Genomic DNA, 230,686 nt, shown 5'->3' with positions numbered 1-230,686 from the left:
GCGGCCAGGGCCATCTCGGCGGCGACCTGATCCTGGCCGCGGTTCTCGGCCTGGCCATCGCCTACTACCTGTGGTGGACCTATTTCGCCGACGGCGACCGCCGCTCCGAGCACGTCCTGGCCGCGGTCGACGATCCCGCCCGGCGCGGCCGCCTGGCCCTGAACGCCTGGGGGTACGCGCACATCCCGATGCTCCTCGGCATCGTGATCACCGCGGTCGGGATCAAGAAGACACTCGGCCACACGTTCGAGGCACTGCACTGGCCGGAGGCCCTGATGCTGGGCGGCGGCGTCGCCGTCTACCTGCTCGGTCACGCCGTCTTCCTGCGCCTGCTGGCCCAGCCCGGCCCGGGCTACCGCGTGATCGTGGCCACATGTTGCCTGGCCACCGTCCCGCTGGGGCACCTCCTGGCCGTCGCCCAGCTGGCCGCCGTCGCGGTGATCCTGGCGGCCGGCGCCATCGCCGAGGACATCCCCCGCGTCCGCCGCGCCGGATTGCAGGCCGCCATCGGCGACTTCGGCCGCACCGGCTGATCCCCACGCCCGATCCGCTCGCGGTACCCGGAGTCGCGCCGTGGCCCCGGACGTTTCCGCTGAGGCGCGGGGTCCCATCACCGCATGACCCCATGTGCGGGATCAGCCCGGTGCGTCCGGCCGGGAGAACCGCTCCCGGCACGGCGGATCGGGTTTCAAGCGATGCAGGCGCAGACGATGAGGGCGGCGCCGAAGTGGGAGGCGGCGCTGACCAGGGCGCCGCCGTGGAAGTCGTCGGTGCAGATGACTTCGCCGAGTCTGCCGGGGGTCATCCAGTCGAGGACCAGGAAGGCCAAGCCCATGATCGCGATGCCGATCAGGCCGAACAGGACCGTGGAGGCGAGGCCCTGGCCGAAGGAGTCGTAGGTGGTGAAGATCGCGGTGAAGACGATCGCGGCGATGCCGAGCTGGTTGGCGGCCAGGAGCAGGGAGGCGTTCGGGTTGCGCCGGGTCCAGATCAGGTCACGCAGCTTGCCCGGCGTGAGCAGGTCGATCAGCACGTAACCGACGGCCATCAGGCCGATCCCGATCAGGCCGAAGACGATGCTCCGCCCCGCGCCTTCCAGCAGGTCCTGCAGCACAGCCACTTCCCCCTTGTCGCATGACGTCAGAGCAGACCGTACCCCGTGTGACGAGACTTCGGGAGGCGGCGGCAGTCCGGACCGGCCGTCACCCCGGCGGAAGCGGCGACCCGGGGGAGATCAGCCGCCCGGCCGGGCGATCAACCCCGGCGAGGGCGGCGACCAGGGAAGACCGCCGCCCCGGGGTCGGGACGGTCAGAGGGCGCCGAGGTAGCGCTGCCGCTCGTAGGGCGTCACCTCACGCCGGAACTGCTCCCACTCGGCGCGCTTGTTGCGCAGGAAGAAGTCGAAGACGTGCTCGCCGAGCACCTCGGCGACCAGCTCCGACCCGGCCATCACGTCGATCGCCTCGGACAGGTTCTCCGGCAGCGCCTCGTAGCCGGCCGCCCTGCGCTCGGCCGGGGACAGCGACCACACGTCGTCCTCGGCGCCGGCGGGCAGCTCGTAACCCTCTTCGATGCCCTTGAGACCGGCCCCGAGCATGACCGCGAAGGCCAGGTACGGGTTGGTCGCCGAGTCGAGCGAGCGGACCTCGACCCGGGCCGAGTTGGGTTTGCCGAAGGCCGGCACCCGGACCAGGGCGGACCGGTTGAGGTGGCCCCAGCTGACGAACGCCGGCGACTCGGTGATCCGGTCGGGCAGCTGCATCGGGAACAGCCGCTTGTACGAGTTGACCCACTGGTTGGTGACCGCGGTGTACTCCCGGGCGTGCACCAGCAGGCCGGCGATGAACGCGCGCGCCGTCTTGGACAGCTTCTGCGGGTCCTCGCTGTCGTAGAACGCGTTGCGCTCGCCCTCGAACAGCGACAGGTGGGTGTGCATCCCCGAGCCGGGCTGGTCGGTGTACGGCTTCGGCATGAAGGTGGCTTTCACCCCCTGGGAGAGCGCCACCTCCTTGACCACGTGCCGGAACGTCATGATGTTGTCCGCGGTGGTCAGCGCATCCGCGTACCGCAGGTCGATCTCCTGCTGGCCGGGGGCGACCTCGTGGTGGCTGAACTCGACGGAGATGCCGATCCGTTCCAGGGCGAGCACCGCTTGGCGGCGGAAGTCGCGGGCCACCGCGTGGGTGGTGTGGTCGAAGTAGCCGCCGGTGTCGACCGGGATCGGCACCGAGCCGTCGTTGTCCTGGTCCTGGATGAGGAAGAACTCGACCTCGGGGTGGGTGTAGAAGGTGAAGCCCTTCTCGGCCGCCCGGGCCAGGGCGCGGCGCAGCACGTGGCGCGGGTCGGCCCAGGCGGGGTTGCCGTCGGGCAGCAGGATGTCGCAGAACATCCGGGCGCTCTCGCCGCTGCCGCCGCCCTCGAACGGGAAGACCTGGAAGGTGGTCGGGTCGGGCATGGCGACCATGTCGGACTCGAACACCCGGGCGAAGCCCTCGATGGCGGAGCCGTCGATGCCGATGCCCTCTTCGAAGGCGGACTCCAGCTCGGCCGGGGCCACCGACACGCTTTTCAGCGTGCCGAGGACATCGGTGAACCAGAGACGGACAAAACGGATGTCGCGCTCCTCGAGCGTGCGAAGCACGAACTCCTGCTGTCGGTCCACGTCCACCCCTCGCCCCGCTGTCAACCCGTCGAGCCGAGACTACGCTGACCTTGCCCTGTGACGTCGGCCCGGGTCGAACTCCGGGACGCCTCCGCTGGGGAAGAATGAGGCGCATGCCCACGCTGCGCATCGCCCTCGCTCAGGTGAATTCGACGGTCGGCGACCTGGCCGGTAACGCGGCCGCGGTCCGCCGCTGGTCACGGGCCGCCGCGGAGGCCGGCGCGCACCTGGTGGCCTTCCCGGAGATGATGTTGACCGGCTATCCGATCGAGGATCTGGTGTTCCGCAACTCGTTCGTCGAGGCGTCCCGACGGGCGCTGGGCGAGCTGGCCGCGGAGCTGGCCGCCGACGGGCTGGGCGAGCTGGCGGTGGTGGTGGGTTATGTGGACGCCGACGGGCCGGCCCGGATCAGCTCGGACGCCACGCCGGGGACCGGGCGCCGCGACGCGTCCGCGCTGCTGCACCGCGGCGAGGTGGTCGCGACCTACTTCAAGCACCATCTGCCGAACTACGGCGTCTTCGACGAGGACCGGTATTTCGAGCCCGGTGACACGCTGACCGTGGTGCGCCTCAACCGGATCGACATCGCGCTCACCGTCTGCGAGGACATCTGGCAGGCCGGCGGCCCGTTCACCGCGGCGCGCCGGGCCGGTGTGGGGCTGGTCGTCACCATCAACGCCTCGCCGTACGAGTTGAACAAGGACGACGTCCGCCTCCCGCTGGTGCAGCGGCGGGCGGCCGAGGCGGGCGCCACCGTCGCGTACGTCAATCTGGTCGGCGGTCAGGACGAGCTGGTCTTCGACGGTGACTCGATGATCGTCGGACCGGACGGCGAGCTGCTGGCGCGGGCCGGGCAGTTCAGCGAGGAACTGCTCGTCCACGACCTCGATCTGCCGGAGGCGGACGCCGAGCCGAATCCGGAGGGTTCCACCGACGCGGCGAAGCCCCGGGTGGAAACCGAGGTGAGCGACACCATGGCGGTAAGTCGGACGACGATCACCGGCGAGCCGGCCATGCTCCGCGACCGCCGGACGGCCCCCGCCAAGGATCGCCTCGAGGACTCCGCCGAGATCTGGTCCGCTCTCGTCCTCGGTCTCCGGGATTACGTCGACAAGAACGGCTTCCGCTCGGTGATCCTCGGTCTCTCCGGCGGCATCGACTCCGCCGTGGTCGCCGCGATCGCCGTCGACGCCCTCGGCCCGGACCGGGTCACCGGCGTCTCGCTGCCCAGCGGCTACTCCTCCGAGCACTCCAAGGACGACGCCGCCGACCTGGCCGGCCGCACCGGCCTGAAATACCGCGTCGAGCCGATCCAGCCGATGGTCGACGCCTTCCTGGCGAACATGTCGCTGTCCGGTGTCGCCGTGGAGAATCTGCAGGCCCGGGTCCGCGGCGTGATCCTGATGGCACTCTCCAACTCCGACGGCCACCTCGTGCTCACCACCGGCAACAAGAGTGAGCTCGCGGTCGGCTACTCCACGCTCTACGGCGATTCGGTGGGCGGCTTCAACCCCCTCAAGGACGTACCGAAGACCATGGTGTGGCAATTGGCCCGCTGGCGGAACACGCAGGCGGACGCACCGATCCCGGAGAATTCGATCAGCAAGCCGCCGAGCGCCGAGCTGCGCCCGGATCAGAAGGATTCGGATTCACTGCCCGACTACGAGGTGCTTGATCCGATCATCAAGGGGTATGTCGACCACGACCTCGGGCGCGCCGAGCTGATCGCGGCCGGGAACGACCCGGCCCTGGTCGACCGGGTGCTGCGGATGGTCGACCTGGCCGAGTACAAACGCCGCCAGGCCGCCCCGGGCACCAAGATCTCCGGGAAGGCGTTCGGGCGGGACCGCCGGCTGCCGATCACCAACAGGTTCCGGGAGGGACAGGTACTTTAATCCGTTTCCCGGGTGGTGAGCGGGGCGGTGGGATGGTGTGAAAACCTCCACTGACCCCTGACCGAGGTCCTTTCCCCGGTGCGACGATGCTCGCAACACCCGGGGACCGCATCAGGCGGCCTCGAGGGAGGAGAGTGACGACATGTCGGAGATCCCGACCCTGTACGGCGGTCCCGCAACCCGCCGGGTCCGCACCCGTGACCTGCTCAACGCCAAGGTCCGCGGCGACCGGTGGCCGATGCTCACGTCGTACGACATGTACACCGCTTCGATCTTCGATCAGTCCGGTGTGCCGGTGCTGCTCGTCGGCGATTCCGCGGCGAACAACGTGTTCGGATACGAGACCACCGTCCCGATCACCGTCGACGAACTGTTGCCGCTGGTCCGCGCCGTGGTGCGGGCCACCAGGACCGCGCTGATCGTCGGTGACCTGCCGTTCGGCAGCTACGAGGAGTCACCCACACAGGCGCTGCGCACCGCCGTCCGGTTCATGAAGGAGGGCGGCTGCCACGCGGTGAAGCTGGAGGGCGGCCGCCGGATGGCCCCGCAGATCGAGGCGATCACCGGTGCCGGCATCCCGGTGATGGCGCACATCGGCTTCACCCCGCAGCGCGAGCACGCGATCGGCGGCTACCGCGTGCAGGGCCGGGAGAACGAGGGCGCCGAGGTGATCTCGGACGCGCGGGCGGTCGCCGACGCGGGCGCCTTCGCGGTCGTCCTGGAGATGGTTCCGGGCGAGGTCGCCAAGCAGGTCACCAAGGAGTTGTCGATTCCCACGGTCGGGATCGGCGCGGGCCCGGACACCGACGCCCAGGTGCTGGTCTGGCAGGACATGGCCGGGCTGCGGACCGGCAAGGCGCCGCGGTTCGTCAAACGCTACGCCGACCTGGCGGGCGCGCTGACCGAGGCCACGCGGCAGTTCGCCGACGAGGTCCGCTCCGGCGAGTTCCCCGCTCCGGAGCACACCTTCTGAACCCGTTGTCGAGTACGCCGTGAGCACCGCCGCCGCGCGCGACGCTCCCCAGGAGCTCGCGCGCGGCGCCCGGCCCGCTCCCGGCGGTCCCCGCCGTTGCGGTCTCCGGCCGGTCCGGCTTCTCCGGCGGCGGCCGTACGAATGTCTCCGGTCACGCCTTCTCGAAGCGGACCGTGCGGGTCGACGGGTCGGCCTCGGTGAGCCGCGCCTGGATGCGTGAGCCCAGCGGCAGGTCGCCGAGGCAGCGGGCGCGCACGGCCGGCTCGTCGAGCGCCACCATGCCGCCGGCCGGCCGTTTCCCGGAGGCGTCCTCCCGGTCCAGGACCGCCACGTCGAACGTCTCCCCGACCCGGCCCTGCAGCAGCACCGCCTCGGCCAGGTCGATCGCACCCCGGTCGGCGGCGCCGGCGACCCGGTCGGTCGCGGACATCTGCTTCGGCAGCCGGGGCAGCGCCTCCCGCACCCACCCGGGCACCGGGCGGCCCCCGTGCAGGGCCAGGCACGCCTCCGTCACGTACCGGTCGGCAAGCCTCCGCAGCGGTGCCGTGACGTGCGCGTACGCCGCGCCCACCCCGCCGTGCCCGACGTCGGACGGCGGCGGCCCGGCGTCCCCGCCGAAGGCGGTGTACCCGGCACCGCGCAGCAGCTCCGCCGCCTGGTCGAGAAACGCCGCGCCCCGCGGGCTGCCCGGATCCACCGACGCCACCACCGCGCCGACGCTCGCCCCGTCCGGCCAGGGCACCCCGAGGGACGCGGCGGCGACCCGCAGACCGGCCACCGCCTCCGGTTTCGGCGCCGGCATGGTCCGCAGCAGCCCGATCCCGCCGTCCAGCATGATCCGCGCCGCGGCCATCCCGGTGAGCAGCGAGATCTGCGCGTTGTGCTCCTCCACCGGCAGCGGCGCGCGCAGCACCAGCCGCCAGCCGTCGCCGTCGCGCTCCACCTCCTGAGCCGGCAGCGGCAGATTGACCGCTCCCCGGTCGGCGGCCCGGCGGGCCAACCGCGCGCCGATCTCGGCGAGCAGCGTCACCTGCTCGGACGGGCTGCCGCCGTCAAGCTCCCGCTGCACGCCCGGATAGTCCAGCTTGGCCCGGCTGCGCACCCGCGCCCGTTCCAGAGCCACCCCGGTCGTCGCCCCGTCCGCGTCCAGGTCGATCGTCCACACCACGGCGGCCCGGTCCACGTCCGGGAAGAGGCTGACCGCGCCCTCGCTGAGCACCGGCGGGTGCAGCGGGATCCGCCCGTCCGGCAGATAGACGGTCTGCCCGCGCACCCAGCTCTCCGCCTCGATCGCCCCACCGGGCCGGGCGTACGAGGCGACGTCCGCGATCGCGTACCGCACCCGGTAGCCGCCCGACTCCCGGCGCTCCAGGAACATCGCCTGGTCGAGATCCTGCGACCCGGCCGGGTCGATCGTCACGAACGGGACATCGGTCCGGTCGGCGAGCTCCGGCATCTCCCCGGCCACCCGCTCCGCCTCGGCGATCACCTCAGCCGGGAACTCCCCCGGCAGCTTCAGCTCCCGCCGGAGAACCGAGAAGTCGATCTGCGGCGCCCACACCCTTTTGATCGGCACGCGCCATTCCTACCAGCCGCACCCTCGGCCGGCCCACTCACCACACCTTCGGCTCGTCCCCGACGACGCAAAGAAGTGAGCCGCGACCCGGACCCGGGGCGCGGCTCACTGACCTCTCAACGTTCACCGGCCACCGGCCACCACTACCGCTTGCGGCCAGCGGCTACCGCCAGCGGCTACCGCCAGCGGTTATGGCTACCGCCAGCGGTTATGGCTACCGGCTGCGGCGCACCGCACCCGCCGGCTTGCGCACCGCGCTGGCCCGCGACGCCGAAGCCGCCTTCGCGGCGTTCCGGCCACCGCCGGTCGCACCGCCGCCCGCACTTCCGTTCGTGCCGGACGTCCGAGTCGCCTTGGTGCCCTTGGCCGCATTCCCGGTAGCCCGCCCAGCCCCGGCAGCCACCGACTTGTTGGCCGCCTTCTTGGCCGGCGCATTCTTGGCCGGCGCATTCTTGGCCGATGCGCCCTTGGCCGATGCGGTCTTGACCGGTCCGTTCTTGGCCGAGTCGTTCCTGGCGGATGCGCTCTTGACCGATGCGCTCTTGGCCGGCGCCCGCCTGGCCGAGCTCACCGCGGTCTCCGTCCGTGCCGAAGCCGCCGGCACCGTCCGCTTGGAGCCGGCCGCTGTCTTGGCCGCCGCCCGACCGGAAGCCGCCTTCGTTCCCGCCCGGCCCGTCGTGCTCGTGGCCGCCGTCGTCCGGCTCCGACCGCTCCGGGCCGCCGGCTCGTCGTCGGCAACCGCCTGAGCCGCCTTGGCCGCCGCTGCCTTGCTGGTCCGTGCCGCCTTGGCCGCCGCGGCCCGGTTGCTCGCGGCCACCTTGACCGCCTTCGCCGCCGCCGACTTGGCCGCCATCACCGAAGCGACCGCCTGGTTGGCAGACTCCATCGCCTCTTCAGCCTTGACCGCCGCGAAATCCGCCGCCGCAGCCTCCACCGCCGCCGCCTCCGCGACGACAGCCTCCGCCGCGGCCCCGGCCCGAGCCCCGCTCACCTTCCGCCCAGCCACCTTGCCCGCCGCCCGACCACCAGCCGCCCGGGCACCAGCCGACTTGACCGCCGTGGCCCTGCCCCCGGTCGCTCTGGTCGCGGTCCCCTTCGTCGCCGCAGCCTTAGCCCCAGTCCCCTTAGCCACTGTCGCCTTGGTCGCTGTCGCCTTGGTCGCTGTCGCCTTGGTCGCTGTCGCCTTGGCCGCCGTCGCCTTGGTCGTCGTCGCCTTGGTCGCCGTCGCCTTGGTCGCTGTCGCTTTAGCGGCGGTCGCCTTGGCGGCTGTCGCCTTGGTCCCCGCCGCCTTGGCCGGAGTTGCCCTGGTCCCCGCCGCCTTAGTTGCAGCCGCCTTAGCGGCGGTCGCCTTCGCCGCAGTCGCCTTGGTGGCGGTTGCCTTGGTCCCCGTCTTCGTTGTGGTCGCCTTCGCCGCAGTCTTCGTCGCGCCCGCAGCCCTGGCCCCGGTCGCCACCCCTACTCCAGCCCGGCTCCCCGCCGCCCCCTTAGTAGCCGCCCCGCTCCGACCGGCACCGGCAGCCTTCGCCACGGCACCACCCCGCGTGCTCTTCACCGCAGCGGCACCAGCTGCCTTGGCCCCGCCGGCCTTCGCCGGAGTCGCCTTCGTCCCCGCCGCCTTCGCCGCAGTGGCCTTCGTCCCCGCCGCCTTCGCCGCGGTCGCCTTCGTTCCTGTCGCCTTGGCCGCAGTCGCCTTCGTTGCTGTCGCCTTCGTTGCTGTCGCCTTGGCCGCAGTCGCCTTGGTCCCCGCCGCCTTCGCCGCGGTCGCCTTCGTTCCCGCCGCCTTCGCCGCGGTCGCCTTCGCTCCCGCCGCCTTCGCCGCAGTCGCCTTCGTTCCCGCCGCCTTCGCCGCAGTCGCCTTCGCTCCCGCCGCCTTCGCCGCAGTCGCCTTGGTCCCCGCCGCCTTCGCCGCAGTCGCCTTCGTTCCTGTCGCCTTGGCCGCAGTCGCCTTCGTTGCTGTCGCCTTCGTTGCTGTCGCCTTGGCCGCAGTCGCCTTGGTCCCCGCCGCCTTCGCCGCAGTCGCCTTCGTTCCCGCCGCCTTCGCCGCAGTCGCCTTCGTAGCGGCGGCTCCCGCCTTGGCAGCAGTAGCCTTGGCCGGCGCCTTCGCGACGCCTCCTGCCCGGGCTCCGCCGCGTCCCGCAGCCGAACCGGCCGGCTTGGTGACGCCGGCCCGGCCGGCCACCTTCCGGCCGCCCGTCTTGCTCGGTACCCCGGTCGAGGCGGCTTCCTCAGCCGCCACCGCTGCCCGCGCCGCAGCCGCCGCAGCCGCCTTCGAAGCAGTCGTTCTAGAAGCGGTCGCCTTCCCAGCCGTCGCCTTCCCAGCCGTCGCCTTGCCAGCGGTCGCCTTGCCAGCGGTCGCCTTGCCAGCGGTCGCCTTGCCAGCGGTCGCCTTGCCAGCGGTTGCTTTGGAGGGCGCCGTCGCCTTCACCGCCTTGACGGGCGCGGCGTTCCGGGTCGGAGCCGCTTTCGCCCCCACCGTCTTGACCGGCGCCGCCGCCCGCCCGGAAGCCTTCGATCCGACCGTCTTGACCGGCGTCCCCGCCGCACTCCTGGTGCTCGAACCCCGCCCACGACCACCGGTTTTCACCGGTGCCGCCGCGACCTCCTGCTCCTCGATCGCGTTCAGGGCCGCCTCATCGGCCAGTTCGGCGGCACGGGCCGCGGCCTCCGCCGCTTCGGCCGCTTTCGCCGCCGCCCCGCGTGCGGCCTTGGCCGTCCCGCTCCCGGCACTGCGGCCCGCTGTCCTGCGCGGTGCACGCCCGCCCTGCTTCTCGGCTTCCGCCTCTTCGACGTCCGCCGCCGGCCGGGAATCCCAGTCGTCGTCCGGGACGTCGTCAGCCACCACCCGCTGCGCTCGCGAACCCGTCGGCCGCGCCCCAGCATCAGCGCCCGCGCCGCCGGCACTCCGCGCGCCGCCGGCACTGCCCGCCCCGCCCGAACCAGCTGCCCCGTCCGAGCCCGCCGCACTGCCCAAGCTCGCCGCACTGCCCAAGCCCGCCGCACTGCCAAAGCCCGCCGCACTGCCCGAGCTCGCCGCACTGCCCAAGCCCGCCGCACTGCCCAAGCCCGCCGCACTGCCCGAGCCCGCCGCACTGCCCGAGCCCGCCGCACTGCCTGAACTGGCGCTGCCCACTCCGCCGGAGCGGACCGCGCCGCTGGAGCCTGCCGTTCCGGCTGACCCGCTCATCGCAGCCCGGGCCGCCGCCCGCCGGGCCGCCGCTTCCCGCCGGGTCATCCGCGACGGCGCCACTTCCGCGCTCGCCGTAGCCTCATCCGCCGCCCCCGGCTCCACCGAGGTCCGGCTCACGTCCCCGGAGTGTTCCGCCGCGAACGGTCCAGCCGCCACGGAGCCCCCGCCGTACGCCACACCGGGGTCATCCGGCACCGCGATCAGCCTGCCGCCGGCCCGCTTCCCCGCCGGTCCGCCGGGCACGGTCCCGCCGCCGACCGCCACCTGAGTGGCCGGCGGTTCGGGCTGGTCCGGCCCGACCCGGCCCACCGCGAGGGTCCCCGCCTGCGCCGCCCGGGTGGCCGCCATCTCGGCCTGCGCCGCCCGAACCGCAGCCACCTCCGATCCGGCACCACCACCGCCCGGTTCGCCAGCCCGCTCGGCCTCCTGCGGCCCGGCAGTGGCACCCCGTTTCCGCACCGGCGTACTCCGGATCACCCCGCCGTCCTCGACCGCTCCTTCGTCCTCAGGCGAGAGGAACAGCTGCCCCCGCGCCCGGGCACTCTTGGCGAACGCTTCCATCTGCGCCGACACCAGATCCGTGGTTCCGGTCCCGCCGGTCCCGCCGGCGACCTTGTCCGGCTCCGCGAGCGCTTCCAGGTCGGGCCGGTCCGCACCCCACTGGTCGGAGTCGCGGGCGGGCTCGGTGTCGTCCCGCGACGGCGCGAACCATCCCCCCAGGAACGGCCGATCCGTCAACTCACTGGGCGAAATCTCCGTTTCATCCCCAGCCCGTCGCCACTCTTTACTCTCGGCGTCCTCGGTCGAGACGGTCACCTGCGTCTTGTTCGGCACATTGCTGCTCGCCGCCGCAACTCGCCGCCCACCCGACGCGCGCCGGGCCGTAGCCACCCCAGCGTCTTTACCCGCCTTACCGACACCCACCTTGGCCGCACCGCTCTTGACCGCACCGCCCTTGGCCGCGCCGGTCCCCGCCGCACCAACCTTGGCCGCGCCGGTCTTGGCCGCGCTCGCCTTGGCAGCGCCAACCTTGACCGTGTTGGCCTTGGCAGCACCGACCTTCACCGGGCCGGCTTCAGCCGCACCCGCCTTGGCCGGGCCGACCTTGACTCCACCCGTCGAGGCAGCACCGGACCGGGCGGCCGGCACTTTCACCGCCGCCGACTTCGCAGCTTTCGAAGGCGTCACCGCCTTCCGGCCCGCGGCCGCCTTCGCCACCGCGCTGTCCGCAACCCGCCCGGTGACCGGTTTGGCCACTCCGGACCGCCCCGCACTCCGAGCCGCCGCGACCGCCTTGACCGTCGTCTTGCCACCTGCGACCGGGTTGACCGCAACCTTGCTGCCCGCGACCCCCTTGACCGCCGGCTTGCTCGCCACGACCGCCTTGGCCGCCGAGACCGGCTTGGTCACCGGCTTGTCGCCCCGTTTGGTGGCCGCCCGAGCCGATCCACCCGCCGCCCGAGCCGAGCCACCCGCCACCCGAGCCGCGGGCACCGCAGCCGTCCCCCGCTTCGCCGGCGCAGCGCCCTTCACCGAGGATTTCGGCGTAGTCGCCGCCCGCGCCGCCGGCACCTTCTTGCCGGCCGTCGCATCCCGCCCGGACACCTTCGCCCCCGCCGCCTTGCTCACCGGAGCCGCCTTGGCAGCCCCCGTCCGGCCTACCGCCGCACTTTTCGCCCCACTCCGAGCCGTCGGAACCACCGCAACCCCACGAGCGCTCTTGCCCGCCGTCGCCTTCGCAGCCGGCTTAGCCGCGACCGTCTTGGCGCCGGCACTCTTCGCAGCCGCAGCCCCGGCCGGAGTGCCCTTCCCCGCAGCGCCCTTGACCGCAGCGCTCCGAACAGAAGTAGTCGCCTTGGCCGCAGCCCCGGCCTTCCCCGCCACCGTCTTCACGGGCGCAGCCTTGGTCACGGCAACCTTCGTGGAAGCAGCCTTGGCGGGCGCAACCTTCACCGCAGCGACCTTCGTTGACGCCACCTTGGCCGGCGAGGCCTTCACCACAGCGGCCTTCGTCGAAGCCGTTTTCGCAGACGCGGTCTTCGCAGACGCGGTCTTGGCGGCCACGGTCTTCACCGCACCCGCCTTCACCACGCCCGCTTTCACCCCGACCGGTTTCGCCACAGCAGCCTTCGCCGCCCGCGAACTCCCGGGCTTGGCCTCGGCCCCCTTACCGGACACCCGAGCCGTCACACTCGCCGAGCTCTTGGTCTTGGCCGCCACCGCGACTCCACTCCCCACCTTCGCCGCGGCACGTCCCACCGCGCCGGCCTTCGCCGTACCCGCCCCGGTCACCGCACGAGCCGATCGCCCGGTTCCGGTGGACGGCCGGGCACTCGCGGCCGCGGCGCGGGTTCCACCCGGGCGCGGGGTGCCGGCGCCGGTCCGACCGGTCGCGGCTTCCGGTTGGCCCGCGGCGGTGGTGCGTTTGGCCGTACCGGGAATCGTCTTTGTCGCCGCGCCGGAGGTGGCGGGTCTGGTCGGTGCCTTTTTGGCAGCGGGCATCGGGGTGTTCCTCCTTGCGAATGACTGCGGGCACGTCTGCGCCGGGGAAGGGGTCGGACTTGGGGCGAGGTGACGGTCTAGCTGTTCTCCCCGGTCCAGCGGGCGTCTTCGGCGTCCCACTCGGCATTGCGCTTCTCGACCGTTTCGAGGGCCCGCGTCGCTTCGTCAGCCGTGGCGAACGGACCGAGCCGGAATTGGGCGGGACACACGTCGTCGCCGGTCTCGACCCGGTGGTGTCGGAGGCACCAGAAGTAGCCCGCCCCGCCGAGCCCACTGTCGTTCATTCCATCACTCTGCAACTAAAAACGACCATGCGCTACCGATTCGGGCAAAATGCCCCAAGATTTCCATTGTGGAGCCGAGTGGATTGACCGTCATACCTCATCGGAACGAGCCACCCGGTCAATTCGCCCGGCTTCCCCCGCGCATTCACACCACAGAGACCTCCACCCGCCCGCATCGAGCCCGGCAGACCCCTCGATGCCGCAGAAGAGACGACACAGAGCCGCCCCGGCCGCGCGAACGCGACCGGGGCGGCAGAGGAGGCGAGCGGGTCAGCCCAGCTCGGCGGCGACCAATTCGGCGATCTGCACGGCGTTCAGCGCCGCGCCCTTGCGCAGGTTGTCGTTGGAGACGAAGAAGGCGAGGCCGTTCTCCGCGGTCGGGTCGACCCGGAAACGCCCCACGTACGACGGGTCGCGCCCGGCGGCCTGCAACGGGGTCGGCACCGTGGACAGCTCGACGCCGGGGGCGGTGGCGAGCAGCTCCTGCGCCCGGGCCGGGGACAGCGGGCGGGCGAACCGCGCGTTCACCTGGATGGAGTGGCCGGTGAAGACCGGCACCCGCACGCACGTACCGGAGACCAGCAGCTCGGGCAGGCCGAGGATCTTCCGGCTCTCGTTGCGGAGCTTCTGCTCCTCGTCGGTCTCGAAGCTGCCGTCGTCGACGAACGACCCGGCCTGCGGGATCACGTTGAACGCGATCGGCCGGGGGAACACCCTGGTCTCGGGGAATTCGACGGCGCTGCCGTCGTGGGTGAGTTCGGTGGCCCGGTCGGCGACCTTCTTCACCTGCTCGTCGAGCTCGGCCACACCGGCCAGCCCGGAGCCGCCGACGGCCTGGTAGGTGGTGGCGACGAAGGAGACCAGCCCGGCCTCGTCGTGCAGCGGCCGGATCACCGGCATGACGGCCATCGTGGTGCAGTTCGGGTTGGCGATGATGCCCTTGGGCCGGATCCGCGCCGCGTCGGGGTTGACCTCGGCGACGACGAGCGGAACGTCCGGGTCCATCCGCCAGGCGGAGGAGTTGTCGACGACGACGGCGCCGGCGTCGACGACGCGCGGCCCGTACTCCTTGGACCCGCCCTTGCCGGCGGAGAAGAGCACGATGTCCAGGCCGCGGTAGTCGGCGGTGGCCGCGTCCTCGACGGTCACCTCACCGCCGCCCCACGGCAGGGTGCGGCCCGCGGAACGGGCGGAGGCGAAGAGCCGGAGCTCGGAGACAGGGAAGGCGCGTTCGGCCAGGATGCGGCGCATGACGCCACCGACCTGTCCCGTCGCGCCGATGATGCCGATCCTCATGAGCACCAAAATACGGCCTGAACTGCGTACCAAGAAATCGTGTTGTTCATAGTGTGGGAACGTTGTCCCACAATAGAGGACAGCGGGGCTAGCTTCATGGGCATGGCGACGTACACCCACGGGCACCACGAGTCGGTCTTGCGTTCACACCGCTGGCGCACCGCAGAGAATTCGGCGGCATACCTGCTGCCGCATCTTTCCTCCGGATTCACCCTGCTGGACGTCGGTTGCGGCCCCGGCACCATCACCGCCGACCTGGCCACCCGGGTGACCCGGGTCACCGCGCTGGAGCGCACCGAGGACGCGCTGAACGCGGCCCGCGCCGAGATCACCCGGCGCGGCCTGCCGAATGTCGACTTCGCGCTGGGCGACGTGCACGCCCTCGACTTTCCCGACGACTCGTTCGACGTCGTGCACGCCCACCAGGTGCTGCAGCACGTCACCGACCCGGTCGCCGCGCTGCGCGAGATGCGCCGGGTGACCCGACCCGGCGGCCTGGTCGCCGCCCGGGACAGCGACTACGCCGGTTTCACCTGGTTCCCGCTGCTGCCCGAGCTGGACGAGTGGCTCGCCCTCTACCAGCGGGTCGCCCGCGGCAACGGCGGCGAGCCGGACGCCGGCCGGCGGATGCTGTCCTGGGCCCGCGCGGCCGGGTTCACCGACCTCACCGCCACCGCGTCGGTGTGGGGTTTCGCCGACGACGCCGACCGGCAGTGGTGGGGCACCATGTGGGCGGACCGGATCCTGAAGTCGGAGATGGCCACCACGGCCCTGGCCACCGGCGCGGCCACCGCGGACGACCTCCAGCGCCTGTCGGACGCCTGGCGCCGCTGGGCCGCGTCACCGGACGGCTTCTTCACCATCCCGCACGGCGAGATCCTCTGCCGCGCCTGAACCGTCCGCGAGACGGCGGCCCGCTAGACCATGTTGGGACGGAAGGCCCAGTGCCAGGACTCGCGCGAGACATTCTCGACGAAGCCGTAGCGGCCGCCGTTCTTGCGCATCCAGGACAACGCCTCGGGGTTGAGGTCGAGGTCGGTCGCCATGCCCCAGCCGTGCTCGCTGGTGCCGGGCTTGGCGGCGAGCCCGCCCTGTGAGTACAGGCCCTTGCGCCGGGCCAGGTCGACCTGCTCGGTGTAGGGGCGATAGGAGTCGGTGATCCCGATGGTGACGCCGTCCCGCTTGGCGTCGGCGATCAGCTGGGTGAGCTTCTCGGCGGCCGGCGCCCACAGCTTGTGCCGGGTGTCGCCGACCTGCTCCAACGCCTCCGGCGGGATCCTGCCGTTGCCGTAGGCGGCCAGATCCTCCGGAATACCCTTGGCATTGAGTTTGTACGTCCGGCCCGCCCCCGCCGCGCCCTGGGCGACCATCGCGCCCTGCAGGTGACCGGCGAAGGTGCTGGCGCTACTGCTTCCGGACGCCGTCGTCCGGTTCGTGGTGATCGTGGCCGCCTGCTGCGTCTGCAGGGCCAGGATCCGGCTCTGGATGTCCGCGATGCGCGAGTTCACTCCCTCGATTCCCACGCTCTACAGGTTCGGCGTCACCGGGGAAATCTGAGTTGCTCCGGGAAAATGACTCAACCGCCGAGCCCTCCAGCCGGACCGTGAGGTCCAGATCGACCTCGGACGTGCTGTCCCTCCGGTTCGGCAGCACGTTGGTCACCAGCACCAGCAGGCAGCCGATGATCGCGTACGCGGCGAGCACCCACAGGTGTGCCGCGATGGGCGCCTGGGGGAAGTAGAGGTTCTCCCGGACCGCCTGCACGCCGGCCCCGGTCGGCAGGTTCTCCCCCAGCCGCCGGCCGAACGACGGCAGGAACTCCGGCAGGATGCTGGCACCGGAGATCACCGTCCCGATCGTGAAGTAGAACGCGCCGACCGCCGCGCCGGCCGGGCCGATCAGCGCCACCGCCCCGGCCGTCGAACCGGTCACGGCCAGCGAGATCAGCGAGAAGATGCCGAGCATCTCGGCCCGGTTCGCGTCGACGCCGACCCCGAACCAGCTCATCGACCAGAGGACCGCGGCGGCCGAACCGACCGCGTACACGATCAGCGTGGACAGGTGGGCGACGCCGCGCCGCCAGCTGCGCCGGGTGCGCGGGATGAGCCGGCCGAGCCCCATCGAGGCGATCGTGCCGCCCAGCGACAGGGCCTGGGTGAGGAAGCCGAGCGAGACGCCGTTCACGTCGTCCTTCGGCAGCGGCACCACGTCGGTCACCGGCGGCGGGGTGATCAGCGTGCGGACGGTGGCGATCCCGACCCGGTCGGTGGTCTTGGCGAGCGCGGCGACCTGCTCGGCGGTCCGCTGTTGCAGCACCGCGGTGTAGGTGCCGCGCAGCAGGGTGGCGGCGGCCGGGCCGGCGGCGCCCGCGACATAGAGGTGCGGGGTGTCGCCGGTCAGATCCGCTCCGCCGTACACCTCCCGCCGCTTGATCGCGGCGGTCAGCGCGGCCGCCGACGGGAAGTCGCCGACCCGGAACCGGCCGCCGGCCTCCAGCATCCCGATCACCTGGGCGCGCTGCTCGGCACCGGCCACCAGACCGACCGGCAGGTGGTGCGGCGCCGCGCGGTGGCCCATGCTCAGGTAGTACGCGGTGAGCCCGAGCTGGATGACGACGCCGATCGCACACACGATCAGGGCGAACCGGCGGAACTGGTGGACTGACTGGATCTCGTCGGCCATCGAACCAGCGTGGCACCCGGGCGGCGGGGAATCAGGTCAAATCGGAAGGATCGGTGTTGGCGCCGCAGAGCAGGGTGGTGACCCGCTCGCCGGGGGCGGGGCGGTACGCGCCGGAGGTGAGCGCCGCGTAGGCGGCGGCGGTGCCGTGCTCGACGACGATCCGGTAGTCGTCCCAGAGTGCGCGGCGGGCGCGCACGATGGCGTCGTCGTCGACCAGGATCGCGTCGATTTTCGCGGTGGTGGCCAGGTCGAAGGCGATGTCGCCGACCCGGCGGGCGCCGAGGGCGTCGGCCGCGACGCCGGATACCGGGACGTCGACGGGATGCCCCTTCTCCAGCGCGGCGTGGAGTGCGCACGAGGTCGCCGGCTCCACCGCCACGATCCGCATGTTGCCGACGTTTCCGGCGATCAGGCCGGCGATCAGGCCGCCACCCCCGACCGCCACGAGCACCGTGTCCGAGACTTCGGATATTTCGTGGGCTATCGTGCCGTTTCCGGCGATGAGCGCCGGGTCGTCGTAGGCGTGGCAGAACAGTGCGCCGGTCCGCTCCCGCGCCGCCGCGTACGCCTCGGCGTACTCGTTGCCCACCTGCACCACCTTGGCGCCCAGTTTGCCGAGCTTGGCGACCTTCACCGCGGGGGCGGTCACCGGCACGAACACCTCGGCCGGCACCCCGAGCTCGCGGGCCGCGTACGCCGCCGCCAGGCCGGCGTTGCCACCGGACGCCGCCACGATCCCGGCCGGCGGAACGTCGCTGCCGAGAATCTTGTTCAGCATCCCGCGGGTCTTGAACGATCCGGCGTGCTGCAGGTACTCCAGCTTGAACCAGCGGTCCGGCCCGGCCTGGAGCAGCGGGGTGCGCCGGATCCGGCCGTCGATCCGCCGGTCGGCGGCCTCCACATCCGCGAGCGTGATCATGTGATCAATCTAGGCCTGCCCCTAGACGACGCTCCAGCTCACCTGACTGGACGGGACGGGTAGGCGCTCGCCGATCAGCCGGGTCAGATCCAGTAATCGGTGGGAGAAGCCCCACTCGTTGTCGAACCAGCCGCGGACGCTCACCCCGCCGCCGGCCGTGGTCTGCGTGCCGGACGGGTCGAACAGGCAGGACGCCGGATTGTTCTTCACGTCGATCGACACGGTCGGGTCCGGGTCGTACGCCAGGATGCCGCGCAGTGGACCGGCCGCCGCCTCCGCCATGGCCCGGTTCACCTCCTCGACGCTCACCGGCCGGTCGGTCTCCCCGGCGAGTTCGGCGAGCGAGCCGATCGGGGTGGGCACGCAGTAGTAGCTGTAGCGCATCTCGCCGATCTCCGGCAGCGCCACCCGGACCAGGTCGCCGACCACGTGGTTGTGCGGAATGATGCTCTCCCCGGTGGCCCGGCCCAGCCGCGGATCGTCCCGCGAGGCGCCGATCAGCGAGTCCTGCACCCGACCCCAGCCCTGGGTGGCCAGCATCACCGAGGTCTTCACCGCGTGCAGGCCGAACCGGTCGAGCAGCACCTTGGCCATCACGGTCAGCGCGTTCACCCCGCACGAGGCCGGCGAGACCACGTCGTGCACGCCCGGGTTGTAGCTCAGGTGGTTCGCCCCGAAGATCAGGAACGCGTCCGGGTCGTCGGCCGAGGCGCTGATCACCACCTTGCGGGCGCCCCCGTGGGTGATGTGGGTGCGCGCGCTGCCGCCGGCCCGGAACCGCCCGGTCGCCTCGATCACCACGTCCACCCCCTGGTCGGCCCAGGGAATCCGGTCCGGACGTTCCTGGTGGTACGTCCGGATCGCGTGATCGTTGACGACCAGGTGGTCGCCGCGGGCGGTGACCGTGCCCGGGAACGAGCCGCGCAGGCTGTCGCGCCGCAACCCGTACGCCAGCTTCTCGGTGGGCGCGATGTCGTTCACCGCGGCGATCGAGATCCCCGGATTCGGCGAGGCCGCCACGATACGAGTCAAACTGCGACCGATCCGTCCGAGCCCGTTGATCCCGATCGCGACAGTCATCGAGCGCTCCCCGACTCCGTTGCTGTTGTGTGTTCCCCGCCCATCGAGGACACCCCCGTTTCGCACCAGGGTCCACCCGGCGTTACGACTTCGACACTATGAGTTGTGCAAGTTGCACGTCAACGGATGACAATGTCACACCAGCCGAGTGACGCCCATCGAAGCCCCATGCTCAATGTGGAATGCGTTGCGGCATGCTGGGCACGTGCCCGTACTCCTGTCCTACGCCCCCGCGGACGCACACTGGGCACAATGGATCACCGGATCGCTGCAGGCCGCCGGCCATGCCGTGACCATGCATCCGGCCGGGGTCGACTTCGCGCATCGGATGACCGTCGCGCTATCCGGATCAGATCGGGTGCTCATCCTGGTCTCCGCGGAGCATCCCGCGTCCGAATCGGACTGGGCGCGGGTCGCCACCACAGCGGGATGGACGGTGCTCGCCCTGGACGCGGTTCCCCTGCCCGCGGCACTCGATGCCGCGAACTGCAAAAGCTTGCATGACCTGGATGAAGAAGAGGCGCTGGAGATCCTTCTGGGGGCGGTGGGCGGACCACGGGACTCTTTTTCGCGTACGCCGCAATCTCGCCCTGTTTGATCGTCGGAGAGAAGGGGTAGTGACCGCTTCCCGTCCGTTTCTTTCCGTCTCGGCCTTTTCCGTCTCGGTCAGCGGAACGCCCGATACAGCAGAATCAAGCCGATCGTCGTGCCGAACGTGACGATCAGGTATTTGAGCACCGTCGCCGGAAGCCGTCGGGCCAGCCGCGCCCCGGCATACCCGCCGACCACCGTCGCCGGCGCCAGCGTCGCCACCGCCGCCCAGTGCACGTCCGCGAAGAACGCGAACACCAGCACGGTGACCAGCCCCACCGTCGCCGACAGCACGTTCTTCAACGCGTTGATCCGCTTCAACGGCTCGTCCAGCACCAGCGCGAGCGCCGCCACGTACATGACCCCGAGCGCCGCCCCGAAGTACCCGCCGTACACCGCCCCCACGAACACGACGGCCTGCAAGATCACCGCCGCCCGCCGTGCCGGCATGCCGCGCGGATGCCCGACCAGCCCGCGCAGCCGCTCCTGGAAAGCCAGCGTCGCCGCCGCCCCCAGCACCAGGAACGGGACGATCACCTCGAACACCCGCCCGGGCGTCGACAGCAGCAGCGCACACCCGCCCACCGACCCGAGTACCGCGGCCGGCAGCACCGACCGCACCCGCCGCTCCTGGCCGGCCAGGTCCGCCCGGCTCCCGGCCACGCTCGACACGTACCCCGGAAAGACCGACACCGAATTGGTGACGTTCGCGTCCACGGACGGCAACCCGGCCGCGATCAGGCTCGGAAAGGTGATCAGCGACCCGCCCCCGGCGATCGCGTTCACCCCACCGGCCGCGACCCCGGCCACCACCAGCAGCAAGATGTGCGAAAGATCCATGATGCGGCCGACCCTACGCCCTGCCCCCACCGGCCGGGCCGTAGGATTGGGGCGCGACGGACGAGTCGGCTGGGCGGCCGCGTCGGTGCCTCCGGGCATCGCCGAGGAACGTCCGGACTCCGCAGAGCAGGGTGGTTGTTAACGGCAACCCGGGGCGACCCGCGGGACAGTGCCACAGAGAACAGACCGCCGCCGGGGCCTCGGCCCTGGGCGGTAAGGGTGAAACGGTGAGGTAAGAGCTCACCAGCGCCCCGGGTGACCGGGGCGGCTTGGTAAACCCCACCCGGAGCAAGGCCAAGCAAGGCCGCGCCCGCAAGGACGCGACCGGCGCAGGGTTCGAGGGCTGCTCGCCTGATCCTGCGGGTAGGCCGCAAGAGCCTGCCGGCAACGGCAGGCCGAGATGGATGGCCGCCACCGGGACCTCGGTCCCGGCCACAGAATCCGGCGTACAGGCCGACTCGTCCGCCGCCCCCCGAGGTCACCACTCTGCGGGCGGCGCCCGCCCGGCCTCATATATACGGTCAACGTCGGCCGCCGTCTCAAGCTCCCGACTCCCCACCTGCAGAGGGGTCATCCCTGTCGCCCGGGCTCCGCATACCGGCGAGGACGGTTTTGCTCACGTCGAGCCCGGGCCCGACGATCGAGACGCGGGACTGAGGTGCGCCGCACTCGAAAAGGTCGGGTGGTCACGGCATGCCTCTGCATCAGGATCGACCGGGAGATGACGTGAGCGACGACCCGTCGGGACGCTCTGCGGTCGCGGTAGACCACCTGACGAGTAAGCCTGTCCGGACGTTCAAGATCAAGCGTCCCATGGCCGGGTTCGTCCCGGTGATGATCGCGGTGGTGGCGGCCGGTCCCCTGCACGCCCATGCGGGAGCAAGGCCCGAGGCCAACGCTCCTGCGATCGCACCGATCCCGGGCGACCCCGGGTGGCAGGGCGTCGTCGTGGCCGACGTGCACTGTGGTGACGCTGATCCGTGCCGGCGAGTCCCCACCGATCCAGCGCTCGCCGACAAGTCCGCGTTCTGGGGTCCGGACAATGACACCCGGCAGTTGATCAGCCAGGTGGAGGCTGCCCTCGCGAAGGATCTCGACAAGCGCACGGCCTGCGGCCTCGACGACAAGGCCTGTGCCGCCAAGCCGCCGTCACCGGCAGGAGTCCGGCAGGCGCTCACCGCCGCCGGCATCTCGCATTTCGAGGTGCGGACGGGGGGACTGGAAGCAGGCGTCCCCGAGGGCACCGTCCTCGTGGGTATCCCGCACGGACCTGGCTGCGTGATCGTCACGGTGACCGGCTACACGCACGACATCTACAAGAACTTCGCCCAGCCTGACGGGACCTGTCTGCACGCGTGAAGGCGACGTCGGCAACACCGCGACCATGACGGCCCTCGCCACCTGTCCCGGGCACGCGGACCCGCGATTCGCCTCTATCCTTACGCCATGGACGACATGGTCGGCTGGGTCGCGGTTGTCTCGTTCCGCGCCGGCAGGAATCCGAGCCCCTGGCAGGTTTGACTGCGCGGCTGGGGCATCGACTGGGAGCCGTTCGAGCAGGTCCGCGGCAGCCTCGCCCGCACCGAGTATCCGGACGGGACGATCGGCTGCCAGCAGACCTACCATGTCCGGCAGGCCGAGCTGGATCGTCTCGGGATCAGCGTCGGGCCCGGACCTGCTGCGTCACCTCGGGATACGACCCCTGCTGGTAGGGCTGCGCCGCGAAGAAGCCCGCCAGCTCCGCCTGTTCCAGGACGTCCTTCGCGGCGCGTTCGCGAGCCCGTTCGGCGGCCTTGGCCGCCCGTGACCGGGCGACGTCCTCGGCGGCCTTCGCCGCCTGATTCGCCCGACGGGTGACGGCCGCTTTGGCGGCCCGCCGCCGGGCGACTTCGGGGTCGAGGCGGCGGGCCGGGCGCACGTCCGCGGTCGCTTCCACCTCGCGGGCCTCGATGGCCGCGAAGTCGGGGCGGATTTTGGCGGCGACCCATTCGACGCCGGCGACCAGGCCGACCACCAGGGAGAAGATGATGCGCAGGCCGAGTGGGCCGGGTGCCGCGAAGTTGACCGCGGCGGAGATGGTGACGACCAGAACGAGGACCTTGAGGGCGGCGCGTTTGGCGTCGGCGGCCATCCCGGCGGTCTGGCTGATCGTCAGCATGGACAGCATGGCGAGGTCGAAGACGGCCGGCACGATCCAGGCGAACAGTCCGGCGTCGAGGCTGACCAGGTAGTGGCCCTGGTGCAGGTAGCTGGCGGCGAGCGCGCCGGCGAGGATCCCGTTGTTGGCGCGTTTGATGGTCCGGATCGCGCGCAGCATGCCCGGCACCGCGCCTTTGGCGTATTCGGTGGCGAACTGCTGCGTCAGCGTCATCTGCGCCGGCAACGCGACCCCCTGCAGACACGAGGAACCCTCGGAGAACAGGCCCGACGCTACCGGAGAGTCGGTCGAACAGGGGCAAGGTTCGCAACGGACCGCAAGGTCCGCAATCAGTCGACGAGCGCGCCGCGCCCCGACCGGGACGCGGCGCACGAAACTGATCGGAACCGGTCAGGTGGAGGAGACCGTCTCGACCGGGGTCGGCTCCTGCCCGACCCGCGGATCGCCCTCGTCGGCGAAGTAGTCGCCGGGTGCCGTGCCGTCCACCCCTTCCGGGGTCTTCGCGGCCCGCAGCGCGAATGTCACCAGGACCGCCACCGCCAGGTTGACCAGCACCGCCACGAACCCGACGTAGATCGTCTTCTTGGTGTCGAGGCCGAACTCGGAGAGCGCGAACGCCGACCCGCCGAAGTGCTTGCGGCCGGTCGCCGCGTTCGGGATCTGCCACAGCATCCAGAAGGCGAGCAGCATGCCGGCGGCCCAGCCGGCGATCAGCGCGCCGCGGTGCAGCCACCGGGTGTAGAGGCCGAGGATCACCGACGGCGCCGTCTGCAGAATGATCACGCCGCCGATCAGCTGCAGGTCGATGGAGAACTGCGGGTCGAGGAAGACGATGAACGCCACCGCCCCGATCTTGACGACCAGCGAGGTGATCTTGGCAACGTTCGCCTCCTGCGCCGGGGTCGCGTCCCGCTTCAGGTACTCCTTGTAGATGTTGCGGGTGAACAGGTTCGCCGCGGCGATCGACATGATCGCGGCCGGGACCAGCGCGCCGATCCCGATCGCGGCGAACGCCACCCCGGCGAACCAGGACGGGAATTTGGTGTCGAACAGCAGCGGCACCACGGTGTTGCTGTCCAGGCTGCCGGCCTTCGCCCCGGGCAGCGGCTTCACCCCGGCGGCGATCGCCATGTAGCCGAGCAGCGCGATCAGGCCGAGCAGGAAGCTGTACGCCGGCAACGCCGACATGTTCCGCTTGATCACGTCACGGTTCCTGCTGGCCAGCACGCCGGTGATGCTGTGCGGGTAGAGGAACAGCGCGAGCGCCGAACCCAGCGCCAGCGTGAAGTACTGCACCTGGTTGTTGGCGTTCAGCAGGATCCCGTCGCCGGGCGCCGGCGTCGCCTGGAACTTCCTGTCCGCGGCATCGAAGATCGCACCCCAGCCACCGAGTTTGTACGGCAGGTAGAGCACCGCCACGATGATCACGAGGTAGATGAGGGTGTCCTTGACGAACGCGATCAGCGCCGGCGCGCGCAGCCCGGACTGGTAGGTGTACGCCGCCAGGATCGCGAACGCGATGATGATCGGCAGATGCCGGGCCACCGCACTGTCCCCGGTCACGCCCATCGTCTTGAGCACCGACTCGATGCCGACCAGCTGCAGGGCGATGTACGGCATGGTCGCGACGATCCCGGTGATCGCGATCAGCAGCGCCAGCGTCGGCGAGTCGTAGCGCCGCCGGACGAAGTCGGCCGGCGTCACGAACCCGTGCCGGTGCGCCACCGACCAGAGCCGCACCAGGACCAGGAAGAACAGGGGATAGATGACGACGGTGTACGGCACGGCGAAGAACCCGGCCGCGCCGGCCCCGAAGATCAGCGCGGGCACCGCCACGAACGTGTACGCGGTGTAGAGGTCGCCACCCACCAGGAACCAGGTGATCCACCCGCCGAAGCTGCGCCCGCCCAGCCCCCACTCGTCGAGATGAGCCATGTCCTGCGGCGCCCGCCATCGGGCCGCCACAAAACCGATCCCGCTCACCAGCAGGAACAGCACCGTGAAGATGACGATCTCGGTGACGTGCCCGCTCATGGCCGGCTCCGCTTCCGGGTCATCCGGTAGACCAGCGTGGTCGTCGCCACGCCCAGCAGGATGAAGGCGAACTGCAGCCAGTAGAACAGCGGGAACCCGGCGAACCGGGGCGAGTCGTGATTGAACAACGGGGTCAGCAGCGGCACCACGATCGGCACCAGAAGCAACCAGTTCCAGACACTGCTATCGGTACGTGGTGAAGATTTCAGCTCCGCCATGATCCGCCCCCTCCAGTAGCGAGACAGTGCGTACAGTCCCCGTCACGCTAACGAGACACCCGGATCACTGGCGATCGGAGTGCGCCGAACGGGCGAAGGGCTGCGCCGAACGGCGCCGGGGCGGGTGGAGCCCGGCCCCTGGTGGGACCGGGCTCCGGTGGTGCCGGTGGATCTCCCGGGTCAGAACAGGCCCAGGGAGATCGTCTTGGTGAGGGTGGCGTTGTCGTCGTCGCCGTCGAGGGACCACATCATCGCGCCGGCCAGGCCGCGGCTGCGGATGTACAGCGTCTTCTGCAGCAGGACGGCCGGGTCGTCGTACGTCCAATAGGTGGTGCCGTCGAACAGCCAGGCGTCGCCGGAGCGCAGGTCGCGGTGCACGGTGTAACCCTTGGCCGGCAGGGTCTTGACGACCTTGTAGTCCTCGGTGCCGGCGCCGAAGGTGCCGGCCGCCGGGCCGGTGGCCGGCTGGAACCGCCCGGTGCCGCCGCCGGTGACGCCGGTCCAGCCCTGGCTGTAGTAGGGCAGGCCGAGCGCGATCCGGTTCTTCGGGGCGCCACCGGCGACCCAGGCGTGGAGCGCGTTGTCGACCGAGAAGTCCGGATTGTCCGGCGCGCCGGCCGGAACCCGCAGCGCCGACTGCTGGTTCGTCCTCGATTCCCAGGTGCCGTGGAAGTCGTAGCCCTGCAGGGTGCCGAAGTCCAGATACCTGAAGATCTTGTCGGCCTCGAAGCCGGCACCGATCTTCGCCGGGGCGGCCGGCAGGAACGCGGTCAGATCGTAGTGCTTGTGGTTGGTCCGGCCGAGCCGGTCGAGCTGGGCGCGGAATTCGGCGGCGAGCAGCGTGAAGTTCCGCTTGTCCTCGGGCCGGACCACGTTGCCGGTGTTGCCGTCCGAGCCGGGCCACTCCCAGTCCAGGTCGACGCCGTCGAAGATGCCGGCGGCGGCACCCGCGGCGTGGTCGGGCAGGTTGCCCTTGAGCCACAGATCCACGCAGGACGAGACGAGCTTCCTCCGGGAAGCGTCGGTCAGGGCGGCGTCGGAGAAGTACGCCGATCCGCTCCAGCCGCCGAGCGAGATCAGCACGCGCAGCCGGGGGTTGGCCTTCTTCAATTCGGCGAGCTGGTTGAGATTGCCGGCGATCGGCTGGCCGGCCACGTCCCCGACACCGTCCACACTGGTGGCGTCGGAGAACGGCGTCTGCCAGTCGGCCCACGGGTCGGCGGAGGCGCAGACGCCGTCCGCGGTGACCGGGCCGAACGCGTAGTTGAGGTGGGTGAGCCGGGCCGCGGCGCCCGACTTCTGCACCTTGGCCAGCTGAAAGTCGCGGCCGTAGATGCCCCACTGGGTGAAGTAGCCGACTTTGACGAAGCCCTTGCTCGCCTGCGCCTCGGCGGGCGTCTGCGCCGCGCCCAGCACGACCGTGGCGGCAGCCGCCGCGGCGACGAAGCGGCGGATGAAACCGTTCATGAGCCCTCCAGGGCGAAACGGTGAAGAAAGTTTCCTGATCGAGGAAACTAAACGTCTCGCCCTGGCAGGGTCAATATCTGTTATCGAAGATGGGCAGTCTCGTTGACCGACCGGACCGCGATGTTGCCGTCCGGCCAGATGTCCATGGTCGACACTCCGGCAGCATCCAGGAACAAGCGGTGCAGGAAGGCATCCCCGGCGGCGAGCGCGTCGCGCAGGATCAACTTGATCGGCGTCACGTGCGAAACGACCACGACCACCTGACCCTCGTACGCCTGCTGGATCTTCGCGAGCGCGCCACGGACCCGCTTCGCCACCGCCTGGAACGACTCGCCCCCGGGCGGTGCCACGCTGGTCGACGACAGCCAGGCGGTCATCTCGTCCGGCCAGCCCTCCTGCACCTCGGCGAAGGTCTTGCCCTCCCACAGCCCGAAGTCGCACTCGATCAGGTCGTCCAGCACGGTCACCGGCACCCCGCCCACCTCGGCGGCGATCAGCTCGGCGGTCCGCCCGCACCGGGCCAGCGGCGAGGTCAGCACCACCGCGACGTCCCGGGACAGCCCGGCGACCCGGCCGGCCGCGGCCATCGCCTGCGCCTCACCCTCGTCGGTCAGCGGCACGTCGCCCCGGCCCGAGTACCGGCCCTGCGCGGTCATCGCGGTGGCGCCGTGCCGGACCAGGATCAGCCGGGTGGCGTTGTCCAGCTCCGGCGGGGCCCAGCTGCGCGGCTGGGGCGCGGCGGCGGGCACATCCGGGACAGCCTTACCGGCGGCCTCGTCCATCGCCCGGTTCGCCAGCGCGTCCGCCTCCCGGTTGCGCTCCCGCGGAATCCAGTCGAAGCTCACCGTCTGGAACCTGGCGACCAGCTGGGCCGCCTCCGCGGCCAGCGGGCGCAGCCCCGGGTTCTTGATCTGCCAGCGGCCGGACATCTGCTCGATGACCAGCTTGGAATCCATCCGGATGTCGACCCGGGCGGCGTTCAGCTCGGCGGCGGCGCGCAGGCCGGCGATCAGTCCGGAATACTCGGCGACGTTGTTCGTGGCGGTGCCCAGGGCGGCGTACCGCTCAAGAAGAACCTCGCCGGTGGCCGCATCCTTGACCACCGCGCCGTAGCCCGCCGGGCCGGGGTTGCCCCGCGAGCCGCCGTCGGCCTCGACGACGACCCGCAGGCCGGCGCTCACAGACCCGACTCCGCGGTGCGCACCATGATCCGGCGGCACTCCTCGCAGCGCACCACCTCGTCGGCCGGGGCGGACTTCACCCGGTTGAGGTCGGCACCGTACAGCTCGATCCGGCACGCCCCGCAGCGCCCGGCGTACACCAGCGCGGCACCCATCCCGGTCTCGGTGCGGATCTTGTCGTACAGGGTGACCAGGTCGGCCGGAAGATCACCGGCGAGCGGCCCCCGGGACGCGGCCTTGAACTCCTGCTCCTTGGCGATGTCGGCGTACGCCTCGTCGCGCCGGCGTTCCGCGTCGGAGCGCCGCTGCCCGGCAGCGGCGATCCGGCCCTGCACGTCGGCGAGCGCCGCGGTGGCCGCCTCGCGCTGCTCCATGAGCTCCAGCTCGGCGTCCTCCAGCTCGGACTGCCGCCGGTTCAGCGTGGCCAGCTCGTGCTGCAGGCCCTCGACCTGCTTCAGCGAGCCGCCCGCGTCCAGCTGCTGCTGATCCTTCGCCTTGCGCTGGCGCACCTGGTCGATGTCCTTCTCGAACCGGGCGATGTCCCGGTCCAGGTCGTCGACCGCGACCTGGGCGCGGACCCGCTCGTCCTCCAGCGCGGAGATCTCCCGGGCCACCGCCTCGATCTCGGCGATCTCGGGCAGGTTCTTCCGGCGGTGCGCGAGCTGGGCCAGGGCGGTGTCGACGGCCTGCAGGTCGAGCAGGCGACGCTGGGCTTCCGGGGCGGCCTTCACGAGTGAATCTCCTTGTGCGCAGAGGCGGAATGAACGGTCCAGGGGTCGGTGTCCAGGTCGGACACCACCACTTCGACGGGAAACTGCGCGCGCAGCCAGGCCGCCACGTCGTCCAGCCACGGTCGCTCGGTCGCCCAGTGGGCGGTGTCGAGCAGGGCCGGGCCGTCGTTCGCGAGATGCTCGCCGGCCGGATGGTGCCGCAGGTCCGCGCAAAGATACGCGTCGACGCCGGCACGTGCCGCGTCGGCCAGGAAGGAGTCGCCCGCGCCACCGCAGACGGCCATCGTCCGGATCACCCGCTCGGGGTCGCCGGCGGCGCGCACCCCGGCCGCGGTGGCCGGCAGCCGCTCCGCCGCCAGCGCGGTCAGCCGGGCCAGGGTGAGCGGCTCGGCCAGCTCACCGATCCGGCCCGCGCCGCGGCCGCCGCCGGCCGCCGCGCCCTCGGCGGGCACCAGCGGGCGCAGCCCGGTCAGGCCGAGCCGGGCGGCCAGCGCGTCGGACACGCCGGGGTTGGCCACGTCGGCGTTGGTGTGCGCGGTGTAGAGGGCCACCTCGGCACGGATCAGCCGGTGTGCGATCCGCCCCTTGAAGGTGTCCGGGGCGAGCGACGACACCGGCTTGAGCAGCAGCGGATGGTGGGCGACGATCAGATCGGCGCCGACGGCGAGGGCCTGGTCGACGGTTTCCGGCACGCAGTCGACGACGCACAGGATGCGGGTGACGGCGTGCTCGTACTCGCCGAGCACCGGGCCGACCCGGTCCCAGGACTCCGCCCAGCTCCGCGGGTAACGCCCGTCGAGGGCGTCGACCACCTGGCGAACGGTCGGTACAGCGGCAGGGTCCACGACCGGAAACTCTATACGTCTAGGAAACCGCCCCAGGCTCGACTCGGCTGGCCGCGGTGATCGGACCGCTGACCGCCTGCAGGGCACGCCGCCACGGGAACTGGCCGCGGAACCGGTCGGTCTGCCCCGGACCGCCGAGCCGGCACACGTCCTCCCCGTAGAGGACGTGCACCCCCCAGTCGCGCAGCTTGGCGAGGCTCTCGTGCAGCGCGGGGTGCAGGGCCATGACCTTGTTGGTGTACGGCACGACGGCGGTCGGCACGCCGTACCCGTAGCCCTCCACCAGGAGACCGAGCACCAGCGTGTCGGTGATCCCGGCGGCCCACTTGTTGACCGTGTTGACGGTGGCCGGGGCGACGATCATCGCGTCGGCCGGCGGCAGCACGTCCGGGTCGCCGGGACTCTTGTAGAAGGTGCGTACCGGATGTCCGGTCTGCGCCTGCAGGGCCGGAACGTCGACGAACTTCCGGCCGTCCGGGGTGGTGATCACGCAGACCTCCCAGCCGTCCCGCTGCGCGAGCCCGACCAGGATTCCCACGTCCCGGGCCATCGGTGAGCCGCAGACGAGGACGTACAGCACACCGGGTGAGGGGTTACCCGTCATCACGCGCGGACCCACCTCATACGCCGACTCCCATCTGTTCGGCCAGCTCCGCGATCGGAGCCGGCGGCGTGCCCCGGGTACGCCGGAGCACGTCGGAAAGGATTTCGTGGGCGAGCGGGCGGCAGCGGATCTCCGAGGGGGCGAGACGGTCGCCCTCCAGCAGCATCTCGCCGGCCTTGTCCACGTCGCCGATCTGTGTGTAGCCCCGGGCGATGTCCAGGTAGTGGTGCGCCCGCCGCTCCGGCAGCAGCGCGTTGAACCCGGCCATGTCCAGTGCCTTCTCGTGGGTCTCGACCGCCTGCCGGCCGTCGCCGAGCTCCACCGCGGTGGCGCACCGGTGCAACAGCACGTTGGTCGGGCCGAACGACGTCCAGTAGTGGTTGAAGTCGCCACCCAGCTGCCGGGACGCCTGATCGGCGCCGTCCAGCAGGTCGCGCACGGTGGCGCTGTCCCCGATCCGGGAGGCCGCCATCGCCCCGTTGAGCAGCAGCATCCCGTACACCGAGAGCTGGTCGCCGTCGGCGCGTTCCAGCCCGCAGGCGAGCCGGTTGGCGATGTTGACGTTGACCTCCAGCGATGGGCGGACCCGGCCGAGTGCCAGCAGCGCGCTGCCCACGCGGTAACTGGCCAGGCCGGCCAGCAGCTGGTCGCCGGCCCGCTGGGAGACCGCGATCGACCGGTCCGCGGCCAGCCAGGAGAGCTCGTGCTCGCCCACTTTCCGCAGCGCCGACGAGGCGATCTGGTAGACCTGCCCGAGCAGGTGCGCCGCCTTGGGCGCCTGGTCGCTGTTGGCGTGCGCGGTGTCCGCCGCCTGCGCGTCGCGCAACAGCTTGGGCAGTGCGCGCGCCAGGGCGCCGTACTTCGCGTGCTGATAGGTCAGCCAGGCGTGGCTGACCGCTTTGTGCATCTCCGCGAGGGGCGGAGATTGCGGCACGGCCTGGAAGAACGCGCTCATCTGGTCATAGCGCTCCAGAGCGGCACGAATCTCCTCGACCTCGACCTGATCGATACAGGCCTGGGTCTCCGGCTTGCGCTCCACCTCCTTGCCCAGCAGCAGCTGGACATCGACCTGGAGCACGTCCGCGATGTCATACACCACGGAGAACTTGTCGAGTCGGCGGACCCCGCGCTCCACCTTGTCGACCCAACTCTTGCTCTTGCCCAACCGGTCTGCGAAGACCTGCTGAGACATCTTCCGCCTGCCCCGCCAGTAGGCGACGCGGCGGCCGATCGGCAGCTCGTCCACGGTGCCTCCCCCACTCACCCGGCGGACTCTCCGCCGGTGAGCCATCCGGTGACCTGCAGTCTGAACCGCTCACGTGCGCACAGATCGCACAGCGTGTGTGATCGCCTGCTCACCGATGCTCGTAGTTTTTCTTGCAAGTTGCAAAGGGTGGATCTGACCGGCCCAACGAGACTCACCTCGATGGGATACGGCCCGAACACTCGAATCCGGGGGAGTTGGGCTATGCAGTGGAGCAGCCGTCAGCCGTTCGTCCCACCGTCTTTTCTCGATCGCCTGGACCGGGTCCGGCTGCGCCGGGCCGCCCAGACCTTCGCCGGCCACGGCTGGGCGGTCGCACCCGGCGCCGTCCTCACCGGACCGCGGTTCGACTGCGGGCGGCCCGGCTGCCCGATCACCGGATGCCATCCGGCCGTCGACTCGCTCGCCGAGGCGGCCACCACCGACCCCGGCCGGGTCGCCGCATGGTGGCGGCGCCGGCCGCACAACGTGTTGCTCACCACCGGGGAGAGATTCGACGTGCTGGAGGTCCCGGCGCTGCTGGGGCGGCCGGTCGCGGACCGGGCCGCCGGGCCGGTCGCGGTCACCGCGGGCGGACGCTGGATGTTCCTGGTCCGGCCCGGTTGCCCGCTGCGGGCGGAACTCGACCTGCGCCAGGACGTCGTCCGCCACGGGCACGGCTCGTGGATCCCCGCCCCGCCCAGCCGGATGGTGGAGGGGCCGGTGCGCTGGGTGATCCCGCCCAGCCAGGTGGATTGGGCGCCGGGCGATCCGGGACGGATCCAGGAGATGCTCGCCGCGAGCGCGGCACGAACCGGGTGGGCTCATCGCGTACCGCGGCAATTGTCGACCTTGCGCCGCGCGGCCTAGAGCGTCGCGAGCCCGGCCGTGCGGCGACGTCCGGCCGTCGGCCGGATGCCGGGCATTTGCGCGCGAACACATGTCGTCCGACAAGGTATCCCGGCCCGCGACCCGGTGGGAGTCATCCGACCGGGTGACGCGGATGAATGAAAAATCAGACCCCGAGTTCCCGGTACGCGGTGATCACCGCTGCCGTGCGATCCGCGAGCTCCGGGCCACTCTCGGCGACCGGGACGCCACCGACCCGGGCAAGCGTCCGCTCGGCGTGCCGGGCGGTGGCCGCCACCTGCTGCTCCCGGATGAAGCTCTCGCCGGTGCGGGCCGCGGCGTCGATCGCCCGGATGATCCGGTTCGCCGCCGCGCCGGTCTCCCGCCACAGCTCGTCCGCGCGCTCCCGCTGCAGGTCGGCAGCGATCCGGGCCGGGCTGTCGGCCGGGATGTCGGCGTCCTCGGTGGCGGCCAGACCGGCCCGGACCCGACGCAGCTCCTGCCGTCGGGCCAGCAGGGTGGCCAGCTCGTCCAGCGCCCGGGTCAGCGACCGGTCGGCCAGCCGGGTGTCGATCATCGCGCCCAGGGCGGGCCAGGTGCGGCGAACCCGGTGCGCGACGGCGACGGCACGGGTGAAAGCCGCCCGCTCGGGCTCGGTCCAGAGCACCCGCCCCTCGCCCTCGCCCGGCCGGCGGAAGGCGACCGGCTGCGCGGCGCGGGCCTGCCGGCGCCAGAGCCAGACCACCAGAGCGGTACCCCCGGCCGCCGGCAACCACCAGGTCAGGCCGGCCGCGGCGAGCACCGCGGCGACGAAGAGCAGGGGCAGGGCGAGGCGGGCGGTGTTCGTCACGCGAACCTCGCGGCTGCGCCCGGAAGGCGGGCACGGCACGGCTTCGACCATCGATCCGGTACGCCGTGAGCGGGCCCGTCCGGTCCGGGTGCGCACCGGGCGCCCCGCGACCACGACCTTCTCCGCGTCGGCGCCGATGTAGAGCTCCGTGTTCACCGCGCCTCCCCCGTCGTGCCGGCATCCGGGCGGGCCCGAACCGCCGAGGGGAAACCGGCCGGACCCGCCCGCCGCGGTCATCCCGCGGACACCACTACGGATCGGAGACGGCACCGAAGACTTGAGCCGCCACCCGGTTGCGCGGGCGTTGCGTTAGCGTTCCCGGGTGGACTCGGTCGACCTGGTGTTACGCAAATACGACGGACGGCCGCACCGCCGGGTCACCGGCCGCCTCCTCGGCGAGGACGAGCACGGCACCTGGATCGGCACCCCGCGCGGCACCCGGGTGAGCTACAGCTACGGCCTACGCCGGCTCTCCTGGACCCGCTCCGACTCGGTCCGGCTGATCCCCCGCGACACCTGGTGGATGGCGATGTTCTCGGCCGCACCCAGCCGCTCCGAGATCTACTGCGACGTGATCACCCCGGCCCGGCGCACCCGCCCGCACGAATTCACCGTGATCGACCTGGACATCGACGTGATCCGGCTGCGCCCGGACGGCCGGGTGGTGATCGACGACGAGGACGAGTTCGCCGCCCACCGGATCCGCTTCGGCTACCCGGCGCAGGTCGTGGCCGAGGCCACGGCGGCGGCGGCGACCCTGCAGGCGGCGCTCAGCGGCGGGGCCGAGCCGTTCGCGACGCACTACCGGGAGTGGCTCACCCGGGCCGCGGCCCTGCCCCGGCCACTCCGCTGACCGCTCGCCCCCGACATTTTCTGCTTCACCCTGCCCGCCGGCCACGGACCCGCCGCCCGTTGCCCACCGGCCACGGACCCGCCGCCCGTTACCCACCGGCCACGGACCCGCCGCCCGTTGCCCGCCGGCCGCCGGGCACGGTTTCCCGCCCACCCCTGTCCGGCGGCCGCCGTCCCAGCCCCTCAGCCGCCCGGCGCACTCCCGAAAAATTGTCAGAGGGTCGCCCTAGGTTCAGTCCATGACCGACACAGCACTCCGGGACTCCCCGATCACCCTCGACCGCCGCCTCCTGCTCGGCGCCACGGATTACGAGGTGACCGTCTTCCCCACCGACGACCAGCGCCTGGAGCTCTGCATAGTGAGCAGCGACGGCGACGGCCGGGTCCTGAGCGAGCTCAGCGGCAGCCTCACCCCGGCCGACCTGCCCACCCTCACCGAGGTCCTCACCTCCACCCTGTCCGGCCTCCGCGCGATGACCACCCCACCACCGGCCACCCCACCACCCACCCCACCCGAGCCTCCCGCCCAGCGCAGCCGGCCCGCCAACCACGGCGCCCGCTGGACCACCGCCGACGACGACCGCCTCCGCGCCCGCTACCGCGAGGGCCCCACCCAGTCCGCCCTCGCCAGAGAGTTCGGCCGCACCCCGGGCGGCATCCGCTCCCGCCTCGAACACCTGGGCGAGCTCCCACCCGGCGCCCCCTGGCGCCCACCCCGACCCACCGCACCCACCGATCCACTCGCCACCACCGGGATCAGCAAGCCCACGCCGCCACAGGCCCAGCCACCCCCGGCCCCCCACTCCGGCGAGCCCGACCCTCGCCTCCCCACCAGGCCTCCCACAGCCGGGTGACCACCACCGGCGGCGGGCCGCTCCCCCAGCGGCCCGCCACCACTCACCCGGTCCACCCTGCCCGCACTCCACCCCACTCGCCCCGGCCACTCGCGGCGAGCCACCCGCCCGCACTCCACCGCACTCGCCCTGGCCACTCGCGGCAAGCCACCCGCCCGCACTCGCTCCGGCCACTCGCGGCGAGCCACCCGGAGCCTGCACCGTCTGCCGTCGCACAACACCTGCGTCCACCGGACAGGAGGCGCGCATCCCGGCCACTCCAGCGCAGTCCAACGGACGACACCCGCGACCCGCTGCGGCGAAAGTCCAGCGGCCGTCAGCTTGAACCTCGCGATGACCACTCACAACCAACCGGCTCGCAGGCCTCCATCGGCCTCAGCCAACAACGCCCATTGCGAACAGTCCGCTCCGGCCAACGACCCACACAACCAACGGCCTACGCACGCCACTGCGCCACCAGAGGGCCGCCGCGGTGAACGGTCGTCGTATTCGGAGCCGGCGCGCCGCACGAGGCGAGGGCGATGAAACCCAGCCCGCAGCGCGCCAGTGGAAGCCGGCGCGGAACGTGCGGCACAAGGCGCAGGGCGCGGAACGCGGCGCAGGGCGCACGCGCGCCGCCAAGCGCACGCGCGGCGCGGGAGACGCGGCGCAGGGCGCGGGGCGCGGATGTAGGAGGCAGGCAGGAAGCTTGCGCGGCCCGAGGCGCAGGCGCGGCCCAAGGCGCAGGCGCGGCCCAAGGCGCAGGCGCGGCCCAAGGCGCAGGCACGGCCGACGCGCAGGCACGGCCGACGCGCAGGCACGGCCCGACGCGCAGGGGAACGCGCGGCGCAGGGCGACGAAAGAAAGCGCACAGCGCGGCAATGGGAGGCGGCGCACAGCGCGAGGCGTGGACGACGGAAGACAACGCGAGGCGAGGGCTTCGAAAACCGACGCGCAGCGCGGGACGAGAACACTGAAAGCCAGCGCGCAGCGCGAGGCGACAGCACTGAAAGCCAGCGCGCAGCGCGAGGCGAGCGCCCCAGAGGCGACCGGGAGCGAACGGAATGCGGGGTTTCCGGGGGCTCGGCCCCCGGAGTCAGCATGACGACCGCCTTGGTCCGCGCACTCCGCGGACAGGGGGTGGCCAAGGTCGTGGGCGCGGTAGGTTTCGAACCTACGACCCCCCGCTTGTAAGGCGGGTGCTCTCCCACTGAGCTACGCGCCCGGTGTTCACCGGAGTGGCCATCCTACCCTGCGCGGGGATCAGGTACCGAGGGTGGCGAGGGCGGTTCGCCAGGCGTGCTGGTCGCGGGTTTCGCCGGGGGTGGTCATTTCGGCGAAGCGGATGGTTCCGGTGGGGTCGATCAGGAAGGTGCCTCGGTTGGCGACGCCGGTCTCCTCGTTGAGGACGCCGTATCGGCGGGCGACTTCGCCGTGGGGCCAGAAGTCGGCGAGCAGGGGGAAGTCGAAGCCTTCCCGGTCGGCCCAGACTTTGTGGCTGTAGACGGAGTCGACGCTGACGGTGAGGACCTGGACCCGCTCATTGACGTAGTCGTCGAGGTGGGCCTGAATTTCGGTCAGTTCGCCGTGGCAGCGACGGGTGAAGGCCAAGGGGTAGAAGACCAGCAGGACTGCTTTGCGGCCGCGGAAGGCGGAGAGGCGTACCTCTTGGTTGTTCTGGTCTTTGAGCAGGAAATCCGGCGCCGGCGCGCCCACCTCGATCGGCACGGCCCCAGCCTAGCCGTCGGTCCCGGCGCCGCGCCGATGGCGGCATGGCGCGGCGGCGGCATCGCGGTCGCCGGGAGCCGGCGCCGTAAGGCAGGTGCGTTGCGGTCGCCGCGAGCCGGCAGCCTTGCGGTCGCCGCGAGCCGGCAGCCTTACGGTCGCCGCGAGTCGCGACGTAAAACAGCAGCATTGAGGTCGCCGGGAGCCGGCGACGTAAAACAGCAGCATTGAGGTCACCGGGAGCCGGCGACGTGCGGTGGGCATGCCGATCGGCCGGCGCCCGGAGGGCGCCGACCAGGCCAGGCGGGGTGGGCGGTGAGCTACTTCTTCTTGGCGCCCCGCGGGGAGACCAGCCGGGCGCCGGTCCAGTCCTTGCCGGCGTTCAGCGTCGAGGTCTGCTGCAGGCCGGCGGTGGGGGCCGACTCGCTGATCTCGCTGGGCTCGACGTGGCCGTCGCGGCCGGCTTTCGGGGTCAGCAGCCACACCACGCCGTTGTCGGCGAGGGGGCCGAGTGCGTCGGTGAGCAGCTCGAACAGGTCACCGTCGCCGTCGCGATACCACAACAGCACCGCGTCGACGACCTCGTCGGTGTCCTCGTCGACCAAATCACCGACGCGTTCGGTCAGGGCGTCACGGAGCTCCTCGTCGACGTCGTCGTCGTAGCCCATCTCCATGACCACCATGTTCGGCTCGAAGCCGAACCGGTCCGCCAGGCTGCGTACGCCGTCGGCCTGACCCGCGGTCGCGCTCACTGTCCAAATCCTCCTAGCCGTGGAAACTCATCAAATAGCACCGGAACCTGGGGGTAGTCCACACACTCCGGCGCTCCGGCGCAAGTGGCGCACCGAGTGTGTGGCAATTTACCGCGCCAGCAGGGCGTGGGCACCCTGTGTGATGGCATCCTCTCCCACCAGCACGTGCTGGGCGGCTGGTCCGAGTGGAACCGGGGCGTCAGCCGCGGCCACCCGGCGGGCGGATCCGACGAAGGAGCCGTCGACCAGGGCGGCGAGCACTCCTTCGCCGACGCCGCCGGAGCGGCGGGTCTCGTCGACGATCAGCACCCGGCCGGTGGCCAGCGACTCGCGCACCAGGTCAGCGACGGGTAGCGGGCTCAGCCAGCGTAGATCGACGACTCGGGTGCCGTACCCGTCGGCGGCCAGCCGGGCCGCCACTCGCAGGGACATCCGCACCCCGCCACCGTACGTGACGATGGTCAGGTCCTGCGCCGTGCCCAGGGTGTAGATGCGGGCGCGGCCGATCGGGGCGTGCTCGGCGGCCCACTGGGCCGGCCCCGGATAGGGCGACAGCCACTCGTTGTCGCCTTGCTGATAGAGGTCCCTCGTCTGATACAGCGCGGCGGGTTCGAGGAAGACGCAGACGCTGCCGTCCAGGTCGGCGGCGGCCAGGCAGGTGCGCAGCATCGGGGCGGCGTCCTGGGCCCGGGCCGGGACGGCGACGACCAGGCCGGGCACGTCGCGGAGCACGGCCAGGGAGTTGTCGTTGTCCAGCGGGCCGCCCAGGCCGTACGGGTCGGCGAGGGCCGGGACGCGCAGCACCAGCGGGTTGCGGTAGGCGCCGGAGGACAGGAACGACATGGTGGCCGCCTCGACCCGCACCTGGTCCTCGCCGCTGTGCAGGCTGCCCAGGCCGGGCAGTTCGGGCACCGGGAGCAGGCCGGCCAGGCCGGCGCCGAGGGCGAGACCGACCACGCTGGTGGTGTCCGGCGGGGTGTCGAAGACCCGGTCGCCGCCGCGGTCGCGGAGTCCGGCGGTGACTCCGTGCCGGCCGCCGCGGGTGGTGCCGGGGCCGAACACGAGCAGGCCGGGCCGGGCGGCGAGGGCGTCGGTGAGGGTCGCGTTGATCGCCTGGGCGAGGGTCATCGGGCCGGCCTGTTCGGGCAGCCGGCCGCCGAAGACGCGGGACCGGTTCGCGCCGGCCGGGCCGAGGGCGCGTTCGGCGGCGTCGGCGATGGCGTGCGCGACCCGCAGTGGGCGGCGTGGAGCGAGCGAGGCGACGATCTCGCCGACGGTGGCGAGTTTCGGTTCGCCGAGCACCTCCTCGGCGGCTTTGCGGACCTGCCAGCCGATCTCGTCGTACCGGGTGATCACCTCGTCGACGGTGAGCAGACCGGTTTCGACGAGCAGCCGGGCGGTCCCGGCGAGCGGGTCGCGGTCCAGGTCGGGGCCGGGGTCCGGGTCCCCCGGGCGGCCCAGCAGTCGGACCGTGCCCAGGTGCAGCACGGCGGGGCGGCGTTCGCGGCGCACGTAGGCGGCCGCCTCGGCGGCGGCGTCGTGGGTGGCGGCCAGGTCGCCGCCGTCGGCGTACGAGTAGCGCACCCCGGGCCGCCCGCGCAGCACCGCGGCGGCCCAGCCGTCCGGGTCGGCGCCGCCGGGCGTGTCGTCCTCGCAGACGAGCAGCAGCGGGATGGGCCGGCCGGCCCGGTCGTGCCAGCCGGCGGCGTGCAGGGCCGCGGTCGCGCCGGGCCGGTCGACCCCGTCGTCGCCGAAGGTGGCGGCCACGATCGCGTCGGCCGGCCAGCGCGGGTCCGGCGAGCGGCTCAACCCGTACGCCAGTCCGACCGCGCGCGGCAGGTGACCCGCCGGCGTCGAGACCACCGGGACCAGGTGCAGCCCGGCGTTGCCGAAGACCTTGTCGCGGCCGCCGCTGATCGGGTCGCGCACCGAGGCGACGACGCCGCGCAGGATGTCGCGGGCGGCGTCCTCCAGCCGGTGGGTCCGGTCGCCGGGGGCCGACGCGGCGGCCCGCATGCAGTAGAACGCCGCGGCCCGGTCGTGCGGCAGGGCCGGATCGTCGCCGCGCAGCGCGGCGGCGACCGCCGCGTTCCCCTCGTGGCCGGACGACGCGACGGTGTGGAAGCCCTCGTTGAAGCTGCGCAGCCAGCGCGCGGCCAGGTCGAGGTGACGGCTGGTGAGCTGGGCGTCGAAGATTTCCAGGGCGCGGGCGCCGGTCAGCGTGGAGCCGTCGCGGACCGGGTCGCCGGGGGCGTGGGGGTGCTCCGGGGGCCGCAGGGCCGAGACCGCATCGCGGAACCGCTCGTCGAGGCTTTGCGGGGTGGTCACGAAATCAGCATCGCGGACCGGGGCGAGCGCTGCCACCCGCCGGAACCCGATCATCTGAGTCGATCTTCCTGCGCGACGGCCCGCCCCGGTGGTGCAATCCTCGGATGATCATGTGCCGGCTGGTCCTGTGGGCGGCCTGGCTGACCGTGACGGCGGCCCTGTTCCTGGCGCTGGACCTGTACACATAGGCTTCCCGGATGCGTAGCGAAGTGATCACCGTCCGGACCGGGAACGCCCCGGTGGTCGTCGACATCACCGCCCGGGCCGAGGATTTCGTCCGGCCGCAGGGGGACGGGCTGCTGCACGTCTTCGTGCCGCACGCGACGGCCGGCCTGGCGATCATCGAGACCGGCGCGGGTTCCGACGACGACCTGCTGACCGCGATCGACGAGCTGCTGCCGGCCGAGGACAGGTGGCGGCACCGGCACGGCTCCCGCGGGCACGGCCGTGACCATGTGCTGCCGGCCTGGATCCCGCCGTACGCCACGCTGCCGGTGGTCGGCGGGCGGATCATGCTCGGCACCTGGCAGTCGATCTGCCTGGTGGATCCGAACGGCGACAACCCGGAGCGTCAGGTGCGCTTTTCCTTCCTGGCCGGGTGACCCCGGAAAGTTACTGGTCAGTACATGTGTCGCGCATCGCTGCGCCGACCGTTAGGCGTGACGATGCCCACCGTTAAGAGGCAGGATGGAGACCTCCGGGCGATACGCCACCTTGATCGCACCGGTTCCGACACTCAACCAAGAGGATTGCCTGTGGCCACGGAGCGCAAGCGCCCGGTGATCAGCGATGGCCTGCCGAGCCAGCTTCCGGACATCGACCCTTCGGAAACGAACGAATGGATCGAGTCCCTCGACGGAGTCATCGACGAGCGGGGCGCCAAACGAGCCCGGTACGTGATGTTGCGCCTGCTGGAGCGCGCTCGTGAACGACAGGTGGGCGTTCCGCCACTGACGTCCACCGACTACATCAACACCATCACGCCGGAGCAGGAGCCGTGGTTCCCCGGTGACGAGTTCGTCGAGCGGCGGATCCGGGCGTACGTCCGGTGGAACGCCGCCATGCTGGTGCACCGCGCGCAGCGTCCCGAGATCGGCGTCGGAGGCCACATCTCGTCGTACGCGTCCAGTGCCAGCCTGTACGAGGTCGGCATGAACCACTTCTTCCGCGGCAAGGACCACCCGGGCGGCGGCGACCAGATCTTCTTCCAGGGCCACGCCTCCCCCGGCATGTACGCCCGGGCGTATCTGGAGGGCCGGCTCACCACCGATCAGCTCGACGGCTTCCGCCAGGAGCTGAGCCACCCGGGCGGCGGCCTCCCGTCGTACCCGCACCCGCGGCTGATGCCGAACTTCTGGGAGTTCCCGACCGTCAGCATGGGCCTCGGCCCGATGAACGCGATCTACCAGGCGCGGTACAACCGCTACCTGCACAACCGCGGCATCAAGGACACCAGCCAGCAGCACGTCTGGGCATTCCTCGGCGACGGCGAGATGGACGAGGTCGAGTCGCTCGGCGCGATCGGCCTGGCGGCCCGCGAGGAGCTGGACAACCTCACCTTCGTGGTCAACTGCAACCTGCAGCGGCTCGACGGCCCGGTGCGTGGCAACGGCAAGGTCATCCAGGAGCTGGAGTCCTTCTTCCGCGGCGCCGGCTGGAACGTGATCAAGGTGGTCTGGGGCCGTGAGTGGGACGCGCTGCTGGCCGCGGACACCGACGGCGCGCTGGTCAACCTGATGAACGTGACGCCGGACGGCGACTACCAGACGTACAAGGGCGAGTCCGGGGCGTACGTGCGCGAGCACTTCTTCGGCCGCGACCCGCGCACCCGCAAGCTGGTCGAGCACATGACCGACGACGAGGTGTGGAACCTCAAGCGCGGCGGCCACGACTACCGCAAGCTGTACGCGGCGTACAAGGCGGCCACCGAGCACACCGGCCAGCCGACGGTGATCCTCGCCAAGACCATCAAGGGCTGGACGCTGGGCTCGCACTTCGAGGCCCGCAACGCCACCCACCAGATGAAGAAGCTGACGCTGGAGGACCTGAAGGGCTTCCGCGACCGGCTCTACCTCGACATCAGCGACAAGCAGCTCGAGGAGAACCCGTACCTCCCGCCGTATTACCACCCCGGCGAGAAGTCCGACGAGTACCAGTACATGCAGCAGCGCCGCCGTGACCTGGGCGGGTACGTCCCGTCCCGGCGCACCAGGGCCAAGTCGCTGGCGATCCCGGACTCGAAGGCGTTCAGCGACATCAAGCGGGGCAGCGGCAAGCAGAAGGTGGCCACCACGATGGCCTTCGTCCGCCTGCTCAAGGACCTGATGAAGGACAAGGAGTTCGGCGCCCGGTGGGTGCCGATCATCCCGGACGAGGCGCGGACCTTCGGGATGGACTCGCTCTTCCCGACCAAGAAGATCTACTCCCCGCACGGTCAGACGTACACCTCGGTGGACCGGGAGCTGTTCCTGTCCTACAAGGAGGCGACGAACGGCCAGATCCTGCACGAGGGGATCAACGAGGCCGGATCGACCGCGAGCTTCATCGCGGCCGGCACGTCGTACGCCACGCACGACGAGCCGATGATCCCGCTGTACATCTTCTACTCGATGTTCGGTTTCCAGCGCACCGCCGACGAGCTGTGGGCGGCGGCCGACCAGATGGCCCGCGGCTTCCTGCTCGGCGCCACCGCCGGCCGGACCACGCTCAACGGTGAGGGTCTGCAGCACGAGGACGGGCACTCGCTGCTGATCGCGGCCACCAACCCGGCCGTCGTGGCGTACGACCCGGCGTTCGCGTTCGAGATCGCGCACATCGTCGAGAACGGCCTGCACCGGATGTACGGGGAGAAGCAGGAGAACATCTTCTACTACCTCACCATCTACAACGAGCCGGCGATCCAGCCGGCCGAGCCGGCGAACGTCGACGCCGAGGGCATCCTCAAGGGCATCTACCGGTACGCCGAGGGCCCGTCGACGAATGGTCCGAAGGCGCAGCTGCTCGCCTCCGGCACCGGCATGCGCTGGGCGCTCAAGGCGCAGGAGCTGCTCGCCCAGGACTGGGGCGTGAGCGCCGACGTGTGGTCGGTCACCTCGTGGGGCGAGCTGCGCCGGGACGCCATCGCGGCCGAGGAGCACAACCTGATGCACCCGAGCGACCAGCCCCGCAAGCCCTACATCCAGCAGAAGCTGGAGGGCACCGAGGGCCCGTCGGTCGCGGTCAGCGACTGGATGCGGGCGGTGCCCGACCTGATCGCCCGCTGGGTGCCCAACGGCTACACCTCGCTGGGCACCGACGGGTTCGGGATGAGCGACACCCGGCATGCGCTGCGCCGCCACTTCCACGTGGACGGCGAGTCGGTGGCCGTCGCCACGCTGCGCGAGCTCGCGCTGCGCGGCAAGGTGCCGGCGCACGTGCCCGGTGAGGCCGCCAAGAAGTACGCGATCGACGACGTGAACGCGGCGCCGGTCGGCGAGACCGGCGGCGACAGCTGATCGATGGGGGCCCGTCGCCGGGGCGGCGGGCCCCTACCGGTGCGTAAAGTGCGCCGCGTCGCATACCGGTGGCCGGCCTCGGTAGTCTGGGGCGGTGACTGTTCGCGTACGTTTCGCACCCTCACCCACCGGCATGTTCCACGTCGGCGGCGCCCGTTCGGCGCTGCAGAACTGGATCTACGCCCAGCAGCACGGTGGTGTCTTCGTGCTCCGGATCGAGGACACCGACGCGGCCCGCAACAAGCCGGAGTGGACCGAGGGCATCATCTCGGCGCTCGACTGGATCGGCATCGAGCGCGGCACGTATGAAGGGCCCTACTACCAGTCCTCGTATGCCGCTGACCACACCGCCGCGGCGACCCGGCTGTACGGCGAGGGCAAGGCGTACTACTGCGACTGCAAGCGCGAGGACGTGATCGCCCGCACGGGCAACACGCACACCGGCTACGACGGCTTCTGCCGCGACCGCGCACTGGGCCCCGGCGAGGGCCGTGCGCTGCGCTTCCGCACCCCGGACGAGGGTGAGACGGTGGTCGTCGACCTGGTCCGCGGCAAGCCCACCTTCGAGAACAAGCTGATCGAGGACTTCGTCATCGCCCGGTCCGACGGCTCGGCGGTGTTCCTGCTGGCGAACGTCGTCGACGACATGAGCATGGGGATCACCCACGTGTTCCGGGCCGAGGAGCATCTGCCGAACACGCCGAAGCAGCAGCTGCTGTGGGAGGCGCTCGGGCGCACCCCGCCGGTGTGGGGTCACGTTCCGGTGATCGTCAACGAGAAGCGGCAGAAGCTCTCCAAGCGCCGTGACAAGGTCGCCCTGGAGTCGTACCGCGACGAGGGTTACCTGGCCGCCGCGATGCGCAACTACCTGATGCTGCTCGGCTGGTCGCCCACCGGGGACCGGGAGATCGTCCCGTGGTCGGTGGTCGAGGAGGAGTACCGGATCGAGGACGTCAACCACGCCCCGGCGTTCTTCGACGTCAAGAAGCTCCGCGCGTTCAACGGGGAGTACATCCGGGCCCTCACCCCGAGCGAGTTCACCCAGTGCTGCGCGCCGTGGCTGACCGGCACCGAGACGATCCCGGCCCCGCCGTGGTCGCCGGAGAAGTTCGACGCCGAGGTGTTCACCACGATCGCCCCGCTGGCGCAGACCCGGATCGCGGTGCTCTCCGAGATCGTGGAGAACGTCGACTTCCTCTTCCTCGACGAGCCGGTGGCCGACGAGGCGTCCTGGGCGAAGGCGATGAAGGACGGCGCGGCCGACATCCTGGACGGCGCCGCCGAGGCCTTCACGGCTCTGCCCGAGTGGACCGCGGAGTCCCTCAAGGCGGCCCTGGAGCGGGTGGGTGAGGCCCGCGGGCTGAAGCTCGGCAAGACCCAGGCGCCGGTCCGGGTGGCGGTCACCGGGCGCACCGTCGGCCTGCCGCTGTTCGAGTCGATCGAGTTGCTCGGCCGGGAGCGCACGCTGGCCCGGATCACCGCCGCGCGGGCGCGTCTTTCCGCCTGATCGCCCTCTTTTACCGCATTCGACGGCCGAGCGCCATAGCTGGTCGTCGAATGCGGTGATGCGGTCCGCTACATGGGTGGCCACCGGCCCCGCGATTTGCGGGCAGTGGGTAATATCTGGCCGCTGATCAACGGCTTTACCGTCCTCGGCGGTCGTCCCCCCACATGGCTCCAATTCACCCTGCCACGAGATGCGGCGGGGCCGGTGCTCGGGAAGGCTGAGAGGTGGATGCACGAGCAGCGGTCCACGTAACCATGTCATCCACGGGCGGGGGAGGTCGGATGGTGGTTCGACAAGCGATGAAACGGGTGGCCGCGGGCGCCGGTGGGCTGGCGATCGCGGCCGCGGTGACGCTGGGCGTGACGCCTGGTGTGGCGTTCGCCACACCGCGGGCACAGGCCGGCACCGCCACGACGGTGGTCACCGGGTCCAGCAGCAAGCCGGCGCCGCAGCCGGACTCGCTGCTGATCACCGGCGATCAGGTGCCGTCGGAGGGCATCAAGGTCCTGCAGTCGGAGGACCCGAAGCTGTTCCGCATGATGCTCAGTGAGGTGAGCTGGCTCTCCTCGGCCACGCCCACCGCCACCGAGCCGCAGAAGGGCAAGCTCGGCCCGAAGTACACGGTCAAGGTCTTCATCAAGGAGGACGCCTCCGAGCTGTACGATCTGTACCCGCTGGCCACCGGCGGCCCGCGGGCGCACCGTCCGACCGGCGCGCCGAACGGCAAGAAGGCGGACGGCTGGTTCTACGGCCGACAGTCGATGTCCGAGTCGCTGCGCCTGAGCGGGGTCCCGCTCAAGGCGAAGCCGGACGTGGTCAACGGCGGCATCGGCGGCGGCATCGGGGAGAACCTGAACTCCTCCGAGCTCGACCCGGTCTCCGGCGCCGGCCACCTGTTCGGCCAGATGCGCCGGCTGCTCCTGCTCAACGGGGCGGTGCTGCTGGTGATCCTCACCGGCCTGGCGGGGATGGCCTTCGTGATCCGCCGCCGCATCTGAAACACCGGCGACGCCCGCACCAGCGATGCCCTGGCCGCGATTCTTCGCGAGCCAGGGCATTTCGCTGTACGCGATGATCAGCGCCGGTCGCCGGCATGGTGATCAGCGACACGTTCGATGAGCGCCACCAGGTCCTCCAGGTCCGCGTCGAACTCCCCCGCCCCGGGGTCCGGGGTGACCGTGGGCAGCCCGCCGGTGACCTCCCCGGTGGTGTAGCCGAGCAGGAACGCGCAGATCATCCGGGCCAGGCGGGGCACCTCGGCGGCCGGAACGCCCGCGTCGTGCAGCAGCCCGCGCAGGGCCGCGGTGAGCCACGAGGCCGAGGCGCCGGCCGCGGAACGGTTCAGCAGCAGCGGGAAGGCGCTCGGGTGGGCGTGCGCGAGCGAGCGGACGGCCCGGCCCAGCGCGCGCAGCCGGGCCTGCCAGCCGATTTCCGCGAGGTCGTCGCCGAGCGTCGTGCCCAGCTCCAGGTGCAGCAGGTCGACCAGGCCGTCGAGCAGGGCGTCCTTGCCACCCACGTAGGGGTAGAGCGCCATCGAGGTGAGGCCCACCCGCTCGGCCACCGCCCGCATCGACATGGCGGCCAGGCCCCGCTCGTCCACCAGGGCGAGAGCCTGGTCCAGGATCAGCCGTCGCTTGTCGTCCACGCGTTCACCGTGACCACCCGGACCCCGTCACTGCGCGAAACGCGCCGGGCCACGGCTCGCACTCACCCCAAAGGGGTGCATGCTCGCGGCGTACCGCCGAGTCGCGCGAAGCGCCGGAAATCCTCTCAGCACCAGCGACCCGGGGGGCGGCCCCGGCCCGCGGCTCGGCGGCGGGGGCGGACGGCGCCGTGAAGGTGGGCGCCCGCCCAGCCGCGCAACTCGGTCCGGCAACCGACCCGGCCCGGCTCCGATGCGACGATCGGCTCCTCCTCGGCCCCCGGTGGCAGGTCCTCAAGGGCGGGATCGATCTCGGCACGCGTGGTGTCGTCCCGTTCCATCATCTCCCCTCCTCGATCCTCGGTATCGGTTGACGGTCGCTTGTTCGGCACCGTCTCTTCATCGGCACGCCCGGGCGCGGGTTGAAGCCTCCGGTCCGCCAGCACACGATGCCAGGTCACCGACCGGAATCGCGGGAGGGGCGCACCGCTACACCGGGCAAATGTCATAAAAATACTGAAAACCGGCAAGGTTCGCGCTCACCGGAAGCGGCGTGACACTCTGGGCCCGTGGCCGAGAGCCGAATTGCCGAACCCGCGCCGGAAGCCCCGGCAAACCCACTCCAGCCTGCGACGTTACGCCGGATCGAGCGGCACGCCGGAGCGCTGGCCAGCTCCGCGGTGGCCCGGATGGAGGAAACGCTGCCGTGGTTCCGGGCGCTCCCGGCCGATCAGCGGTCCTGGGTGATGCTCGTCGCCCAGGCCGGCGTGCGGTCACTGGTCGAGTGGCTGCGGTCCGGGGCCACCGTGGCGGCCAGCACCCAGGAGATCTCCGACGAGGTGTTCGCGGCCGCCCCGCGCGCGCTGGCCCGGGCGATCACGCTGACCCAGACCGTGCAGCTGATCAAGGTGACCATCGACGTGGCCGAGGCCGAGGTGCCCGGCTTCGCCGCGAAGGGCGAGGGCGACCTGCTGCTGCAGGCGATCCTGCGGTTCTCCCGGGAGATCGCGTTTTCCGCGGCCCGGGTCTACGCGCGGGCCGCCGAGTCGCGCGGCGCCTGGGACGCCCGGCTGCAGGCGATGCTGGTCGACGCGCTGCTGCGGGGCGACTCGTCGGACGTGCTGGCCAGTCGGGCGGCCGCGCTCGGCTGGGTCGACTCGCCGCCGGTCGCGGTCGTGGTCGGCCGCTCCCCCGGCGGCGACATCACCGCGGTGCTGCACGCGCTGTACCGGGCCGCCCGGCGCAGCCGGCTGGAGGTGATCGGCGGCCTGCACGGCGACCGGCTGGTGGCGGTGGTCGGCGGGGCGACCGACCCGGTGCTGACCGCCGCCTCGCTGCGGTCCGGCTTCGGCGACGGCCCGATCGTGGCCGGCCCCGGGGTGCCGACGCTGGAACAGGCCACCGAGTCCGCCCGGGCCGCGCTCGCCGGATTCCGTGCCGCGCCGGCCTGGCCGGGCGCACCCAGCCCGGTCGCGGCCGACGCCCTGCTGCCCGAGCGGGCCCTCGCCGGCGACCTGGACGCGCGGCGCAAGCTGCGCAACGACGTGTACGGCCCGCTCTCGCGGGCGGGCAGCGGCCTGCTGGAGACGCTGGACGCGTTCTTCGCCGCGGGCGGGGTGCTGGAGAGCGCGGCCCGGGAGCTCTACGTACACCCGAACACGGTCCGCTACCGCCTGCGCCGGGTCGCCGAGGTCACCACGCTCTCCCCGCTGGACGGGCGGGACGCGTTCGCGCTGCGGATGGCGCTGAGCATCGGGCGGCTGGATCCTGCGACATGAGTCACAGGGGTCAAGTACTAACGACCAGCTCGTCAAATCGCCCTTAAACAGCTCAATTCAACCCCTATTTTGTAGAGAACCTACAAGGCTTGTCGTAGGGTTTCGTCGCGCCCGGCAACCGCGGAACGCTCCCCGATCCGGAAGAGTCGAACACGTGCTCGCCGTACTCTCCCCCGGCCAGGGCTCCCAGAAGCCCGGCTTCCTGGCCCCCTGGCTCGACCTCCCCGGCGCCCGGGACAGCCTGACCACCTGGTCGGCGCTGGCCGGCGTCGACCTCGTCCACCTCGGCACCGAAGCCGGCGCGGAGGAAATCAAGGACACTGCCCGGACCCAGCCACTGCTGGTCGCGGCCGCCCTGCTCGCCACCGCCCAGTTGCCGCTGGAGCAGGTCGCGGTGGTGGCCGGTCACAGCGTCGGCGAGCTCGGCGCGGCCGCCGCGGCCGGCGTCCTGACCCCGGCCGACGCCGTCACGCTGGCCGGCGTCCGCGGCCGGGAGATGGCCGCGGCCTGCGCGCTCGAACCGACCGGGATGTCCGCGGTGCTCGGCGGCGACCCGGACGAGGTGCTGGCCACCATCGAGAAACACGGGCTGCACGCGGCCAACCGCAACGGCGCCGGCCAGGTGGTCGCGGCCGGGGCGCAGGAGGCGCTGGCCGAGTTCGCGGCCGCGCCGCCGGCCAAGGCCCGGGTGATCGCGCTGGCCGTGGCCGGGGCGTTCCACACGCCGTACATGGCGCCCGCGGAAACCGCGCTGGCCGAGGTCGCGAGCGGCACAGCCGTCACCGACCCGGCCCGTACGCTGTTGTCGAACCTGGACGGCACGGCGGTGGCGAGCGGGCGGGAGATGCTCGACCGCCTGGTCCGCCAGATCACCGCCGGCGTCCGCTGGGATCTGTGCATGCGCACGCTCAGGGATCTCGGCGTCACCGCGGTGCTCGAGCTGCCCCCGGCCGGCACCCTCGCCGGTCTGGTCAAGCGGGAGCTGAAGGGCGACGGCGCACCGGAGATCGTCACCCTGAACACGCCGGACGACCTGCCCGCCGCGCGCGATCTGATCGCCCGGCACGCCACGCCCCAGCACTGACGCGCGCAGTCGCGACCGAAGGAGGAACAGGATGACCGCGGGTTCCCGCATCGTCGCGATGGGCCACTACCAGCCCTCGCGGGTGGTCACCAACGACGACCTGACCAAGACCCTGGACACCAACGACGAGTGGATCCGGGACCGGGTCGGGATCGCCGAACGCCGCATCGCCGACACCGAGACGGTCGCCGACATGGCCGGCTTCGCCGCCGAGAAGGCGCTGGCCGCCTCCGGTCTGAGCGCCGCCGACATCGACCTGGTCGTGGTCGCGACCTGCTCGTCGATCGACCGCTGCCCGAACGTCGCCACCCGGGTGGCGAACCGGCTCGGCATCGCGGCCCCCGCGGCGTACGACCTGAACACCGCGTGCTCCGGCTTCTCGTACGCGCTGGGCTCGGCCGACCACGCCATCCGCGCCGGCGCCGCCCGCAACGCGATCGTGATCGGCGCGGAGAAGCTCTCCGATGTCACCGACTGGTCGGACCGCAAGACCGCGGTGCTGTTCGGGGACGCGGCCGGCGCGGCCGTGGTGACCGGGGTGCCGGACGGCGAGGAGCCGGGCGTCGGCCCGGTGCTCTGGGGCTCGGCACCGGACAAGGGCGACGTACTGCGGATCGAGGGCTGGCGGCCGTACATCGAGCAGGAGGGCCAGATCGTCTTCCGCTGGGCGACCACCGCGCTCGCCCCGTTCGCGATCGAGGCCTGCCGGCGCGCCGGGGTCGACCCGTCCGAGCTGGCCGCGTTCGTGCCGCACCAGGCGAACACCCGGATCATCGACGGCATCGTGAAGCGGCTCGGCCTCAGCGACACCGCGATCGTCGCGAAGGACCTGGTCGAGTCCGGCAACACCTCGGCGGCGAGCGTGCCGCTGGCCCTGTCCAAGCTGATCGAGCGCCGGGAGATCCCGTCCGGGGCGCCGGTGCTGCTGTTCGGCTTCGGCGGTGGCCTCACCTACGCCGGGCAGGTTGTTCGCTGCCCGTAAGATTTGCCCATAAACCACCAGTTAACCCGTTTGAGAGGAAAAAACCCACCATGGCTACTCGTGAAGAGATCACCTCCGGCCTCGCCGAGATCCTCGAGGAGGTCGCCGGGGTGAACCCGGACGACGTCGCCGAGGGCAAGTCGTTCACCGATGATCTGGACGTCGACTCGCTGTCGATGGTCGAGGTCGTGGTCGCGGCCGAGGAGAAGTTCGGCGTGAAGATCCCGGACAACGAGGTGCAGAACCTGAAGACCGTCGGCGACGCCGTCAGCTACATCGAGGCGAACGCCTGACATGAGCACCGTAGACGTCGTCGTCACCGGGCTCGGCGCGACGACCCCGTTGGGCGGGGACGTCGCGTCCACCTGGGACGCCATGCTCGCCGGCCGCTCCGGGGTGGGTCCGCTCACCCAGGAGTGGGCCGGTCAGCTCCCGGTCCGCATCGGCGCCCAGCTGGCCGTCGACCCGTCCGAGGTGATCGAACGGGTCCGGATGCGCCGCCTGGACCGCAGTGAGGCCATCGCGATCATCGCGGCCAAGCAGGCCTGGGCCGACTCCGGCCTGGACGGCTCCGGGCTCGACCCGGAACGTCTCGCGGTCAGCTTCGGCAGCGGCATCGGTGGCGCGGTCAGCCTGCTCGACCAGGACGACATCCTGGAGCAGTCCGGCCCGCGGCGGGTCAGCCCGCACACCGTGCCGATGCTCATGCCCAACGGCCCCGCGGCCTACGTCGGCCTGGAGCTCGGCGCCCGCGCCGGCGTCCGGGCGATGGCCAGCGCCTGCGCCACCGGCGCCGAGGCGGTCGCCCTGGGCCTCGACCTGATCCGGGCCGGCCGCGCCGACGTGGTGGTGGCCGGCAGCACCGAGGCGGTGGTGCACCCGCTGCCGATCGCCGGGTTCGCCTCGATGCGCGCCATGTCGACGCGCAACGACGACCCGCAGCGGGCCTCCCGCCCGTGGGACAAGGGCCGGGACGGCTTCGTCCTGGGCGAGGGCGCCGGCGCGCTGATCCTGGAGCGGGCCGACCACGCGGTGGCCCGGGGCGCGCGGATCTACGCCCGGCTGGCCGGTGCCGGGATCACCTCGGACGGCTACGACATCGTCCAGCCCGACCCGGAGTGTGCCGGCGGCATCCGGGCGATGTCCATGGCGGTCCGCGACGCCGGTCTGACCGGCGCCGACATCGTGCACGTCAACGCCCACGCGACCTCGACCCCGGTCGGCGACATGGGCGAGATCAAGGGCATCAAGGCGGCCCTCGGCACGCACCCGGTGATCACCTCGACGAAGTCGATGACCGGGCACCTGCTGGGTGCGGCCGGCGCACTGGAGTCGATCGCCACCATCCTGGCGATCCGCGACAGCGTGGTCCCCCCGACGATCAACCTGGACGACCCGGACGACCGGCTGGACCTCGACGTGGCCGCGCACAAGGCCCGCCCGCTCGACATCCCGGCCGCGATGAACAACTCGTTCGGTTTCGGCGGGCACAACGTGGCGCTGATCTTCACGCGTCCCTGACGTGTCGGGCCGGGCTCGCGAGCCCGGCCCTCCCATCTTGAGGAGGAGCCCGTGGACCGCGATCCGGAATCGCGGCTGCGCGCCCTCTTCGACCACCACACCCTGCGTCCGCTGGCCGTGCCGGACGACTCCGGCGTGCTGCCGGCGCGCGGCACGGTCGACGGCACTCCCGCGATCGCCTTCGCCACCGACCCCGGCCGGATGGGCGGCGCGATCGGCGTCCACGGAAGCCGGCGCATCGTCGAGGCGATCGACCTCGCGGTCCGCGAACGGGTTCCGGTGATCGGCGTCTGGCACTCCGGCGGGGCGCGGCTCGACGAGGGCATGGTGGCGCTGGACGCGGCCGGTCAGGTCGTCGCCGCCACGGTCCGCGCCGCCGGCCGGATCCCGCGGATCTCGCTGCTGCTGGGCCCGGCACTGGGCAGCACCGCCTACGTGCCGGCACTCACCGACGTCGTGATCGCCGGCCCGGAGGCCGACGGCTCGCCGGCCGGCAACCGGCTGACCGGCGGATCGGCTGTCGCCGGTGCGGCGGCCTTCGGCCGGGTCGCGCACGTGATCAGCGACGATGACGAGGCCGCGGTGGGCGCCGCTCGCCGGACCGTCCGGATGCTGGGTCACCCGGGCCGGCTGTCGCCGGCCGACGTCAAACCCGGCAGCACGCTGGGGCGGTCCCTCGACTCACTGCTGCCGGCCGGGATTCGCGGGTACGACGTACGCCCGCTGATCCGTGCCCTGCTCGACGAGCCCGGCCTGGAACTGCAGGAGACGTGGGCGCCCAACGTGGTCACCGCTCTGGGCCGGTTCGCCGGACGCACGATCGGCGTGGTGGCGACCAACCCCGGGCATCTCGATGGCCGGCTGGACGAGGCCGCCGCCGACAAGACCGCCCGCTTCGTCCGGATGTGCGACGCCCGGGCGCTGCCCCTGCTCGTGGTCGTCGACACCCCGGGGCATCTGCCCGGCCCGGAACTGGTGATCAGCGGAGCGCGGCTACTGCACGCCTTCGCCGGAGCCGTGGTACCCCGGGTGACGCTGCTCACCCGGCGCGCGTACGGCGGCGCCTATCTCGCCCTGAACTCCCGCGCTCTGGGCGCCACCGCGGTATTCGCCTGGCCTGACACCGAGCTGGCGGTGCACGACCCGGTCGAGGCCGTGCCGATCCGGCATCACCGGCGGCTGGCCGCGACGGCGCCCGAGGAGCGCGGCGCGCTGCAGGAGCGGCTGGCACGCGAGCAGGCCGAGACCGCCGCCGCGACGGTGGACGCGGTGATCACGCCGGCGGAGACGCGGCGGCGGATCGCCGAGGCATTCGCCGCGGCACCGCTCTGACCCCTCACCTCCGGCGACGCCGGCATCCGATGCGGCTATCTCCCGCAGGCGCTGCGGGGCAGGCCGGCGACCGCGATCGGCGATCTACCCGGTGCCGTCGTCTTCCCGGCGATCACCGCGGCCAGCGCCACCATCGACAGCCGGCTCGACGAGTACGTCGCCAGCAGCGTCGGTGACTTGGCGTAGGCGAGCAGCCCCGGCAGGTCGGTGATCACCGTCAGCGCGGCGTCCGGGGACAGGTCGACCGGCTGGTCGCCGTACCCCACCAGCCGGATCTCGGCCCCGCCGGCCGCCTGCACGACCACCCCGGCGTCCTGCAGGGCGTGCACCAGGTTCACCCGGGCGGTCTCCCGCGAGGCCGGCGCGGTGACCGTGACCGGCCCGGTTACCAGCGGCCCGGAGCACCGGCCGCGCAGCACGGTGACCGCGGCGGCGTCCAGCGCGGCGACCGCCTGCTGGTGCGCCGGCGTGCCGATCGCGGCGAGGGCGGGTGGGGCGGTGGCCGCGGTGCGGAACTTGAGGGTGAGGATCCGGGTGACCGCCTCGGTCAGCCGCTGCCGCGGGAGCGTCCCGCTCCTCAGGCCGGCCAGGATGCCGTCCCGGGCGGCGCCGATGTCCGGCGGCATGAGCAGCATGTCGTTGCCGGCGTTGAGGGCCCGCACCGCCGCCTCGCCGGGCGCCCACTTGCGGGCCGGCGCCATGTTCATCGCGTCGGTGATCGCCACCCCGGTGAACTGGAGCCGGCCGCGTAGCACATCGGTCATGATCTTGTGGGAGAAGGTGGCCGGCACCCCCTTGTCGACCGCCTGCAGGTCGAGGTGGCCGGACATCACCACACCGGCGCCGGCCTGCACCCCGGCCTGGAACGGCGGCAGGTCCTGGGCCTGCCAGGCGGCCAGGCTCTGCCGGATCACCGGCAGCTCCTCGTGGCTGTCCCCGCTGGTGTGCCCGTGCCCCGGGAAGTGTTTGAGGGCGGCCGCGACGCCGGCCCCCTGCAGGCCCCGGACGGCGGCGGCGACCTGGGCGGCGTTCGCCGCCGGGTCGGTGCCGAAGGAGCGGGAGCCGATCACCGCGCTGCCGGCCGGTCCGAGGGTGTCGGCGACCGGGGCGAAGTCCACCGTGACGCCCATCGCGGCCAGCTCCTCGCCGGCCGCGTGCCAGGCCGCCTCGGTCAGCGCGGGCTGCCCGGCGGCGCCCGCCGCGAGCGCCGACGGGAGCACCGTGACGCCATCGGTGATCCGGGTGACCACCCCGTACTCCTGGTCGGTGCCGATCATCAGCGGGGCCGCGGCGGGCAGCTGCCGGGCGGCCACCTGCAGGCCGTCGGTGAGCGCCCGGACCTGCTGCGGGTTCTCCACGTTCGAGGTGGGGTTGGTTCGGCCGGTCGGGTCCTGCTGGGTGAACGAGACCAGGATCAGGCCGCCGAGCCGGTATTTGGCGATCATCTCGGCCGGGGTGTCGACGCCGGCCAGTTTCCGGTTGCCGGCCACCGCGCCGGCGTCGACCCGGTTCGCCGATCCGCCGTACGCGTACGGCATCAGCACCTGCCCGGCCAGGTCCTCGTCGCTGAGCCGGGCCACCGTGGCGGCCGCCCGGACCGCCGGATCGCCGGGTGGCGCGGACGCCGATTCGGAGAGCGGGACGCTCAGCACCGACCCGACCGGATCGGTGGTGGGCGGGGCGGCCGGCGGTGGCTTGGCGTCGTCTCCGCAGGCCCCGATGAGCAGGAGCAGCGGAGCGACAAAAGCGACACAAGACAACTTTCTCACGACCGCCATCGAATCAGGTCGGACGGCAGCCCGCCACGCGATCCCCCTACCCGACCCGGGTGAGAAGGGTTACCGGGGCGCCGTCGCCGGCGTACCGGAACGGCTCCAGCTCGGCGTCCCAGGCGCTGCCGAGCGCCTTCTCCAGGGCATGCGCCAGCGCCTCCGGAGCCCGGGCGGACGCCATGATGGCACGCAGCCGGTCCTCGCCGACCTGAATGTCCCCCGAGGCGCCCATCGTCCCGTGGAACAGCCCGCGGCCGGGGACGTGCATGAAGCGCTCCCCGTCCAGCCCCGGACTCGGTTCCTCGGTCACCTCAAAACGGATCATCGGCCACTGCCGGAGGGCAGCAGCCAGCTCGGCGCCAGTTCCGGCGCGTCCCGTCCAGCTGCACTCGGCTCGGCGCATGCTGGGGTCGACCGGCTGCACGGTCCAGTGGAGATTGACCGGCGCGGTCAGGACGCGCGCTATGGCCCATTCGACGTGCTGGCACACGGCGAGCGGGGTTGAGTGGACGTATACGACGCCACACGTTGGCACGGTGACCTCCCGGAGACCGAGGTGCGTCTTCCCCTACGACCTCGACCGCGGTTGATCGTGTCCCATGATGCCGGTTGGTACGGATGGTGCGCCAGAGAATCCGCAACATCGACTGTGGGACCGGTCGTGGTGGCATACCCGGTCCAACGCCTGTACCTGCTCCGACGGCACGGTTCACCGCTCGTCGTGTAGAGTTGCCACGGCCTTTTTTCTCTGCTCGAGCTTTTCCTCAAGGAGTACCGCCGTGGCGAGCAACACCTCAAAGACCGCCCGCGCATCAGTCCGCGCCGGCCAGGGCACCGGTGGCGCCCTCAGCGTGCTCGGTGAGTACAAATACCTCATCCCGCTCGCCAACGGCCGCTTCGCGTACGTTCGCAACCTGACCAACGGCAAGACCTCGCACCTCAAGACCGACTCCGACGCCTTCGTCGAGGAGATCCGCGTGCTGAGCGCGGCCGGCCACGGCGCCAAGATCCGCGCCGAGCTGAACGCCCTGCACACCTCCAGCCCGGCCGACGGCTGGGACGCGACCGAGAAGCGGCTGGCCGACGCCGGCGTCTTCGAGGGCTGACCCACCGCGTACGAGAAAGGCACCTCCCCGGATCTGCCGGGGAGGTGCCTTTTCGCATCTGATGAAGATCACACCTACAGGATGATGACCGTGCCGGTCGCCAGGTCGTAGACGCCGCCGACCACGTCCACCCGGCCCTCGGCGATCGCCGGGGCCAGGCTGTCGGCCGTCCGCAGCCGCTCCACCGTGCGCCGCACGTGGGCCCGCAGCACGAGGCCGGCGGCGTCCGGGGCGGCCAGATCGATGCCCTCGGTCGCCGCGGCGATCTCGCTGACCAGATAGCCGACGTCGCCGGCCGGCCGATCCCCGGAGCGCTCCGCGTCCAGGGTGGCCTGCACCGCGCCGCAGTTGGTGTGGCCGAGCACCAGCACCAGCGAGGCACCGAGCGCGCCGACGCTGAACTCCACCGAACCGGCCACCGAGCGGTCCAGCACGTGCGCGCCGGACCGGGCCACCAGGATGGAGCCGAACGCCTGGTCGAAGACCGCCTCCAGGGGCACCCGCGAGTCGATGCAGCCGAGCACGATCGAGTGCGGCTGCTGTCCGCCGGCGAGCGCGACGGCCTGTGCCACGTCGTGGCCGGCGAGCGGCGTGCCGGAGACGAAACGCTTGTTGCCGGCCAGGAGCTCGTCCAGAGCGGCGGCGGGAGTGACCGGGGCGGGAAGAGTCGCTGTCATGCGGTCGATTCTCGTACTCCGACGGGCCGGGGGCAGCGATTGCGAGGCAGGTCACGTCACTAACGGGTCTTCCGGCCCTGGCGGGAAAGACGGTGGTCGTTTCGCCGGAGCGTGAGTGATGATTACTACCCGTGGGTACGACGGGGCCGTGAGACACGCGGAGGTGCCCATGTCCGAGCGGATCGAGGTTCGGCTCGCCGACGGTGTGCGGCTGCACGCCGAGGTCTCCGGGCCGGAGCGGGCCCCGGTGACCGTGGTGCTGCTGCACGGCTGGTGCCTGGACCGGCGCACCTGGCGGCACCAGGTGGACGCGCTGAGCGGCCTGGGCCGGCGGGCGCCGCGGGTGATCGCCTACGACACCCGGGGACACGGCCGCTCCTCGGCCACCCATCGCCGGTCCGCCACCCTGGACCAGCTCGGTGACGATCTGGCCGAGGTGCTGCGCCGGCTGGCGCCCCGCGGGCCGGTGGTGCTGGCCGGGCACTCGATGGGCGGCATGACCATCATGGAGTTCGCCCACCGGCACCCGGCGGAGTTCGCCGGCCGGGTGGCCGGGCTGCTCCTGGTCTCCACCACCGCCGAGGGGCACACCCACACCCGGTACGGGCTGCCCGGGAGCGTGGCCGGGGTGCTGCGCGTCGGCGAGACCCTCGGCGCCGGCGTGCTGGCCCGTTCCGGCGCCTGGCGCCCGCACCGGGCCGTGCTGCCCGCCCTCGCCCCGGCGCTGCGCTGGCTGCTCTTCGGTGACCGGTGCGCCGACGAGGACCTGGGCCTGACCCTGCGCGGGGTGGGCCGGGCGTCGCTGTGCTCGATCGGCGGGTTCCGCGCCTCGGTCGGCGCCCAGCAGCGGCTGGACACGCTCCACGCGTTCGCCGGCGTGCCGGCCGCGGTGCTGGTCGGTGACCGGGACCGGCTGACCCCGCCGGCCTGTGCCGAGTCGATCGCGGCGGCGCTGCCGGCGGCCGAGTTCACCGTCTGCCCGGGCGCCGGGCACATGCTGCCCCTGGAACGCCCCGAGGAGGTGTCGGCGGCGCTGCTGAAAGTGGTCCGCCGGGCCGGCCGGGCGACCCGCCGGACCGCCGCCGGTCACCTCGGCCGCGCCGCTTAGCCGGAACATCCGCACCCCGTCCGTCGTTTGTGAGAGGTTCAAACGATGCGGTGACACCAGGCCGCTTCGACGCGCGTTGCCGGGCAGGAGTACGTTCGATTGCCCCCTTCGCGCGAGCGCTGGTGGTGCGCATGAAAGGGAGAACGACCGACTTGAGCGACGCCACCGTCCTGCAACTTCAGATCGCGGTCGAGCAGCAGCACGTGGACCGGGTCTACGCCCGGCTCGCCGAGCTGCGCCGGGACGCGTCCCGGGCCGAAAAGGAGGGCTATCAGCTCGCCGGGGTCGGCACCTTCGGCGCCCTGGTCGAGCGGGACGCGATGGTGTTCCATGCGGCCCGCCGCCGGCACGCGCTGGACACCGAGTACGAGGGGCTGGTCTTCGGCCGTCTCGACCAGAAGGACGGCGCCACCCACTACGTGGGCCGGATGGGCATCCGCGACGAGGACTCGAAGCCGCTGGTCGTCGACTGGCGGGCGCCGGCCGCGGCGGCCTTCTACCGGGCCACCCCGGCCGAGCCGCTGGGCGTGATCCGGCGCCGGATGATCCAGTCCAGCCGGGAGCGGGTCACCGGCATCGAGGACGACCTGCTCGATCCGGAGTCGGCACCGCCCGGGATGACCGTGGTCGGGGACGGCGCGCTGCTGGCCAGCCTGGCCAAGGCGACCGGGCGCGGGATGCGCGACATCGTCGCGACCATCCAGCGCGAGCAGGACGAGGCGATCCGCTCCCCCGCCTCCGGCGTGACCATCGTGACCGGCGGCCCGGGCACGGGCAAGACCGCGGTCGCCCTGCACCGCGCGGCGTACCTGCTGTACTCCGACCGCAGCCGGTTCGCCGGCGGCGGCATCCTGGTGATCGGCCCGTCCGGCGTCTTCGTCGAGTACATCGCGACCGTGCTGCCCTCGCTCGGCGAGGACACCGCCACGCTGCGCTCCCTCGGCTCACTGGTGCCCGGCTGGGACGCGACCCGGGTCGACTCCGGCCCGGTGGCCGCGATCAAGGGCTCGCTGCGGATGCGCCGGGTGCTCGAACGCGCCTCGCACGACGCGGTCCCGGGCGGCCCGGCCGAGCTCCGGCTGCTCTACCGCGGCACGCTGCTGCGGCTGGGCGCGGCCGAGCTGGATCAGATCCGGCGCCGGGTGCTGCAGCGCGGCGCGCGGCGCAACGAGGTCCGCGGTCAGGGTTTCGACCGGGTCTTCGACGCGCTCTGGGCGCAGGCACGTGAGCAGCGGGTGACCGGCCTGCCGGAGAAACGCGAGTTCGAGGCGGAACTGGCCGACCGGACCGACTTCCGGGAGTTCCTCAAGGCGTGGTGGCCGCGATTCACCCCGATGCGGGTGCTGCGGTGGCTGGCCGATCCCGCGCGGCTCCGGTCGTACGCCAACAATCTGCTCTCCCGCGAGGAGATCGCGGTGTTGCAGGGTTCCTTCGACGGCCTGGCCGAGTTCGGTCCGACCATCGCCGACGTCGCGCTGCTCGACGAGCTGGACGAATTGCTGGGCCGCCCCCGGCAGCCGCAGAAGAAGACGAAGAATCCGTTCCACGTGCGCGACGGCATCCAGGAGGTGTCCACCTTCGCCGACCGGCAGGCCGCCGCGCGCGCCCAGCAGGTGCAGCGCGAGGAGGACTACCGCGACTACGCGCACGTGGTGGTCGACGAGTCGCAGGACGTCTCGCCGATGCAGTGGCGGATGATCGGCCGCCGCGGGCAGTACGCGTCCTGGACGATCGTCGGCGACCCGGCGCAGACCGCCTGGGCCGGCGACCCGGACGAACTGGACCGGTCCCGGGAGAAGGCGCTCGGCTCGCGCAAGCGCAACAGCTACGCACTGACCACCAACTACCGCAACTCGTCGGAGATCTTCGCGGTCGCCGCCGGGGTGATCCGGGCGATCCTGCCCGACCTGCCGCTGCCTTCGGCGGTCCGGTCCACCGGCGTCGACCCGGTCGACGTGGTCACCGCGCCGGCCGGTCTGCCCGGCGCGGTCCGCGAGCTGGCCGAGAAACAGCTGGCCGACGTCGACGGCACGATCGGCGTGATCGCCCCGGTGCCGCGCCGCGACGAGGTCGCCGGCTGGGTCACCGGCCTGCCGGAACGCGTGCAGGTGGTGACCGCGTTGGAGGCCAAGGGCATGGAGTACGACGCGGTCGTGCTGGTCGAGCCGGGCCAGATCGCGATCGACCGGGCCGGCGTGCGCACCCTGTACGTCGCCCTGTCCCGTGCCACCCAGCGGCTCACCACGGTCGGCACGGATCCCGCCTGGCACCCCTGACCGGCTGACCGAACCGGTACATCACGGCGGCGGCCGGCCCTCGGTTCGGCCGGGCTCGCCATCGAGCACGCCACCCTGCCGGGGGAACCGGCCGGCGCCGGCCGGCACTGCGCGCCCACCGCCTGGTGACCGGGTATGGCGATCATCACATCGATGGCGGATGATCGCGACATGACGGTGCTCCATCAGCCGCGGGTGGCCTGGGACGGTGCTCTGGCCATGGTCCGCGCTTCCCGGGGGCGGGACTTCCTCGACTACAGCTGGCGGGTCCGCGACCTGCTCGGCCAGCCGGTCTACACCGAGCTGGTGGCCACCCGCGACCGCCTGGTCGCGGCCGATTTCCGGACCGGCGGCGACCGGTCGACCGGGGACCTGGAGGCGGGCAGGTGGCGGGTGCGTCTCGAGGAGCTGCTGCACGACCGGCCCGAGTTGGCCCGCGCGGTCGTGGAACTCACCGCACGCGCCCGGGAAGCCTGAAACGCCACTTCTGTTCTTTTTGCGATCCGCCACGCCGGATGCGCAAAAAGATGAGAATGCGAATCATGAGTGACGGCCGGGTCATGGTCTTCGCGCCGGCCCCACAGCTGACGGTGACCATCGAGCAACACCACGACGAGCCGGAATTGCATGTGCACCCGGGTGGCCAGGGCATCTGGCAGACCCGGATGATCACGTCGCTGGGTGCCCAGGTGACGCTCTGCACCGCGGCCGGCGGCGAGGTCGGCCGGGTGCTGGCCCCGCTGATGGCGGAGCTGCCCGGGGTGACCATGCGACTGGTCGGCCGCGAGCACGGCACCGGGTGGTATGTGCACGACCGCCGCAGCGGCAGCCGCCAGGAGATCGCCGAGCGTCCCGGCGTGCCGCTCTCCCGCCACGAGCTGGACGAGCTCTACAACCTCACCCTGGCCGAGGGCCTGCGGGCCGGCATCGCGATCCTCAGCGGCCCCGCGCACCCTTCGGTGATCAAGCCCGAGGTGTACGGGCGGCTCGCCGCCGACCTGCGGTCCAACGGCTGCCGGGTGATCGCCGACCTGTGCGGCCGGTACCTGGAGGAGGTGCTCGCCGCCGGCCTCAACGTCGTCAAGATCAGCCATGAGGAGCTGATCAAGGACGGGCTGGCCGCCGACGGCTCCACCCGCGAGCTGATGAACGCGCTCATGAAGATCAACACCGACGGGGCCGAGGCGGTGCTGGTCTCCCGCGCCGACGAGGGTGCCCTGGCCCTGATCGACGACGAGATCTACGCGGTCACCCTGCCCCGGCTGACCGCGGCCGAGCACCGCGGCGCCGGCGACTCGATGACCGCCGGGGTGGCCGCCACCCTGGCCTCCGGCGGCACGCTGACCGACGCGGTCCGCACCGGCGCCGCCGCCGGCGCCCTCAACGTCACCCGGCACGGCCTCGGCACCGGGCACGTCGACGCCGTCCGGGTCCTCACCGAACGAGTCCGGCTGACCCCGATCAAGAAGGCATCATGACGCTTCGCCAACCGCGCATCCTGATCACCAACGACGACGGCATCGAGGCGCCCGGCATCCGCTGGCTGGCCCGGGCCGTCGCGCACGCCGGATACGAGGCCGTGGTCGCCGCCCCGCTCAGCGAGTCGAGCGGCAGCAGCGCGTCGATGACCGCGGTGGTCCAGGACGGCAAGATCGTCTCGGAGCCGCGCGAGCTGGTCGGGGGCAAGAACATCCCGGCGTACGGGGTGGCCGCCTCACCGGCCTACATCGTCCTGCTCGCGCTGCGGGAAGCCTTCGGCCCGGCACCCGAACTGGTGCTCTCCGGCATCAACCGGGGTGCCAACGCGGGCGCCGCGGTGGTCCACTCCGGCACCGTCGGAGCCACCCTGACCGCGTCCCACGCCGGGCTGCGCGGGCTGGCCGTCTCCCTCGACGTGCTCACCCCGGCACAGGCCACCGCGGCCAGCGGCGGCGCCGCGATCGACGCCATCCACAAGGCCGACGAGGAGCAGCACCACTGGGCGAGCGGGGCCGAGCTCGCCGTCCGGATGCTGCCCGCCCTGCTGCACACCCCGCCCGGCACGGTGTTCAATCTCAACGTGCCCGACCTGCACGTGGACGGGATCCGCGGGCTGAAACAGGCGGCGCTGGCCCGGTTCGGCCAGGTGCAGATGAGCATCGCCGAAGCCGGGGACGGCTTCGTGCGCACGGCGGTCCAGGCCGCCGAGGAGGAGCTGGACGCGGGCACCGACCTGGCCGCGCTGGCCGACAACTTCGCGGTGGTGACACCGCTGCGGGCGCCGCACGAGGACACCACGATCCGGATCAACGTCGACGGGATCCGCATCCAGACCCCGGCGATCTGACCGGCGGTGCGCTTCATTGGCCGGCCCTGCCCTGCATCAGCCTGGTGGCGCACTGCAATCAGCCCGGTGGTCCCTGCATCAGCCCGGTGGTGCGCTTCATCGGCCCGGTGGTGCGCCTCATCGACCCGGCCGTGCCCTGCGTCAGCCCGGTAGTGCGCTTCATCGGCCGAGAAAAAGCCCGCGACCGGCGGAAGCCGATCGCGGGCCAGAAGTATCGGGGTGATCAACCCCACAGCGTCCCAGGAAGCAGAACGTCAGGCGCCGGAGAGCGCCGCATCGTCCTCGTGCGGGGCCGGGTTGCCGAACAGACCCAGCAGCCCGGTCACCCACAGCTGCCGGTGCGCGAACCGGCTCGGATGGGTGACGACGACCTTGACCCCGCCGACCCCGGCGAGCTGGAAGGCCGCCACGAGCGCGCTGATGCCCACGGAGTCGATGAAGGTCACGTGCTGCATGTTGAGCTCGATGCGGGCCGGTGAGCCGTCGGCCAGCTGGGCCGCGACAGCCTCACGGATCTCGTACGCGTTCTCGACGTCGATCTCGCCGCGCGGCGACACCTCGACGGCGCCGTCAGCCAGCGTCGACGTCGTTATCGACAGCGTCACGCCTCTTCCCTCCACCCGCCCGGATCGTTCCGGGCGTTTTTCCTCTGTATCGCGGGTCGTCACAGCCCACCCTGGAGCAGGGCGGGATGGACTACCCCCGGAAGGTTCGGTGAAACTGACCGAAAGGTTAGGCCCCGAACCTGTTAGACACCTGAGTGGCCCGTGTGAGCGAGGTCAACAGTACTGCGGCCGGTCAAATCGTTTTCGAAACGTGATGAGGTCGGGCCCGACGTTTGCCGTTTCCCGCAGCGGGGCAGGAGACGCTCCGGGGACAGGAGACGGCGGGTTGGGCGAGCGCAGGAGGTAACCGAGGATGTTCGCGACGAGGAAGAACCGGGCGGAACGGACCGCGGGTCAGGCCTGGGAGTACCTGTCGGCCGCCGTGGCGAGCGCCGGCGAGACCGCCAAGGACCAGGCCGGTGAGGCTCGCAAGGCCGCCCGCCAGGGACGGAAGGCGGCGGCCGGCAAGGCTGCCAAGGTGAACAAGCAGGGGCACCGGGTCGCCGACGAGGCGAGGTCGCGGGCCACCGCCGCGGCCAACGCGCTGGCCGGCCGCAAGCCGGGTCGCCCGTGGGGCCTGCTCGCCGCGATCGGCCTGCTGGGCCTGGCGGCCGGCTGGGCCGCAGCCACCACCACCCGGGCCGCGCTGGAGCGTGAGGCGGAGAACGAGCAGCTGGAGCTGGCCGAGACGGCGGTCGTGGTGACGCCCACCGCCGACAAGTAGGCGGGCACGGCCGGGCGGGAAAACAGGGTAGGGCGGCCGGGTCCGGCCGCCCTACCCTGTTCCGATGGCCGAACCGCAGTTCTTCCCGGACGCCGCCGCCCTGCGCGGCTGGTTCGAGGAGCACCACGAGGCCGCGCCGGAGGTCTTCGTCGGCTACTGGCAGAAGGGCGCCGGCGAGTCCGGTGTCAGCCACCGAGTCCGGTGTCAGCCACCCCGAGACGATCGAGCAGGCCCTCACCGGCGCCTACTCATACGAGCGGACCGCCCCGGTGGTGTTCGACGTCACCCGGACCCGTTGATCCAGGCCACACCCGCCGCCGGGGAGTGGTTCCGGGCACAGTCGGCGGCGTATGGCCGCTCCGCCACGCGCCGGGTGCTCGGCGCCCGGCGCGCCGACACCCGGGAGCGCCGCCTCGCCCAGCTCATCGAGGATGCCGCGGCCGGGCGACGGGTGCCTCCGCTGGCCTCCCGTTGATCCGCCCGGCTCTGTACTCTTGAGCGGCGTTGCCCACGATCAAAGCTGACTCACAGCTTGCCCAGCGGCCCGGCCGCCCGATCTAGAGAAGGTCCACCTGGTGCTCAGTGCGGGACACATCCTGGACAACCGCTACCGGTTGGACGAGCGGATCGCCACCGGTGGCATGGGTGACGTGTGGCGTGGCACCGACAAGGTGCTGGGCCGGGTCGTCGCGGTGAAGGTGCTGCGCACCGCGATGCTGGACGACCCGGAGTTCGCCGCCCGGTTCTACGGCGAGGCCCGGATGATGGCCGCGTTCCGGCACCCGGGCGTGGTCGAGGTCTACGACTACGCCGAGGCCGGTGACTCCGGCGGTTCGGAGACCGTGGCCTATCTGGTGATGGCGTTCGTCGAGGGCGAGCCGCTGTCCGTCCGGGTGAAGCAGGGCCCGATCCCGGTGGCCGAGACGCTGTCGATCGTGGCGCAGGCGGCCGACGCGCTGCACGCCGCCCACGAGGTCGGCATCGTGCACCGCGACATCAAACCGGGCAACCTGATCGTGAAACCGACCGGCGCGGTCATCCTGATCGACTTCGGCGTCGCCCGGTCGAACGCGATGACCAGCATGACCGGGCTGAACGCGATCGTCGGCACAGCCCTCTACATGGCCCCCGAGCAGGTGGCGAAAGGCAACCTCACGCCCGGCACGGATGTCTACGCGCTGGGCGCCGTGGCGTACCACTGCATCGCCGGCCGCCCCCCGTTCGACGGTGACAACGCGCTCCAGGTGGCCCTGCGCCACCTGGAGGACGAGCCCGACCCGCTGCCCGACCACGTGCCGTTCGAGGTCCGGGAGCTGATCGCCCGGGCGATGGCCAAGCAGCCGGCCGACCGGTTCGCCACGGCCGCCGAGTTCGCCGAGGCGGCCTACGCCGCGGTCGGCACCCCGCAGGACTGGAAACGGCTGACCGGCACTGCGATGATCGCGCCGCGCAGCCCGATCCCGGTGAGCCCGCCGCCGGCGGCGCCCACCTACGCGATGACCCGCCCGCGCATGTCGCCGGCGCCGCCGCCGATGCCGGCCCCCGAGCCGGTCGCCTCCGGCTGGCACACCCAGCGGGGCCTGATGGTCGCCGTGATCGCGCTGTTCGTGCTGGCCGGCGGGCTGGGCGTGGCGTTCGCACTGAGCGGCAACGGGGAGAAGGCGGACGCGAACACCGGCGGTAAGAAGGATCAGAAGCCGGGCATCAGCCAGACCGTCGAGCAGCCGTTCGACCAGGTGACCAACGGCCCGTCGGCGGCCGAGCCGACCCACAAGCCGTCGGCCCGGCACACCAAGGCACCGGTGTCGAGCACGTCGGTCTCCGCCCCGGCCTCGTCGGCGCCGGCCAGCGCCGGCCCGACCAGCGCCCCGCCGTCGTCGAAACCGCCGGTCTCCTCCCCGCCGCCGGATGATCCGACCACGACGACGCCCACCGCCACGACCACCACCACCGGTCCGGCGGCCGGCTCGCAGTAGGGCGCGGTTGACTCTCACACCGTGTCAGACGGGATGGTGAAGCGGTCATGTTGAGTATCGGAGACTTCGCCGGCCTGGGCCGGGTGTCGGTGCGGATGCTGCGCCACTACGACGCCATCGGTCTGCTGCCACCCGCCCGCGTCGACCCGCACAGCGGCTACCGCTTCTACACCGCGGAGCAGCTGTTGCGGCTCAACCGGATCCTCGCCCTCAAGGACCTCGGCTTCAGCCTGCAGCAGGTCCAGTCGATGATCGAGGAGAAGGTCGACGTCGGTGAGCTGCGCGGGATGCTGCGGCTGCGGCGCGCCGAGCTGGCCGCCCAACTGGAGCGGGACAACGCCCGCCTGGCCCTGGTCGACGCGCGTCTCCGGATGGTCGAGTCGGAGGGTCACATGGACACCACGGACGTCATCCTGAAGCAGGTCCCGGCGTTGCGTGTGGCGGCGTTGTCCGCCACCGCGCTGGGTTACGACCACCCCTCGTCGATCAGCGAGAACCTGTCCCCGCTCTACCCTCGCCTGCTGCAGCTGATGGAGCAGGCGGGGGTCGCGATGACCGGCTCACCGATCGCGTACTACCGGCCCGCGCCGACCGGTCCCGAGGACGAGACGATCACGGTGCACGCGGCGTTCCCGATCGGCGACGCCGAGGTCGGCGCGGCCGGTTTCGACGTGGTGACGCTGCCGCCGGTCCGGGTGGCCGCCGCGGTGCACCGGGGCCCGATGGCGGAAGCGTTCCGCACCGGTGGACGGATCGCCGCGTGGATCGAGGACAACGGGTTCCGCCCGGTCCCGCCGGGTTACGCGCGGGAGGTCTATCTGCACTGCCCGCCGGAGCTCGCCGAGTGGCTCACCGAGATGCAGGTGCCGTTGGACGGCACCGGAAATGCAACCGAGGGCAACTAATCCTCAACTGAATCCGGCCCCGGCCGATGAAGGCGGGTGGCCCGGAGATTGCACCCGGGCCGCTACCCGGGAGGCCGCAGGATGACCATCCAGACGTCGCATCACGATCACCTCGTTTCGCCGCCGTGGGCGAATGAGAATGCCGTGGAGGCGGCGGAGACCGTCGAGTTCGTCGTGCCACCGTTCGGGGGCACCGTTCCGCCGTACGGGTCCCCGGAGAACAAGCACGGCGCGCTACTGGTCCGGTTCCCGCACGCGGTGCTGGGTGAGGCCCGGCCGGAGGCGCCGTCCTGGCGCCCGGTGGTGGCCTGGACGTTCCTCCTGAGCGTGCTGGGCGTGGTGTCGGCCATGCGGCGCGCGGGTCGGGCCAGGGCGTACGGGCGGCCGCGTGCCCCGTACTGGATCGCCTTCCTGCTCACCGCGGCGGCCGGAGCGGCGTTCTGGTCGGTGCTGGTCGCCGACGTGGCGGTGCCGGCCTACCGGCACCACGTGGAGGACCGGGCGACCGCCGCGGTGCAGGCCAAGGTGCTCGGCGACGGCCGGGTGGAGGCGGCGGTCGGCACCACGGTCAAGTCCGGCGGTTGTGTGCCGGACGGCGACCGTGGCGCCGACAGCCTGCGGGTCTACGTCTGCTCGTTCCAGTTGACCGACGGGCGGTCCGCCTCGATGCGGATCACCGCGGACATCCGCGGCAACTGGACGTTCAGAAAGTGACCGGCACGCCCTCGCGGACCAGCTGCCAGTTCTTCACGAAGAAGTCGGCCGGGTCGATCTTGCCCTTGGCCTGCGCCCAGTCGATCAGCAGCTGGCGGATCTCCTTCTGCTCGTTGTAGACCTGGGTCTTCACGATGCCCGGGAAGTTGCCGCCGCCCGACCGGCGGTAGTTGTTCACCGCGACCACGAACTGGGCGTCGGCCGCGACGTCGACGCCGGCGATCTGCAGTCGGGTGATCCGGCTGCCGATCGGCTTGCTGATGTCGATGTCGTAGTCGACCCCGGAGAGGATGTCGTAGTTGTAGTCCGGGATCGTGCTGTCGCTGATGGTCGCCGGGTCGACCGGCGCACCGACGGCGAGCGTCTTGAAGAACTTGGCGGAGTACTCCAGGTACGCCTTCACCTCGGCGCCGGTCAGTACGACCGCTTCCAGGGTGTTGTCGTAGATGTAGAGCCCCGCGAGGTCCTTGATCTTGACATCGCCCTTCGGGAACACCGCGGTCCGGCTGAACGGCGCGGCGATCGAGAGCACCGGCAGATTGGCGTACGACGTGCCGGCCAGCGCCTTGGTCACCTCGTCGGTCTGCACCTTGTTGATGTAGTCCAGGATCGCGGTGTCCTCGTACCGCGAGGTGGCGGCGGACAGCTCCGCGGTCGACGCGGCGACGATCTGGTTGACGTACGCGACCGTCTTGGCGTGCTGGCTCTTCACCACGGCCAGCACCTTCGGGTCGGCCTCGACCGTGTTGGTGTTCAGCGTGGCCGACGCCTTGCTGGTGATCTTCCAGCAGCCGTGCTCGCGGACCAGCTCGAAGTCCATCCTGGTGAGCCGCTGGCCCCACTTGGACGGCTCCGAGGTGAGCACCTGCGCGCCGGTCGCCGTGTTGGTGACGAACCGCTGCGCGATCTCCAGGTGCGCATGCCCGAACAGGATCGCGTCGATCCCCGGCACCTGCTGGGCGATCAGCTGCACCGGGTTCTCGTTCGGCAGCTCCGGGCCGTAGCTGGAGGTACCGCTGTCGCCGCCGTGCGCCACCACGATCACGATGTCGGCGCCGCGGTGCCGGATGATCGGCACCCACTTCGCGGCGGTCTCCACCATGCCGAGGAACTTCAGCTTGCCCTCGACGTTGCCCTTGTCCCAGATCGCCACGCCCGGGTTGGTCAGACCCAGGATGCCGACCCGCAGCGTGGGCGCGTGCTTGCCGAGCGAGACCTTCTTGATGATGTACGGGGTGAACGCCGGCCGACCGGTCTTGGCGCTCACCGCGTTGGCGGCCAGGGCCGGGAAGCCCAGCTGACGGATCCACAGGTTCAGCAGCGGCAGGCCGTAGTTGAACTCGTGGTTGCCCAGCGTGACGGCGTCGTAGTGCAGCACGTTCATCGACTTGGCCATCGGGTGCCGCTCACCGGTCTCGGTGATCGGCTCCTGCTTGGCGTAGTACGTGGCCAGCGGCGTGCCCTGGATGGTGTCGCCGGCGTCGAGCACCAGGGTGGCGCCGGCCGCCTCGGCGCGCAGCTTGTTGATCAGCGCGGCGGCCTTGGCGATGCCGACGTCGTTGTGCGCGGCGTCGTCGTACTCCGCGTCCTTGTAGTAGTCCCAGTTGTAGACGTTGCCGTGCAGGTCGGAGGTGCCGAGCACGGTGAGGTGGAACGTCTCCGGGGCCTTCGGCGGCTTCGGGTCGTGCCCCTTGCCGTGGGCCTGGGCCGGACCGGTGAGCGCCAGCGGCGCCGCGGCGGCGGCCGCGGAGACGGCCAGCACACCACGACGCGATACGCCGTTGGGAAGCGTCATTGCGAACCTTTCGCGGATGTCTCGATACGCGTCGCCTCGTGGGCGGCGCAACCACAGCACCCTAACGGCCGATCAGCACATCGGTCGATCAACGGCAGGTTGCACGACTGTCAAGATTGATCAAATCTCTTCCGGCGTCTCGATGCCCAGCAGGAACAATCCGGTGCGCAGCGTCCGCGCGGTCAGGTCGGCCAGACCGAGCCGGCCGGCCCGCAGCCCGTCGGGCGCCCGCAGGACCGGGCAGCGCTCGTAGAAGACCGAGAATGCCGCGGCCAGATCGTGCAGATAGACCGCGAGCCGATGAGGTTCGGCCTGCTCGGCGGCGGCGGTGACGGCGGGGGCGAAGCCGAGCAACGCCATCGCGAGGGCCCGCTCGGCCGGCTCGGTCACCGCCACCGGCCCCGGCGTGCCGGTCGTCTTCCGGAAGATCGAACACACCCGGGCGTACGCCATCTGCAAGTACGGACCGGTGTTCCCGGTGATCGCGAGCATCCGGTCGAAGTCGAGGACGTAGTCGCCGCGCCGGTCCCCGGACAGGTCGGCGTATTTGATCGCGCCGATCCCGACGGCCGGCGTGGACGCCCGGCTCTCCGCCTCGTCGAGCAGGGCGGCGAGCTTCACCGTGTCACCGACCCGGGTCTTGAGCATCTTGCCGTCCGGTCCCAGGATCGAGCCGAACCCGATGTGCTCGGCGGTCACCCCGGCCGGCAGCCAGCCGGCCGCCGTCGCCACCGCGAAGACCATCTCGAAGTGGGTCCGCTGCGGCGCGCCCACCACGTAGAGCATCCGCCGCGCGCCCAGCTTCCCGGCCCGGTACCGGATCGCGGCCAGGTCGGTGGCGGCGTAGCCGTACCCTCCGTCGGCCTTGCGCACGATCAGCGGCAGCGGGTCGCCGTCGCGCCCGGTGAAGCCCGCCGGGAACGCGCAGAGCGCGCCGTCGCTCTCCGCCAGCAGGCCCTTGACCTCCAGCTCGGCCACGACGTCGTCGAGATCGCCCTGATACCGGCTCTCGCCGGCGAAGTCGTCCGGACCGAGCGTGATCCCCAGCCGGGCATAGACGTCCAGGAAGTACCGCTCGGACTGCGCCACCAGGGTCCGCCACAGGTCCCGGGAGAGCGGATCGCCGGTCTGCAGCGCCACCACCCGCCGCCGGGCCCGCGTCCGGAAGTCGTCATCGGTGTCGAACTTAACCCGGGCCGACTGATAGAAAGCGGTCAGGTCACCGATCGAATGATCGGCCGCACCGCCCCGGTCGACCAGGTGCTCGACCAGCATCCCGAACGGGGTGCCCCAGTCGCCGAGGTGATTGACCCGCACCACGTCGTGCCCCAGCCACTGCAGCATCCGGGCCAGGGCGTCACCGATGATGGTCGACCGCAGGTGGCCGACGTGCATCTCCTTGGCCACGTTCGGCCCGGAGTAGTCGACCACCACCCGTACCGGCGCCGCGGCCGGCGGAACCCCCAGCCGGGCATCCGCGCCAACGGTCTGCAACGCGTCGGTCAGCAGGCTGTCAGAAACGGTCAGGTTGAGGAAGCCGGGCCCGGAGACCGCGATCCGCGCGACCCCGTCCAGATCGGCCCGGGCGGCGACGTCGGCGGCGATGTCCCGCGGCGCCCGGCCCAGTTCCCGGGCCAGCGCCAGCGGCGCCCCGGACTGGAAGTCGGCGTGCGGCGACGCCCGCACCGCCGGATCGACCGGGTGGCCGGCGACCGCCGCCAGCGCGGGCGCGAGCCGATCATGCAGGAGAGATTCGAGATTCAAGGTCAACACCCGATTTCTTCGTACGGACGAAGCGGGTCGACCGGCGAGCCTCTGCGCAACCGGCGGGATCGACCCGCCGGAGGTAGGCACAAGTCAGCGGCGGCCGTGGAGACGGCGGCGTCGCGAGCTGACGGTGCTGAACATGCCGCGACTATAACCCGCCGCGGCCGCCTTGGCCGACCGGGTAGTGTTCCGGCGATGAGCGGGACGACCGGCTGGGACCAGGACGCCGCCGGCGTGCTGCGGCTGCCCTCCGGCCGGCTGGTCCGCGGCCGTGGCCTGCGCCGGGCGATGCCCACCGGCCATCCCCCGCAGTTCGGCGTCTACCTGCTCGGCTCCCCGCCTCCCGAGTTCGGCTGGACCACCCGCTGGATCCGCTGGCCCGACTTCTGGCTGCCCAGCGACCGGTCCGAGGCCCGCGCCACGCTGCGGGAGGCGCTGGACCGGGCTGCCGGCGAACGCGTCGAGGTCGCCTGCTTCGGCGGCGTCGGCCGCACCGGCACCGCGCTGGCCTGCCTCGCCGTCCTCGACGGCGTGCCGGCCACCGAGGCCGTCGCCTACGTCCGCGCCCACTACCACCACCAGGCCGTCGAGACCCCCTGGCAGCGCCGCTTCGTCGCCCGCTTCGCCACGGTCGCACCCCGGCCCTAGCGCGCCGCGGCCGGGTCGGTCCGGCGACGGGCCGTCCGGCTGTGGCGCCGGCCGGGTCAGTCCGGCGACGAGCCGTCCGGCTGTGGCGCCGGCCGGGTCAGTCCGGCGACGAGCCGTCCGGCTGTGGCGGGGCCGGGTCGGGGGTGCCGGTCGCGGCCGCCTCCCGGTCCCGGTTCGCTCGCAGGAACTCCAGATTGTCGCGGTAGGAGAAGAAGGCGAGGACCGCCGAGACGGCGCCGAGCAGGGCGGCGATGACGCTGGCGAACTGATCGGCGCGGTTCGGGCCGAGGCCGGCCATCACGACGACGGCGATCGCCAGCAGGACCAGCAGGCCGAGGCCGACGGTCTGCAGCCGGCGGTCGGCGGTGGGCGGGGACACCGGCTCGGCGGGCGGTTTGTCACGGTGGGTGTACCAGGAGACGCCGGCGTCGATCAGGACGATCAGGACGATGGCCGCGGTCACGAAGACCGGTACCAGCCAGGCCTGCAGGCCACCGGTGGTCATCGCAGGGCCTCCTGCATGCTCTGGACGAAGTTCTCGCCGAGCTGGATCCGGTTGTAGAGGTAGTTGTAGACGTGCTGGCGGACGATGCCGGAGAAGGCCGCGTAACCGGCGCTCATCGGGCGCGGGTGGGCCCGTTCCACCGCTGAGCGGACCTTCCCCAGGTGCGGGACCGTGGCGGCCAGTTCCGGGTCGTTGTACGCCTCCACCGAGGTGGGCGCGAAACCGTAGGTGGCCAGCAACTTCTGCGCGGGCATGCCGGTCAGGAACTGGATCACCGCTTCGGCCTCGGCCCGGTGGCGGGTGTCCTCGGCGACCGCGAGGGCCTGGCCACCCAGGATGCCGATCGGCAGCGCGCCGAGGCGGATCGCCGCGGTGCCGGGCTTCTCCCGTTCGGCGCGGTCGATCGCCGGGAAGTAGACCGGCCAGTTCCGCATGTACCGCAGGCCCTGCCGCTGGAACGCCTCGTTGGTCTGCGTCTCGCCGGCCGTGACCACGACCCGCCGGCTGTAGATCGCGGCGGCGAGCGGGGCGAGCGCCTTCTGCCACTGGCCCAGGTTGAACGAGACCGTGCCCCGGTCGTCGAGGATCGTCGGATCCTGGGCGAGGGCCTGCTCCAGCACGTTGACCACGAACGCCTCGTCGGTGAACGTGCCCTCGGTGCTGAGCTGGCCGGTGAACAGCCGGGTGCCGGCGATCACCGCGTCCAGACCGGGTTCCAGGTCCCGGGCGCCCTTCGCGGCGATCCGGCGGTAGAGCATGCCCACGTCGGTGTTGAACGGGACCGCCCAGAGCCGGGTCGAGCCCTCGATCTCGCAGGTACGGCGCACCGGCGGCAGCAGGGTGATGCCGTCCGGCGCGTCGATCGGCGTGATCCGGCCGCTACCGGAGAACCGCGGGATGTGGATGATGTCGAGGTTGTAGATGTCCGCCTTGGTGCTGACGAACTTCTCGTACTGGTCCTGTGTGGAGTTGCCGACCGGGACCACCTCGACGGTCACGTCCGGATGGAACGTGTTCCACAGCTTGATCAGCAGGGTGCGCCCGCCGGTGTCGTCGGTGCCGGTGACCAGGGTGAGGGTCACCGGGACGCGGCGGGTGAACAGGTAGCCGGCGGCGGTGGAGAGCATCCCGGCGGTGAGCACCCCGGCGATGAACGACCGCCGCGAGTACAGGTCCGTCATGTGATTCAAATTACTCGATGTACGCCATCGCGGCGTACCCGGTGTGCGAGGCATGTGTAAGTTAGGTGACCGCCTATATACTCCTCGTGAGCGACCTGCCGTCGACCGCCCTGGCGCTGGGAGCACCGCTTGTCGGACTATTACTTTTTCCTCAGCTACGCGCGCGGCGACGACTGGGAATCAGTCAAGCAGTTCTTCAACGATCTGTCCGCCGAGGTCCGCTCCTACGCGGGGCTGCCGACCAGCCGGAACGTCGGTTTTCTCGACGTGGAGATGCAGGTCGGCGAGGCGTGGGCGCGGACCCTGGTCACCGCGCTCGGCAACTGCCGCTCGTTCGTCGCCCTGATCACGCCGCGCTACCTGCAGAGCGAGCCGTGCGGCCGGGAGTGGACGGTCTTCACCGAGCGGCTGACCCTGCTCGAACTCGACGTCCCGGTGCTCGACCCGCCGCCGCTGATCCCGCTGCTCTGGCTGCCGCCACCAAAACTGCCGCCGGCCATCGCGGCGCGGCAGTACCTCAACCACCGGCTGCCCGAGGCGTACGCGGCGCTCGGGTTGCGCCAGATCATCCGGCTGCAGCGGTACCGGGACGACTACATCGAGATGGTCGCCCGCCTGGCCCAGCAGATCGTGGCGGCCTACGACGTGGACCCGGCGCTGCCGAAGAATCCGGCCACGGTGCCGTTCGAGGAGATCCCCAGCGCCTTCCACACCGCCGGGATGACGCCGCCGGCCACCGGCGGGCCGGCCCACCAGGTGGAGTTCGTGATCGCCGCGCCGTCCCGGGCCGACCTGAGCGACCACCACCATCCGGACCTGCCGGGCGTGGCCCGGGACCCGCGCTTCTACGGCGAGGCGCCGGAGAGCTGGGCGCCGTACCGGCCGGCCCTGGAGTCGTCGCTCGCCGACCGGGCCCGCAGCGTGGCGTTGAACCACCGGTTCCAGGCCCTGGTCACCGATCTGGACAAGCTGCGCCGGCTCGGCCGGGACGACGACGCGGTCCGGCTCGTGGTGCTGCTGGTCGACCTGTGGGTGACCGGCCTGGCCCGGCATCGCGAGGCCCTGGCCCGGTTCGCCGCCGGCGGCCGGGACACCACCGCGGCGGCCGTGCTGGTGCCGGCCGGTCAGGACGACGAGCAGACCCTGACCCACCTGCATCAGCTGAAGGCGACGCTGAGCCGGGTGTTCGGCCGGCGGATGAACACCCGGATGGACCCGCCCGAGTTCCGCAGCGAGATCCCCAGCCCGGCGGTGTTCGACGCCGAGCTCGGCGGCATCCTGGAGCGCTCCCGCAACCGGATGTTCCGCACCGACCCGGTCCACCGCCGCCCGCCCGGCCCGTCCGGGCAGCGGCCGATTCTGCGCGGTCCGTGACCTCCAGAAAGGAGTCCGGCCATGACCAGCTCGTCCCACGGCCGGGAGCCCGGTCAAATCGTGACGTTCTACTCCTTCAAGGGGGGCACCGGCCGGACCATGGCGGTGGCCAACGTGGCGTGGATCCTGGCCGCCAACGGGTTGCGGGTGCTCGCCGTCGACTGGGATCTGGAGTCGCCCGGGCTGCACCACTACTTCCGTCCCTTCCTGGCCGACAAGAAGCTGCGGCACTCCCGCGGCGTGATCGACATGATCCGTGACTTCGCGGCCGCGGCGGTCGATCCCACCGCCGATCCCGCCGAGCCGGAGTGGTACCGCCGCTACGCCGACGTGGAGCGCGAGGCGGTCTCGCTGACCTGGCGTTTCCCGGGTGCCGGCCGGATCGACATGCTGCCGGCCGGGCAGCAGAACCCGGCCTACTCCGGCACGGTGAGCACCTTCGACTGGGCGGCGTTCTACGACCGGCTGGGCGGTGAGGCCTTCCTGCACGCGCTGCGCGAGAACATGGCGCAGATGTACGACTACGTGCTGATCGACAGCCGGACCGGGCTGAGCGACTCGGCCGGCATGTGCACGGTCAACCTGCCGGACACGGTGGTCAACTGCTTCACCCTCAACGAGCAGAGCATCGACGGCGCGGCCGCGGTCGCCGAGTCGATCGTCCGGCTCAGCACCCGTCGCCCGGTGCGGATCCTGCCGGTCCCGATGCGGGTCGAGGACGCCGAGCTGTTCAAGCTGGAGACCGGCCGGGACCACGCCCGCCAGCGCTTCGAGCCGTACCTGCGGCTCGACCCGGACGCGGCCACCTCCTACTGGGGCGACGTCGAAATCCCCTACAAACCCTTCTTCGCGTACGAGGAGATCCTGGCCACCTTCGGCGAACGTGCCCGGCAGGAACACTCCCTGCTCTCCTCGTTCGAACGGCTCACCTCGATCATCACCGCCGGTGCGGTGACCGAACTGCCCCCGATGGAGGAACGGGAACGCCGGCGCTGGCTGGCCGGCTTCGAACGACAGAAGCCCTCGATCAACCCGAACACCGTGATCAGCTACGTCTCGGTCGACCGCACCTGGGCCGACTGGATCGCCGGCGAGCTGGAGCAGATCGGCCAGTCGGTCACGCTGCAGGAGGTGGAGCTGACCGACCCGGCCGCCGGACCGGGCCACGACCCGCGCCCGGCCGCCCGGCTGCTGGTCCTGCTCTCCCACGACTACCTGCTCACCCCGCAGTCCGCGGCGCTCTGGCAGCAGGCCGCCGACCGGGACCTGGCCGCTGGCGACCTGGTCCGGATCCGGATCGACAACAGCCGGCTGCCGGTCTCGTTCGCCAGGCCCCAGGTCCGCGAGGTGGACCTGTTCGGCCTGACCGAGGAGCAGGCCCGGCCGGCCCTGCTCGGCGCGTTCGACCAGCCGCACCTGGAGCCGGGCGCCGCCGGTGTCCGGGCCGGAGCGCAGTCCGGATCCCGGTTCCCGGCGGACACTCCGCCGGTCTGGAACCCGCCGCAGCGCAACCCAACCTTCACCGGACGCACCCGGCTGCTGGAGGAACTGCGGGACCGCCTGCCGATCAGTGTCACCGCGACCGCGCCGCAGGCCCTCTACGGTCTGGGCGGCGCCGGGAAGACGCAGATCGCGCTGGAGTTCGTGCACCGGTTCGCGGCCAACTACGACATCGTCTGGTGGATTCCGGCCGAACAGCCCGCCCTGGTCCGCGCCTCGCTGGCGGAGCTCGCCGAGGCGCTGGACCTGCCCACCGCGTCCTCCACGGCCGAGGCGGTCGACGCCGTCCTGGACGCGCTGCGCCGCGGCGAGCCGTACCGGCGCTGGCTGCTCGTGCTCGACAACGCCGACCAGCCGGAGGAGATCCGGCGCTACCTGCCCGCCGGGCCCGGGCACATCCTGATCACCACCCGCAACGTGGCCTGGGGCCGGTACGTCAGCGCCACCGAGGTGCCGGTCTTCAGCCGGGTGGAGAGCGTCGGCCTGATCCGCCGCCTGGTGCCGGCGATGTCCGAGGCGGACGCCGAGATGATCGCCGCCAAACTGGGCGACCTGCCGCTGGTCATCGAGCAGGCGGCCGCCTGGCTGGCGGCGACCGGAATGCCGGCCGGCGCCTACTCCGCACTGCTCGACACCGAGCTCCCCCGGATGCTGCGGGAGAACCCGCCACCGGGGTACGAGCACACCCCGGCCGGCACCTGGCGCCTGTCGCTGGAACGCATCCGGGCCGACCTGCCCGCCGCGGCCCGCCTGCTGGAGGTCTGCGCGTTCTTCGCCCCCGAGCCGATCCCGATGCGCCTGCTGTACAGCGGGCGGTTCATCGAGCTCCTGCAGCCGCTCGACCCGACCCTGCAGGACCCGCTGCTGATCGGCCGCCTGGTCCAGGAGATCGGGCGGTACGCGCTGGCCCGCTTCGACGCCGGCCGGAACACCATCGCGATGCACCGCCTGGTGCAGACCTTCATCCGCTCCGAGATGTCTCCGGAGGACCGCGAGCAGACCGGCCGGGACGTACACCGGATCCTGGCGGCGACCAACCCGAAGGAGCCGGACGACCCGGAGACCTGGCCCGACTACCGCCTCATCCGCCCGCACATGGAGGCGACCGGGGTGCTCAGCTCACCGGTGGCCCCGGTCCGGCAACTGGTCATCGACATGGTCCGGTACCTGTGGCGGATCGGCGACCTGCAGGAAAGCCAGGAACTGGGCGAACGTGCGCTGGCCGCCTGGCGTGCGGCCGGCGGCGAGGACGATCTGACGACGCTCTGGCTGCGCCTGCACCTGGCCAATCCGATCCGCTCCCAGGCCCGGCTCGCCGAGGCCCTGGCGATCGATGAGGACGTCCACCGGTCGCTGCTGAGCACGGTGGGACCGGAGCATCCGTACCTCGTGATGAGTCTCAGCGGACGGGCCGCCGACCTCAAGGGCCTCGGCCGCTACCCGGAATCGCTCGCCCTCGACCGGGAGGCGCTCGCGCTGGCCACCCGGACTCTGGGCGAGAACGCGGCGCGCACCATCTTCGCGATGAACAACCTGGGCCTGTCGCTGCGGTTCAACGGCGACTTCCGGGAGTCGGCGAAGATGGCGGAGCGGTCGTACGTGCTGGCCCGCCAGCTCGGCGAGAGCCGCCCGTACACCCTGGCGATGGCCGCCAATCTCGGCCGCAGCTATCGGGACCTGGGACAGTTCGCCGAGGCCCAGCGGGTGCTGACCCGGGTGCTGATCAAGTCGACCGAGGTGCACGGCGCGGGCCACGCGCAGACCCTGGCGATCGTCCGGATCCTCGCCGTGACCCTGCGCAAGCTCGGCGACCTGGATCAGGCCGAGGCACTCACCCGGGACGTCCGGCCGAAACTGGAGCGGCGGCTGGGACGCAGCCACCCGGAGACCCTGGCCTGCCTCAACGACCTGGCCAACCTGCAGTCCGCGCTCGGCGACGACCGGACCGCACTGCTGACCGCGGAGACCGCGCTGCGACACTACGAGTCGCGGCTCGGCGTCGACCATCCGTCGACACTGGCCTGCCGGAACAACGTGGCGATCTTCCAGCGCCGGCTCGGCGACCACGCCGGCGCGCGGGAGATCAGCGAACGGGTGATCGCCCGGTTCCGCGCCCTGCTCGGCCCGGATCATCCGTACACGCTGGCCTGCCTGGTCAACCGGGGCAACGAACTGTTCGACGGCGGCGACCTGGACGGCGCCCGGGACAACGATCAGGACGTCTGCGACCGCCTGACCGAGGCGCTCGGCGAGGAGCACCCGGACACCATCGCCGCGCGCAGCAACCTGGCCATCACGCTGGCGGCGCGCGGCGACCAGGAGACGGCCCGCGAGCTCACCCGTCGGGTGCTCGCTCAGTCCGTGCGGGTGCTGGGTGCCGAGCACCCGAACACCACGGCGATCCGCGAGGGCCGGCGACTGAACTGCGACATCGACCCACCGCAGATGTGACTAGCCGACCTCGGCGGGCAATGCGCGGCGCAGGTCGGCGAAAACCCGATCCCGGATGTGGTCGATCAGCCGGCGCTGGTCCGCGCAGTAGACGGTCGGGTTGGCGAAGTCGGCGGGCGCCCGGAACCGGTGCGCATAGTGCCCGCCGCCGCAGACCGCGACCGCCGGGCAGCGCCGGCACGTCTCGGCCAGGCTCGCCAGCCCGCTCTGCCGGGCCCGCACGCCGGGATGCGCGAGCGCCTCGTCGAGCGTGTGGTCGAAGACGTTCAGCCCGGTCGCGGCCGCCCGGTCGGCGGTGGTCTTCAGCGCGTCGGACTGCTCGATCGCACCGTCGGTCTCGATCGTCACGTAGTCCACCGGGTCCAGCCCGGTCGCCTCGTAGCCGCTCGCGCCGCCCAGCAGCAACGTGATGATCGAGCTGAACAGCCGGATGTCGGTCTCCGGCGCTGCGGAGTACCACCGGTCGAAGACGGCCACGAGCCAGTCGCCGTACGGCGTGGCCGGGTCACCGGGCACCCGGAACGGCGGCGGGCTCGTCCAGTTGCCGTGCGGCAGCAGCAGATCCATGGTCGGCGGGCCGAGCGCCAGCAGCGCCTCGTACACCTCGACCGGGTCGTTGCGGACGTCGATCGTGCACAGCAGGCCACGGTAGAGATGCCGGTACCGCTCGCCGCGGAGCCGGTCCAGGCCGGCCACGACGTCGTCGTGACTGCCCGCACCATGCGCGTACCGCCGATGCCGGTCGTGAGCCGCCCGGCCGCCGTCGACGCTCACCCCGACCCGGACGTCGTGTCGCAGCAGCGCCTCCAGCATCGGCTCGTCGAGCAGGATCCCGTTGGTCTGCACGGTGAACCGGGCCGCGGCGGTGCTGCCCAGCGCCTCCCGGATCGCCCCGGTGACCGTCCCGATCGCCGCGGCGCCGGCCAGCAGCGGCTCACCGCCGTGCAGGACCACCGCCAGCGAGTCGATCCCCCAGGCGCGCGCATGCTCGGCCACCCGGGCCGCCGCGGCGGCGATCACCTCGGGGGACATCACCCGGGGACGGGTGCGCCAGGACTGATCGGCGTGCTCATACACATAACAGTAGTCGCACGCTAAATTGCACCGGCTGTGTAGTTTCAGAAGAACTTGCCGGAATGGCCGGACCGGCCCCGCGGCCACCATTTCAACTGACGAAGTTGGTGAAGTACGTCGTTGTCGGTTCCGGGTCGTCGGCCCGATCCAGGAGGGCCAGCAGAACCCGACTGTCGACCTTCGACCGATCGACCAGTTTGCGCGTGCTGTTCGTGATGACGTACGGGTCGTCGTCAGGCTGCACAGCCGGCTTCATTGCCACCCCTCTGAATAATGCGGGGGAAGCGTAGCATCCAGGCCGCCGCCGAACGCACGAAACGACCAGCCTGTGGACAAGTTCGCCTAACCGGGAACGATAATTGCACTCCCAGGTTTGAGGTAAGTGACCAGTGCTACCGGAAGTAGCCGGGTCGTGTCATTTCCGAGACCGGACGATATCAGGTGCTCAGCGGCTCCAGGTCGAAGAAGGCCCGCCCGCCGGAGCGCAGCGCCACCATCAGCGGGTGTTTCTCGTCGAACAGCTCCCCGGCGATCCGGAGCACCTCCTCGCGCTGTGCCTCACCGCCGGTCCGGTCACCGGCGGCCAGCCGGCTCGCCACCAGGTTGACGCCGGCGGTCAGGATCGCCGGATGACTCCGGCTGTGCAGTCGCTCGCGCAACCGGGCCAGGCTGACCGTGTCCGCTTCCCGAGCGGCCTGCACCTCACCGGCCTGGAACAGGGCGCTCGCCAGGTTCATCCGGCCGATCCAGACGTACGGATGGGACTCGGGCAGGGTGGCCTCCAACGCGGTGAACGTCTGCTCCAGCCGGGTGCGGGCGTCCGCCACCTCGCCGTCCAGGCATTCCAGGACCCCGAAGGTGTTGGCGACGGTCAGCGTGGCCGGGTGGCTCTCCCCCCGGATCCGGGAGTAGCCGGCCAGCACCTCGGCCGCCTCGGCCCGCGCCTCGGCGTGCTCGGACTGGGCCGCCCTGATGTTCGCCACCTCCAGCCGGCAGGCGAGCGTGTGCGGATGCTCGGCGCCGACCGTCGCGCCGAACCCCGCCACGGCCCGCTCGGCCAGCTCCCGGGCCTCGGCCAGGTGACCGAGGCGGCGCAGCGTGACGGCGAGCTCCTTGCGGGTCAGCAGGGTGTACTCGTCGGCCTCGTCGAGCGCGTTCTGACACCCGGCCAGGGTTTCCCGCAGCACGTTCTCGGACCGGCCCAGGTCACCGTCGGCCCGCAGGCACCGGCCCAGGTTGCGGCGGATCAGCAGGGTCCACCGGGCGGACGGGCCGAGCACGTCCTCGGAGGCCACCACGGCCTGCTCGCTGATCTCCCGGGACCGGGCGAAGTCGCCGGCGAGCATCAGGAAGAACGCGTAGTTGTTGCGCGCGATGACGGTCCGGCGGTGGCTGTCGCCGACCGTGGTCTGCCAGTGCAGCAGCACCTGCTCGGCGAGGTCGACCGCCTGCTGGTACTGCCCGAGCCCGACGTACGCCGCGGCCACGCCACTGAGCGCGATCAGCGCATGCGGGTACGTGTGGCCGCGCTGGGCGATCATCCGGTCCGCGGTGTCCTGCTGGATGTCCAACGCCGCGCGGTACTCGCCGTGCGCCTCCAGGATGTTGCCGAGTTCGCTGCGCATCCGCAGCAGGGAGAGGTGGTCGGCGCCGAGCCGGTCCTGCCAGATCCCGATGGCCCGCTCGGCGAGCCGGCGGCCACCGGCCAGGTCACCGCGGTACCGCAGATACCGCACCATGTCGACGGCGAGCTGGTGCACCTCGGCGTCGTCGGAGTCGAGCGCGCCGGAAGGCTCCAGGTGGGTCAGGATGCCCTGGTACGTCGGCCAGCTGGCCTGGTCGTCAGGTTCGCCGCGCTGAGCCTTCGCCAGGATCACGTGTATCTGCTCCCGCCTGCGCCTCTGCTCTTCAACGGCGAGGTCGCTGATAATCACACTCTGCACCAGGCGGTGCATGCGAAGCGCGTGAACCGCCGAATCCACCCGGGCCAACCCGAACCGGCTCACTTCCCGCACCAACGAGTTGCGCATCAGTTGGTCACGGAAGATCGGGTCGTATCTCGCCAGCGCGTCGGCCATGCCCGGGCTGTCCAGCAGCGTGGTGGGGATCGGCTCGGGCGCCATCACGGCCAGCAGCTCCACCAGGAACGCGGCGGCCGGGTTCGCCTGCTGCAGACGCCCCTGGGACAGCCGCCAGGTCTCGGCGGCCGGGTGCCGGTAACCGGGCGGCGGCGGCTCGTTGAGGATGCGCGGCAGCTGCTCGTCGAGCAGCGCGAGGTACCGTTCGGCGGACATGCCGGTGGTGGCCAGCCAGGTGGCTGCCTGTTCCACGGCGAGCGGCAGGTCACCCAGCTTGGCGGCGATCTCGTCGGCCTGCGCGTCGGAGAGACCGGCCACCCGCCGGGTCAGCAGGGCCCGGCTCTCCGAGCGGTCGAAGACGTTGATGTCCAGCGTCCAGGCGGTGCGCGACCACTCCTGCCCGGGCGTGGTGACCACCACGTCGCCCGACCCGGTCGGCAGGAACCGCCGGATCTGCTCCGGGTCCTCGGTGTTGTCGAAGATGACGATCCAGTTCGCCGACGGGTTGCCCACCCGCAGCGCCTCCAGCACGGCGGCCACCTCCTCGTCGGCCCGGCCGGAGCCGGCGATCGGCAGGCCGAGCTCCCGGGCCAGGTCGGCCAGGGCGGTGACGACCAGCGCCGGCTGGTCGGCGGAGATCCACCACACGATGTCGTAGTCGGCGTTGAACCGGTGCACGTACTCGACGGCGATCTGCGTCTTGCCGACGCCGCCGATGCCCTGCAGCACCACCGGGCCGGTCTGCGCGTTGCTGGCGTTGAGCTGCTCGCGCAACGCCTCCAGGGTGGCGTCCCGGCCGGTGAAGCCCGGGTTGCGGGCCGGCGCGCGCCAGACCCGGGCCGGCTCGAACGGGAACCGGGGGGTGGGCCCGCCGGCGAGGCCGCCGATGTGCCCGGACCCGGTGTCCCGCAGGTCGAGCCGGGCCAGCAGCGAGTCCCGCGCCGCGCGTTCCGGCACGTTGAACATGTCGACCGGCTCCCGGTCGGCGAACGGCTCGGGCGGGCGGAAGCCGTCCACCCGGACCGGGACGAGGAACCGGCCGTGCCCCGGGATGTCGCGCCGGACGGTCAGCCGCCACCAGGTCTCCAGCTGGGGCACCCGGACCGACTCCTGGGAGAGCAGGACGATCGCGCAGTCCGAGCGGGCCAACACCTCGGTCGCGTCCACCGCGGCGTTGACGTCCTGCAGCACGCTGCGCTGGCCGGCCAGGCGCAGCTGATAGGCGATCCACTCGGCCCAGATCCGGTCCCGCGGGGTGTAGCAGATCAGCGCCGGCCCCGGGTTGATCGTGCCGCGCTGCTCGAACTCCGCCAGCCAGCCGAGCCGGATCGCCTCGGAGATCTCGTCCAGCTTGCAGCGCTCGCCGACGAGCTCGCCGGCCAGCCGTTCGTACGCGGCGAGCAGGTCGTTCTCCTGATACGGCCGGTCGCCGAAGGTGGCGAGGGTCTCCTCGTACGCGTAGAAGGGTTTGTAAGGTTGTTCCACCTGACCCCAGTACTTGCCGGGGTCGGCGTGCCCGAGCGCCGCCACGAACTCGCGGAACTGTTGCTGGGCCAGCGCCCGGCGGCGGTTCAGCTTGGCCGCCTCGCCGTCCTCGACCCGGCTCGGGACCGGAAAGATCCGGATGTCGTCGGGGCGCAGCCGGCGGATCGTGTTCGCCACCGCGACGGCGCCCTCGATGCTCTGGTTGTTGTAGGCGAAGCAGTTGACCACCGTGTCGGGCAGGGTCACGGTGCAGATGCCGGCGTTGTCGCTCAACCCGGTGCGGCTGTCGATCAGCACCACGTCGTAGTTGGCGCGCATGTCGTCGGCCAGGTCGAAGAGGAACCGCTCGCCGTTGAGCCGGGTGTAGAACGTCTCCCAGTCGAAGTTGCTGACCACGTGCGAGTACTCGGGGGTCTGCCGGCCGGACGGGACGAAGTCGATCGAGCCGCCGCGCGGGAATTCGTACCGCTCCAGGGAGGTCGCGTACTCCTGGATCCGGGCCAGCCGGCGGATCTCCCCGGGCCCGAGCTCCTCCCCGTTCGCCTGCGCCTCGCCGGCCCGCTCCTCGAACCGGACGACCGCGTCGATCACCCCGGGTGACTGGCGCAGATCGCGGTCGGGCAGGAAGGGCGAGTAGTACCGGTGCAGGCCGGGCGACTCCAGATCCCAGTCCACGGTGAGCACGCGGCGTCCGGTGCTGGCCAGGATCCAGGCGACGTTGGCCAGCGACATGGTCCGGCCGACGCCGCCCTTGAACGAGTAGAACGTGATGATCTGTCCGTGCCGGCCCGAGAACTCCATGATCACCGCCAGTTCGTGTGCACGTTGCGCCGGACCGCACGGTTTCCCGCGGGAACGTACGTCCGCCATTGTCCCGCGCCGGTCAAGCGCGTCGTCCCCGGATCCACTGTGGCCGGCGTGGTCACGGCCCCTCCAGTACCGGCCGGCGCGGCCCGGGGCGTGACCCGCCCGGCCGCTCGCGCCGGTACGCCCGGCGCTGCGCCGCGGCGATCGCCGTCGCCAGGTCGGCGTCGAACTCGTCGGGTGAGTCGACGCCGACCCGGAACAGCGAGTCGTGCCAGGACGCCCGGCCGGGGAAGCTGCGCAGCACCTCGCCGCGGAGCTCGCCGCGCCGGGCCGAGGTCTCCCCGTCGCCCGGGCTGGCCGGGACGAGCACCGCCACCGCCTCGTCGTCCCGCTCGCCGATCTCCCGCAGCGCCCGGTGCAGATCCTCCACCCGGGTGGCCCAGGCGTCGACGAGAAGCACCAGGATGTCGCGCTGCAGCCCCTTGCGCAGCCGCTCGGGCACCGACTCGATCGGTACCACCTCGGACTGCAGGCGGCGATCGGAGACCACCCCGCAGGCCCGGGCCGCCAGCGACTGCGGGGTCATCGGCTGATAGGGCGACCAGTCCTCCCGGCGCCGGCCGTAGAAGCGCAGGTCGTCGCGGACCGCCCGCATCTGCTCGCGGGTGCCGGCCGCGACCACCACGTACACCTTGGTCGACGGCGGGCCGGCGCCCGGCCGGTGGCGGCGCTCGTCGAACGGGTTCACCGCGGCGTCCAGGTCGACGCCGGCCGGGCCGTCGGGCAACCGGTGCGCGTGCGCCGTCTCGACCACCCGGTGCGCGAGCGAGGCCACGAACGCGGCGTACCCGGCGCGGTGCGAGCGCAGGCGCATCATCACCCGCAGGTCGTCGCCGTGCGGCGTCCGATGGGGCTGGACGTCGAGCCCCGGCTCGTGGAAGACGTCGCCGGAAACGCCGTCGGCCGACCACAGCACCGGGATCAGCGCGCCGGAGGCGGCCGCCGAGTCGTCCTTGCGGATCCGGTCGACGAAGGTGCCCCAGTACCGCCCGCAGCGGTCGCTGGCCAGGTAGCGCGACGAGCACAGGGCGATGAAGGTCTGGCAGGTGCCGAGCGCGGACCGGGCGTCGGCCGGCCATCTGCCGTTGCCGCTGTCGTCCAGATATCCGATGACCTGCTGAGGCTCCGCGCCGATCCGGCGGGCGATCTCGGCGGACAGATCGCGGTAGAGCCGGCGGACGAAGATGTCGTCCTCGTCAGACGCGTAGCTCAGAAAGAAATACAGCATCCGGCCTCCCGACGGCCACCGACGGGCCCAGCGGTCGCGCGGGTCACCTCTGGGCCGGCAGGCGGCCGCCCCGTGCGGGCTTTGAGTCATTACTACCGCACCGAGCACCCGAGGGATACCCCCGGGACGGACGTCAACTCCGGACACCCGGGCCTCCGGCGGCCGGCGGGAGATCGGTGGCCAGCCGATCGGCCGCGTGCCGGATCAGCGTGGCGAGATCGGCGCAGTACACCGACGGGTTGTCGAACCCGGTCAGCGAGCTGTATCGATGGGCGTACAGCCCGCCGCCGCACACCTCCACCAGCGGGCACCGCCGGCAGGTGGCGCTCAGCCCGTCCACACCGGACTGTCGGGCCCGCGCCCCCGGATGCTCCAGGTAATCGTCGAAGGAGTGCCAGCGCACGTGCAGGCCGGTGGCCGGCGCGCCCGGCGCGGCCGTCTTCAGCGCGTCGCCCTGCTCCAGGGTGCCGTCGGTCTCGACGGTGACCAGGTCGACCCGGCCGAGACCGAGCCCCTCGATCCCGCCCGGCCCGCCGAGCAGCAGCGAGACCAGCGACTCGAACAGCCGGACCCGGGTCTGCGGGGCCGGCGACTCGTACCACCGGTCGAAGATCGGAATCAGCCAGTCGGCGTACGGGGTGCGGCCCGGATCCGGGCCGCGCTCCGGCGGCGGGCGGTCCCAGTTCCCGTGCGGAAGCAGGAAGTCCAGCTCCGGCGGGTCGAACGCGAGCAGGTGGTGGTAGACGTCGAGCGGATCGTTCGTCACGTCCACCGTGCACAGGATGCCGCCGAACAGGGGGCGGTGCCGCGCCTCGTTGAGCCGGCGCAGGGCCCTGGCCACCCCGGCGTGACTGCCCCGGCCGTTCGGGAAGCGGCGGTGCCGGTCGTTGGCCGTCGCCGGGCCGTCCAGGCTCACCCCGACCCGGATCCGGTGGGTGGCGAACAGCTCCAGATACGCGTCGTCGAGCAGCAGCCCGTTGGTCTGCACCCCGAACGCGACCTTGGTGTGGCTGGTGATCGCGCCGCGCACCGCCCGGACGATGTAGTCGATCACGTCGGGCCCGGCCAGCAGCGGCTCACCGCCGTGCAGGATGACGGCGAGATAGGGCAGGTCGTGCTTGCCGGCGTGCTCGGCGATCCGGGCCACCGCCAGGTCGATGTCGGCCCGCGACATCACCCGCGGGCGGTCCCGCCAGCTCTGGTCCACATGCTGATAGACGTAGCAGTAGTCACACGCCAGGTTGCACCGGCTGTGAATCTTGAGCAGGACCTGGCGCACCGGCGCTGGTGCGAAGCCCGCGGGTCGGCTCACCCCTACCGGGGCGCCTCATCGGAGCAGTGGCCCCCGATGAAGTTCCCGAAGACGCCCGCGTGCCGCGACTCGTCCAGCGAGTGCCGCAACGCCGGGCGCCGCCGCAGCAGCAGGGCCAGTCGCGCCTGATCCGGCGCGGCCGAACGTAGCAGGGCGATCGAAGTCTCACTCTCACGTGCCATGCCACAAACCTCGCATCGACGACGGGGCGTGATCTTGCGGGGCGAGAGCCACCGTAACGCTATCGTAGAGCGTCGATTCGACTACGTACAGTGTCGCCGACTACGTACAGAGTCGCCCGGCTCCGGCGGTCCGGCCGGCGGCACGCGGTGCGCGGCCAGCCAGTCCCGGGCGAAGGCCACCGCGGCCGGCAGCGGGAACAGCCGGGCCACCGCGGCACCGGCCGGACCGGTGGTCACCGCGCCGGTCCGCTCGAAGTCGGCACCCAGGGCCGCGAAGTCGCCGGCGTCGAGCAGCACGCCGCGATACGGCACCCAGGCGCGGCCGGCCGGGGTGCTCATCACGCAGGCGTTGTCCCGTGGGGTGCGCCAGGGCAGGCGGTACTCCGCCAGGTGGAACGCCGTGCAGCGGTCGAAGCCGACACCGAGCAGCACCACCCGGGCACCGGCCGCCTCCAGCGCGGCCAGCGGCGACTCCTCCCCCAGTTCGCTGACCAGGTCGTGCCGGCGCATCAGGGCCGCGGCCCGGGCGCCGACCGCCGCGAACGAGGTCTGCGGGTGCGGGCTGCGCACGGCGCCCGGCCAGCAGCGCAGGGTCTCGGCCACGATGCCGAGCGCCCGGCACGGCGTGCGCTGCGCGTCGTACGCAGGCATGGTTTCCCTGATCCGCGGCCACCAGGCCGCCGGGATCTCCGGACCGGCCCAGCGCGCCGGGTCGCGGTTCTCGCTGGCGAACGCCGGCGTCACGAGCGTGCCGGCGGGACCCAGCACGTCGAGGAAGGCCTGCACGACGGTGACCGCGCCGCCGCAGACCCAGCCCACCGACCTCAGCGAGGAGTGCAGGAGCACGCTCTCGCCCGCGCGCAGCCCCAGCCCGCGCAGGTCCTCGGCCAGCGAGCCACGATCCGCGAAGTCCATCACTCCTTCTACCACCACCGGGTGGCGCCGATCACTGGTGACGCCACCCCGGCCGGCGCGCGTCGCGGCAGGAGAAGGCTGTAGGCATGTGTGCTGCCTGCGGCCAGACCGCGCATGTGCCCGACACACCCCGCCGGTTCGCCGCGCTGCGCAACCCGGACTGCCGGCCGTACCTGTTCGGCGCCGCGCTGGCGATGATGGCGGACAACATCGAGCACGTCATCACCTACTGGGTGCTGTGGGAGAAGTTCCACTCGTCGGCGCTGGCCGGCTTCCAGGTGATCAGCCACTGGGTGCCGTTCCTGTTCCTGTCGGTCTGGTTCGGCTCGCTCGCCGACCGGTACGACTGCCGCCGGGTGATCCAGGTCGCGCAGACGTTGTTCATGCTGGTCTCGGCGGCCTGGGGGGTGCTCTTCCTGACCGGCACGCTGCAGGTCTGGCACGCCTGCGTGCTGCTGGTGCTGCACGGGGTGGCCGGCGCCCTGTGGGGTCCGGGCGAACAGCTGATGCTGCACGACTTCGTCGGCGACGACGAACTGCCCAGCGCGGTGCGGCTGAACGCCACCTTCCGCAGCCTCGGGGTGCTGTTCGGGCCGGCGGTCGGCTCGGCGCTGCTGCTGGGGCTCGGCCCGACCTGGGGGATCTTCGCCAACATCGCGTTCTACCTGCCGCTCACCCTGTTCCTGTTCCGCACCCGGTTCACCGGGCACAGCCGGGACGGCGGGGTGCCGGCCGGCCGGAAACGGGTCGGGATCATGGACTCGGTGCGGGTGCTGCGTCACGTGCGGGCCGACCGCACCCTGGTCAGCATGATCATCCTGGGCGGGCTGGGTTCGTTCTTCGTCGGCGCGTCCCTGCAGTCCGCGATGCCGCTGTTCGCGCAGGACCTGGGCAGCGGCAGCGCCGGCACGGCGTACGGCGTCCTGCTCTTCGCCAACGGCGCCGGCGGCGTGCTGGGCGGCCTCGTGCTGGAGACGACCGGATGGATCCGGCCCACCGTGTTCGCCGCGGTTCTCAGCACCGGCCTGTACGGGCTGTTCACCTTCTGCTTCGCGATCACCCCGAACTACCCGCTGGCGGTCGTCCTGCTCGTGGCCGGCGGGGTGGCGAACCTGGCGTCGATGTCGGTCGGGCAGACCGTCGTGCAGCTGATGGCGCCGCCCGCCGACCGCGGCCGGGTGATCGGCGTGTACGGCATGTCCGCCAACGGCCTGCGGTTCGGCAGCGGCATCACGGTCGGGCTGTTCGGCGCGGTGGTCGGCATCCACTGGTCGCTGGGGCTCAGTGCGGCGACCCTGTGCGTGGGCACGCTGATCGCGGCTAGTTACGCGCGGCGAACGTGACGTCGGCCAGTTCGTTCTGCCCCTTCAGGTTCGGGTGGAAATAGTCGAACCTGTTCACCAGGTCCAGGCTGAACCGCAGACCGTGCACCCGGCCGCCGTCCCATCGGCAGCGGCTGCCGTACCCGGCGCACGAGCGGTGCAGCACCTCGTCGTACGCGTCGATCCGATCCCGCACCGCCCGGCGCCGCCGCTCGTCGGCGGACGCCGTCGAGGTCGGATCGGCCAGCATCGACGGGCAGACGCCCCCGGTCCGCCAGACCCGGACCGCGTCGTCGTCGTTGCGGCCGACCTGCCACAGCCGGTACAGATCCGGGATGCTGACCATCAGCAGATCCGCCCTCGGCAGACCCTTCTTCAGCTCGGCCAGCCCCCGGTCCACCTCGTTGCGGAACGTGGCGACCGGTGTCATGTCCGCCACCGACCCGGCGCAGGCGTCGTTCGCCCCGATCAGGATCGTGACGTACTGCGCCTTCGCGTCGACCGCCCGCCGCGCCTGCGTGACCAGCGCATCCGCCTCGGCGCCCGGCTCGGCGAAATTGTGCTCGTTGCCCTTGATCCCCGGATTCTTCGCCAGGATCCGCCGGTAGTGGCTGTCCACACCGTCGTTGTCCCCGGTCGACCAGGAATTGTGCGAACAGGCCAGGTAGGTGACACAGCTGCCGACCCCGGCGGTGATCGAGTCACCGAGCGCGGCCATCGACGCCGGGCCGCCGCCGGGCCGGGGCTTCCTGGTGGCGGTGGGCTTCGGCGCGGGATCGGAGCCGGCACCCCCCTCACAGGCAAGCGCCAAAACCCCGAGCACTGCCAGAACAACCAGATGCCAGCGGCGCTGCACGTGTCCCCCGTTCACCGACGGCTACAACTCCGGCACGATATGCCACCGAAGCTTTGTCCGTCATGTTCCCAACCTCACAGACAAACTCTGTCGCCACACTGCCTAGATCAAAGATGTCGCACCTCGGTTGCATGATGGTGCCGACCAACTAGGCAATTGCCTAGACTCGCCTCGCATTCAGCACGGGGGATCAGTGGATCTCGATGAGATGACCACCGAGCTTGGCCGGCTCAAACCGCGACGACCGTCAGCGCATCTTGCGATTACTCTCATTTGGGCCGCCCAGCGCGCCGACCGGGATGAGCCTAGGCAGAGTCGGTGGTCTGACGCTCGGTCGACTCTCCAAGACGCCGTCGCCAAGGTGAGCGGCCACGCCGCGGCTGATCAGGCCGCGTCCCCAGTCGTTGCCTTGCGGGGCTCGCCACTGTGGTCCATGGATGTCGATGCCGGCGCTCCGCCCCTGGCCAACCGCGATGCTGCCGGCTGGCTCGACCGAGCTGATCCGCTAGTCGGGCTATCTCCGGCGGCTTACTCAACGCTGCGTGGTGGCGGCTTTGAGGAGTTCGCGCTCGCCGCGGTGGGCAAGCTTGACACCGGCACGGCCCATTCCGTGCTCAGCTATTTCAACGTCGAACGACTGCCGTTCCAGGGATTCGGCGACGTCCCCGGCATTGATGTGGGCGCCACCTTCAAGGACCGCGCCGACCTCTTCGCCCATCGGGTGCACCGGGAGCTCCAAGCCGGTATCGCCGGTTCCGCCAGCAGAGGCGCGGAGTCCATCGTCCTCTCCGGTGGATACACCGACCGCGACTTCGGCGACGTCATCATTTACACCGGTCATGGCGGCCGGGACCCGAGAACCAAAAGGCAGATTGCCGACCAAGATCCGAAGGCCCGAGGGAATGCCGCGCTGATCGTCAGTCACCTCACCAACGCTCCCGTGCGGGTCATTCGTGGTGCTCACCGCGGCAGCCCACACGCGCCGGCCGTCGGTCTCCGGTATGACGGCCTCTTCCTGGTCGAAAGCTTTTGGCAAGAGCCGGACGACAACGGATTCCGCCTCTGCCGATACCGGCTGGTTGGCTTTCGCCCCTCCGCCGTCGTCGCGACGGCTGAAACCCACACCACACCGTCGACGCCCCTGCCGTCCGGATCGACGAATCCCGGTCGCAGGGCGACGACATCGGAACGGATCATCCGCAATGTAGCGCTCGCCAACGCCACCAAAGCACTGCACAACCACACCTGCCAGGTGTGCGATACCCGCCTGCTGATTCAGGGCCGGGGGTATGCGGAGGGTGCGCACATCCGACCGCTGGGCGAACCCCATAACGGCAACGACACGCCCGACAACATGCTGTGCCTTTGCCCTAACTGCCACGTCCTATTCGACAACGGAGCCATCACCATCGACGCCGACCTGACCATCCGGTCGGACCAGCCACACCGCGGGATATTACGCCGCGCTGAGGGACACGACATCAACCCCGCGTTCTTGGCCTACCACCGGGAGATCTACCCCGGCAACTAGACCAGTCCCCACCCACCGGGGACGGCAAGCCCGCCGGATTCTCCACGACATCGCATACCACCGATCCGCTGCGGATGCCTTCGTACATGCGAGATGGTGGAAATCTGGAGACGGGCTGATCGTGTGGAAGGACGGCACGATCGCACGGCGGACAACCCTGCCGGCTACCGACGCCGAGATCGTCGACATGACCCGGGACGGCACCGGCGTCGCCACCGGCTATCTGCAGAACCATCAGGCTTCCTTCGGGTACGCCGACGGCCGCTTCACCCGGTTGCGCGGCAGCGGCGTGGGAGCGATCGCGATCAACGAGGCCGGGGTGATCGTCGGAGGGAGGGGCGGGTCTCCCGGGGGAGTGCCGGTTCGCTGGGCGTCGGCGTCCGCGGCGCCGGTCCGGCTGCCACTGCCGGCCGGGGCGACCGAGGGCTCGGCGAGCAACATCGCCGAGGACGGCACCATCCTCGGCTCGGTCGGCAGGGCCGGGAAGTCGGCCACCGCGTATCTCTGGTTTCCCGGCGGCACCGGCCGCTACCTGCCACTGTCCACCGTCGACGGCGGCCGCAGGGCGACCTCCTTCGCGCCCTCAGCGATCAGCAACGGCTGGGTGACCGGCAACGCGGTCGTCGAGACCGAGCAGTCGACGGCCTCCACCCCGATGCGGTACCGGATCACCACCGGTGAGTTCCAAAGGCTGCCGGCCGATCTCTGGAGCGCCGAGAAGATCGCCGCGGACGGCTGGGTGGCCGCCGAGGGACTGGACCTGTCGGTAACGGGGGATGCCGGCCGGCGCTCATCGGCGCCGGCCGGCGTCGGCGGTGATCGCCCGGATCTCGGCCAGGCCGGTGGCGCCGGCGGTGGCCGCCGTGACGGTAAGCCGCACGCTGCGCACCCTCTTCGCCGGGAACCGCACGGTCAGCGGGGCGCCGCCGGCCGGTAGCGGGCCGAAACGGATCCGGCTGCCGTCGTCGAAGCGCAGCACGCCGCCGGCGATCCGGCCGGCCGGGTCGCGGCGGCCGAACAGCACGATCCGGTCCAGCCACTGCGGCTGCGGCCAGGCCAGGCCGAGCCACGCGCCGGCCCGCTGACCGGCGGTGACCCATTCACCGATGAGTTCGGGTCCGAGCCGGCCGTCGACCACCCGGACCGGGGTGCGCCCGGTGCCGGTGTCCCCGGACGAGCCGGTGACCCGGGCTTCGGCCGCCACGTTGCGGCCCGCCCCGTACGGCAGCTCGACCGGGACGTTGCGCCGCAGGTAGCCGCCGTAGTTGCCGCGCATGCACCAGTCCTCGGTCTGGCAGACCACCGGGTCGTGCGGCGCGTAGGTGAGGAAGTAGCCGAGCTTGACCGCGGCCCGCGCGGCGTCCAGCGTCACGGGGCGCTGGGAGACCGGATATCCGAGGTGCCCGACGGTCCGGTGCGGTGTCCGGTAGGCCCGCTGCGCCGCCCAGGTCAGGTAGGCGGTCGTGTGATGGTCGTCGTGGTCGCCGTCGCCGTACGCGTCACGGAAGTCCAGGGTCCGGATCACCGCCGGCTGGTACGTGTCGAGGAGCGCGAGCAGCGCGCCGACCAGCGCCGGTCGGTCGTATGCCTGGCCGGTGTCCAGAGTGCGCACTCGGGTCGCCGGGTCGAGCCACAGCAGTTGCAGGGTCTGCGCCGGCCAGCCGCCGAGCCGGTCGGGCAGGCGCAGGAACAGCAGGGTGATCGCGGTGCCGGCCAGGGTCGCCCGGTGCACGGCGTGCCCGTCGACGGTCAGCGTGTCCTCGGTCCACTGCCCGGGGCGGCCGGCCATCCGGGCGTACGCCGCCATCTCCCCCTCCTCGCGCCCCCGCCAGTAGGCCGGGCCGCGGGCCGCGTCACCCGAGGTGACGTAGACGGTGGTGACGCAGCGCCCGGCCGCGATGTCGTCGCTGATCTCCGGGTTGAGGAAGAGCAGGTCGTCGTCCTCGTGCGCGACGACGCTCAACGCGTTGCGGCACGGGCCGGGCGCGGCCACCGCGACCGGCGCCGCCGGTGTCCCGGCGAGGGTCAGCAGCACGGTAGAGAGAATCCGGATCCAACGCACGCTGGACGTTCTATCAGGACATTCCCGACACACCAGGCTTCCGCGCCCGTGTCTGCAAGATGAACCATTCCATGAAGGAAGTTACGTTTCGTCTGCAAGCAATTGCAGAAAGCCGTCAGACTCCTAGCCTGAGCCGTGACCGCTCCGGCCTCGGCGGCCACCACCCCGCAGCAGCTCGGCGGCCTCGACATCGGCGCCTACTGCCGTTCGATCGGCTACACCGCGCCGGCGGGTAGCGGGCGGGGTGTTTCGCTTTAGAGGCGAGGGGGACGGCCGAAGGTGCGGGTGCTCGGACAGACCGCACGCGAGGGGGCTTAAATGACCGATCTTTCGGAGTACACCGGCCGGATGGCCGCGATCGACCGGTCGCAGGCGGTGATCGAGTTCGGGGTGGACGGCAACGTCCTGACCGCGAACGCGAACTTCCTGGCCGCCACCGGCTACACACTCGCCGAGATCACCGGACGGCATCACCGGATCTTCTGCGATCCGCAGTACGCCGGGTCGGACGCGTACGCGGCCTTCTGGCAGCGGCTCGCTGCGGGCGAGTTCGAGGCCGGCGAGTACCGGAGGTTCGGCCGGGACGGGCGGGAGTTGTGGCTGCAGGCCACCTACAACCCGATTCTGGACGAGCAGGGCCGGGCGTACAAGGTGGTCAAGTTCGCCATCGACGTCACCGCGGCCAAGCTGCGCAACACCGAGTTCGCCGCGAAGGTGGACGCGCTGAACCGGTCGAACGCGGTGATCGAGTTCGACCTGGACGGGACGGTGCTGCAGGCGAACGAGAACTTCCTGCGGACCATGGGGTACACGCTGCGGGAGATCGTCGGGAGTCACCACAGCCGGTTCTGCACCGAGGACTACCGGCGTTCCGACGAGTACCGGGACTTCTGGCTGCGGCTGGGCAAGGGCGAGTTCATCAGCGGGCGCTTCGAGCGGGTCGGCAACTACGGGCGCCAGGTCTGGATCCGGGCGACGTACAACCCGATCATGGACGTGGACGGCAAGCCGATCCGGGTGGTCAAGTACGCGTCCGACATCACCGCCCAGGTGGAGCGGGAACAGCGGATCGACGCGCTGATCGCCGGGACGGCCGAGGTGACCACGTCGGTGCAGAGTCTGTCCGAGTCGATCGCGGAGATCGCCGGCACCTCGCAGACCGCGGCCGAGCTGGCGGCGCGGACACAGACCGCGGCGACCGGTGGCGCGCAGGCGCTGCAGGCGTCGATGGAGGCGATCGGCCTGATCGAGAAGTCGTCGAAGGCGATCGCCGACGAGGTGCGGGTGATGAGCGAGATCGCCAACCAGACGAACCTGCTGGCGTTCAACGCCTCGATCGAGGCGGCCCGGGCCGGCGAACACGGCATCGGCTTCGCGGTGGTCGCCGACGAGGTGCGCAAGCTGGCCGAGCGGTCCTTCGAGGCGGCCCAGCACGTCGGGCGGCTGGTCGAGGAGGCGGCGGAACGGGTGCACGAGGGTTCCCGGGTGTCGGCCGAGGCGGGCGCGGCGTTCCAGCACATCGTGGACAGCGTGGAGCGGACCCACGAGGCGATCGGCAGCATCTCCGGCTCGACCCGGGTGCAGCAGGCCGCCGCGCAGGAGGTCGACCGTCTCGTCTCCCGGCTGGTCGCCGAACATGCCCGCTGACCGGATCACCTACGGCGCCGCCCGGCTCGGCCCGCTCACCCTGGCGTTGCCGCTGACCGCCCTGCACGAGGCGGTCGCCTGCCCGCCGGCGCTGGATCCGGCGCCGTTCCCGGGCGGCGGCGTGGCCGGTTCGCTGAACCTGCGCGGCCTGGTGCTGCCGGTACTCGATCTGCGCCCGCACCTCGGGGTCGGCGATGCCGCCCCGGACGAGCAGGTGGTCCTGGTCGTCGCCGACGGCGAGCACCGGTTCGGGCTGCTGGCCGACGGTGTGCTGGGCATGCTGCGCCCCGAGCCGGGTGCGGTGCGGCCGGTGACGACCGGCGCCGGGCCGTCCCTGGTGTCGCACCTGTTCACCGAACCCGCCGGGGCGGGGCCGGTCGCGGTGCTGGACACCGCGGCGGTGCGCCGACTTCCGGGGCTGCCCGCGGTGCAGGTGCGGGACACGCAGACCGCGGCCACCGCCGGTGGGGCGACACGGACCGTCGTCGTGGTCCGCTGCGGCGAGCTGACCCTGGGTGTGGACACCTCCCTGGTGCACACGATCACGCCGGGTACGGCGGCCGGCAGATTCCTGTCGTACGACGGCCGTAAGCTGCCCGTGCTCGACCCGCTCCCGCTGTTCGGCACGGACCGCCCCGGCCCGGCCACCGTGACCGCGCACCTGGTGCTGCGGGTCGCCGGCGGCCACGTCGCCCTGCCGGTCACCGCGCTCGTCGGGCTGCACCGGCTGGCCGAGGCCGACGTGCTCGCCGTGCCCGCCGTCGTCCTCCCCCGCCCCGGCCTGATCGCCGGCCTGGTCGAGACTCCGGCGGCCGGCCGGTTCCTGGTGCTCGATCCGGCCGCCGTCGACGCCGATCCGGATCTGGGCGCACTGGCGGCGGCCAGCCGGCTGGGCGCCCGCCCGGAGTCCCGGGCGGTGGCCGCGCGGGCCGGCGGGTCATTCCTGACCTACGCCGCCGGCGGCGACTTCGCCACCCCGCTCGACCAGATCACCGAGATCATCCCGATGCCCGCCGGAGTCGGCGGCGACGGCCCGGTGCTCGGCATGATCCAGCACCGGCGGGCCGCCATCCCGCTGGTCTGCCTGGCCGGTCTGCTGGGCCGGCGGCCGGAGCCGGTCAACCCGTGCGTGCTCGTCGCCCAGGTCGACGGTGTCCCGGTCGGCTTCCGGATCGACCGGCTCGGCTCGATCGACACGGCGGAGTGGGCGGGCCGGGCCGGCGGTGCGGGCCGGGTGATCCGGGCGGTGGCCGCCGCCCGGATGATCAGCGAGCTGGATCTCCACGAGACCGGCCGCCGGGTCTTGTGTGGACGGCCCTGAGCGACCAGGGTGGTGATGCATACGCATCGACTCTGACGAGTCCCCGGGGGACCTGATGGCGTACCGTCAATTGCCCGCCCTGACCGCGACCGTGACCCTGACTCTGACCTTGACCAGCGCCTTCGTGCCGTCGGCGGCGCAGGCCGCGCCCCGCGGCCCGAACGCCGTGGTGACCTGGAACCTCAACGCGCAGAACGAGATCTACGAGGTGGCGAAGCAGTCGCCGGCCACCGCGGCGCGCAGCTTCGCGATGGTGCAGGGCGCCGTCTACGACGCCGTGAACGCGGTGTCCGGCGTGCCCTTCGAGCCGTACCTGACCGCGCCGCGCGCGCACCGCGGCTATGCGGTCGACGCCGCCGTGGCCGCGGCCGCCTCCGGGGTGCTCACCTCGCTCTTCCCGGATCAGGCCGACACTGTTCAGGCGCAGTACGACGCGGCACTGGCCGCGATCCCGGACGGCTGGGCCGAGAACGGCGGCGTCCGGGTCGGCCGGCAGGCCGCCGACGCGATGATCAAGGCGCGGGCCGGGGACGGCGCCTTCGACACCTCGGACAGTTACCACGTCGGCACCGCGCCCGGCCAGTGGCGGCCGACCCCGCCGACCAACGTCCAGGACGGCGCCTGGTTCGCCGACCTGAAGCCGTTCGTGCTGCCGGACGCCGCGATGTTCCGCACCGCCGGTCCGCCCGCGCTGACCGGGGCCACCTATGCCAAGGACCTGAACGAGGTCAAGGCGATCGGCGGGGTGACCAGCACGGTCCGCACCGCCGACCAGACGCGGTCGGCGATCTGGTGGCACGACCGCCGGCTCACCGAGTGGGACATGAAACGCCAGCTCGCGATCACCCGGCACCTGAGCCCGTTGCAGACCGCGCGGATGTTCGCGATGGTCGACATCACCAACGTGGACGCGCTGATCGCCTGCTACAACGAGAAGAAGTACTGGAACTTCTGGCGCCCGATCACCGCGGTCCGCGAGGCGGACAACGACGGCAACCCGGACACCACCGGCGATCCGAGTTGGACGCCGCTGCTGGTCACCCCGCCGTTCCCGGACTACACCTCCGGGCACACCTGCTCGTTCTCCGCGATCACCCTGACCTGGCAGCGCTTCTTCGGCCGCGACGACCTGCCGATCAGCGCGTACAGCGCGGACTCCGGCACCACCCGCGCCTTCCCGAGCTTCTCGTCGGCGCTGGCCGAGGTGATCGAGGCGCGGATCTGGGGCGGCGTGCACTTCCGCAGCGCCGACGAACAGGGGGTGCGGATCGGCACGAGCACCGCGCGCTACGTGCTGGCCCGCGAGTTCCGACCGCGCCGCTGAACCGGCGCGCGCGGGTGCGGGTGGACGCGGTGACCCGCGCCGTGATCGGGTCGATCCGGCACGGGCACCGCACTGACCCGCCGCGGCGGCGTCGGCAGCGTCACGCCGGCACCAGACAGGTGAGCAGGTCGTTCGCGATGTCCGCCGCCGCCCCCCGCAACGCCTTCCGGCTCCCGGCGTCGTTCCGCTTCGCGAGCAGCTGGATGCGGACGGTGGCATTGCCGGACCGTACGGCGATTCGCGTCTCGTCGAAGCCGACGTCCTCCGACATGAACGCCTGCTCACCTACCCCGTTGAGCGGCTGCTTCAGCGTGCTGTCGCCGATCGCCCAAACCCTGTCGGCCGCTGCCTGCTGAGTGGTCGTGGTCAGGTTCATGATCGCCGACGGGGCAGTACCGTCGGCTGGTCCCCACTGGCAGCTGATGGTGTCGCCGAGGGCGCTGAGGTGATCGGCGTCGACCACCTTTCCCACTCCGGCGATTCCGGCCGCGACGGCCGCCGGCCTGGTCACTGAGGGACAGGCGAGACCATCGGTTTTCCAGTGATGAGTGGCCGGAGGCACCGATCGTCGCGAATCCACCGACGGGAACAGCGACGGCGGTAGGGTCACACCGGGTGACGACAGCGGACTGTTGATGTCCGGGACGTCGACCCTGGAACACCCCGCGAGGATCGACACGGTCAACATCGCGATCACGCCGAGCAGGGGTCGCATTTTCACAGGTCCACCGCCTTCGGCCAGTTGCCTCCCGGAAACGCGCTGTTGTCGCTGTGCTCGGCCGCGACCTCGGTGACCAGACGGATCACCTCGGTGAATCGATTGGCCAGGCTGGTGAGAAAGTCGATGATGGCGGCGGCGTACTTCCCCATCATCTCGTCCAGATTGTTGACGGCCTCCTGAGCACTGAGCGGGTCCTCCGCTCCGATGGCAGTGCCGATGTCCAAGGTCACCGTGACCAACTCCTCCACGATGGTTGTGGCCTGATCCACCAGTTCGGTGACGAAGTGTGTGTTCGCTTCCGCCACGTCGGCAAGCCACACGCTGAGGCTTTTCACCTGCGCGGACGCAAGCCCGACAGCCTCTCCCTGCTCGGTCTCCCGAGTCCGGTAGGTGTCGTGCGCCGGGCCGTGCCACACGTCGATGCTGCCGGACTGCTCGACGTCCGGCTGGATCGCGCTGAGTCGTGTATTGATCGTGGTGGACCAGTCGATGCCGGACCGGAACAGCGAAAGAATCGGTGGTGTGCCGCTGAGCGCTGCATCCATCCTGCCGAGGATGTCATCGAGTTTCACCCGAGCCGACTCGATTCCGGCCTCGATCGCCTCGAGCGTGTCGGCGATGTCGTCGGTGAACCATTCCGCGATCCTGTTCCACCAGTGATCGTCCTGGAGTTTCGCGCGAATCGCCGCGAGAAACTCCTCGGCCGTGCGAGTGAACTCGTCCCAGGCGGTGCGAATGCCACTGACCTGTTTCTCCAGCAGGTCGACCGCGTCCTGGAAGGTGCCGAGGAGCGCCGGGGCGAACGATCCATCCGGTTCAGTCATGTCAGGCCTCCTTCCGTCAGTGCGGCCAGTCGCCGGCGGCGATGCCGTCGAAGCTCTGCGCCGAGTCGGCATCCGCATCCTCGTACCAGTCGGCGTTTCGTTTCAGAGCCGCGCCCATCGCATCGAACTGCTCGACCGCCGCCGCGAACAGCCGGTTCAGGCGGTCGAACTGCTGCTGGTAGGCGTCCTGCAGATCGCTGGTGGCAGCGGAGCCGACCGGACCGTCGATGACGACGGAGAAGGCCGACTGGTCAAGGTGCTGGCGAGCAGCGGTCGAGGAGACCGAAGCCATCCGATCCGCGAGTCCGTGCCACTTCCGGCCCGATTCCCGGAGACCTTCGGTGGCGACTCGAACGTTCTGGGTGGAATACCAGTTGTAGTCGTTTCCCATTACCTCTCCCCAGGTGTGATGCCGAGTCGCGAGGTGAGCAGCGCGTCCTGGGCGTCGGCGGCGAGCACGGCGCCATCGGCGCGACGCAAACCGTGGACAGCGACCCGGGCGCCTTGGATGACGGCACCTCGCATCACCACGGTGAACAGGCGGCGCGGTCCGGTGACCTCCCGGGACGTGCGTCCGCTGAGCAGTTCCGACAACCGGGCGGCCCGGTCGAGGCCGATCGACGCCTGTTCGAGGCGTCGCCGGAGTTCGGCCAGATCCTGGTGGTCCGCGTGCCCGCTCGGATAGGAGCATCGCCGGCCAGGATCCACCGGCGGGGACTTCGCTCGCCCGGCGCGTCCGTGGTGGCGCAGGACCAGCCGAGCGAAGCCGGCCTTCTCGCACGCGAAGCGGTACGCCTCCAGAACCGCGTCCGCGATGCGGTCGGGACCGACGGAATGCCACCAGCCGTCGACGATCGCCACCCGAAGATCGCCGCGGAGCCCGACCCGGCAGTGGACCGTGCCGGTCGGGTCGGTGCCCTCGATCGCGGCCAGGCCCGGGACGGGCCGGCCGTGCGGGGTGCGGGCCAGCGCGTCCTCCAGGTTCTGAACGAACCTGCGGGCGTCACGCAGCCGGTAGTCGTCGGACTGGCTCATGGTTGCCGCCACCTCACGGGCGAGGGATTCGGGCGTCGCACAACGCGCATCGATGTGCGCATCAGGGAGTACGCCGCCGTCGGCGACCAGGTTCAGGCCGTGTCCCCGGAGAACCTGGACAAGAAAGTTTAGAAATCGAAGACCTTGACTACATGCCACGATCGTTGTTCAACTGTGTTTGCTCACGATTGAACACGAGCGTTCCTGGACCGTTCTCAAGGAGCATCGCGCGTGAAGAAACAGATCCTCACCCTGGCGGCCGCGGCCGTCGCCCTTCTGACAGTGACCGCGACGACGGCGACACCCGCCGCGGTGGCCGCCGGCGAACCCACCTGGCATGCCGGCATCCCGCCGCTGGCCACTCCGTGGACCGGCCAGGTCGGCCCGGACAACGCCCTGCCCGACTACCCCCGCCCGCAGCTGACCCGGGCCCGGTGGCAGAGCCTGAACGGCGTCTGGCAGTTCGCCGGCGCGACCGTGGGGCAGGCCGTGCCGACCGGGCAGAATCTCGGCGAGCGCGTGCTGGTGCCCTACCCGATCGAGTCGGCGCTCTCCGGGATCCAGCGGCACGAGGACCGGATGTGGTATCGACGGACGTTCACCGTCCCGGACGGCTGGGACGTGGGCGGCGGGAATCGGCTGAAGCTGAATTTCGGCGCGGTCGACTACGACGCCAAGGTCTTCGTCAACGGCAGGCAGGTCGCCACGCACCGGGGCGGCTACGACAAGTTCGACGTGGACGTCACCGACGCGCTGACCGGGTCCGGTGAGCAGGAGCTGATCGTCTGGGCCGAGGATCTCACCGACGCCACCGGGCAGCCGATCGGCAAGCAGCGCCGCACCGGCGATCACGGCATCTTCTACCAGGGCAGTTCCGGCATCTGGCAGACGGTGTGGATGGAGCCGGTGCCCACCGACAGCATCACCGGGCTGCGCTTCACGCCCGACCCCGAGGCCGGCGTGCTGCGTCTCACCGTGGACGTCGCGGGACGCCAGAATCTACAGGTCAAGGCCGTGGCGCGAGGCAGCGGCGCGGTGGCCGGAAAGATCCAGGGCGGTTCCGGTACGGAGTTGGCCCTCCCGGTCACCGCGGCGCACCTGTGGTCGCCCGACGACCCGTACCTCTATGACCTGGATGTCTCCCTGATCGACGGCAGGACGACCGTGGACCGGGTCGGCTCCTACGTCGGGATGCGGGCGGTCGGCACCGCGAAGGGTGCGGACGGGCGGCTGCGGATCACGCTGAACAACCGGATCCTGTTCACCATGGCCAACCTCGACCAGGGTTTCTGGCCGGACGGCCTGTACACCGCCCCGACCGACGCGGCGCTGAAGTGGGATCTCAAGAAGGACAAGGAGATGGGCTTCAACGCGGTCCGCAAGCACATCAAAGTGGAGCCGGATCGCTGGTACTACTGGGCGGACAAGCTGGGCCTGATGGTGTGGCAGGACATGCCGGCCGCGAACACCGGGCCGATCCCGCCGGAGTGGCGCGGGCAGTTCGAGGCCGAGCTGCACGAGATGGTCCGCGAGCATCAGAGCTGGACGTCGATCGTCGCCTGGATCCCGTTCAACGAGGGCTGGGGCGAGTGGGACCGGGCGGCCACCGGCCGGATCGCCGACGACGTCAAGGCCCAGGACCCGTCCCGGCTGGTGAACGCGCACAGCGGGGTGAACTGCTGCAACTCGCACGGCGACTCCGGCCGCGGCGACGTGATCGACTACCACCAGTACCTGGGTCCGGCCTCGCCGCGGCCGACCGCGGACCGGGTGGCGATCGACGGCGAGCACGGCGGTTTCGGGCTGAAGGTGTCCAACCACATGTGGTTCGGCGACGGCAACGCCTACCAGATGACCCCGGACAAGGCCACGCTGACCGCCCGCTACGTGCAGAACCAGCAGGACGTGCTGACCTCGGCGCAGCGGTGCGGGATCAGCGCGGCGATCTACACCCAGCTCTCCGATGTGGAGGGGGAGCTCAACGGCTTCTTCACCTACGACCGCCGGGTCACCAAGATGGATCTCGCCCAGGTCAAGGCGATCAACCAGAAGATCATCGCGGGAGCGGACGGCACCACGGCCGGCATCCCGCAGCCGGATCCGGGCACCCCGGGGCTGTCCGGGATCGCGTTCTGGCCGCTCGACGGGTCGTACGGCGATCTGACGCCGGTCAACGCTCCGGCCTTCGCCGACGGCCACACCGGCCAGGGCGTCGCGTTCAACGGCGGCAAACAGTACCTGGACGCCGGCCGCCCGGTGCTGAACACCGCCTCGGACTACTCGGTCGCCGCCTGGGTCAGGCTCGACAAGGCGGACGGCGCGTTCCAGACCGTGATCAGCCAGGACGGCCCCGCCAACAGCGACTTCTTCCTGCAGTACTCCGGCGCCGACCAACGCTTCGCGATGAGTTTCGCCGGGGTGCGCGCGCTGGCTCCCATCAGACCCGAGGCCGGCCGCTGGTACCACCTGACCGGCGTGCGGGACACGGTCAAAGGCCAATTGCGGTTGTACGTCGACGGCGAGCTCGCCGGGACGGCCGACGCGTGCCTGCCGCAGGGGGCCCCGACCGGCAACACCGTGATCGGCCGCGGCAAGTTCGGCGGCAACCCGGTCGACTACCTGGACGGCACGGCCGACCAGGTGCACCTGTACGACCGGGCGCTGTCCGCCGACGAGATCAGGCAGTTGTACGCCTCCGGCCGGTAACGCCGGGACCGGTGACCGCTCGCCGGGTTCGCGCCCGGCGGGCGGTCACACCGCGCCGGCCGCCGGCGTCCCGGTGCCGCTCCCGTTCTCCTCGGGCAGCCGGGACAGCAGGGCCCGGGTGTTGTTCCGGGTCTCGACCAGGATCAGCCCGGCCGTGGTGGCGGCGTCTCCGCGGCCGAACGTGTCGTCCCAGGCCGACACCGCCTGGTCCAGCTGCGGTTTGAGCTTCAGGTAGACCGCGTTGGCGATCTTCTCGATGTCATCGGGCGTCACGACGTCCTCCAGCGGCCATGGTGCGGTCGAGTTGTTGCCGGCGTGGTCGTGCCGCGCGCTGAAGTGCGCGTGGCCGGTGTGCGGATCGGCGCTGCCGGCGTAGGCCCGCCAGGTCCAGCCCCGGGCCCGCGAGGCGATCCGCCGGTTCCAGATGATGTATTCCAGCCGGGAGTCGCCGCGCAGCGTCTCGACCAGGTCACCGAACGGCTGTGGCCACGGTCCGGTCGAGTCGATGTCGAGCGCGAGGACCCGGCCGGCGCGGTCCGGGTTGTGGTCGGAGACCCGCGAGCTGTGCGCGGCGTCGCCGATCCAGCCGTCGCTGTCCTTGTCGCGTCTCGGCGACAGCCGGTTGAACTCAGACCGCAACGTCACCAGACAGGGGACGAGATACGGGGTCGTCATCGGTGGGGTGCCCTTCCGCTGGCTCCGCCGCGATTCTGCCCGGACCGGCAGCCGGAAAACCATCGCGCTCCCCGTACGGATGACCTCCATGGCGTCGCCCGACCGCACCGGACGGCCTCCTGGCATGCCCACTGAGCTGCGCGAACGACGCGCGGCGGGGCACTGCCCGGTGCGGATGTGCCAACTCGTACCACCAATCGGGTGTTGATGTGAAGATCGTGAATGCGTTGTTTCACGGTTCCGGACCTTTAAGGTTAATTTATGGTTACCCCGAAAACCGGCTCTGAACTGCGAAAACGCCGGGTCCGTCGCGCTGCGTGCAGGTTGACGACACATCGACGGGAGCGTTTATTGTTAGCCACCTTTTCAATCCCGGCCCGACCCCCATCCCGGCAAGGGAGATCCCCGCCATGCCCCTGAAACGCACCCCTCTGCTCGCCGTCGGCACCGCCGCGCTCGTCGCCGGCACCCTCGGCGTACTCGGCATCACCGATGCTTCGGCGGCCAGCGCCGGCACGCTGGCGAGCGCACTGAACGGCAAATGTCTGGACGTGACCGACGGCTCCACCGCCAACGGCACCCTGCCCCAGCTCTGGGACTGCGTCGCCGGCAGCGCCAACCAGCTCTGGACCCTCGCCGACAACGGCTCGGTGCAGGGCAGGGGCAAGTGCCTCGACGTCGCGAACAACGCCACCACCGACGGCGCCGCGGTCCACCTGTGGGACTGCTTCGACTCGGTGACCAGCCAGAAGTGGACACTGAACGCGGCCGGCGACCTGGTCAACAAGGCGTCCGGCAAGTGCCTGGACGTCAGGGACAGGAACACCGCGAACGGCGCCAAGCTGCAGCTCTGGACGTGCACCGGCACGTCGAACCAGAAATGGACCTTCGGTGGCGGCAGCGTTCCCACCACCCCGCCGGCGACCGGCGGGCCGGGAGCGAAAGCCGTCGCGCCGTACTACTACACCGGCTGGGGCAACCCGCCGAGCCTGAGCGCGGTCACCGCGGCCACCGGCGTCAGGTGGTTCACCATGGCGTTCATGCTGAACAGCGGCACCTGCGACCCGAAGTGGGACGGCTCCCGCCCGCTCACCGGCGGCCAGGACCAGACCGCGATCACCACGATCCGCGCCGACGGGGGCGATGTGATCGTGTCGTTCGGCGGCGCCAGCGGACCGTGGCTGGAGCACTACTGCGGCAGCGCGTCGGCGCTGGCCGCGGCCTACCAGAAGGTGATCGACGCGTACGGCCTGAAAGCGATCGACATCGACATCGAGGGCACCCCGTACGACAGCGCCACCGACCAGCAGAAGACGGTCGACGCCCTGAAGACGATCAAGGCCAACAACCCGGGCATCACCACCTACATCACGCTGGGCAGCGGCACCGGCGGCCCGGACGACTCGCTGATCAAGCGCGCCGCCGCGGCCGGCCTGGTCGTCGACGGCTGGGGCATCATGACCTTCGACTGGGGCAACACCGGCGGCAACCAGGGCCAGCTGACCATCCAGGCGGCCGACGGGCTGAAGAACAAGCTGAAGAGTGCGTACGGGTGGTCGGACGCCGAGGCGTACCACCATGTCGGCATCTCGTCGATGAACGGCATCACCGACGAGCACGCCACGGTGACCCTGGCCGACATGCAGACGATCACGGCGTACGCCCAGCAGCACACCATCGCCCGCCTGACGTTCTGGTCCCTGAACCGGGACCGCCAGTGCCCCGGCGCCTACCCCAACGACGACACGTGCAGCGGCGTCGCGCAGTCCGCCTACCAGTTCACCAAGATCATCGGCGCCTACCGCGGCTAGAGGCTGGACCAGCAGTAGAGGGACTCGCCGTGCGCCCGGGCCCGCGCGGCGAGCTCCCCCAGCTCGATGATCACTTCGGCCAGGTACTCCGTGTCGACGTCACCGAAGAACTCCTCGATGCCGGCCCACCGCTCGGCCAGTTCCGGCGCCCGGCCGGCCTCGATGCCGGCCAGCGCGTCCCGCGCCGGATCACCGATGCCCGTCACCCAGGGCCCTTGATACTCGAGGTCGCGGTCGGCGCTCATCGGCCAGATGAGACGTTCGCTGACCAGGTCGGCGCTCCACTCCCGGTCCGCCGCCATCGCGATCATCTGCGCCAGGATCACGCCGGGGTCGATGGTCTTCAGCATCACCCCGTCGAAGAACTCCGGGACCGGCGAGTAACCCTCGTTCTCGTCGAGCTTCCGCCGCACCTCCTCCACCTCGGGCGCCCGGAAATAGTCGAACAGAACACCCATCGTTTCTCCCCCTCGGCGGCCGGCGGCCGGCATCGGGCCGCCGGGACAGATTGAAGCCGCCATCGGATCCGCCTGACAACCCTGTGCAGCATCGTCACCTTCTCTCGATGCAGGACGCCTCCCGTACGGAGGCATGCGGCATGATGGCTCGGGTCGATCGGAGAGACGTCATGAGTTACGAGCACCTGCCACCCGCTGAGGGGAATCTGGAGACCTTCGGCCTGGCCACTCGCCGGGTGATCCGGTTCAGCGTGGGTTACCTGCTGGTCTCGGCCCTGACGACGGTGCTGGTCCTGGCCGGGGTGGCGGCCCTGCGCAGCGGCGCCGCCGACCCGCTCTCCGTGGGCACCCAGGCGACCTTCGCGATCACCAACCTGATCCTCGGCTCGGCGACGCTGATCTGCCTCATCGGCCTGCTGATCTCCACGATCGTCTGGGCGGTGAGCGCCGACCGGGTGGCACCCGGCGGTCCCGGCGCCCCCGGTTACGGCGGCCTGACCCTCGCCGTCCTGCTGATCGCGCTGAGCGAACTGCTGACCGCGCCGGCCCTGCTGCTGGGTGCTCTCCAGCTGGCCGCCTGGGCCGCGCTGCTCGCCGGCGTGCTGATCACCCGCACCCGGCTCCGCCGCCACACCGGCGACGTCAGCCTGGGCGGCCGTCGCAAACCGGTCGTGACCAGCGACGACTGGGACGCCTCCCGGTGGGACCCGGAGGTCGCGCACGACATCGAGCGGCGCGGCCGCCCCACCGGCTGATCACTCCTGGCGTCGCCGGGCAGACTCACGAATCGGCGCCAGCTCCGAATCCGGCAGACCCGCGCGGCGAGCGTCGTCGATGACCGCGTCCAGCTGACGGTCGATCTCGACGAGCGTCGCGGCACGGTCCTCGCGGGCGGCGACGACGTCTCGCAGCATGCGCAGCACCCGGATCAGGGTCAAGGCCACCTGGGGATGACCACCGGCGAAGAGGCGGATCTGGCCGTACGCGTGCCGAACGTACTCGGCATGGTCCAGGTCCCACGGCGTCAGCAGGCTCCGGCCCCGGTCGTCCCGGTGCGCCTGGGCCGGCAGGTCAGCCTGCAGGAGCGGACGCATGACGGACGACACCCGCAGGATCGACTCGACCGCGGTGGTCGGGTCGTTGACCGCCGGCGACAACGCGCGCAATCCGATGTCGTTGAGCTGGCGCAGCGCGAAGTCGATGTCCTGCTGCATGGTCCGGGTGGCGCCGATGACGACCGCTTCGGCGATGAGCTGGGCGATCCGGTGCGCTTGCGCCTTCGCCGGGCGTGGCCAGATCCGCACCAGCGGCTCGTCGCGGATCAGGTACGCGCCGACCCGGGTCTCCAGGCGGACCGTGCTGCCCGGCGGCACCGCGGCCAGGATCGCCGGGTGGCTGATCTGCTGCACCCAGCCGTCAGCCGGGGACCTGACCGCCAGGGCGTCGCCGGGTTCACCGGCCCGCGGGGCGGCGATCGGCGCACCGACCTGGATGCCCATCCGGGACCCGTACGGCAGATCATCGATCAGTTCGATGGCCTCGTGCTGGATTCGTTCCATGATCCGGCCCACGTACTGCTGCCGGGTGATCCGGTTGAGGAAGACGACGATGGCCAGCACCGAGGCCAGGGAGAGCCCGACCGCCAGGGTCATGGTCAGTCGCGGCGCCTGGTCCTGGCTGTCGATGTGCCCCAGCGCGAGCACACAGAAGGCGAACGTCGCCAGCAGCAGACCGATCAGCACCTGACCGATCCGATCCCGCCAGAAGGTGCGCAGCACCCGCGGCGAGAACTGACCACTGGCCAGCTGCAGCGACACCACGAGCAGGGAGAACACCACTCCGGCGGTGGTGATGGTGGCGCCCGCGATGGTGGACAGCAGAGTGACCGCCGCGTCCGAGCTCATGGCGAACAGCCCCAGCCCCGCCGGCTCCCGGCTCCGGTCGATCTCCCGCGCCGCGGTCTCGGCGAGGATGCCGGCGGCCAGCAGCAGCATCGGCAGGAAGAGCAGACTCTCCCGCAGCCGGTCGCCGATCGCGCGCTGCCTGAGCCGCCGCACCGACGGAGCGATACTCGCGTGCGTGTCGTCCTCCACGCCCCGGACCCTATCCGCCGGGCCGCCGGGCGGCAGGACTCATCCCGGCAGCTTATCGACAGCCATGCGCTCGGATGACGACCGGCACGCCACCGCTCTGTCTAGCGGTAGTCGCACGCCGGGTTCGGACCCGACGTCACCTCGATGATGTCCTCGAGCCGGTCCCGGGCGAGGGTCAGCTCGGCGATCTGCGCGTTGATCCGGTCCCGCTCCGCCACCAGGCGCGCCCGCGACTCGGGCGTGCTCACCTTGGCGTCGACACACGGCAGCAACTCCGCGATCGTCCTGCTGGACAGGCCCGCACCGTACAACTGCTGAATCAGGCGTACGCGGTTGACCGCCGCGTCCGCATAGAGGCGCTGCCCGCTGCCGCTGCGCGTCGAGGCCAGCAGTCCCTGCTCCTCGTAATACCTCAGGGCCCGCACACTCACGCGCGTCCGTTCTGCCAGGTCGCCGATCCGCACCGTGATCCACCTCGCAACCCTTGCCTCTGACGTCAACGTGAGGTTTTAGCGTAGCGGTATGCAGATCAACGGCACAAAAGCCCTGGTGACCGGCGCCAACCGCGGACTCGGCAAGGCGTTCGCCGAGGCCCTCCTCGCCCGCGGCGCGACCACCGTCTACGCCACCGCGCGCCGCCCGGACAGCATCGACATCCCCGGCGTCGTCCCACTCCAACTGGACGTCACCGACCCGGCGTCCATCGCCGCCGCGGCGGCCGGAGTCGGCGACCTCGACATTCTGATCAACAACGCCGGCATCTCCACCGACGCGCCGCTGCTCGGCCCTTCCACGGACAACATCCGCCGTGAGTTCGACACCAACTTCTGGGGCACCCTCAACGTCACCCGAGCCTTCGCCCCCCGGTTGGCCGGCGGCGCGATCCTCACCGTCATCTCGGCGCTGAGCTGGTACGCGTTCGCCCCGTCCAGCAACGGCTACGCGGCCTCGAAGGCGGCGGAGTGGTCGCTCACCAACGGCATCCGGCTGGAGCTGGCCGGCCAGAAGACCCAGGTGACCGCGCTGGCCCTGGCGATCGCCGACACCGACATGATGGCCGGGTACGACATCCCGAAGCTCCCGCCGCACGAGGTGATCGCCAAGGCGCTGGACGGCCTGGAGGCGGGCGCGCTCGAGGTCATCGCCGACACTCCGACCGCCAACGTCAAGGCGTCCCTGTCCCGCGATCCCGCCCTGTTCTACGCCGACATCCCCGGCGCCCTCTTCGGCTGACAGAACGGCGCGCGCCGCGGTGGAGGGCGGGGCGGCCGGGCACACCATCGCGTGGTCGTTGCAGGTCGCCGGCCCGGCGACAGGTACCGGCGTGGCCGGTCAGAACACCGGAAGGCCGTTGGTGTCGTCCACGAGACGGGCGCCCAGCGGCTTGTGGAGCCGCACCGGCACCAGGTAATACGTCGCGCCGGAGTAGGCGAACTCTCCTCGGCAGTCCGACTGGCATGCGTCCAGGACGGCGACGGCGACCCGATCGGGGGCCACCTCACTGATCTGAACACCGATGCGGTGCCGGACGTCCTGGTCGGCCGGGCGGGTGCCGCGTCGCCCGCGGTGGTTTGATCGACGCACACCCATGCCAGTACGCCGATCATGACGATGTTGGCGAGCCGGTTCAGGTCGTACACGACGTCGTTCGGCTCGCTCCCCTCCGAGTTGCGACAGCGCCAGGCGTAGATCACCTGCCACTGGAATCGAGGCGAGATCACCCCCACAGCAGCACCGCGGCGAGCGGGATCGCCATCAGGAGAAGCCCGTCCATGGCCGACGACGGTATCGACAACCGCCAAACCGAACGGCCCCGAGCCGGGCGGCCGAGCTTCATCACGGTGGCCAAGGACGGTATCGTCAGCGCCATCGGATTCACGACGATCATCATCGGCCAACCCGCCGCACCGTTCATCGCCGTCGGAGCAGCGCTCGCCGCCTGTACATCGAAGTCGCCGGCGCGGAAATCCTCGAAGGGGTCTGTTCGTCGATGAACGCCAGCCTGCGGCAAAAGGTCGACGACACCGCCTTCTACGGCGGCCGGTGGCCGCGGGCGGTCACACGGTGACCGGCGCCCCGCTCAGTCGCGGGCAATCGGTTGCCATGGCGATAACGCTGGGAATCCACGCGCTGGCCGACGTCGCTCTGGTGTGGCTGGGATCGCTGGTGTGGAACGCGTACCGGCAGGGCACCCTCGCCGCCACCGAAGCGGCATCCGTCTCCATCCTCGCGGTCAGCGCCGGCGTCGGAGCCGTCATCACCGTCGTCTTGCAGATCGGGCTGCTGCGGGGAACCAACGGCCGCCACCTCGTGCAGGCCGCCATGGCCCTCAACCTGGCAAGGCTGCTGGGCCTGCTGCTCGCTCTCATGATCACCGCGGCACGGCTCGGCATCACCGCCCTTGCCGGAATGATGGAGACGTTCGCCGCCGTGATCGCGGTGGCAGAGGCCCTCGGCGCGCTCTACGTGACGACCGTAGTGAGCCGCCGTACCAGTGATGGGTGAACGGATTGCCGTCGCGGCAGGCCTGCTCTGCCTGGTGATGATCGCCCTCGTCACCGTGGTGACGGTGGCCCAGCGGCGCGGCGCCCGCCGAGAGCCATGACTCGGTCGGCGTCTGCCCAGTAAGCAGCTCGCCCGCTTGATGCCCGCCGAGCAAGCCGATGGCGGGTAGACACGCGCTCATTCCTCCTGCTGGGACGCCGGCTGGAAGGGCATGCCGACCCGACACATAGGTCGATCTGAACCGTCTCTGACCGCCCTCTGGCCTGCGTCGATCACGGGAAAGGGTAGATCGATCAGTGCGCTTAGGGTTGCGCCTGGTCCGGGCCCTGCGGGGGATACGGGCCCTGCGGCGGGTACGGGCCCTGCGGGGGATACGGGCCCTGCGGTGGGTACGGAGCCTGCGGTGGGTACGGAGCCTGCGGCGTGCGGCTCCGAGACGCGCGACGTACCAACGCAATGACTGACCACACCAGGGCGCCTACCACGATAAGACAGCAGAATAGGCGGAACCCTACGAAGCCAAGCGTGTAAGCCAGGCCGTGCTTCTCCACCACTTGCCGTCCCCTCCCGTGGATCATGCGATGCGGCGTCGACCCTACACCCGCCAGACCATGCGCGAACGCCCCCTTCGACGGGCACCAACACGGCGCGTACCAGTGCTTTCGACGCGGATGCCGCGCGGCCCTCATTCCGCCTGATGCCACGATGGACGCCGAAGTAAAGGCCGCCTCGGCGTTACGGTGTTGGACCGAGCACAGTCCTCCGGGATGGACGAGGCAGGTCGGTGACGACGGCCGGCCCACGGTGCGCTTCGGCGCCGGGGTAGCCGTGGGCTTGCAGCACGCCGAGGGCGCGTCGAAATCAGCGGCGCCCGGAACACCTCGCGATCGGTGAAGGAGGGCACGTCGGGATGGTGTGGGCGTTGCGGGTGGCCACGTCCCCCCATGTCGTCGAACGCGGCGAGGCGTCTGCGGCGTAGTACTCGCCGATCGCGACAGCTCGCCGCGCAGTTCCGACCTCGACTGACTCGCCCCAACCGACTCCGACTCGTCCGCGAGTACGGGGTTTCACGCTCGACGGCGCTCCGGGCATCGCCCACCGAGCAAGAGAGGGACCTCAACCGCGCACCTGGCTCGACGTTGGCAATGCACAGAGCTCGCCGCTCGCGTACCGCCGCAATCGCCACCGCACCCAAGGCGGACCGCAACCGATCCGCCCACCGCGCCCACCGTAACGTGGGGTCTGGGAGTCGCCCCAGGCAGACAAACCTGGGCCGGACGTTGCACCATGCGAACCACCCCATCGCCATCCCCGGTGGCTCACTACCGGGACGTCTGACCAGCTCACGGAGCAGGTAGTCGCACTCAGGCCGCCGTCGGCGGCACCGGGCGAGCGTCAAAAGCGGCACACCGCCACCACCAGAGTGGTACCATATTCGGTACAACCTTGGGAGGCGTCGTGACTTCAGCGATCAGTGCCAGCGAGGCTCGCAAGTCCCTCTTTCCGCTCATCGAACGAGTCAACCTGGACCACACTCCGATCGAAATCGTCTCCAAGCGCGGCAACGCCGTCCTGGTGAGCAAGGAGGACTGGGACTCGATCATGGAAACCAACTACCTGCTTCGATCCCCCGCCAACGCCAAGCGCCTCACTGAGAGCGTCGAGCAATGGCGAGCGGGACGAGCCACGGAGCGCGAGTTCGGCCCCGAGGAGTGAAACTCAGCTGGACCGACCACGCCTGGGACGACTACCTGTACCGGCAGACTCAGGACCGCAGAACCCTCAAACGCATCAACGCCCTGATCGCCGACATCAAACGTGATCCCGACGGTCAGGGCATCGGCAAACCGGAGATCCTCCGAAACAACCTCGCGGGACTCCGGTCCCGGCGCATCGACGACGAACACCGCATGGTGTACGCCGTCGAGACCAACGAGATCACCATCATCTCCTGCCGATACCATCACGAATAGCCGCCGACCCCACCATTTCTGATCAGCGGCGTCTGGCGAATTCTGCCAAGCGCTCGCTGAGCGGGCTCACCCGCGGGCGCGGCAGCCGATGGAAATAGAGCGGCTTGAACTCGCGCATCAACGCCTCACCGTCCCGGACCCAGTCGAAGCGTGGTCGTTTCAGCAGCCGACGGAACACGACACTCGCCTTCTCCGGATGCCGAGCAGCCAGCCGACGCAGGACCATCGGCTCCACGCTGTCGTCCTCGAGATAGGACAGCGTCCGCTCGCGCCACCGGCGACGTCGCAGCACGTCGGGGTTCACGAACGCTTCCTCCACGAGGCCGAACTCGGCGTAGAAGCCGAGTCCGTCCGTCTCGTCGTAAATCAGCGCAACCGTCTCCGCACCGGTCAGATCCGGCGGCAACGACATCGACACCATAGAGGGGCTGACCTTCGGGTCCGGCCCGAGAACCGAGTCACGGCAGTACGTGTAGTAGCCGTCGAGCCCGAGCACCATCTCCCGTTCGACCTCCGGCAGGTCCGGCCGGGCCTCGACGAACTGCTCCACCACCGTCTGGCCGTCCGCCAGCCGGTGCTCCAGGGTGAAACCGTCCCAGAGCAGCATCCACCGCTGTTCATCGGCGCTTTCCAAGCCGTTGCCGTACTCGGCCAGAAAACTCGACATAGCCCGGTCGTAGCGGGGCTGTTGAGAGAACGCCACCAGCTCGCCCTTGAGGTCACCAGCCCGTCGTAGCAGCGCGGCATCAACCATCGACATGCCACCAACCTATGAACTGCCAGAGTCAGATCATCACGGGGCGCCTCGTTCGGGTGATCAGTCGATCAGATATCGAGCGAGGCGCTCGGCGTTGAGGCCCCGCATCGCGTCCTCGACGGCTTCCGAGTCGGTGAAGTCGACACCACGCGCCGTCAACTCCGCGGCGATCTGCTTGGCCGGCCCCCACGCCGCCGTGTCGTCGAACGCCTCCTCGAACGAGGGAAGGAACGTGTCGACCGCCTCCACCACGGGACCGATCCACTCCAGGTCGACCGCACGGCGTTCCAGGGCGTACCGGACCCAGCGCCGCAACACGTCCGGCAGCGCCGCACGCTGCTCGGCGTCCAGCGCCGCCTTGCGCGGCAGCCAATCGGCCAGAAACAAGCCGACCTGTCCCGGGCTCCAGCACAATGGGCCGCTGGTCATGTAGCCGTCGCCGTAGTCCAGGAACAGGTCCGCCAGCGACCTGGCGACCGTGTCATCGGCCGGCGCGAACCCGTCCAGCAGTCGTTGCCGTTCCTCATCGCTCATCGGCTGCCAGTCACGGAAATCCGGCAGATACGACCGGCATCGCGACCAGGCCAGCGCCCGCAAGTCGAGGAACTCCTCGTCATCGTGACGGGGCCAGGTCATGTCCGTGGTCCGCAACGCATCGGCCAGCTCCGCCAGCGCAACCTCCACCGGGCACTCGACGGCCGGCATCGGCACCTCACCGGGCTCACGCAGCCGGTCCCAGGCCTCCGCAGCCCCGGGCTGCAGCACCGCGAGCTTGTCGACCAGCACACCGCCGGGTAGGGAGATCTGTGCCATCACCGTGTGCGGCGTCTGCCCGGCGAACTCGACGAACAGCACGTGCTCGCTGTCCCAGACATCCACCGCCCGCCACGCCCGAACCGGCTCGAAGCCGGGGATCGCGAACCAGTCCGGCACCGGCTGGCTCTCCGACAAGATCTCCAGGGTGTCGTCCAGCATCGGCCACTCGCCCGGGGCGGCGACACGACGCAGCGCCGCCACCGCGGCCAGCCCGTACAGCGACGGCCGGGTCGACGCCCGCCCCACCACCTCCAGGTACAACACCTTCTCCGGGTCACGCTCACCGAGCCCCGCCGCCGACCACGCCGCACCGAGCCACCCACTGGCCCACCGCTCGACCTTAAGCACACTGTCCTCAGACACGATCGACATAGCGTCACGCATCAACCGGTCCGACAACCGCAACTCACTAACCGGGCGCTGCGGACGCCTCGGCTTACCCCGTCCCGCAGGACGACCACGACTCTTGGGCATGTACCCGTCTACCACATCCGGCCCGGGGCAACATCCGAGCGACCCGCGGTTCGCGCAATGCCACAGGAATCCAGCACTTCCGGGCTACCTGTCGGCAGCCCGGAAGAAGCTCTCGACTGCGCCTGCGGCCTCTACCTCAACGACCCGACCGCCTGGCTCACACCCCCGACGAACTAACGCGGTCCAGCACTAGAAGTCAGCACCCAAGAAAGTCTCGTCTCAGCGTGCCAACAAGCGCAGTTGCCCCCAATCACTCTCCATCCGCACGTCTACGAAGAACGCGCAGCGCCAAGCGCAGGTCCCGCCGTCGCGACGCGCCGACATCCGCCACAACCTCACCGCGAGCCGAGCGGAGGAGAGCCCGGTACAGCCGCCGAATCGTGCCCGGTTCTGGGTCGCGGCAGCTTCGCATCCGGGACAGCGCCGATCCACAGCATGTCACGTGCGCGGGTCATGCCGACGAAGAGCTGTCGCTTCACCAGCGCCAGGCGGTCGGTCTCGGTGAGGCTGCTCGTCTGCGCTTTCCTTACCTCGCGGTCGTGATGCGGCAGGAAGACGTGCTTGAACTCGAGTCCCTTGGACCGGAGAAAGGTTCCCACCTTCAACTCGCCGGTGGCCTGCCCGTCGTAGTCCTCGAGGTTGCTGTTCGGGATGCCGGCGCGGGTCAGCAGGCGCTGGTAGTGGATGACGTCCTTCTTCCGGGCGCAGAGCACTGCCGCGTCCCCAAGCCGCGTATCGTCGGATGAATCTCCGGCCAGCTCCCTCACGGCGGCGAGGAAGGCTTGGTCGTGCTCGTCAGCAGTGGCCGCGTCGACGCGGATCACTCGACCGTCGTGGTAGGTGGTCTCCACGGCAGGGCCGGTGGTGACAACTGTCCCGTCTATGTCGTCGAAGGGCTGCCCATCAAGGGTCTGTAGCGCCGCCGTAAGAATGTCCGCGGCATTTCGGTAGTTGACCTTCAGGACTTCGGCACGTCCGCCACGGATGTCGATGCCGGCGTCGCTGAGACGAAAGCCGCCAGGGTAGACGGCTTGCTGGCCATCACCGATGAGCAGCAGGCCGTTCGGCGCATCACCGACGAGCTGATGCAGCAGGCTCACTCCGACGAGAGTCAAATCCTGTACCTCGTCAGCGATGACGGCGGCGTACCGCGGCCGAGCGGCTGGGTCACGCAAGACGGCGATGGCCTCGGTGAGCACATCGGTGAAGTCGTGCACTCCCCGCTCGGCACGCAGACGTTCGTACTCCAGGTAGAGCTGCCAGGCGGCCTCGCGGTGAACGCGTCGCAGCGCAGTCCGGCGCCCGGGCCGGGTAGCCGTAAGGTACTGCCCCAGCTCAGTGAAGCCTCGCCCCTTGATGACGTAGGTGATCTCGTCCTGCCAGTACATCGGGTTAGGTTCGAGCTCCGCCAGAACGCTGCTCCTCCCGACATGCAGCCATGCGCGGGAGAAGCAATTGCCGGTCGCCGCCAGATCCACTCGTAGGTGCACTCCACGCTGGTCAAGCAGCGACCTCGCCCAACCGTGCAGGCTGCAAAACTCGACCCTGTCGACGACCGCCGGGGAAAGGCGCGCCAGGAGCTGCGCCTGGACCCGGGGAAGGTTCTTCACGAATGTGACATAGAGGATTTTGCCTACCGTACGCTGGGCAAGCCAGACGGCCCGGTGTAGACCTACGACGGTCTTGCCCGTACCAGCCGCGCCGCTGATCCGAGCCGGACCGTTCCACCGGCGTCTGACGATGGCGAGCTGGTCGGGATGCAGATACGTCATCCAACTTTCGATCGGGCGGGCCAGCACGGACTGTTGCTCCGCGCGAGCGATCGCATCCACGTCGAAGAGCGACGGTGCCTTTTGCGGGGGGTCACTGCGGTCGACCTGAACCGGCCGCTCAACGATGTCGGGTATGTCGTACGCGGGAAACTTGCCAGCGAGGTGAACGGCCACTCGGCCGACCTGCGGTGTGGTGAGGCGGCGCGGCAGGGCCGCCAACCACGGCGCGATCTCCTTGACGCCGCGGAGGAAAACCGTACCGACACGCTGTTCGACGGATTGGTTCGCGAACACCATGACAGAAGCCACCACGGCCGGCGCCATGTCGAGGACTGCTAGCTCGTCGTGCACCCTGCTCGTGATCGCACGGAGTTTGATGATCTCTTGGTGACGATCGTCCGAGCCGGCGTGGAGCCGGCCGTCGAGGGCCGTCGGCGGGCTTCTCCAGTTCTTGACGTCAATGACGAAGACGCCGCCAGGCCCCACCAGAATCATGTCGACATTGGCTACTGCACTGCCGGGCCAACGTCGGTCCACCAGTAGAGTCCAGCCAGCTCCAGTCAACACGATCAGGGCGGCCGCTACTTGCTGCTCCCCTATGGCCGCCGCCGCGTATCGAGCTGCGACCGCCTGGGCTCGCCGGTACCGACGCATGAGCTCTGCCGCATGCTCACGCTCACGTAAGGCACGACCGATCGCAGATCCTCCAGCGGGCACAGGCGACCTCCATAGAAGACTTTAAGTGGCGATCATAGAACGGTGTGTAACGTTGGTCTTCAGGTAAAGGCGGCCACGCCGGACAGACGTGTCGATACGGAAGGCTGCTCCAGCCTCGAGCGCGGACAGGATGTCGTCGTCCAGTCGGTCGCCGACGTACGCGATGTCCTCCGCAAAGGTGAACGACCGATCCGCTGACCGACCCGGCGACGCCGTCGGCCTTGCACCGCAATCCTGCCATCGATAAGTTACGATGTGAATCGGGGTAGAGCGGATGGCGGACGGGCATGTAAGGCGGCAGGAAGCAGTCGACGTGTTCCCTGCCGGTGTGTGCGACGGCGATCGCGGTCCGGGCGGATGGGGAGCTGTCCTTCGATACGGAAGTCACAACCGTGAGGTCTACGGCGCCGAACTCGCACTGACGTCCAGCGACCGGATGCTGTTGACGGCGGTGGCGGAGGCCCTCGACCGACTGACGCGACCCGTCGCGGTGCGGGTTCATGCCGATCAAACCATTGCCGGCCGGCATCGCGACCTCAGGTCGCGGCTGACTGCAGCCGCTCAGCTACATCAGGTCCAGTGGGTCGGGGAGGCCGCCTTTTCTGGCGCTGGAGCAGAACGGGCGGGCGCCTTGGCGGGAACCGGCCTGCTCGAGGCCACGCAACGGCTCAACTCCCGCTGCGTCCATGACCTTGTCACCCGCCAATGCTGGCAGTGCCGGCCGTCGGCCAGCACGCGCCCGCAACGCGTCGCGGTCACCTCCGGTGGCGCCGTCTTCCACCTCAGCGGGGGCTGCGCCGCCCTCAACGACGGCTGGCGACGTATCGAGCGACGCGGTGGCGTCCGATCCGACCTGACGTGGGTACCGACTGTCGACGCCATCGCCGCCGGACGCGGCACATGCGAAGTCTGCTGCGCCGGTCACGACATCTGATGACACCGACAGCGCGACGGCCGGAAAGGGGATTTAGCCGCCTCCGGCGCTCCACCAGCAGCCGACGACAGCGAACCGCCGGGGTTGCGGTTCGCATGCAAGATCAACGTAGGCCGGGCGTTGCACCATACGATCCACGCGGCCTCCGTCACCGGCGACCCGCTGCCTGGACGGTTCGCCAGCTCACGCGGCAGTAGAAGTCCAGCGTAAGCAGGACGCCCGGCTGGAGATGAGGACTCCAGGACACCGGCGGATCCCCGACGGCGACGGGGTCGACTATGGCATCGGCGACTGGATCCTCGCATTCGTGGTCAATGAGAGCGAAATTGTCGTAACGCCCTCCGCGACAGGCTCATCGCCGGAGGGACGCTCAGCACCGGGTCGTTCCCCTATCGCAAGCTACCGGTGACAGGAGCGACCAGCCGTTCGGCGAGGGCAGGCGCTCACCTGGGGCAAAGCGCGGTGTCCGGCTGGGGCTGATCGATCCGCGTCTGCGTGACGAGTCCGCACACAGATCGAAGTGAAGGCCGCCAAGACCAGAGGCACACGAGACGGTTGGCCGGCGACCCCAGGTCGCTCCGACGGGTGGGTGGCTGAGTCACGACTGGTCGAACCAGGGGACTCATAATCCCTTGGCCGACGGAGTGGGCCAGGTGGGCTCCCAGAACCCGGGCAGGATTTGGGGCCGGCGGTTACCGCTGCTCGTAGAGTTCAAGCCGGAACTGTGACACCCGTAGCAGGCGCCCTTCGGGGGCGGACCGTGATCGATCCGCCCACCGCAACCCACGTAACGTGGGGTCTGGGGGTCGCCCCCAGGCGAACAAACGTGGGGCGGGCGGGACTCGAACCCGCGACCGAGGGATTATGAGTCCCCTGCTCTAACCCACTGAGCTACCGCCCCGTACCGGCGGCGATCGTAACCCGCGGCCCGCTCCCGCAGCTAGCGATCTATCGCTCCACCAGCGTCTGTGGCAACAAAACGATTTGGTATCGGGGGTCGGAGACCATGTCCGGCGGCTGAAGGTCAGCGATGGCGGGCAGATTGTCTTCCCCGACGCCCGGGGATTCCGGGCCGTCCTGAGTGGTGAATTCGGCGAAGTTCTCCGGGTTGAAGTCGCTCATGACGTCTCCTCGTGGCTAGACCCCGACCTGCACGCCGAGTGACGCCAGGACTTGGCCGGCGGTGCGCCAGCCGCCGGCCATCGCACCTTGGATGGATGGGCTGTCACGGTGGTCGCCGGCGACGAACAGGCCGTCACCGAGGGCTACCGACTTGCGGAGGGTGTTCTGGGGCACCCGGGCGGCGGGGAGTGCGTTCGGGATGCTGATCACGTTGAGGAGGTCCCAGTCGTCGGTGGAGGTGCCGTACATGCGGGCCAGTTCGACGCGGATGACAGCCTCGGAGGCGCTGGAGGGGGCGGAGACGCCGACGACGGAGGCGGCGATCAGGCTGTGGCCGCCGGGGGCGTATTCCGGGGCGGCGTTGCTGATCACGACGGTGTTGGCGACGATCTCCCGGCGCTCGCCGTCGAGGAGCAGGATCGGTTCGTCGATGGGTGCCAGGGACGCGCCGAAGTAGAAGGTGGTCAGCCCGTGCATGTCGGGCCGGGGCAGCTGCGGGAGCAGGTCGGCGGCGCTGAGCGGGTCGGTGGCGACGATCACGGCGCGGCAGCGGATTTCGCCGCCTTCGGTGACGACCAGACCGGGGCCGATGCTGAGGGTGCGGGCGCCGATCAGCAGTTGCGGGAAGGGCAGGGGACCGGCGACGGCGGCGGGCAGCGCGGCCATGCCGGCGGCCGGCACCCCGATCCGGCCGCGGGTGAAGGAGCGCAGCACCATCGCGGTGACGTGGCTGGACGTGTCGAGGGACCGGTCGGCGAAGACGCCGGAGAAGAACGGCCGCAGCACCTCTTCGATGATGCGGTGGGAGAGGCCGGCTTTGCGGAGCATCTCCTGGGTGGTGGTCTCCGGCGCTTCGAGCAGCTTGGCGGCGGGCGTGGTGGCGCATCGGGTGGCGAGGGCGGCGAATTTGAGCCGGTCGGTGAGAGAGCCGACGCCGGACAGCAGGGTCTGCGGGGTGGCCAGCGGTTCGCGGAGCGGGTTTTCGAGGCGGTGCAGGGTGCCACCACGCCGGACCAGGACGCCGGCGGTGAAGTACCGCATTTCCAGGGCGTCGATGTCGACGAGGGCGGAGAGCCGGGGGTACGCGGTGTTGAGGACCTGAAATCCGCGGTCCATCCGCCAGCCGTCGACGTTTTCGGTGGCGACCCGCCCGCCGAGCCGGTCGGATCCTTCGATGAGCAGCCATTCGACGCCGGCGCGGTCGAGTCGGCGGGCGGCGGACAGCCCGGCGAGCCCGCCGCCGACGATGACGACGTCCACCTCGACCGGCTGCGACATAACCACCTCACTGAGAGCGAACTACGCGAGCCCCAGCGTAACCGTGCACTTCGGGCCAAGGAGGCGAAAGTGCAAGGCAGCCGAAACCCCAAGATCAACAACATTGCCCGGGTACGCGCGGGGCCGGCACGCCGCGCACCGCGTCGCGCCACCCCCGTCCAGGGTGCGCCCTCCCCGCCCGCACCGCACGCCGGGGGCGGACGTCACGTACGCCGTCATGGCGTGCAGTGCCGGCCGCGACCGCAACCCGCCGCGGACATGCAAAAGGCCTCCTGAACCGCGGATTCCGCGGCCGGAGGCCTCCTGAACTGAAAGCTCCCCCGATTGGACTCGAACCAATAACCTGCCGGTTAACAGCCGGCTGCTCTGCCAATTGAGCTACAGGGGATCGTGCTCGCCGCCGGGTTTCCCTGGCGACGGAGAAGAGATTACACGACCCCGGGGGCTTCGCGCGAAGGGGATACCCCCGGAGCGTTTCGCGGGCCGCGACCAGGTGTGACTCAGGGCAACACGAGTGAAAGCGAGATGACGGGAGTACCGGCGCGGCAGGATGGGTATGCACGCCGGCAGACGCGTGCGCGTCACGAACGGAAGGAGCCGCCATCATGCGCGGAAAGCTGATGTTCCTCACCGGTCTCGCGGCGGGCTTCGTCCTGGGCAGCCGGGCCGGCCGCGAGAAGTACGAGGAGATCCGGGCGAACGCCCAGAAGGTCTGGGAGCACCCGACGGTCCAGGAGGCCGCCGGTGTGGCGCAGGCCCAGGCGAACAAGCTCTACACCGAGGGCAAGGACAAGCTGCAGTCGTCCAAGCTCGGTGAGAAGCTCGGCGCCACCAGCCAGAGCAGCACGTCCGGCACCACGAGCACGGACGAGCTGCTCGCCCCGTCGGACTCGCTCTCCGGCACCAAGGGGTCGGGCAGCACGTACTGACGCTGCTCCGGATCGCCGTGGAGGCCGCCCTCACCGGGGCGGCCTTCGCCGTTTCCCGGGCTCATCGCCCGGAATCAGGACGTGGGGCAGGGCTCGTGCTCCGGCACCAGACCGAGGGCGGTCAGTTCCCCCATGGTGTACGTCAGATCCGCGGCCGCCGCGCCGGATCCCTCCACCTCGACATACTCCGTGCGTGCGGTGTCCGCCGCGAGCAGGTGGCGCAGGATCGGCTGCCACGCGGCCCGCGGATCGGTGATCCGGACGGTGATCACCGACAGGCCGGCGTCGGTGAGCCGATCGACGCCGGCCGCCGGGTCGGGCCACTCCCGGGCCGCCCGGGCCAGGTCCAGGCAGATGCCGAGCCGGTCCTTGTCGACCCGGGCCAGCCCGGCCACCGTCTCCTCCGGGGTGTCGAGCACCCAGCCGGGGCCCGGCTCGAAACCGACCCGCACCGCCCGCCCGACCCGCCAGGCCAGGTCGGCGAGACGGCCGGAGAGCCGCCGCAGGTGCCGGCTCACCGCCATCTCGCGGGCCTCGTCCCAGCCGTCCCGGTGGGCCAGGCCGCAGGTGCCGACCGCGCCGCGCACCTCGTCGGCGGGCAGCAGGTCGACCAGGATCCGGGCCAGGTCCAGGGTGTGCTGCAGCCGGGCGGTCTCGCTCCAGTCGGGCAGCGGGGGCAGGCCGCCGACCTCGGCCTCGGGCCCGCCGTTCACCGTGACGACGTCGAGCCCGCGGGCATCGAGGTCGGCACGCAGCCGGGTGCGGGCGCGCCCGTCGTCGACGAGGGCGGCGGCAAGCGGGTAGGGCAGGCGCAGCGCGATCCCGAGCCGGTGGTGCGCGGGATCAGCATCGCCGCCGATGACGGCATCCGTCCGGGACAGATCGGCATTCTCGGTCAGGCCGGCAGCCCGACCGGTCCAGCCGACGGCAGCCCGGTCGGCATTGTCGGTCACACCGGCAACGGCGAGTCGAGGATCGGCGGTCCGGCCGGATCGCAGGCGGGCGGCGACCGCATCGATCATGGCGAAGGCGTCGGCCGCCGTTCGCGCGCCGGTCAGGTCGACCCCGGCGATGAGGTGCACGGTCCGGCCGGAAGGATGTCGAAGCCGCATCAGTTTCCTCCCCGAACGAGCTGACCCGTGCAGGTGCACGTGCATCGGCTCGTGCTGACGATTCCAGTATGGACCATCCGCGGCACCGCCTTCGATCCACCGGTTCCGAGCCATCCGCACTCCATGGCCGCCTCCATCCTGGAACGTCCTGCCCTCCGATACGAGCCTGCGGCGCGATCCGGATCATCGGCGTACCGGCCGTGCGACTCCGTGACCGGCTCATTCATGATCAAAACCCGCCACAGAGATAGCTGTACGCCTATCCCTTACCCCCGGATGACCAGCGAGTAGTAAGTCGGAGGACCCTCCCGGAGAGCGTTTTCGGACGCGCTCTCTACATCATCATCTGCATAAATGGACATGCACCGCTCGACTGCGCGTGCGTATGCCCGGTGCCCCCGGCACCTCGGCGATGCCGCACTCAGAGTGGGCGCGCTCCCACTGTCCGGCTCTGCCGGCTGACTCTCCGGCCGCCTCTCGCGCCCCGCTCCCCTGATCCTGCTGGCGCCACCGCCGCCCGCTGACACAGCCTGCGCTGTCCGCCGGTCAACCGGCGGCGAAGGGTTAGCGGAGCTTCCTTCCGGGGAACAACCCGAGCAGGTCGTACTCGTACGTCACAGCGGGGAGGGGTGACGGCGGCGACCGGTCGCCCGGCCTGAGAGGGAACCCCATGAGACTCCAGAATCGCCCGCACGGGCGCCACGATCCCGAAGACGACAAGCAGTCCGGCAGCGTGGCCGCCGTGCCCGCCGCCTCCGGCAGCCACGGACGGCCGGACCCCGGAGACGGGGAAGGCTCAGCCGTCCAGCGGACCGACGGTTCGGGCGCCGACCACGCGACCGCGGCCGGATCTGCGGACGCGTCGGACGCCGGCCGGACCGGGGCCGAGCACGCGGCCGCTTCGGATGCCGGCCGCGGCGACGACGCCGGCCAGGCACGGCGGCGTGGGGCCGAGGACTTCGACCTGGCGGCGGCGAGCACGACCGACGTGGGTCGTACGCCCGACCCGAAAGACCTGTCGGCGCCGGGTCCGGATGCCGGCCCGGACCGTCCGTCGCAGCTGCACGCCCGGGGGATCTTCGCCGCGGTGCGGCGGACCTTCAAGCAGTTCTCCGAGGACAACGTGTCCGACTGGGCGGCCGCGCTGACCTACTACGGCGTCCTGTCCATCTTCCCGGGCGCGCTGGTGATCGTCTCGCTGCTGGGGTTGCTCGGCGACGCCGGCCAGCGGACCGTCACCGACGCGGTCACCCAGATCACCCCGAACTCGCAGCTGCGCGACCTGGTCAACACGGTGCTCGACCAGGTGCAGGGCACCGGCAACGCCGGGCTGGCCGCGATCCTCGGTCTGGTCGCCGCGTTCTGGTCGGCGTCCGGCTACATCGCCGCGTTCATGCGGGCGTCGAACGCGATCTACGACGTGCCGGAGGGCCGGCCGATCTGGAAGACCCTGCCGATCCGGGTCGGTGTCACCGCGATCGTCGGCACCATGCTGATCGCCTCCGCCGCCATCGTCGTGTTCACCGGCGACCTGGCCCGCATCGTCGGCGAGAAGCTGCACCTCGGCGGGGTCGCCGTGACCACCTGGAACATCGCCAAATGGCCGGTGCTGGTGATCCTGGTCAGCCTGATGTTCGCCATCCTCTACTGGGCTTCGCCGAACGCCAAGACCGGCGGTTTCCGCTGGATCAGCCCGGGCGGCATCTTCGCCGTCCTGCTGTGGGTGGCCGCGTCCGCCGGCTTCGCGATCTACCTGGCGAACTTCGCCAACTACAACAAGACGTACGGCACCCTGGGCGGCGTCGTCGCCTTCCTGGTCTGGCTCTGGATCTCCAACATGGCGATCATGCTCGGCGCCGAACTGGACGCCGAACTCGAACGCGGCCGCGCCATCGCCGCCGGCCACCCCGCCGACGAGGAGCCGTTCCTGGAGTTGCGCGACACCCGCGCCCTGAAGAAGGGCTCCGAACACGGCCTGAGCCAGGGCTGACCCCCGCCCCACCGCCAGCCCGACCACCCGGCGCCCGCCCTCGCTCCCCCGGCGACGGCGGGCGCCGGCACATCAGCCCACCCCGGGCCCGCCCCAGGCGACGCCCGAATCCGGCTCCCCACCACCAGGCGAACCCAGCCACACACGCAGGCGACCCCGCCAGCCATGCCGGCAACACCGCACGGGCACGCAGGCGACACAGCGAGGCACCCGCGCCCGCCAGGCCGACCCCACCGCACGGGCACGCGACAACGGCCAACGGATCCCCCGGGCCCGCACCCTGCTCAGCCAGCACCTCCCCTCAGCCAGAGCCGCAGACGGGCAACACCGCAGACGGGGACGCCGCCGAGGCTGTGGGCCCGTGGCGCGGACCCACAGACCGGCGACGCGAGACCCGCAAATCGACGACGCCGGGGCGGTGGACTGGCGGCGCGAGACCCGCGAACCGGCGACACCAAGCCCCGCGGACCGGCCGCACCCGGGCCGCGAAGCCGCAACGCCGGCAGCCGCGAACCGGCGACACGGGAGCAGCGGACCGGCGACGCCGGACCGCTACTTGCAGAGGAGGGTGGACATGCGGCGCCCGGAGATGCTGAGGCCGATGGTGAGGAGGGTGAGCAGGTAGAGGATGTCGACGAGTGCGAGCCACCCGGCCGAGCCGAGCGTGATCCCGCGGATCAGGTCGACGGCGCGGGACAGCGGGGAGATTTCGACGAGCCAGCGGAGGACCGGCGGGTAGGAGCCGGCGGGGACGAAGGTGCCGGAGAACAGGAACAGGGCGAACTGGCCGGCGGCGATCAGGTCGAAGTCCTGCCAGCTGCGGATCAGGGTGGCGACGGACATGCCGAGGGCGCCGAACGCGAAGCCGACCAGGATCGCGGCGGGGAAGGCGGCCAGGGCGCGCAGCGGGGTGGTCAGGTCCATCGCGACCATGATGATCAGGAAGGCCAGGGAGTACAGGGTGCCGCGGGCCATCGCCCAGATCAGCTCGCCGATGGCGATCTCGAAGGGCCGGATCGGGGTGGCGAGAATCCCGTCGTACAGCCGCATGTATTTCATCTTGCCGAAGAAGTTGAAGGTGGTCTCGGACAGCGCACCGCTCATCGCCGAGGAGGCCAGCATGGCCGGGGCGACGAACGCCGGATAGCTGACCAGCCGGCCGTCGGGCAGGGCGATGTCGCCGATCAGCGCGCCGACCCCGACGCCGATGGAGAACAGGTAGAGCAGCGGCTCCAGCAGGCCGCCGGCCATCACCACCCAGTACGCCGATTTCAGCGCGTTGACGTTGCGCTCGGTGACCCGCACCGACCGGCCGGCGCTGCCCTCGAACGACACGAGCCGCGGCAGCAGCATCGTCAGCATCGGACCGTCACTCCCCTCGCTGTGCTCATCGACCGGTCACCGGACCCACGGCCGGGACAAGACGCCGGACGGACCATTCACATCACCAACCGGCTGCGGAAACGCCAGCGGGCCAGAAACCAGCCGGCCACGCACCAGGTCAGCAGGTACAGGGCGTGCCACAGACCGGCCCAGCCGGGGTTGAGCCCGAGGGTGGCGGCGCGGGTCAGGTCGACGCCGTGCCACAGGGGCAGTGCGTAGGCCACCCAGCGCAGCAGCGGCGGCAGCGACCCGATCGGGAAGAACACCCCGGAGAACAGCGACATCGGCAGCACGGCGAAGCGGAACAGGATGGCCAGGTAGCTGTCACTGCGGATGCTGGCCGTGTACGCCATCACGGGGGCCGCGATCGCGAAGCCGATCAGTGCGGACAGCGGCAGCACGGCCAGCGCGGCGACCGTGTGCAGCGTGCCGAAGGCGGCCGCGATGAGCAGGAACGCGGTGACGCTGAGGAGCACCCGGAAGATCATGAAGGCGAGGTGGCCGCCGACGATGTCGCCGACCCGCAGCGGTGAGGCGGCCTGGGCGAAATACACCTTCATCCAGGTCAGGGCGCTCAGCACCGGCCAGCTGGCCTCGCCCAGGGCGGTCTGCACGGCGGTGGAGGCGATCAGTCCGGGCACGATCCAGTCGATGTAGGCGAAGCCGTCGACGCCGGCTTTCACGTAGCCGCCGACGCCCAGGCCGAAGCCGAGCATCGTGAGCAGCGGCAGCACCAGCGTGGACAGGGCGCTGGAGCGCCAGGTCCGCCGATAGTTGACCAGGTGGTATTCGAGCACGTAACCCGCGGCGGTCATCGCTCAGTCCACCAGGGTGCGGCCGGTGAGCTGGAGGAACACGTCCTCCAGGCTGGAGCGGCGGACCAGGGCCGAGGCCGGGCTCAGCGAGCGGCGGCCCACCTCGGCCAGTGCCTCGTCACCGTCGGCGACGTAGAGCAGCACCCGGTCGGGCAGCACCTCGATCCGGTCGGCGATCCCGGCCAGTTTGCCGGCGTAGGCCCCCTGGTCGTCGGTGGCGAACCGGAGCTCGACCACCTCGCGGGTGGAGTGCTGCTCGATCAGCGCGCGGGGTGAGCCCTCGGCGACGATCCGGCCGCCGTCCATCACCACCAGGCGGTCGCAGAGCTGCTCGGCCTCGTCCATGTAGTGGGTGGTGAGGACCAGCGTGACGCCCTGCTGCTTGAGCCGGAACAGCCGCTCCCAGACCAGGTGCCGGGCCTGCGGGTCGAGGCCGGTGGTGGGCTCGTCGAGCAGGACCAGATCGGGCTCGTTGACCAGGGCACGGGCGATGGTGAGCCGGCGTTTCATGCCGCCGGAGAGCGGCTCCACCTTGCTGCCGGCCCGCTCGGTGAGCTGGACGAAGTCGAGCAGCTCGTCGGCGCGGCGGCGGGCGGTGGCGCGCGGGATGCCGAAGAAGCGGGCGTAGGTGGTCAGATTCTCCCGGACGGTGAGCTCGACGTCGAGGTTGTCGAGCTGGGGGCAGACGCCGAGCCGGGCGCGGATGGCCGGGCCGTCGCGCCGCGGGTCCATGCCGAGGATCTCCAGGATGCCGTCGGTGGGTGGCGAGACGCAGCCGATCATCCGCATGGTGGAGCTCTTGCCGGCGCCGTTCGGCCCGAGGAAGCCGAACGCCTCACCGCGCTGCACGTCGACGTCGATGCCGTCGACCGCGGTGAAGTCACCGAATCTCTTGATCAATCCGCGGGCGTGGATGAGAGCAGTCACGCCCCCGACCCTACGGAGGGGGTGCGACAGAATTCTGCGCCGCGCCCACCAGCTCGGCGGTCTCGGCGATCACCGATTCCCGGTCGACGGGTGTCCCGGAGTCGTAGCGCACCGCCCAGCTCAGCCCGTCCCGCCCGCTGACCCGGCGGCCGACCACCCGGACCGCGCCGTGCGACAGCTCGTGGTGGGTGGTGTAGGCGACCGACCGGGTGACCCGGGAGCGCACCTGGTCGGGCAGCTCGCCCGGCGCCAACAGCAGGACGGTGATCACCGGACCGTCCACCAGCACGGTGTACCCGTCGCGTTCCTCGGCCACCTCGGCCGGGGTGATCCGCAGCTCGCGGCCGGACCAGGCGGCCTTGTGGATCTCGTGCCAGCCCAGCCGGTCGGCACCACCCGGCAGCCAGAGGCCCCGGTTGGTGGCCACGACCACGCCCTGCTCGCCGGCGGACCAGGCGAGCACCCGCTCCTCGGCCTCGAGCGGGGGCCGGGACTCGGCCGGCAGCGCGGGCCGGCGTCGGAACAACTTCACAGGTCACCTGCCGCTTGTTCGCTCAGAGCGCGTTTCTGCTGTTCCAGGGAGAAGAGTTCGCCGGCCTGGGCCAGATATTGATCCTTGTGGGTGACCGGGTTGAGCCGCTGCAGCCGGGATTTCAGGTCGCGGATCACCTGGATCACCCGGGGCAGTTGCAGCTTGGCCAGCAGCACCTGGACGTAGTGCGGGTCGGGCGCCCCGTCGAGCAGCAGCGGCTCGACGGCCAGCTGGCCGGCGGCGGCCTGGCTGCCGATGTCGGCGCAGGCGTCGCGGACCTTCTCGATCCAGACCACGCCGCTGACCGCGGAGCTGGTGCCGCCGGCCGCGGCGATCGCCTCGCGGACCGCCCGCAGGACCGGGTCGTTGTAGTTCTCCGGGCCGACCGCGTCGAACATCGGGCCGGCCAGCACCGGCTCCTGCAGGGCGAGCTTGAGCGCGTCGCGTTCGACGAGGCGTTGCGGTGCGTGGGTGGCCTGCTGCGGGACCGGTTGAACCTGTTCACCGCGGAGCGCGTGGTTGACCGCCCGCTGCACCGGCTCCAGGTCCATGCCGAGATCGCCGGCCAGTTTCCGCGCGTACTCCGGCCTTTTCTCCCGGTCCTTGATCTTGGCGACCAGCGGGGCGGCGCGGCGCATCGCCTCCACCCGGCCCTCGACCGTGTCCAGGTCGAAGCGGCCGATGGTGTGCCGCAGCGCGAAGTCGACCAGCGGCTCCCGGCCGGCGATCATGTCGCGGACCGCCAGGTCACCGCGGGCCAGCCGCAGCTCGCACGGGTCCATGTTGTCCGGGCTGACCGCGATGAAGGTGCGCCCGACGAAACGCTGGTCCTCCTCGAAGGCGCGCAGCGCCGCCTTCTGCCCGGCCGCGTCCCCGTCGAAGGTGTAGATGATCTCGCCGGTGAAGCTGTCGCTGTCCATCAGCAGGCGGCGCAGCACCCCGATGTGGTCGACGCCGAACGCGGTGCCGCAGGTGGCCACCGCGGTCGGCTCGCCGGCCTCGTGGCAGGCCATCACGTCGGTGTAGCCCTCGACGATCACCGCCCGGCCGCGCTTGGCGATCTCCCGTTTGGCGTGGTCGATCCCGTACAGCACGTGGGATTTCTTGTAGATCGGGGTCTCGGGGGTGTTCAGGTATTTCGGGCCGTCGTCGTCGTCGAAGAGTTTCCGCGCGCCGAAGCCGATCGTGTCACCGGTCAGGTCGCGGATCGGCCAGAGCAGCCGGCGGCGGAACCGGTCGATCAGCGAGCCGGACCGGGCCGTCTTGGCCAGGCCCGCCGTGATCAGCTCGTCGGTGGTGAAGCCGCGCATCAGCAGGTGTTTGCTGAGCGCGTCCCACGAGTCGGGGGCGAAGCCGCAGCCGTATCGCTCCGCGGTGTCCCGGCCGAAGCCGCGCTCGGCGAGGAACTCGCGGGCCTTGCGGGCGCCGGCCGAGCCGAGCTGGTCGCGGTAGAAGTCGACGGCCGAGGCGTGCGCGGCGATCAGCCGCTGCCGCTGCCCGGTCTGCGGACGGGGGCCGGCCGGCGCGGCGCCGTCGGTGTCGTAGCGCAGCTGGATGCCGGCCTTGCCGGCCAGCCGCTCCACCGACTCGATGAACGACAGGTGCTCGGCGTCCATCAGGAACTTGATCGCGTCGCCGCCCTGCCCGCACCCGAAGCAGAAATACACCCCCCGGGCCGGGGAGACGTTGAACGACGGCGACTTCTCGTCGTGGAACGGGCACAGGCCCTTGAGATTGCCGCCGCCCGCCGAGCGCAGCGTCACGGTCTCGCCGATCACGTCGGCGATCGAGGTGCGGTCGCGGACCAGCGCGATGTCCTCGTCCTTCACCCTGCCGGCCACGGCATACATCCTGCCTCGCGCCGTACCGGGATTGCCAGCAGGGTCGCCTCAGCGCGTGCCGGTCAGGTCGCGGTGCCAGGCCACGGCCGCGTGATCGGTGAGCGACGCCACCTGGTCGACGATCACCCGCAGCGCCTCGGCGTCCGAGCCGGCGGCCGCGTGCAGCGGGCGGAACAGCGGGTCGAGGCGGTCCGGGGCCCGGCCGAGCGCCTCCACCAGCTCGACCACGATGGTGCGCTGCTGCTCGTACCACCGCTCGGCTGAGCGCATCCGCATCACGTACCGGAAGGCCATGCCCTTGAGCAGCGCGCACTGGTTGCGCACAGTGCGCGGGACGACCAGGTCGGCGTCGTAGCGGCGCATCGGGTCGGTGCCGTACTGGCTGTGCGTGGCGCCGACCGCGGAGGAGACGAACCGGCCGGTGAGCACGCTGGTCATCCGTTTCAGGGTGACCTGCGCGGCGTACGAGGAGTCGTAGCCCTCGACCGCGGCCACCGCCGGATCGGCCAGCAGGTGCTCCAGCGACTCGCCGAGCTGGTCGGCCGTCTCGTCGGAGTAGGTGGCGGCCACGTCCGCGCAGAGTTCGGCGCGCTCGGCCGGGTCGCGCAGCAGCGGGCCGAGGTCGAGGTAGCCGCCGTGCACCCCGTCCTCGACGTCGTGCACCGAGTAGGCCACGTCGTCGGCCCAGTCCATCACCTGGGCCTCCAGGCAGCGGCGGTCGTCGTCGCGGCCGTCGCGCAGCCAGGTGAAGACCGGCTCGTCGTCGGCGTACACGCCGAACTTGCGGGTGCCGGGGCGGCGGAACCACGGGTATTTCGAGCAGGCGTCCAGGGTGGCCCGGGTCAGGTTGAGGCCGGCGCCGGGCACCTTGGCCTCCAGCCGGGTGAGCACCCGCAGGGTCTGCGCGTTGCCCTCGAAGCCGCCGCACGCGCTCGCGGCCACGTCCAGCGCGGCCTCGCCGTTGTGGCCGAACGGCGGGTGACCGATGTCGTGGGCCAGGCCGGCGACGTCCACCACGTCGGGATCGCAGCCCAGCCGCGCGCCCATCTCCCGGGAGATCTGCGCGACCTCCAGGGAGTGGGTCAACCGCGTACGCAGGAAGTCGTCGACCCCGGCGGTGTGCACCTGCGTCTTGGCCGCCAGCCGGCGGAAGCCGGCCGAGTGCAGCACCCGGGCCCGGTCCCGTTGATACGGGGTGCGCCCGTAGCCGCTGTCCTTGGCGGGCTCAGCGGCCCAGCGCTGGGCGTCGGCAGCGGTCATGATCCCCAGCCTAAGCCGGATGTCCAGGATGCCGATGGGGATGCCGTGGAGTCCGTTTCCCGGCGCCGCGGCGTCACGATCGTCGCCCGTCTCGTGATCATGGGTGCCGCCGGACTGCTCTCGGTCGGCCTGGTGACCGCGTTCGCGGTGCGCAACGCCTCCGACCAGACGGCGGCGAACGAGGAGATCGCCACGGTCAGTGAGGCGATGAGCGATCAGTGGAACGCCGACATGCAGCACGACGCGCTGCGGGCCGACGTGATGTCGGCGATGTACGCGACGACCGCGAGCATGCGGGAGACGTTCGCGGTCGACGAGGTGGCCGACCACGGCGCCACCATGCTGCAGATGTACGACGATGCCACGAAAGCCGCCCCGGCCGCCCTCAAGGCCGACTATGTGGCGATCCGGCCGTCCGTGGTGGCGTACACCGAGGCCGCGAAGCGCATGGTGGCGACCGCCGAGACCGACCACCCCGCCGCGGCCGCCGGCCTGTCCGACTTCCTCAAGGTCTACTCCGACCTCGAGGAGAAGCTCGGCGATCTCGACACCCGGATGTACGCCGAGGTCAAGGCCGCCGCGGCCCGCGGCGCCGAGTCGTCGAGGTCGAGCAACCGGTTCATCGTGATCGCCGCGCTGCTGGCCGCCCTGATCACCGCGACGGCGTGCGTGCTGACCGTGCGGGCGGTCCGCCGGCCGCTGCGCGGGATGCTGGACGCGCTGCGTGCGCTGGCCCGCCGGGACCTGACCGTGCGGGCCCCGGTGGTCAACCGGGACGAGCTGGGTGCGATGGCGGTGGCGCTGAACGAGGCGGCCGGCGCCCTGCAGGAGACCGTGTCGGCGACCGCCGGCCGGGTGGGGGTGCTGACCCAGGCCAGCACCGAGCTGCAGAAGCTGGCCGGCACCCTGGACCGGTCGGCGGAGGAGACCTCGGCGCAGGCGCGCAGCGCGGACGGCTCGGCCGGCAACGTCTCCGGCTCGGTGTCGGCGATGATGGCCGCCACCGAGCAGCTGTCCGCCTCGATCCGGGAGATCGCCAAGCAGGCGCTGTCCGCGGCGGCCACCACGAACGAGGCGACCACCAGCGCCAACCGGACCGCGCACGCGGTGGCCCGGCTCAGCGAGGCGAGCCGGGAGGTGGGCGCGATCGTGCAGATGATCACGAACATCGCCGAGCAGACCAACCTGCTGGCGCTGAACGCCAGCATCGAGGCGGCCCGGGCCGGGCACGCCGGCAAGGGCTTCGCGGTGGTCGCCACCGAGGTCAAGGACCTGGCCCAGGAGACCGCGCAGGCGACCGCGGACATCACCGCGAAGATCCTGGCGATCCAGGAGATGACCACCGGGACCGCCGAGGCGATCGAGGCGATCGCCTCGGTGATCACCCGGATCGACGACGGGCAGCGGACCATCGCGGCCGCCGTCGAGCAGCAGTCGTCGACCACCGATCAGCTGGCCCGCAACGTCGGGGCGGTGTCCGCGGCGGCGTCCGAGATCAGCGGCACGGTGTCGCACATCAGCACGTCCAGCGCGCACACCGCGGAGGGGGCGAACACCACCCGCCACTCCGCGGAGCTGGTCAGCGGCGCGGCCGGGGAGATCCGCGCCCTGATCGACGAATTCCGCTACTGAACGGCCCCACGGGGGGCGCTCAGCACGCAGAACTCGTTGCCCTCCGGATCGGCCAGGCAGACCCACGGCACGTCGCCCTGACCGATGTCGACCGGCCGGGCGCCCATGTTGACCAGACGTTCCACCTCGGACTCCTGGTCGTCCGGGCGCAGGTCGAGATGCAGCCGGTTCTTGCCCCTGCGGGGCTGGTCGCAGCGGAGGAAGAAGAGCGCCGGCAACTCGTCGGCACCGCGCCGGATCTCCAGGTAAGCGCCGTCCGCGTGCTCGTCGACGATCACATAGCCGAGCGCCTCGGCCCACCAGCGCCCCAGCCGGCCCGGATCCGCCGCGTCCACCACGACCTGCTCCCAGTGACTGGGCATGTGACCTCCTGACAATCGACGCGTGGCGATCAGGTTACGCGACGCCGCCCGGCCGGCGACCCGAACCGGCGCCGGGGCGGCCGCCGGATGCGCAGGTCACGGGCACGACCGCGAGTCACTGGACCATGACGCACAAAACGTGCGACCTGTCGGCTCACTGTCACCGGAGGATGGCCCACGGTGGCGGGCACGGCGATTGATCGACCCCCATCGCAAGACCCAACTGAACAGCAGCGCTGAGGGCTGAGGAGAGAAGTGCCCGGCGTCGATCACTGTCTGCAGGAGGCCATGACGATTCCTGGCGCGGTCGGGGCCAGCATCGTCGACTACACCACGGGCTTTCCGGTCGCCACGACCGGAGCCGCACCCAACGCGGATCACGAGGCAGCGGCCGCCGGCACCGCGGAGGTCGTCCAGGCCGCGAACAGCCGATCGCTGTTCGTCTCGGCAATCCCGCACGACCTGCTCGAAGACCTGATCATCACGACCGCCGGGGGCTACCACCTCCTGCGGATCGTCCAGACCGATTTCGACAGTCGGCTGGTGCTCTACGTCTGGCTGGACCGGGTGCGCGGCAACCTCGCCGTCGCGCGCCGCCAGATGCAACGCCTGACCGACGAACTCGTCTCCGACTGACCGGCAGCCGGCTGATGACCATCACGACCGACGACATGACCAACGCACACACCAGTGAGGAGTGACGGTGTCCGCCACGAAGACCGCCGCACCGGCTGATCTGCTGTCGCAGGTCGCCGGCGAGCGGCAGACCGGCGCGCTGGTGATGGGTGGCCATCCCGGCGGCGCGGTCTACGTCTTCGAGGGCCGGGTCATCTACGCCGAGTCGCCGGCCGCGCCCGGGGTCGGCGAGCTGCTCACCTCGTCCGGCCGGCTGGCCGGGCGGACCTGGCAGAACGCGCTCGACCTGGGAACCTCCACCGCCCGGGTGGGCCGGCTGCTGGTCGAGCAGGGCCACCTCACCCAGGGCGAGCTGGAGCTGTGCGTGCTCGGGGCGACCTACGACGCGGCGTACTTCGCCCTGGCCGCACCGTCCGGCCCGGTCGAGTTTCTGCCCGCGGCCACCCACTGGCTGGGCCCGGTGGTGCACATCGACGCGGCCGCGGTGCTGCGCGAGGTGGGCCGGCGGGTGAAGCTGCTCGACGACATCCATCCGAGTGCGCGGATCGACACCGCGCCGGTCAGCCCGGTGACCCGGCCACCCCGGGAGCGGGTGACGATCACCGCGGCCCAGTGGGAGCTGCTGATCCACGCGGACGGCCAGCGCACCCCCGCGGACCTGGCCCTGCTCCTCGGCCGCGCCGGGTACGCGACCATCCAGGAGCTGCGGCGGCTCGCGGCTCTGGGACTCATCGAGGTTCCCCTGGAGGTACGTGCGGAGAGCCCCGAGTTCGTCCGCCTCCCCCAGCATCGGGCCGAGGTGGCGCCGGTGGCCCGCCCCGCGCCGCCACCGGCGCCGCCCCCACCGGTGGTGCCGGTGATCAGCAGCCAGCCGCCGCCGGCACCACCGCCCGGGGAGGGCAACACCGGAGCGAACCGGCTGCCCCGGCTGGCCCGCCGCAAACCCGGGGCGAAGCTGCCGAAGGAACTCGCCGTCGAGAATCCGCCGGTGCACCAGGGCACCGACGAAGTCCTGCTCAAACGCATACGCACAGCACTGAGGGCACTGCGGTGACGCGCGCACCCCCGATTCGAGAAGGAGCGTCCGAGGATGACGGTGGACCCGGCGGTACTCGACGAGCTCGGCCGCCTGCGCAGCAGGGTGCCCGAGCTGTCCGGCAGCGTGCTCGCCACCGCCGACGGGCTGGTCGTCGCGCATGATTCGCACGGGATCGAACCGGACACCCTGGCCGCCCTGGCCGCGGCACACCTGGCGCTGGCGCGCCGGTTCGCCCACGCGGTCAACCACGGCGAGCTGCGGGAGTCGGTCGTCGAGTGCGACGGCGGCTATATCACCTCGTACACCGCGGGCCCCAACGCGCTGCTCACCGTGGTCACCTCCGGCGACGCGAACCTCGCCATGGTGCACCTGGAGGCGCGACGGTGCGTACGCCGGATCGTCAAGCTCCTGGCTCTGGACTCGGCGCAGCAGAAACATCTGCGTCCGGAGATTCCGCAGCAGACCGGACCGTCGTCGATCCCGCTGGCCCGGCGGACCCCGATGGCCACCCTGTCGAACGCGTCGCGCCGCCGCACGGCGGCCGGCTGACCGGCAGAGCATCACCGCGGCGACCGCCGCGCCCTTACCGGCACCGCCGTTCCCGGGCGGGCCATCCCACCACACAACGGAGGACCGAATCCCATGGCTGACATGGACACCGCACTGAAGGAAGTTATGGAGATCGACGGCTGCATCGGCGTCGCTCTCGTCGACCACACCAGCGGCATGGCCCTGGGCACCCTCGGCGGCGGCAAGGACCTCGACCTGACGGTCGCCGCGGCCGGCAACACCGACGTGGTGCGCGCCAAGCTGCGGGCGATGGAGATGCTCAACCTGACCGAGAAGATCGAGGACATCCTGATCACCCTGGACACGCAGTACCACATGATCCGGCCGCTCACGAGCCGACAGGGCAAGGGCCTGTTCCTGTACGTGGCGCTGCGCCGGGACCGGTCGAACCTGGCCATGGCCCGGCATCAGCTGCGACGCATCGAGAACGACCTCGACGTCTGACCCGTGATCGCCACCCCTGGCGGGGAGGGTCCGCACCACCCTCCCCGCCGCACTAACTAGCATCTGCAGACATGCCGGCCAGGGAGATCGTCGAACGCGTCCGGGCCGGAGAACTCGATCATGAGACGGCCCTCGATATGCTGACCGGGGCGCCCGCGGCGGAGACCGACGCGGCACTCGCGGAAGCGCTGGGCGCCGAGTTCGACCGGCTGTTCCGCACCGGTTGGCAGCCGATCGAGCTGCACCGGACGATCGCGCGGCGCGGTGATCCGATCCAGGGCCGCCTGGTGGCCGAGGCGGCGGCCGCCTTCCTGGTCGGCAAGGCACCGGTCGACGAGGCCTGGCGGGCCCAGGTCGTACAGCTCCAGCGGGGTGCGGGCCGGAAGAAGGACGACCGGATCGCGGTGCTCGACGCCTCGCTCGGGCTGCTCGACGAGCTGCGCCGGCTGCCGGGCATCGAGATCCTCATCCCGCCGCCCGGCACCCCGGCCACCACCGTGCATCAGCACGCCGACCGGCGGCTGCTCGACCGGGTCCGGGCCCTGCTGGCCAAGGCGGAGGCGACCGACTTCCCGGCCGAGGCCGAGTCGTACAGCGCGAAGGCCCAGGAGCTGATCACCCGGTACCGGATCGAGGAGGTCACCGCCCCCGCGGTCGACGTGGTGCCGTTCGCCCGCCGGATCGGCGTCGACCACCCGTACGAGAACGAGAAGGCCAGCCTGCTCGACGCGGTCTCGCGGACCAACGGCTGCCGCACGGTCTGGTCGCCGGAGCTCGGATTCAGCACGATCTTCGGCTTCGACACCGACATCGACGGGGTCGAGCTGCTCTACACCTCGCTGCTGGTGCAGGCGAACCGGGCGATGACCCGGGACGAACCGGCCAAGGGCAAGGCCCGGGTCAAGGCGTTCCGTCGCTCGTTCCTGGTCGCCTACGCCATCCGGATCGGCGAACGGCTGCGCGAGGTCACCGAGCAGCAGTTCGCCGGGCACGGCGACCTGCTGCCCGTGCTGCGCAACCGGGACGTGCAGGTCCGCGCCGCGATGGAGAAGGTCTTCCCCCGGACGGTCCGGACCCGCGGCAGCCGGGTCGACAGCCTGGAGGGCTGGGAGTCCGGCCGGGCCGCCGCCGACGAGGCGAAGCTGCGCTGAGGCCGGTCCGGCACCTTGACGGCGGCCGGTCAGCCGCCGGACTCGTCCGTCTCCGCGCCCTCCGGCACGGTGTCGTCGTCCCGGGACTCCAGCCAGCCGTACGGCAGGGACACCTTGCCCGGGGCGTTGACCCGGCCGCGGGGCTGCCCCAGTGACTCCACCGGGAACGGGATCGCCGGGTCGAGCCTGCCCAGCAGGTCGTCCAGCTCGGTGAGCGAAGAGATCATCGCGAGGCTGCGGCGCAGGTCACCGCCGACCGGGAAACCCTTGAGATACCACGCGACATGCTTGCGGAAGTCGGCGCAACCGTGCCGCTCATCCTCCAGAGCCTCGACCAGCAGCTGCGCGTGCCGGGACATGATCTTCGCGACCTCGCCGAGCGTGGGCAGCACCGGCTGATAGTTCGCACCCCGGGTGAACGCGGCCTCCAGGTCGGCGAACAGCCACGGGCGGCCCAGACAGCCCCGGCCCACCACCACGCCGTCGACGCCGGTGTGCGCGACCATCCGCAGCGCGTCCGAACCCTCCCAGATGTCACCGTTGCCCAGCACCGGCACGTCCAGGGCCTGCTTGAGCGTGGCGATCGCATCCCAGTCGGCCTGGCCGGAATAGCGCTGCTCGGCGGTGCGGGCGTGCAGGGCGACCGCGGCCACCCCGGCGTCCTGCGCGGTCAGGCCGGCCTCGACATACGTCAGGTGGTCCTCGTCGATGCCCTTGCGCATCTTGATGGTCAGCGGGATCCCGAACTCGCTCGCCGCCTCGACCGCCTGCCGCACGATCCGCCCGAACAGCTTGCGCCGCCACGGCAGGGCCGAACCGCCGCCCCGCCGGGTCACCTTCGGCACCGGGCAGCCGAAATTCAGATCCACGTGATCGGCGAGATTGCGCTCACCGACCATCCGGACCGCCGCGGCGGTCACATCCGGGTCCACGCCGTAGAGCTGCAGGCTGCGAAAACCCTCATCCTCGGCGAACGCGATCATCTTCAGCGTCTTGGGGATCCGCTCCACCAGCGCCCGCGTCGTGATCATCTCGCAGACGTAGACGCCGCCACCCTGCTCGCGGCACAGCCGCCGGAACGCCACGTTGGTGATCCCCGCCATCGGAGCGAGCACGACAGGCGGATTGACGGCGTGATTGCCGAGCATGAGCGGTGCGGTCACGCGCTCTAGAGTGACACGCCCACCCCGCCCCCTCCGAATCGATTCCCCACGATGGCCGCAGCCGGAGGATCCGACCGGTCCGGCACCCGCGCTCGATCCATCACACGGCCGGGCGTCCGCACCCGGCCGTCGGGGACCGCCCGCCGGCGAGCCTCTTGAGCGTCCAGAAACCGCACGCGGCTGCAGGAGGCGGCCCGGGTCGGACAGCACGCGCTACGCAGGACAACCTCGACGTGACCGATCGTCGTTCCGTCTGGCAGAGTCGCGGGGGTGACCGATGGCATGGGGCCGCGACGGCTGGTGGTCGTCTTCGAGTCGCCGGTGGCGGAGGCGCTGCAGCGGTTCGCGGTCGATCTGGGGTTTCATTCGGTGCTGGTGGAGCCGGATCCGACCCGGCTGGGCGGCACACCCCGGCCGCACGGCGACCGGGTGGTGGGTGACCTGGCGGCGGCCGAGCCGGACGAGCACACCGACGTGGTGCTGAGCGATCACCACCGGCCGGAGATCGGGCCGCTGCTCCAGGAGATCCTGGCCGGGCCGAGCCGGTGGATCGGGATCGTCGGCAACCCGCGGCACGAGGGCCCGCACACCGCGGCCCTGCGGGATCTGGGGGTGCCGGAGGCGGAGATCGCCCGGGTGCACCGGCCGATCGGGCTGAACATCGGCAGCCGCACCGGGCCGGAGATCGCGCTCGCGATCCTGGCCGGCCTGATCGCCGACCGCAACGGCCGCCCCGGTGGCTTCAGCTTCTGACTCGCGAAGGACCGGGGCGGCGGCGCGTCACGGCACCTTGATGGTGAAGGTGATCGGATTCTTCCCCTCGGTCAGGCCCCACAGGCGGGGACTCGTGCCCGGCTGGTACGAGAGGTTCTCCACACCGCCGACCTCGGCCTGCTGGTGCGGCGCCTGACCCGGGACGGCCTTGTGGATGCAGCCGCTGTTCGACGCACCTGACGCACAGTTCCCGGCGATGTACCAGTTGACGCCGTCGCTGGCGATGCCCTGCATCCGCCAGACCGGTGAGGTGTACGCCGCCTCGGCGTGCACCTTGCCGTCGGCGCTCACCACCAGCCCGGATGTCGGGCTCAACGGCCACCGGAACGCCCGGCCGCCGGCCGCGTTCGCGTCCAGGTACTCCGCCGAGACGATCGAGTCGGGGTTGCCGCCGCGCCGGTCGAGACTGATCGCGTTGAGGCACGGCCGGACGCCGGTGGCCGAGGTGCAGCCGACGTAGGTGCCGGTCGGCGTGGACTCCGGGTAGTACTCGCCGATCTCCGGGAGCGCGTACCGGTGCCAGCGTGCGCTGGGCGCCTTGGACCCGTCGGCGCCGAACCCGGTCTCCTCCTCCGAGCGGTCCATCGCCCACAGGTGCTTCAGGCTGAACACGTGCATCCGGCCGCCATTGGCCACGAGGAGGGTGTTGCCGTACCAGACGACACCGTCCGCGTGCGCGCTCAGGACCCGGAAGTTGTCCACCCCGTTGCTGCTGTAGGGCACCACGAGCAGCACGTCGCGGAACTTGAGTGCGGCGGTGTTCGTGTAGTCGACGAAGGTGAGCCGGGCGAACCCGTTGTTCGGGCCGTGCCAGCTGGCCAGCGCGATTTTCCGGCCCTCCCACAGCCCGTCGGGCTGGGCGTCCCAGGAACCGGAGATGCCCTGCGGGGTCCAGGTGAGGCCCCAGCCGTCGTCCCGGGGGTCCCAGCAGAAGCCGGTGGCGCCGAGGCCGGCGGGGATCCCGGCGGTGGGGTGGCACAGCCCCCAAGTGGGCTTGAAGTCCTGCGGGCCGTCGAGCGCCGATCCCAGCTGGGGCGTCGCGGTCACCTTGCCGCTCGCCTCGATCCGGCTGACCAGGCTCCCATAGCGCTGGAAGCTGTCCGACGGGTCAAGCATGAACGGCGCCGGGTCGATGGGCGCGAAGGCCGCCGCCGCCTCGGCGCGGCCGGGCCCGGCACCCATCGTCACCGCGCCGACCAGCATCGCGGCCACCACCGCCAGCAGCCGTCGCCTTCGTGAAACCTTCGGCATGAGTCACCTTCCGTTCAGCGGAAGTGACCATGGTAGATGCTTACCGACGCACCGGCGGGACGCCACCCATGGGCGGCGGCGATGAACGCGGCCGGACCGCCCCGAGCGCGGTGCGGGGCACGGCCGGCGCCATGCCCCGCATCCACCGGCGTCGAACCGATCAGCAACCCGGCAGGCGCTTGATCAGGTAGTCCTCGATCTGGCTGAGCGAGACCCGCTCCTGCTTCATGGTGTCCCGGTCGCGCACGGTGACCGCGTCGTCGGTCAGCGTGTCGAAGTCGACGGTGACGCAGAACGGGGTGCCGATCTCGTCCTGGCGACGGTACCGCCGGCCGATGGCCTGCGAGTCGTCGAACTCGACGATCCAGCGCTTGCGCAGGTCGGCGGCGAGGCCCTTGGCCTTGGGCGACAGCTCCGGGTTGCGGGACAGCGGCAGCACCGCGACCTTGACCGGGGCCAGGCGCGGGTCGAAGCGCATGACGGTGCGCTTGTCGACGCCGCCCTTGGTGTTCGGGGCCTCGTCCTCGTCGTATGCCTCGAGCAGGAAGGCCAGCACCGCACGGGTGAGGCCGGCGGCCGGCTCGATCACGTACGGCGTCCAGCGTTCCTGCTTCTCCTGGTCGAAGTAGGACAGGTCGACGCCGGAGTGCTTGGAGTGCGTGGTCAGGTCGAAGTCGGTGCGGTTGGCGATGCCCTCGAGCTCGGCGAACTCGGTGCCGCCGAACTGGAAGCGATACTCGATGTCGACGGTCCGCTTCGAGTAGTGCGAGAGCTTCTCCCTGGGGTGCTCGTAGAAGCGCAGGTTGCTCTCCGACAGGCCCAGCCCGCGGTACCAGTTCCAGCGCTCCTGCAGCCAGTACTCGTGCCACTGCTCGTCGTCGCCGGGGGCGACGAAGAACTCCATCTCCATCTGCTCGAACTCGCGGGTCCGGAAGATGAAGTTGCCCGGCGTGATCTCGTTGCGGAAGCTCTTGCCGACCTGCGCGATGCCGAACGGCGGCTTCTTGCGGGCCGCGGTCGCCACGTTGGCGTAGTTGACGAAGATGCCCTGGGCGGTCTCCGGGCGCAGGTAGTGCAGGCCCTCGGTGCTCTCGGTCGGGCCGAGGTAGGTCTTCATCAGGCCGTTGAACATCTTCGGCTCGGTGAAGGTGCCCTTGTTGCCGCAGTTGGGGCAGTTCAGCTCGGACAGCGAGGCGGGCAGCGAGCCGTGCTTGGCCTCGTACGCCTCCTCGAGGTGGTCGGCCCGGAACCGCTTGTGGCAGGACTGGCACTCGGTCAGCGGGTCGACGAAAGCGTCGAGGTGACCGGAGGCCGCCCACACGTCCTTGCTCAGGATGACGGCCGAGTCCAGGCCGACGATGTCGTCGCGCTGCTGGACCATGGTCCGCCACCACTGCCGGCGGACGTTCTCCTTCAGCTCGACGCCGAGCGGACCGTAGTCCCAGGCGGAGCGGGTCCCTCCGTAGATCTCGCTGGAGGGGAAGACGAAGCCCCGGCGCTTGGCAAGGCTGACAACGGAATCGATGCGGTCGGCAGGCATGAGTCTCCTACGCCGGCTGGGTGTCGGCGGGGGTATCGGGATGACAGGGGACCCGAGCCACGCTACTCCCCGACGGAGCACACCTCGAACGCGCCCGTGCTGCTGTTCTGCCCGAGCTGAGCCTCGACGTGGTCGGTGCCGCCGTCGGCATAGGTGAGGTCGACCGGCACCTCACCGGTGACCAGATCAAGATCACCGATGGAGTACGAGTCGATCCGCTCGTCCTGCGTGACGCGGGCGCGATACTCGGTGATCGACTCCCGCGCCCGGGCCTCGGGGCAGAGCTGCGCATACGCCTTGGTGTAGTCGCCGGCCTTGACCGCGTCCAGGTATTTACCGACCACGACGTGCGCCTGCTCGGTGAACGCGCTGGTCATCGCGAGGCCGAGGCCGACCACCGCGGCCAGCCCGCCAGCGCAGACCAGCGCCACGATGCCACCGCCGATGCCGAAGCCGAGCCCGATCCGACGCCCGCGGCCCTCGACCGGCGGCGCCGGGAACGGCGGGTGCACGCCCGGGCCGGGCGGCGGGGGCGGCGCGACGAAGGTGGGCGTCTCGGGAAGCGCCGGATACGGCTGACCGTAGGTCATGCGGCCAGCCTAGTGCTCAGCGCCACGACTCGGCCGCCCGGTCACTGGCGGTCTCGGTCACCGGCTCCCCCGGCCCGGCGGCGGCCAGCGTCTCGAACGCGGACGGCTCGTCGAGCGAGCGCGCGAGCAGCGGGGTGGCGTGCACCTTCACATCGAAGTTGCCCAGCGCGCGGCGGTAGGCTCCGACCGACTCCCACTCGGTCACCAGGGTCCAGGCGGCGGTGTCCTCCAGGGCGCGGGCGAGCCGGCCGGACAGGTATCCGGGGCATCCGGCGAGGGCCGCGAGCGCGGCGTGCGCCTGCTCCCGGAAGTCGTCCTGCGTGTCCGGCGGGACCAGGAATCGGTTGAGCACCAGCATGTGACGAGGGTACGCACGCCGCGAGGGAGCCGCTGTGACGACGCCGGACCATTTTCTTCGCCGGCTGGCGAGGGTGAATCCCACCTCGGCGTTCTTCGCCGCGCTGGCCCTGCTGCTGGCCGGCCTGTTCCTGCCGGGCGTGGTGGGCGCGCTGCTGCTGGCGGTGCTGGCGGCCGGGCTGGCCACGCTGACCTTCACCACCTGGCCGGTCCAGCCGCCGATCACCCGGCTCGTCCGGGTGGTGCTGCTCACCCTGCTGATCGTCGCGGTGCTCGGCAAGGCCCTCTGACCCATGCGCTTTTGACAATCATTGTCATTATCGACCACAGTTGGTGCCATGATGCGCCGCCTGCTCACCCCGCTGCTCCTGCTGGCCGTGCTGGCCGGCTGCGGCGCGCGGGCCGCGGCGGACGGCCGGATGCCGATCGTGGCCGCCTTCTACCCGCTGCAGTTCGTCAGCGAGCGGATCGGCGGCGACCTGGTCCGGGTGGTCAACCTGACCAAGCCGGGCGCCGAGCCGCACGACGTCGAGCTGAGCCCGCGCCAGGTGGCCCAGATCGTGGACGCGAAGGTGGCGGTGCACGTGGCCGGCTTCCAGCCCGCGGTCGACGAGGCGATAGAACAGAACGCGGCGATTGCGGGGTACGACGTGTCCGCCGCCGCCGCGCCCGAACATCACGACCCGCACGTCTGGCTCGACCCGGTCCGGCTCGCCGCGATCGCCGACCGGCTCGCCGTCCGGTTCGGGCAGGCCGACCCGCCGCACGCGGCCACCTACACGGCGAACGCCGCCGCCCTGCACCGGCAGCTCGACGACCTGGACGCCGAGTTCCGCACCCGGCTGGCCTCCTGTCCGCGGCGGGAGCTGGTGACCAGCCACACCGCGTTCCACTACCTGGCCGAGCGGTATCACCTGACCCAGATCGGGATCACCGGGGTGGACCCGGAGGCCGAGCCGTCGCCACGCCGGCTGGCCGAGGTCGCCGCCGACGCCCGGGCGCACGGCACCACCACGATCTTCTTCGAGACCCTGGTCAGCCCGAAGGTCGCCGACACCATCGCGCGTGAGGTCGGTGCGAAGACCGCGGTGCTCGACCCGCTGGAAGGCCTGATCGACCCGTCCGCGGACTACTTCTCGGTGATGCGGGCCAACCTGGCCTCGCTCACCACGGCATTGGGGTGCCCGTCATGACCGGCGGCACCGGGCGGCACCGCCGCAACCTGACCATCGGCGCCGCAGGCGAGGGCCACGAGGGCATGACAAGGAGGGCCCAGTGAGTGTGATCGCGGTTCGGCACGTGGCGGCCGGTTATGACGGGCGGGAGATCCTGCGGGACGTGGACCTGAGCGTCGCGGCCGGCGACGTGGTCGCGGTGCTCGGCGCCAACGGCTCCGGCAAGTCCACCCTGATCCGGACGATCCTCGGCCTGGTCCCGGTGCGCCGCGGGGAGATCGACCTGTTCGGCACCGCGCAGCGCCGGTTCCGCGACTGGGCGCGGATCGGCTACGTGCCGCAGCGCCTCGGCGCCGGCAGCGGCGTGCCGGCCACCGTCGGCGAGGTGGTCGCCTCCGGCCGGCTGGCCCGGCGCGGGCTGTTCCGGCTGCCCGGGGCCGCCGACCGGGAGGCGGTGCGGCAGGCGCTGACCGCGGTCGGCCTGCTGGACCGGATCGGCGACCCGGTCAGCACCCTCTCCGGTGGGCAGCAGCAGCGCACCCTGATCGCCCGGGCCCTGGCCGGCCGGCCCGACCTGCTGGTCCTCGACGAGCCGACGGCCGGGGTGGACGCGGCCAGCCAGGAGGCGTTCGCCGGGGCGCTCACCGAGTTCGCCGCGAACGGCGGCACCATCCTGCTGGTCCTGCACGAGTTGGGCCCGCTGCGGCCGCTGATCGGCCGGGCCGTGGTGGTGCACGAGGGCCGGATCGCGCACGAGGGGGTGCCGCCGGAGCCGGCCGGGCATCACGCCGAGCCGGGCCACGACCATGTGCACCCGCATGCCGACGAGGCGAAGGCCGGCATCTGCGAATGGGCGCCGACGGACGGGATGAAGGCGTACTGAATGGACCTCTTGACCTATCCCTTCATGCTGCGCGCGCTGGCCGGTGCGCTGATCATCGGTCTGGCCGCGCCGGCGCTCGGCGTCTACCTGGTGCAGCGACGGCTGTCACTGATCGGTGACGGGATCGGGCACGTGGCGCTGACCGGGGTCGGCGTCGGCCTGCTCACCCACCGGTCGCCGGTGCTGACCGCGGTGCTGGTCTCGGTGATCGGCGCGGTCGCCGTGGAGCTGGTCCGCGAACGCGGCCGCACCTCCGGTGACCTGGCGCTGGCCCTGCTGTTCTACGGCGGGATCGCGGGCGGCGTGGTGCTGGTCGGGCTCTCCGACGACGCCAGCAACGCCAGCCTGATGCAGTACCTGTTCGGGTCGCTGATCACCACCTCGCCGCAGGACATCGTGGTGATCGCCGGCCTGGGTGCGGCGGTGCTGATCGCCATGCTGGTGTTCCGGCCGGCGCTGTTCGCGCTCTGCAACGACGAGGAGTATGCCCGGGTCAGTGGACTGCCGGTGCGTACGCTCAACCTGCTCCTCGCGGTGACGACCGCGGTGACCGTCACGATCGCCATGCGCACCGTCGGTCTGCTCCTGGTCTCCGCCCTGATGGTGGTGCCGGTGGCGGCCGCGCAGCAGCTGACCCGCGGGTTCCGGTCCACGATGGCGGTGGCCATGCTGATCGGGGTCGGCGCGGCCGGCGCCGGGGTGGTGCTGTCCGGCCAGATCGACACCGCGCCGGGCGCCACCACGGTGCTGCTGGCCCTGGCCGCGTTCCTGGTGACCGCCGCGGCCGGCGCGCTGTGGCACCGCCGGCGACGCCCGGCGCCTGCCCACGCCGAACCGCCGGACGTGGTGCTGCATGGCTGAGCAGGGCGCCGGCCACGGGTCGTACGAGGCGGCCGGCGCGCTGCTGCGGGCGCTGTCCGCCCCGATCCGGATCGCCATCGTGGTGCGCCTGGGCGGTGGCGCATGCTGCGTGCACGATCTGGTCGCCGAGCTCGGCGCCGCACAGCCGCTGATCTCGCAACACTTGCGGGTGTTGCGCGGCGCCGGCGTGGTGCGGGGTGTCCGGCGCGGCCGGGAGATCGCATACTCCCTGGTGGACGACCACGTCGCGCACATCGTCGCCGACGCCGTGAGCCACGCAAGGGAGAATCGATGGTGAGCCCGGACAGTGCTCAGCGCAACACCAAGCAGCGCAGCGCGGTGAGCGCCGTGCTCGCCGAGACCGAGGGATTCCACAGTGCGCAGGACCTGCACGCGATGCTGCGCGACCGGGGTGAACGGGTCGGGCTGACCACGGTGTACCGGACGCTGCAGGGCCTGGCCGACGCCGGCGAGGTGGACGTGATGCGCCCGCCCGGCGGCGAGCACCTGTACCGCCGCTGCAGCCAGGGGCATCACCACCACCTGGTGTGCCGATCCTGCGGGCGGACCGTCGAGGTGCTCGGCCCGGCGGTCGAGTCGTGGGCCGAGAAGATGGCCGGCGAGCACGGGTTCGTCGACGTGTCACACACCATGGAGATCTTCGGGACCTGCCCGGAGTGCGCGCACCGGGGCTGAGTGCGACCCTCCACAGGTGAAGCTCTACGCCGACCGCATGCCCATCGCCGTCCGCCAGCTCGTCACCGACATCCTCGTGGTGATCTGGGTCTACCTCTGGATCCGGGCCGCTCTCTGGGTTCACGACCTGGTGCAGCAACTGGCCGTCCCCGGCCAGAAGCTGGAGAGCGCCGGCGGCGGCATCGCCGACAACCTGGCCGACGCGGGCGGCAAGGTGGGCCGGGTGCCGATCGTCGGCGATCAGCTGACCAAACCGTTCGCCGGGGCCGCGAACGCCGCCCGGTCGATCGCCGAGGCCGGCCAGCAGCAGCAGGACCTGGTCGGCAAGCTGGCGCTGATCCTGCCGCTGATGGCGGTCGCGGTGCCGCTGGCCGTGATCCTGTTCCTCTGGCTGCCGAGGCGGCTGCGCTGGGTCCGGCGGGCCACCACGGCGAGCGCGGTCCGCGACCTGCCGGCCGGGCGGGACCTGCTGGCGCTGCGAGCGCTCGCCTCCCGGCCGCTGAGCGAGCTGGCCCGGCTCGGCCCGGACATCGCGCAGAGCTGGCGGGCCGGGGACGCGGCGGCCGTCGACGCGCTCGCCGACCTGGAACTCAGGCGCCTCGGTCTGCGTCGAGCAGGCCGCTCGTAGCCGAGTCGGCCGGGGCGTCGTCGAGGACGAAGCCGTCCTTGTCGTCGTCGGTGGCCCAGCGCTTGTGGGTGACCGGCAGGATCGCCCAGAAGGTGAGGAACCAGCCGGCGCTGAGCACCGTCAGCACCACCGCCCAGCGGGCGTGCAGCACGTAGTCGGTGACCAGCAGCACGCTGCTGACCATCGAGACCAGCATGCAGGCCAGGCCGGCGCTGGCCATCCGGTGCGCATACCGGACCAGCTCCGGTTTGCGGCCCTGGCGGAACAGCGCCCGGTGGAACGCGACCGGCGAGATGATCAGCGCGGTGGCGAACGCCGCACTGATCAACGCCACCACGTAGGTGTCCCGCTGGAACTCGGTCGCCTTCGGGAAGCCGCTGGAGAACGGCAGGGTCAGCAGGAACGCGAACAGGATCTGCACGCCGGTCTGCGCCACCCGCAGCTCCTGCAGCAGGTCGGCGAAATTCCGGTCCCACCGCTGCTTCTGCGTTTCCTTCGACGGAGTGGCGGCCATGGTGAGCGAGGATTCCCGGTCGCGCCCATGGTCAAACGCCGATGCGTGCCAGGATCGCGTCGCCGAGTTCGCGGGGCGCCTGTTCGGGCACCCAGTGGCTGACCCCGCGCATCGCGACCAACTGGTAGTCGGCCGGCACCCAGTCGGCGGTGCGCAGCGCGGCGGTCAGGCCGACCACCCCGTCCCGGTCGCTCCAGACGTACGTGGTCGGAACGGTGATCTCGCCGAGGTCGGCGACGTCCGAGGAGCGGAAGGCGCGGTACCAGTGGAGCGCGGTGGTCAGCCGGCCCGGCTCGCGCATCGCCTTGACGTACAGGTCGGCACGCGGCCCGATCGCGCCCAGCATCCGGCGCATCACCAGGGCGCCGCCGCCGAGCAGCAGCTTCTCCGCCACGGCGCTGCGGAAGACCTGGAAGTAGGCGAGCCGGGCCTGCTGGGACGGCCGGACCCGCAGGGCCAGCAGCAGCGCCCGGGGGTGCGGCACGGAGATCGCGGTCAGGGTGCGCACCCGGTCCGGGTGCCGGCCGGCGACCAGCCAGCCGACCTGGGCGCCCCAATCGTGGCCGACCAGGTGCACCGACTCCAGGCCGAGCGCGTCCAGGACGCCGAGGACGTCGGCGACCGGCTCGCCGATCCGGTAGGCGGGGACGCCGGACGGGCGGGCGCCGGGCGAGTAGCCGCGCTGGTCCATCGCGTACGTCCGCAGGCCGGCCTCGTGCAGGCGGGGCAGCAGAGGGTCGAACTCCCGGTGATCCTGCGGAAAGCCGTGCAGCAGCAGAACCGGCCGACCGTCCTCGGGACCGCCCACGGCCACCTCGAACGTCAGCCCCCGGGCCTTGACCTCCATGTGATCACTCCCTCGCTGTGCTACATCGCCGACCTGGTGTTAGCGTCATCGAAGCACATGCACCGAAGCTTTTCCGCGACGGCGGAGACCAGTGCGTCCACTTCAGCGACGCGCGGGTCGAGGCAGCCGCGAAAGAGCTTCGTCCGACAGGGGAGCGCACAGCGCTGAGAGTGCGGATCATCCGCAGACCCTCGTACCTGATCTGGGTAATGCCAGCGCAGGAAGTTCGGTCTTTCTTCAGCCGCGTCAGGCCGCCAGGCTCGGCGTGCGTCTCCTCCCGGTAACCGCTGGGAGGCGTATCAATGACATCCACCCATCGCTGGCGCACGATAGACATCGTGATCGCCTCGGTGATCGCCGTCGCGTTCGGCGTCATCTTCTGGGCCTGGGACGCGCTCTGGGCCGCCACCGAGAACGCGTTCACGTTCTTCCCGCCGGCCCAGGCCGTCCTCTACGGCATGTGGTTCCTGCCGGCCGTGCTGAGCGCGCTGATCATCCGCAAGCCGGGCGCCGCGTTCTTCACCGAGACGGTCGCCTCGATCATCTCGGCGCTGCTCGGCAATAAGTGGGGCGCCACCGTGATCATCCAGGGTGCGGCCCAGGGCCTCGGCGCCGAGCTGGCCTTCGCCCTGTTCCGCTACCGGGTCTTCACCCTGCCCGCCGGGCTGCTCTCCGGCGCCCTGGCCGGCCTGGTCGCCGCGGTCTTCGACTGGTACGTCTGGACCTACGACTACGACCTGTGGAGCTACCGGATCCCGTACGCGCTGATCACCGTCGTCAGCGCCACCGTGATCGCCGGCGCCGGCGCCTGGCTGCTGGTCCGCGCGCTCGCGCCGACCGGCGTCCTGGACCGGTTCGCGGCCGGCCGCCAGCGGGCATTGATCTAATCGCGGTGAGCGAGGTTCAGCTCCGCGGGTTCGGCTGGCGGCACGCGGGCCGCCGGGCCTGGGCGGTGCGCGGCCTCGACCTGCACATCCGGCACGGCGAGCGGGTGCTGCTGCTGGGCCCTTCGGGGGCCGGCAAGAGCACCCTGCTCGCCGCGCTGGCCGGCCTGCTGCCCGAGGATTCCGGGGAGGCCGCGGGCGGCATCGAGATCGACGGGCTGGAACCGCCCAAGGCCCGCGACCGGGTCGGCATCCTCTTCCAGGACCCGCAGACCCAGCTGGTGATGGCCCGCTCCGGCGACGACGTGGCGTTCGGCCTGGAGAACCGCGGTGTGCCGGCCGGCGAGATCTGGCCGCGGGTCACCGAAACCCTGGACCGGGTCGGATTCCGGTATCCGCTGGACCGCTCCACCGCCGCGCTCTCCGGCGGCGAGGCGCAACGGCTGGCCCTCGCCGGGGTCCTCGCGCTGCGCCCCGGCCTGCTGCTGCTCGACGAACCGACCGCCAACCTGGACCCGGCCGGAGCCGCGCTGATCCGCGACGCGATCGCCCAGGCGGTCGGCCCGGACACCACGCTGATCATCGTCGAGCACCGGGTCGCCGACGCGTTGCCGCTGGTGGACCGGGTCGTGGTGATCGAGGCGGGCGGTGGGGTGCGGGCCGACGGCACGCCTGAGGCGATCTTCGCCGCCTACGGCGACGAGCTGGCCGAGCAGGGCGTCTGGGTGCCGGGGCACGCCGTCGAGTCGCGGATCGCCCCGGTCACCGTTCCCTCCGATCTGGTACGTGCGGAACAGACCGGCGTGCCGGGACGCCTGCCCGCCGTGAGGCTGACCGCGGGCGCCGGCGAAGTGCTCGCGGTGACCGGGCCGAACGGCGCCGGCAAATCCACCCTCGCGCTGCTCCTCGGCGGGCTGCTCGCCCCGGGAACCGGGCGGGTCAGCGCGTTCGGTGACCGGAAACCGCCGCACCGGTGGCGGGCCAGAACCCTCACCCAGCGGATCGGCTCGGTCTTCCAGAACCCGGAGCACCAGTTCGTCACCACCCGGGTCGCCGACGAACTGTCACTCGGACCCCGGCGGCTGGGCCGCGGCGCCGCCGAGATCCGGGCCACCGTCGACGAGTTGCTGCACCGGCTGCGGTTGGAGCGGCTGGCCGAGGCGAACCCGTACACCCTCTCCGGCGGGGAGGCTCGGCGGCTGAGCGTGGCGACCGCACTGGCCACCGCACCCCGGCTGCTGGTGCTCGACGAGCCGACCTTCGGGCAGGACCGGCGGACGTGGACCGAGTTGGTGACGTTGCTGGGCGAGCTGCGCGACGAGGGGCACGGCGTGGTGGCGGTCACGCACGACGAGGAATTCGTCCGTACCATCGCCGATCGGACCGTCACCATCGGCGGACCGCGACCGTGAACCTCCTCCTCGAGCCGATCGCCGACCCGGGCGCGCCGCTGGCGCGCCGCAACCCGGTGGCCAAGCTCGGCGCCGCGCTGCTGTTCGCCCTGCCGATGATCGCGACGCTGGACCCGGTGACCCCGGCCGTCGCGCTCGGCGTCGAACTGATCGCACTGCCGTTCTTCGGGGTGCGGGCGCGGGTGCTCGCCCGGCGGATCTGGCCGCTGCTGCTGACCGCGTTCAGCACCCTGGTCGCGATGGTGCTGTTCGCCGCCGACCGCGGTGGTGAGCTGCTGTTCTCGGTGGGGCGGGTGGACGTGACCACCGGCGTGTTGGCGAGCGCGACCGGTCTGATCCTGCGGATCTTCGCGGTGGCCCTGCCCGGGATCGCGGTGTTCACCACCACCGACCCGACCGACCTGGCCGACGCGCTGGTGCAGAACGCGAAAGCGCCGGCCCGGTTCGCGATCGGGGCGCTCGCCGCGTTCCGGCTGCTGCCGCTGCTCGGGCAGGAGTGGCGGATGCTGACCCTGGCCCGACGGGCGCGCGGAGTGGAAACCGGGAAGAACCCGGTGGCGTTCGCGTCGACGGCGTTCGCGTTGCTGGTGGGAGCGCTGCGACGCGGCGTGCGGCTGGCGGTGGCGATGGACGCGCGCGGATTCGACTCCGGGGTGCCGCGGACGTACGCCCGGACCCAGCGCTTCACCGCGGCCGACGCGGTGCTGCTGGTGACGGCCGTGGTGCTGTCCGCCCTGATCCTGGCAGTGAGCGTGGTCTCCGGAGTGTTCCGGCCGATCATCGGTTGACCGCGCGTTCGTCACCCGGTCACCGGCTCGCCGGTGGACGTTGTCCGCACCTGGCGAAGGTTCCTGACATGAACCATTCGCCGGCCCATCGGCATGCGCCGGGCGGTCGTCCCGCGCGGAACAGCGACTCCCGCAATTGACTTGCCGGCCCCGCCACGACGCGATGATCATGGATGGGTGAGTCAGTATTTCGAGGTCGGCGACCTGGTCCTGTGGAATCCGTCGAACGGGGTGGCGAGGCTCTACGCGCGCACCGGTGAGGCGGTGGCACCGCTGGTGGAACTGCCGACCGGCATCGGTCCGATGATCGCGGACGAGTATGAGATCGACCTCGACGTCTTCGTGGCCTTCGTGGACGCGTTGACCGGCTACTACCTCGGGGCCCAGCATCCGATTCTCCGCTCGCTGATGGAGGGCTTCCTCGCCACGTCGATCGTCATGGTCCAGCGGGCCGGGCGGGAGCTGCCGGCGCTCCGCGAGCAGCAGCGGCCGCACTGGTGGAACGTCTCGGTGACCACACGCGGGGTCGCCCCGACCGCCGACCGCGACGAGCTGCTCGACCTGGTCGCCGAGCACGCGATGAGCATGGCCCGGTAGCCGCGGCCCCCGCCGCACCGGGCGACGGGCCGGCTCGGTGGGCGGGATGGTGGGACTGTCGTGCAGGTCACCGAGGGGGTGTTTTCTAGGGTGGTGCCATGACTCGTGCCCGACTGCCGCAGCTGTTGGCCGACGCCCGTAGCGGGGTGTTGCTGTTCAGCATCACGCCGCCGAAGCGCAGCACCCCCGAGGAGCGGATCAAGGAGATCGCCGAGGTCACCCTGGAGCGGCTCGGCCGGCTCGACCTGGACGGGCTGATCCTCTACGACATCGACGACGAGTCCGACCGGAACCCGGTCGAGCGGCCGTTCCCGTTCCTGGCGTCGCACGACCCCGCGCAGTATTACGAGACGCACCTGGGCGCCTGGAAGCAGCCGGTGATCATCTACCGCTGCGTGGGGAAGTACGCCGAGGAGGAGCTGCGCGACTGGATGCGCGGGGTCGATCCGGAGCAGGTGCTCGGTGTCTTCGTCGGCGCGTCGTCGGGCGGCAAGGCGGTCCGCACCGGGTTGCGCCGGGCGCAGGAGTTGCGGGCCGAGGTCCGGCCGGAGCTGCCGCTGGGTGCGGTGGTGATCGGGGAACGGCCGGAGGAGCACCGGCGGATGCTGACCAAGCAGGATCGGGGAGCGAGCTTCTTCATCTCCCAGGTCGTCTATCACGTCAACGAGACCAAGAACCTGATCTCCGACTACTTCTACGAGTGCCGGGCCCGGGACATACCGCCACGGACCATGATTTTCACGCTGTCGCTGTGCGGGTCGCTGAAGACGCTGGAGTTCCTGCGCTGGCTCGGCGTCGACGTTCCCCGCTGGCTGGAGAACTCGCTGCGGCACACCGCCGACCCGCTCGCCGAGTCGTACAAGCACTGCCTCGACATCGCCCGTGACCTGCGGGACTTCTGCGAGCACCTGGGCGTCCCGTACGGCTTCAACATCGAGAGCGTCTCCATCCGCAGGGAGGAGATCGAAGCCACCACCCGCCTGGCCGCCGACATCGCCACCCTCCTCGGCCGCTGACCCCACCCGGCCGCACGAGGATCGGCTGGCAGGATGGAGGCATGCTGGTCGCCTTCTCTGTCACGCCGATCGGGGTCGGGGACTCCGTCGGGGATGCCGTCGCCGAGGCGGTGCGGGTGGTTCGGGCCTCGGGGCTGCCGAACCGGACCGATGCCATGTTCACCACGATCGAGGGTGAGTGGGACGAGGTGATGGCGGTGGTCAAGCAGGCGGTGGAGGCGGTGGCCGCGGTCGCCCCGCGGGTGAGTCTGTCGTTGAAGGCGGATGTGCGGCCCGGGGTGACCGGGGCGCTGACCGCCAAGGTGGACCACATCGAACGGGTGCTGGGCGAGTCATGAGGCGTCTGGTGATGTGGGACGTCGACTACACGCTGCTGCGCGGCGGCGGGGTGGCGGCCCGGGCGTGGAAGGCCGCGTTCACCGAGGTGACCGGGGTGGCCTGGCGGGATACGCCGATCTTCGGTGGGCGCACCGACCTGGACATCTGCGGCGGGGTCTTCGAGGCGCACGGGGTGACCGACTGCACCCCGGAACGCTTCTTCGCGCGGTACGTGGAGATCGTCGACACGGTCCGGCACGAGTTCGCCGAACAGGGTGCGCTGATGCCGGGAGTGCGGGAGATCCTCGCCCACCTCGCGGAACGGCCCGATGTGGTGCAGACCCTGGTGACCGGCAACGTGCCCGAGGTGGCGGCGGCGAAGGTGGCGGCGTTCGGCCTGTCCGGTTCGTTCGACGCCGAGGTGGGCGGTTACGGCACGGACGACAGTGTGCGGGCCACCCTGGTCCGCCGCAGCCTGGAACGCGCGCGGGCGAAATACGGCGAGCCGTTCCGGCCGGTCGTGATCGGCGACACCGTGAACGACGTGACGGCGGCGCTGGCCAACGACGCGGTCGCGATCGCGGTCGCCACCGGCGCCACCCCGGCGGCCGACCTCGCCGCCGCCGGCGCCCACGTGGTCCTGCCCGACCTGACCGACCTGGAAACCGCCGTCAAGGCAATGACCGACTGACCGCCGCGGGGCGGCGAGAGGTCACGGGCGGAGTTCGGGCGGGAAACCTGTCCACTGCAACGACGCCGGCAGATGGCTCACGTCGTTGAACATGATCACTCGCGGCTTCTGGCCCGGGAAATAGCGGATCAGGGTCAGCCCGGCGTTGCACGAGTTCAGGCCCCGCCAGCGGTCTTCCGGTGCCTCCAGCGCGTCCCGCACGAACCAGGCCACCTGGAACGCGTGGGTGATCACCAACTCGTGCGTCTCCACCGGCGCGGCCCCGGTGAAGCGGGCGATCATGCCGGCCGAGTTCGCCGGGGTCGGAAACTGGTCGTCGAGTTCGTCGGCGGGGTGCAGCGGCACCTCGGGCGGCAGATGCGCCGCGACGATCGTGGCGGTCTGCACCGCCCGGGCCAGCGGACTGTGGTGGACGGCCGTCAGCGGCACGTCGGCGAGGCGTTTCCCGAGCAGGGCGGCCTGCTGCTCGCCGTCGCCGGTCAGTCCGGTCTCGTCCTCGTTGGCGAAGGCGTGCCGGGCGATCCACAGGTGCCTCATGACGGGCTGACCGGGTTGGGCAGGGCGCCGCCGAAGCGCCGGTCGCGCTGGGCGTAGAGCTCGCACGCATACCAGAGGTGGCGGCGGTCGAAGTCGGGCCAGAGCGTGTCCAGGTAGACCATCTCGGCGTACGCCGACTGCCAGAGCAGGAAGTTCGACGTGCGCTGCTCGCCGGAGGGGCGCAGGAACAGGTCGACCTCGGGGACCTCGGGGTGGTACAGGTATTTCGCGATGGTCTTCTCGGTGACCTTGTCGGCTCTGAGTTTGCCGGCCGCGACGTCCCGGGCGATCGCCGCGGCGGCGTCGGCGATCTCCGCCTGGCCGCCGTAGTTGACGCAGAACTGCAGGGTGAGCGTCTTGTTGTGCCGGCTCATCTCCTCGGCGGTCTGCAGCTCGGCGATCACGCTTTTCCACAGCCGGCCGGACCGGCCGGACCAGACCACCCGGACGCCGAGGTCGACCAGCTGGTCGCGGCGGCGGCGGATGACGTCACGGTTGAAGCCCATCAGGAAGCGCACCTCCTCGGGCGAGCGCTTCCAGTTCTCGGTGGAGAACGCGTAGGCCGAGAGGTAGGGGATGCCCAGCTCGATGGCGCCCTCGATGGCGTCGAAGAGGGAGTGCTCGCCCTGCTCGTGGCCCTTGGTGCGGGACAGGCCGCGCTCCTTGGCCCAGCGGCCGTTGCCGTCCATCACGATCGCCACGTGCCGGGGGATCGCCGCGGACGGCAGCTGGGGCGGCCGGGCGCCGGAGATGTGCGGGGTGGGCGGACGCGGGCTCACGGTTTCAACTCCCGTCGGTCGACAAGCGGCAACGAGCGTAACGAGCGCTCCATGTGCCATTGCAGGTGGGCGGCGACCAGGCCGCTGCACTCCCGGCGCACCGACGGCGCGGACGCGTCGGCGACCGGCCAGTCGCCGCTGGTGAGCGCGGCCATCAGGCCGATCGTGTCGGGGCTGGGGTGGGCGGCACCGGGTGGCCGGCAGTCGGGGCAGACCGCGCCGCCGGCCGGGACCGCGAACGCGGCGTGCCGGCCCGGGTCGCCGCAGACGGCGCACTCGGTGAGCGCGGGCGCCCAGCCGGCGAAGGCCATGGCGCGCAGCAGGTAGGCGTCCAACACCAGGCTGCCGGCGTGCTCGCCGGCCGCGAGCGCCTTGAGCGCGCCCAGGGTGAGCTGGAACAGGCGCAGCGCCGGCTCCCGCTCGACCGGGGTGAGCCGCTCGGCGGTCTCGCAGATGGCGCTGGCGGCGGTGTAGCGCGGATAGTCGGCGAGGAAGCTCTTGCCGAACAGCGACAGCGCCTCGACCTGGCTGACCGAGTGCAGCGCGCTGCCCACCCCCTCGGGCGACCCGGCGAGCTGCAGGTCGATGTGCCCGAACGGCTCGAGCCGGGCGCCGAAGCGGGAGGTGGTGCGGCGCACGCCGCGGGCGACCGCGCGCAGCCGGCCGTGCCGGCGGGTGAGCAGGGTGACGATTCGGTCGCTCTCGCCGAGTTTCTGCACACGCAGGACCACCGCGTCGTCGCGGTAGAGGTGGCGTCGATATCCAGCGGGCACTCCGCCATTCTGCCCGCTGGGTGCGACAAACCCTGACCCGGATCTCAGGGTCGTCTCCGGGACGGGACTGATGGCGTCTCGGGTGTCCCCGGAAATAGCGTCGGCACATGACCCGCAGAGTTGCCCTTCTCCTCGCCGCCGCCTCGGTCGCCGCCCTGGCCGGCTGCGACGGCGTGGTGGGCGCCAAGATGACCTTCGACGACACCGAGAAGACGAAGGTCACCGACATCGTGCTGAGCGGTGGCAGCGGCGATGTGACGGTGACCACCGGGGCGGTCGGCGAGACGCACATCAAGCGCATCGTGCGCGGCGGCAACGGCTCCGGCCCGTCGTATCAGCTCTCCGGGACCACCCTGACCCTGCCCACCGACTGTGGCTTCAACTGCTCGGTGTCGTACGAGGTGGACGCGCCGGCCGGGGTGGCGGTGCACGGCAGCATGCGGTCCGGCAGCACGTCGCTGACCGGGGTCGGGGCCGTCGACCTCAAGCTCACCTCGGGGGACGTGGTGATCGATCACGCCACCGCGCCGGTCAAGGTCAAGGCCACCTCGGGCAGCGTGACGGTGACCGGCGCGCCCGCGGTGACCCTGGAGGCCACCTCGGGTGACCTGGCGGCCCGGGAGATCGCCGGGCCGATCGACGCCCGGGTCACCTCCGGCGACGTGGATCTGGAGTTGTCCCGGCCGGCCTCGGTGACCGCCGTGGTGACCAGCGGCGACCTGATGCTGCGTGTGCCGGTGGGCAGTTACCAGCTCAAGGAGCACGCCACCACCGGCGACGAGCACATCGAGGGGATCACCGACGATCCCCGGTCGCCGAACGTGCTGGATCTACGCGCGCGCAGCGGCGATCTCACCGTCGGCACCCTCTAGGGCCGGGGCCGGCGACACCGGGACCGGCACCGGCCGGCCGGGCAGCAGCGCCGGCCGGCGTCCGGCGGCCACGTCCTCCACCCAGCCGACCAGGGCCAGGGCCACGGCGATGAGCAGCGTCACGACGATCAGCCGCCAGCCGATCCCGTACGCCCCGCGGACCGGCAGCCCGTGCCGTTCGCCGAACTCGGTGACCCCGAGCAGGATCGGGATGTGCCAGAGGTAGATGCTCAGCGCCCGCGCGTTGAGCACGGTCAGCACCCGGTGCTCGCCGACCCTCGGCGAGCAGCCCATCGCGACCAGCACGAAGGCCGCCGACCAGAGCGCGTTGCCGATCGGGATGTCGTTCAGGTCGAGGCCGCGCGGCCCGGAGTGGGTGAGCACCCACGCCATCCCGGGCACGGCGAGCGCGGCCGCCAGCGCGATCAGCCGCTTGCGCGGGATCCGGGCCAGGTGCCCGTCGTGATGGGCGAAACCGAGCAGCCACGCCCCGCCGTACAGGGCCAGGTCGTGCACCACGTTGACGACCCGGGCGCCGGTGAGCTCCAGGACCAGCAGACCGGCGTACGGCAGCAGGACCGCGATCAGCGGGATCCGCCGGAAGACCGGCAGGGCCAGCGGCGAGAGCAGCACGAACCAGAGGAAGTCCCGCAGATACCAGGCGTGGCTGAGCGAGGCCATCCACCAGCCGGTGGCCTCCGGGTCGACCAGCGGAAAACCCCAGAGCAGCAGATGTACGTCGAACGGGGTACCGCTGATCAGCATGGCCGGCACCGCGATCAGCAGGGTCAGCACCCAGAGGGAGGGCAGCAGCCGGCGCAGCCGCCGCTCCACCGCCCACACCCCGAAGCGGTCCAGGGAGGCCGCCATCAGCGACCCGGCCAGCGCGAACATCACCGACATCGCCGGGAAGACGATGGTCAGCGCGGCCCAGCCGGTGAGGTGATAGACGACCACCCGGACGGTGGCGATCGCGCGGAGCAGGTCCAGGTACCGGTTGCGCATGGCCAACGGTGTTACCCGCTTTGGGACCTTAAGTGCAAATTCCGGTGAAGAATCCCATAATCAGGACATATGCACCTTTAGATGTCAGAAGCCCAACTTCCGGAGCTGCTTCGGATCGCGCTGCCACTCCTTGGCGACCCGCACGTGCAGATCGAGGTACACCTTCCTGCCCAGAAGCTGCTCGATCTCGCCGCGCGCCCGCGTCCCGACCGTCTTGAGCCGCTCGCCGCGCGTCCCGATCACGATCGACTTCTGGCTGTCCCGTTCCACGTACAGATCCGCATAGATCTTCGTGGTCCTGCCCTCCACCTGCATCTCCTCGACCAGCACGGCGATCGAGTGGGGCAGCTCGTCGCGAACCCCCTCCAGCGCCGCCTCGCGGATCAGCTCGGCGATCAGGACCTGCTCCGGCTCGTCGGTCAGCACGTCGTCCGGGTACAACTGCGGGGACTCCGGCAGGTAACGCACCATCACGTCGGTCAGCGTCTCCACCTGGTGCCCGGACACCGCGCTGACCGGCACGATCTCCGCGAAGTCGTACAGCTCGGCGACCGCGAGCAGCCGCTGTGCCAGGGTCTGCGGATCGACCAGGTCCACCTTGGTGACCACCGCGATCACCTTGGCCTTGAGCTCGCCGACCTCCGCCGAGATGAACCGGTCACCGCGCCCGACCGGCTCGTCCGCCGGGAAACACACCCCGATCACGTCGACCTCGCTCCACGTCTCGCGGACCAGGTCGTTGAGCCGCTCGCCGAGCAGCGTGCGGGGCCGGTGCAGACCCGGCGTGTCGACCAGCACCAGCTGGGCGTCCGGGCGGTGCAGGATGCCCCGGATCACGTGCCGGGTGGTCTGCGGCTTGCTCGAGGTGATCGCGATCTTCTGCCCCACGATCGCATTGGTCAGCGTCGACTTGCCCGCATTCGGCCGCCCGACGAAACAGGCGAAACCCGCCCGATACACGCCGTCGTCCCTGCGGTCCGACGCCGCCGCCTTATGCCGATGCACCCGTTGCGGCGCGCTCGGGGCACGATCGTCCGATGGCGGTGTACGCCGTTCCGCGCGCCCGCCCGCACCCCGCACCCGCCCCGGGGCGCCCGTCGAGCCGGCGCGCTCCCCCCGCGTACCGCCGAAACCGCCGCCGCGCCCGCCCCGGGACGCCGCGCCCGAACCGCCCGCCTTGCGCCCCGGCTCCCTGCCCTGTCCCTGGCCTCTGCCCTGGACCTGGCCCTGGCCGTCGGCCGCCTTGCGAGCCGCCCGGCGCTCCTGGCGCCGCAGCTCGTTGCGCTCCCCCGCGGTCAGCCGCCGCTCGTTCTCGTCGGCCATCAGGAGACCGTGCCGAGCAGCGTCCCGGACGGGCCGGCCACGTGCACCGGCGCGTCGGCGGCCAGGTCACGCACCGCGGCGTGCCCGGCGCCGTCCAGCGTCGACGCCTCGGTCACCACCGCCGCCGCCTCGATCTTCGTGGCGCCGGACGCCGCGGCCTGGGCCACCGCCAGCTGCAACGCGGTCAGCGACAGGCTGGGCAGCGCCACCGAGGCGGCCGCGTAGGTGCGTCCGTCCTGGTCACGCACCGCGGCGCCCTCGGCCGCACCGGCCCGGGCGCGCGAACTGCGGGCCAGGGTGACCAGCTTGGCGTCCTCGGCGCTCAGCGCGGAACCGTCCGCCCCGGGCACAGGGACGGCGGCAAAGCTCTGCTCAGGCATCAGCGGGAAGTCTTTCCTCGTTCTCGGTTACGTTCTCGTCGTTGTCATCGGTCGGCGTGACCGGCGGGACCCGGCGCACCAGCACCGAGTCGATCCGGTTCCGCCGGCCGGCGGTGCCCTCGGCGATCAGGTGCAGGCCGCCGACGTCGGCCTGGGCGCCCGGGATCGGCACCCGGCCCAGCGTCTGCGCGAGCAGGCCGCCGACCGTCTCCACCTCGTCGGTGGGCAGCTCCACGCCGAACACGTCGCCCAGATCCTCGATCGGCAGCCGGGCCGCGACCCGGACCGCGCCGTCGTCCAGATGCTCGATCGGCGGGCGCTCCACGTCGTACTCGTCGGTGATCTCGCCGACGATCTCCTCCAGGATGTCCTCGATCGTCACCAGACCGGCCGTGCCACCGTACTCGTCGACCACGATGACCAGGTGGTTGCGGGCCGCCTGCATCTCCGACAGCAGGTCGTCGACCGGCTTCGACTCGGGCACGAAGGTCGCCGCGCGCATCGCGTCGGCCACCGCCTGCGCGGCCGCCGCCGGATCGCCGTTCTGCGTGCGGCGGATCACATCCTTGAGATAGAGCACGCCCAGCACGTCGTCGACGCTCTCGCCGATCACCGGGATCCGGGAGAACCCGGACCGCAGGAACAGGTAGAGCGCCTGCTGCAACGTCTTCGGCGCCTCGATCCACACCATCTCGGTGCGCGGCACCATCACCTCACGGGCGATCGTGTCGCCCAGCGCGAACACCGAATGGATCATCTCGCGCTCGCCGTGTTCCACCACGCCGCGCTGCTCGGCCAGGTCGACCAGCTCGCGCAGCTCCACCTGGCTGCCGAACGGGCCCTCCGGGAAACCGCGGCCCGGGGTGACCGCATTGCCGATCAGGATCAGCAGCGAGGCGAGCGGATTCAGCACCCGGCCCAGCCAGCGGACCAGCGGCGCGGCGGCCCGGCCCACGGCGTACGCGTGCTGGCGGCCCACCGTGCGCGGCGCGACACCCACCACCACGAAGCTGACCAGGGTCATCGCCCCGGCCGTGACCAGCGCCGCGGACCAGCCGATCCCCCAGTTGTCCACCGCCACCAGCGCCACCAGGGTGGTGGCCGACAGCTCGCAGAGCAGCCGGATCAGCAGCAGCAGGTTGACGTAGCGGACCACGTCGGAGGCGACCGCGGTCAGCGCGCCGGCCCCGCGCTGACCCTCCCGGGCCAGCTCGGACGACCGGGCCGCGGAGACCGTGGCCAGCGCCGCGTCGGTCATCGAGGCGAGACCGGCCAGCAGGACCAGCCCGACCGCGATGATGATCAGTTGCAGTTCGGGCAGGGTCGAGGCGGAATTCACGTCAGCCGGCTTTACGACCGGCGCGCCAGCTCTGCAGGAGCTTGTTCTGCAGGGCGAACATCTCCCGCTCCTCCTCCGGCTCGGCGTGGTCGTACCCGAGCAGGTGCAGCGCGCCGTGCACGGTGAGCAGATGCAGCTCGTCGGCGGCGGTGTGCCCGGCGGCGACCGCCTGCTTGGCGGCCACCTCCGGGGCCAGCACGATGTCGCCGAGCAGGGCCGGCTCACCGGCGCCCGACTCGCCCGGACCGTGGTCGACGCTGCCCTCGTCCATCGGGAAGGCCAGCACGTCGGTCGGCCCGTCGCTGCCCATCCAGCGATGGTTCAGCTCGGCCATGTAGTCGATGTCGACGAGCAGGATGGACAGCTCGGCGAGCGGGTTGACCCCCATCTCGTCGAGGGCATGCCGGGCAACCGCGAGGATCGCGTCGGTGTCGACCTCGACTCCCGACTCGTTGGCGATCTCGATGGACATAGTGGTGCGATTACCCCTTGCGAATCAGCGCCGCCGCGGGGCGCGGCCGTTGGCGGCCCGCCCGGGAACGGCATGAACGGAATTGGCTGCCTGCTGCTGCTCCTGCTCGGCGTCGAACCGCGCATAGGCGTCCACGATCTCCGCGACCAGCCGGTGCCGCACCACATCCGAGCTGGACAGCTCGGCGAAGTGCACGTCCTCGACGTTCCGCAGGATCTCCCGGACGACCTTGAGGCCGCTGGTCGTGCCACCCGGCAGGTCGACCTGGGTGACATCACCGGTCACCACGATCTTGGCCCCGAACCCGAGCCGCGTCAGGAACATCTTCATCTGCTCGGGCGTCGTGTTCTGCGCCTCGTCCAGGATGATGAACGCGTCGTTGAGGGTGCGGCCCCGCATGTAGGCCAGCGGGGCGACCTCGATGGTGCCGGCGGCCATCAGCCGCGGGATCGACTCCGGGTCCAGCATGTCGTGCAGGGCGTCGTAGAGCGGGCGCAGATAGGGGTCGATCTTCTCGGTGAGCGTGCCGGGCAGGAAGCCCAGCCGCTCGCCGGCCTCGACCGCCGGCCGGGTCAGGATGATCCGGCTGATCTGCTTGGCCTGCAGCGCCTGCACGGCCTTGGCCATCGCCAGATACGTCTTACCGGTACCGGCGGGGCCGATGCCGAAGACGATCGTGTTCTCGTCGATGGCGTCGACGTAGTGTTTCTGTCCCAGCGTCTTGGGCCGGATGGTGCGGCCCCGCCGGGACAGGATGTTCAGCGTGAGCACCTCGGCGGGTCGCTCGGAGGTGGTGTCCTCGAGGATCCGCAGGGTGCGGCGGACGGCGTCGACGCTGAGCGTCTCACCCTTCTCGATGAGCTCGATGAGCTCGGAGAAGAGTCGCTCGGCGGTGGCGTTGTCCGCCGGCTCGCCGGTGATGGTGATCTCGTTTCCGCGGACGTGCACATCGCTGCTGAGCGTGCGCTCGATCAGGCGGAGGATCTCGTCCTTGGCGCCGAGCAGGTTCACCATGATCTTCGGGTCGGACACCGAGATCTTGGTCTGCGCCCGCACCGGGCTGGACGAGCCCGTGCTGGAAGGGTTCGGCGTACCGGTCATAGGGCGGCCCGGGGGCCTCCGCCACCTGCTCTCATTCTCGGCGTCACCCCTGTGCGGAGCGGCGTGCTCAAGGATCGTGCCATCCTATCCGCTCGCACGCCGCCCCGCCGATGCCATTATCGCGCCACCGCCGCCGAGGCGACGCGGATCACCCGTCCGACGCCGGCCGCGCGCAGCCCTCGCGGACGTGGATCACCCGTCGGATGCCAGGCCGCCGTCGAAGGTCTGCTGGTCGCGGGTGAACCGGTAGGTGGCCCAGTGCATCCGGACCACCGCGCCGGAGTCGTCCCGGGTCAACCGGAGCAGCTCGCCGGCCTCCCGCCCGGAGACCGTGCGCAACACGTCCGGCCGATCCGGCAGCGGCTGGAAGATCGCCGGCGGCCGGTCCGCGGGCGCCTCGGCGAGCCGGGCCTGCAGCCGCCCGTCGTGCCACCCGAAGACGAAGTCGGAGCCCTCGCTCCACCAGCGGCCCAGGATCGAGCGGTACGCGGCGGGCGCCGGCGCGGCCATCCGCCAGGGCCGGATCTCCGCCGGATCGGTCTCGACCGCGAGCCGCAGCAGCTCGTGGGCCAGATCGATGGTCTGCCCGGCGGTGCCCGAGGAGCCGAGCACCGCGCAGCCGAGGCCACCCGGGTTGCCCTCGCCGCCGCGCCGGCCGTAGACGCCGGCCAGGAAGCCGGGCATCGCCCCGTCGTGACCGACATGTGTCACCCGCCGGCCCTCTGGGGCGAGGATCAGGCCGAGCCCGAAGCCCTGCGCCCAGAGCGCCTCGTCGGTGGTGGTGACCGGCCAGCGCATCTCCTCGACGGTGGCCGCCGCGAGCACCCGGTCGTCGTGCGGGTCGGCCAGGAAGGCGGCCCACCGCGCCATGTCGGTGGCGGTGCTCCAGAGCTGGGCGGCCGGGGCGACCCCGCCCAGGTCGATGGCCGGCTCCGGGCGGGCCGCGTCGGAGTACGCGTCGACCAGGTAGCCGACGACCGCCTCGGCCGGCCGGTCGACGGTGGTGCGGGTCAGGCCGAGCGGGGCCAGGACGCGCTCGGCGAGGATCTCCGCCCAGGTGCCGCCGCGCAGCTTGGCGACGAGCTGGCCGAGCACGGCGAGGCCGAGGTTGGAGTAGTGGTAGCGGCGGGCGTTGGGCAGCACCCGCTCGACCCGGTCCAGTTCGGCGAGCATCCGGGCGGCGTCCGGGCTGATCAGGGTGTCCCACACGTCGCCGTGCGGCTCACGCTGGTATCCGGCGGTGTGCGAGAGCAGCCGGCGGATGGTGGCGTCGCCGTGCGCCGGGACGTCGAGGTAGCGGCTGACCGGCTGGTCCAGGTCGAGCAGGCCGTCGTCGCGGGCCTGCATGACCAGCACCGCGGTGAACGTCTTGGTGACCGAGCCGATCCGGAACCGGCTGTCCGGGCCGAGCGGCCGGCCCGGTGTCCCGGACTCGCCGACGGTGCACACCCAGGGGTCGCGGTCGGCACGGACCAGGGCGACGCTGAGCGCCGGGATCCGTCCGTCGGCCTGCGCCCGGCGGACCGCCCGCTCGTACCGCGGGTGGTGGCCGGTCACCGGGCGGCCAGCATGCGGCCCAGCGGCGCGCCCCCGACGACGTGCGCGTGCACGTGGAAGACCTCCTGGCCGCCGTGCGCGCCGGTGTTGAAGATCACTCGGTAGCCGTCGGTGGTCAGGCCCTCGGCGGCGGCGACCGCGGCGGCCGTGGCCAGCACGTCGGCGGCCGCGGCCGGGTCCCGGACCGCCAGGTCCGCGACGTCGGTGTAGTGGCCGACCGGGATCACCAGCACGTGGGTCGGCGCCTGCGGGTTGATGTCCCGGAAGGCGACCGTGGTCTCGGTGCGGTGCACGACGGTCGCGGGGATCTCGCCGGCGACGATGCGGCAGAACAGGCAGGAGTTGTCCACCCGTCGGATCTTATGCGGCCACCAGGTCGGCTTGAATGGGTCCCGGAATACCCCACCCCTGCCCGGGAGCGCTCTCACATGACCGACGTTGATCACCTGCTCGACCGGCTGACCCTGGACGAGAAGGTGTCCCTGCTGACCGGACAGGACTTCTGGTCACTGCCCGCGATGCCGCGCATCGGCCTGCGCTCGGTGGTGATGTCCGACGGTCCGGTCGGCGTCCGGGGCACCGGCTGGGCGCCGGAGAACCCGTCGATCGCCCTGCCCAGCCCCACCGCGCTGGCCGCCTCCTGGGATCCGGAGCTGGCCGTCGAGGCCGGCCGGCTGCTCGGTCAGGAGGCCCGCGCCAAGGGGGTGCACGTGGTGCTCGGCCCGACCGTCAACCTGCACCGTACCCCGCTGGGCGGCCGGCACTTCGAGTGCTACTCGGAGGATCCGCTGCTCACCGGCGAGATCGCGGCCGGATTCGTGCGCGGGGTGCAGGAGCACGGCGTCGGCACCACGGTGAAGCATCTGGTCGGCAACGACTTCGAGACCGAGCGGATGACCGTCGACGTGCGGATCCCGGAACGGGCGCTGCGCGAGCTGTACCTGGCCCCGTTCGAGCGGGTGGTCGAGGCCGGCGGGTGGGGCGTGATGAGCGCGTACAACGGGGTCAACGGCGCGTCGATGGCGCAGAACGGCCGGCTGCAGGACGAGGTCCTCAAACGCGAGTGGGGTTTCGACGGGGTGGTCGTCTCCGACTGGCGGGCCGCCCGGGACACGGTCGGCGCCGCGCTCGGCGGCCTCGACATCGCCATGCCGGCGATGGACAACCCCTGGGGGCCGCGGCTCGCGGCGGCGGTCCGGTCCGGGCAGGTGCCGGTCGAGGTCGTCGATGACAAGGTACGTCGTCTCCTCCGGCTCGCCGCGCGCGTCGGCGCCCTGGGTGCGCCACCGGTGGTGACGGCCGCGGCGGTGGACGGCGGCGAGGTGGCCCACCGGGTGGCCGCCCGCTCCTTCGTGCTGACCCGCAACCGGGGCGTGCTGCCGCTGCCCCCGGAGCGGACCGGCGGGATCGCGGTGATCGGCGCGCTCGCCCAGGACGCCCGGGTGCTCGGCGGCGGCAGCGCCCAGGTCGCCCCGCCGCACGTGATCTCGCCGCTGGACGGGATCCGCCGGGTGTTCGGCGACGTCGCCTACGCGGTCGGCGCCGACCCGCGCCCGTTCCTGCCGGCCGCGCAGGGCCCCGGCTGGTCGGCGTTCACCATCGACCTGGGGGCGTACCGCTTCGAGGTGCCCACCGCCGCGGTCCGCTGGCTCGGCGACCCACCCGGCGGGCTCGCCGTGCCGGACGTCACGACGCTCGAACTGACCACCACGTACACCCCGGAAATCGGCGGTGAGCACGTCTTCGCGGTCTCCGGCTTCGGCACGTTCCAGCTGACCGTCGGCGGTCAGGAGCTCTACCGGGGATCGCTGCACCCGCCCGGCACCGGCCGCGCCGACCTGCTCCTGCACCCGCGCGAACAGCGCTTTCCGGTGCGCCTAGCCGCCGGCGAACCGGTCCGGCTGACCCTGCGGCAAAGCTTCGCACCAGGGACGGCGCACTCGGCCGGCACCACCCTCGGGCACCGCCCGCCCGGCCCGGACGCGGACGGCCTGATCGCCGAAGCGGTCGATCTGGCCCGCCACTGCGACGTGGCGGTCGTCGTGGTCGGCACCACCGAGCAGGTCGAATCGGAAGGCTTCGACCGCACCTCGCTGGCCCTGCCCGGCCGGCAGGACGAACTGGTCGCCCGGGTCGCGGCGGCCAACCCGTCCACGGTCGTGGTGGTCAACGCCGGCGCGCCGGTGCTGCTGCCCTGGGCCGACGAGGTGGCCGCGGTGCTGCTCACCTGGTTCCCCGGGCAGGAGGCGGGCGCCGCGCTCGCGGCGGTGCTGAGCGGCGCCGAGGAACCCGGCGGGCGACTGCCGACCACCTGGCCGCGGCACGAGACGGACTGCCCGGTGCTGACGGTGCAGCCCCGGGACGGGGTGGTGACGTACGACGAAGGGATCTTCATCGGCTATCGCGGGTGGCGGGCCGCACCGTTGTACGCCTTCGGATCCGGGTCCGGATACACGACCTGGGAGTACTCCGGGCTGACGGCGACCGCGACCGAGGTGGCGGTGACAGTGACCAACAGCGGGCAGCGGGCCGGGCGGGAGGTCGTGCAGATCTACCTGTCCGCGCGGGACGACGGGGCGGTCGAACGGCCGGAGCGGTGGCTGGCCGGGTTCGCGTCGGTCACGGCCGACGCCGGGGAGCGGGTCACGGTGCGGATTCCGCTGCCGGAGCGGGCCTTCCAGGTCTGGACGGACGGGTGGCGGACGCTGCCCGGGCGTTACACGGTCATCGCGGCGCACGCTCTGGACGATCCCCGGCTGACCGCCGAGATCGAGAAACCGCAGGCTTGACCGCCTCCGTCCCGACCGGCCCGCCGCCTTCGGCCGCCGCGGCGGGGTGGTCGCGGAGGTTCGCGGAGGCCAGGACCAGGAGCAGCTGGAACACGGCGGCCAGGGCCATCGCGAGCCAGACGCCGGGCAGACCGAGCCGGGCCGGGAGCCACAGGGCGAGCAGCGTCTGAAGGGCGGTGCCGGCGACGGTGACGGCGAACAGGCGGGCGCCGCGGCCGGCCGCCATCAGGAAGCCGGCCAGGCCGATCACCGCGGCGATCGGCACCAGGTAGCCGCCGACGCAGCGCAGGAACAGCACCCCGGCGGCGGCCACCGCCCGGTCCGCGGTGAACAGCCGCATGATCAGCGGAGCGAACCCGGCGAACAGCGCACTCGCCCCGATGCCGGCGACCAGGGCCAGCGTGAGCACCTGCCGCCCGATGGCGGCGCGTTGCCCGGGCCGGGCGCTCAGGGTGCGCGGCGTGTGGATCGTCGCCGCGTTCCGGATCGCGTAGAAACCCATGGTCGCGAAATACAGGACCTTCAGGCCGATGCCGTACGCCGCGACGGCCGCGACGCCGTGCCGGCCCACCACCGCGAGCAGCACCAGCGCCCCGGCCATCCGCACCAGGAAATCCCCGGCGATCGGCGCCCCGGTCCGCGCCACCGCCCGGACCGGCAGGGCGGCATCCGGGCGCAGCCGGCCGCCGGGACGTCCCCGGTGGAGCCGGACCAGGCCCCCGGTCAGGGCCACCGCCCGCCCGGCCGCGGTGGCCAGCGCGGCGCCGGTGACCCCCAGGCCCGCGCCGTAGATCAGCAGCGGATCCAGCACCAGGATCAGCGCGTTCGCGGTCAGCGCGAGGCGCATCGGGGTGCGGGTGTCACCGCGCCCCGCGAAGATCGCGTCGACCACCTGCTGGGCGTAGAAGATCGCCACCCCGGGGAACAGGACGGCCAGGTAGGCCCCGGCCAGCCGGGCCGCGCCCGGATCGGCGAGGAAGGCGCCGGCGAGCGTGCCGCGCAGAGCCGTCCCGGCCAGCACCACGACCGGTGTGATCACCAGGTAGAGCCGCCACCCGGCGCGGATCACCGCGAGCGCCCCGGCCTCGCCGCCGGCAGTCGCGCCGCCGGCAGTCGCGCCGCCGGGGCGGTCGCGGCCGGTGTGCGTGTCACCGGCGCCCAGGGCGGCGGCGAGGCGGACCGTGACTCCGCCGCTGATCAGCAGGACGATCCCGAGCAGCGCGTTCTCCACGCCGGTGGCGACGGCGACCGCTGCGACCGGGGACGGGCCGAGCCGGGCCACCCAGGCGACGTCCACGATCCCGGTGAGGACGCCGGAGAGCAGGGCCACATAGTTCGGCACGGCCAGACGCAACAGCGGGGTGCGGTGGTTCATCGGTACCTCGTTTCGTTCTACCTCGAATCGAGGTACCACGGAACGATATAGGCTGGCCCGGCACCGAACAACCGGGAAGGGCAGTGATGCTGGCGCTCGCGATCCTCGGCTTCCTGCACGACGAGCCCCTGCACGGCTACGAGCTCAAGGACCGGATCAGGTCCCTCACCGGTCACGTCCGCGCGGTCAGCGACGGCGCGCTCTACCCGGCGATCAACCGCTTGACCGCCGCCGGCCTGCTGGAACGCCGTACCGAGCCGGGCACGTCAGCAGCCCCGCGCCAGATGTTGTCGCTGACCGGGGCCGGCCGCGCCGAGCTGCTGTCCCGGCTGCGGTCCCCGTCCGAGGTCGAGATCACCGACCGGAACCGCTACTTCACGATCCTCGCGTTCCTGCGCCATCTGCCGGATCCGGCCGATCAGGCCGAGGTCCTGCGTCGCCGCCTGGCGTTCCTGGCGGCCCCCGCCACGTTCTTCTCCCAGGGCGGCACCCGCCTGCGCGCCGCCGATGTCAGCGACCCGTTCCGCCGGGGGATGTTCGAGATAGCCCGAGCCACCTCGCAAGCCGAACGCGCCTGGCTCGAACGCACCCTCGCCACCCTGACGCCCTGACTCCACACCACCGCGCCGCCCCCACCACCGCGCCGCCCCACGCAGCGGCAGCGGCAGCGGCAGCGGCAGTGGCAGCGGCAGCGGCAGCGGCAGCGGCAGCGGCAGCGGCAGCGGCAGCGGCAGCGGCAGCGGCAGCGGCAGCGGCAGCGGCAGCGGCAGCGGCAGCGGCAGCGGCAGGCGAACTACCAGCGGCCCAGCCGGGTGGCGAGGACGGCGAGGGCGGCGACGCCCGCGGTCGAGGTGCGCAGGACGGTGCTGCCGAGGCGGACCGGAAGTGCCCCGGCGTCCCGGAATGCGGTCACCTCGGCGTCGCTGATCCCACCTTCCGGGCCGACCACCAGCACGATGTCCCCCGCATCGGGCAGGCCGACGGTGCTGAGCCGCTCGGTGGCTTCCTCGTGCAGCACGAACGCCGCGGACGCCTCCCCGATGCGGGCGCCGATCTGCTTCGTCGAGCAGTCCGGGTCCCCACCCACCAGCGGCAGCCAGGAGCGCCGGGCCTGCTTGGCCGCTTCCCGGGCGGTCGACGCCCACTTGTCCCGGGCCCTGTGCCCCCGATCGCCGCGCCACTGCGCGACCGACCGGGACGCCGCCCACGGCAGGATCTCGTCGACGCCGACCTCGGTCATCGCCTGCACGGCCAGTTCGCCGCGATCCCCCTTGGCGATGCCCTGCGCCACGGTCAGCCGCGGCGCCGCGGCCGGCTCCTGCCCCCGCTCCCCCACGGCGACGTCGACACTGCCCTTGCCCACGGCGACCACCTCGGCGAACGCCGTCCCACCCCGCCCGTCGGCGAGAATCAGCGTCTCCCCGGCCCGGAGCCGCTGCACGGTCGCGGCATGATGCCCCTCCGCCCCGTCCAGCGTGAAGAACGACCCGGACGGCAGGTTCTCGACCAGAAACAGCGGCGCAGACACCCCCCGAACGCTACCGCCCGCCCCGCCCCGCACCACCCGCCGGGCAGTCGACTCGGCTTTGCGATCCGACCGCGGCCGACAGCGGATGTGGAAGGGTGCGGCGATTGCTCGGGACGCGCAGCGGCCACATCGCCCGACTCGCTCGGCCCCGATGAGCAGCGATCAGTTGTCGGCCGGAGCGTACGACATCAAGACCTTGGTCTTGGCGAGCGGGAACGCCCAGAAAGCAGAAAGCGCGAGCGGTGATCAACCGACCACCACCCGCGCCCCTGGACGATCCGACCCTAATGGCCGTTGAAGGCATCCCTCATCCGGCTGAAGAAGCCCCCCTGCTTGCTCAGCTCGGCGATGTCCTCGCCGCGCGTCTTGGCGAAGTCGCGCAGCATCCGCTCCTGGTCGGCGGTCAGCTTGGTCGGCGTCTTGACGTCCAGATGGACGAAGAGGTCGCCCCGCCCCTGGCCGCGCAGATGTGGCACGCCCTTGCCGCGGATCCGCAGCGTGCTGGCCGGCTGGGTGCCCGCTTTGACCTCGATGTTCTCTTCGCCGTCGAGGGTCTTGATGGTCATCCGGGTGCCGAGCGCCGCGGCGGTCATCGGGAGGGTGACGCGGCAGTGCAGGTCGTCGCCCTTGCGGGAGTAGACGTCGTGCGGCCGCTCGTGGATCTCGACGTAGAGGTCGCCGGCCGTGCCACCGCCGGGGCCGACCTCGCCCTGCTGGGCCAGGCGGATCCGCATGCCGTCCTCGACACCGGCCGGGATCTTGACGGTGAGCGAGCGGCGGGTGCGGATGCGGCCGTCGCCCGCGCAGGTCGGGCACGGGGTCGGGATGACCGTGCCGTGACCGGAGCAGTTCTGGCAGGGGCGGGACGAGACGACCTGGCCGAGGAAGGTGCGCTGGACCGACTGGACCTCACCGCGGCCGCCGCACACCTCGCAGGTGGCCAGGTGGGTGCCGGGGGCGGTGCCGGCGCCGGAGCACTGGGTGCAGAGCACCGCGGTGTCGACGGTGATCGGGGCCTCGACGCCGAAGGCGGTCTCGACCAGGTCGAGTTCGAGGCGGAGGATCGCGTCGGCGCCGGGACGGGTCCGCGGGCGCGGGCCGCGGCTGCCGCCGCCGGCCGCGGTGCCGAAGAACGCGTCCATGATGTCCTGGAAGCCGACGAACGGGCCGGCGCCGCCGGGTCCGCCGCCGGGCATGCCGCCGCCGGGTGCGAGCGGGTCACCGCCGAGATCGACGATCTGCCGCTTCTGGTCGTCGGACAGGACCTCGTAGGCCGCGTTGATGTCCTTGAACTTCTCGTGTGCCTCCGGATCGGGGTTGACGTCCGGATGGTATTGCCGAGCCAGTTTGCGGTAGGCGCGCTTGATCTCGTCGTCGGTGGCTTCCCGGCTCACGCCGAGAATTCCGTAGTAGTCCTTGGCCACGGGGTTTGGAGTCCTCAATGTCTGCGCGGATCCGTCAATTCTGTGCCAACAGGTCGCCAACGTAGCGTGCCACTGCACGAACAGTAGCGATGGTGCCGGGGTAGTCCATCCGGGTCGGCCCCAGCACGCCGAGCCCACCAACGATCGTGGCACCCGGTCCGTAACCGGTGCTGACCACGGACGCCGACCGGAGGTTGTCGATCTCGTTCTCGTCGCCGATCCGGACCCGGGTGGTGCTGGGCTCCAGATCCCCGATCAGCTTGAGCAGGATGACCTCCTCCTCCAGCGCTTCGAGAACGGGGCGCAGCGTGCCCTGAAAGTCCAGCACACCGCCGCGGGTCAGGTTGGCCGTCCCGGCGAGTGCGAGGCGCTCCTCACTCCGGTCGACCAGAGTCTCCAGCAGCACGGTGGCCAGGCAGGCCATGTCACCGCGGCGCTCCGGAGCGCACTCCTCGACGAGTTTCTGCACCAGGGGCGGGGTGTCGGCGAGGCGCTGACCGGCGAGTTTCTCGTTGACCCGGCGGCGCAGGTCCCACACGTCGCCTTCCGGAACCGGGGCGGGCATCTCGACGAGGCGCTGCTCGACCCGGCCGGTGTCGGTGATCATGACGAGCATCAGCCGGGTGGTGGAGATCGGCACCAGCTCCAGGTGCCGCACCGAGGAGCGGGACAGGCTCGGATACTGCACGACCGCGACCTGGCGGGTCAGCGTGGCGAGCAGCCGGACGGTGCGGTGCACCACATCGTCGAGGTCGACGGCACCGACCATGAAGCGCTCGATCGCGCGGCGCTCGGCCGGGCTGAGCGGCTTGATCCGGGTGAGGCGGTCGACGAACAGCCGGTAGCCGGCGTCGGTGGGGACCCGGCCGGCACTGGTGTGCGGCTGCCGGATGTAGCCCTCCTCCTCCAGCACGGCCATGTCGTTGCGCACCGTGGCCGACGAGACGCCCAGCTGATGCCGCTCGACCAGCGCTTTGCTGCCGACCGGCTCGCGAGTCTTGACGTAGTCCTCGACGATTGCCCGCAACACCTCGAGCTTGCGGTCATCCAGACTCATATGACCCCTCCCCCTCTGGCACTCCCGCGGACAGAGTGCCAGTCTACGTCGCCGCTGGCTGCAGCGCGATGATCGAAAGGACGGACCGCTTCCGGTATTTACGGCGGCGGACCTACCGTGACAGTCATGGCGGAACCGAAACAGTACGGCCGACAGCCGCGACCCGGCTACAGCCTGGAGCGGAACTGGGTGATGACGGCACACGTCGGCGGTGCCGCGGGTGCCCTCCTGGGCGGCGTGGCGGGCTGGGTGGCGCCGCTGCTCGCCCTGCTCAACCAGGGTGGCCGGAGTCCGACGGTGCGGGCCGCGGCGGTCCAGGCGCTGAACTTCCAGATCCTCTGGACGATCGTCGCGCTGGTCGGCTGGGCGACCCGGTGGCTCGCGGTGGGCACCGTCATCGTGCCGGTCGCGGCGGCCGTGGCGGTCATCTTCGGCCTGATCGCCGGCACCCGGGCCCTGGGTGGCGAGCCGTACGACTACCCGGCCACCGCGCGGTTCATCAGGGAATGACGTCCCGGATCACCGCATCGGCCAGCAGCCGCCCGTTCAGGGTGAGCACCAACCGGCCCGCGGCGTAGGCCTCCGGATCGAGCAGGCCGTCGTCCAGCGCCTGTTTCGCGGCCTTCGCGTCGACCTTCGCCAGCGTGATGCCCTCCCGCAGGCGGACGCGCAGCATCACATCCTCGACGTGCCGATCCTCGGCGGTCAGCACCTCGCGGCCGTGCCCCGGGGAAAGACCCTCCTGCAAACGCCCGGCGTACGCCGACGGGTGCTTGACGTTCCACCAGCGGACCCCGCCGACGTGGCTGTGCGCCCCCGGCCCCAGCCCCCACCAGTCGGCCCCGGTCCAGTACAGCTCGTTGTGCCGGCAGTTGCCGCCCGGGCGCGCCCAGTTGGACACCTCGTACCACCCGAAGCCGGCGGCGGTGAGCGCCTGCTCGGCGGCCAGGTAGCGGTCGGCGGCCACGTCGTCCGAGGGGTAGGGCAGCTCGCCGCGGCGCATCCGCCCGGCCATCCGGGTGCCGTCCTCGACGATCAGGGCGTACGCGCTGACGTGGTCCACCCCGGCGTCGATCACGGTGCGCAGCGAGCGGTCGAAGTCCTCCGGCGTCTCCCCCGGGGTCCCGTAGATCAGGTCCAGGTTGACGTGCTCGAACCCGGCGCGGCGGGCCTCCTCGGCGGCGGCCGGGGCGCGGCCCGCGGTGTGCCGGCGGTCGAGGACCCGCAGCACGTGCTCGGCCGACGACTGCATGCCCAGCGAGATCCGGGTGAAGCCGGCCGCCCGCAGCGCCCGCAGCCCGGCCGGGTCCACCGACTCGGGGTTCGCCTCGGTGGTCACCTCGGCACCGGCCGCCAGCCCCCACGTCCGGTCGACGCCTTCCAGGATCCGGCCCAGGTCCGCCGGACTGAGCAGGGTCGGGGTCCCGCCGCCGACGAACACCGTGTCGACCCGGGCCGGCCGGATCACCCGGGCGGCCAGCTCCAGCTCGCGCAGCACGGTGCCGGCGTACTCGTCGCGGCTGGCTCCGCCGCCCAGCTCGCTGGCGGTGTACGTGTTGAAGTCGCAGTATCCGCACCGGCTGGCACAGAACGGCACGTGGACGTAGACGGCGAAACCCCGTCCGCCCACGTCGCGCGTGGCGTCGTCGGGGAGCGACCCGTCGTCGGGTACGGGTTCGCCATCGGGGAGTGCGCCGGCCATGCGGCAAGTCTGCCTTAGGGTGCCGGGATGGAATTGGTCCGTACCGTCACCGACGCCGGGGTGACCACCCTCACCCTGGACAGTCCCGCCAACCGCAACGCGCTGTCCCGCGCCCTGATCACCCAGCTGCTGGCCGCGCTCGGCGCCGCGGCCGCCGCGCCGGGCACCCGGGTGGTGGTGCTCTCGCACACCGGCCCGGTCTTCTGCTCCGGCGCCGACCTCAAGGAGACCGCCGCCACCCGGCCCGGTGAACGTCTGCCGGTCGAGCTGATGGCCGACCTGCTGGCCGCGCTCTGGGAGTTCCCCAAGCCGGTGGTCGCCCGGATCGCCGGACCGGCCCGGGCCGGCGGGCTGGGCCTGATCGGCGCGGCCGACATCGCGGTCTGCGCGGAATCGGCCACGTTCGCCTTCACCGAGGTGCGACTCGGGGTGATCCCGGCGGTGATCAGCGCCACCGTGCTGCCCCGGCTGTCGGCCCGGGCGGCGGCTGAGCTCTATCTCACCGGTGACGTCTTCGACGGGCGCCGGGCCGCCGAGATCGGCCTGGTCAGCGCGGCGGTTCCGGCCGAGGCGCTGGACGACGCGGTGGCCGGCTACTGCGCCTCGCTGATCCGCGGCGGGCCGCTCGCCCTGGCCGGCACCAAACAGCTGCTGCGCCGGGCGCGGTCGGAGTCCATCCGGGCCGAACTGGCTGATCTCAGTGACCGTTCGGCCGGATACTTCACCTCTCCGGAGGGCCGCGAGGGGGTCGCCGCACGTCAGGAACGACGGGAGCCGAACTGGGTCCCGACACAGCAGGAATGATCTTCGAGCGCGCGTTGACTAGGCTGGGCGTCCGACAGCGAGGAGGTGTGGGTGAAAGCGGTCATCGGAGTGGTCGGCGCACTCGTCCTCATCGCCGTGGTCAGCGTGGTCATCGTCCTGCACCAGGCGCCCGGGGTGATCAAACTGCCGCGACTCGGGCCGGAGTGCACGGTCAGCGCCGACGGTGAGGTCACTCTCGACTCGGTGCAGATGGCCAACGCGGCCACCATCGCCGCGGTCGGCGTCCGCAAGCAGATGCCCGAGCAGGCGGTGGTGGTCGCCCTCGCCACCGCCCTGCAGGAGTCCAAGCTGGAAAATCTCGACGAGGGCGACCGCGACTCGGTCGGCCTGTTCCAGCAGCGGCCCAGCCAGGGCTGGGGCACCATCGAGCAGATCAAGGATCCCCGGTACGCGGCCGGCAGGTTCTACACCGCCCTGAAGAAGGTGAAGGGCTACGAGCAGATGCGGGTCACCGACGCGGCGCAGAAGGTGCAGCGCTCGGCCTACCCGAACGCGTACGAGAAGTGGGCCGACGAGTCCCGGGTGCTGACCCGCGCGCTGCTCGGCCGGGCCACCGGCGCGGTGGCCTGCACGGTGCCCGGCACCCCGGTGCTGCGCGGCGCGGCCGCGGCGGCCGCCCTGATGGCCGGCCTCAAACTCGACTGGGGCCGGACGCTGGACGCCGCCAGCGAGGAGGCAGCCGGCCTGACCCTGTCGGTCAGCAACCCGAAATCCGGCTGGCGATACGCGCACTGGCTGGTCTCGCACGCCTCCGCGACCGGACTCGAACGGGTACGTTTCGGTGACCTGGAGTGGCACGCCCCGGACGGAAAGTGGCAGCAAGTAACCACGGCCGCGGCCCGTGACGACGGCCGGGTCGTCGCCGAAGTCTTCAACTGACACCACGCTCCGCAACTTTCGGTGACCGCTCGTGTGCGTGGAGGCTCCGACCTGGATTGCGCTGCGTATACATCGACATGGACAGTCCGCAACCACCCCTGGTACTAAGTAGGGCGTGTTCTGGGGAGCGCTCGAATGGATCCTGCTCGGAGCGGGTGGCGTCGGCGCGATCATCCACGGGGTGCGCCGTCATCGACCGGCGCGGAAGGCCCCCTGGTGGCTGCTCGCCGGCTCGGTCGCCGTGCTCGCGGCGGGTGATGTCTGTTACTCGTATCGACAGATGGGCACGGCCGACATCTTCTACCTGGTGATGTTCGGCCTGACCGCCCTCTGCCTGCTGCAGTTCACCCGCGGCGGCGCGCTGCTCGGCGACCGGGCCCGGCTGATCGACCTGCTCGCGCTGGCCTGCTCGACCCTGCTGGTGGCCTGGGTCTTCATGATCGGCGTGGACGGCCGGCTGGACACCGTCTCGGCCCCCGACGTGATCGGCGACCTGCTGCTGACCGGGGTCGCCGGCCGGCTGGTCGGCGCCGACCGGCGCAACGCCGCGGCCTGGCTGCTGCTCGCCGGCGCGGCCGGGATGCTCGCCGGCGACATCGGCTATCCGCTGGCCCGCGGCCCGCTCACCGAGTCGGCGTACGTGGTGCTCTACCTCTGCTGGGGCCTGGCCGCGCTGCACCCGTCGATGGTCCGGCTGACCGAGCCGGCCCCGCCCCGGCACAGCCCGTGGCGATTCCGGTGGTCGGTGCTGCTCACCCTGTCCGCCTGCACCCCGCCGGCCGTGCTGCTGATCGAGGCGCTGCACGGGGAGGTGAAGGACGGCCTGGTGATCGCGATCACCGGGGCGCTCACCCTGCTGCTCACGATCACCCGACTGGCCGACTCGATCCGGCAGAACAGCCAGGCGCTCAGCCGGGAACACGCGCTGCGCACCGCGACCGCGGCCCTGGTCGCGGCCGCCGACCGGCCGGCCGTCGACGCCGCGGTGCGGGCCGCGGTGATCCAGCTGCTGCCCCCGGCCGCGATACGCCGGGTCTCGCTCGCCGACGAACTCGGCCCCACCGAGCTGCCGATCGGCGGCGCCGAACCGGCCACCGGCCCATCCGGCCGCGCCGAACCGACCGCCGGCCCCGCGGACCGCGGCTGGTGGCTGCCGGCCGCCGACCCCGACGACCGGACCCTGGTCTGCCCGCTGCGGCTGGAACCTCTCGACGTGGCCCGGCCCAGCGGCGGCGCGCTGGTCCTCACCGGCCGGCGGGAGGACCTCATCGCCGGCCGCGACGCGCTGGAAGTGCTGGCCGGGCAGGCCGCGCTGGCCCTGGACCGGATCACCCTGGTCGAGGCGGTCGGCCGCCGGGACAGTGACCTCTACCTGCGCGCGGTGATCCGCAACACCGCCGACCTGATGGCGGTGATCGACGCCGACCAGCGGATCCGGTACGCGAGCCCGGCGCTGCGCCACCTGCTCGGGCAGGACGAGCTGCCCCCGCTGGCCACCCTGGACGAGCTGATCCACCCGTGCGACCGGGCCCGGGTGCGCGGCGAGCTGCGGTCGCAGGGCGACGGCACGATCCACTGCGCGTTGCAGCGCGACGACCAGAGTCAGGTGCTGGTCGAGCTGACCTACCGGGATCTGCGCGACGACCGGCTGGTCCAGGGGCTGGTGCTGACCCTGCGGGACATCACCGGCAATCACGACCCGGTCGAACGCCATCCGTACGCCGAGCCCGGGGGCGACCTCCCGGCCTGGGTCAATCGCCGATCCGCACGGCAACGTTTCCGTTATTGAAAGCCGATTCAGGCGTACGCCGCAATCCGCTTCTGATCGCAGAGAAACGCCGCGCCCCGAGCGGGGTGCGGCGTTTCTCAGTTGATGCGCGGCCGATGTTATCGGGTCAGGCCACGGCGACCGGTGATACCCACGGTGAGGGCGACACCGACCGCGGCCAGCACGACCTGGAAGAAGAACTCGATCCAGTCGAAGCCCTTGGTGTCGGCGACACCGAAGGCCCGGGCCAGCACGGTGCCCAGCAGCGCCGCGACCACACCGATGACCATGGTCAGCCAGATCGGGATGTTCTGCTTGCCGGGTACGACCAGGCGACCCAGAGCACCGATGATCAGACCGACGATAAGGGCGGTGATGATGCCGGTGACGGTCATTTGGTTCCTCCTCGGGGGTGAAGCTTGTTCGGTTGCGTCCGTCGAGCCCCAGAGTTCCCGACCCCGAGAAAACTCAAACCGCCTATTTTTTGGTCCCTTTTGGATCAGCCGCCTCGGTGGTGGAAAGGGCGGCGATGAAGGCCTCCTGCGGCACCTCGACCCGGCCCACCATCTTCATCCGCTTCTTGCCTTCCTTCTGCTTCTCCAGCAGCTTGCGCTTACGGCTGATGTCACCGCCGTAGCACTTCGCGAGCACGTCCTTGCGGATCGCCCGGATCGTCTCGCGGGCGATGATCCGGGAGCCGATGGCCGCCTGGATCGGCACCTCGAACTGCTGGCGCGGGATGAGTTTCTGCAGCTTGGCCGCGATCGTCGTGCCGTAGCTGTACGCCTTGTCCTTGTGCACGATGGCGCTGAACGCGTCGACCGGCTCACCGTGCAACAGGATGTCGACCTTGACCAGGTCGGCCACCTGCTCACCGGACGGCTCGTAGTCGAGCGAGGCGTAGCCCTTGGTCTTGCTCTTCAACTGGTCGAAGAAGTCGAAGATGATCTCGGCGAGCGGCAGGGTGTACCGCAGCTCCACACGTTCGGAGGACAGGTACTCCATGCCGAGCAGGGCGCCACGACGGCTCTGGCAGAGCTCCATGACGGCCCCGACGTACTCGTTGGGCACCAGGACCGTGGCGCGCACCACCGGCTCGTGGATCTCGGCGATCTTGCCGGCCGGGAACTCGCTCGGGTTGGTGACCGTCTGCTCCTTCGCGTCCTCGGTGACCACCTGGTAGACCACGTTCGGCGCGGTGGAGATCAGATCCAGGCCGAACTCGCGCTCCAGGCGCTCCCCGATGATCTCCAGGTGCAGCAGGCCCAGGTAGCCGACCCGGAACCCGAAGCCGAGCGCGGCCGACGTCTCCGGCTCGTAGGTGAGCGCGGCGTCGTTGAGCTTGAGCTTGTCGAGTGCGTCACGCAGCGCCGGGTAGTCGGAGCCGTCGATCGGGTAGAGACCCGAGTAGACCATCGGCTTCGGGTCCTTGTAGCCGCCCAGAGCGTCCTTGGCCGGCCGGTTGTTGCCGGTCACCGTGTCGCCGACCCGGGACTGGCGGACATCCTTCACACCGGTGATCAGGTAACCCACCTCGCCGACCCCGAGGGCGCCGGCCTTCTCCATCTCCGGCGAGACCACGCCGATCTCGAGCAGCTCGTGCACGGCGCCGGTGGACATCATCTTGATCCGGTCGCGGGCCTCGATCCGCCCGTCGATCACCCGGACGTAGGTCACCACGCCGCGATAGACGTCGTAGACCGAGTCGAAGATCATCGCGCGGGCCGGCGCGGTCGCGTCACCGACCGGGGCCTGGAACTGCCGGACGATCTCGTCCAGCAGATGGTCCACGCCCACTCCGGTCTTGCCGGAGACGCGCAACACGTCGCCGGGCTCCACGCCGATCAGCTTCGCCAGCTCCTCGGCATACTTCTCCGGCTGCGCGGCCGGCAGGTCGATCTTGTTGAGCACCGGGATGATGTGCAGGTCGTTCTCCATCGCCAGATACAGGTTGGCGAGGGTCTGCGCCTCGATCCCCTGCGCGGCGTCGACCAGCAGAACGGCGCCCTCACAGGCGGCCAGGCTGCGCGAGACCTCGTAGGTGAAGTCCACGTGACCCGGAGTGTCGATCATGTTGAGGACGGCGGTCTCGCCCTGCTTGTCCCCGGCCCGGACCGTCCAGGGCATCCGCACGGCCTGCGACTTGATGGTGATGCCGCGTTCGCGCTCGATGTCCATCCGGTCCAGGTACTGGGCGCGCATCTGACGTGGGTCGACCACCCCGGTGATCTGCAGCATCCGGTCGGCCAGCGTCGACTTCCCGTGGTCGATGTGGGCGATGATGCAGAAGTTGCGGATGCGGCTGGGATCGGTCGATCCGATCACGTTCACGCCGGGGTCGAGCGGTCCAGGCACGGTCGTCCGTTCTCTTCAAGCGGGTGTCGTCAGGCGGGCCTCCGTGGGCTCCGCGAGCGCCGGCCCGCAGACCGGCGCTCCCTATCGTCCCACGCCCGGCCGGGCAGGTCCGATCACACCCGTTCGAGCGGGCCGGTGACTCCCGGCGGAGGCTCGGCCACAACCGGATCCCCGGGCCGGATCACCCCACCACGCAGCACCACGGCCATCACCCCGGCCCGGCGGACCACGTTCCCGGCGTCGTCCCGGCCGAGGACCTGCTTGAGCAGCCCGCTCCGGAACCGGTCGATCTGCGCACACGGATTCCGCAGCCCGGCCACGACGATCGCCGCCCGCGGATCCGCACCGTCGTGCTCGCGATCCCGCCGCAGCGCCGCGGCCACCGCCTCCACGGCCCGCGCGGTGGCCTCGTCCAGCGTCGCCGCCTCGGCCGCCGCCAGAACAGCCGCCACCGGCCCGCCCGACCCGACGCCGCCGCCCTCCCCGGCCGCGCCACCACCGGCCGCGCCACCGCCAGCCGCGCCACCGCCAGTCGCAGTGCCACCACCAGCCGCGCCACCGCCAGTCGCAGTGCCACCACCAGCCGCGCCGCCGCCAGTCGCAGCGCCGCCACCAGCCGCGCCGCCATAGGCGACAGCCGGGGCCGCGCCGCCGTCCTCGCGCCCGCTTCCGGGCGCGGGCGCGCCCGCCGGCGCCGGGCCGAAGCGCAGGATCGTGCCGCGCGGCAGGGCGAGCAGGTCGATCCCGCGGGTCGTCACGTTCTCGCCGATGCCGCCGGCCGGCACGTCGAAACCCTTCCCCGCCACCTCGTCGAACAGCTCGGCCTGGATCAGGTGGACCTGGCGCAGGTTCGGCTGGCTCGGATCGGCCGCCACCCGGCTCCGATGCCGCACGTTGACCCCGGCGTGGATGTCCCCCTCCACGCCCCAGCCCTCGACCAGGACGATCTCGTCCCGGTTCGGCTTCGTGAACGTGTAGGCATCGTTCCGGCTGACCGCGGCAACTGTCGCTGAATCACCACTCATGCCCTGAGTCTGGCTAATCACCCCCTCCCCGCTCGACCCCGTTTCCCGGCTGGCGACGCCAGCCCCCTGATCCGGGGCGGGACCCGTCCACGGTCAGGGGCGACTCCAGGCGGCGATCCCGGCGACTCCCGCCCTCAGTCCGGTGGCTCCAGGAACAGCGCCGACAGCTTCGGCAGACGGCGGCGCATCTCGTCCTCGTTGTCGAAGTCCCACAGGTCGTCGACCGCGGGACGGATCCGGGGCCGCTCCTCGGCCGGCAACGGCTCCCCGGTGGCCTGCTCATAGGCCCGGGCCGCGATGCCGAGCACCTCCTCGGCCTCGAAGACCGCGCCGGAATCCGCGGCGGCCTTGATCACCTCGACGTTGGCCAGCACGTCGGGACGCTGCACGGCGGCGGCGACCGCCTTGCGCCCGTGGGCGATCAGCCAGCCCCGGAACGCGTCGAACCCGGCCTCGTCGGCCCCGCTGTTGATCAGATAGGCCGCGGCCCAGAGATCCTCCGTGCCGGAGGCGGCCATCACCTTGTCGAGGTGACGCCCCCAGGCGACGATCTCCTCCGGATCGTGCGTGGCCAGCTCGGCGACGGCACGCTCGGCCACCACGGCGGGGGACGCCGGCCGATCGGTGGTCGCGCGGTCGATGACCGCCCAGAAATCGTCGGTTCGCATGCCACGGATCCTGCCAGTGCCCTCCGACATTTTCGGCGGCGACCGGCGGGGCAGGATGAAGCCATGCGGCCGATCACTCTGCCCGACGTTCCGTACAGCGCTACCGCCGTACGCCCGCAATGGCATGAACTGCCGGAGACCGTGCGGGAAGCGATCACCGAGCGCCTCGGCTCGCCGATCGTCGCCGCGCGCAGCGCAGGCGGCGGTTTCACCCGTGCCTTCGCCGCCGTGCTCGACACCGAGGCCGGGACCGGCGCTTTCGTCAAGGCAGCGCCGTTGAGCGAGCCCACTTCGCAGTGGTACGCCCGGGAGGCCGCCGTCACGTCCGCCCTCCCGCCGGAGGTCACCGCGGCCCGCCCGATCGCGATGCTGACCGTTTCTGACTGGTTCGTGCTGTGCCTGGAGGCGGTCGACGGCCGGATCCCGGAGCTGCCCTGGACCCGGCCGGACCTGGACGCCGCACTGCGCACCTGGTCGGCCGCGGCGACCGCTTTGGCCTACCCGTCCCCGGCCCTGCTCGCCGTCGGCCTGCCCCGCCTGCCGGACATTCTGCGCGACGAGATGTCCTGGTGGTCGCTGATCGCGAAACGCCGGGAGCCGATGCCGGAGCCGGCCCGCGACACCATCGCGCCGGCCCGCCTAGCGGACCTCGCCAGGCTCGAACGCGCCCTGCCCGACCTGGCCGCGGGCGACCACCTGCTGCACGGCGACCTGCGCCTGGACAACGTGCTGATCGACCGGGACGGCCGGGCCTGGCTCTGCGACTGGACCTGGCCGTGCCTCGGCGCACCCTGGTTCGACACGGTGACGTTGCTGGTCAGCGCCTACGCCAGCGGCGCGGACACGGATGCGGTGCTGCGCGCCTGGGGCGCCCCGGACGACGGGGTGGACGGGGCGCTGGCCGCCCTCGCCGGATACTGGCTGGTCCGGGCCGGCGGCGGGCCGAGCAGCGCCTCCCCGCACAGCCGCCAGCACCAGCGGTTCAGTGGCCGGGCCGCGCTCGCCTGGCTCGCCGAACGCCGCGGCTGGTCCGCCACCCCGCCCAGCACTCCGGGGCGGCCCGCCCCGGAGAAGCGCGGCTGGCTTCGCCGCTGACCACCGCACTGTGACCACGACCACGGCAGCGGCCGGAGTGCGCCGCTCGCTCCCTGCGCAGCCGGCACGTCCTGGATGTCCACGCCCTGGTCACCGCCGCGCAGGCCGACGACCCGGCACGCGACCCGACCGCAGTGAGCCGCTCACCCGCGAACAGCCGGCACGCCCGGAGGTCCACGCCGCCGGCCGCATGGCGAAAGCCCACAGTGCGAAAGGCCACAGTGCCGAGCCCGCCCACGCACGGAAGGCCTGCGCCGGCACGAAGCAGTGCGGGCAGCATGGGCACTGCGGGCAGCATGGGCACTGCGGGCAGCATGGGCACTGCGGGCAGCATGGGCACTGCGGGCAGCATGGGCACTGCGGGCAGCATGGGCAGTGCGGGCAGCATGGGCAGTGCGGGCGAACGTGGGCATGGCGAGTAGACGTGGGACGGCACGCGGGGGCGCGGGCGCCGCGGGACAGCGCCGGTTAGCGGGCTCGGGGCGGCCCGGGACGGAGTCGTTTTGGCGGCTCGGAGGCGTCCTGGTAATCTGTTTCTTCGCGTGTGGTGACACGCTGTTGTTTTCTGCACCGGCTTCGCCGGGTGAGACGGCCGCGCGGTGACCACTCGTTGAGACCATTTTCCGCTCTAGTCAGGACAAGGCTGTCGCGTGGCGAACATCAAGTCCCAGATCAAGCGCAACCGGCAGAACGAGAAGGCCCGTCTGCGCAACAAGTCGGTCAAGTCTTCGCTGAAGACCGTGATCCGCAAGCTCCACGAGGCGAGCGACGCGGGCAACGTCGAGACGGCGACCACTCTGCTGCGTGACGCCTCGCGTCAGCTCGACAAGGCTGTCAGCAAGGGCGTCATCCACAAGAACCAGGCGGCCAACCGCAAGTCGGCCATCGCCAAGAAGATCGCCTCGCTGTCCGCCTGATCCTTTGATCAGATCGGCGGTCGCACGGATGCGACCGCTGGCTCCGCCCGCCGGCGGGCGGGCAGAAGACGAAACCCGGGCATCGCGGGACCCTCACGGTCCCCGCGGTGCCCGGTTCGCTTTTCCCGCGTACGGTCATGTCCCGCCAGCCCCGCCCTCCTCAGGGTCGACCCCCGGGTTCGGGCTCAGCAACGTCTCCGGATGCCCGCCTGGCGGCCACCTCGGCGCCACCGCGCTCAGCGGCTCAGTGCCTCGCCCCGATACCGCACGACACCCGTGCGGGGCGTCGCAGCGAGATGACGAACCCCCGCACACCATGCCGTGAGCGACTACATAGCGATACGGCAGGCCCTGCCGTGACACGGTCGTCCGAGGCTCCGCAGCGACATGACAGAGCCCCGCACGACAGTGCCGTGCGGGGCTCTGCAACATCTGTCTATTCGTACCGGCGTACCGCTGACTGCCGGGCCATCTGCTGACGGACGCCGACATCGTCGGTCCGCGCGCGCCGCACCGGCGCGGTGTTGACCGCCGGGCCTCCGTGCCGGCCGTGTCCGCCCTCCGCGAAGCGCCCGTCCGGGACTCCGGCTCCGTATCCCGCCGCACCCCCGTCCGAGATCGCGGAACCGACCGCCCCGGGCCGCCCCGACCCCGGCGCCAGAACCGGTTCTCCCGGACCACCCTGGCCGCGCGGCGCGAACGGGCCGGCCGGCCCATGCCGACCGGCGTGCGGAGCACCCGCGGACGAGGCATTGCGCCCGGACGAGGAACCAGCCCCCGGGTCAGCGCTCGGCCCGTTCCACCTCCCGGCATCCGAACCACCGTCCGGACCGTTCCAAGACCCGGGACCCGAACCGCCACCCGGACCGTTCCACGGAGCGGAGCCCGAACCGCCACCCGGACCGTTCCACGGAGCGGAGCCCGGGCCGCCCCCGGAGTTGACGCCCGGCCCGGCGGGCGGAGCTCCGACAGGCCGACGCCCGTACCCGTTCTCCGGCGGAAACCAGACCACCCCGGTCGGCCGGGCGTCCACCGGCGGCGGCGCCACCGGGGTCCGGACCCGGACCGGCGGCCATTCCGGCGCATGCCCGGCGGTCTGCGGCCGATGGGTGTGGCGTTCCGCACGCTGAACCGCGGCCCGCGCCGCCACCGGCTCGGCGGCCGATGCGGGCGGGGACAACCAGCCGGCCACCACATCGTTGAACTTGACCATCGCCGCCACCACCATCGGCAGCACCAGCACACCCCACCAGCTGACCAGTTCGGCCAGCGCGAGCAGTACACCGAGCGCGATCGCGCCTTCGAGGAACACGAAGCAGAGCAGGCCGCCGGGGCTGAGGTGGCGCAGACCCAGCATCCGGGCGTAGAGCGGCTGGTGCGCCGCCCCGGTCCGCCGGGAACGGACGGTACGGGTCATCGGACGGCCTCGCCCCGGCGGGCGGCGGCCACCGCGAAGATCGCCTGTTCCAGTGCGTAGCCGCGGTCCTCGGCGCCGCCCTTGACGGCCGCGTTGCAGTCGGCGGCGGCGCGCATCGCGTCGACCAGGCCGTCCGGGGTCCAGCCGCGGCTGCGTTCCTGGGCCCGCTGAATCTTCCACGCCGGCATGCCGAGCGTGCTGGCCAGCTGGTAGGGGTTGCCTTTGCCGGCTGAGGCGACCCGGGCCACGGTGCGGACGCCGTCGGCCAGCGCGTCCGCGATGGGCACCGGGTCGACCCCGACGTGCAGCGCCCAGCGCAGCGCTTCGAGGGCGCCGGGCAGATCGCCGATCATCGCCGCGTCGGCCACCGTGAACCCGCTGACCTCGGCCCGGCCTTTGTAGTACCGCGCGACGACCGCCTCGGTGACCTTGCCGTCGGTGTCGGCGAGCAGCTGCGAGCAGGCCGCGGCGATCTCCCGCAGATCGTTGCCGACCGAGGCCAGCAGGGCCGACGCGGCAGCCTCGTCGCACCGGCCGCCGGCCCGGCGGAACTCGTCGCGGACGAACGCGATCCGTTCCCGGTCGTTTTTCAGCTTCATCGCCGGCACGACGGTGGCGCCGGCTTTCTGCAGCCCGTCGGCGAACGCCTTGCCTTTGGCCGCGCCGGGATGCGTCACGATCAGGGTGACGTCGGGATCCGGATTCTTCGCATAGGCCAGCAGCGCGGCGGCCAGCTCCTTCCGCGCGTCCTGACCGTTGCGCAGGACCAGCACGCGGCGCCCGCCGAACAGCGAGGGGCTCAGCATCTCGGCGATCTCACCGGGGCTGAGCTGGCCGGCCTCATACTCCCGGACGTCCGCGCCCGGCTCGGCGACGCGCGCCTCCGCCACCGCCGCGGCGACGGCACGGGCGGCGAGTAGCTCCTCATCGCCTTGGACGAGCAGCAACGAGGGTGGTGGCGCGGCGTTCACGTCGGACATCGTCGCACGTCCCACCGACAGTCCGGCGAGGCTCACTCTTCAGCGCAGGCGATCCGATCACTGAACGCGAAACAGACATATCGGCACACCGGCATGCTTCGCATGCTCTGACCTGCACCGCCAGGAATCTCACGGAAGATTCACAGTAGGGTCGACCCCCTGTCGTGCGTACGCAAAAATGCACTTTAAACCGGCATGTCGCCCAGGATCCGCGCGGTTCCCCCGAGCCGCCACGACCCCGCCTACCTGTCGTTCACCCCACGCGCCGTGACCGCAAGCCCACCAACCTGCGTGACCACCGCAAGGTCCCCCGATTCGTCCGTACGCATCACCCGCGCCCCGTCCCGGGCCAGCCGCGCCAGCAGCGACAGATTCGGGTGCCCGTAGTCGTTGCCCACCCCCACCGACACCAGCGCCACCGCCGGATCGACCGCCGTCAGCAGCTCCGGTGACTGCAGCGCACTCCCGTGATGCGCCACCTTGAGCACGTCCGCCCGCAGTCCGGCCGCGCCCACCCGCGCCACCAGGTCGTTCTGCTCCTCGGTCTCGGCGTCCCCGGGGAGCAGCACGGTCCGGCCGCCCAGGGTCGCCCGCAGCACCAGCGAGTTGTTGTTCGGATCGGAGTTCGTCCCGCGCAACGGCTCCACCGGCCCGAGCGCGACCAGCCGCACGCCGCCCACCTCGTACGCCCAACCGGGTCCGACCGTCAGCACCGGCGTTCCGCCCGCCCGCGCCGCCTCCGCGACCTGCCGCCGCCCACCCGCCGGCTCCGGCCAGTCCGGCGCCACCACCGCTGCCACCGCCCGCCCGCGGAACACCCCGTCCACCCCGCCGACGTGATCCGCGTGATAGTGACTGACCACGAAGAGCGCCACCTGCCGGACCCCCAGCCGGCGCAGGCAGCGGTCGACCGGATCCGGGTCGGGCCCGGCGTCGACCACCACCGCCCGGCCCGTGCCGGCCGGCAGCACCACGGCGTCGCCCTGCCCGACCGAACAGGCCACGACCAGCCAGTGCGGTGGCGGCCAGCCGGGGGCGAGCAGGCGGACCGGCAACGCGCCGAGCACCGCGCACGCCGCGACCACGGCGGCCAGCCTCCGGACCACGGCCCGCCGCGCCGCGATCAGGAACGCCACCGTGAGCCCGGCCAGCAGCAACGCCCCCGGCACCCCGGCCGGCCAGGGCAGTGCGCCGGCCGGCACCCGCGCCCCGGTCCGGGCGACCAGCACCAGCCACTCGGCCGGCCAGTGCGCGAGCCAGGCGGCGAACCCGGCGCCGGCCGGCCACACCGGCGACAGCAGCGCCGCGGCCACCCCGAGCAGCGTGGCCGGGGCGATGGCGGGCACCACCATCAGGTTCGCCGGCACCGCGACCAGGCTGACCGTCCCGGACAGCCCGGCGATCACCGGACCGCAGGCCACCTGGGCGGCCGCCGGGACGGCCAGGGCTTCGGCGGCGCCGGCCGGCCAGCCCCGGGCCCGCAGCGCCTCCCGCCAGGCCGGCGCGAGCAGCAGCAGACCTCCGGTGGCCAGCACGGACAGCGTGAACCCGGGATCCGCGGCGAGCTCCGGATCGGCCAGCAGCAGCACCGCGACCGCCGCGGCCAGCGCGGGCACCGCCACCCGGGGCCGGCCGGAGGCGAGCCCGAGCAGCCCGATCGCGCCCATCGCGGCGGCACGCACCACACTCGGCGACGGCCGCGCCAGAATCACGAAGCCGGCCAGCGCCACCCCGCACACGGCTGCGCAGAGCACCGGTCCCGCCCGGGTACGGCGTACCGCGAAAAGCACCACCCCCAGGATCATCGCGACATTGGCACCGGAGACGGCGGTGAGGTGCGTCATGCCGGCTGTCTGGAAGTCGGTTTCGAGCCCCGGGTCGAGCCGGCTGGTGTCACCGACGACCAGGCCGGGCAGCAGACCGCCGGAGTCGGCCGGAAGCGGCGCGCAGGCCCGCTGCAGCCCGGCCCGGAGCACGCCCGCGGCCCGCTGCGCCCACGACGGCTCACCGATCAGGCGCGGTGCTCGGCGCACCGCGACGACCGCCGCCCGCAGATCACCGGGCCGGGGCGGCAGCAGTTTCCCGGCCGCGGTCACCTCCTGCCCGGGCAGCAGGCCCCGCCACCCCGGATCGCTGCCCAGCACCAGCGCCCGCGCGGACAGCCGCATCGTCATCCCGCTCCCGACGACACGGACCGTTTCCAGATCGACGGCCAGCAGATACGTCGGTGGTCCCGCCGCCCCACGCAACGCCCGCGGGTCGTCCCGGACCACCGCCCGCACCTCGACCGGCTCGCCGGACGCGATCAGGCCGGCCAGCGGGCGCGCCTCCCGCACACTGAGCCGGGCCGCGGTCGCCACGGCCCCGCAGCCGGCGCCCAGCGCGAGGGCGATCACGATCCAACCGAGCGCAGGGCCGATCTCCGCTCTCCCCCTCCCCGGTGCCCGCCCTCCCGCCTCCGTCCACCAGATCGCCCCGGCCAGCGCGCAGGTCCCGGCCACCAGCAGCGCCACCCCGCCGACGAGCAACCCACCCCGCGCCGGCAGATGCAACGCCCCCAGCGCCGCCAGCCAGACCCCCGCCATGAACCCACCCAGCCGCAGATCCGGCACACCCCGCCCACGCCGGCCTCCGACCGCCTTTCCACCGGTCGACGCGGCGCCACCAGCCGGCACCGCCGCCCCGGCGGACCCGGCTCCATCAGCCGAGTGCGGCGACAGACGACCGGGAGACCGCGACGGATGGACCGCAGGCCGCGGACGGCCGGAGGGCGGGTGGGCGCTGCCGGGGGACGGACGCGTCCCGCTGAAGGGCGGCAGCGAACCGCCGGAGCGGGACTGCGGGCTTCCGGATCGCGGCAACGGGCCGTCCGGGGTGGGCGGCGAGCCGTCGGCCGGTGGCGCTGTCATACCGTCACCAGCTCTTTGAGCTGGTCGTAGCGGGCATCCCCGATCCCGTCCACCTTGCGCAGGTCGCTGACCGCGCGGAAGCCGCCCTGGGCCGTCCGTGCGTCCAGGATCCGCTGGGCCAGCACCGGGCCGACCCCGGGCAGGGTGTCCAGGTCGGCGAGAGTGGCCGTGTTCAGGTTGATCAGCCCGCCGGCCGTTCCGGAGGCGGCCGGGCCGGTGCCCGCGGTCGCCGCCGCGCCGGGTGGCGGACTCACCCCCACCATGATCAGTTCGCCGTCGGTGACCTTGCGGGCGAGGTTGAGGGCTGCCACGTCGACCCCGGGCTCCGCGCCGCCGGCCGCGGCCAGGGCGTCAGCCACCCGGGAACCGGGCGCCAGCCGGACCAGACCCGGTCTGCGCACCTTGCCGCCGACCGCCACGACCACTTCCGCCGCCGCGCCGGTCATGCCGCCAGGACCGACCGCAGCGCCGGAACCGGCACCGGAATCGGGCCTGGCACCTCCGGATCCGGAACCGCTGACCCCGGAGCCGCTGGACCTGCCGGAACCGGTGGTGCCCGCAACGCCCGTCCCCGGCCCGCCCGAGCCGGCTCCGACCGGGTCCACCCGTGGCCGCGCCCGCCAGGCGAGGAATCCCGCGATCAGCAGGACCATCACCGCCACCGCGAAGAGCGCGCGCACTCCCGGCCGGCCGGGGTCGAAGGCGTTCAGCCAGCGCCGCGGGCCGCTCTCGTCCGCCCCGAACGCCCCGGCGCCGGGCAGCCCCGGCTCGGCGGCGACCGGAGGCTCCTCGGCAGTCCACGAATACCGTTCGTCGAACGGCGCCTCGGCAGGCGGAGCTGACATGAAGGGCGGCACCGACGAGGAGGGCGCTCCCACCCCGGAAGACAGCTCCCGGCCCGATGCCGACCCCGGCACAGGAGACGGGCCGGAGACAGCAGAGGACCACGGTGGGGAGGACCACGCTGAAGCAGACGGCCCGGCCGGGGAAGACCCGGGCATCGGCGGGGGCGCCGGTCGCCGCTCGAACTCCGCCGCTCCCTGCGCCCCGTCGATCTCGGACCAGGCCGGAATGATGTCCGACCAGCGCAACGGTCCACCGGTCCCGCTCAGCTCCCCGACAACCGCCGGGGGCGCCGAGCGCAGCGCCCGCATCCGGGCTGCCACGACGTCGTCGGTATCCTTCGCCTCTCGCACGGGGCCGAAGTCTGCTGCTTCGGCCCACCCGCCGCCGGCAGCTCTGTGGACAGCTTCCCAGTGTGGACAATTCCCACGATCCTGCCGGATCTGATATGAGGCATGGGGACGGCTTGTGACCAGGAACGAGGCGATCAGCCTGCTGCGCGCCGCGGGTTGTGTCTTCGCCGAGGAGGAGGCCGCGGTCCTGTTCGAGGCCGCCCCGGATGACGCGACGCGCCGCGCGCTGGTCGGCCGCCGCTGCGGCGGGGAGCCGTTGGAGCAGGTCGTCGGCTACGCCGATTTCTGCGGCGTCCGCGTCCATCTCCGCCCGGGCGTCTTCGTCCCCCGGGTCCGTAGCGAACTGTTGGTCCGCACCGCCGCGTCGGAGGCAACGACCAGGGCCGGCGATGACCACCCAGGCCCGCTGGTGGTCGACCTCTGCTGCGGCTCCGGCGCCCTCGGGCTGGCGCTCCGCACCGTCGTACCGCGCATAGACCTGCACGCCGCCGACCTGGACCCCGTCGCCGTCGCCTGCGCCCGGCACAACCTGGGGCAGAACGTCCATCAGGGCGACCTTTTCACCGCTCTGCCCGCCCGGCTCCGCGGCCGGATCGAGATCCTGATCGCCAACGTCCCCTACGTCGCCACCCCCCACCTCCCGTTTCTCCCCGCCGAGGCCCGCGACCACGAGCCCCGCACCGCGCTGGACGGCGGCGACGACGGTCTCGCCGTCTTCCGTGCCGTCGTCGCCGGCGCCCGTTCCTGGCTGGCCCCGGGCGGCCTGCTGCTTTCCGAGATCACCGAGGCGCAGACCGCCCCGGCGGCCGCCGTCGTCGCCGGGTACGGATTGACGCCCGACGTCATCACCGACGATGATCTCGACGCCCGTGTGATCACCGCGAGACGATAGGCGGCGCCGTGGGGCTCTTCCGCAGGGTCGCCCGCGCCCGGCTGGCCAGAAGGGTCATCCGGCGGCTGCGGCGTGCCGGTGTCCGGGGCGCGCGCTATCACCGGGCCGGTTTCGAGGTGCGGTTCACCCTGCCGGGCGAGCCGGAGCCGACGATTCTGCCGCTGGCCGCTCTGGCCGGCCGCAAGCGGCGCGAGGTGCGCGACCACGTGGCGGGCATCCTGCGTACCGCCGATCTCCCGTTACGGTGGGCGGACGCCGCGCCGCTGCTGCGGCCGGTTCTTCGCGGCGGCGCGCCGGGCGCGCCGTTGCACCGCCCGGCGTTGCCCTTCCTGTCCGAGTTCGTCGTGGTCGATCATCCGGACACCATGACGTACGTCTCCCCGGCCCAACTGGCGGCGTGGGAGGTGACCGCCGAGGCCGTCTTCGCCACCGCCCGGGCGAACCTTCCGGGCGCGTCGCTGCACGGCGCCCCGTCCGGCCGCCCGGTCGTGGTCCGGTTCGTCGACGACGGCAATGCCTACTGGACGTCGCATCTGCTGCTGCCCGGCTGGCTGTCCCGGCTCAGCGGCCAGGTCGGCGGGGTTCCGGTGGCGTTCGCCCCGGAGCGCGGCACCCTCCTGGTCACCGCGGACGGCACCGAGCTGCTGCCGGCCCTGTTCGCGCAGGCGGAGGAGATCTTCGCGAGGTCGTCACGGTCGCTGACCCCGATGGCCTATGTCAGCGATCCGGATGGCTGCACGGTCCCGTATCCGGCGCCGCCGGGGCACCCGTTGCACGCGGTGGTGGCGCGCGCCGAGCGGATCCTGGCGGTCGAGGAGTATTCCCGGCAGGCGGCCGGGCTGCCCGGCGCCGCGGAGATCGAGCTGGCCGGTGAGCGGACCCGGGCGTTGTGGCCACGGAACACCCCGGTGCTGCTGCCGACGGCCGACGAGGTGCGACTCGGCGACCGGGTGGTGCCCTGGGCGGACCTGGCGTTGACCCCGGTGGAGGGTCTGAGCCCGGCGCGCTGGCGTGCCGAGGGCTGGCCGGAGGGGGCGGGCTAGTCCCGGCGGTGCACCACCACACCGGCCAGTCCCGGCCCGGTGTGTGCCGCCACCACCGCGCCCACCTCGGTCAGGTAGCAGTCCCGCAGCCGGTCGCCCAGCCGCATGGTGATCGCGTCCACCAGCGCCGACGCGCGTTCGGGGGTTTGCAGGTGGTGCACCGCGATGTCCGCCTCGCCCGGCCCGGCCGCCTCCACCGCGAGGTCGACGAGCCGGCTCAGTGCCCGCCCCGCGGTGCGGACCTTGTCCCGTACGACGACCGCCCCGTCGACGACATGCAGGATCGGTTTGACCGACAGCGCGGTGCCGAGCAGCGCGGAGGCCGCCCCGATCCGGCCGCCGCGCCGCAGGAATTCCAGGGTGTCGACGTAGAACAGGGTGCTGACCCGGGCCGCGTGCTCGACCGTGATCCGGTGGACCGTCTCCAGGTCGTGCCCCTGGGCGGCGGCCGTGGTCGCGGCGAGCGCCGGGAAGCCGAGCCCCATCGCCGCGGTCCCGCTGTCCACCACCATGACCCGGGAGCCGACCTCGGCCGCGGCGAGCTGGGCGGCCTCATAGGTGCCGGAAAGTTTGGCGGACAGGTGCACCGAGACGACGCCGTCGGCGCCACCGGCCAGGAGCTCCCGGTAGACCTCGGCGAACTGGGACGGGGCGGGCCGGGAGGTGCTGACCGAGCTGCGCCGGCCACCGAGGGCCCGGGCCACCTCGGCCGGGGAGATCTCCAGCCCTTCCAGGCCGTCCCAGCCGTTGATCACGACGGTGAGCGGCACGATGGTGAGGTCGTACCGCCCGTTCAGCTCGGCGGGCAGATAGGCCGTGGAGTCGGTGACGACCGCGATGGTCATGCAGCGAACTCTACTGATTGACGCCCGGCGGCGGATCAGCCCGGCGTGACCGAGGAGACCGCGAACGGCTCCCCCTGCTGGCAGGTGGTCATCAGCCCGGGCTGGGGCACCCCGGTCACCCGCACCCTGCTCCCCTCGGTGAGCTGCTTGCGCTGCTCCGGGTCGCTGATGATCAGCAGGTGGTTCTGCAGGAGCAGGCAGCCGGGCTCGGTGCCCACGGCGACCGTCCCGCTGATCGTGGTCCCCGCCGCGGTGTTCCCGGGGACCGGCGCCGGGGAGGACGGCGTGCCGGCACCCGGCTGCCCGGTCTGCGCCGGCTGTGCGCAACCGGCGATCGCCAGCAGCAGCGTCGCCGGCAGGAGGTTTCGTCGGATCATGCCGATGGGACGTCTCCGGACCGCGGACGGTTCCGCTAGCGCACGCCCACGTTGTACGCCAGGAGTTGCCACCCCGGCCCCTCCTCGTGGGTCAGCTCGAACCAGTGACAGTTGTGCAGGCCGCGCAGCGTCCGCACCTGTTCGCGCGGCCAGCCGAGCAGCTGACCGACGCCCTGCCGGGCGGCCGCCCCGTGGGTGGCCACCACGACCGTCTCACCGGGGGCGAGCGCGGCCGCGTCATGCAGCGCGTCGCTGACCCGCTTGCCCAGGTCGTCGAGGGTCTCCACACCGCCACCGACGACGTCCGCCCCGGCTTTCCAGCGTGCGAACTCCGCCGGCCGCCGCGACGCCACCTCGGCGGTGGTCAGCCCCTGCCACTCGCCGAAGAACCGCTCCCGCAGCCGCTCGTCGTGGCTGACGCTCAGTCCGGTGACCGCGGACAGGGCCGCCGCCGTCGACGCCGCCCGGGTCAGGTCGCTGGCGACGATCGCCGCCGGCTGCCGCTCGGCCAGGACCGCCGCGGCCTCGGCGGCCTGCCGGCGGCCGAGGTCGTTGAGCGGCACGTCGGCCTGTCCCTGCACGCGGCGCTCCGCGTTCCAGTCGGTGTTGCCGTGCCGCCAGACGATCAGGCGGGTCACGGGGTGTCGGTGCCGGCCGCGCCCGCGTCGACCATGTCCCGGTCGACGAACGGAATGGTCGGGCAGTCCTTCCACAGCTTGTCCAGGGCGTAGAACTCGCGCTCCTCGGCGTGCTGCACGTGGACCACGATGTCGACGTAGTCCAGCAGCACCCAGCGGCCCTGGCGCTCGCCCTCGCGCCGGGCGGGCTTCGCCTTCTCCGGCAGGTTGACCAGCGCTTCCTCGATGGCGTCGACGATCGCGATCACCTGGCGCTCGTTGGCCGCCGAGGCGATCACGAAGGCGTCGGTGATGTAGAGCTGGTCGGCGACATCGATGACGGAGATGTCCTGCGCCTTCTTGTCGGCGGCGGCCTGAGCGGCCGTCATCGCCAGTTCCAGGGCGCGTTCGGTGACGGGCAAGTGAATCCCCTCGGTCGACTTCAGTTACCGGTCAAGTCTCTCACGCGGGTCCGACATTCCCCGAGTCCAGATAGAGGCCCCGCTTGTTGATGTACTGAACGACACCGTCCGGCACCAGGTACCAGACCGGCGAGCCGGACGCGACCCGCTGGCGGCAGTCGCTGGACGAGATGGCCATCGCGGGGACCTCGACCAGTGTCACGCGGTCGGCCGGCAGGTTCGCCGCGCTCAGCTCGAAGCCGGGCCGGGTCACCCCGATGAAGTGCGCGAGACCCAGCATGGTCAGCGCGTCGCGCCACGACATGATCCGGGCCAGCGCGTCGGCGCCGGTGATGAAGTACAGCTCGGCCGACTGGCCGTAGACGGCCCGCATGTCGCGCAGCGTGTCGACGGTGTAGGTGGGCCCGTCCCGGTCCATGTCGGCCCGGCTCACGTGGAAACGCGGGTTGGACGCGGTGGCGATCACGGTCATCAGGTAGCGGTCCTCGGCGGGCGAGACCCGGCCCTTCTCGTACGGCTGCCCGGTCGGGACGAACGTCACCTCGTCAAGCTCGAAGCGGGCCTGCACCTCGCTCGCCGCGACCAGGTGGCCGTGATGGATGGGGTCGAACGTGCCACCCATGATCCCGATCCGCCGTGCTGACATCCGAGCAGGATAGAGCAGTCAGCCGTCCAGCCGTTTGCGGACGGCGGCGAGCAGGTCGTTCGAGGTGAACGGCTTCTCCAGCAGCTCGACGCCCGGGTCCAGGGTGCCCTGTGAGGCGAGCACCGGCTGCGCGTACCCGGACATGTACAGCACCCGGGTCGAGGGCCGCGCGTCGGTCAGCCGCTCGGCCAGCTCCTTGCCCAGCATCCCGGGCATCACCACGTCGCTGAGCAGCAGGTCGATCTCGCCGGTGTGCTCGGCGGCCAGGTCCAGTGCCTGCCGGCCGCAGTCCGCGGTGAGCACCCGGTAGCCGGCCGCGGTGAGGATCCGGCCGGCGACGTCGCGCAGCCCGTCCTCGTCGTCGGCGACCAGCACCGTCTCGCCGTTGCCACGGGTGACGGCCGGTTCGGCGGTCTCCGCGGCCGGAGCGTTCTCCTCGCCGGCCGGCAGCAGCACGGTGACCGTGGTGCCCAGGCCGGGCTCGCTGGTCAGGCTGACCTCGCCGCCGGCCTGGGCGACCACGCCGTACACGGTGGCCAGGCCCAGTCCGCTGGCCTCACCCTTGGGTTTGGTGGTGAAGAACGGGTCGAAGGCGCGGTCGAGCACGTCCGGGGTCATCCCGCGGCCGGAGTCGCAGACCCGCAGCCGGACCCGGTCGCCGAGGCGGTGCGTGTCGATCACCAGGTTGCCGCCGGACGGCATCGCGTCCCGGGCGTTGACCGCCAGGTTGACCAGGATCTGCTCGATCTGCCCGGGGTCGAAGGTGATCGACGGCAGATCGGGGCCGGGCCGGACGATCAGCGTGACGTGCTCGCCCAGGGTGCGGCGCAGCAGATCCTCGACCTCGGTCAGCACCGTGTTGAGGTCGAGCGGCTGCGGCCGGACCACCTCGCGCCGGGCGAAGGCGAGCAACTGGTGGGTCAGGTCGGTGCCGCGGGTGCCGGCCCGGACCACCTGCTGGGCGTCGGCGGCGATCGCCTTGAGGTCGGGTTGCGGGGACTCGGCCTCCTCGATCACGAAGTTGGCGTAGTTGAGGATCACGCCGAGCATGTTGTTGAAGTCGTGCGCGATCCCGCCGGCCAGCTGGCCCAGGCTTTCCAGGCGCTGGCTGCGGTGGGCGTGTGCCTCGGCCCGCAGCCGCGCCTTCTCCTGGTCCACCCGGATCCGCTCGGTGAGGTCGCGGACCACGGCGACGGCGAGCCGGCCCTGCGGCGTCTCGACGATGGTGGTGGACGACTCGACCGGGAATTCGGTGCCGTCCCGGCGCCGGGCGGTGGTGGTCACGGTGCCGATCGAGCCGGGCGGCGAGGTGTCGATCACCTGTTGCCGCCGGCGCACCAGCGCCCGTGACTCCTCGGTGAGCAGCACCTCCAGGGACTGGCCGACCAGCTCGGTGGTGGGCCAGCCGTAGAGTTGCCCGGCCCGGTCGTTGACCAGGGCGATCCGCAGGCCGTCGAAGACCAGGATCGCGTCCGGTGCGGCCTGTAGCAGGCCGCTGGACAATTCAGCGGACCATTCCACGCATTCACCCCCGTATCGCCAGGTTACGGGGTCGGAACGGATAAAACCGCAGAATTCAGCAGGCCTGCAGGGCGCGTCGCATGTCGTCGTCGTGGTCCTGCACCACCCGGCGCAGCAGCGGGTGCAGGTCCGGCCGGGCCAGCAGCCCGGCGGCCAGCCGCCGGGTCCGCTCGGCGACCATCACCGCCGGGTACGCCGCGATCGCCGCCTTCTCGGCCGCCATCCCGGAGCGGATCCGCATCATCTCCGGCATGTCGGTGAAGTATCGCTCGACGTACGGCTCCAGCAGCTCGCGCTGCTCGGGCTGCCAGAAGCCGAGCGCGGTGAGCTCGGCCATCCGGTTGGACAGGCCGGCGTCGCCGACCACGGCGCTCCAGGCCGCCCGCTTGGCGGCGGGGTCGGGCAGCGCGGCCCGGCACCGGGCCGCCCACTGCTCGCCGCCGACGGTCCGGTCGGCGGCCAGCTCGGCCTCGATCACGTCCGGCCCGGCCGCACCGAGCACGGCGAGCCGGTAGACGATCAGCCAGCGCAGGTCGGCGTCGACGACCAGGCCGGCCGGCACGCCGGCGCCGGTCAGCCAGCCGCGCAGCCGAGCGGTGTCGATGCCGGCGCCGATCAGCCCGCGGGCCGCCACCAGCTGGCGGGAGCTGCCCGGCGCGGACCCGGCGAGCAGGCGGTCGGCGGCCTGGGCGATCATCTCGCACGCGGCCGGGCGGGTCTCCGCGGTGGCGTAGCGGTCGACCAGGCCCCGGGTGGCGCGCAGCACGTCCTCGACGATCACCGTCTCGGTCTCCACCGGCAGCGCGGCCAGCACCAGCGTGACCAGCTCGGCGACCGGGCGTTCGCCGTCGACCACGGCGTCCAGCGTGCCGGCCCAGATCACCGCGCGCGCGAGCGAGTCGGTGATCAGCGGCAGCAGCAGCGGGACGGCGGCCGCCGAGGCGTCGTCCAACCGGATCTTCGCGTACGCCAGGTCGCCGTCGTTGAGCAGCAGCAGGTCGGCGGCGCGCACCCCGGCCAGCGCGGGCAGCACGGTGCGCCCGGTGGCCTCCAGCTCCACCTCGATCAGCTCGCGGCGGGTCACGGTGCCGTCCGGCGCGTGGTCGTAGAGGCCGATCCCGATCCGGTGCGGACGCAGCGTCGGGAAGTCGTCCGGCGCGGTCTGCAGCACCGCGACCTCGCGGTAGGCGGCGCCGTCCCGGGTCACCTCGACGCGCAGCGTGTTCACCTGGGCCCGGCGCAGCCACAGCTCGGCCCAGCCGGACAGGTCCCGGCCGCTGCCCTTGCTCAACGCGCCGAGCAGGTCGGCGAGTGTGGCGTTGCCGAACCGGTGCGCCTCGAAGTGCGCGTTCAGCCCGGCCAGGAACGCCTCGTCGCCGAGCCACGCGACCAGCTGCTTGAGCACCGAGGCACCCTTGGCGTACGAGATGCCGTCGAAGTTCATCAGCGCCTGATCGGTGTCGGTCACCTCGGACGGTGCCACCGGATGGGTCGAGGGCCGCTGGTCGGCGCGCAGGCCCCAGGCCTTGCGGTGCATGGCGAAGGTGGTCCAGGTGCCGGTGAACCGGGTCGCCTCGGCCGCCACCCGGGAGCCCAGGTACTCGGCGAACGACTCGTTCAGCCACAGGTCGTCCCACCAGGCCATGGTGACCAGGTCGCCGAACCACTGGTGGGCCATCTCGTGGGCGATCACGCTGGCCCGGTACTCCCGCTCGGACTCGGTCATCGCGGAGCGCGGGATGTACTCGTCGCGGAACACCACCAGCCCCGGGTACTCCATCGCGCCGAAGTTGAACTCCGGCGCGAAGGCCTGCTGGTAGTGCCCGAACGGATAGCGGATCTCGAACATCTCGTGATACCGGTCGAGGCACCGCTTGGTGACCTCGAAGATCTCCGGGGCCTGCGCGTCGAGCTGATCGGCGAGGGTGGCCCGCACGTACAGCGCCAGCGGGATGCCGTCGTGCTCGTCGGTGCGCGCGTGCCAGGGACCGGCGATCAGCGAGGCGAGGTAGGTGGCGATCCGCTCGGTCGACGCGAACTCCCAGCGACCGCCGTCCCGGCTGACCAGCCGCCCGTTGGTGGCCACCGTCCAGGCGGCCGGGGCGGTGACGCTGACCCGGAACGACGCCTTCAGGTCGGGCTGGTCGAAGCAGGGCAGCACCCGGCCGCCGTTGTTGATGAACAGGTGCTGGTAGAGGTAGACCGAGCCGTCCGCCGGATCGGTGTACCGGTGCAGTCCCTCGCCGCTGTTCGAATAGCCCATGGTGGCGTCGGTGACCAGCACGTTCTCCTCGGCCAGGCCGGTCAGCGCGAGCCGCCCGCCGCCGGCCGCGGCGATCGGCACCGGGGCCCCGTTCAGCGTGATCGACGCGATCGCGACCGGCTCGAACTCCAGGAAGGTGGCGGCGCCGGCGCGGGCCCGGAAACGGACGACGGTGACGGCGCGGAAGGTCTCACCGTCCCCGGTGAGGTCCAGGTCGACGTGGTAGCTCTCGACGTCGACGAGGGACGCCCGGTCGGCGGCCTCGGCGCGGGTCAGGGTCGGCATGACGACAATCATGCCGGTACCGGGCGCGGCGCGGTGCGCCCACCTCGATGCTTCCCTTGCCCACCGCCGGCGCAGGCGCTAATTTCGGTGCATGCGCGTTTTCGGTAGGAACTGGTGGCGGCCCTGACCGGGCGGCCCCTTCCCACGCGCTGATCACTCATCCGCGGCCGCCCCACCCGGGCGGCCGTTGCGGTTTCATCGTGGCACTCCGGGTCGGGCGGCCTCCGTACCCCCGCAATCGGAGACCTGCCATGACGACCACCGTGACCGCCGCGCCCGCCTCGACCCGCCGCCTCAGCGGTTTTCAACCGACCGGCCACCTGCACCTGGGCAACCTGCTGGGCGCGCTGCGCCCGCTGATCGCGGCGCAGGGCGCCGCGGAGTCGATCGCCCTCATCGCCGATCTCCACGCGATGACCGTCGACCACGACCCCGGGGAGGTACGTCGTTTCACGCTGGAGCAGGTGAGCGTCCTGCTCGCCGCGGGTGTCGACCCGGAACGCACCCCGATCGTGCTGCAGTCGCAGGTGCGCGAGCACACTGAGCTGCACTATCTGCTGGAATGTGCGGCCGCGTACGGCGAGGCGGCCCGGATGATCCAGTTCCGGGAGAAGTCGGCGGCCGGCGGCCCGGTCCGGCTCAGCCTGCTCACCTATCCGGTGCTGATGGCCGCCGACATCCTGCTCTACGACGTCACGCAGGTGCCGGTGGGCGAGGATCAGAACCAGCACCTGGAGCTGGCCCGCACGCTCGCCACCAGGTTCAACAGCCGCTACGGCGCGACCTTCACGGTGCCCGAGGGGGTGCGTCCGGACGCCACGGCCCGGGTGATGGACCTGGCCGAGCCGACTACGAAGATGGGCAAGACCACCGGAACCGGACGGATCGGACTGCTGGACTCCCCCGACGTGATCCGCCGGACCATCGCGCGGGCCGCCACCGACACGCTCGGCGTGGTCCGCCGGGACCGCGAGGCGCAGCCCGGGGTGACCAACCTGATCGACATCCTGGCCGGGATCACCGGCGCGCGGCCGTCCGACGCCACCTCCTACGCCGCCCTGAAACGCGAGGTCACCGAGGCGGTGATCGCCCTGCTCGCGCCGTTGCAGGCGCGGCACCGAGAGCTTCAGGCACATCCCGATTTCGTACGAGGGGTGCTCACGGCCGGCGCCGAGCGGGTGCGGCCGATCGCCGCCGCCACGGTCAGCCGGGCACGCCAAGCAATCGGACTATTGGACTAAGGCAGGCAGCTTCTTCTCGAAACACACGCTCCCCGGGTTGCCGGCATAGTGCCCGAAGGCGGGGATCTGCCGGTAACCGGAGGACTGGTAGAGGGCGATCGCGGCCGGCAGGTGAACACCGGTCTCCAGACGGATCACCGGGCGGCCGGCCGCGAGCGTCTCCTCCTCGACCGCCACGATCATCTCCCGGGCCAGTCCGCGACCGCGGTGAGCCGGGCGGACGTACATCCGCATCAGCTCGGCGACGCCGTCCTCCAGGGCGCGCCAGGCGGCACACGCGACCGCACGGCTGTTGACCACGCCGATCAGATACGCCACGTCGTCGTGCGGCTCGAACATCTTGCCCGCGCCGGTGGCGGACCCGGCCAGTTCGCGCTGCTGAGCAGTGACGAGGGCGGCGAGTTCGGGGTCCAGGGCGGGACGCGATTCGATCAGCACGGAGGTAACTCTAGGTGACGTCCGTTTCCGGAGGGTTGCGCGGAACTGGCCGATCCGCTATTCGTCGGTGTCGTCCTCGTCGGTGATCAGCACCGGCACCTGCGGATTGGCCACCGCGGTGACCGTCCCGTCGGAGGCCATGTGCAGCACCTCGTCCTCGTTGCGGATCCGGCGGGCCTTGCGGGCCGCCAGGCGCTGCGCGGCCGACGGGCGCACGTCCTGCTCCTCCAGCCGGGCGTCGGTGCCGCGCGGGCCGGAGACGAACTCGCCGGCATTGGGCTGCCAGTCGAACTCGCGGGCGCCGATCCGGACCGGGTCACCGGCCTGGGCGCCGAGCTTGCCGAGCTTGTCCTCGACGCCGAGCCGCTCCAGCCGGTCGGCCAGGTAACCGACCGCCTCGTCGTTGTCGAAGTTGGTCTGCTTGATCCAGCGCTCCACCTGGGCGCCGCGCACCACGTACACGCCGTCGTCGTCGCGCTCGACGGTGAAGCCGGTGTCGTCGACCGCCCGCGGGCGCAGCACCAGCCGGGTGGCCTCGACCACCGGCTTCGCGGCCCGGAACTCGGCGACCGCCTTGGCCAGGGCGTAGGTGAGCTCCCGCAGGCCCTCCCGGGTCACCGCGCTCACCTCGTACACCTGGTAGCCGCGAGCCTCCAGGTCGGGCCGGGTGATGTCGGCCAGGTCCCGGCCGTCCGGAATGTCGATCTTGTTGAGCACCACCAGGCGCGGCCGGTCCTCCAGCCCGCCGTAGGCGGCCAGCTCGGCCTCGATCGCGTCCAGGTCGGCCAGCGGGTCCCGCTCGATCTCCGGGGTCGCCGAGTCGAGCACGTGCACCAGCACCGAGGTGCGCTCGATGTGCCGCAGGAACTGCATGCCCAGGCCCTTGCCGGTGGCCGCGCCCGGGATCAGGCCGGGCACGTCGGCGATGACGAAGGTCTCCTCGCCGGCCTGCACCACGCCCAGGTTCGGCACCAGGGTGGTGAACGGGTAGTCGGCGATCTTCGGCTTGGCCGCGGAGAGCACCGCGATCAGCGACGACTTGCCGGCCGACGGGAAGCCGACCAGACCGACGTCGGCGACGCTCTTGAGCTCCAGCACCACGTCCAGCTGGTCGCCCGGCTCGCCCAACTCGGCGAAGCCCGGCACCTTGCGCCGGGTGTTGGCCAGCGCCCGGTTGCCCCGGCCGCCGCGGCCGCCGCGGGCCACCTCGAACTCGGTGCCCGCACCGACCAGGTCGGCCAGCACCTCGCCGTCGGCGGTCTGCACGACCGTGCCGTCCGGCACCTTGAGCACGAGATCCTTGCCGTTCGCCCCGTCCCGGTTCGCCCCGGCGCCACCGCCGCCGTTGCTCGCCTTGACGTGCGGGTGGAAGTGGAAGTCCAGCAGGGTGTGCTGCTGCGGGTCGACGACCAGCCGGATGCTGCCACCGTGCCCGCCGTTGCCACCGTCCGGACCGCCCAGCGGCTTGAATTTCTCCCGGAGCACGGAGACACAGCCGTGCCCGCCGTCACCCGCCTGCAGATGCAGCACGACCCGGTCGACGAACGTGGTCACTTCAGCTCTCCCTTGCCGGTCACTTCACCAAACGCACAGCGGGCCGCGGACCCGAGGGTCCACGGCCCGCTGAGAAGAAAAACTACTCCGCGACCGGCACGATGCTGACGGTCTTGCGGCCACGCGCGGTACCGAACAGCACATTGCCCGCGGCGAGCGCGAACAGCGTGTCGTCGCCGCCCCGGCCGACCAGGTCGCCCGGGTGGAACTTGGTGCCACGCTGACGGATCAGGATTTCGCCGGCCTTGACGAGCTGGCCACCGAAACGCTTGACGCCGAGGCGCTGGGCGGCGGAGTCACGGCCGTTACGCGAGCTGGATGCACCCTTTTTGTGAGCCATGTCTACGCCTACTTCCCGCTCTTGATGCCGGTCACCTTGACGCGGGTCAGCGGCTGGCGGTGACCCTGGCGCTTGTGGTAGCCGGTCTTGTTCTTGAACTTGTGGATCCGGATCTTCGGACCCTTGGTGTGCTCGGCGATCTCGCCGGACACCGTAACGTTGGCAAGCTTGGCCGCGTCGGTCACCAGGTTGTCACCGTCGACGAGGAGGACGGCGGCGAGCGTCAGAGCGTCGCCGGGCTCTCCCACGAGCTTCTCGACCTCGATCACGTCGCCCTCGGCAACCTTGTACTGCTTGCCGCCGGTCTTGACGATCGCGTACATAGGACGCGGACTCCCTGAGACTTACGCAGCCGGGAAAATAAGCTGCTGGCGGATACTGCTTGGGGTCCCGTTGGTGGCGGTCGAGCCGCGGTACACCGGAACAGGCGCCGAAAAAGCGCCGTCGGCAAGCCTACTTCATCGGCGCGCCGACACCAAAACGGGGTTAGCCCCTGCCGCAGGCCGCGTCGAGTTCGGCGTGCAGGTCGGCGAGCTTCTTGTCGTCGATCTTGGCGACGTCACCCTTCAGAGCGGTCACCTGCCGGCCCATCGCGTCCAGCGCCTTCTTGACCTTCGGGTCGGAGGTGAGCTTCGCCATGTCCCGCAGGGCGTACGAGAAGCTGTCCACGTCCCGCGTGGCCTTCTCCTTGGCCTGGGCCTTGGCGGTGGCCCCGCCCGAGGCGGCGTCGATCAGCAGCCGATAGTCGGCGGCGAAGGTGGAGCCGAAGCTCGTGCTGGTCCGGGCGGCCTGCGCGCAGATCGACGCGGTGTCGGCGGAGAGCGCGGCGTCGGCCGAGGCGGCCGCGGCGGGGTCCACGGCGGCCGGGCTGACCGCGGCCGGGCCCGGCGCGGCGGAGGCGGCCTGCTTGCCGTCACCGGAGCAGCCGGCCGCGAGCAGGGCGAAGGACAGGGCGGCGGTGGCCGCGAGAGCGCGTCGCATGGGATCTCCTCGGGGGACGGGGATCGACCCGCCGAGGGTAACGGAAAACCCGGCCCGTCAGTTAGCTTTCTTTACAGCTAACCGGCGAGCCGGGTTTCCGCGGATGGGATCAGGGACGGGTCCGCCGGCGGGCGCCACTGCGGCGGGACCGGCGGCGGCCGGTTCCGACCCCCACCGACTCGTCGTCGTCCTCGTCCTCGTCGGCCGCGTCCGGGTCGTCCGAGCCGACCAGGCGCAGCGGCTCGGTGTCCGCCTCGTACGCCGCCCCGTCGGCCTCCTCGGTCTCGTACCGGGACAGGTCGTAGCCGCTGATGTCGTAGTCGTCCGCGTCGGCCGACGAGGTCACCACCGGCTGCGCGGGCCGCACCACGCCGGACCGGATCACCCCGGAACCGGCCACCGGCGCCGCGGCGGCCACCGGGGCGACCGGCGTCCCGGGCACCTCGGGGATCGCCGGCAGCTCGGCCACCTCGGCGGCCGGACCGGCCTCCTCCGTGATCGGACCGGCCTGCTCGGTGATCGGCTCCACGACCTCGGCCACCTCGACCGGCGGGGTGTCCCCGCCGCCGCGCCGCCGCCGCGACCGCCCGCTCGTGGCCGCCGCCGGCTGTGCCGGCGGAGCCTCGGTCCGGGCCGCCGCGGCCACCGCCTTCACCTGGGTCGCGGCCGGCGCGGCGCCACCGCCGTTGGACCGCCTCTCGGGCACCGGCTCGTGATGGATGATCACGCCCCGGCCCTTGCAGTGGTCACAGGTCTCGCTGAACGCCTCCAGCAGCCCGGCGCCGATCCGCTTGCGGGTCATCTGCACCAGGCCCAGCGAGGTGATCTCGGTAACCTGGTGCTTGGTCCGGTCCCGGCCCAGGCACTCGGTCAGCCGGCGCAGCACCAGCTCGCGGTTGCTCTCCAGCACCATGTCGATGAAGTCGATCACCACGATGCCACCGAGGTCGCGCAGCCGCAGCTGACGCACGATCTCCTCGGCCGCCTCCAGGTTGTTGCGGGTGACCGTCTCCTCCAGGTTGCCGCCCGCACCGGTGTACTTGCCGGTGTTGACGTCGACCACGGTCATCGCCTCGGTGCGGTCGATCACCAGGTGGCCGCCGGAGGGCAGGAACACCTTGCGGTCCAGGCCCTTGAGGATCTGCTCGTCGATCCGGTTCTCGGCGAACACGTCACCCACGCCGACGTGCCGGTGCAGCCGCTCGACCAGGTCCGGCGAGACCGAGTGGAGGTAGTTCTCCACCTCGGCGTACGCCTGCTCGCCCTGCACGATGAGCTCGCGGAAGTCCTCGTTGAACAGGTCCCGGACCACCCGGATGACCAGGTCGGGCTCCTCGGAGAGGGCGCGCGGGGCGTTGCCCTCGGCGGCCCGCGCCTGGATGTCCTCCCACTGCGCCTGCAGCCGCTTGACGTCGCGGGCCAACTCGTCCTCGCTGGCGCCCTCGGCCGCGGTCCGCACGATCACGCCCGCGCCGTCCGGCACCAGCTTCTTCAGGATGTCCCGGAGCCGCTTGCGCTCGTTGTCCGGCAACTTGCGGCTGATCCCGGAGGCGTTGCCGTTGGGCACGTAGACCAGGTGCCGGCCGGAGAGCGCGATGTGGCTGGTCAGCCGGGCGCCCTTGTGACCGATCGGATCCTTGGTGACCTGAACCAGCACCGAGTCACCGGAGCGCAGCGCCTGCTCGATCGAGCGGGCCCGACCCTCCAGCCCGGTGGCGTCCCAGTTCACCTCGCCGGCGTACAGCACCGCGTTGCGGCCCCGGCCGACGTCGACGAACGCCGCCTCCATGCTGGGCAGCACGTTCTGCACCTTGCCGAGGTACACGTTGCCGACCATGGTGCCCGAGGTGGCCCGGGCGACGTAGTGCTCGACCAGGACGCCGTCCTCGAGCACGGCGATCTGGATGCGGTCCGGCTTCTGCCGGACGACCATCACCCGGTCCACCGCCTCGCGGCGGGCCAGGAACTCCGACTCGCTCAGGATCGGCGGACGGGTACGGCGCTGCTCGCGGCCGTCCCGGCGGCGCTGACGCTTGGCCTCCAGCCGGGTCGAGCCGGAGACGCCCTGCACCTCGTCGGAACGGCGCGGCTCACGGACCCGCACCACGGTGTGCACACCGTCCTCGATGCCACCGGTCTCGCCGTCCCCGCTCGAACCCTTGCGCCGACGACGCCGGCGACGTCGGGTGACCCCGCCCTCGCCGTCCTCGGACTCCTCGTCCTCGGCCTCCTCGTCGTGCGCGGCCTCGGCCTCGCCCTCGGACTCCTCGGCGTCCAGGTCGGCGTCGTCGGCCTCGTCGGACGGGCCCTTGCCCCGGCCGCGGCCACGACGGCCCCGGCGGCGACGACGGCGGCCACCGGCCTCGTCGTCGTCCCCGTCGTCCTCGACACCGTCCTCGGCGTCGTCAGCGGACTCGTCACTCTCGTCGATCTCGTCCAGCACCGGCTGCTCGGCCGCGGCGGCCACCGGCTCGGGGGCCGGCTCCTCGGCCGCGCCACGACGCCGGCGACGGCTGCGCCGGGTGCCCTCGGCGGGCTCCTCGGCGGCCTCCGCGGTGACCGGCTCGGCGGTGACCGGCTCGGCAGCGGCCGGCTCGGCGGGCTGCTCGGCCGGTGCGGTCGCCACCGGGGCGAGCGGGTCGGTGACCGGGCGGCGGCGCCGGCTGACCGGCGCCGGCGCGACCTCGGTCGCCTCCGGCGGCATGAACAGCACCGGCGGCGGCAGCGGGGCCTTGCGGGCCCGGGCCGGGCGCTGCCCGGCGGGCTCCGCCTCCGCGGCGGCCTGCTCTTCCGCGGGCTGCTCTTCGGCGGGCTCCTCTTCGGCGGGCTCCAGGAAGTCGTCGTCGAGCGGGAGGATCCCGACGATCGGCACCTCGGGGCTCTCCGGCGGCGCCACCGGCGCCACGGGAGCGGGCGACGGCTCGGCGGCCGGCGGGATCTCCAGCTGCTCGGCCGGGGGCGCGGCGACCTTGCGGCGGCTGCGCGTGGCCTTCTTCACCGGAGCCGGCTTCTCGGCGGTCTCGGCCACGGCCTCCGCCGCCGCCTCCTCCGCCGCAGCGGCCGGAGCCGCCTCCGGGGCAGGCTCGGCCACCTTGCGGCGGCTCCGTGTGGCCTTTTTCACCGGTGCGGGAGTCGGCTCCACCACCTCGGCCGGGGCGGCCGCGGCAGTCTCCGCGACCTCCTCAGCTCCAGGCGCGGCCGCCTTGCGACGCGGTGCACGCGTCCGGCGGGCCGGGGTGGTGCCGGTGGCGGCGTCTACGGGAGGAGTCGCTGCCCCGTCCCGTTCACCGCCCTGTTCTCCCAAGGTGACTGGGGGCTCGTTATCGAGCATGGGCGCTCTCCAGTTCTGGCGACCCCGGGCGCGGGTGAGCGCTGCCACGCAGGGTCGCTGCAAAGTATTTCGGGCCCGTCCGAGCCGGACGGGCTGCCGAAGTCTGCCAAGTGGACACCGGCCCTGAACGGGTCAGTGTCCGCCGATGCCGACGCCCTCGCGATCCGCCTCCAACGGATCGACGATCTCCCCCTGCGCGGTGAGTGTGCCCTGGGCCAGCCGGGTTACCCGAGGGGGAACCGGCGGCTCCAGGCCGGCCACCACGCGCAGGCCGGAGAGGACGTCATCGGGCCGCACGGCGGGCGTTACCTGCCGTACGACAAGGTCGATTATCGCACACGGTACTCCACCGGCCCCGGAAGGTAGGTCCGGCTCTGCTACCACCATGCACCTGGTCACCGCGGCGCGCGCGTCGAACGTGCGCCGGCCCTGCTTCGTCATGCGCTCGACCAGCACTTCACCGGCCGAAAGGAAGGCCTCCACGGCGTCCCGGGCGGCCGCCGGATCCACCTCGAACAGCTCCAGGCGCCACTGCGACGCGTCGATCCGGTCGGCCAGGCTGCCCTCGCCGGCCCGGACCGCCTCCAGCACGTCCAGGCCGGGCGAGAGCGCCGCGTCCAGGGCCAGCCGCAGCTGCTCCGGATCGACCTCGGACTGCAGGCCGATCTCCAGGTACTCCGCCTCGCTGCCGACGCCGGTGGGCGCCGCGCTCGCGTACGAGATCTTCGGGTGTGGGGTGAAGCCCTGCGAGAAGGCGATCGGCACGCCGGCCCGGCGCAGGGCACGCTCGAAGGCCCGGGCGAAGTCCCGGTGTGAGGTGAAGCGCAGCGGTCCGCGTTTGGCATACCGCAGGCGGATCCGCTGCACGACCGGGGCCTGACCGCCCACGGGCTGGTTCTTCGGGGGAATCGTCGCTCTCCTAAACGGGGACCCGCAGGCCGTTCACCGGGGTCAGGGGAAGAAGCTTCTTACCGGTCGGACCGATCTGGATCTCGGTGTCCATCGCCGGGCAGACGCCGCAGTCGAAGCACGGCGTCCAGCGGCAGTCGTCCTGCTCGAACTCGCTGACCGAGTCCTGCCAGTCCTGCCAGAGCCAGTCCTTGTCGAGGCCGGAGTCCAGGTGGTCCCAGGGCAGGACCTCGGTCTCCTCGCGCTCGCGGGTGGTGTACCAGTCCAGGTCGACGCCGAGGTCGGGAAGCACCTCGGCGCAGGCCTCGACCCAGCGGGCGTACGAGAAGTGCTCGGACCAGCCGTCGAACCGGCCGCCCTTCTCCCAGACCCGGCGGATGACCTGGCCGACCCGGCGGTCGCCGCGCGACAGCAGGCCCTCGATCAGCGACGGCTCGCCGTCGTGGTAGCGGAAGCCGATCGCCCGGCCCAGCGAGCGGTCACTGTTGATCGCCTGCTTGAGCATCTTGAGCCGGGCGTCGATGACCTCCGGCCGTTCCATGCTCGCCCACTGGAACGGGGTGTGCGGCTTGGGCACGAACCCGCCGATCGACACGGTGCAGCGGATGTCCTTGGTGCCGGCGGCCTCGCGGCCGGCCCGGATCACCTCGTGCGCCATGCCGGCGATCTCCAGGACGTCCTCGTCGGTCTCGGTCGGCAGGCCGCACATGAAGTACAGCTTGACCTGCCGCCAGCCGTTCGAATACGCCGTGACGACGGTCCGGATCAGGTCCTCCTTGGTCACCATCTTGTTGATGACCTTGCGGATCCGCTCCGAGCCGCCCTCGGGCGCGAAGGTGAGCCCGGTGCGCCGCCCGTTACGGGACAGCTCCTGGGCCAGATCGATGTTGAACGCGTCGACCCGGGTGGACGGCAGCGACAGCGACACGTTCGTGTCCTTGTACTGCTCGGCCAGGCCGGAGCACATGTCACCGATCTCGGTGTGGTCGGCGCTGGAGAGCGAGAGCAGGCCCACCTCGCTGTAGCCGGAGAACTCCAGCCCCTCCTTGACCATCTGGGCGACCGTGGTGATCGACCGCTCCCGCACCGGGCGGGTGATCATGCCGGCCTGGCAGAACCGGCAGCCCCGGGTGCACCCTCGGAAGATCTCCACCGCGTACCGTTCGTGGACCGTCTCGGCCAGCGGGACCAGCGGCTTCTTCGGGTACGGCCAGGCGTCCAGGTCCATCGTCGTGCGCTTGGCGACCCGGAACGGGACGTCCGGCCGGTTCGGCACGACGCGCTGGATGCGGCCGTCGGGCAGATAGTCGACATCGTAGAAGCGCGGCACGTAGATGCTCTCCGTGCGGGCCAGACGCAGCAGCAGCTCGTCCCGGCCACCCGGGCGGCCCTCGGCCTTCCACTCCCGGATGATCCCGGTGATCTCCAGGACCGCCTCCTCGCCGTCGCCGAGCACGGCGGCGTCGATGAAGTCGGCGATCGGCTCCGGGTTGAACGCGGCGTGCCCGCCGGCCAGCACCACCGGGTCGTCCTCGGTGCGGTCGGCGCTGCTGAGCGGGATGCCGGCCAGCTCCAGGGCGCTGAGCAGGTTGGTGTATCCCAGCTCGGTGGCGAACGAGACGCCGAACATGTCGAACGCCTTCACCGGGCGGTGCGCGTCGACGGTGAACTGCGGGACGCCGTGCTCCTTCATCAGCGCCTCGAGGTCGGGCCAGACCGCGTAGGTCCGCTCGGCCAGCACGTCCGGCTGCTCGTTGAGCACCTCGTAGAGGATCTGCACGCCCTGGTTGGGCAGGCCGACCTCGTAGGCGTCCGGATACATCAGCGCCCACCGGACGACGGTGGCGTCCCAGTCCTTGACAACGGCACCGAGCTCGCCGCCCACGTACTGGATCGGTTTGCTGACCCGGGGCAGCAGCTGCTCAAGCTGCGGGAAGACGGAACTCACGCTCATGGGTGTCCAGCGTACGCGAGTGGTCAGCCACCCAATTCGTCAGCGGCATGGTCCAGATCGATCGCGAACAGGTCGTTGCGGAACGCGCAGAGCTGCAGCGTCATCCGGGCCGCGCCGCGCTCGCCGACCACCAGGCGGATGGGTTTGCCCCGCTCGTCGAGGTCGCCGACGATCAGGTCGAGCAGTCGCACCCCGGCGCTGTCCAGGAACGAGACCGCGGTCAGGTCGATCAGCACGGCCTCGGCCAGGGTGGTGCGGGCCACCACCGCCCGGCCGATGTCGTGCGCGTTGGCCAGATCGATCTCACCCCGGAGGTGGACGGTCTCGGCCACCCCGCGCTTGGAGAAACTCACCCACTGGTCGGTCATGCGGCATCCCCCCGGTACCGGCGCATGGTCACCGTGGTCCCGCCCTCGCCCTGATCGAACAGCATCTCGTCCATGCACTCCTCGATCAGCTGCAGGCCGCGGCCGCGGGAGTGCCCGGGTCCGCGCCAGGTGCCCCGGTCGGCGACCCGGATCTCCACCGCGTCGTCGGTGATCGTGACGGACACCTCGACCGTGCCGAACGGGTCGTCGCGGTAGCCGTGCTCGATCGCGTTGCCGACCGCCTCCGAGCAGGCCAGCAGCACCGCGTTCAGGCACTCCCGGTCCACCCCGTGGCTGGCCAGCCAGGACCGCAGGTCGGAGCGGAGCAGGCTGATCTGCAGCGGGTCGGCGCCGAGCGTGCGCTCCAGCCGCTCCTCGACGCCCAGGGTCAGGCAGAGCAGGCAGACGTCGTCGCCGTGCTCGCGGCCGGCCAGGGTGTCGGTCAGCGCCATGGTGAGTCCCTTCATCGGGGCTCCGCGCAGCCGGCTGAACTCCCGGTTGAGCACCTCGAAGCCGTGGTCGATCGGGCGGTCCCGGCGCTCGATCAGCCCATCGGTGTAGAGCAGCAGGCGGCTGCCCGGGGCCAGCCGTATCCGGGTCTCGGTGCGGCGCCGGTCGCCGGCCCGGGTGCCGATCGGGCCGGAGCGGGCCTGCAGCAGGAACTCGGCCGGACCGGCCGGCTGGTGCAGCAGCGGCGGCAGGTGCCCGGCGCAGGCGTAGACCAGCTCGCAGGCGTCCAGGTCGATCTCGCCGTAGACGACGGTGGCCATCCGGGCCGTCTCCACCCGCTGACAGAACCGGTCCAGTCCCTCCAGCAGCCGGGCCGGCCCGTTCTCCGCGGTGGCCAGCGCCCGGATCGCGCTGCGCAGCTGGCCCATCGTGCTGGCCGCCTCCAGGCCCCGGCCGACCACGTCGCCGACCACCACGGCGAGCTTGTGCGGGGTGATCAGGAACGCGTCGAACCAGTCGCCGCCGACCTCCAGATCGTGCCCGGCGGCCCGGTAGTGGGTCTCCAGCGCGAACCGCGGGTCACCGGACGGCACGTCCGCGGCGAGCAGGCTGCGCTGCAGCGTCCGGGCGACGGCCCGCTCCTGCTCGTAGAGCCGGGCGTTCTCCAGCGCCAGGCCGGCCCGGTCGGCCAGGTCGATCAGGAACGCCTGGTCGGTCTCCGGCGCGTGCCTGGTCTCGGCCATCCGCAGCGCGAGGGTGCCGAGCACCCGGCCCCGCGCGGTGAGCGGCAGCACAGCGCAGTCCAGCGGGTCACCCTCGGTGGCGAAGATTGGTTTCACCGACCGGGTCGCCTCCAGGATCCGCGCGCCCAGCCGGGCCTCGTCCGGCGCCGGGCCGCCGGCGTCCTCGCGCAGCCCGACCGGCCCGACGTGCAGCCGCACGGTGGCCCAGTCGGCGATCGCCGGCACCACCCGCTCGACGAGGCGGCGGCTGCGCTGCATGAGCCGGTGCTCCTCGTCCAGCGCCCGGGTGGTGACGGCCAGGAAGTCGGCCCGCTCCTCGCGGCGCCGGGCGTCGTCGTAGAGCCGGGCCCGGTCCAGCGCCTGCCCGGCCTGCTGACCGAGCAGCCGGATCACCCGCAGCTCGCCGTCGGACAGCCGGCGCTCCTCGGCGAAGCTGAACGCCAGCAGGCCCAGCACGGTCACCCCGGCGTGGTCCTCGGCCGGACCGGTGGTCAGCGGCAGCAGCACCACGGTGCTGCGGCCGGAGCGGACCATCGACTCGGCCAGGTCCGGGAAGTGCTCGGCCGCCTCGGCCAGGGTGTGCACCACGTGCAGGTCGCCGCGGCGGGCCACCTCGGCCACCGCCCGCTGGGACGAGCGCGGCATGTCGTTCCAGTTGCCGGTGGTCGGGTCGGTGGAGGCCACCGCGACCAGCTGGTCGCGGTCCTGGTCGACCAGGTAGATGCTGCTGCTGGTGGCCTGGAAGGCGCCCTCCGGCGCGCGGACCACCGCCTCGGCCACCTCCGCCTCGGTCGGCGCGGCGGCCAGGTCGGCCACTATCCGCTGCAGCGCCTTGATCCGCTGCTCCGAGCTCTCCGCCACGTCCCGGGCGAGCAGCAGCTCGGTCTCGTAGCTGCGCCGCTCGGTCGCGTTGAACACCATGGTGCGGATCACCCGGGGTGCCCCGCCCACCCCGCGTTCGAGCACCGAGTTGACCAGCACGGGCACCCGCGAGCCGTCCGCGCACAGCACGTCGAGGGCGATCTCGTGCACCTCGCTCTGCATGGTGAGCAGCGGAGCGTAGTGGGTCTCGTGGTAGATCCGGCAACCCGGAGCGAGCAGGTCACGGAACCGCCGGTGACCGATCAGCTCGGCCCGCGTGTACCCGGTCCAGCTCAGGAACGTCTCGTTGACCCGGACCACGGTGCCGTCCGGGAGTGTCGTCAGATAGCCGCAGGGTGCATGTTCGTACAGGTCCTCGGGATCGTCGTCCCAGGGCAGTCGTAACTCCTGTGTCACGTCCGGCCCACCAGATTCACTCACGCCAGTGCTCCGCCGATCATGCCCGCTGTTTACAACCAGGACTTGATCGCGTCAACCGTCTCCTGCGGAGCGCTCACATTCGGACAGTGGCCGGTCGCGTTCAACGCGATGAGTGTGCTGTGCGGGGTGTGCTTGTGGACGTACTCGCCGACCACGGCCGGCGCGATCACGTCCTCGGAGCACTGCAGCACCAGCGAGGGCACCCGCATCCGGGCCAGGTCGGCCCGGTTGTCGGAGAGGAAGGTGACCCGGGCGAACTTCTTGGCGATCGCCGGATCGGTGCGGCAGAACGAGTTGGTCAGCTCCTCGCCCAGCTCGGGACGGTCCGGGTTGCCCATGATCACCGGGGCCATCGCGCTGGACCAGCCGAGGAAGTTGCTGTCCAGCGAGACCAGCATCTGCTCGATGTCGGTACGGGTGAACCCGCCGACGTACCCGTCCGCCTCGTCGTCGATGTATCGCGGCGACGGGCCGACCATCACCACCCCGGCGAACCGCTCCGGCTCGCGGACCGCGGCCAGCAGGCCGATCATCGAGCTGACCGAGTGGCCCACGAAGATCACGTCGCGTAGATCGTGCTCGTGGAGGATGTCCAGCACGTCCGAGGCGTAGCCGTCGAGCGTGGAGTACTTCTCGTCGTCGTACGCGGTCAGGTCGGAGCGGCCGTTGCCGACGTGGTCGAAGAGCACCACCCGGTGCGTGTCGGCGAAGGCCGGGGTGACCAGCCGCCACATGTTCTGGTCACAGCCGTAGCCGTGGGCGAACAGCATCGGCTGCCCGGACTCCCGGCCGGAGATCGTGACGGCGTTCCTCTGCGTGCTGCTCATCCGGTCCGCGCCCTCCCCAGAGCTCTGTGATGTGGGCCGCATATCAGGTCCGGGTAACCATACGACTCCGCAGCGTTCCGCACATCGCCCTGGTTGTCCGCCATTCGTGTCCGGTGCCCGGATCAAGCTCCGCTGCACGTCTGGCACACCGTCCTTAACCTGGGTGAAGGCGCGTGCCGCCGCCGGCAGAGGAGGAGACGGAAATCCATGGCTGACACCAGGCCGGACGGCTTTTCCGACGAACCGACCGGCGTGCTGCCGCCCCGGTGGAGCGGCGCCGCGCCGGTGCCGGTGCCCGGGCCGCGCCGGTCGCTGTGGGACCGGCTGGTCGACCGGGTCGGCGGCGCTCCCGAGCCGGAACCGGAGAACTGGGCGACGATGCCCGCCGTCGACCCGTGGGCCGGCCAGGACACTCCGGCCTGGACCACCGAGCACCTGGCGCCGCTCCCGGAGATGCCACCGACCCGCCTGGAGGCCCCGGCCGCTCCGATCGGCACGGCCGGTCCGGGTGTCCCGGCCGTGCCGACCGGCATCGTCGATCGGGGTGCCCCGGCCGTTCCGACCGGCATCGTCGGTCAGGGTGCCCCGGCCGTTCCGACCGGCATCGTCGGTCAGGGTGCCCCGGCCGGCAAGCAGGAGAAGATCAAGGCGCTACTGGACGCGCTGGCGGCCAAGGCGGCCGAGACCGCGGAGGCCCGCAACGCCAAACCGGCCCGCGGCGGCCCGGCTCACGACGTACCCCTCAACCGACCGCAAGCGGCCGCGAAACCGCCGTCGCGCGGCTGGTTCCGCAAGCCGCCGCCCAGCGCCGCGCCGCCGCGCCTGCCGGAGAAACCCCGCCCGCGGCGCCGGCTACGCCGGCTGCGACGGCTCGCCCTGGTCCTCGCCGTCCTGGCCGCGGCCTGGTTCGCAGCCCCTCTCGCGTACGAGCGGTGGCCGGTCCTGGCGCAGTTCCCGGTCTCCGCGGCGCTTCCCGACCGGGTCGGTGACCTGCGCCTGCGCGCCGACCCGGCGAGCACGAAAGCCGTCGACCGCCTCGCCGACCAGCTGCGGTCGGCGGGCGTCGACGGCAGCGCGTTCGCCGGCGTCTACGGCGACGGCAACGGCAAACGGGTCACCGTGTACGGCGTCACCGGCTGGCGTTTCACCCCGCAGTCCGACGCCCTCGGCCAGCTGGCCCGGATCGCCGGCGACGCCGAGCTCAGCGACGTCGCGGACTACCCGCTGGACGAACCGGGCGCCTTCGAGAGCTGCGGCACCGGGCGGCTGGGCGGCACGTCGACGGTGATCTGCACCTGGGCGGACCACGGCAGCATGGCGACCGTGCTGCTCACCCGACGGTCGCCGGAGGAGAGCGCCGCCCTGGTGGCCCGGCTGCGCGGGGCGGTGCTCAGCCCGAAGTTCGGGGCGTGAGCGTCACTCCTCGCGCTTCGGCGCGTACCGCGGCACGTACTCCTGGCCGGTGAGTTTCTGGATCTCGCCCATCACCTGGTCGGTGAGCTCGCGCAGCGAGGTGCGGTCACTGGAGCGGCCGATCGTCTCGATCGGCTTGCCGAACTTGACCGTGACGGTGCCGCGCATCAGTTTCGGCGCGAGCCGGCCGATCGGCTGCACCACATCGGTGCCGATCATGCCGACCGGGATGATCGGCACGCCGGCCGCGGTGGCCAGCCGGGCCACGCCGGTGCGTCCGCGGTAGAGCTTGCCGTCCGGCGAGCGGGTGCCCTCCGGGTAGACCGCGACCAGATCGCCGCCCTTGAGCGCGGGGATGGCGGCGTCGAAGGCGGTGAGCGCGGCCCGCCCACCGGCCCGCTCGACCCGGATCGCGCCGAGTCCCTCCATCAGCTTCCGCGAGAGGAAACCCTTCACCCCTTTACCGACGAAGTAGTCGGACTTGGCCCAGAACGCCAGGTGGCGCGGGACCGCGGCGCCGAGGAAGAGCTCGTCGGCGACCGAGAGGTGGTTGCCGGCGAAGATCGCGCCGCCGGTCTTCGGGATGTGCTCGAGGCCCTCGATGCGCGGCTTCCAACCCACCATCAGCGTGTTGCCGACAGTGAGCTTGCCGATCGTGTAGATCAGGGGCAACTCGTCCTCCGGAAGACCAGTGCAAAAAGACGTCGAGGGGTGAGGAGAGGTTATCGGACGCGGGGCCGCTGTGGACTATTGATCTTGCGGCTGGCCCGGACATTCGCCGCGCCAAGCGAACATCCGGGCCAGTCGGTTATGTCACACCGCGGTCACACCGACGGTGATCTGCTCGCCGTCGCCGACTTCGCCGTCGAACCCCTCGACGCCGTCGAAGGTCAGCGAGGTGGCCAAGGTCTCACCGGCGACGAACTCCCGGTGCGTCTCCACCGCCGCCCGCACCGCCGCGGAGGCCGACACGATCAGCGAGATCCGGTCCGAGACGTCCAGGCCGGCGTCCCGGCGGGCCTGCTGCACCACCCGGATCACGTCCCGGGCCAGACCCTCGGCGGCCAGCTCCGGAGTGACCGCGGCATCCAGCACCACGACGCCGCCACCGGCCGGCAGCGGGGCGGAGTTCTCCGCGTCCGCGGCGACCAGCTTCAGCTCGTACTCCCCCTCGGCCAGGGTGATCCCGGCGGCCACCGGGGCGCCGTCGATCAGCTCCCAGTCACCGGCCTTGACCGCCTTGATCACCTGCTGGACCTGCTTGCCGACCCGCGGGCCGAGCGCCCGGGGGACGACCGTGAGGACCTGCTGGCAGTACGCCGCGACGTCGTCGGTGAAGACCACGTCCTTGACGTTGACCTCGTCCTTGAGCAGGTCGCCGAGCGACTCCAGCGACCGGCCGTGCGCGGCGGCGACGGTGAGCGTGGCCAGCGGCAGGCGCACCCGCAGGGCCTTGGCCTTGCGCAGCGACAGGGCGGCCGACGCGACGTCGCGGATCGCGTCCATCGAGGCGACCAGCTCGTGGTCGGCCGGGAACGCGTCGGCGGACGGCCAGTCGGTGAGGTGGACCGAACGGCCGCCGGTCAGGCCGCGCCAGACCTCCTCCGCGGTGAGCGGAGCGAGCGGCGCCACCACCCGGCAGAGCGCCTCCAGGACGGTGGCCAGGGTGTCGAACGCGTCGGCGTCACCCGCCCAGAACCGGTCCCGGGACCGGCGGACGTACCAGTTGGTCAGCGCGTCCAGGTAGGAGCGGACACCCGCCGCCGCACCAGAGATGTCGTATTCGTCCATCTTTTTCGCGACATCTTCCACCAGCTCGCCGGTCTTGGCGAGGATGTAGCGATCGAGAAGGTGGGTGGAATCGGTCCGAAATTTCGCCTCATGGGACGCGGCGTTCGCATAAAGGCTGAAGAAGTACCAGACGTTCCAGAGCGGCAGGAGCACCTGGCGGACCGAGTCGCGGATCGCCGTCTCGGTGACCGGCATGTCCCCGCCCCGCAGCACCGGCGACGACATCAGCATCCAGCGCATGGCATCCGACCCGTACGAGTCGAACACCCGGTACACGTCCGGGTAGTTGCGCAGGGACTTGGACATCTTGCGCCCGTCCTCGCCCAGCAGGATGCCGTGGCTCAGGCAGTTCCGGAACGCCGGCCGGTCGAACAGCGCGGTCGCCAGCACGTGCATGGTGTAGAACCAGCCCCGCGTCTGCCCGATGTACTCCACGATGAAGTCACCCGGGTAGTGGTGCTCGAACCACTCCTTGTTCTCGAACGGGTAGTGCACCTGCGCGAACGGCATCGACCCCGACTCGAACCAGCAGTCCAGCACCTCCGGCACCCGGCGCATGGTGGATCTCCCGGTCGGGTCGTCCGGGTTCGGCCGGGTCAGCTCGTCCACACCGGGCCGGTGCAGGTCGGTGACCGCCACCCCGAAGTCGCGGGAGAGCTCCTCGAAGGACCCGTAGACGTCCACCCGCGGATACTGCGGATCGTCCGACTTCCAGACCGGGATCGGCGAGCCCCAGAACCGGTTCCGGGAGATCGACCAGTCCCGCGCGTTCGACAGCCACTTGCCGAACGAGCCGTCCTTGATGTGCGCCGGCGTCCAGGTGATCTCCTGGTTCAGCTCGACCATCCGGTCCCGGAACCTGGTCACCGCCACGAACCAGGACGACACCGCCTTGTAGACCAGCGGGGTGTCGCAGCGCCAGCAGTGCGGGTACGAGTGGGTGTAGCCGTCGTGCCGGACCACCACGCCGCGCTCCTTGAGCGTGGCGATCACCGGCTTGTTCGCGTCGAAGACCTGCAGGCCCTGGAAGTCGGGTACCAGCGAGGTGAACCGGGTCTGCTCGTCGACGGTGACCACGGTCGGGATGCCGGCCGCGAGGCAGGCGTTCTGGTCGTCCTCGCCGAACGCGGGCGCCATGTGCACCACGCCGGTGCCGTCCTCGGTGGTCACGAAGTCGGCGCCGAGCACCTGGAAGGCGTTCTCCCCGGCCGGCTCCACCAGGTAGTCGAACAGCGGCGTGTAGCGGCGCCCGACGAGCTCGCTGCCCCGCACCGTGCCGACCTGCTCGTAGCCGTCGAGCTCCTTGGCGTAGGCGGCCACCCGCCCGGCACCGACGATGAGCTTCTGCCCCGCGCCGTCGGCGAGGACCGCGTACTCGATGTCCGGTCCGACCGCGAGCGCCAGGTTCGACGGCAGCGTCCACGGCGTGGTCGTCCAGACCGCGATGTCCTCACCGGTCGACAGCCGGAACTTCACCGTCAGTGCGGGGTCGGTCCGGTCCCGGTAGACGTCGTCCATCCGCGTCTCGGTGTTGGAGAGCGGCGTCTCGCACCGGTAGCAATAGGCGAGAACCCGGAAACCCTCGTACACCAGGCCTTTGTCGTGCAGGGTCTTGAACGCCCACATGACCGACTCCATGTAATCGGGGTCGAGGGTCTTGTAGTCGTTCCCGAAATCCACCCACCGCGCTTGGCGGGTGACATATCCCTGCCAGTCCTTGGTGTAGGCGAGCACGGACGTGCGGCAGGCCTCGTTGAACTTGTCGATACCGAGTTCGACGATCTGCGCCTTGCTGGTGATGCCGAGCTGTTTCTCCGCCTCGATCTCGGCCGGCATGCCGTGGGTGTCCCAGCCGAATCGGCGTTCCACCCGCTGGCCGCGCATCGTCCGGTAACGCGGCACCACGTCCTTGACGTAACCGGTGAAAAGGTGGCCGTAATGCGGCAGTCCATTCGCGAACGGCGGGCCGTCGTAGAAGACGTACTCGTTCGCGCCGTTCTCCCCGGCCGGACGCTGCTCGACCGAGGCCTCGAAGGTCTTGTCGGCCGCCCAGTGCTCCAGGACCGCGCGCTCGACCGCGGGCAGGTCCGGGGAGGCCGGAACGCCCTGCGCATCGGTGTGCTTCGGATACATCGTGCTCCTCAAACAGTCATCGCCTGACTGCGAGGACGAGCGGAATTGCCGCCCGCGGTACCACCTCGCTTGGCCTCCCACCGGGGAAACCCGCTCATTCGCCGGCTGTGGCGCGTGCCGATCCGCCCGGTTCTACTCGCGCTGGAGGCGCTTTCTTCCGGAGGCTCCCCGGTGATGGCCGGTTCGTCGCCTGCGTGCGCACAACGATACCGGCCACCCCGGGATTCCCTCACCCAGGTTCTTTCTCAGAAGAACAAGACGATTGCGGGGTACGCCGTGAGCACGGCCGTCATCCGCCCGATCGCCGGTGGCCCCGAGGTGACCGTGCCCGGACCAGCCGGGCCGGTCCCCTTTGCCGATCCTCTTCTGATCAGCAGCGGTCAGGGCCGTAGATCACAGGTGCGGGAACCAGAGCGCCAGCTCACGCTTGGCACTGTCCGGCGAGTCGGAGGCGTGCACCAGGTTCTCCCGGTTGGAGAGGGCCAGGTCGCCGCGGATCGTGCCGGCCGCGGCCTTGCGCCCGTCGGTCGCGCCGATCATGGCGCGCACCACCTCGATCACCTCGTCGCCGGAGAGCACCACGGCGGCCAGCGGGCCGCTGGTCATGAAATCCTTCAGCGGCGGGTAGAACGCCTTGTCGACGTGCTCGGCGTAGTGCTGGTCGGCGAGCTCGGGGCTCATCGTGCGCACCTCCAGCGCCTCGATGACCAGGCCCTTACGCTCGAACCGGGACAGGATCTCGCCGAGCAGACCGCGGCGGACCGCGTCAGGCTTGATGAGGATGAGCGAACGCTCGGTGCTGGTGGACACGTAGTTCCTCTCGAAGACGTCAGGCCGACACGCCTGAGGTTCAGCCTATCGGTACCTCCGACACGGCGAGCGACGATGTCCGTACTACCGCACTTTCGCTCTTCGACCGGCGGGCCATAACCTGACCTGAACAACGGGAGGTCCACAGTGGCGAACCAGACCGGGCGGCCCATCGCCCCGGCACGCAAGTTGGTGGCGGCGGTCATGGGCACGCTCGCGGGCTTTGTGATCGTTTACGGGCTCGGCATGAAGAGCTGGCCCGTCTCGATCTTCGGGCTGGTCGTGCTGGCCATCGCGGTCACGCTCGCCGTGGTCACCCCCGGCCGCCGCGGTGGCCGGGCCACCGTCGCCGGCACCGCGGAGATCATGGACATCACCGCGCCACCGCTCGCCGGGGCGTACGGCCGGGCCGAGATCCGGGCCATCGTCGTCGCCCCCGGCCTGGGCACCTTCGACAAGGTGATCCGGGACGGCCGGGTGCCGGTCGCGAAATGGCCGGTCGCCGGCTCCACCGTGCCGATCACCGTCGACGTCGACGACACCCGCCGGGTCCGGGTCAACTGGAAGGACGCCCCGGACCTCGGCCCGGCCGGCGACCCGCCGCCGCCGGTCACCGGCTCCGCCCACTCCGAGTTCCACGAGGACCCGCTGCTCCCCGAGGAGGAGGACGACGACGTGCTCGGCGCGGTCGCCCCCAAGCCGTGGGAGACCCGCGACGACGACTGGGCCGCCCAGGAGCCGGCGTACGAGGAGGAGCGCGCCACCACCCCGGTGGTGGTCCGGGACACCCCGAACGGGCCGATCCTCGAGGGGCAGCTGGTCGGCGGCGAAGAACAGGTCGCGCCGCTGCCCCGCCGCGCCGGCAGCGGCCCGCGTCGCTCGGGGGGCTCCTTCGACTCCGCCGCCACCGACCCGGTCGGCTTCGATCCGCTCCCCACGGATCCGGCCACGCCCGACGACCCCGCCAATGGGGAGGATCCGGCCACCCGGGAAGACCCGGCCGCGCCTGCGAGCCCGGCCGCTCCTACGGGCCCGGTCGCTCCTACAGGCCCGGCCGCCCCCGCGAGCCCGGCCGCCCTGGAGGACCCGGCCGTCCCTGCGGGCCCGGCGGCCCCTGCGAGCCCGGCTGCCCCCACAGGCCCGGCGCCATCCGCCGCCGCGTCGTCGACCGCTGTCGCCGAGGAATCGCCGGTCTTCGCCACCGAGGCGGAGCCGGCGGCCGCCGCGACCGTCCCGCGGCCCTCTTCGGCAACGGCATCCGTCCCGTTCGCGTCCGCCGCCGAAGTGGACCCGGACCGGATCGCCGCCGGCAGCGCCTCCAGCCGGTTCGGGTCGGGCGCCTCCTCCGAGGCCTGGCCGTCGGCCAGCTACCCGCCCCCGCCCGGACCCGAGGCCGCCGGCCGCCGGCCCGGCGGCGACGACTCGTTCGACTTCCCGCCCCCGCCCCCGCCGGGCGCCACCCCGGCCGGTGAACCTGACGAGTTCCCGCCCCCGCCGTCCCCGGGCTCCGCCCGTTCCGTCAACCAGTCCGACGACTACGACTACCCGCCGCCCCCCGCCCCGGGCCGGACCCGGCGGGCCCCCACGACCCCCACCGGTGCCGACTATCCACCCCCACCCGGCCCCGCCACCTCCTCCACCGGCGCCACCACCTACACCTCTTCCGCCGGCGCCGGCCCCACCACTCCCGATACCTTCGCGTCGCCCGCCGGCGCCGGCCCCACCACTCCCGATACCTTCGCGTCGCCCGCCGGCGCCGGCCCCTCCGCCCGCGATGCCTTCGCGTCGCCCGCCGGCACGAGTCCCTCTCCCAGCGCGCCGCAGCAGTCCTCGGGCGACGCCCCCCGCTACTCGGGCTTGAGCGAGTCCGGTCCCGCGCCCGGGAGCGGCCCCTCTGCCGCCGCATTCGCCGCGGGCGTAGCCACCGGCGCCGCCAGCTCCGCCATCCGCACCACGACCCCGCGCCCACCCGGCTCCCGCCCCAGCCCGAAGCCGCGTTCGGCGTCCGCCACCGTCACCGCGAACCGCACACCCACCCAGCGCACCCCGGTCGACCCCACCCCGGAACCGGCGATCGACCTGGACCTGGACGAGCCGCCGGCTCCCCCGGCTCCGCCGGCCCCCACCCAGCGCCCGGTGGCCCCGCCGGCCGAGCCCAAGCCGACCACTGCCACCGCCGCGGTCCCGCACCAGCCGACCACCGCTACCACCGCGGTCCCGCACCAGCCGACCACCGCTAGCACCGCGGTCCCGCACCAGCCGACCACCGCTACCACCGCGGTCCCGCACCAGCCGACCCCCACCACGGAGCCGACCTCCAAGCCCGAGCCCAAGTCCACCCATTCCGGTCGGACCCGCTTCGTCACCCAGCCGGGCGACCCCGCCGCCCCCACCCCGGGCACCGCCGCATCCCCCATCCCGATGCCCGCCGCCCCGCCCCCGAGCGACGCCATCAGGGCGCCGGTCGCCCCGCCCCCGAGCGACGCCGCCCGGGCGCCGGCCGCCCCCACCGGGGCCGCCGCAGTCCCGATGCCGGCCGCCCCCACCGGGGCCGCCGCAGTCCCGATGCCGGCCACCCCCACCGGGGCCGCTGCCATCCCGGTGCACACCGCTTCAGGTCCGGCAGCCGGGACCGACTCCGACGACCCGGGCCTCGACGGTTACCCGCCGGCCGCCTTCCCGGTCAGCGCCTACGCACCCACCGACCCGGAGCCCCCGGTTCCGCCCGCGCCGGTGTCCACCGCCCGGGCCGAGCCGACCCCGCTCACCGCCCCGCCGACCGCCCCGGAGCCGGACCGACCCTTCCCGACCGCGCCACCACCGGCGACCCCGCGCCCCGCCGCCCCCACCCCGGTCGCCGACGAGATCGACATCCCGCTGGACGACGTCCCGGAGTCCACCCCCGAAGCCGCCCCGGCGGTCGCCGCCGGCATCGTCGCTCCCCCGGCGGACCCCGGCGACATCGTCACCCCCTGGACAGACCCCGGCGACATCGCCACCCCTTGGGCGGACCCCGCCGACATCGTCACTTCCCCGGCGGCCGAACCCCCGGCGGAGCAGTCAGCCGCCGCTTTCCCCGCCACCGCCGAGCCGGACGATGCGCCCAGCGCCGAGACCACCGCCTGGCCGGTCACCGCCGACTCCCCCACCGCCGCAGCCGGCGCGGAGGGCCGGAAGGGCAACCCCTGGGCTGATTTCGCCGGCCGGCCGGTGCCCGACGACCGCACCGCCGAGGTGATCACCGCCTATCCCAGTGCCCGCCCCGGCCCGGCCGGCGCAATCCACGGCGTGGGCATCACCATCCTGGTCACCGACCTGGCCCGGTCGATCGTCTTCTACCGGGACACGCTCGGCTTCTTCGAGATCGACACCGGTGACGGCAGTTCGGTGCTGGCTTCCGGCGACACCCGGGTGGTCCTGCGTACCGTCCCGAACCTGTCCGCCGAGGCGGGCCGCCTGATCTATCTGAACCTGGAGGTCGGCGACATCGAGGCGGTTCACGACGAGCTCCGGGCCAAGGGCGTCAAGTTCGTCCACTCCCCCCGGGCCGTCAACCGCGGCGACAAGCTGGAGCTCTGGTCCGCGACCTTCCGTGACCCGGACAACCACAACATCGCGATCACCCAGTGGCGAGCCGTCCGCCCGGATCCCACCCCCGAGGCCTGACGTTTCCCGGAAAGCATGATGGGGAGTCACCGCATGGCGACTCCCCATCATGCGTCTCAGCCGGCGCCCGTTCTCACCCGAGGATCGACCGCCGCACGTACGTCGCGTAGGCCCAGGCCAGCCCGAAGATCACCCCGAGCGCGGCGAGCGACCAGTGCACCAGCCCGCTGGCGAGCAGCAGCACCTGCAGCGCCGTCCCCGCGCCCCACCCCCACCGCTGCCGCATGCATCCGGCGAGCAGCGCGGCCACCACGGCGAGCCCGATGACCAGGCCGATCCCCCACCCGCTGAGGTGCCCACCGAGGATCCGGATCGGCTGGATGGCCAGCAGCAGGACGATCGCTTCGAGGGCCAGGGTGCCCGCTCCGAGACCGCGTACCGCCGCTTCGGGGTTGCGCAGCCCGGAACGCCGCGGCCCAGCGCCCGCCTCGTCCCCGACCGGCGCCGCGTTCTCCTCCGGCCCGGTCATCGTTTGAGCAGTTTCCGCGCGTCGGCGACGGTGACCACCGACCCGGTGATCAGCACGCCGACGCCGCTCAGTTCGCCGGACGCGTCCTCCTCGGCCAGCACCACGGCTTCCTCGATGGCGTCCGGCATGGTTTCGGCGATGCTCACCCGGTCCTCACCGAACACGTTGGCGGCGAGCTGCGCGAGTTCCTGCACCGGCATCGACCGCGGTGAGCTGTTCTGTGTCACCACGATCCGCGCCACCACGGGTTCGAGCAGGTCGAGCAGCCCGGTCACGTCCTTGTCGGCGAAGACGGCGAGCACCGCCACCAGGTGCCGGAAGCTGAACTCCTCCTCCAGCGCCGCGACGGTGGCCGCCATCCCGTGCGGGTTGTGCGCGCCGTCCAGCAGGATGGCCGGTGCGCTGCGCACCCGTTCCAGCCGCCCGGGCGAGTCCACCTGGGCGAATCCTTCGCGGATCAGCTCGATGTCGATCTGCTTGCCCGGCCCGGCGCCGAGGAACGCCTCGACCGCGGCCAGCGCCAGCGCCGCGTTCTGCGCCTGGTGCGCGCCGAACAGCGGCAGGAAGATCTCCTCGTACACCCCGCCGAGGCCCTGCAGCACGAGGACCTGGCCGCCGACCGCCTGGGTACGCTGCACCACGCCGAACTCACTGCCCTCGCGGGCCAGCGTGGCGCCCATCTCCGCGCAGCGTTCCAGGATCGGCCGCATGGCCTCCTCGGTCTGCACCGCGGTGATCACGGTCGCGTCCTTGTGGATGATCCCGGCTTTGGCCCAGGCGATGTCCTCGATCGTGTCGCCGAGCCACTCGGTGTGGTCGAGCCCGATCGGGGTGAGCACGCACACCCCGGCATCGATCACGTTGGTGGCGTCCTCTTCGCCGCCGAGCCCCACCTCGACGACCGCGATGTCGACCGGCGCGTCGGCGAACGCCGCGTACGCCATGGCCGTGGTCATGTCGAAGTAGGTGAGCGGCTCGCTGTTGCGCGCGTCGATCAGCTCGGCGAGCGGGGCGATCTCCCGGTACGTGTCGACCAGCCGCTCCTCGGACACCGGCTCACCGTCGAGGCTGATCCGCTCCCGCACCGTTTCCAGGTGCGGGCTGGTGTAGCGCCCGGTGTGCAGCCCGCAGGCCCGCAGCAGCCCGTCGATCATCCGCGCCGTGCTGGTCTTGCCGTTGGTGCCGGTCAGGTGGATCGCCGGGTAGGCCCGCTGCGGGCTGCCCAGCACGTCCATCAGATCCCGGATCTTCTGCATGTCGAAGACCATCCGGGTGAAGCCGCGCTCGTTCAGCGCGGCCTCGACCGCCGCGTATGCGGAGGCGTGCTCGGAGGAGTGCTCGGCGGGACTCATGCGGCCGGCAGCGCCTCGAGCGCGGTGGCGATCCGGACCAGGTCGGCCTCAGCGGTGGCCAGCCTGTCCTTGATCTTGGCCACGACGGCCTCCGGCGCCTTGCCGATGAACGCCTCGTTGCCCAGTTTCGCCCTGCACTGCGCGGCCTCCTTCTCGGCAGCCGCCCGGTCCTTGTCCAGCCGGGCACGCTCGGCGGCCACGTCGATCGCCCCGCGGGTGTCCAGGTCGACGGTGATCCCACCGGTGACCGCCAGGGTGGCGGTCGCGGTGAAGCCGTCGGCCGGCGCGTCCAGCCGGGCCAGCGAGCGGATCAGCGGCTCGTGCGTGTCGATGCCGACGTTGCCCAGCCCGGTCAGCGCCGCGGAAACCCGCTGGCTCGGCTTGAGCCCCTGGTCGGACCGGAACCGTCGGACCTCGGTGACCACCTTCTGCAGGGCGGCCAGCTCCTCCTCGGCGGCGTCGTCGACCAGCGCGTGGTCGACCATCGGCCAGGTCGCGAAGGTGACCGTCTCGCGGCCGGTGAGCGCGATCCACAGCTCCTCGGTGACGAACGGGATCACCGGGTGCAGCAGGCGCAGCAGCTGGTCGAGCACGTGCCCGAGAACCCGCCGGCTGCGTGCCGCCTCCGGGGTGTCCTGGGCCAGCACCGGCTTGCTCAGCTCGACGTACCAGTCGCAGACGTCGTCCCACGCGAAGTGGTACAGCGTGTCGCAGACCTTCGCGTACTCGTAGCTGTCGAACTGCTCGTTGACCTCGGCGATGGTGTGCTGCAGCCGGGACAGGATCCACTTGTCGATCGCGCTGAGCTCGCTGGGCGCGGGCAGGTCGCCCTCGACGGTGGCGCCGTTCATCATCGCGAACCGGGTCGCGTTCCACAGCTTGTTGCAGAAGTTGCGGGAGCCCTGACACCACTCCTCGCTGGTCGCCACGTCGGAGCCCGGGTTGGCGCCCCGCATCAGGGTGAACCGGGTGGCGTCCGCGCCGTACCGGTCGATCCAGTCCAGCGGGTCCACCACGTTGCCGAACGACTTCGACATCTTCTTGCCGAACTGGTCGCGGACGATGCCGTGCAGGTTCACCACGTTGAACGGCTGCACGCCGTCCATCGCGTAGAGCCCGAACATCATCATCCGGGCGACCCAGAAGAACAGGATGTCGTAGCCGGTGACCAGGACGCTGGTCGGATAGAACTTCGCCAGCTCCGGCGTACGCTCCGGCCAGCCCAGGGTCGAGAACGGCCACAGCCCGGACGAGAACCAGGTGTCCAGCACATCGGTGTCCTGGGTCCAGCCCTCGCCGGTGGGCGGCTGCTCGTCCGGCCCGACGCAGACGACCTCGCCGGCCGGGCCGTACCACACCGGGATGCGGTGACCCCACCACAGCTGGCGCGAGATGCACCAGTCGTGCATGTTGTCGACCCAGGCGAAGTACCGCTTCGACAGCTCCTCCGGCTCGATCCGGACCCGGCCGTCGCGGACGGCGTCACCGGCCGCTTTGGCCAGCGGCGTGGTGTTGACGAACCACTGCAGCGACAGCCGCGGCTCGACGGTCGTCTTGCACCGCGAGCAGTGCCCGACGGAGTGCTCGTACGGCCGCTTCTCGGCGACGATCCGGCCCTGCTCGCGCAGCGCGGCGACGACCGCCGGACGGGCCTCGTACCGGTCCAGGCCCTCGAACGGACCGGGCACGGTGATCACCGCGCGCTCGTCCATCACGGTGAGGCTGGGCAGGCCGTGCCGCTGCCCGATCTCGAAGTCGTTCGGGTCGTGCGCCGGGGTCACCTTGACCGCACCGGTGCCGAACGCCGGGTCGACGTGCTCGTCGGCCACGATCGGGATGCGCCGGCCGGTCAGCGGCAGCTCGACCTCGGTGCCGACCAGGTGCCGGTACCGCTCGTCGTCGGGGTGCACCGCCACCGCGGTGTCACCGAGCATCGTCTCGGCCCGGGTGGTGGCGACCACGATCGCGTTCGCGCCCTCGCCGTACCGGATGGAGACCAGCTCACCCTCGTCGTTGGTGTGCTCCACCTCGATGTCGCTCAGGGCGGTCAGACACCGCGGGCACCAGTTGATGATCCGGTTCGCGCGGTAGATCAGATCGTCGTCGTACAGCCGCTTGAAGATCGTTTGAACGGCCCGGGAGAGGCCCTCGTCCATGGTGAAGCGCTCCCGGGACCAGTCGACCGAGTCACCCAGCCGGCGCATCTGCCCCAGGATCGCGCCGCCGGACTCGGCCTTCCACTCCCAGACCTTGGCGACGAAGGCCTCGCGGCCCAGGTCGTGCCGGGACAGCTGCCGCTCGGCCAGCTTGCGCTCGACCACGTTCTGCGTGGCGATGCCGGCGTGGTCCATCCCGGGCAGCCAGAGCACCTCGAAGCCCTGCATGCGCTTGAGGCGCACCAGGGTGTCCTGGATGGTGTGGTCGAGGGCGTGGCCGACGTGCAGCGAGCCGGTCACGTTCGGCGGCGGGATGACGATGGTGAACGGCGGCTTGTCGCTCTTCGGGTCGGCGGTGAAGTAGCCCTCCGATACCCACCGCTCGTACCGCCGCTGCTCTACCTCGCCCGGCTGGTACTGAGCGGAGAGGCCACCGGTGGGCCGGCTGTCGGGAGTGCGGGTATCGGTCGTGTCGGTCACAGGGCAAGTCTACGGATTCCCGGAGGCGGTCAACTATTCGCACTCCCACCTGTGGATAACTGTAGGCTCGCCTGATGTCCGACCGCGGCCACGCGCCCCCTCCGCCCGCCGGCGACGCCCCCGAACCGGATCCCGCGGAGCCCGATTTGTCGCGGGACATCGAGATCAGCGCGGTTCCGGCCGCGGCCGGGCCCGAGCCGGCCGATACCGACGCGGAGCCTTTGGACCTCACCGAAGGCGAGCCGATCGAGCTCCAGGCCGGCCCGTTCAGCCTGGTGCCGGTCGAGGACGGCGACGATGCGCCGTTGAGCCCGCGCCGCCGGCGCACCCGCACCATCCTGACCGGCTCGCTGCTGGCGGTCGGCCTGCTCGGCGTCGCCGGCCTCGGCTGGTACTACTGGCAGATCCACGTCCAGCGCGACGTCACGCTCAGCCTGCCGCCGTCGGTCGCCGACATGACGCTGGACGACAGCCCGAACGCCAAGGACACCGCCGACTATCTGCAGACCGCGCTGAACACCGAGATCGACATGGACAAGACCGTCGGCGGCGTCTACAGCGGCACCGGCGAGAAGGACGTGCTGATCTTCGGCGGCACCACGCTGATCTGGAGCCCCGGCAAGGATCTGGCTACGTCGTTCGGCTTGATCAGCGACAAGCAGGGCACCGTCACCGGCCTGCACGACGTCGACCCGGGCCCGCTCGGCGGCTCGATGAAGTGCGGAATCACCAGGACCGAGGGCGGCAACATGCCGGTCTGCGGGTGGGCCGACCACGGTTCGCTGGCCCTCGCCATGTTCCCGAACCGTTCCGAATCCGAAGCCGCTCCCTTGATGCTGCAACTCCGAAAAGCCATTCAAACCCGCAATTGACAGTACGTCGAAAAGCGCCTCGGCCTCGGCCGCAAGCCGACGTGGGGGCGCTTTTCCGCCTGTCCGTGGATACAAAAAAGAAGAGGCCCACCCCGTCAGGGGTGGGCCTCTTCTGAAGTTGAGTCCGGCGGCGTCCTACTCTCCCACACCCTCCCGAGTGCAGTACCATCGGCGCTGGAGGGCTTAGCTACCGGGTTCGGAATGTAACCGGGCGTTTCCCCTCCGCTATGACCACCGAAACAGCCATCAGCAGAACAAACCAGCAACCCGGCAGTCTTGAACCGGGGTGGTTGTTCGTTTGCTGTGAATCACACAGTGGACGCATATCGAGCATAAAGTTTGGTGTGGTTAAGCCCTCGGCCTATTAGTACCGGTCAACTCAACACGTTACCGTGCTTACATCTCCGGCCTATCAACCCAGTAGTCTAGCTGGGAGCCTTACCCACTCAAGGTGGTGGGATACCTCATCTCGAAGCGAGCTTCCCGCTTAGATGCTTTCAGCGGTTATCCCTTCCGAACGTAGCCAACCAGCCGTGCTCTTGGCAGAACAACTGGCACACCAGAGGTTCGTCCGTCCCGGTCCTCTCGTACTAGGGACAGCCCTTCTCAAGTATCCAACGCGCACGGCGGATAGGGACCGAACTGTCTCACGACGTTCTAAACCCAGCTCGCGTACCGCTTTAATGGGCGAACAGCCCAACCCTTGGGACCTGCTACAGCCCCAGGATGCGACGAGCCGACATCGAGGTGCCAAACCATCCCGTCGATATGGACTCTTGGGGAAGATCAGCCTGTTATCCCCGGGGTACCTTTTATCCGTTGAGCGACACCGCTTCCACACGCAAGTGCCGGATCACTAGTCCCGACTTTCGTCCCTGCTCGACCCGTCAGTCTCACAGTCAAGCTCCCTTATGCACTTACACTCAACACCTGATTGCCAACCAGGCTGAGGGAACCTTTGGGCGCCTCCGTTACCCTTTAGGAGGCAACCGCCCCAGTTAAACTACCCACCAGACACTGTCCCTCGACCCGATCAGGGCCGCAAGTTAGATACCCAAACCCAACAGAGTGGTATTTCAACAATGACTCCACCCGAACTGGCGTCCGAGCTTCACAGTCTCCCACCTATCCTACACAATCGAATTCAGATACCAATGTCAAGCTATAGTAAAGGTCCCGGGGTCTTTCCGTCCTGCCGCGCGTAACGAGCATCTTTACTCGTACTGCAATTTCGCCGGGCCTGTGGTTGAGACAGTGGGGAAGTCGTTACGCCATTCGTGCAGGTCGGAACTTACCCGACAAGGAATTTCGCTACCTTAGGATGGTTATAGTTACCACCGCCGTTTACTGGCGCTTAAGTTCTCCGCTTCGCCCCGAAGAGCTAACAGGTCCCCTTAACGTTCCAGCACCGGGCAGGCGTCAGTCCATATACATCGTCTTACGACTTCGCATGGACCTGTGTTTTTAGTAAACAGTCGCTTCCCCCTGCTCTCTGCGGCCATACCACGCTCCACCAGCAAGTGGCTTCACGCGTCCGGCCCCCCTTCTCCCTAAGTTACGGGGGCAATTTGCCGAGTTCCTTAACCACAGTTCACCCGTCGCCTCGGTATTCTCTACCTGACCACCTGTGTCGGTTTAGGGTACGGGCCGCTCGAAACATCGCTAGAGGCTTTTCTCGGCAGCATAGGATCAATGACTTCACCAGAACGGCTCGGCATCACGTCTCAGCCTCATGCACCGCGGATTTGCCTACGGTACGGCCTACACGCTTACCCCGGCACAACCACCGGCCGGGATCATCTACCTTCCTGCGTCACCCCATCACTAAACTACTACCACCCAAGGTCCTAGTCTCCCGCATCGCCGGCCGAAGCCATTGAATTGATCAAGTAGTTAGTACAGATGGGTTCGTCTTGGGCGTTTCTTTGCGGGTACGGGAATATCAACCCGTTATCCATCGACTACGCCTCTCGGCCTCGCCTTAGGCCCCGACTCACCCAGGGCGGATTAGCCTGGCCCTGGAACCCTTGGTCATCCGGCGGAAGGGGTTCTCACCCTTCATTCGCTACTCATGCCTGCATTCTCACTCGTACAGCGTCCACACCTGGATCACTCCGGCGCTTCACCCGCTGCACGACGCTCCCCTACCCATCCACACAAGTGTGAATGCCACAGCTTCGGCGGTGTGCTTGAGCCCCGCTACATTGTCGGCGCGGAACCACTTGACCAGTGAGCTATTACGCACTCTTTAAAGGGTGGCTGCTTCTAAGCCAACCTCCTGGTTGTCCATGCGATCCCACATCCTTTTCCACTTAGCACACGCTTAGGGGCCTTAGCTGGCGATCTGGGCTGTTTCCCTCTCGACTACGAAGCTTATCCCCCGCAGTCTCACTGCCGCGCTCTCACTTACCGGCATTCGGAGTTTGGCTGATTTCAGTAAGCTTGTGGGCCCCCTAGACCATCCAGTGCTCTACCTCCGGCAAGAAACACGCGACGCTGCACCTAAATGCATTTCGGGGAGAACCAGCTATCACGGAGTTTGATTGGCCTTTCACCCCTAACCACAGGTCATCCCCCAACTTTTCAACGTTGGTGGGTTCGGTCCTCCACGTAGTCTTACCCACGCTTCAACCTGCCCATGGCTAGATCACCCCGCTTCGGGTCTAGAACATGCGACTAAAAACGCCCTATTCAGACTCGCTTTCGCTACGGCTACCCCACACGGGTTAACCTCGCCACATGCCACTAACTCGCAGGC

Annotated in this window: 204 protein-coding genes, 3 tRNA genes, 2 rRNA genes, 1 other RNA gene, 1 pseudogene and 1 riboswitch (2 of these 212 running past the window's edge); of the genes and pseudogenes, 87 read left to right on the top strand and 124 right to left on the bottom strand. The window is 71.4% G+C overall.

Annotation, left to right across the window (positions count from 1 at the left end; genetic code table 11):
* A protein-coding gene (locus ACSP50_RS07410; RefSeq protein ID WP_014688536.1) for a low temperature requirement protein A crosses the window boundary here: on the top strand, positions 1-533 show its final stretch. Its footprint begins 616 nt before the window's first position; 533 of the gene's 1,149 nt are visible here — the last part of the coding sequence; its start codon lies beyond the left edge, outside the window; it ends in the stop codon at positions 531-533.
* Between the two features lie 155 nt (positions 534-688).
* Here ACSP50_RS07410 and ACSP50_RS07405 read toward each other — a convergent pair whose 3' ends face one another.
* Positions 689-1,114 (bottom strand): DUF350 domain-containing protein, encoded by a 426-nt coding sequence (locus ACSP50_RS07405; RefSeq protein ID WP_014688535.1) that lies wholly within the window; start codon positions 1,112-1,114, stop codon positions 689-691.
* A 195-nt stretch (positions 1,115-1,309) separates the two neighbouring features.
* Positions 1,310-2,662: a type I glutamate--ammonia ligase gene (gene glnA / locus ACSP50_RS07400; protein WP_014688534.1), complete on the bottom strand. Its 1,353-nt coding sequence runs from the start codon at positions 2,660-2,662 to the stop codon at positions 1,310-1,312.
* A 104-nt stretch (positions 2,663-2,766) separates the two neighbouring features.
* On the opposite strand from glnA, the gene ACSP50_RS07395 reads away from it, so the two are divergent.
* Together ACSP50_RS07395 and panB are read left to right on the top strand one after the other, a co-directional pair.
* On the top strand, positions 2,767-4,557 hold the full coding sequence (locus tag ACSP50_RS07395) for an NAD+ synthase (protein WP_369793903.1): 1,791 nt from the start codon (positions 2,767-2,769) through the stop codon (positions 4,555-4,557).
* Positions 4,558-4,699: 142 nt separating this feature from the next.
* The gene (gene panB / locus ACSP50_RS07390) at positions 4,700-5,530 is read left to right on the top strand and encodes a 3-methyl-2-oxobutanoate hydroxymethyltransferase (RefSeq protein WP_014688532.1); all 831 of its coding nucleotides are present in this window, start codon (positions 4,700-4,702) and stop codon (positions 5,528-5,530) included.
* Between the two features lie 151 nt (positions 5,531-5,681).
* On the opposite strand, the gene ACSP50_RS07385 is transcribed toward panB, so the two are convergent.
* The 4 genes from ACSP50_RS07385 to ACSP50_RS07360 form a co-directional block, all read right to left on the bottom strand.
* Entirely contained in the window at positions 5,682-7,106 is a 1,425-nt protein-coding gene (locus ACSP50_RS07385) for an RNB domain-containing ribonuclease (protein ID WP_014688531.1), read from the bottom strand.
* A gap of 214 nt (positions 7,107-7,320) precedes the next feature.
* Positions 7,321-12,513 (bottom strand): hypothetical protein, encoded by a 5,193-nt coding sequence (locus ACSP50_RS41630; RefSeq protein ID WP_155123452.1) that lies wholly within the window; start codon positions 12,511-12,513, stop codon positions 7,321-7,323.
* A gap of 359 nt (positions 12,514-12,872) precedes the next feature.
* A complete protein-coding gene (locus ACSP50_RS07365) occupies positions 12,873-13,079 on the bottom strand; it encodes a hypothetical protein (RefSeq protein WP_014688529.1) in 207 nt (68 codons plus the stop codon).
* A 270-nt stretch (positions 13,080-13,349) separates the two neighbouring features.
* Positions 13,350-14,375: an aspartate-semialdehyde dehydrogenase gene (locus ACSP50_RS07360; protein WP_014688528.1), complete on the bottom strand. Its 1,026-nt coding sequence runs from the start codon at positions 14,373-14,375 to the stop codon at positions 13,350-13,352.
* Positions 14,376-14,477: 102 nt separating this feature from the next.
* On the opposite strand from ACSP50_RS07360, the gene ACSP50_RS07355 reads away from it, so the two are divergent.
* Positions 14,478-15,269, top strand: a complete 792-nt coding sequence (locus ACSP50_RS07355) for a class I SAM-dependent methyltransferase (protein ID WP_085945548.1) — start codon at positions 14,478-14,480, stop codon at positions 15,267-15,269.
* Positions 15,270-15,292: 23 nt separating this feature from the next.
* Here ACSP50_RS07355 and ACSP50_RS07350 read toward each other — a convergent pair whose 3' ends face one another.
* From ACSP50_RS07350 to ACSP50_RS07335, 4 genes are read right to left on the bottom strand one after another with little or no spacing between them, the layout of a single operon-like run.
* Positions 15,293-15,883, bottom strand: coding sequence for a D-alanyl-D-alanine carboxypeptidase family protein (locus ACSP50_RS07350; RefSeq protein ID WP_231956882.1), 591 nt, complete (start codon positions 15,881-15,883; stop codon positions 15,293-15,295).
* On the bottom strand, positions 15,780-17,057 hold the full coding sequence (locus tag ACSP50_RS07345) for a hypothetical protein (protein WP_014688525.1): 1,278 nt from the start codon (positions 17,055-17,057) through the stop codon (positions 15,780-15,782). Before ACSP50_RS07345 ends, ACSP50_RS07350 begins: the two co-directional genes overlap by 104 nt.
* A 31-nt stretch (positions 17,058-17,088) precedes the next feature.
* Positions 17,089-17,976 carry a serine/threonine dehydratase gene (locus tag ACSP50_RS07340; RefSeq protein ID WP_014688524.1) on the bottom strand — a complete coding sequence of 296 codons (888 nt, stop codon included), beginning with the start codon at positions 17,974-17,976 and terminating at the stop codon, positions 17,089-17,091.
* Positions 17,977-17,997: 21 nt separating this feature from the next.
* The gene (locus tag ACSP50_RS07335; RefSeq protein ID WP_014688523.1) at positions 17,998-19,056 is read right to left on the bottom strand and encodes a type I glyceraldehyde-3-phosphate dehydrogenase; all 1,059 of its coding nucleotides are present in this window, start codon (positions 19,054-19,056) and stop codon (positions 17,998-18,000) included.
* A gap of 205 nt (positions 19,057-19,261) precedes the next feature.
* Here ACSP50_RS07335 and ACSP50_RS07330 point away from each other — a divergent pair, with 205 nt between their 5' ends.
* Positions 19,262-19,654, top strand: coding sequence for a toll/interleukin-1 receptor domain-containing protein (locus ACSP50_RS07330; RefSeq protein WP_157432765.1), 393 nt, complete (start codon positions 19,262-19,264; stop codon positions 19,652-19,654).
* A 68-nt stretch (positions 19,655-19,722) separates the two neighbouring features.
* Here the strand turns inward: ACSP50_RS07330 and ACSP50_RS07325 are convergent, their stop codons facing one another.
* On the bottom strand, positions 19,723-20,487 hold the full coding sequence (locus ACSP50_RS07325; RefSeq protein WP_014688521.1) for a sulfite exporter TauE/SafE family protein: 765 nt from the start codon (positions 20,485-20,487) through the stop codon (positions 19,723-19,725).
* A gap of 61 nt (positions 20,488-20,548) precedes the next feature.
* On the opposite strand from ACSP50_RS07325, the gene rnpB reads away from it, so the two are divergent.
* Together rnpB and ACSP50_RS07315 are read left to right on the top strand one after the other, a co-directional pair.
* Positions 20,549-20,952: RNase P RNA component class A (rnpB, locus tag ACSP50_RS07320), an RNA gene on the top strand.
* Positions 20,953-21,213: 261 nt separating this feature from the next.
* Positions 21,214-21,846, top strand: a complete 633-nt coding sequence (locus ACSP50_RS07315) for a hypothetical protein (protein ID WP_014688520.1) — start codon at positions 21,214-21,216, stop codon at positions 21,844-21,846.
* A gap of 298 nt (positions 21,847-22,144) precedes the next feature.
* On the opposite strand, the gene ACSP50_RS07310 is transcribed toward ACSP50_RS07315, so the two are convergent.
* The 9 genes from ACSP50_RS07310 to ACSP50_RS07270 all read right to left on the bottom strand — a co-directional run bounded on the left by ACSP50_RS07310 (position 22,145) and on the right by ACSP50_RS07270 (position 30,971).
* Positions 22,145-22,870, bottom strand: coding sequence for a hypothetical protein (locus ACSP50_RS07310; protein ID WP_197688123.1), 726 nt, complete (start codon positions 22,868-22,870; stop codon positions 22,145-22,147).
* A gap of 165 nt (positions 22,871-23,035) precedes the next feature.
* Complete coding sequence (gene mctP, locus ACSP50_RS07305) at positions 23,036-24,679, bottom strand: monocarboxylate uptake permease MctP (RefSeq protein WP_014688518.1); 1,644 nt, start codon at positions 24,677-24,679, stop codon at positions 23,036-23,038.
* A complete protein-coding gene (locus tag ACSP50_RS07300) occupies positions 24,676-24,897 on the bottom strand; it encodes a DUF3311 domain-containing protein (RefSeq protein WP_014688517.1) in 222 nt (73 codons plus the stop codon). The genes mctP and ACSP50_RS07300 overlap by 4 nt, the downstream gene beginning before the upstream one ends.
* Positions 24,898-25,077: 180 nt before the next feature.
* Positions 25,078-26,364 (bottom strand): glycoside hydrolase family 18 protein, encoded by a 1,287-nt coding sequence (locus ACSP50_RS07295; protein ID WP_014688516.1) that lies wholly within the window; start codon positions 26,362-26,364, stop codon positions 25,078-25,080.
* 80 nt (positions 26,365-26,444) lie between these two features.
* On the bottom strand, positions 26,445-27,545 hold the full coding sequence (locus ACSP50_RS07290) for a bifunctional RNase H/acid phosphatase (RefSeq protein ID WP_014688515.1): 1,101 nt from the start codon (positions 27,543-27,545) through the stop codon (positions 26,445-26,447).
* Positions 27,542-28,276, bottom strand: a complete 735-nt coding sequence (locus tag ACSP50_RS07285; RefSeq protein WP_014688514.1) for a zinc ribbon domain-containing protein — start codon at positions 28,274-28,276, stop codon at positions 27,542-27,544. The genes ACSP50_RS07290 and ACSP50_RS07285 overlap by 4 nt, the downstream gene beginning before the upstream one ends.
* Positions 28,273-29,121 carry a Nif3-like dinuclear metal center hexameric protein gene (locus ACSP50_RS07280; protein ID WP_014688513.1) on the bottom strand — a complete coding sequence of 283 codons (849 nt, stop codon included), beginning with the start codon at positions 29,119-29,121 and terminating at the stop codon, positions 28,273-28,275. The genes ACSP50_RS07285 and ACSP50_RS07280 overlap by 4 nt, the downstream gene beginning before the upstream one ends.
* 19 nt (positions 29,122-29,140) lie before the next feature.
* Positions 29,141-29,725: a flavoprotein gene (locus ACSP50_RS07275; RefSeq protein WP_043513688.1), complete on the bottom strand. Its 585-nt coding sequence runs from the start codon at positions 29,723-29,725 to the stop codon at positions 29,141-29,143.
* A 16-nt stretch (positions 29,726-29,741) separates the two neighbouring features.
* Positions 29,742-30,971 (bottom strand): helix-turn-helix domain-containing protein, encoded by a 1,230-nt coding sequence (locus ACSP50_RS07270; protein ID WP_014688511.1) that lies wholly within the window; start codon positions 30,969-30,971, stop codon positions 29,742-29,744.
* A 222-nt stretch (positions 30,972-31,193) separates the two neighbouring features.
* Here ACSP50_RS07270 and ACSP50_RS07265 point away from each other — a divergent pair, with 222 nt between their 5' ends.
* Complete coding sequence (locus ACSP50_RS07265; protein ID WP_014688510.1) at positions 31,194-31,838, top strand: bifunctional DNA primase/polymerase; 645 nt, start codon at positions 31,194-31,196, stop codon at positions 31,836-31,838.
* A gap of 145 nt (positions 31,839-31,983) precedes the next feature.
* On the opposite strand, the gene ACSP50_RS07260 is transcribed toward ACSP50_RS07265, so the two are convergent.
* Entirely contained in the window at positions 31,984-32,823 is an 840-nt protein-coding gene (locus ACSP50_RS07260) for a hypothetical protein (RefSeq protein ID WP_014688509.1), read from the bottom strand.
* A gap of 166 nt (positions 32,824-32,989) precedes the next feature.
* Here ACSP50_RS07260 and ACSP50_RS07255 point away from each other — a divergent pair, with 166 nt between their 5' ends.
* Together ACSP50_RS07255 and ACSP50_RS07250 are read left to right on the top strand one after the other, a co-directional pair.
* The gene (locus tag ACSP50_RS07255; RefSeq protein WP_014688508.1) at positions 32,990-33,520 is read left to right on the top strand and encodes a DUF402 domain-containing protein; all 531 of its coding nucleotides are present in this window, start codon (positions 32,990-32,992) and stop codon (positions 33,518-33,520) included.
* Between the two features lie 238 nt (positions 33,521-33,758).
* Entirely contained in the window at positions 33,759-34,373 is a 615-nt protein-coding gene (locus ACSP50_RS07250; RefSeq protein WP_014688507.1) for a hypothetical protein, read from the top strand.
* 1,132 nt (positions 34,374-35,505) lie between these two features.
* On the opposite strand, the gene ACSP50_RS07245 is transcribed toward ACSP50_RS07250, so the two are convergent.
* The 4 genes from ACSP50_RS07245 to ACSP50_RS07230 form a co-directional block, all read right to left on the bottom strand.
* Positions 35,506-35,577: transfer RNA gene (locus tag ACSP50_RS07245), tRNA-Val, on the bottom strand.
* Positions 35,578-35,615: 38 nt separating this feature from the next.
* The gene (locus tag ACSP50_RS07240; RefSeq protein WP_014688505.1) at positions 35,616-36,080 is read right to left on the bottom strand and encodes a peroxiredoxin; all 465 of its coding nucleotides are present in this window, start codon (positions 36,078-36,080) and stop codon (positions 35,616-35,618) included.
* Positions 36,081-36,397: 317 nt separating this feature from the next.
* Complete coding sequence (locus tag ACSP50_RS07235) at positions 36,398-36,829, bottom strand: DUF3052 domain-containing protein (RefSeq protein ID WP_014688504.1); 432 nt, start codon at positions 36,827-36,829, stop codon at positions 36,398-36,400.
* A 108-nt stretch (positions 36,830-36,937) separates the two neighbouring features.
* Entirely contained in the window at positions 36,938-39,211 is a 2,274-nt protein-coding gene (locus ACSP50_RS07230; RefSeq protein ID WP_014688503.1) for a transketolase C-terminal domain-containing protein, read from the bottom strand.
* Positions 39,212-39,354: 143 nt separating this feature from the next.
* Between ACSP50_RS07230 and ACSP50_RS07225 the strand changes: the two genes are divergently transcribed.
* The 4 genes from ACSP50_RS07225 to ACSP50_RS07210 all read left to right on the top strand — a co-directional run bounded on the left by ACSP50_RS07225 (position 39,355) and on the right by ACSP50_RS07210 (position 45,156).
* A complete protein-coding gene (locus ACSP50_RS07225; RefSeq protein ID WP_014688502.1) occupies positions 39,355-39,759 on the top strand; it encodes a YjbQ family protein in 405 nt (134 codons plus the stop codon).
* A gap of 153 nt (positions 39,760-39,912) precedes the next feature.
* Positions 39,913-42,651 carry a pyruvate dehydrogenase (acetyl-transferring), homodimeric type gene (aceE, locus tag ACSP50_RS07220; RefSeq protein WP_014688501.1) on the top strand — a complete coding sequence of 913 codons (2,739 nt, stop codon included), beginning with the start codon at positions 39,913-39,915 and terminating at the stop codon, positions 42,649-42,651.
* Positions 42,652-42,745: 94 nt separating this feature from the next.
* Positions 42,746-44,158, top strand: a complete 1,413-nt coding sequence (gene gltX / locus ACSP50_RS07215; RefSeq protein WP_080127746.1) for a glutamate--tRNA ligase — start codon at positions 42,746-42,748, stop codon at positions 44,156-44,158.
* A 281-nt stretch (positions 44,159-44,439) separates the two neighbouring features.
* A complete protein-coding gene (locus ACSP50_RS07210; RefSeq protein WP_014688499.1) occupies positions 44,440-45,156 on the top strand; it encodes a hypothetical protein in 717 nt (238 codons plus the stop codon).
* 77 nt (positions 45,157-45,233) lie between these two features.
* Here ACSP50_RS07210 and ACSP50_RS07205 read toward each other — a convergent pair whose 3' ends face one another.
* On the bottom strand, positions 45,234-45,803 hold the full coding sequence (locus ACSP50_RS07205) for a TetR/AcrR family transcriptional regulator (protein ID WP_014688498.1): 570 nt from the start codon (positions 45,801-45,803) through the stop codon (positions 45,234-45,236).
* A gap of 686 nt (positions 45,804-46,489) precedes the next feature.
* On the opposite strand from ACSP50_RS07205, the gene ACSP50_RS07195 reads away from it, so the two are divergent.
* The 6 genes from ACSP50_RS07195 to ACSP50_RS07170 all read left to right on the top strand — a co-directional run bounded on the left by ACSP50_RS07195 (position 46,490) and on the right by ACSP50_RS07170 (position 52,497).
* On the top strand, positions 46,490-47,578 hold the full coding sequence (locus ACSP50_RS07195; protein WP_014688496.1) for a CdaR family transcriptional regulator: 1,089 nt from the start codon (positions 46,490-46,492) through the stop codon (positions 47,576-47,578).
* 154 nt (positions 47,579-47,732) lie between these two features.
* Positions 47,733-48,662: an ACP S-malonyltransferase gene (locus ACSP50_RS07190; RefSeq protein ID WP_014688495.1), complete on the top strand. Its 930-nt coding sequence runs from the start codon at positions 47,733-47,735 to the stop codon at positions 48,660-48,662.
* 31 nt (positions 48,663-48,693) lie between these two features.
* A complete protein-coding gene (locus tag ACSP50_RS07185; RefSeq protein ID WP_014688494.1) occupies positions 48,694-49,644 on the top strand; it encodes a beta-ketoacyl-ACP synthase III in 951 nt (316 codons plus the stop codon).
* Positions 49,645-49,694: 50 nt separating this feature from the next.
* Positions 49,695-49,937, top strand: a complete 243-nt coding sequence (locus ACSP50_RS07180) for an acyl carrier protein (RefSeq protein ID WP_014688493.1) — start codon at positions 49,695-49,697, stop codon at positions 49,935-49,937.
* A 1-nt stretch (position 49,938) separates the two neighbouring features.
* Positions 49,939-51,165 carry a beta-ketoacyl-ACP synthase II gene (gene fabF, locus ACSP50_RS07175; protein WP_014688492.1) on the top strand — a complete coding sequence of 409 codons (1,227 nt, stop codon included), beginning with the start codon at positions 49,939-49,941 and terminating at the stop codon, positions 51,163-51,165.
* A gap of 51 nt (positions 51,166-51,216) precedes the next feature.
* A complete protein-coding gene (locus ACSP50_RS07170; protein ID WP_014688491.1) occupies positions 51,217-52,497 on the top strand; it encodes a carboxyl transferase domain-containing protein in 1,281 nt (426 codons plus the stop codon).
* A 35-nt stretch (positions 52,498-52,532) separates the two neighbouring features.
* On the opposite strand, the gene ACSP50_RS07165 is transcribed toward ACSP50_RS07170, so the two are convergent.
* Together ACSP50_RS07165 and ACSP50_RS07160 are read right to left on the bottom strand one after the other, a co-directional pair.
* Positions 52,533-54,275 carry a glycoside hydrolase family 3 protein gene (locus ACSP50_RS07165; RefSeq protein WP_014688490.1) on the bottom strand — a complete coding sequence of 581 codons (1,743 nt, stop codon included), beginning with the start codon at positions 54,273-54,275 and terminating at the stop codon, positions 52,533-52,535.
* Positions 54,276-54,312: 37 nt separating this feature from the next.
* Entirely contained in the window at positions 54,313-54,804 is a 492-nt protein-coding gene (locus ACSP50_RS07160) for a DUF3145 domain-containing protein (RefSeq protein WP_014688489.1), read from the bottom strand.
* 244 nt (positions 54,805-55,048) lie between these two features.
* Between ACSP50_RS07160 and ACSP50_RS07155 the strand changes: the two genes are divergently transcribed.
* Positions 55,049-55,375: a hypothetical protein gene (locus ACSP50_RS07155; protein ID WP_014688488.1), complete on the top strand. Its 327-nt coding sequence runs from the start codon at positions 55,049-55,051 to the stop codon at positions 55,373-55,375.
* Positions 55,376-55,449: 74 nt separating this feature from the next.
* Here ACSP50_RS07155 and ACSP50_RS07150 read toward each other — a convergent pair whose 3' ends face one another.
* A complete protein-coding gene (locus ACSP50_RS07150; RefSeq protein WP_014688487.1) occupies positions 55,450-56,052 on the bottom strand; it encodes a carbonic anhydrase in 603 nt (200 codons plus the stop codon).
* A 169-nt stretch (positions 56,053-56,221) separates the two neighbouring features.
* Between ACSP50_RS07150 and ACSP50_RS07145 the strand changes: the two genes are divergently transcribed.
* From ACSP50_RS07145 to surE, 5 genes are all read left to right on the top strand, one after another.
* Positions 56,222-57,160 (top strand): alpha/beta fold hydrolase, encoded by a 939-nt coding sequence (locus ACSP50_RS07145; protein ID WP_043510973.1) that lies wholly within the window; start codon positions 56,222-56,224, stop codon positions 57,158-57,160.
* A gap of 152 nt (positions 57,161-57,312) precedes the next feature.
* Complete coding sequence (locus tag ACSP50_RS07140) at positions 57,313-59,436, top strand: AAA family ATPase (protein WP_043510971.1); 2,124 nt, start codon at positions 57,313-57,315, stop codon at positions 59,434-59,436.
* A gap of 171 nt (positions 59,437-59,607) precedes the next feature.
* A complete protein-coding gene (locus tag ACSP50_RS07135; RefSeq protein WP_014688484.1) occupies positions 59,608-59,913 on the top strand; it encodes a hypothetical protein in 306 nt (101 codons plus the stop codon).
* Between the two features lie 56 nt (positions 59,914-59,969).
* A complete protein-coding gene (locus tag ACSP50_RS07130) occupies positions 59,970-60,914 on the top strand; it encodes a PfkB family carbohydrate kinase (RefSeq protein ID WP_231956881.1) in 945 nt (314 codons plus the stop codon).
* Positions 60,911-61,762, top strand: coding sequence for a 5'/3'-nucleotidase SurE (gene surE, locus ACSP50_RS07125; RefSeq protein WP_014688482.1), 852 nt, complete (start codon positions 60,911-60,913; stop codon positions 61,760-61,762). Before ACSP50_RS07130 ends, surE begins: the two co-directional genes overlap by 4 nt.
* A gap of 254 nt (positions 61,763-62,016) precedes the next feature.
* On the opposite strand, the gene ACSP50_RS07120 is transcribed toward surE, so the two are convergent.
* Positions 62,017-62,367 (bottom strand): STAS domain-containing protein, encoded by a 351-nt coding sequence (locus tag ACSP50_RS07120; protein ID WP_014688481.1) that lies wholly within the window; start codon positions 62,365-62,367, stop codon positions 62,017-62,019.
* Positions 62,368-62,680: 313 nt separating this feature from the next.
* Between ACSP50_RS07120 and ACSP50_RS07115 the strand changes: the two genes are divergently transcribed.
* The 5 genes from ACSP50_RS07115 (at position 62,681) to ACSP50_RS07095 (ending at position 66,686) form a co-directional block, all read left to right on the top strand.
* Positions 62,681-63,091, top strand: coding sequence for a hypothetical protein (locus ACSP50_RS07115; protein ID WP_014688480.1), 411 nt, complete (start codon positions 62,681-62,683; stop codon positions 63,089-63,091).
* Positions 63,092-63,155: 64 nt separating this feature from the next.
* Complete coding sequence (locus ACSP50_RS43760) at positions 63,156-63,566, top strand: YdeI/OmpD-associated family protein (RefSeq protein ID WP_014688479.1); 411 nt, start codon at positions 63,156-63,158, stop codon at positions 63,564-63,566.
* Between the two features lie 100 nt (positions 63,567-63,666).
* Positions 63,667-65,067, top strand: coding sequence for a serine/threonine-protein kinase (locus tag ACSP50_RS07105; RefSeq protein ID WP_014688478.1), 1,401 nt, complete (start codon positions 63,667-63,669; stop codon positions 65,065-65,067).
* Positions 65,068-65,114: 47 nt separating this feature from the next.
* Positions 65,115-65,972: a MerR family transcriptional regulator gene (locus tag ACSP50_RS07100; RefSeq protein ID WP_014688477.1), complete on the top strand. Its 858-nt coding sequence runs from the start codon at positions 65,115-65,117 to the stop codon at positions 65,970-65,972.
* Positions 65,973-66,116: 144 nt separating this feature from the next.
* Positions 66,117-66,686, top strand: coding sequence for a hypothetical protein (locus ACSP50_RS07095; RefSeq protein WP_155123450.1), 570 nt, complete (start codon positions 66,117-66,119; stop codon positions 66,684-66,686).
* Here ACSP50_RS07095 and ACSP50_RS07090 read toward each other — a convergent pair.
* On the bottom strand, positions 66,676-68,481 hold the full coding sequence (locus ACSP50_RS07090) for a bifunctional UDP-sugar hydrolase/5'-nucleotidase (protein WP_014688475.1): 1,806 nt from the start codon (positions 68,479-68,481) through the stop codon (positions 66,676-66,678). The genes ACSP50_RS07095 and ACSP50_RS07090 overlap by 11 nt on opposite strands.
* 120 nt (positions 68,482-68,601) lie before the next feature.
* Positions 68,602-70,245 carry an arginine--tRNA ligase gene (gene argS / locus ACSP50_RS07085; protein WP_043513679.1) on the bottom strand — a complete coding sequence of 548 codons (1,644 nt, stop codon included), beginning with the start codon at positions 70,243-70,245 and terminating at the stop codon, positions 68,602-68,604.
* A gap of 198 nt (positions 70,246-70,443) precedes the next feature.
* On the opposite strand from argS, the gene ACSP50_RS07080 reads away from it, so the two are divergent.
* Positions 70,444-70,896 carry a protein-tyrosine phosphatase family protein gene (locus ACSP50_RS07080; protein ID WP_014688473.1) on the top strand — a complete coding sequence of 151 codons (453 nt, stop codon included), beginning with the start codon at positions 70,444-70,446 and terminating at the stop codon, positions 70,894-70,896.
* 97 nt (positions 70,897-70,993) lie between these two features.
* On the opposite strand, the gene ACSP50_RS07075 is transcribed toward ACSP50_RS07080, so the two are convergent.
* Both ACSP50_RS07075 and ACSP50_RS07070 read right to left on the bottom strand, forming a co-directional pair.
* Positions 70,994-71,401 carry a hypothetical protein gene (locus tag ACSP50_RS07075; RefSeq protein WP_014688472.1) on the bottom strand — a complete coding sequence of 136 codons (408 nt, stop codon included), beginning with the start codon at positions 71,399-71,401 and terminating at the stop codon, positions 70,994-70,996.
* Positions 71,398-72,582, bottom strand: coding sequence for an extracellular solute-binding protein (locus ACSP50_RS07070; protein WP_014688471.1), 1,185 nt, complete (start codon positions 72,580-72,582; stop codon positions 71,398-71,400). The genes ACSP50_RS07075 and ACSP50_RS07070 overlap by 4 nt, the downstream gene beginning before the upstream one ends.
* Positions 72,583-72,711: 129 nt before the next feature.
* Here ACSP50_RS07070 and ACSP50_RS07065 point away from each other — a divergent pair, with 129 nt between their 5' ends.
* A complete protein-coding gene (locus ACSP50_RS07065) occupies positions 72,712-73,956 on the top strand; it encodes a TIR-like protein FxsC (RefSeq protein WP_014688470.1) in 1,245 nt (414 codons plus the stop codon).
* A gap of 21 nt (positions 73,957-73,977) precedes the next feature.
* Complete coding sequence (fxsT, locus tag ACSP50_RS07060; RefSeq protein WP_014688469.1) at positions 73,978-77,907, top strand: FxSxx-COOH system tetratricopeptide repeat protein; 3,930 nt, start codon at positions 73,978-73,980, stop codon at positions 77,905-77,907.
* Here fxsT (ACSP50_RS07060) and ACSP50_RS07055 read toward each other — a convergent pair whose 3' ends face one another.
* The 7 genes from ACSP50_RS07055 to ACSP50_RS07030 form a co-directional block, all read right to left on the bottom strand.
* A complete protein-coding gene (locus ACSP50_RS07055; RefSeq protein ID WP_231956880.1) occupies positions 77,908-78,984 on the bottom strand; it encodes an FxsB family cyclophane-forming radical SAM/SPASM peptide maturase in 1,077 nt (358 codons plus the stop codon).
* 88 nt (positions 78,985-79,072) lie between these two features.
* On the bottom strand, positions 79,073-79,225 hold the full coding sequence (locus ACSP50_RS41620) for a hypothetical protein (protein WP_155123449.1): 153 nt from the start codon (positions 79,223-79,225) through the stop codon (positions 79,073-79,075).
* A 193-nt stretch (positions 79,226-79,418) separates the two neighbouring features.
* Positions 79,419-83,345 carry an FxSxx-COOH system tetratricopeptide repeat protein gene (gene fxsT / locus ACSP50_RS07050; protein ID WP_014688466.1) on the bottom strand — a complete coding sequence of 1,309 codons (3,927 nt, stop codon included), beginning with the start codon at positions 83,343-83,345 and terminating at the stop codon, positions 79,419-79,421.
* A 121-nt stretch (positions 83,346-83,466) separates the two neighbouring features.
* Entirely contained in the window at positions 83,467-84,639 is a 1,173-nt protein-coding gene (gene fsxC / locus ACSP50_RS07045; protein ID WP_014688465.1) for an FxsC protein, read from the bottom strand.
* Between the two features lie 133 nt (positions 84,640-84,772).
* Positions 84,773-85,951, bottom strand: coding sequence for an FxsB family cyclophane-forming radical SAM/SPASM peptide maturase (locus ACSP50_RS07040; RefSeq protein ID WP_052311523.1), 1,179 nt, complete (start codon positions 85,949-85,951; stop codon positions 84,773-84,775).
* Between the two features lie 2 nt (positions 85,952-85,953).
* Positions 85,954-86,133 carry a hypothetical protein gene (locus tag ACSP50_RS07035; protein WP_014688463.1) on the bottom strand — a complete coding sequence of 60 codons (180 nt, stop codon included), beginning with the start codon at positions 86,131-86,133 and terminating at the stop codon, positions 85,954-85,956.
* An 81-nt stretch (positions 86,134-86,214) separates the two neighbouring features.
* Positions 86,215-87,048 carry an aminoglycoside N(3)-acetyltransferase gene (locus tag ACSP50_RS07030; RefSeq protein ID WP_014688462.1) on the bottom strand — a complete coding sequence of 278 codons (834 nt, stop codon included), beginning with the start codon at positions 87,046-87,048 and terminating at the stop codon, positions 86,215-86,217.
* 116 nt (positions 87,049-87,164) lie between these two features.
* Between ACSP50_RS07030 and ACSP50_RS07025 the strand changes: the two genes are divergently transcribed.
* Positions 87,165-88,391 (top strand): MFS transporter, encoded by a 1,227-nt coding sequence (locus ACSP50_RS07025; protein ID WP_231956879.1) that lies wholly within the window; start codon positions 87,165-87,167, stop codon positions 88,389-88,391.
* On the opposite strand, the gene ACSP50_RS07020 is transcribed toward ACSP50_RS07025, so the two are convergent.
* Positions 88,369-89,226 (bottom strand): SGNH/GDSL hydrolase family protein, encoded by an 858-nt coding sequence (locus ACSP50_RS07020; protein WP_014688460.1) that lies wholly within the window; start codon positions 89,224-89,226, stop codon positions 88,369-88,371. The genes ACSP50_RS07025 and ACSP50_RS07020 overlap by 23 nt on opposite strands.
* A gap of 433 nt (positions 89,227-89,659) precedes the next feature.
* Here ACSP50_RS07020 and ACSP50_RS07015 point away from each other — a divergent pair, with 433 nt between their 5' ends.
* On the top strand, positions 89,660-90,757 hold the full coding sequence (locus tag ACSP50_RS07015) for a YDG/SRA domain-containing protein (protein WP_080127743.1): 1,098 nt from the start codon (positions 89,660-89,662) through the stop codon (positions 90,755-90,757).
* A gap of 790 nt (positions 90,758-91,547) precedes the next feature.
* On the opposite strand, the gene ACSP50_RS07010 is transcribed toward ACSP50_RS07015, so the two are convergent.
* Complete coding sequence (locus ACSP50_RS07010) at positions 91,548-92,792, bottom strand: PIG-L family deacetylase (protein WP_014688457.1); 1,245 nt, start codon at positions 92,790-92,792, stop codon at positions 91,548-91,550.
* A 162-nt stretch (positions 92,793-92,954) separates the two neighbouring features.
* Between ACSP50_RS07010 and ACSP50_RS44560 the strand changes: the two genes are divergently transcribed.
* Genes ACSP50_RS44560 through ACSP50_RS06995 form a run of 4 tightly spaced genes read left to right on the top strand, consistent with a single transcriptional unit; the run spans position 92,955 to position 97,111 of the window.
* Positions 92,955-93,077, top strand: coding sequence for a hypothetical protein (locus tag ACSP50_RS44560; protein ID WP_255344724.1), 123 nt, complete (start codon positions 92,955-92,957; stop codon positions 93,075-93,077).
* A 60-nt stretch (positions 93,078-93,137) separates the two neighbouring features.
* On the top strand, positions 93,138-94,466 hold the full coding sequence (locus tag ACSP50_RS07005) for a PAS domain-containing methyl-accepting chemotaxis protein (protein WP_014688456.1): 1,329 nt from the start codon (positions 93,138-93,140) through the stop codon (positions 94,464-94,466).
* Positions 94,456-95,787 (top strand): chemotaxis protein CheW, encoded by a 1,332-nt coding sequence (locus tag ACSP50_RS07000; RefSeq protein WP_014688455.1) that lies wholly within the window; start codon positions 94,456-94,458, stop codon positions 95,785-95,787. The genes ACSP50_RS07005 and ACSP50_RS07000 overlap by 11 nt, the downstream gene beginning before the upstream one ends.
* 55 nt (positions 95,788-95,842) lie before the next feature.
* Positions 95,843-97,111 carry a vanadium-dependent haloperoxidase gene (locus ACSP50_RS06995; RefSeq protein ID WP_014688454.1) on the top strand — a complete coding sequence of 423 codons (1,269 nt, stop codon included), beginning with the start codon at positions 95,843-95,845 and terminating at the stop codon, positions 97,109-97,111.
* A 100-nt stretch (positions 97,112-97,211) separates the two neighbouring features.
* Here the strand turns inward: ACSP50_RS06995 and ACSP50_RS06990 are convergent, their stop codons facing one another.
* From ACSP50_RS06990 to ACSP50_RS06975, 4 genes are read right to left on the bottom strand one after another with little or no spacing between them, the layout of a single operon-like run.
* Positions 97,212-97,826, bottom strand: a complete 615-nt coding sequence (locus ACSP50_RS06990; RefSeq protein ID WP_014688453.1) for a hypothetical protein — start codon at positions 97,824-97,826, stop codon at positions 97,212-97,214.
* Between the two features lie 2 nt (positions 97,827-97,828).
* Complete coding sequence (locus ACSP50_RS06985) at positions 97,829-98,656, bottom strand: hypothetical protein (protein ID WP_014688452.1); 828 nt, start codon at positions 98,654-98,656, stop codon at positions 97,829-97,831.
* A 16-nt stretch (positions 98,657-98,672) separates the two neighbouring features.
* Positions 98,673-99,047 (bottom strand): WXG100 family type VII secretion target, encoded by a 375-nt coding sequence (locus ACSP50_RS06980; protein WP_014688451.1) that lies wholly within the window; start codon positions 99,045-99,047, stop codon positions 98,673-98,675.
* A complete protein-coding gene (locus ACSP50_RS06975) occupies positions 99,047-99,691 on the bottom strand; it encodes a hypothetical protein (protein ID WP_014688450.1) in 645 nt (214 codons plus the stop codon). Before ACSP50_RS06975 ends, ACSP50_RS06980 begins: the two co-directional genes overlap by 1 nt.
* Positions 99,692-99,922: 231 nt before the next feature.
* Between ACSP50_RS06975 and ACSP50_RS06970 the strand changes: the two genes are divergently transcribed.
* On the top strand, positions 99,923-102,397 hold the full coding sequence (locus ACSP50_RS06970) for a glycoside hydrolase family 2 (RefSeq protein WP_014688449.1): 2,475 nt from the start codon (positions 99,923-99,925) through the stop codon (positions 102,395-102,397).
* Positions 102,398-102,442: 45 nt separating this feature from the next.
* On the opposite strand, the gene ACSP50_RS06965 is transcribed toward ACSP50_RS06970, so the two are convergent.
* The gene (locus ACSP50_RS06965) at positions 102,443-103,042 is read right to left on the bottom strand and encodes a hypothetical protein (RefSeq protein WP_080127741.1); all 600 of its coding nucleotides are present in this window, start codon (positions 103,040-103,042) and stop codon (positions 102,443-102,445) included.
* A gap of 440 nt (positions 103,043-103,482) precedes the next feature.
* Between ACSP50_RS06965 and ACSP50_RS06960 the strand changes: the two genes are divergently transcribed.
* A complete protein-coding gene (locus ACSP50_RS06960) occupies positions 103,483-104,883 on the top strand; it encodes a ricin-type beta-trefoil lectin domain protein (protein ID WP_014688447.1) in 1,401 nt (466 codons plus the stop codon).
* Here ACSP50_RS06960 and ACSP50_RS06955 read toward each other — a convergent pair.
* Positions 104,880-105,341, bottom strand: a complete 462-nt coding sequence (locus ACSP50_RS06955; RefSeq protein WP_014688446.1) for a hypothetical protein — start codon at positions 105,339-105,341, stop codon at positions 104,880-104,882. The genes ACSP50_RS06960 and ACSP50_RS06955 overlap by 4 nt on opposite strands.
* 170 nt (positions 105,342-105,511) lie before the next feature.
* Between ACSP50_RS06955 and ACSP50_RS06950 the strand changes: the two genes are divergently transcribed.
* Positions 105,512-106,096, top strand: a complete 585-nt coding sequence (locus tag ACSP50_RS06950) for a hypothetical protein (RefSeq protein ID WP_043510960.1) — start codon at positions 105,512-105,514, stop codon at positions 106,094-106,096.
* Here ACSP50_RS06950 and ACSP50_RS06945 read toward each other — a convergent pair whose 3' ends face one another.
* Positions 106,097-107,434, bottom strand: a complete 1,338-nt coding sequence (locus ACSP50_RS06945) for a DUF2254 domain-containing protein (protein WP_014688444.1) — start codon at positions 107,432-107,434, stop codon at positions 106,097-106,099.
* 101 nt (positions 107,435-107,535) lie between these two features.
* Positions 107,536-107,898: a MerR family transcriptional regulator gene (locus ACSP50_RS06940; protein WP_014688443.1), complete on the bottom strand. Its 363-nt coding sequence runs from the start codon at positions 107,896-107,898 to the stop codon at positions 107,536-107,538.
* Between the two features lie 58 nt (positions 107,899-107,956).
* Between ACSP50_RS06940 and ACSP50_RS06935 the strand changes: the two genes are divergently transcribed.
* Positions 107,957-108,667, top strand: a complete 711-nt coding sequence (locus ACSP50_RS06935; RefSeq protein WP_014688442.1) for an SDR family oxidoreductase — start codon at positions 107,957-107,959, stop codon at positions 108,665-108,667.
* Positions 108,668-108,766: 99 nt separating this feature from the next.
* Here ACSP50_RS06935 and ACSP50_RS06930 read toward each other — a convergent pair whose 3' ends face one another.
* A complete protein-coding gene (locus ACSP50_RS06930) occupies positions 108,767-109,018 on the bottom strand; it encodes a hypothetical protein (RefSeq protein WP_155123448.1) in 252 nt (83 codons plus the stop codon).
* A 188-nt stretch (positions 109,019-109,206) separates the two neighbouring features.
* On the opposite strand from ACSP50_RS06930, the gene ACSP50_RS41615 reads away from it, so the two are divergent.
* From ACSP50_RS41615 to ACSP50_RS06905, 4 genes are all read left to right on the top strand, one after another.
* Positions 109,207-109,428, top strand: a complete 222-nt coding sequence (locus tag ACSP50_RS41615) for a hypothetical protein (RefSeq protein WP_155123447.1) — start codon at positions 109,207-109,209, stop codon at positions 109,426-109,428.
* A 109-nt stretch (positions 109,429-109,537) separates the two neighbouring features.
* Positions 109,538-109,939: a hypothetical protein gene (locus ACSP50_RS06920; protein WP_043510958.1), complete on the top strand. Its 402-nt coding sequence runs from the start codon at positions 109,538-109,540 to the stop codon at positions 109,937-109,939.
* A gap of 1,458 nt (positions 109,940-111,397) precedes the next feature.
* A complete protein-coding gene (locus tag ACSP50_RS06910) occupies positions 111,398-111,655 on the top strand; it encodes a type II toxin-antitoxin system Phd/YefM family antitoxin (protein WP_014688437.1) in 258 nt (85 codons plus the stop codon).
* Positions 111,652-111,912, top strand: coding sequence for a Txe/YoeB family addiction module toxin (locus ACSP50_RS06905; protein ID WP_014688436.1), 261 nt, complete (start codon positions 111,652-111,654; stop codon positions 111,910-111,912). Before ACSP50_RS06910 ends, ACSP50_RS06905 begins: the two co-directional genes overlap by 4 nt.
* A gap of 22 nt (positions 111,913-111,934) precedes the next feature.
* Here the strand turns inward: ACSP50_RS06905 and ACSP50_RS06900 are convergent, their stop codons facing one another.
* The 3 genes from ACSP50_RS06900 to ACSP50_RS06890 all read right to left on the bottom strand — a co-directional run bounded on the left by ACSP50_RS06900 (position 111,935) and on the right by ACSP50_RS06890 (position 116,448).
* Positions 111,935-112,672: a hypothetical protein gene (locus ACSP50_RS06900; protein WP_014688435.1), complete on the bottom strand. Its 738-nt coding sequence runs from the start codon at positions 112,670-112,672 to the stop codon at positions 111,935-111,937.
* Positions 112,673-112,729: 57 nt separating this feature from the next.
* Entirely contained in the window at positions 112,730-113,857 is a 1,128-nt protein-coding gene (locus tag ACSP50_RS06895; RefSeq protein ID WP_197688122.1) for a hypothetical protein, read from the bottom strand.
* 437 nt (positions 113,858-114,294) lie between these two features.
* On the bottom strand, positions 114,295-116,448 hold the full coding sequence (locus ACSP50_RS06890; protein ID WP_369793902.1) for a UvrD-helicase domain-containing protein: 2,154 nt from the start codon (positions 116,446-116,448) through the stop codon (positions 114,295-114,297).
* Positions 116,449-116,722: 274 nt separating this feature from the next.
* Between ACSP50_RS06890 and ACSP50_RS43320 the strand changes: the two genes are divergently transcribed.
* On the top strand, positions 116,723-117,382 hold the full coding sequence (locus tag ACSP50_RS43320) for an RNase H family protein (protein ID WP_155123446.1): 660 nt from the start codon (positions 116,723-116,725) through the stop codon (positions 117,380-117,382).
* Between the two features lie 827 nt (positions 117,383-118,209).
* Here ACSP50_RS43320 and ACSP50_RS06880 read toward each other — a convergent pair.
* The 4 genes from ACSP50_RS06880 to ACSP50_RS06870 all read right to left on the bottom strand — a co-directional run bounded on the left by ACSP50_RS06880 (position 118,210) and on the right by ACSP50_RS06870 (position 120,170).
* Positions 118,210-118,283 (bottom strand) — tRNA-Ile (locus ACSP50_RS06880).
* A 47-nt stretch (positions 118,284-118,330) separates the two neighbouring features.
* Entirely contained in the window at positions 118,331-118,504 is a 174-nt protein-coding gene (locus ACSP50_RS42935) for a hypothetical protein (RefSeq protein ID WP_014688432.1), read from the bottom strand.
* 15 nt (positions 118,505-118,519) lie between these two features.
* A complete protein-coding gene (locus tag ACSP50_RS06875) occupies positions 118,520-119,782 on the bottom strand; it encodes an NAD(P)/FAD-dependent oxidoreductase (RefSeq protein ID WP_014688431.1) in 1,263 nt (420 codons plus the stop codon).
* A 315-nt stretch (positions 119,783-120,097) separates the two neighbouring features.
* A tRNA-Asn gene (locus ACSP50_RS06870) sits at positions 120,098-120,170 on the bottom strand.
* A gap of 217 nt (positions 120,171-120,387) precedes the next feature.
* Between ACSP50_RS06870 and ACSP50_RS06865 the strand changes: the two genes are divergently transcribed.
* On the top strand, positions 120,388-120,711 hold the full coding sequence (locus ACSP50_RS06865; protein WP_014688430.1) for a hypothetical protein: 324 nt from the start codon (positions 120,388-120,390) through the stop codon (positions 120,709-120,711).
* A gap of 74 nt (positions 120,712-120,785) precedes the next feature.
* On the opposite strand, the gene ACSP50_RS06860 is transcribed toward ACSP50_RS06865, so the two are convergent.
* Complete coding sequence (locus tag ACSP50_RS06860; RefSeq protein WP_014688429.1) at positions 120,786-121,823, bottom strand: sugar phosphate isomerase/epimerase; 1,038 nt, start codon at positions 121,821-121,823, stop codon at positions 120,786-120,788.
* A gap of 670 nt (positions 121,824-122,493) precedes the next feature.
* Here ACSP50_RS06860 and ACSP50_RS06855 point away from each other — a divergent pair.
* The gene (locus ACSP50_RS06855) at positions 122,494-123,813 is read left to right on the top strand and encodes a YihY/virulence factor BrkB family protein (protein ID WP_014688428.1); all 1,320 of its coding nucleotides are present in this window, start codon (positions 122,494-122,496) and stop codon (positions 123,811-123,813) included.
* Positions 123,814-124,365: 552 nt separating this feature from the next.
* Here the strand turns inward: ACSP50_RS06855 and ACSP50_RS06850 are convergent.
* From ACSP50_RS06850 to ACSP50_RS06825, 6 genes are all read right to left on the bottom strand, one after another.
* Positions 124,366-125,175, bottom strand: coding sequence for an ABC transporter permease (locus ACSP50_RS06850; RefSeq protein ID WP_014688427.1), 810 nt, complete (start codon positions 125,173-125,175; stop codon positions 124,366-124,368).
* A 77-nt stretch (positions 125,176-125,252) separates the two neighbouring features.
* Complete coding sequence (locus ACSP50_RS06845; protein WP_014688426.1) at positions 125,253-126,011, bottom strand: ABC transporter permease; 759 nt, start codon at positions 126,009-126,011, stop codon at positions 125,253-125,255.
* A gap of 3 nt (positions 126,012-126,014) precedes the next feature.
* Positions 126,015-126,938, bottom strand: coding sequence for an ABC transporter ATP-binding protein (locus ACSP50_RS06840; protein WP_014688425.1), 924 nt, complete (start codon positions 126,936-126,938; stop codon positions 126,015-126,017).
* 10 nt (positions 126,939-126,948) lie between these two features.
* A complete protein-coding gene (locus ACSP50_RS06835) occupies positions 126,949-127,470 on the bottom strand; it encodes a hypothetical protein (protein ID WP_014688424.1) in 522 nt (173 codons plus the stop codon).
* Positions 127,467-129,320: a DNA primase gene (gene dnaG / locus ACSP50_RS06830; RefSeq protein WP_014688423.1), complete on the bottom strand. Its 1,854-nt coding sequence runs from the start codon at positions 129,318-129,320 to the stop codon at positions 127,467-127,469. The genes ACSP50_RS06835 and dnaG overlap by 4 nt, the downstream gene beginning before the upstream one ends.
* A 39-nt stretch (positions 129,321-129,359) precedes the next feature.
* Positions 129,360-130,571 carry a deoxyguanosinetriphosphate triphosphohydrolase gene (locus ACSP50_RS06825; RefSeq protein ID WP_014688422.1) on the bottom strand — a complete coding sequence of 404 codons (1,212 nt, stop codon included), beginning with the start codon at positions 130,569-130,571 and terminating at the stop codon, positions 129,360-129,362.
* A 45-nt stretch (positions 130,572-130,616) separates the two neighbouring features.
* On the opposite strand from ACSP50_RS06825, the gene ACSP50_RS06820 reads away from it, so the two are divergent.
* Positions 130,617-132,203: a methyl-accepting chemotaxis protein gene (locus ACSP50_RS06820; RefSeq protein ID WP_014688421.1), complete on the top strand. Its 1,587-nt coding sequence runs from the start codon at positions 130,617-130,619 to the stop codon at positions 132,201-132,203.
* Here the strand turns inward: ACSP50_RS06820 and ACSP50_RS06815 are convergent.
* A complete protein-coding gene (locus ACSP50_RS06815) occupies positions 132,197-132,565 on the bottom strand; it encodes a VOC family protein (RefSeq protein ID WP_014688420.1) in 369 nt (122 codons plus the stop codon). The genes ACSP50_RS06820 and ACSP50_RS06815 overlap by 7 nt on opposite strands.
* Positions 132,566-132,820: 255 nt before the next feature.
* Here ACSP50_RS06815 and ACSP50_RS06810 point away from each other — a divergent pair, with 255 nt between their 5' ends.
* The 5 genes from ACSP50_RS06810 to ACSP50_RS06790 all read left to right on the top strand — a co-directional run bounded on the left by ACSP50_RS06810 (position 132,821) and on the right by ACSP50_RS06790 (position 136,405).
* Positions 132,821-133,201 carry a hypothetical protein gene (locus tag ACSP50_RS06810; protein WP_014688419.1) on the top strand — a complete coding sequence of 127 codons (381 nt, stop codon included), beginning with the start codon at positions 132,821-132,823 and terminating at the stop codon, positions 133,199-133,201.
* A gap of 67 nt (positions 133,202-133,268) precedes the next feature.
* Positions 133,269-134,255, top strand: a complete 987-nt coding sequence (locus tag ACSP50_RS06805) for a DUF4388 domain-containing protein (RefSeq protein ID WP_014688418.1) — start codon at positions 133,269-133,271, stop codon at positions 134,253-134,255.
* Between the two features lie 36 nt (positions 134,256-134,291).
* Complete coding sequence (locus tag ACSP50_RS06800) at positions 134,292-134,789, top strand: roadblock/LC7 domain-containing protein (RefSeq protein ID WP_014688417.1); 498 nt, start codon at positions 134,292-134,294, stop codon at positions 134,787-134,789.
* A 93-nt stretch (positions 134,790-134,882) separates the two neighbouring features.
* Positions 134,883-135,254 carry a hypothetical protein gene (locus ACSP50_RS06795; protein ID WP_014688416.1) on the top strand — a complete coding sequence of 124 codons (372 nt, stop codon included), beginning with the start codon at positions 134,883-134,885 and terminating at the stop codon, positions 135,252-135,254.
* 71 nt (positions 135,255-135,325) lie between these two features.
* Positions 135,326-136,405 (top strand): DUF2786 domain-containing protein, encoded by a 1,080-nt coding sequence (locus tag ACSP50_RS06790; RefSeq protein ID WP_014688415.1) that lies wholly within the window; start codon positions 135,326-135,328, stop codon positions 136,403-136,405.
* A 29-nt stretch (positions 136,406-136,434) separates the two neighbouring features.
* Here the strand turns inward: ACSP50_RS06790 and dusB are convergent, their stop codons facing one another.
* The gene (dusB, locus tag ACSP50_RS06785; protein WP_014688414.1) at positions 136,435-137,553 is read right to left on the bottom strand and encodes a tRNA dihydrouridine synthase DusB; all 1,119 of its coding nucleotides are present in this window, start codon (positions 137,551-137,553) and stop codon (positions 136,435-136,437) included.
* Between the two features lie 285 nt (positions 137,554-137,838).
* Between dusB and ACSP50_RS06780 the strand changes: the two genes are divergently transcribed.
* Positions 137,839-138,321, top strand: coding sequence for an XdhC family protein (locus ACSP50_RS06780; protein WP_231956878.1), 483 nt, complete (start codon positions 137,839-137,841; stop codon positions 138,319-138,321).
* 27 nt (positions 138,322-138,348) lie between these two features.
* Here ACSP50_RS06780 and ACSP50_RS06775 read toward each other — a convergent pair whose 3' ends face one another.
* The 4 genes from ACSP50_RS06775 to ACSP50_RS06760 form a co-directional block, all read right to left on the bottom strand.
* Positions 138,349-139,593 (bottom strand): hypothetical protein, encoded by a 1,245-nt coding sequence (locus ACSP50_RS06775; RefSeq protein WP_014688412.1) that lies wholly within the window; start codon positions 139,591-139,593, stop codon positions 138,349-138,351.
* Positions 139,594-139,753: 160 nt separating this feature from the next.
* Positions 139,754-141,133 (bottom strand): glycine--tRNA ligase, encoded by a 1,380-nt coding sequence (locus ACSP50_RS06770; RefSeq protein WP_014688411.1) that lies wholly within the window; start codon positions 141,131-141,133, stop codon positions 139,754-139,756.
* A 62-nt stretch (positions 141,134-141,195) separates the two neighbouring features.
* A complete protein-coding gene (locus ACSP50_RS06765; RefSeq protein ID WP_014688410.1) occupies positions 141,196-141,723 on the bottom strand; it encodes a hypothetical protein in 528 nt (175 codons plus the stop codon).
* A gap of 16 nt (positions 141,724-141,739) precedes the next feature.
* Positions 141,740-142,081, bottom strand: coding sequence for an antibiotic biosynthesis monooxygenase (locus ACSP50_RS06760; protein WP_014688409.1), 342 nt, complete (start codon positions 142,079-142,081; stop codon positions 141,740-141,742).
* A 34-nt stretch (positions 142,082-142,115) separates the two neighbouring features.
* On the opposite strand from ACSP50_RS06760, the gene ACSP50_RS06755 reads away from it, so the two are divergent.
* From ACSP50_RS06755 to ACSP50_RS06725, 7 genes are all read left to right on the top strand, one after another.
* The gene (locus ACSP50_RS06755) at positions 142,116-142,370 is read left to right on the top strand and encodes a DUF6703 family protein (protein ID WP_014688408.1); all 255 of its coding nucleotides are present in this window, start codon (positions 142,116-142,118) and stop codon (positions 142,368-142,370) included.
* Positions 142,371-142,418: 48 nt separating this feature from the next.
* On the top strand, positions 142,419-143,273 hold the full coding sequence (locus ACSP50_RS06750; RefSeq protein WP_014688407.1) for a metal ABC transporter substrate-binding protein: 855 nt from the start codon (positions 142,419-142,421) through the stop codon (positions 143,271-143,273).
* Between the two features lie 82 nt (positions 143,274-143,355).
* Positions 143,356-144,138, top strand: a complete 783-nt coding sequence (locus tag ACSP50_RS06745) for a metal ABC transporter ATP-binding protein (protein WP_014688406.1) — start codon at positions 143,356-143,358, stop codon at positions 144,136-144,138.
* Positions 144,139-144,999 (top strand): metal ABC transporter permease, encoded by an 861-nt coding sequence (locus ACSP50_RS06740; protein WP_014688405.1) that lies wholly within the window; start codon positions 144,139-144,141, stop codon positions 144,997-144,999.
* Positions 144,992-145,297 carry a helix-turn-helix transcriptional regulator gene (locus tag ACSP50_RS06735; RefSeq protein ID WP_014688404.1) on the top strand — a complete coding sequence of 102 codons (306 nt, stop codon included), beginning with the start codon at positions 144,992-144,994 and terminating at the stop codon, positions 145,295-145,297. The genes ACSP50_RS06740 and ACSP50_RS06735 overlap by 8 nt, the downstream gene beginning before the upstream one ends.
* Positions 145,291-145,695: a Fur family transcriptional regulator gene (locus ACSP50_RS06730; RefSeq protein ID WP_014688403.1), complete on the top strand. Its 405-nt coding sequence runs from the start codon at positions 145,291-145,293 to the stop codon at positions 145,693-145,695. Before ACSP50_RS06735 ends, ACSP50_RS06730 begins: the two co-directional genes overlap by 7 nt.
* Before the next feature lie 16 nt (positions 145,696-145,711).
* Positions 145,712-146,323, top strand: coding sequence for a hypothetical protein (locus ACSP50_RS06725; protein ID WP_014688402.1), 612 nt, complete (start codon positions 145,712-145,714; stop codon positions 146,321-146,323).
* Here ACSP50_RS06725 and ACSP50_RS06720 read toward each other — a convergent pair.
* A complete protein-coding gene (locus tag ACSP50_RS06720; RefSeq protein ID WP_014688401.1) occupies positions 146,286-146,837 on the bottom strand; it encodes a DUF6328 family protein in 552 nt (183 codons plus the stop codon). The genes ACSP50_RS06725 and ACSP50_RS06720 overlap by 38 nt on opposite strands.
* A 31-nt stretch (positions 146,838-146,868) precedes the next feature.
* Positions 146,869-147,684 (bottom strand): alpha/beta hydrolase, encoded by an 816-nt coding sequence (locus ACSP50_RS06715; RefSeq protein WP_014688400.1) that lies wholly within the window; start codon positions 147,682-147,684, stop codon positions 146,869-146,871.
* A gap of 138 nt (positions 147,685-147,822) precedes the next feature.
* A riboswitch (TPP riboswitch) is annotated at positions 147,823-147,926 on the top strand.
* Between the two features lie 60 nt (positions 147,927-147,986).
* Between ACSP50_RS06715 and ACSP50_RS06710 the strand changes: the two genes are divergently transcribed.
* The 7 genes from ACSP50_RS06710 (at position 147,987) to ACSP50_RS06680 (ending at position 153,390) form a co-directional block, all read left to right on the top strand.
* Positions 147,987-148,571 (top strand): ECF transporter S component, encoded by a 585-nt coding sequence (locus tag ACSP50_RS06710; RefSeq protein WP_014688399.1) that lies wholly within the window; start codon positions 147,987-147,989, stop codon positions 148,569-148,571.
* Positions 148,572-148,576: 5 nt separating this feature from the next.
* Positions 148,577-149,980, top strand: a complete 1,404-nt coding sequence (locus ACSP50_RS06705; RefSeq protein ID WP_014688398.1) for an ABC transporter ATP-binding protein — start codon at positions 148,577-148,579, stop codon at positions 149,978-149,980.
* On the top strand, positions 149,977-150,768 hold the full coding sequence (locus ACSP50_RS06700) for an energy-coupling factor transporter transmembrane protein EcfT (RefSeq protein WP_014688397.1): 792 nt from the start codon (positions 149,977-149,979) through the stop codon (positions 150,766-150,768). The genes ACSP50_RS06705 and ACSP50_RS06700 overlap by 4 nt, the downstream gene beginning before the upstream one ends.
* Before the next feature lie 177 nt (positions 150,769-150,945).
* Positions 150,946-151,365 (top strand): DUF6086 family protein, encoded by a 420-nt coding sequence (locus ACSP50_RS06695; RefSeq protein WP_014688396.1) that lies wholly within the window; start codon positions 150,946-150,948, stop codon positions 151,363-151,365.
* 98 nt (positions 151,366-151,463) lie between these two features.
* On the top strand, positions 151,464-152,381 hold the full coding sequence (locus ACSP50_RS06690) for a methylenetetrahydrofolate reductase (protein WP_014688395.1): 918 nt from the start codon (positions 151,464-151,466) through the stop codon (positions 152,379-152,381).
* A gap of 41 nt (positions 152,382-152,422) precedes the next feature.
* Positions 152,423-152,719, top strand: coding sequence for an MTH1187 family thiamine-binding protein (locus ACSP50_RS06685; protein ID WP_014688394.1), 297 nt, complete (start codon positions 152,423-152,425; stop codon positions 152,717-152,719).
* Positions 152,716-153,390 carry an HAD family hydrolase gene (locus ACSP50_RS06680; protein ID WP_043510949.1) on the top strand — a complete coding sequence of 225 codons (675 nt, stop codon included), beginning with the start codon at positions 152,716-152,718 and terminating at the stop codon, positions 153,388-153,390. Before ACSP50_RS06685 ends, ACSP50_RS06680 begins: the two co-directional genes overlap by 4 nt.
* 21 nt (positions 153,391-153,411) lie before the next feature.
* Here the strand turns inward: ACSP50_RS06680 and ACSP50_RS06675 are convergent, their stop codons facing one another.
* Genes ACSP50_RS06675 through recO form a run of 3 tightly spaced genes read right to left on the bottom strand, consistent with a single transcriptional unit; the run spans position 153,412 to position 155,479 of the window.
* Positions 153,412-153,927, bottom strand: a complete 516-nt coding sequence (locus tag ACSP50_RS06675; protein WP_014688392.1) for a histidine phosphatase family protein — start codon at positions 153,925-153,927, stop codon at positions 153,412-153,414.
* On the bottom strand, positions 153,924-154,706 hold the full coding sequence (locus ACSP50_RS06670) for an isoprenyl transferase (protein WP_014688391.1): 783 nt from the start codon (positions 154,704-154,706) through the stop codon (positions 153,924-153,926). The genes ACSP50_RS06675 and ACSP50_RS06670 overlap by 4 nt, the downstream gene beginning before the upstream one ends.
* The gene (gene recO / locus ACSP50_RS06665) at positions 154,703-155,479 is read right to left on the bottom strand and encodes a DNA repair protein RecO (RefSeq protein ID WP_043510946.1); all 777 of its coding nucleotides are present in this window, start codon (positions 155,477-155,479) and stop codon (positions 154,703-154,705) included. The genes ACSP50_RS06670 and recO overlap by 4 nt, the downstream gene beginning before the upstream one ends.
* Before the next feature lie 107 nt (positions 155,480-155,586).
* On the opposite strand from recO, the gene ACSP50_RS06660 reads away from it, so the two are divergent.
* Positions 155,587-156,351 carry a DUF4097 family beta strand repeat-containing protein gene (locus tag ACSP50_RS06660; RefSeq protein ID WP_014688389.1) on the top strand — a complete coding sequence of 255 codons (765 nt, stop codon included), beginning with the start codon at positions 155,587-155,589 and terminating at the stop codon, positions 156,349-156,351.
* Here ACSP50_RS06660 and ACSP50_RS06655 read toward each other — a convergent pair.
* The 8 genes from ACSP50_RS06655 to ACSP50_RS06620 all read right to left on the bottom strand — a co-directional run bounded on the left by ACSP50_RS06655 (position 156,310) and on the right by ACSP50_RS06620 (position 163,878).
* Positions 156,310-157,356, bottom strand: coding sequence for an acyltransferase (locus tag ACSP50_RS06655; RefSeq protein WP_014688388.1), 1,047 nt, complete (start codon positions 157,354-157,356; stop codon positions 156,310-156,312). The two genes, ACSP50_RS06660 and ACSP50_RS06655, sit on opposite strands and share 42 nt — an antisense overlap.
* A gap of 84 nt (positions 157,357-157,440) precedes the next feature.
* Positions 157,441-158,316 carry a GTPase Era gene (gene era, locus ACSP50_RS06650; protein WP_043513656.1) on the bottom strand — a complete coding sequence of 292 codons (876 nt, stop codon included), beginning with the start codon at positions 158,314-158,316 and terminating at the stop codon, positions 157,441-157,443.
* Between the two features lie 362 nt (positions 158,317-158,678).
* Complete coding sequence (locus ACSP50_RS06645; RefSeq protein WP_014688386.1) at positions 158,679-159,059, bottom strand: hypothetical protein; 381 nt, start codon at positions 159,057-159,059, stop codon at positions 158,679-158,681.
* Positions 159,052-160,398: a hemolysin family protein gene (locus ACSP50_RS06640; protein ID WP_014688385.1), complete on the bottom strand. Its 1,347-nt coding sequence runs from the start codon at positions 160,396-160,398 to the stop codon at positions 159,052-159,054. Before ACSP50_RS06640 ends, ACSP50_RS06645 begins: the two co-directional genes overlap by 8 nt.
* Position 160,399: 1 nt before the next feature.
* The gene (gene ybeY / locus ACSP50_RS06635; RefSeq protein WP_014688384.1) at positions 160,400-160,870 is read right to left on the bottom strand and encodes an rRNA maturation RNase YbeY; all 471 of its coding nucleotides are present in this window, start codon (positions 160,868-160,870) and stop codon (positions 160,400-160,402) included.
* A 24-nt stretch (positions 160,871-160,894) separates the two neighbouring features.
* The gene (locus ACSP50_RS06630) at positions 160,895-161,971 is read right to left on the bottom strand and encodes a PhoH family protein (RefSeq protein WP_014688383.1); all 1,077 of its coding nucleotides are present in this window, start codon (positions 161,969-161,971) and stop codon (positions 160,895-160,897) included.
* A 192-nt stretch (positions 161,972-162,163) separates the two neighbouring features.
* A complete protein-coding gene (locus tag ACSP50_RS06625; protein ID WP_014688382.1) occupies positions 162,164-163,528 on the bottom strand; it encodes a serine hydrolase in 1,365 nt (454 codons plus the stop codon).
* The gene (locus ACSP50_RS06620) at positions 163,525-163,878 is read right to left on the bottom strand and encodes a histidine triad nucleotide-binding protein (protein ID WP_014688381.1); all 354 of its coding nucleotides are present in this window, start codon (positions 163,876-163,878) and stop codon (positions 163,525-163,527) included. The genes ACSP50_RS06625 and ACSP50_RS06620 overlap by 4 nt, the downstream gene beginning before the upstream one ends.
* Positions 163,879-163,956: 78 nt before the next feature.
* Between ACSP50_RS06620 and ACSP50_RS06615 the strand changes: the two genes are divergently transcribed.
* Positions 163,957-166,317 (top strand): beta-glucosidase, encoded by a 2,361-nt coding sequence (locus ACSP50_RS06615; protein WP_014688380.1) that lies wholly within the window; start codon positions 163,957-163,959, stop codon positions 166,315-166,317.
* Here the strand turns inward: ACSP50_RS06615 and ACSP50_RS06610 are convergent.
* The gene (locus ACSP50_RS06610) at positions 166,253-167,692 is read right to left on the bottom strand and encodes an MATE family efflux transporter (protein WP_014688379.1); all 1,440 of its coding nucleotides are present in this window, start codon (positions 167,690-167,692) and stop codon (positions 166,253-166,255) included. The two genes, ACSP50_RS06615 and ACSP50_RS06610, sit on opposite strands and share 65 nt — an antisense overlap.
* Before the next feature lie 86 nt (positions 167,693-167,778).
* Between ACSP50_RS06610 and ACSP50_RS06605 the strand changes: the two genes are divergently transcribed.
* On the top strand, positions 167,779-168,303 hold the full coding sequence (locus ACSP50_RS06605) for a PadR family transcriptional regulator (RefSeq protein WP_014688378.1): 525 nt from the start codon (positions 167,779-167,781) through the stop codon (positions 168,301-168,303).
* Between the two features lie 182 nt (positions 168,304-168,485).
* On the opposite strand, the gene ACSP50_RS06595 is transcribed toward ACSP50_RS06605, so the two are convergent.
* From ACSP50_RS06595 to hrcA, 3 genes are all read right to left on the bottom strand, one after another.
* A complete protein-coding gene (locus ACSP50_RS06595) occupies positions 168,486-169,220 on the bottom strand; it encodes a 16S rRNA (uracil(1498)-N(3))-methyltransferase (protein ID WP_043510943.1) in 735 nt (244 codons plus the stop codon).
* Between the two features lie 284 nt (positions 169,221-169,504).
* Positions 169,505-170,644 (bottom strand): molecular chaperone DnaJ, encoded by a 1,140-nt coding sequence (dnaJ, locus tag ACSP50_RS06590; protein ID WP_014688376.1) that lies wholly within the window; start codon positions 170,642-170,644, stop codon positions 169,505-169,507.
* Positions 170,645-170,678: 34 nt separating this feature from the next.
* The gene (gene hrcA, locus ACSP50_RS06585; RefSeq protein WP_014688375.1) at positions 170,679-171,701 is read right to left on the bottom strand and encodes a heat-inducible transcriptional repressor HrcA; all 1,023 of its coding nucleotides are present in this window, start codon (positions 171,699-171,701) and stop codon (positions 170,679-170,681) included.
* A 126-nt stretch (positions 171,702-171,827) separates the two neighbouring features.
* Between hrcA and ACSP50_RS06580 the strand changes: the two genes are divergently transcribed.
* Complete coding sequence (locus ACSP50_RS06580) at positions 171,828-172,211, top strand: DUF4870 domain-containing protein (protein WP_014688374.1); 384 nt, start codon at positions 171,828-171,830, stop codon at positions 172,209-172,211.
* Here ACSP50_RS06580 and hemW read toward each other — a convergent pair.
* Complete coding sequence (gene hemW / locus ACSP50_RS06575; protein ID WP_014688373.1) at positions 172,201-173,403, bottom strand: radical SAM family heme chaperone HemW; 1,203 nt, start codon at positions 173,401-173,403, stop codon at positions 172,201-172,203. The two genes, ACSP50_RS06580 and hemW, sit on opposite strands and share 11 nt — an antisense overlap.
* Before the next feature lie 27 nt (positions 173,404-173,430).
* Between hemW and ACSP50_RS06570 the strand changes: the two genes are divergently transcribed.
* The 3 genes from ACSP50_RS06570 (at position 173,431) to ACSP50_RS06560 (ending at position 176,896) form a co-directional block, all read left to right on the top strand.
* On the top strand, positions 173,431-174,207 hold the full coding sequence (locus ACSP50_RS06570; RefSeq protein ID WP_014688372.1) for an enoyl-CoA hydratase-related protein: 777 nt from the start codon (positions 173,431-173,433) through the stop codon (positions 174,205-174,207).
* A gap of 51 nt (positions 174,208-174,258) precedes the next feature.
* Positions 174,259-175,107, top strand: coding sequence for a hypothetical protein (locus ACSP50_RS06565; protein ID WP_014688371.1), 849 nt, complete (start codon positions 174,259-174,261; stop codon positions 175,105-175,107).
* 115 nt (positions 175,108-175,222) lie between these two features.
* Positions 175,223-176,896, top strand: a complete 1,674-nt coding sequence (locus tag ACSP50_RS06560) for a PAS domain-containing protein (RefSeq protein ID WP_014688370.1) — start codon at positions 175,223-175,225, stop codon at positions 176,894-176,896.
* Positions 176,897-176,994: 98 nt separating this feature from the next.
* On the opposite strand, the gene ACSP50_RS06555 is transcribed toward ACSP50_RS06560, so the two are convergent.
* From ACSP50_RS06555 to ACSP50_RS06540, 4 genes are all read right to left on the bottom strand, one after another.
* Positions 176,995-177,270, bottom strand: coding sequence for a GlsB/YeaQ/YmgE family stress response membrane protein (locus ACSP50_RS06555; RefSeq protein ID WP_014688369.1), 276 nt, complete (start codon positions 177,268-177,270; stop codon positions 176,995-176,997).
* A gap of 82 nt (positions 177,271-177,352) precedes the next feature.
* Complete coding sequence (gene lepA / locus ACSP50_RS06550; RefSeq protein ID WP_014688368.1) at positions 177,353-179,230, bottom strand: translation elongation factor 4; 1,878 nt, start codon at positions 179,228-179,230, stop codon at positions 177,353-177,355.
* 113 nt (positions 179,231-179,343) lie between these two features.
* Complete coding sequence (locus ACSP50_RS43315) at positions 179,344-180,255, bottom strand: MOSC domain-containing protein (protein ID WP_043510940.1); 912 nt, start codon at positions 180,253-180,255, stop codon at positions 179,344-179,346.
* Positions 180,256-180,389: 134 nt separating this feature from the next.
* Positions 180,390-180,923: a DUF4240 domain-containing protein gene (locus tag ACSP50_RS06540; RefSeq protein ID WP_014688366.1), complete on the bottom strand. Its 534-nt coding sequence runs from the start codon at positions 180,921-180,923 to the stop codon at positions 180,390-180,392.
* Positions 180,924-180,986: 63 nt separating this feature from the next.
* On the opposite strand from ACSP50_RS06540, the gene ACSP50_RS06535 reads away from it, so the two are divergent.
* Together ACSP50_RS06535 and rpsT are read left to right on the top strand one after the other, a co-directional pair.
* Complete coding sequence (locus tag ACSP50_RS06535) at positions 180,987-182,018, top strand: phosphotransferase (protein WP_014688365.1); 1,032 nt, start codon at positions 180,987-180,989, stop codon at positions 182,016-182,018.
* A gap of 650 nt (positions 182,019-182,668) precedes the next feature.
* Positions 182,669-182,935 carry a 30S ribosomal protein S20 gene (gene rpsT, locus ACSP50_RS06525; RefSeq protein WP_014688364.1) on the top strand — a complete coding sequence of 89 codons (267 nt, stop codon included), beginning with the start codon at positions 182,669-182,671 and terminating at the stop codon, positions 182,933-182,935.
* A gap of 1,096 nt (positions 182,936-184,031) precedes the next feature.
* On the opposite strand, the pseudogene ACSP50_RS06520 reads toward rpsT, so the two are convergent.
* The 4 genes and pseudogenes from ACSP50_RS06520 to ACSP50_RS06505 form a co-directional block, all read right to left on the bottom strand.
* Positions 184,032-184,352 (bottom strand): annotated as a pseudogene (locus ACSP50_RS06520) (hypothetical protein); the annotation flags it as partial.
* Positions 184,349-185,332 carry a DNA polymerase III subunit delta gene (holA, locus tag ACSP50_RS06515; protein ID WP_014688362.1) on the bottom strand — a complete coding sequence of 328 codons (984 nt, stop codon included), beginning with the start codon at positions 185,330-185,332 and terminating at the stop codon, positions 184,349-184,351. The gene holA and the pseudogene ACSP50_RS06520, both read right to left, overlap by 4 nt.
* A gap of 242 nt (positions 185,333-185,574) precedes the next feature.
* Entirely contained in the window at positions 185,575-187,917 is a 2,343-nt protein-coding gene (locus ACSP50_RS06510) for a ComEC/Rec2 family competence protein (protein ID WP_014688361.1), read from the bottom strand.
* Between the two features lie 320 nt (positions 187,918-188,237).
* A complete protein-coding gene (locus tag ACSP50_RS06505; RefSeq protein WP_014688360.1) occupies positions 188,238-189,086 on the bottom strand; it encodes a ComEA family DNA-binding protein in 849 nt (282 codons plus the stop codon).
* A gap of 466 nt (positions 189,087-189,552) precedes the next feature.
* Here ACSP50_RS06505 and ACSP50_RS06500 point away from each other — a divergent pair, with 466 nt between their 5' ends.
* The gene (locus ACSP50_RS06500; RefSeq protein ID WP_014688359.1) at positions 189,553-190,329 is read left to right on the top strand and encodes a putative protein N(5)-glutamine methyltransferase; all 777 of its coding nucleotides are present in this window, start codon (positions 189,553-189,555) and stop codon (positions 190,327-190,329) included.
* Between the two features lie 8 nt (positions 190,330-190,337).
* The gene (locus ACSP50_RS06495) at positions 190,338-191,372 is read left to right on the top strand and encodes a hypothetical protein (RefSeq protein ID WP_014688358.1); all 1,035 of its coding nucleotides are present in this window, start codon (positions 190,338-190,340) and stop codon (positions 191,370-191,372) included.
* On the opposite strand, the gene ACSP50_RS06490 is transcribed toward ACSP50_RS06495, so the two are convergent.
* The 7 genes from ACSP50_RS06490 to pepN are packed head-to-tail and all read right to left on the bottom strand — an operon-like array spanning position 191,369 to position 198,348.
* Positions 191,369-192,217, bottom strand: coding sequence for a DegV family protein (locus ACSP50_RS06490; RefSeq protein ID WP_014688357.1), 849 nt, complete (start codon positions 192,215-192,217; stop codon positions 191,369-191,371). The two genes, ACSP50_RS06495 and ACSP50_RS06490, sit on opposite strands and share 4 nt — an antisense overlap.
* 35 nt (positions 192,218-192,252) lie before the next feature.
* Positions 192,253-192,594 carry a hypothetical protein gene (locus tag ACSP50_RS06485; RefSeq protein ID WP_014688356.1) on the bottom strand — a complete coding sequence of 114 codons (342 nt, stop codon included), beginning with the start codon at positions 192,592-192,594 and terminating at the stop codon, positions 192,253-192,255.
* 35 nt (positions 192,595-192,629) lie between these two features.
* Positions 192,630-193,232, bottom strand: coding sequence for a histidine phosphatase family protein (locus ACSP50_RS06480; RefSeq protein WP_014688355.1), 603 nt, complete (start codon positions 193,230-193,232; stop codon positions 192,630-192,632).
* Entirely contained in the window at positions 193,229-193,633 is a 405-nt protein-coding gene (rsfS, locus tag ACSP50_RS06475) for a ribosome silencing factor (RefSeq protein ID WP_014688354.1), read from the bottom strand. Before rsfS ends, ACSP50_RS06480 begins: the two co-directional genes overlap by 4 nt.
* 40 nt (positions 193,634-193,673) lie before the next feature.
* The gene (gene nadD / locus ACSP50_RS06470) at positions 193,674-194,279 is read right to left on the bottom strand and encodes a nicotinate-nucleotide adenylyltransferase (protein ID WP_043510935.1); all 606 of its coding nucleotides are present in this window, start codon (positions 194,277-194,279) and stop codon (positions 193,674-193,676) included.
* 18 nt (positions 194,280-194,297) lie between these two features.
* Positions 194,298-195,800: an ATP-binding protein gene (locus ACSP50_RS06465; protein ID WP_014688352.1), complete on the bottom strand. Its 1,503-nt coding sequence runs from the start codon at positions 195,798-195,800 to the stop codon at positions 194,298-194,300.
* Between the two features lie 55 nt (positions 195,801-195,855).
* Positions 195,856-198,348: an aminopeptidase N gene (gene pepN / locus ACSP50_RS06460; protein ID WP_043510934.1), complete on the bottom strand. Its 2,493-nt coding sequence runs from the start codon at positions 198,346-198,348 to the stop codon at positions 195,856-195,858.
* A gap of 251 nt (positions 198,349-198,599) precedes the next feature.
* Between pepN and trpS the strand changes: the two genes are divergently transcribed.
* Entirely contained in the window at positions 198,600-199,589 is a 990-nt protein-coding gene (trpS, locus tag ACSP50_RS06455; protein WP_014688350.1) for a tryptophan--tRNA ligase, read from the top strand.
* Here the strand turns inward: trpS and ACSP50_RS06450 are convergent.
* The 11 genes from ACSP50_RS06450 to ACSP50_RS06400 form a co-directional block, all read right to left on the bottom strand.
* Positions 199,578-200,027 carry a GNAT family N-acetyltransferase gene (locus tag ACSP50_RS06450; protein ID WP_014688349.1) on the bottom strand — a complete coding sequence of 150 codons (450 nt, stop codon included), beginning with the start codon at positions 200,025-200,027 and terminating at the stop codon, positions 199,578-199,580. The two genes, trpS and ACSP50_RS06450, sit on opposite strands and share 12 nt — an antisense overlap.
* A 57-nt stretch (positions 200,028-200,084) precedes the next feature.
* A complete protein-coding gene (gene obgE / locus ACSP50_RS06445) occupies positions 200,085-201,581 on the bottom strand; it encodes a GTPase ObgE (protein WP_014688348.1) in 1,497 nt (498 codons plus the stop codon).
* A gap of 82 nt (positions 201,582-201,663) precedes the next feature.
* Positions 201,664-201,921, bottom strand: coding sequence for a 50S ribosomal protein L27 (gene rpmA, locus ACSP50_RS06440; RefSeq protein WP_014688347.1), 258 nt, complete (start codon positions 201,919-201,921; stop codon positions 201,664-201,666).
* 8 nt (positions 201,922-201,929) lie between these two features.
* Positions 201,930-202,244 (bottom strand): 50S ribosomal protein L21, encoded by a 315-nt coding sequence (gene rplU / locus ACSP50_RS06435; protein ID WP_014688346.1) that lies wholly within the window; start codon positions 202,242-202,244, stop codon positions 201,930-201,932.
* Between the two features lie 163 nt (positions 202,245-202,407).
* Complete coding sequence (locus ACSP50_RS06430; RefSeq protein WP_014688345.1) at positions 202,408-202,902, bottom strand: hypothetical protein; 495 nt, start codon at positions 202,900-202,902, stop codon at positions 202,408-202,410.
* A 109-nt stretch (positions 202,903-203,011) separates the two neighbouring features.
* Positions 203,012-206,233 carry an Rne/Rng family ribonuclease gene (locus ACSP50_RS06425; RefSeq protein ID WP_014688344.1) on the bottom strand — a complete coding sequence of 1,074 codons (3,222 nt, stop codon included), beginning with the start codon at positions 206,231-206,233 and terminating at the stop codon, positions 203,012-203,014.
* Between the two features lie 132 nt (positions 206,234-206,365).
* Positions 206,366-207,061 carry a TIGR03936 family radical SAM-associated protein gene (locus tag ACSP50_RS06420; RefSeq protein ID WP_231957006.1) on the bottom strand — a complete coding sequence of 232 codons (696 nt, stop codon included), beginning with the start codon at positions 207,059-207,061 and terminating at the stop codon, positions 206,366-206,368.
* A 91-nt stretch (positions 207,062-207,152) separates the two neighbouring features.
* Positions 207,153-209,096, bottom strand: a complete 1,944-nt coding sequence (locus ACSP50_RS06415) for a TIGR03960 family B12-binding radical SAM protein (RefSeq protein ID WP_014688342.1) — start codon at positions 209,094-209,096, stop codon at positions 207,153-207,155.
* Positions 209,097-209,119: 23 nt separating this feature from the next.
* Positions 209,120-209,464, bottom strand: a complete 345-nt coding sequence (locus ACSP50_RS06410) for an STAS domain-containing protein (protein ID WP_014688341.1) — start codon at positions 209,462-209,464, stop codon at positions 209,120-209,122.
* Positions 209,461-211,959: a SpoIIE family protein phosphatase gene (locus ACSP50_RS06405; protein ID WP_014688340.1), complete on the bottom strand. Its 2,499-nt coding sequence runs from the start codon at positions 211,957-211,959 to the stop codon at positions 209,461-209,463. Before ACSP50_RS06405 ends, ACSP50_RS06410 begins: the two co-directional genes overlap by 4 nt.
* 29 nt (positions 211,960-211,988) lie before the next feature.
* Complete coding sequence (locus ACSP50_RS06400) at positions 211,989-212,786, bottom strand: alpha/beta fold hydrolase (protein WP_014688339.1); 798 nt, start codon at positions 212,784-212,786, stop codon at positions 211,989-211,991.
* 207 nt (positions 212,787-212,993) lie between these two features.
* Here ACSP50_RS06400 and ACSP50_RS06395 point away from each other — a divergent pair, with 207 nt between their 5' ends.
* A complete protein-coding gene (locus ACSP50_RS06395) occupies positions 212,994-214,199 on the top strand; it encodes a hypothetical protein (protein ID WP_014688338.1) in 1,206 nt (401 codons plus the stop codon).
* 3 nt (positions 214,200-214,202) lie between these two features.
* Here ACSP50_RS06395 and ACSP50_RS06390 read toward each other — a convergent pair whose 3' ends face one another.
* From ACSP50_RS06390 to ndk, 3 genes are all read right to left on the bottom strand, one after another.
* Positions 214,203-214,871 carry a 1-acyl-sn-glycerol-3-phosphate acyltransferase gene (locus tag ACSP50_RS06390; RefSeq protein ID WP_014688337.1) on the bottom strand — a complete coding sequence of 223 codons (669 nt, stop codon included), beginning with the start codon at positions 214,869-214,871 and terminating at the stop codon, positions 214,203-214,205.
* A gap of 141 nt (positions 214,872-215,012) precedes the next feature.
* Positions 215,013-218,123, bottom strand: a complete 3,111-nt coding sequence (ileS, locus tag ACSP50_RS06385) for an isoleucine--tRNA ligase (protein WP_014688336.1) — start codon at positions 218,121-218,123, stop codon at positions 215,013-215,015.
* Between the two features lie 393 nt (positions 218,124-218,516).
* On the bottom strand, positions 218,517-218,933 hold the full coding sequence (gene ndk / locus ACSP50_RS06380; RefSeq protein WP_014688335.1) for a nucleoside-diphosphate kinase: 417 nt from the start codon (positions 218,931-218,933) through the stop codon (positions 218,517-218,519).
* 246 nt (positions 218,934-219,179) lie between these two features.
* On the opposite strand from ndk, the gene ACSP50_RS44765 reads away from it, so the two are divergent.
* On the top strand, positions 219,180-222,599 hold the full coding sequence (locus ACSP50_RS44765; RefSeq protein WP_304528969.1) for a VOC family protein: 3,420 nt from the start codon (positions 219,180-219,182) through the stop codon (positions 222,597-222,599).
* A gap of 73 nt (positions 222,600-222,672) precedes the next feature.
* On the opposite strand, the gene ACSP50_RS06370 is transcribed toward ACSP50_RS44765, so the two are convergent.
* Genes ACSP50_RS06370 through ACSP50_RS06360 form a run of 3 tightly spaced genes read right to left on the bottom strand, consistent with a single transcriptional unit; the run spans position 222,673 to position 227,056 of the window.
* Positions 222,673-223,068: a DUF4233 domain-containing protein gene (locus tag ACSP50_RS06370; RefSeq protein ID WP_014688332.1), complete on the bottom strand. Its 396-nt coding sequence runs from the start codon at positions 223,066-223,068 to the stop codon at positions 222,673-222,675.
* Positions 223,065-224,420 (bottom strand): folylpolyglutamate synthase/dihydrofolate synthase family protein, encoded by a 1,356-nt coding sequence (locus tag ACSP50_RS06365; RefSeq protein WP_014688331.1) that lies wholly within the window; start codon positions 224,418-224,420, stop codon positions 223,065-223,067. The genes ACSP50_RS06370 and ACSP50_RS06365 overlap by 4 nt, the downstream gene beginning before the upstream one ends.
* Positions 224,417-227,056, bottom strand: a complete 2,640-nt coding sequence (locus ACSP50_RS06360; RefSeq protein ID WP_014688330.1) for a valine--tRNA ligase — start codon at positions 227,054-227,056, stop codon at positions 224,417-224,419. Before ACSP50_RS06360 ends, ACSP50_RS06365 begins: the two co-directional genes overlap by 4 nt.
* A 74-nt stretch (positions 227,057-227,130) precedes the next feature.
* Here ACSP50_RS06360 and ACSP50_RS06355 point away from each other — a divergent pair, with 74 nt between their 5' ends.
* Positions 227,131-227,928, top strand: a complete 798-nt coding sequence (locus tag ACSP50_RS06355; protein WP_014688329.1) for a hypothetical protein — start codon at positions 227,131-227,133, stop codon at positions 227,926-227,928.
* 122 nt (positions 227,929-228,050) lie between these two features.
* Here the strand turns inward: ACSP50_RS06355 and rrf are convergent.
* Positions 228,051-228,167, bottom strand: a 5S ribosomal RNA gene (gene rrf, locus ACSP50_RS06350).
* A gap of 105 nt (positions 228,168-228,272) precedes the next feature.
* A 23S ribosomal RNA gene (locus ACSP50_RS06345) occupies positions 228,273-230,686 on the bottom strand; it runs 659 nt beyond the window's last position.

Origin of the sequence: Actinoplanes sp. SE50/110, assembly GCF_900119315.1 — a bacterium.
GTDB lineage: Bacteria > Actinomycetota > Actinomycetes > Mycobacteriales > Micromonosporaceae > Actinoplanes.
The sequence above is the reverse complement of the archived record's forward strand: the minus strand, read 5'-3'. Positions and strand labels throughout refer to the sequence as shown.

Coding starts and splice junctions, on each gene's coding strand:
- hemW (WP_014688373.1), bottom strand. CDS start 173,403: ATGGCCGGCGCACTCCCCGATGGCGAACCCGTACCCGACGACGGGTCG.
- ACSP50_RS06815 (WP_014688420.1), bottom strand. CDS start 132,565: ATGCCCAGTCACTGGGAGCAGGTCGTGGTGGACGCGGCGGATCCGGGC.
- fxsT (WP_014688466.1), bottom strand. CDS start 83,345: ATGGAGTTCTCGGGCCGGCACGGACAGATCATCACGTTCTACTCGTTC.
- rpmA (WP_014688347.1), bottom strand. CDS start 201,921: ATGGCTCACAAAAAGGGTGCATCCAGCTCGCGTAACGGCCGTGACTCC.
- ACSP50_RS06410 (WP_014688341.1), bottom strand. CDS start 209,464: ATGACCGACCAGTGGGTGAGTTTCTCCAAGCGCGGGGTGGCCGAGACC.
- ACSP50_RS06900 (WP_014688435.1), bottom strand. CDS start 112,672: ATGTCGATGGTTGATGCCGCGCTGCTACGACGGGCTGGTGACCTCAAG.
- ACSP50_RS07360 (WP_014688528.1), bottom strand. CDS start 14,375: ATGAGGATCGGCATCATCGGCGCGACGGGACAGGTCGGTGGCGTCATG.
- ACSP50_RS06990 (WP_014688453.1), bottom strand. CDS start 97,826: ATGCGACCCCTGCTCGGCGTGATCGCGATGTTGACCGTGTCGATCCTC.
- ACSP50_RS06790 (WP_014688415.1), top strand. CDS start 135,326: ATGCCGGCCAGGGAGATCGTCGAACGCGTCCGGGCCGGAGAACTCGAT.
- dnaG (WP_014688423.1), bottom strand. CDS start 129,320: ATGTATGCCGTGGCCGGCAGGGTGAAGGACGAGGACATCGCGCTGGTC.
- ACSP50_RS06845 (WP_014688426.1), bottom strand. CDS start 126,011: ATGACCGCCGCGGGTTACGTGCTCGAATACCACCTGGTCAACTATCGG.
- ACSP50_RS06690 (WP_014688395.1), top strand. CDS start 151,464: ATGACTCGTGCCCGACTGCCGCAGCTGTTGGCCGACGCCCGTAGCGGG.
- ACSP50_RS06735 (WP_014688404.1), top strand. CDS start 144,992: ATGGCTGAGCAGGGCGCCGGCCACGGGTCGTACGAGGCGGCCGGCGCG.
- ACSP50_RS42935 (WP_014688432.1), bottom strand. CDS start 118,504: ATGAGCGACTTCAACCCGGAGAACTTCGCCGAATTCACCACTCAGGAC.
- ACSP50_RS07100 (WP_014688477.1), top strand. CDS start 65,115: ATGTTGAGTATCGGAGACTTCGCCGGCCTGGGCCGGGTGTCGGTGCGG.
- ACSP50_RS07365 (WP_014688529.1), bottom strand. CDS start 13,079: ATGAACGACAGTGGGCTCGGCGGGGCGGGCTACTTCTGGTGCCTCCGA.
- ACSP50_RS07295 (WP_014688516.1), bottom strand. CDS start 26,364: ATGAACGGTTTCATCCGCCGCTTCGTCGCCGCGGCGGCTGCCGCCACG.
- ACSP50_RS07115 (WP_014688480.1), top strand. CDS start 62,681: ATGTTCGCGACGAGGAAGAACCGGGCGGAACGGACCGCGGGTCAGGCC.
- ACSP50_RS06605 (WP_014688378.1), top strand. CDS start 167,779: ATGCTGGCGCTCGCGATCCTCGGCTTCCTGCACGACGAGCCCCTGCAC.
- ACSP50_RS06720 (WP_014688401.1), bottom strand. CDS start 146,837: ATGGCCGCCACTCCGTCGAAGGAAACGCAGAAGCAGCGGTGGGACCGG.
- ACSP50_RS06400 (WP_014688339.1), bottom strand. CDS start 212,786: ATGAGCAGCACGCAGAGGAACGCCGTCACGATCTCCGGCCGGGAGTCC.
- ACSP50_RS07130 (WP_231956881.1), top strand. CDS start 59,970: ATGCGAATCATGAGTGACGGCCGGGTCATGGTCTTCGCGCCGGCCCCA.
- ACSP50_RS07225 (WP_014688502.1), top strand. CDS start 39,355: ATGCGTAGCGAAGTGATCACCGTCCGGACCGGGAACGCCCCGGTGGTC.
- pepN (WP_043510934.1), bottom strand. CDS start 198,348: ATGCCGACCCTGACCCGCGCCGAGGCCGCCGACCGGGCGTCCCTCGTC.
- ACSP50_RS43760 (WP_014688479.1), top strand. CDS start 63,156: ATGGCCGAACCGCAGTTCTTCCCGGACGCCGCCGCCCTGCGCGGCTGG.
- ACSP50_RS06760 (WP_014688409.1), bottom strand. CDS start 142,081: ATGCTGGTGCTCAACCGATTCCTGGTCCCGCCGGACACGCAGGACGAC.
- ACSP50_RS06535 (WP_014688365.1), top strand. CDS start 180,987: ATGCGGCCGATCACTCTGCCCGACGTTCCGTACAGCGCTACCGCCGTA.
- ACSP50_RS06995 (WP_014688454.1), top strand. CDS start 95,843: ATGGCGTACCGTCAATTGCCCGCCCTGACCGCGACCGTGACCCTGACT.
- ACSP50_RS43315 (WP_043510940.1), bottom strand. CDS start 180,255: ATGAGTGGTGATTCAGCGACAGTTGCCGCGGTCAGCCGGAACGATGCC.
- ACSP50_RS07150 (WP_014688487.1), bottom strand. CDS start 56,052: ATGACAGCGACTCTTCCCGCCCCGGTCACTCCCGCCGCCGCTCTGGAC.
- ACSP50_RS06355 (WP_014688329.1), top strand. CDS start 227,131: ATGTCCGACCGCGGCCACGCGCCCCCTCCGCCCGCCGGCGACGCCCCC.
- ACSP50_RS06710 (WP_014688399.1), top strand. CDS start 147,987: ATGACATCCACCCATCGCTGGCGCACGATAGACATCGTGATCGCCTCG.
- ACSP50_RS07035 (WP_014688463.1), bottom strand. CDS start 86,133: ATGGCACGTGAGAGTGAGACTTCGATCGCCCTGCTACGTTCGGCCGCG.
- ACSP50_RS07075 (WP_014688472.1), bottom strand. CDS start 71,401: ATGACCACCGGTGGCCTGCAGGCCTGGCTGGTACCGGTCTTCGTGACC.
- ACSP50_RS06680 (WP_043510949.1), top strand. CDS start 152,716: ATGAGGCGTCTGGTGATGTGGGACGTCGACTACACGCTGCTGCGCGGC.
- ACSP50_RS06855 (WP_014688428.1), top strand. CDS start 122,494: ATGAGACTCCAGAATCGCCCGCACGGGCGCCACGATCCCGAAGACGAC.
- ACSP50_RS07250 (WP_014688507.1), top strand. CDS start 33,759: ATGACCGACACAGCACTCCGGGACTCCCCGATCACCCTCGACCGCCGC.
- ACSP50_RS07180 (WP_014688493.1), top strand. CDS start 49,695: ATGGCTACTCGTGAAGAGATCACCTCCGGCCTCGCCGAGATCCTCGAG.
- trpS (WP_014688350.1), top strand. CDS start 198,600: ATGACGACCACCGTGACCGCCGCGCCCGCCTCGACCCGCCGCCTCAGC.
- ACSP50_RS07030 (WP_014688462.1), bottom strand. CDS start 87,048: ATGGACTTCGCGGATCGTGGCTCGCTGGCCGAGGACCTGCGCGGGCTG.
- ACSP50_RS07230 (WP_014688503.1), bottom strand. CDS start 39,211: ATGATCGGGTTCCGGCGGGTGGCAGCGCTCGCCCCGGTCCGCGATGCT.
- hrcA (WP_014688375.1), bottom strand. CDS start 171,701: ATGAGTCTGGATGACCGCAAGCTCGAGGTGTTGCGGGCAATCGTCGAG.
- ACSP50_RS06875 (WP_014688431.1), bottom strand. CDS start 119,782: ATGTCGCAGCCGGTCGAGGTGGACGTCGTCATCGTCGGCGGCGGGCTC.
- ACSP50_RS07325 (WP_014688521.1), bottom strand. CDS start 20,487: ATGGATCTTTCGCACATCTTGCTGCTGGTGGTGGCCGGGGTCGCGGCC.
- ACSP50_RS06570 (WP_014688372.1), top strand. CDS start 173,431: ATGGAATTGGTCCGTACCGTCACCGACGCCGGGGTGACCACCCTCACC.
- ACSP50_RS06505 (WP_014688360.1), bottom strand. CDS start 189,086: ATGTCAGCTCCGCCTGCCGAGGCGCCGTTCGACGAACGGTATTCGTGG.
- ACSP50_RS06610 (WP_014688379.1), bottom strand. CDS start 167,692: ATGAACCACCGCACCCCGCTGTTGCGTCTGGCCGTGCCGAACTATGTG.
- ACSP50_RS06935 (WP_014688442.1), top strand. CDS start 107,957: ATGCAGATCAACGGCACAAAAGCCCTGGTGACCGGCGCCAACCGCGGA.
- ACSP50_RS07080 (WP_014688473.1), top strand. CDS start 70,444: ATGAGCGGGACGACCGGCTGGGACCAGGACGCCGCCGGCGTGCTGCGG.
- ACSP50_RS07300 (WP_014688517.1), bottom strand. CDS start 24,897: ATGGCGGAGCTGAAATCTTCACCACGTACCGATAGCAGTGTCTGGAAC.
- ACSP50_RS41615 (WP_155123447.1), top strand. CDS start 109,207: ATGGCCGACGACGGTATCGACAACCGCCAAACCGAACGGCCCCGAGCC.
- ACSP50_RS06795 (WP_014688416.1), top strand. CDS start 134,883: ATGGCTGACATGGACACCGCACTGAAGGAAGTTATGGAGATCGACGGC.
- ACSP50_RS06765 (WP_014688410.1), bottom strand. CDS start 141,723: ATGACCTACGGTCAGCCGTATCCGGCGCTTCCCGAGACGCCCACCTTC.
- ACSP50_RS06825 (WP_014688422.1), bottom strand. CDS start 130,571: ATGACCGCTGCCGACGCCCAGCGCTGGGCCGCTGAGCCCGCCAAGGAC.
- rplU (WP_014688346.1), bottom strand. CDS start 202,244: ATGTACGCGATCGTCAAGACCGGCGGCAAGCAGTACAAGGTTGCCGAG.
- ACSP50_RS07000 (WP_014688455.1), top strand. CDS start 94,456: ATGCCCGCTGACCGGATCACCTACGGCGCCGCCCGGCTCGGCCCGCTC.
- ACSP50_RS06415 (WP_014688342.1), bottom strand. CDS start 209,096: ATGAGCGTGAGTTCCGTCTTCCCGCAGCTTGAGCAGCTGCTGCCCCGG.
- ACSP50_RS06800 (WP_014688417.1), top strand. CDS start 134,292: ATGACGGTGGACCCGGCGGTACTCGACGAGCTCGGCCGCCTGCGCAGC.
- ACSP50_RS07355 (WP_085945548.1), top strand. CDS start 14,478: ATGGCGACGTACACCCACGGGCACCACGAGTCGGTCTTGCGTTCACAC.
- ACSP50_RS06615 (WP_014688380.1), top strand. CDS start 163,957: ATGACCGACGTTGATCACCTGCTCGACCGGCTGACCCTGGACGAGAAG.
- ACSP50_RS07005 (WP_014688456.1), top strand. CDS start 93,138: ATGACCGATCTTTCGGAGTACACCGGCCGGATGGCCGCGATCGACCGG.
- panB (WP_014688532.1), top strand. CDS start 4,700: ATGTCGGAGATCCCGACCCTGTACGGCGGTCCCGCAACCCGCCGGGTC.
- ACSP50_RS06660 (WP_014688389.1), top strand. CDS start 155,587: ATGACCCGCAGAGTTGCCCTTCTCCTCGCCGCCGCCTCGGTCGCCGCC.
- ACSP50_RS44765 (WP_304528969.1), top strand. CDS start 219,180: ATGAAGAGCTGGCCCGTCTCGATCTTCGGGCTGGTCGTGCTGGCCATC.
- ACSP50_RS06580 (WP_014688374.1), top strand. CDS start 171,828: ATGGCGGAACCGAAACAGTACGGCCGACAGCCGCGACCCGGCTACAGC.
- ACSP50_RS06675 (WP_014688392.1), bottom strand. CDS start 153,927: ATGAGGCACCTGTGGATCGCCCGGCACGCCTTCGCCAACGAGGACGAG.
- ACSP50_RS06770 (WP_014688411.1), bottom strand. CDS start 141,133: ATGCCTGCCGACCGCATCGATTCCGTTGTCAGCCTTGCCAAGCGCCGG.
- ACSP50_RS07135 (WP_014688484.1), top strand. CDS start 59,608: ATGACGGTGCTCCATCAGCCGCGGGTGGCCTGGGACGGTGCTCTGGCC.
- ACSP50_RS06655 (WP_014688388.1), bottom strand. CDS start 157,356: ATGCGCAACCGGTACCTGGACCTGCTCCGCGCGATCGCCACCGTCCGG.
- surE (WP_014688482.1), top strand. CDS start 60,911: ATGACGCTTCGCCAACCGCGCATCCTGATCACCAACGACGACGGCATC.
- ACSP50_RS06630 (WP_014688383.1), bottom strand. CDS start 161,971: ATGACCGGTACGCCGAACCCTTCCAGCACGGGCTCGTCCAGCCCGGTG.
- ACSP50_RS06895 (WP_197688122.1), bottom strand. CDS start 113,857: ATGTCGATCGTGTCTGAGGACAGTGTGCTTAAGGTCGAGCGGTGGGCC.
- ACSP50_RS06685 (WP_014688394.1), top strand. CDS start 152,423: ATGCTGGTCGCCTTCTCTGTCACGCCGATCGGGGTCGGGGACTCCGTC.
- ACSP50_RS06775 (WP_014688412.1), bottom strand. CDS start 139,593: ATGCCGAAGGTTTCACGAAGGCGACGGCTGCTGGCGGTGGTGGCCGCG.
- nadD (WP_043510935.1), bottom strand. CDS start 194,279: ATGTCAGCACGGCGGATCGGGATCATGGGTGGCACGTTCGACCCCATC.
- ACSP50_RS07195 (WP_014688496.1), top strand. CDS start 46,490: ATGGAGGAAACGCTGCCGTGGTTCCGGGCGCTCCCGGCCGATCAGCGG.
- ACSP50_RS07340 (WP_014688524.1), bottom strand. CDS start 17,976: ATGATCACGCTCGCGGATGTGGAGGCCGCCGACCGGCGGATCGACGGC.
- ACSP50_RS06485 (WP_014688356.1), bottom strand. CDS start 192,594: ATGATCCGACGAAACCTCCTGCCGGCGACGCTGCTGCTGGCGATCGCC.
- ybeY (WP_014688384.1), bottom strand. CDS start 160,870: ATGTCCATCGAGATCGCCAACGAGTCGGGAGTCGAGGTCGACACCGAC.
- ACSP50_RS06715 (WP_014688400.1), bottom strand. CDS start 147,684: ATGGAGGTCAAGGCCCGGGGGCTGACGTTCGAGGTGGCCGTGGGCGGT.
- ACSP50_RS07210 (WP_014688499.1), top strand. CDS start 44,440: ATGGTGGTTCGACAAGCGATGAAACGGGTGGCCGCGGGCGCCGGTGGG.
- ACSP50_RS06955 (WP_014688446.1), bottom strand. CDS start 105,341: ATGGGTGTTCTGTTCGACTATTTCCGGGCGCCCGAGGTGGAGGAGGTG.
- ACSP50_RS07335 (WP_014688523.1), bottom strand. CDS start 19,056: ATGACTGTCGCGATCGGGATCAACGGGCTCGGACGGATCGGTCGCAGT.
- ACSP50_RS07015 (WP_080127743.1), top strand. CDS start 89,660: ATGGATGTCGATGCCGGCGCTCCGCCCCTGGCCAACCGCGATGCTGCC.
- dusB (WP_014688414.1), bottom strand. CDS start 137,553: ATGCTCGGCAATCACGCCGTCAATCCGCCTGTCGTGCTCGCTCCGATG.
- ACSP50_RS07145 (WP_043510973.1), top strand. CDS start 56,222: ATGTCCGAGCGGATCGAGGTTCGGCTCGCCGACGGTGTGCGGCTGCAC.
- ACSP50_RS06920 (WP_043510958.1), top strand. CDS start 109,538: ATGGCGATAACGCTGGGAATCCACGCGCTGGCCGACGTCGCTCTGGTG.
- ACSP50_RS06865 (WP_014688430.1), top strand. CDS start 120,388: ATGCGCGGAAAGCTGATGTTCCTCACCGGTCTCGCGGCGGGCTTCGTC.
- ACSP50_RS07345 (WP_014688525.1), bottom strand. CDS start 17,057: ATGGCCGACGAGATCCAGTCAGTCCACCAGTTCCGCCGGTTCGCCCTG.
- ACSP50_RS06850 (WP_014688427.1), bottom strand. CDS start 125,175: ATGCTGACGATGCTGCTGCCGCGGCTCGTGTCGTTCGAGGGCAGCGCC.
- fxsT (WP_014688469.1), top strand. CDS start 73,978: ATGACCAGCTCGTCCCACGGCCGGGAGCCCGGTCAAATCGTGACGTTC.
- ACSP50_RS06365 (WP_014688331.1), bottom strand. CDS start 224,420: ATGAGTCCCGCCGAGCACTCCTCCGAGCACGCCTCCGCATACGCGGCG.
- ACSP50_RS43320 (WP_155123446.1), top strand. CDS start 116,723: ATGGCGGACGGGCATGTAAGGCGGCAGGAAGCAGTCGACGTGTTCCCT.
- ACSP50_RS07185 (WP_014688494.1), top strand. CDS start 48,694: ATGACCGCGGGTTCCCGCATCGTCGCGATGGGCCACTACCAGCCCTCG.
- ACSP50_RS07265 (WP_014688510.1), top strand. CDS start 31,194: ATGCAGTGGAGCAGCCGTCAGCCGTTCGTCCCACCGTCTTTTCTCGAT.
- ACSP50_RS06540 (WP_014688366.1), bottom strand. CDS start 180,923: ATGCGAACCGACGATTTCTGGGCGGTCATCGACCGCGCGACCACCGAT.
- ACSP50_RS06730 (WP_014688403.1), top strand. CDS start 145,291: ATGGTGAGCCCGGACAGTGCTCAGCGCAACACCAAGCAGCGCAGCGCG.
- ACSP50_RS06960 (WP_014688447.1), top strand. CDS start 103,483: ATGCCCCTGAAACGCACCCCTCTGCTCGCCGTCGGCACCGCCGCGCTC.
- ACSP50_RS06490 (WP_014688357.1), bottom strand. CDS start 192,217: ATGACCATCGCGGTCGTCACCGACTCCACGGCCTATCTGCCCGCCGAG.
- ACSP50_RS06430 (WP_014688345.1), bottom strand. CDS start 202,902: ATGCGACGCGCTCTCGCGGCCACCGCCGCCCTGTCCTTCGCCCTGCTC.
- ACSP50_RS06980 (WP_014688451.1), bottom strand. CDS start 99,047: ATGGGAAACGACTACAACTGGTATTCCACCCAGAACGTTCGAGTCGCC.
- ACSP50_RS06985 (WP_014688452.1), bottom strand. CDS start 98,656: ATGACTGAACCGGATGGATCGTTCGCCCCGGCGCTCCTCGGCACCTTC.
- ACSP50_RS06740 (WP_014688405.1), top strand. CDS start 144,139: ATGGACCTCTTGACCTATCCCTTCATGCTGCGCGCGCTGGCCGGTGCG.
- ACSP50_RS07395 (WP_369793903.1), top strand. CDS start 2,767: ATGAGGCGCATGCCCACGCTGCGCATCGCCCTCGCTCAGGTGAATTCG.
- ACSP50_RS06950 (WP_043510960.1), top strand. CDS start 105,512: ATGAGTTACGAGCACCTGCCACCCGCTGAGGGGAATCTGGAGACCTTC.
- ACSP50_RS06510 (WP_014688361.1), bottom strand. CDS start 187,917: ATGGCGGGGGTCTGGCTGGCGGCGCTGGGGGCGTTGCATCTGCCGGCG.
- ACSP50_RS07090 (WP_014688475.1), bottom strand. CDS start 68,481: ATGACGCTTCCCAACGGCGTATCGCGTCGTGGTGTGCTGGCCGTCTCC.
- ACSP50_RS06750 (WP_014688407.1), top strand. CDS start 142,419: ATGATGCGCCGCCTGCTCACCCCGCTGCTCCTGCTGGCCGTGCTGGCC.
- ACSP50_RS06975 (WP_014688450.1), bottom strand. CDS start 99,691: ATGAGCCAGTCCGACGACTACCGGCTGCGTGACGCCCGCAGGTTCGTT.
- mctP (WP_014688518.1), bottom strand. CDS start 24,679: ATGAGCGGGCACGTCACCGAGATCGTCATCTTCACGGTGCTGTTCCTG.
- fsxC (WP_014688465.1), bottom strand. CDS start 84,639: ATGCTGTATTTCTTTCTGAGCTACGCGTCTGACGAGGACGACATCTTC.
- ileS (WP_014688336.1), bottom strand. CDS start 218,123: ATGTATCCGAAGCACACCGATGCGCAGGGCGTTCCGGCCTCCCCGGAC.
- ACSP50_RS06645 (WP_014688386.1), bottom strand. CDS start 159,059: ATGCCTGAGCAGAGCTTTGCCGCCGTCCCTGTGCCCGGGGCGGACGGT.
- ACSP50_RS06395 (WP_014688338.1), top strand. CDS start 212,994: ATGGCTGACACCAGGCCGGACGGCTTTTCCGACGAACCGACCGGCGTG.
- ACSP50_RS07165 (WP_014688490.1), bottom strand. CDS start 54,275: ATGGCGGTCGTGAGAAAGTTGTCTTGTGTCGCTTTTGTCGCTCCGCTG.
- ACSP50_RS07070 (WP_014688471.1), bottom strand. CDS start 72,582: ATGACGGACCTGTACTCGCGGCGGTCGTTCATCGCCGGGGTGCTCACC.
- ACSP50_RS06555 (WP_014688369.1), bottom strand. CDS start 177,270: ATGACCGTCACCGGCATCATCACCGCCCTTATCGTCGGTCTGATCATC.
- ACSP50_RS06370 (WP_014688332.1), bottom strand. CDS start 223,068: ATGACCGGGCCGGAGGAGAACGCGGCGCCGGTCGGGGACGAGGCGGGC.
- ACSP50_RS06425 (WP_014688344.1), bottom strand. CDS start 206,233: ATGCTCGATAACGAGCCCCCAGTCACCTTGGGAGAACAGGGCGGTGAA.
- holA (WP_014688362.1), bottom strand. CDS start 185,332: ATGTCCGACGTGAACGCCGCGCCACCACCCTCGTTGCTGCTCGTCCAA.
- ACSP50_RS06860 (WP_014688429.1), bottom strand. CDS start 121,823: ATGCGGCTTCGACATCCTTCCGGCCGGACCGTGCACCTCATCGCCGGG.
- ACSP50_RS07275 (WP_043513688.1), bottom strand. CDS start 29,725: ATGACGGGTAACCCCTCACCCGGTGTGCTGTACGTCCTCGTCTGCGGC.
- fabF (WP_014688492.1), top strand. CDS start 49,939: ATGAGCACCGTAGACGTCGTCGTCACCGGGCTCGGCGCGACGACCCCG.